We start from the raw sequence: 230,686 nt of genomic DNA on the forward strand, positions 1-230,686 counted from the left end.
GAAAAGCATCAACTAGCTGCATAACTAACAATTTCTAACAAATAGAAGTCCTAAATTTGGGGTTCACTTCAAGCATGGCCTCCGGGGTCTCGTCCGACCGTTTGCCCGCGGGAGTCTCGCAATTTCTGAGGACCACCTTTGCCTAATGGGAAGAAACGGAAATGCGCCTAATATGACTCACAGGGATGAGGTTGATTTCTTATGGAAATCGGTAACTCTTATTAAGCAAGGGAGTGTCTTGGGAACGGGGAGACTCCTGTGGGAGAAAGAGGTCGACGAGACCCCGGAGGGAACGAAGTGAGTGAAGAGGCTCGACAGCTCGCCCACGGAAAGCGAGTCGTTCCCCAGACACTCCCAGCACCACCAAACATCAGGGACGAGTCCTTGGGCTTGTTGGGGGACTGCGAGACTCCCGCGGGGTAAGGAGCCTAGGGGAGACCCCGGAAGACGGCTTGCCGTCTGAGGAGGCTCCCCTAGGCTCCCCGCAGGAAAGCGAGTAGTCCCCCAGCAAGCCCTAATCCACATATAGCAGCGGACGACACAAAAACGCCATCCACTAGAGTGGATGGCGTTTTTTTTGCATCTATAAATTAGGGGGAGATGCATTTTTCACAAAGTCTATCTATTTATCATTATTTCGCTTGGTCAACCCAATGCGAATAATCATGTATCGCTATGCCCTCGTAGCCATCATGGCGTTTGTAGGCATTTTGTAGAACATCTAGTTCTTCATTCATCGCACCTGGTGCGTCTCCATGAAACGTCGTGTAGCTTCCTTCTGACGTATCGATGATGTTGACACCAACGACGACGGTCTTTCCATTTTTACGTGCCTCGTTAACGATAGGTTCTGAGATGGATTGAATGCCGTTTGGCCCCTCTGCTTTATTGCGGTAAGCCATCAGCGTTAAGGAATCATAATGTTCCATCATCCAGTCACTCAACGTTTGATCCTTATAAGGCACTTTTTCTTTGTGAATCCAAAAAGGAAAATCACCGCTTACGGCGAGGTTTGCCTTTTCTTTCACCTGGCGAATAAAATGAACGCTATTCATCATCCACTGATTCTTCACATTGTCACTGTCTTCCTTCCACTCTGATAGAAGGTAAGGCTCAATATCCAAGTGAACACCCTTGAAGGCTTCATCTTCCCCAACCATGTTGTTGTAATCATGGACAATGGAAGCAAAACGATCGAGGCTGTCACGGTTTTTTAGAAGCGCCCAGTTCGGGTCTCCTCCTAGCGCATATACATCGATATCCGCTTTCGTTGCTTCTTTAATAAAGGATCGATAAGGACCTGGTTTGAAGGTTTCGAAATCAATATGAAGATAGACCCGGTTGACACCTTCTTCTTCCAAGAAGGAAACAGGCTGACTCGGATCTCCTTCAATCTTAGACAGATCCCAAATCCAGGTTGCTTTGGTCTTTGGATGACTTTCACTCATGACGGCCACTCCTATTACAATAATCACACCAAGAAGAATTGCCGGGATTTTGTATTGTTTTGCGATCCTTTTCATCTTTCTCACAATGGTCTGACCCACCCTTTATGAGTGAATCGGTATCTTACAAATGTCATTGGTCATTGAGAAGTTCTGCACCCGTGTTTTGTCCCGGGCTTCGAAGTCTTTAAGATCAACATCTGGACCAATGACGCAGTAAGAACCAATCACCGTCTTTCCTCTTAAATGAGCTCGAGGTTCTATCAGTGTATCTTGTCCAATCGTGACGTCTTTCTCGACGTAACTTGTGGACGGATCGACGAAGGAAACACCGTTTTTCATATGGCCTTCAATGATTCGGTCCTGCATAATCTTCTCTGCTTTAGCCAGTTGGATGCGATCATTGACGCCAAGTCCTTCAGCTACATCTTCCGTGGAGTTAGCTGAAATGGTGTAACCTTGTTCTTTTAATATTTCTATGACATCAGGCAGATAGTATTCGCTTTGATTGTTATTTGTTCCAACTTGGTCTAAGGATTCGAATAACAACTTGTTATCAAAGCAGAAGATGCCTGTATTGACTTCACCAATAGCTTGTTCTTCTGGTGTGGCATCTTTTTGTTCTACAATTCGTTCTACGTTTCCGTCTTCATTCCGAACAATGCGTCCGTACCCTGTTGGATCTTCAGGCAACATCGTTAAGATCGTAGCTGCCGCTTTCGTTTCACGGTGGTGATCGAGTAGGTTCTGAATGGTCTGACTTGTAATAAGCGGCGTATCGCCTGTCACAATGACCGTAGTCCCTTCCTGATCCGCCAGCTTCTCAGCACTCATCCCAACAGCATGAGCCGTTCCTAGCTGCTCCTTCTGGTGAGCATAGGTGACAGAGTCCCCAAGTTGCTCTTCTATCATTTCGTGTTTGTGCCCCACTACGGTAACGATTTCGTTCATAGAGAGGTCTTTCAGTAGATCTGTAATATGTTCAACCATCGGCTTTCCACAAACCGGATGAAGGACTTTCGGAAGATCTGACTTCATTCTCGTTCCTTTACCAGCTGCTAACACAACCGCATATGTACGTTCCATCAACTTCACTCCCTTTGTTCCTAATCCTTTATTAGAGTAAAGCGTGTCAGACACGCTTTACTTCGTTAAAGGAATTTTATTCATTGCCTGCTCCACTGAAGTGAGGACGCAGGTCGTTAATGAGTGTGGTTAAGATCTGGCCATCTTCTGAGATGGTTTGATCATTAATCTTTTCCTGCAGATTAAGCATAATCGTTTTAAGGTTTGATTCATCGAGCGTTGTTTGGTGGCGTTCCTTTTGCAAGAGGGAACCCTCCTTCTTCGATTTATTCTACCGTTACACTCTTTGCCAGGTTACGAGGTTTGTCCACATCGTTGCCAAGTGCAAGAGATGTATAATAGGAAATCAGCTGCAATGGTACAACCGATAGTAGTGGTGTAAATAGAGAATACGTTTCAGGGATAAAGCATGTTTCGTCTACGTATTGTGTTACCTTTACATTCCCACTCATTGTGATTCCTAAAACATTTGCTCCTCGGGCACTTACTTCTTTAATGTTTCCAAGCATCTTGTCGTAAAGGTTCTCTTGAGTGAGCAAGGAAATGATTGGTGTGCCTTCTTCAATTAACGCAAGCGTACCGTGTTTTAATTCTCCCGCTGCATAAGCCTCAGAGTGGATATAAGAAATCTCTTTTAACTTGAGAGACCCTTCAAGCGCAACGGCGGTATCGATTCCACGTCCCAAGAAGAACACGCTCTTCGCGTCTTTAATGGATTCGCCGTAATTTTTGATATCGTCATTATGGAACAGAATCTCTTCCATTTGCTCTGGAATGTGCTGAAGAGCTTTCATGTACTGGGCGTTCTGTTCAGGTGTAATCTGCTTTTTCTTCTGAGCTAAATAGATGCCTAATAGATAGAAAGATAATACCTGTGTCGTGTACGCTTTTGTTGAAGCAACGGCAATCTCAGGACCTGCAAGGGTTAAGATGACGTCATCTGCTTCTCTTGAAATGGAGCTTCCTACAACATTCGTAATGGACAACGTTTTTGCGCCCAGTTCTTTACTTTGACGTAATGCAGCAAGCGTATCTGCTGTTTCACCAGACTGACTCACAGCAATGACAAGCGTATTCTCTGTGACGATTGGATTACGGTAACGGAATTCTGACGCAACCTCAACGTCTACTGGTGTGCGTGTTAATTCTTCAATAACCGATTTACCTAGTAATCCAGCGTGGTAAGCTGTTCCACATGCGACGATGTGCACTTTATCCCACTTCGCTACCTGTTCTTCGCTCCATGCAAGCTCAGGGAAATCTACTTCGTTTGTTTCTTTATCAATACGACCAGCCATTGTTTTCTCAAGGGCTTTAGGCTGTTCAAAGATTTCTTTAAGCATGAAATGATCGAATCCGTTCTTCTCTGCTTGTTCCATATCCCAATCAACGCGGAATAAATCACGAGAGATCGGGTTGCCTGTTGTTACGTCCATAAGAGAAATGTTCTCTTCTGTTAATACAGCCATTTCACCGTCTTCTAGAATGTACACATCACGCGTATGCTCTAAAACAGCTGGAATGTCAGAGCTGATGAAGTTCTCTCCGTCTCCAGAGCCAATAATAAGCGGGCTCGCTTGACGAACGGCATAAAGCTTACCTGGTGCATGTTCAGAAACGATTCCTAGCGCATAGGCACCATCTAACTTTTCGATGACTTTCTGAATCGTTGTAATCATATCGCCGTCGTATAGTTTAGAAAGGAGCTGAGCAATGACTTCTGAATCTGTTTCAGATGTAAATGTTGCGCCCTCTGCCACAAGCTCTTGCTTAAGCTCAATGTAGTTCTCGATAATGCCGTTATGAACGACTGCGAATTCTGTGTTGTCATCTGTGTGTGGGTGAGAGTTTTGGTCAGAAGGACGACCATGTGTCGCCCAACGTGTATGACCAATTCCGATAGAGCCCTGTAACGGTGCATTCTCTAAACGAGATGCCAGATTATCAAGGCGCCCTTCTGCTTTTGTTACCTGAACTGATTCTCCGTCATGGATCGCCACCCCGACAGAGTCATAGCCGCGGTACTCTAATTTCTTCAGTCCGTTCGTTAAGATCTCTTGTGTTTGTTGTTGTCCAATATACCCCATGATTCCGCACATATTATTCATCTCCCTTTGTGTTGTTGTAATGGTTCCTACTCTGTTACGTGCTACTTATAGTGCAATAGAATGGTCTTTAGAATGAACTTTAGAAGATGTTCCAAGCTTGTGAATGTGATCGCGATCGTACTCTTCAAATGCGTTACGAGTATCGACAATCGGTACGCCTAAGTCAGCAAGCTCTTGATAATCAAAGTCAGAGTGATTCGTTACAAGCACCATGCAATCGTATTTCTTCAATTGCTCTCTGTTATATGGAACAGATCTTACAATTTCACCGTCATCATCAATGAAGCTGTGAGCATGTGGATCGCAGTACTCGATATTAGCCCCGTTCTCTTTGTAAAGCTCATAAAGGTAAAGACCTGGAGATTCACGAAGGTCACTGATATTTGGCTTGTATGCCATTCCTAGAATTAAGATGTTTGAGCTATTAATAGAACGACCGTATACGTTTAGTACTTGAGACGTCTTAGACACGACCACGTCAGGCATGTTGCTATTGATCGATTGAGCTAGATCAATGAACTTGCTGTAGAAACGGAATCCTTTTGCTTTCCAAGAAAGGTACATCGGATCAAGCGGGATGCAGTGACCGCCAATTCCTGGTCCTGGCTGGAACTTCATGAAGCCGAATGGTTTCGTTGCCGCTGCATCGATGACTTCCCATACATCGATATCCATTCGTTCACACATCATCGCAATTTCATTCACGAAAGCAATATTGACGCTTCGGAACGTATTTTCAAGAAGCTTAGACATCTCAGCTACGCGTGGAGATGAAACAGGCACAACATTCCCTACGTAGTTCTTGTAAAGGCTCGCACCTAGTTCACTACATTTCGGTGTAACCCCACCAATTACTTTCGGCATGTTCTTCGTGTTAAATTTATCGTTACCTGGGTCTACTCGTTCAGGAGAATAGCAAAGGAAGAAGTCGTCTCCTGCTTGATAGCCAAGTTTGTTTAACTCACTAAGAATAAGCTCTTCTGTTGTTCCTGGGTACGTTGTACTTTCAAGCGTGATCAATGTGCCCTTCTTCATATACATCTTCACCTGGTCAATAACGCTTGTGATATAAGATGTATCCGGATCCTGGTTTTCACTTAGTGGCGTCGGTACACAAATGCTGATCGCATCTAGTTCATTGACTAGGCTATAGTCTGTTGAAGGACGGAAACGGCCTGATTCCATTGCCTCTGTTAGTTCTTCATCTGTGATGTCCCCGATATAGGAATCACCAGCTTTTAAGGCGTTGATTTTGTTCGGATCAAGATCGATTCCCGTTACGTTGAAACCGGATTTCACCATTTCAACTGCAAGCGGAAGTCCAACATACCCCATGCCTACAACACCAATGTTCGCTTTTTTCGCTTCGATTTTCTGAGCTAAATGATTTGCATATTTCATGAATAAATCCCCCTATAAAATAATGATTCGATTAGGAATGCACCGGTTGTAACAGCTTGACCATCCGTTGTTCGATTTCCATTAAAGAAAATGGCTTCGTAACGTAGTCCGATACACCGTATTCAAACGTTCGCTTTACGTCTTCTTCTAACTGTTTATTCGTAAGCACCATGATCGGCGCAGCCTTGATGGATTCTAAATGCTTTATATGGTGAATAAACTGATACCCACCAAGCGCTGACAGGTTGATCTCTGTAATAACCAAATTCGGATGATGCAACTCATACTGGGCTACGCCTTCTTTCCCGTCTGTTGCGGTATGGACGGTGTAGCCTTTATGAGTAAAATACGAGGTCACAAGCTCTAATACTTTCTGATCACTATCGACGATCAGGATCGAATCGTTCTTCTTTTCGTTTCCTTTTTTAAAGACGCGGATCTCACCCTTTTCTCCGCCACTTTCTATGATTTCAGTGATCATATCAAAAAGCATCTGCTCGGCGTATGGGCTGCTCTCCGGGAAACTCCCCACTAGTATGGGGCCCGTTAAGAAGCCATTGTCCTCTAAGAATTCTTTTACATATAAGGAATAAAAGTGAGAATACCCAATCGTACGGTTGTCTAACAGAATTCCGACTAACCCTTCTTCCTGGTCATGGCTGAACTGAACGCCAACTTCTGGCTCCATTCTTTCCATGTGCGCTTTCACTCTCTCGAGTTGTTTCGCATCCAGATCTGCGCGGGCAATAATCATTCCACAAGCTAAGTTACTTTCCTGATAATACTGAAGAAAATGATGAAACGTCTGTATGATTCGTGACCCTACATGCTGTTCCACAGCTGATTACCCCCTTTTAATCGATTAGGCTGATTTCTTATCTTCGTTGAAGCTGGTTCGTACCATCGTTCCCCAAGACGTTTTCTTGCGGAAGAAATCGATGTGACCAAGGAATCTCCACAGAATACCGAGTTGACGATAACCAAAGAACATCAATACGGTATAGATCAGCATTTTGAAGAAATCTCGTATTCTCGGATAACGCTGGAAGGCGATCTCTTCAAGAAGCATCGATCCTAGTCCAAGCAGCGTTCCGTATAGAATGTTAATTAAGCTAAAGGTCAGGAGGATCTTCCAACCGGACATGTCCATTAGCGCATAACCAATAAGAGCAAGGAGTCCTGTAATTCGGAAATAAGGACTTAATGTTTCAAAAATAATGTTATAAGGAATGGTCAACCAACCCATGATCTTGTATTTCGGTCGCATAAACATGAAGCGTCCTTCTTCGATCATGTTCTTCAAGTTTCCACGTCCCCAACGCTTACGCTGACTTCCAAGGATCTTGAAGGTGTCAGGCGCCTGCGTCCAGCAAACAGCGTCCGGACAAAAGGCCACTTTATAAGGTAAATTGTTCTCAAGCATATGGCGATGAAGCTTAATAATAATGTTCATGTCTTCACCTGGATAACCGCCGCGGTATCCTCCAACTTCGACAACGTAGTCTTTACGGAAGACCCCGAAGGCACCAGATACAATAATCAGACCATTTACAGAACTCCAGCCGATACGTCCGCCTAAGAAGGCTTTCATATATTCAACTAGCTGCCACATTGGGAGAAGCTTTTTCGGTAGTTTTACATTTTTGACAACGCCGTTTTCGATTTTGCATCCGTTGGCAATGCGTACATTTCCGCCAATTGCTACATATTCTTCTGGCTTTTCCATGTACATGCGTGCAATGCGAATCAGGGCATCCTCTTCTAATAAAGAGTCAGCATCAATGGATGAAATCAGTGGATAGCTAGATAAGTTAATCCCTGCATTTAAGGAGTCGGCTTTACCGCCGTTTTCCTTATCCACAACGTAAAGGTTCGGATAATCCGGGTTGTAGTAAAGGCCTCTTACTTTGGCCGTCTTAATGACATCTTTCATCGATGTTGGTTTGTAATATTGAAGTTCAAATTCTTTAATCATTACTCCTACTGTGTCGTCGCTTGATCCATCGTTGACGACGATTACTTCATGTTTCGGATAATGAAGAGCCAGGAGGGATCGCACGTTTTCAATAATCGTTAATTCTTCGTTAAACGCTGGTACGAGTATCGAAATAGGTGGTACGTTGTTTGATCCAGATAGTGATTTGTATTTCGAGAATGTCGTGCTTTTTAGGATTTTAGAGATTTCTTTAAATGAGAATAAGATAATCCCGAAGTAGATCGTGTTGATGGTTAGGACATAATACATTGCGAAAATGCCGTAACCGAGTAATATTTCTCTCATGCCTCTCCCCTTTCTACCAATTACATGGCGTCAATAAGCTGTTGGTCTTTGCCGAAGTACGTTTCATAGATCGATAGCTTTTGGTTATAATCTGCAATTTTACGATTTGTCGCATAGCCAGCAGCACTTTCTTTCAGGTGTTCATGCACAGCTTCAAAAGCGACTGTTCCGTTTGATAAGTTACTAACAGCAAGCTTACAAAGGGTACGGAAACCAGATTCGCCAAGCTGAGACAAGCTCTTCGCACTCGTTCTTGCGACTTGTTGATTCTTATCTTGAACACCCAGTTCAAGAACTTCCTGATACTGACGCATACCTGCTTGCCCGATCCATTCGCCTGTATATAAACGGACTTCTTCATCTTTAAATTTCATGAATTGTTCCATCTCTTTTTGACTACATTGACCAGAAGCGACCATCAATTTCGCTGTATTCGTGCGAATATCAAAGTCTTTCGAGTCAAGGTGAGGACGAAGAATGGAATGGATTTCAGAATCTGGTTGATGCCTTAATCCGAACAATCCTACCTTCGTTAACTCTGGATTGGATTCTTTGAGTAATGAAATGAATGCTCCACTAAGATCAAGATCAGACTCTTGTGCAATGTCGACAATGAGCTGATAATTATTCTCTTGATCCTTTGCTAGATAATGAATCATGTCATTGATCTGCCCTGTTGATGTTGCCGTTTGAGCAATCGAACGAGCTACAATGAACCTGGTTGAGTCTTTCTTATTCTTATAAAGCATTTTGCAAAGGGATGGCACCGCCTCTTTCGCGCGCATAGCCCCTAGGTTGTAAGCCGCTTCAAGACGAACATAGTGACGTCCGCTCTTAAGGCGTTTCATATTGAATTCTTTAAGACCAAGATCGTTACAAAGCTGAATCAGCTTGTCGCGCTGGTTACCAGATAGGCGCTCTAATCGCTCCACTAATTCACGCTGGAAAACCTTTTTCTCAAATGTCGTTAATTCCGATTTCGGCACCTCTAAAGGTTCCTTCGCATCTAACTGCTGTGTGAGGTAAGTGAAATAACTCTGATAACGTTGCATCACTTTTTGCGTTTTCTTATGAAGTTGCTTCTTTCTGACTTTAATACCGATAATGATTGATGACATGATGGCCATAAGTCCAGCAAGTACATAAATGACATAGAAAGCGGCATCTAAACTGAAAAACATACACGTTCCTCCTGTTATTTTGATAGTGCTTCTTTCATTTGATAGAAACTGTTTTTCTTTCGTTCTGCATATTGAACCTGATTCCATTTCTCAAAGCTATAGTCAAACGCTGAAACGGATTGCTCTGTTTCCCCTGATAAAGCAGGTAAGAATTGAATCGATTCTATTGATTCTGTCTTCATGGTCGTAGCTTCTTCCTCTTCAGGATAGCTTATGACCTTTCGTTGACTCGGATCTGCAAAGCCTAGGAGCGCCCACGGAATTTTCATTTCAATGACGTTTCCCTTAGCTTCCCAAAAGATTTGCGGATCGTACGTTTTACTTGAAAACGCTCCTGCATCGCCTCTTTTCAGTCCACCTACTTCCACATCCTCAAACGGGTGAGCATGCCTCGTGTTCGGTGGTTCAAATTGGAGGCTTACGGGTAATTTCCATGGCACGAACGCCTGATTTTCTTTCGGCTGTTCAGCCTCTTCCTCTTTATAAAGTCTGTGATGAGGATCATATTCCGATGAAAGAACAACCTCTCCCTTGTCCCCGTTTAAGGTCACAAGCGCCTCAAGGGGTTTCTTGTATGGAGGTTGGCTCGTTCCGCCTGGCAGTGTGTTCACGCCTAGCTGGAATGTTTCTCCCTCTAAATCAGAATCTTCCGATAAATGAGCATTGATGTAGACAAAGCCTTCATCGTGGGTGAAGGTAATATCCTTCACTCCGTTTTCCCTAACGGTGTATGACTTGAGGTCATCTAAGCTGTCCCATTCTTCAATCTCACCGTCAATCCGGATATCATCTTCTTTATCTGGGTACATGCCAATGACTCCGTAAGAGGTTTCGCTTGATAAATAGTTGAACCAATAAGCGCGCCTCCCGTCTTCCACATAAGGCATGGTGTTCCATGTTTTCTTAAACCACTCATCCTGCCATGTGAATAGCGCGGATCCGGCGTAGCCTTCTTCCTGAATGAGTTTGTATAGTTCAGCGTTCATCTCGCCTTGTTCAACTTCAGTGTGGCCTCCCTGATTTCGGCCATATTGACCTAAGTGAGCGACACCGAGTGAAGATGGCAATCCGAACTCTGTAATCATAATCGGCATGTCTCTGTGATAGGCTTTCAGTTCCTTCAGGTACCCTTTGTACGCGTCAGGTTCGCCCTTTTTGTTTAAGACATCCTTATAAGCCTCCCCTAACCGTAAGAAATCCGGATAATAAGGATAAGCGTGGAAGGAAGCAAAATATCCTCCGTTCCAATCCCGCTCTTTTATATGGGTAGCATCAACGCTTACCTTGTCTTCCATAATGAGCGGTTCTTCAGAGTGCTTGAGGGGATCAGTTGTGACCCAATTGGTGAACGTCATCGGATGTTCCCACCCGTGTGTTCTTTCTTGTTGAGCCGTGTAATCAAGCAGTTCAGCAAGCCAGGATTCAAATGGATTGGCTTGTTCTGTTGCTTGAAACCTTTCTCCTTCAAAAGGATCTTCCCCAGCATGCAACTTGTTCGTTTGTTGAACCATTTTCGGATCCCATTCGGTTCCAAGATGCCAAGCGACTAAATAAGGCGCAGCATTTGATTCATAGGTTCCACTGGCTTTCCCAGCCTCTTCTTTAATGGTCGTCTCCCCATAAACCGCTCCGACCGCTCTCTTTATTTCATCTTTGAAAGCCTCCGTCACTTCAGGGGACAGCGCGTCCTCTGTCTCTCTTAGCTGCTTAACCGGTGACCAAATACCTTGAATGAAGTAAAGAGGATCATCCGGATGCTTCTGGTTGAATTCAACCAACGCTTCATAAAAGACCGGCTCGTGAATCGTGTAGATCCTTACCGTGTTGACTCCCATATCTTTCATACTTCTAAACCACCGTTGATACGTTTCAAGGTCAAGAGGGAGTGAGCCAGGATAATAGCCTGGAAGAGTAGCGCCCAGGTTCACCCCTTTAATCATCAGGGGAGACCAGGATTCATTTTGATAGATTTCGATGGATTGTTGTTGGGTACGAAATTTCAGCTTTGTGCCGTCTTCTAGTGTTTTGCTCTCGACGTGTTGGGACGTTGAAAGCACTGTATAGCTGATCGCTAGTACAACTGCTAAAAGAATGACACCCACCCCTGTTCTTTTACCTGAGATGACTCTTGCCTCCCTCCTGAATTAGAAGTGTAGTCACATTTTCTCGTTTTTCATTGATCTTTGATTTGTTCTTGAAAATTATCTGACAAACATTTAACTTGAAGTTGCTAACTCGCCTTAGCACGTTAATAACGTAACACGGTTCGACAACTCTATCTTCGAAAAACCCGTTTCGGAACCACGAATTTCGATTGCGGTGCCCTCCTAATTCGGACTTCGGATCTCGAATATGCGGAAACCGAAAAAGGGGCCAAACCCTCGCCACACCGGGTTTCCACTATGGATGCGTGGTTCAATTAAGGTTCCGAAATGCGGGGGCCTGAGAAGCAAGAGAACGATTCCAACACTAAAACGCTTACATGTTTTGTCGCCGTTTTACGACATCATTTTCGGGATGGAGGAACACAATGAGAAAGTCTTTGTATGTCGTTTTGCTAACAGGGGTTGTCTTCTTTTTAATGGGGTTCAAACACGCCCCGGACAACGATCACGTCATGTATGTCGAGAAGGAACAACTTAAACAAGAATCAGATCAGGTTCTTAAAGCAGCGAAAGATCAGCAAGTGACGCTCCTCTATGTGGAGCTTGATCAAAATCAGTCTGACTCCTTTTATCAATCTTTCATCACGAGAGCACAATCAGAAGGAATAGCCGTTTATGCCTGGGGCGGGTCACCTTCATGGGGACTAACGACTCATCAGGATGAAGGAATTGCCTTCGTAAAATGGGTAAAGTCTTATAACGATCGCTCTGAAGATAGCGCTCATTTCCGAGGGCTAAATGTGGATATCAAAGCCTATCACCTGCCTCTTTGGAACGAAGACCAAGAAGAGGTTCTGAAGGGGTGGAAAGAAAATGTTCAGACGCTAACAGCCAGAGCGCAGGAAGCTGGGCTTACCGTCACAGAAACGATCCCTTTCTGGCTTGATACCCTCGAAACGCCAGGAACAGACGGTACACCCTTCCACGAGTGGTTAATGAATCAATATGATCAAACAACGATCTTAGCCTTCCGGGAAACCCTTGAAGGAGACAATGGCATTATGTCTTTGATTGAAACAGAACTAGAAACCGCAGACCGCACAGGGAACAAACTCTTAATCGGGGTAACGATGGAAGATACGGGGCTTGATTATGTAACTTTCGCTGAGGAAGGCGTTCCTGATATGAATATGCACTTAGGGGTACTTGAAGAGCATGCCGGGGAGCATCCGAGTTACGCTGGCACAGCTTTTCAAAGTTATCAATATGTGAAAGACCAGCTGAATCTCGATGCAGAACAGCAGACAGAATCAGAGGTTAAGCATGAGAAGACGCGCGGAACGTATATATGGGAAGCCGAACGATTAATCAACGAAGGAGACAACATCTTAGCTTTCGCCAAAGAGAAAAACCTCAACTTTCTATATGTTCGGCTCGATTTACGACAACCTTACTCCTCTTATAGTCCTTTCGTTAAGAAGGCACACGAGGCAGGGATCGAGGTTCACGCAATGGGCGGTCATCCCACGTGGGCTGAGGAGAGCGAGCGGTACCGAATTCAGAATTTAATTGATTATGTTAAAGGATACAATCAATCTGTCGAGGACGGAGCCATGTTCCAAGGGATCCATTTGGATATCGAACCTTATGTGTTACAAAGCTGGGACGACAATAAGACAGAGCTGATGAGACAATGGGTCGGGAACCTGGAGTATTTCGCTTCAGAGACAAGAAAGAATTCAAATCTTGAAGCGAGTATGGATCTTGCCATGTGGCTTGATGAAGACCCGGCACCAGGGAAAGGAATGCCGTTTAATCGCTGGGTGATTCAAACGATGGATCATACATCCGTCATGGCCTTCCGTGACTTCACTGAAGGACGAGGAGGCATTCTCTTCATGGCAGAAGAAGAACTCGACCACGCCAAGGATTTAGGGAAAGACATCCTTCTATCCGTTGAAATGAAAGAAAACCCTTACGTCAATCACATTTCCTTCCATGAAGAAGGAGCCTCCTTCATGGAACAAGAGCTCAAACAACTAAACACAGAGCTATCCGACCACCCAACCTACAAAGGTACCATGGTCCACTCCTACCGATACTGGATCAACGCCAAACCATAAGCACGAGAAGGCGCTGTGGCGCTTTAGCGTACTGACGCGTGTCTGGCACGCTGTGGTGCTTTACCGCACAGACGCGTGTCTGACACGTTGCGGTGCTTTACCGCATAGACGCGTGTCTGGCACGCTGCTTTGCTTTACCGCATAAAAGAGGGACAGGCCCGAAATGGCGCGAGCATGACTCGTGCAATGTGGCCTGTCCCTCTTGTTTATTCGATGAGATCTTCGTCTGATATGATGCCGAGCTGCTTTGATTTCAGGACGGCTTCTGCTCTTGATTTCACTTGAAGCTTCTTGAATATTTCGGTGAGATTGTACTCGATGGTTCGCTGACTTTTATAATAGATACTGGCAATTTCTCGGTTACTTTTGCCTCTGGCGACTTCAATCAGAATCTTTTGTTCCTTCGAGTTAATCGATACATCTTCCTGAATCTCCTCTTCTGGTTGCTCTTCCTGTTCTTCTTTCACCACTTGCTGCTCCACCTGGACTTCCATACGGCGGAGCTGTTTGAACAATCCAATTGGGAGAATAACTTTCCCTTTTAAAACCGAGCGAATTGAAAGAATGAGCTGATCCCGGGGTTCGGTTTTATTAATAAATCCAGAAGCCCCCGCCTCAATAAGCGTATTGAAATAAGGACCAATGTCATAACCGGTATAAATTAAGATCGGTGCTTCTTTCCCAAGAGCACGTACTTCTTTGACGAGTTCAATACCGTTCATGCCTCGCATCCTAAGATCAAATAACATCACATCAAATTCCTGTTCCTCCACAAGGGGAAGCGCTTTTCCTGCCGCATCCACAATGGTTACCTTCATATCTTCTTCTTTCTCAATCATGACTTTCGTTCCTTCCCCAACAGAAGGATGGTCATCTACTAGTAAAATATGAATCATGTTTCCAGCTCCCAACAAGTTAAACTAAAATGTGTACACTTCTTCTATTTCATAACCTATTACGATTTACTTCATAAAGAGAGCCAACGATAGCTCTAATCCACCTTCTTCAGAGGATAGAAACTCCACGTGTCCCTCTAAACTTTTGACACGCTGCTTGATTCCTGCAAGTCCCATCCCTTTTGATAGGTCTTGGGTTTGTTGATCTGGCAATCCGACGCCATCATCTTTATAATTCAGCACAATCATGCCCTGACTACTCTTTAACTCAAACTCTACACAACTAGCACCAGAGTGCTTCGTTGCGTTATTCAATAGTTCCTGAACAACCCGGTAAATCGCGAGCGAATGCTCATGATCGAGTGTTGCTTTAAACGTTTCAGCATCGAAATCAACCTGGTAATCAGACCTCATCCGGTAATAATCCATAAGCTGATTCAACGCTTCTACAATCCCTGTTTCCCGTAAGAACGGAGGGCGCAGGAACGTACACGTCTCCCGGATTTGCTGAACAACGCCAAGCAAGCCCTCCTTGACCTCAAACAACTCCTCTTCAAAATGATCAGGCATCTTCTCATCCTCTACCATCGCTTCGATCTTCCGGTACCAGACGAGTTGCTCCTGAAGGGCTTCATCATGAAGATCAGACGCAAGGCGCGCCCGTTCTTTCTCCGATAAATTAAATAGTAAACGAGAAAGCCAGAGTGGCGCGTCCGTGTTTTGATACATCGACCGCTTCAGTTCCTCTGTTACTCCTTCAATAAGCTGGAAGTTCTCATACACAATACTCGTATAGTGAGCAAGCGTCTGAAGCCAAGCCCGCTCATCCTCATTAAATGGTGTATGGTTCACTTTCTGATCCACCCATAACAAGTGAAGCGCATCATTGCTCTCACTTACAAGAAAACACATGCCCTGATAAATCTTCACGTAATCCCCCGGAGCCTTCATACGGATACGCTTATCCACATTCTCCCTGAGGGCTATGACGGAGATATTCTCATCCCCCTTAATTTCTTTCACATCCCACGTATCTTTGCGGTACTCCACAAGAGAAACACGCTCAACAGGCAAGACCGACTTCACTTCCTCAAGCAGCCGATCATCGAGTTCGTCTCTGTTTAGTAACTTCGACAGATCCTTCGAGAAGCGATCAAGGCTGACCTGGTAATTGAACTTCTCTCCGAATAGCTTCGGACGGATGTGTAATTTATCTTCTAGGTAAAACAATAGTCCGAATAAAACATAGAGCAAAATTGCAAGTCGAATCCACTGAACAATCGTAAATGACGTCGCGATCACTAAAATTCCGAGAACCATCACAGTAAATACGAGAGACAAGAAGGAATAGTAACGGATGCGACTATTAATAAAGTCAATATCAAATAATCGATTCGATAAGATCAGATATAAGAAAAATAACGGTAAAAATAACAAGAAAACCGATGTAATAGAAGCCGGTATAATATCAATCCCTATAATCCCACTCGGCATAGCCGTTAACAGAATAAAAGGCAAAAACGATATCACTAGACCGAAAATCATATTTTGAAAGACAGCTTTATGCGTGGTCTTGCGGTAACTAATATATCGACTCACTAAGACATATAAACATAGAAAAATTCCAAACGAAAACCCAAACAATTGAAGCTGCCTCACAAAAGAATACAAGTCACCTAACGGGACGAAGATGGTATATGTATCAATCATGACAATCAAGATCGTCAAGGTATATAGGGAAATAAGCATCCTTCGACTGACCAGCTTAATCGAATACCGCCTAAAATAATTGCTTAGAAAATGGAGAAAAATCGCTGGCACGAGTAACAGCGACAATCCATTAATAAAGCGGGCAAAATCATCCGTCCTGGCAGATGCTCCGGCGCTAATATAACCGTACCCAACAACGAGTAGAAACGCTGAGAACATGACAGCCGCGGGGTCATCCCTTTTTTTCATATAGATAAATGCACTAAACGTAAAAAGAACAATAAATACAAGAGCCGGTATAACCGTATGATAGAGCAACGTACTCGATAGGATCTTTTCTTCCGCAAAGTACGTTTCATTGTCACCTACTTGATGTTTAACTGTAATATAATCAAAGCTATCAATGACACCAAATTTTCGAATCGACCGGTGTGCCCCAGGAGGCAGACCATTGAGGAATTGTATTTCGTCCCCTTTTTCAATCCCTTCCTCACTTGCCCAACCAATAGGATCCACGTTAGTTACTACCCACTGATCACCCTCTTTTTTTACATTAAGCCCCACATAAGGCTCTGTAATGGTTACATAGGACAGATAAAACGCAATGGCCAAAATCGCTGCCCCTACTAATATATTGGAGCGTTTCTGCTGATGTTGCACGGCTAAAGACCCACCTTTTTAACGAGAAAAAATAGCCAGATCAGCTCTGGCTATTCCATCTACAAAATCGATTATGAAGATTACTTCCAAAATGACATTTTCATCACTTCGCCTGTGTTTTCACTAAACACATCCGCTAGAGCCAGTTCCTCTGTCTTTGTAAGTCCGTCAAACTGAACCTGTCCTTCTTTCCACTGCTGTAAAAGACTCTGGTTCCCCATTAATTTTTCCACTACAGATTGTAACATCACACATTCCTCCTATAATTCCGCTATAGTTTATTAGAACTCATGAAGCCTTCCTCATGAGGTATACCTAAATTCTTTCCATAAACGCAACGAGCCGGGCTTTCACCGCTTCGTCCCCATCTACTTTTTTCACCCCGTCAATCGCACTTAACTGCCAGACACGCTTCTTGACCCTTGAATAGGTGAGTGCCGTAGATTGAGAGACAAATTGGAAGGTTTCCTGTTTCCTCTTAAGGAATTCATCCTGCCCGATCGCTCCTTCATAATACTGACGAAGCCGATCTGAAAAAGGCCCCTCTTCTTCCAGTAACTTTAGGACAGGCAGCGTTCTCTTCTTATGCAAAATATCGTTCGTCTGGTCAAGACGAAGCGCATCTTCTAGATCATTGGCAAGCTGCGCCGTACATCCAAACTCTACTCCGTAACCCTTAACCCTGGAGTCATACTCTCCTTTAGCCAGAATGGTACCGAGCTGACACGCTAGTGCCATCAGCGATCCCGATTTTCTCTCCACCATCTGAATGTAAGCCTCTTCCGACTGAAGGTCACCTAAGAGATCATGGTGTTGTCCTGTCACAGCACCGATTCCGAATTGAGATAGTTGCGCAACCGCTTGTCCCGTCGAATCAACCTCTCCCACCATCTTAACAGCTGCAAGTATTAGGCCTGTCGATCCGTTCATCGAAAGAGCTTGTTGCTCCATCCAGTCACGCTCTGATCCGTCCTGATCCTCAAGATCATCTAGTATATCCAGACCGAGGATAAACGCTTCCATTCCAGCGGCTCCTTGAAGAACAACGGATCGATCCTTCCCGCCAAAGAGAAGATAATGAAGATACACCATTTTTGCAAAAGAGAATCCTTCTTGTTGTTTAGACTGGACAAACGTATGTAGTAGCTCCATAAAAGAGTCATCTTTACTCTCTTTTTGAAGTGCTTCAAGCATCCGCTCTCCAATCTCCTCATCCCTTAATTCGTCCATTTCAATCGTTTCCTTTCATTAAAAAAGGAACTCATTGATCCTAATTTCATATTCTTAAAATTCAAAAATAGAGTACCACATCTGTCGAACGGTTGAATAGGTATTAAAGTAACAGGACATCCCCTCAGGGCAAATGTTCCTAGTCTATTGTAAAGAAGCTGTTCCAACCGTGTTTCCCAACTATAGAAGCTTTATTGAACTAGAATAAGGTAACGCTTACATTACAATTGTGTTTCGAAAAAAAGTACTATTTTACGAGTTCATTCGATTTAGTTTGTCGAAAGTTTTTTGTGATGAAAAAGTCTTATCTTTTGTGAAAGAGCTTTGAGGGAGTGTTTCCGTTAGCTTTCATTCGGGGGAAGGTGGTTCGGGAAATCACTCGCTTTCCGCGGCGAGCTGGGAAGCCTCCTCGTTCGCGTGCGCTCTCTGCGGGGTCTCCCCTAGTTTAAAGGTGCAGGCATGGTGCTCAGGGCCATACGGATAAGACAGCTTTTTGGAAAAGGCGGTTAGCCTTTGTAAAAAAGATGACTTATCACGCTAGGTCCTCCATGCCAGAACTGGATAGGCTACTTACCCCGTGGGAGTCTCACCATTCCCGATCAAGCCCTGGCGTAAAGAGGGTATACGGACCAGCCTATTATAGAATAGGAAATCCCATTCCTCTATAAATGGAGCGTTTCCGTTCATCATAATTTGGATAGGGCTGGCCTGGAAACTGCGAGACTCCCGTGGGCAGAAGAGCCTAGGTGAGACCCCGGAGGCCGGCAGAGCCGGCTGAGGAGGCTCACCCGCTCCCCACAGGAAAGCGAGTGGTTTCCAGGCCAGCCTTACACTCAACTAAAGCTAACGGAAACACTCGCTTTCTCTTCGAGCAGATCGCAGTCCCCCTCCTCTAAATTTTAACTCACCCTATTAATAAGAAAGAACCCAGGTGAGGTCACCTGGGTTCTGGTTTATGAAGAGCGGATGTTATAGGAATAGGCTTTGTCTTCGTCGATCATTTTTTTGGCTGCGTAAATCAAGATAAACTGAATGATAATGACAGGGAGTCCCATTAAGCCGGAAACGACTTCGAGTGGGGCAAGACCGCCGATTCGCATAAGAACGAGTGCTAGAATCGTGATGACTGCTGCGATGATGATGCGTAAGTTTTTCGGTGGTTCATATTTACTCATATCCCGTGTGCTCGTGTAAGCAGCGACGGTGTACGTTGTCGAGTCGAGCGTCGTGGTTAAGAAGACGAGCGCTACCACCATGAAGATCGCGATGGCTACTTCTCCGAATGGAAGGGTTGATAGAATCTCTGGAATGGCAGCCATTCGTTCTTCTTCTTTTACAAGATTCAGAACTTCCATGTTTTCTTTTAAGTAGCGGTGAACACCAAGGCCTCCAAGTACGCCGGTAGCGATCCACGAAATAAGCGTCGGTGCTAATAAGTAGGTTAAGATCATCTCTTTTATCGTTCGACCCTTCGAGATCTTAGCAGCAAAAACGCTATGGAGCATGGCCCAGGTGGCACTGTAAGCAAACCAGAAGACTGTATTACTCTGGATGTGTGAGGCCTCTCCCTGGTGAACCGAATCGGTGTTTAAAGATATATTAAGATAATTAGAGAGTAAGAATGACAGGCTATCAGAAAAGTAGTTAAGGATAAAGACACCAGGGCCTGCCACAATGATAAAGATCGCAAAAATTCCTGCTAAATACATATTGAATGTGCTTAAACGTTTGATCCCTTTTTCAATACCTAAGTAGGCACTAAGTGAAAATAAGAACACCCATACAATTGTAACGATAATGGTTAATCCAAAGGTCACATTTATATCAAATAATGCCGATAGGTTGTAAGTGATAATCGGTGCGCCAAGGCCTAGTGTCACGGACGCACCAGCAAGGATACTTATTAAGAAAAGGGCATCAAGCACCTTTCCACCAAACCCATCCGTAAACCGGTCCCCAAACAGAACGCGGCACGCTTCAGAGATTCGCATTAGCGGGCGTTTTTTTACATGCAATATGTACCCCATCGCAGGAGCAATCATGACGAAGATCGCAAAGACCTGAAATCCCCACAAGAACATGCTATACGCATTTCCCCAAAGGATCGCTTGAGCGGAACCAGCCTCTACACCTGCTGGCGGGTCGTTCGCTACAGAGGTCCACTGCAGCATCCCCGTTCGCATAATTGTGGAGCCAACTCCCATCGCAATAAGAATCGAAGCATACTCAAATAATGTAAACCTCGGTTTCTCTTTCGGGTCCCCTAATACGACCTGTCCATATTTCGAAAACGAAAAGTAAAGGCCTGCTACAACTAAAAGAATCCCATACCAAAGATACCCCCAGCTAAACATGTCCACAATAAAGGAAAAGATTCCATTAAGCATGCTTAGAGACTCCTGTTCATATAGCGCGAACGGAATACTGATCGCAATAATGACCAGTAACGAAGGAACAAAAATACTATAATCAATTAACTTTCTCCGGTTCATATTTACCCTCCTATGTAAACGTATTCCTAACCCTTCTACCCCGAATCCATTCACATTAAAAGGAAAATTTAATTATTTTTATATAATTATTTTCTAACGTGTTAAACAGCCTTCTTTGCACTACTGTACTGAAGCGTGTCTGACACCCTTCGATTCTTCACTGCGCTAAAGCTGCTTAATAAATTATAAGCAACCCCCTTGAAATCTAATCCGTTCCGGTGTAATATAGAGAATACAAATTGATCCCCTCGTTCAAACGAGGGAGCCGGCCCTGCCATGTACGTCATTTCAGTATGTCTCAAACCGATGCATTAACTCAGGGATCTTTACATTTCATACTTGCCAACAAGCCCATTAAGTTGGGACGTTGAATGGTATGATGCGAGAACCCACCTGCCTACGCGGGTTTTGAGGCAACAGAAAGACGGCAGAGCGGGACGGCTACATAATCTCGATATTATAACCTCTTCCCTTTTGGGAAGAGGTTTTTCTGTATCCTCTCACACAAAAACGCCGTGCGGTTCATACCAGCACGGCGTTCTGTCTATTGAATCGTAAACGTCATCTCAACAGGCTTCTCCATCTTTTTCCCATAGATGGAGGCAAGATCTTTGATATACATCGTATAGGTTTGTCCTCTTTCATAACTTCCAGGCAAAGGAGAAATCGTAATCTTCTCCCCTGCGACTTCAACTGAATCTACACTCACAGTGCTCCCATATTCCCCTTGGATATACACGTTGTCCCTGTTTACACTGTCAGGATCAATTTTTGTATTGAGCGTAATCGTCCACGATTTATCGGTGTTTACGCTTTTTTTCTCAGGGATTTCTTCAAAATGATTCAGAGAATCAAATACTTCCTCTAGCTCTCTATCTTTAATCGAGCACGTTTCACATTGCTGATACCAGCTGTATAGTTCAACCGTCTGTTCCTGCGTTAACTCGAAATCCTCTTTCACACGAAGCGCTTTTTTATACAAATCATCGCCTTTTCCTGGGGGACGAATCGCAGCTTCTAAAGCCTTATCTCCCCATACAACCGGCTGTTCACCTACGGATTCACCTGAAGATAAAGCAATCGATTCCTCCGCCATCGCTAAACCGGCTCCTTTATTCCGTCTCCACGTTTCAGGGAATGTCACAGGATTCACATGTTTCTCTCCTGCGAAAAGGGCCAACTCAGGCGTTAAGCTCGGTCGGTTAAAGACCTCATTGATCCAATCCGTATATCCGGCACCTGAATAGGTCGGAACCATCCGATATCCGCTAAGATAAGCGTACGTTTCTGCGATAGAACGATCACGGGCCAAGTCAACTTGTTCTACGTTAAAATTCCAATATAAAATTCTTCCGGACGTATGATAAGCAAGAGAAAGATCAGGTTCTAACAAGTATGTAATGTCACGCATCACTTTTGCTTCTGGAGCCTGGAAGGGATATTTTCCTTTATAATTCTTCCAGCTAGGACTTGTCGCTTTTACCTCTGCCCAACCTGAAGGATATTGTCTGTTCAGGTCGATCCCCTGAGCATTGGCTTTCCATCTATCAAAGTTTGAACTGCCATTGTTCATCGAAATTAAAGAGCTATGGATTTCTTTTGGGAAAGCGTTAAGCCCCTTTTGCTGTAGGGTCACCCCGTCTGGATTCACCATCGGAATAAACCAAAGGGTCGTCTCTTCTAAAAGGTCTTTGACGTTATAGCCAGACATCCTGCTGTTGGTATAAGCCGCATTCCCATATTCTTCGATCATCTTCATATTTAAGATGGTCGTTAACCACTCTCTCGCATGGTGAGAACCGTTATAAAACGTATCCGCATCTCCATTTCCTAAGCGGACAAGAATCAAATCTCTCCCATATGCGGATTGGCCGATCGTGTACAATTCGATCAAATCCCCATATGCCTCGTCTAGTTCCTGTAAATCCTTTTTCATAGATTCATAGGTATACGTGCTGTTCGTATCGACGATCGCCGCCTCCACCACTTGAGTGGTTCCAATCGCCCCTAGAAAAATAATTGCTACCATAACTTTCTTGATAAAATGCTGCATAACTGCCTCCTTTTTTATACTCTACTCCTATTATATAGGAGATTGTGTCGAAAAGGGGCATAAAAAAAGCTATCATACAAAATGTATGATAGCTCCACATATCCATTACGATGCTTGTGTTTTCCCTTCACCTAAAGCCTGAAGGCGTTCGTTCCACTGCTCTTCTGTTAAGCCTTGCTCGACTACATAGCGGTTACGGTGGTGCGAACGGCACTCAGGGCTACAGCCACGAACATATTTATGCTCATTTTCTTCTGACGTAATAATTTGTTTATTACACTCAGGGTTCGCACAATTTACATAGCGTTCACATGGTTCACCGTCAAAATAATCTTTTCCGACGATGTTGTGTTCAACCTGGTTGATTGGAACACTGATGCGCTCATCGAATACGTACATTTGACCGTCCCAAAGCTGGCCTTGTACTTCAGGGTCTTTTCCGTACGTTGCAATACCACCGTGAAGTTGTCCTACATTGTCGAAGCCTTCACGCTTCAACCAACCAGAGAACTTCTCACAGCGAATACCGCCCGTGCAGTACGTTAGGATTTGCTTACCTTCAAGCATTTCTTTGTTCTCGCGCACCCAGTCCGGAAGCTCACGGAACGTTTCGATATCCGGGCGAACCGCATTACGGAAGTGCCCTAAGTCGTACTCGTAATCGTTACGAGCGTCGATTACGATTGTATTTTCTTCTTGCATACGTTTATAGAATTCTTTCGGCTCCAAATACTCGCCGGTTAAATCATGTGGGTTAATGTCATCTTCTAAACGAAGGGTAACAAGTTCAGGACGCGCGCGGCAGTGCATCTTCTTGAATGCATGGCCATCAGCTGCATCGATCTTAAATGTCGTTCCTTCAAATAATGGATGATTCTTCATATCTTCCATATACTTTTCCGTTTGTTCGATCGTACCAGAAACTGTACCGTTAATGCCTTCACCAGCAATCAAGATACGCCCTTTTAAGCCAAGCTCTTTACAATACTCTAAGTGCTCGCTCGCTACTTGTTCCGGATCATCAATCTGAACATATTTGTAATACAGCAATACTTGATAATTTTGTTTTTCCATCTTAATTCCACCTCTATTTATATTTGCAGGATATAAAATTAGGCTACAATGAAACCAATCATATAATCACTACTACAACACTATATTTTATACACCCTCCCCCCTAAAAGTCAATCTCCATTTTATTGGAATCCCCTTTAGTGAAGTGAAGCGTGTCTGACACCCTTCTTTGCGTTAAAGGAGAGAAGCGTGTCTGACACGCGTTTGCTCTTTAATGCACTAAACCGGGTTGGAGATTGAGGTTTGACAGAGGTTGGTGAGGGGGAACTGATTAGGAACAAATAATTTGATAAATAAAAGGAGTTGTTGATCAAATGGGACTGTTATCGAAGGCATATAAAGCTACTCGTTTAAAGAACGATGCGAGCGCCGTGAAGCAAGGACGTGGAGGTCAACGGTTGAAACATCGCGCAGCTGAGAAAGGGGTTCGCAAAGTCATAAAACGTGTCTTCAAATAAACATAAACAAAAAGCAGGAAGCGAGTTCCATAGTGAACTCGCTTCCTGCTTTTTTATTTCTGCAAAGCTTTCTGAAAAGCTTGCGGGATTTTCGTTTCAAATTTCAATACTTTTCCTGATGTCGGGTGTTCAAACACGATCGCTTTCGCATGTAAACCAAGGCGTCCGATCGGATTCTTTGAAGCTCCGTACTTCTTGTCTCCAACAATCGGATGACCGAGGTCCTGCATATGAACACGAATCTGATTCTTGCGCCCTGTTTCAAGCTCAAGCTCCATTAAAGATAAATACTTATTGCCCTTTAACTTCTTATAATGGGTAACCGCATGTTTCCCGTCGTCTTTACGTTGACTTGAATACATCCGGAACGTTTTCGTTTCCTTCAACCAGGACTCAATCTTGCCCTCAGGCTTTTTCACATATCCTTCTACTAAAGCCACATAGGTACGCTCCTTGACCATCTCTTTCCAATGATCCTGAAGCTTCATTTTGGCTTTTTCGTTCTTGGCGTATAGCATTACGCCTGAGGTGTCACGGTCGAGGCGATGCACGATAAAGACACGATTCTTTAGCTGCTGACGCTTCACGTGCTCCGTTAGCTGCTTATAAGCCGTTGCTTCCTTTTCCTTATCAGAAGCCATTGACAATAAACCAGAATCCTTATCAATCACAATAATGTCATCATCTTCATGCAAAATCTTTAGTCCGTTAAACGTAACCTTAGAAGGGGCAGGTGTCTTCAATACTTTCACCGTTTGTCCCTTCTTCACAACCGCATTGTGCTTGGTGACCGGTTCATCATCCACAACCACCTGGCCGCGAGTCATGAACGATTTTATTGAATTTCGGCTCTTATTCTTTATCGAATCCATTAAAAACGGAAATAATTCAGTCGTTTCCTGAACATCAAACGTAAAGAGAGGTCCTTTTTTCTTTCTTGGTGTTGGTGCTTTTTTAGCCACAGTATTCCTCCTCCATGTATCCTAGTAAGCGTACCACGTCCAAAGAGGAGGCGCTACACCAACATCAGATTAATCAGATTGAGATGTACGGTAATACATCCCCATTGGATAAATGCGTTTCGCTTCGTTTTCCTGTAAATTCTCATCCTGAAGCCCGTATGTGATCATATTAATACGACTATCCATCATATCCACCTGGTGAACGACTTCTGCTTCTAAGATCTTACTCTCAACGGGACTACCATACTCAAGTTTCCCGTGATGGGCGTTAATGACGTGCATGAGTTCATACACTTCATCCGCTTCCTTACGTGTCCATGGCATTTCCTCTTTCAGAACTTGTACTTTTCGGTCAATGAACATATTGATAATCGTAATATGTCCCAGGAAATTACCGACCTTCGAATAGTCTGGCGCGAAATAATTCGTGTACTCGACCACTTTCCCCATATCATGAAGCGCAATCCCAGCCATCACAAGATCTTTCTTGACCTCTTTATACTGGTTTGAAATATGATCTCCAAGACGAAGCATTGAAACCGTATGATACAACAGTCCACCTGTGAAACAGTGGTGGTTCGATTTCGCAGCCGGATAGGTAATGAATTTGTCCTGATGCTCATCATAAAGACGCTGACAGATCTCCTTCAGCACCGGGCTCTCAATGTTTGCAATATAATTCTCGTACTCCTGTTTCAAGCTCTCAATCGGTTCCGGTGCCGATTCCAGATAGTCCTCAACCTGAACCACACCATCCTCCGGAAAAGCAAACTCATCAATTGTTAACTGAAGCTGTTCACGGTATTCACTCAGTTTCCCTTTAATGTGAAGAACATTTCCATTCTCGAAAACCTTCTTAAGCTGCGCAAGATCATGGTTGTTAAATTTATTTTCCCAAAGTTTTGTTGAAATACTTTTCTCTTGTTTCGAAAGCGTAATATTAAAAAAAGGAACGCCGCCCTTTGTCGTTGCTTCCTGAGCTGATTTGACCAGGGCATATCCGTCAAAATAGAGTCCTGATTCCGTTAATTCTTTAAAGTCTGTAATTGCCACGTCGCTCTCCTCCTCTAGTTCCTGTCACAATTCGATGTGAACCCATTATATCAGGATACAAGAACGACGAATAGAACCGAATCTCAAACAACCAGCTTTTGTTTAGACTGGAATGTTATGGGTATAGATTATTAGATGCAGGCCGGCCCAATCTAATCGAAGCAGTTGAAAGGAGAAATGTATGAAGAAAGTTACATCCGTATTCTGGATCACATTAGCGATTACACTAGCCGCTTCACTCTGGGGGGTACTGGCACCAGAGAATTTTGAATCCATCACAGGAAGTATCAAAAACTATATTTCCGTTCACTTTGGTTGGTATTATTTATTACTCGTATCCATTTTCGTTGTCTTTTGTCTTTATATGATTTTCAGTCCATTTGGCAAAATTAAGCTAGGGAAACCTGGGGACAAACCTGATTACAGCTATTCCACTTGGTTTGCCATGCTCTTTAGTGCCGGTATGGGGATTGGACTCGTATTCTACGGAGCCGCATCACCTGTCTCCCACTACATCTCCACACCTCCAACAGCAGAACCTGGGACAACAGAAGCTCTCAGAGACTCGATGAGAACAACCTTTTTCCACTACGGGGTACACGCATGGGCGATCTATGCAGTTGTGGCCCTTGTTCTGGCCTACTTTAAATTCAGACATGGAAAACCAGGCCTCATTAGCGCGACGCTTGAGCCACTTTTTGGCGATAAAATGAAAGGACCACTTGGCAAAGCGATTGACGTCATCGCGGTATTCGCAACGATTGTCGGTGTCGCTACAACACTTGGATTTGGTGCCGCTCAGATCAATGGCGGGTTCACCTACCTTCTTGGTATTGAGAAACAATACTGGATTCAGCTTGTCATCATTGCTGTTGTAACCGTTCTCTTCATGTTGAGTGCTTACACGGGCCTAAGCAAAGGGATTAAGTACTTAAGTAATGCAAATATGGGAATTGCCGGTGTATTATTTGTCGCTATGCTTATTATTGGACCGACCATGTACATCCTCAATTCCTTTGTTGATACACTTGGTAACTATATTCAAAAGCTTCCTGATGAAAGTTTACGAATTTCACCGAACAACGATGAAGAACGCAAATGGATTATGGACTGGACGGTCTTCTTCTGGGCATGGTGGATTGCCTGGGCACCATTTGTAGGTATCTTCATTGCCCGCGTATCAAAAGGACGAACAATACGAGAATTTCTATCAGGCGTTCTTCTCGTCCCATCCCTGGTCAGTTTCCTATGGATGACGACGTTCGGAATCTCAGGAATTCAAGCTCAAAAAGACGGCGCAGATATCGCCAAACTACCAGACGAACAAGCCCTATTCGGTGTATTCGATCAGTTCCCATTTGCCATTGTCCTATCAATCCTTGCGATGATGCTGATTGCAACCTTCTTCATCACATCAGCTGACTCCGCAACCTTCGTACTCGGCATGCAAACAACAAACGGATCCCTAAATCCACCGAAAACAGTCAAATTCGCATGGGGCGTATCCCAATCCACCATCGCAGCCGTTCTCTTATACACAGGAGGCCTAACCGCCTTACAAAACGCCCTCATCACCGCCGCCTTGCCCTTCTCCTTCATAATGATCTTTATGGTGTTGTCGTTGTACAAGGCCTTGCAGCAAGACAAAAAAGAACTAGACCAACAAAAAAACAAATCCCAATCCAGCACCTACTCTGCATAATGAACAAAGGGCACCTTGAAAAGGTGCCCTTTGAGTGTATTTTTTGATCTATAGGGCTGTTCTGCTTGATGAATGCTTGGGGTGGCTGGGGAACGACTCGCTTTCCACGGGCGAGCTGTCGAGCCTCCTCGGGCAAAATTCATGCCCTGCGGGGTCTCGTCGACCTCTTTCTCCCGTAGGAGTCTCCCCGTTCCCCAGCCACCCCTTGCCAAGTATAGATGAAACAGCCCATCCGATTGAGACCGTGTGAAATTGTGAGCCGCCTGTGGCAATAGGTGAGATCCCGGCTCGCCACGGGAATCGAGTAATTTAATTCCCAAGGCCATCTTTACTCTCAGCTGAAATAAAACGGGAATATACCTACGGTTCTAGAAAAGTCACTTGTTCAATGTGCCATGAAAGTATTATTTTAATTCTACCATTTGGTAGGGCCGTTGATTGACATTTACGGCAGAGCTGACTGGGGGACTGCGAGACTCCCGCGGGAAGAGGAGCCTAGGGGAGGCCCCGCAGAGAGCGTAAGCGAACGAGGAGACTTCCCAGCTCCCCGCAGGAAAGCGAGTTGTCCCCAAGTCAGCTCTTCCTCTTTCTACCGTGACGGCCCCATCTCCCCCATCAAATCGAGAAAATTCCCCAACTTTTGAAACCTACCCCTCTGAAAAATCGTAAAGATGTCATATAATAGAAGATACAAGGAAACTCTTGAAGGAGTCGATCACATGAAGTCTATATTAATCAAATTCCTGTTTGGCGTTTTGGCTTTTCACGTGATGGTGATTTCCTGGTTCATCTTTTTCCTAGGAGATCAGAGTTTTATTTCATCAAGCTTCTGGGCCACGATTGTCGGTTTCGGCACCTATTTTGGCCTACAGTACCTAAGTAACCGGAAGAAACTTGCCACCAATCAATTATCCCGACAAGATTACCAATACATTATGAAGAACTTAAAAGAAGCACAAGCCAAGAAAAAACGACTCAACAAAGCACTCTTCGGGGTTCGCTCTGTTGACGCTTTAAAGGAGATCGGACAACTAAACCGTTCCGTCTCGCGTGTACTTAAAGTTGTGAAGAAAGAACCAGCACGCTTTTATGAAGCTGATCATTTCTTCTTCTACCAGCTTGATTCCGTCGTTCAGTTAACTGAAAAGTACACATTTCTTGCTTCCCATTCCTTAAAGGATGAGGAATCGAAGAAAGCCTTACAGGAAACAGAAGACCTGATTCGCAAATTGACGTTTGCCGTTGAGAAAGAACTGGCCACGATTCTTTCTAGTGACTTTGAAGACTTAAGCGCTGAGCGGGAAATCGCAGAACACTCGATTCACCTGCAGAAGAGTACCATTCCTGAAAAGGTCAAACACCATGACTAACCTTTCAGTCGAAATGGTCTCAAAAGACATTGCGAAGTTTCAGGAACTCCCTTCCTCACAGCAACCAGAGGCTTTACAGATCGCAAGGGAACTCGATTTAGAAAGTGGCCCCATGAATTTTGGACAAGACGTTCAAGAGAGAATCAGCTCATTTGCCAACGATATTCTTGGACAAATGAAGCAAAACAACATGGTAACAGCCGGCCAGATCATGAACGAGTTATTAAATAACCTGACTAAAGTGGAGCCGGACGAGCTTTCTTCACCAAAGAAAGGGCTTCTCGCCAAATGGTTCTCTAAGTCCCCCTCGATCCATGAAACGCTCTCGAAGTACCAGAAGGTAGGGGCTCAAATGGAGAAGACAAGCGTTCGCTTGCGCCGATCGAGAGAGAGCTTACTCGAGGATAATGAAATCCTCGAACAGCTCTATCAGCAGAACGAATCCTATTACGAAGATATTCGAGTGCTTCTTGCTGCTGGAGAACTGAAGAAGGCAACGTGGCTTCAGGAAACGCTGCCTCGTTTAAAAGAAGAGCTTACCAAAAATCCTGATGATTTCACAGATCAAAAAGTTCGCGATCTTGATACCATTACAGAACACTTAGAACAACGTTTATATGACCTTGAGATCAGTCAGCAGATTGCGATGCAGACAGCACCGCAAATTCGAATGATTCAAAAGGGCAATCAGCGTTTAGCGGATCACATTCAGTCCTCTGTTTTAACGACTTTACCGATCTGGAAACACCAGATTTCCATTGCGCTTTCTCACTATAAACAACAGGAAGCAAGCAAATCACAGCGTAACGTCAATCGAAAAACAGACGAGCTCTTCCGGCGGACAGCGCGGCTGTATCAGTCCAGCTTGCAGTCCAATCCACACAACCAGCAGTCACTGCATGAAGCTCAGCGAGAATTTATTGAAACCATTCAACAGACGATTCACCTGCAGCAGACTGAGACAGAACAACGAAAAGAAGCTGAACATACTCTCGCATCATTATCAGGAGCACGATAGAAGACTTGAATCCGAACAGGTTCAAGTCTTTTTTATGCCCTTTCCTCCAACACCAAAGGCGATTGCACATACGGACTTTTTGCTGCCGCATACACTAGTATGAGTCTATTAGTAGAGGAGGACGCTTATTGTCTAAAGAAGAAGCGTTCGACGAATTCTTGGATCTCCTCGATACCCTCGAAGAGCTGGCCAAGCAGGAGCACATGGATCCTACCATCGTGGATCATATCTTAACCATTCGCTACTATGTCCTCCGACACAATCCATCCAAAGATCAACCCTAACAAATACAATGCACTTGAACTAAACTTATCTATTAAGGTGCTTTCCACTCTTAGTAAATATAAAAAAGTTGCCTCGCTCCTAAGCAAGGCAACTTTTTCTCATTATTTATTCTCTTCTTCCGTTTCGCCCGGGGCTTCATTCTCTTCTACCGATTCTGCATCATACGTTTCTTCTTCTCTTTCCTTCGTAGCAGAAGCTTCCTGCTTGTGCTGGTCAGGATTGAGATCAAAGTTATTCACATTTCCGCGAGATACATAGCTTTCAAGCATCGCTTTTAAATCCATACCTGTTGTTTCTTTTAAAGATTCCTGAATTCCTAGCATCGTAGAGGTGACACTATTCGCAACGCGTGAAGATCCTCCTTGAGAGTTCGAGCCACCCATGTCGATCACTTTCATGTCCTTAATTTGAGACAGTGGAGCCGATACTTTCTCAGCGTATTCAGGCAATACAGAGATCAGCATTTCCATAATCGCTGCTTCGCCGTAGTATTCCATCGCTTTTGCCATGCGTTCTTTCGAATCGGCCTCTGCGATACCACGTTGACGAATGACTTCTGCTTCTGATTCACCTTTAATGCGCTCTTGGTCCGCTTCAGCCTGAGCACGTTTCGTTAACTCATAGGCTTCCGCATCGGCAATTGAGCGACGGCGTTTGTTTTCTTCTTCTTCTAGTTCAACCGCACGTTGCTTCTCAATGTATTGAACTTTTAACTCCTCTTCCTTGACCTGTTGCGCCATCTTCTGCTTCTCTAGCTCACCAGCTTGATCGGCATTGGCGCGTGCTTTGTTCGTGTCTTTTTGGAACTCTGCCTCACGAATATCTTTCTCTTTCGTAGACTCCGCAACAGCCGTTAGGCGACGGTTCTCTTCGTCTTGCGCTTCCTGGTCGTTCTTCGCCTGATAGATACGCGTTTCTTTACGAGCATCACTTTCAGCCATATCCGCATTCTTCTGAACTTCCGCAATATGTGGACGACCCAGAGCATCGATGTAACCATTCTCTTCATCAACATCTTCTACATCATTTAAGGCAAAAGACGTAATCTCAAAGCCCATGCCCTTCAGGTCAGCTTCTGCGATATTTTTCACCTGTGTATTGACTTCTTTAAAGTCGTTATAGATCTTCTCAATAGGAAGGGATGCTATAATTGAACGAAGGTGACCGTTCAATACGTCCTTCAGTTCAGATTCACGCTCATTTTGCTTCTTACCGAGGAATTTCTCAGCGAAGTTCGCCATAATCTCAAGTTCACTACCGATACTGATCACAGCAGTACTCTGCACGCGTACCGGAATACCTTCTTTCGTATAAGCTTTATCCGAATTGACTTGAAGCTGGAATGAGGTTAAATCAATCGGTGTTGCCGTTTGGAACATCCGAAGACGGTACCCACCGCCACGGATGATCTTAACCGATCGCCCGTTATCATCCTCAAACACGTTCTTTTCTTGTTCCGGATCCCCTAGTTTCGGTCCAGTCACAATCAGTGCCTCATTTGAACTCGCTGTTTTGTACCGAATCCGGAAAATAACAAAGGTGACGATTCCGCCGATTAACAACAACGCCCCTAATATTCCTAGAATAATAAAAATTACTGCTCCTTGTAACATCGAAGCCCTCCCTATTTTTTACTTTTCCTTACAACATTGTAGCAACCCTTTTCCTGACAGTCGACCGATCATTTGGAAAATTTGGATGTTTCTTAGTATTACATACCGAAAAAGGGCGGGATGAGGTTTCAACTTTTTCATATTTTTTTCGAGAGGGTCCGTCGCCATAAGAGTGCTTGGCCTTGTTCGGGGACAACTCGCTTTCCTGCGGGGAGCTGGGAAGTCTCCTCGTTCGCTAACTCTCTCTGCGGGGCCTCCCCTAGGCTCTTCTTCCCGCGGGAGTCTCGTCGTCCCCGAACAAGCCCTGTCTAATAGGGATGAACGGACTCACACACCATATTAATACCTCTACGGTGTTAGAGTAAAAATGAGACTGGAAAGAATTTTATTTGATATAGGAAACACCTAATAGCCCTTACTTTTCGTGGGTTTCTAATAAATCATTTGAATAATAAATATTAAAGGAAAGACCTGATACATTGAATGGTACCATTTTCGGCACCAAATTCGGTACCAAACATAAAAGTCCTCAGAAGGTTATTTGACAAGCTCAAAAGAAATAACCTAATTGGAGGAAATTTTAATGAATGAGAGTAAAGCTGAAACATTAGAGTATTTAACAGAGGTGGTGGGTGAATATAGACAATCAATGGATGAAGACTTCTTAGAAGTAACTCTAACGTCCCTAAAGTTGATTACTATGTTGGAGGAGATTGTTTACCATTCCAAACAAAATACTTTTCAAAAAGTATTTGAACCTGATTACGATTTATTAACAAAGCAAGTATACTTGGTGATCAGCAAGTTTAACGAAGGAAATATGAAGAAGAGAGTTATATGGGACATAAAAGATAAAGCACTCGAGTTAATACACACACTTCATGAATAAGTTTGAAGACAATATAAAAGCCTATCCTGCTTGTGGATAGGCTTTTCAGCATGAGATAGATTTCATTATCAAAAGAAGTAACCTAACTCTGCCGCCCAGCATACTAATTATACAATATTTGATAAGTAGATGCTCAATTTCTATTTTACAAGATAATTCATTCTAAATATTATTACTAAAGTAATAATGGGCTAGAATGTTAAGATGTCTCTCTAAATGAAAACCCTCCCCTTTAGTTATTAAGTAGTTCAGTTTTGGAGTACAATATTGTAATTTGTACCCCTTAATTGAACTACTTTTTCATAGGAAAATGTAGTCAAATTTGTAGGGTGAACTGCACGTTAATTTGCATCACTAATTATGTGGTTTAGAGGATTTTGGTATTAATATGGTAAAATGAATTAAAGAGCGTTATTCAACTAACGGGGCAGGTTAGTGGAAGAAGAAAAAAGTGTGTGTGTGTGTGTAAATCTCTATTTATTTATAGGAGCTGAAAAGATGTACAAGAAAGTTATTCTTATTTCCATACTTTCTATTTTTATGCTACAAGGTTGTTCTGAGAAGAGCACGCCTGAAGACTTATTCTTCAAATTCTCTCACGCAATATGGGTGCAAGAGCAAAATTTTGAAAAGGCTAGTGAATTAACAGACAGTTTGACAAATGAAGAACTAAAGGATAAAACCAAACACGTACCAAAACATTTAGTGGATACGTACAAAAGAAAAGTCACCACATACTACTTCAAAAGCAATAAAGACGATGGAGATAAAAAAGTTAATTATCAATTTATAATTCCGGCTTATGCTACTAATGGAAAAGTAACGATTGAGAAACGTAATAGCTCTTGGGTGATAACTAAGTTAGAAGCCAGAGAAAGAGAGTCAAACTATTATGATAAACAGCTTAGCGACAAAGAAAAAGATTGGAAAGAAGTCAATCTTGCTGAACTTGAAGAGAAATAACAGAATGAAAAGAGCAACATATATTAGTATTTACTAATGCACGTGGCTCTTTTATGGTTATGAACAATACTTTTGCAACTAACGGGTGCGTTAGTTGAAGAAGAAGGAGCATTTTCCGATAAGGAATTTGCTCTTTTTTGTAGTGGAAATGGCATTTTTCACCTAAAATTGAAGGTCTTCAATAATTATTGTAGACGCGCTATTTGGTTTGCATTTTATTGTGAAAAATCGACTCAAAACACTTATAAACATTGCAAAATGAGCATCAAATTGTCATGCAATTCAACGCTCATTTTAGTATACATTTTCGCTTTTTGTACTCCAAAACTGAACTACTTACTTTAGTTATTTGGTGGTCTTAACTCTGCTATACCTAATTCCTTAAATTTGTCATGGATATATTTAAGGCCATACTTATTTTCCACCTCGTTTGTAACCATAATAGTTAAATCACGCTTAGAACGTGTAAGACCTACATATAAATAGTTCATCATTTTATTATGATTAACATCATCTTTAAATAGATAAGGCGCAAGCTGAGTAGAAACTATAAACAGACAATTATTACCTTCTAACCCTTTGATACTATCTATAGAATTCACTAAAACCCCTGGTTCATTTGATAATGTGCTTCTATACGCATCTACAGCATTACCAATTTTACCTTTGTCTTCATTTTGCATAACTAGCCCAAGATCATGCTCAAGTCCTGCAAAGATTATTTTGGTATTCCTTTTTCTTCTAATTGTGAGAGTTGTCTTTTTTAATAGTACATATGCTACCTGATCTATGTTTCTCACTTTATCAGAAGAAACTTTCCGTACTAATGACTTTAATTCGTAAAACAATTGATTGCTTACTTTTGTTTGGTCTTCTCTATGAGTTTTAAACCGAGCATTCTTTTGATAAATATAAGCTAAATCATACACTCCACTTTCAATGTCTTTCTTAATGTTAGTGTTAGATTCTAATATGTACTGTAAGCTACCACCTTTTTTTGTGGTGTTTTGGAGTTCTTTTCTAACAATGTAGCTGTTTGAAAAATCAACATGAATTCTTGGGCAACGATAGTTCTCAGACTTATACTGAACAGATGGAATACTCTCAATAATATTCCTAAAAGCCCCTCTATTTCTAAGGTCTTGCTTTGGGTCCCCAATGAGGTTAATTTTGATATTATTATCATGTAGCATAGTCAAGGCGTCTAAAAACTCACTGTCTATATCTTGTGATTCGTCCACGTATATTGAATCTAAGTACCTGAACATCATCTGCAAAGCTTTATCACGTCTAAATTTGATAATTTTGGTATCTTTGCTTTTACCACACAAAATGTATTTGGCTGTCTTGGTTACGTCTTCTACGTGTATTATACATTCCTCTTTTAACTCCTTTTTCTTTTTTGCTTTAAATGCTGGTTTCGATGAAAGAGGTATCTGGGAAGCAGATTTATAATAATTATCATAAATTAAATGATTGAATGGATAAATCACTTCCCTTAATAAGAATGTATGGATAGTCTCAATCTTTAGTTGATTTGGAATTTTTCCTTCATTCTCTATAATTTTATTCCTTATTCTATCTCTTGCGGAGTTGGTGTATGTAATAACGTAAATGATTTTACCATCTGTAACTTCTTGAAGCCTTGAAATAACGACTTCAGCCATTGAAGTTGTTTTTCCTGCACCAGCACCTGCCACTACAATGTTCATGATTTATCACCTGTTTTTAAGAATTTAATGACCTCAGAAATGTGGTTTGGCATTTCTATATCTTTTAATGCGTCAGTTCCTATATCCCTGCAAAAGTGTAGCATTGTATCTGTTTTTGCATGTTTCCATTTCTCAGAGAGTTCTTCTTTTGTATCTACATTTTCCCACCCATGTTCGGTTGTAAAGTATGCTTTCAACTTATCGAAATTATCACCAGTTCCTACGAATTCAGGTTCCAGTGTGTATTCTTGGGTAGTTGTTACATATATGTTGGAATACTGATTATAGACTTCGTGATCTTTTTGAGCCTTTGGCTGATTGTCATAGTCTCTTATAATACCAATTTTGTATTCGGTATCTTTATTCACTCTAAGCCATATATCCAGCATGTCTCTAAAGCCTTTATGCAAAGAGATTACTTCAATATCATTCAACTGGTCAGTTTGTGTACTTAAATAAGATTTAATGAGCATTTCTTCTGTAGGGCCTTCAACTAAAATGCAATTTCTTGAATAGAGAAACTTGAGAAAATCAAGATTCGGTTTCTTAGCTAAGTAATCTAAATGGTCGGCATCGAGTTCGTTTTTTAAAGCAAACGTTTTACCCTCTGATACTATAGATACATTACTTAATTCTAACTTGTTAAGGAATTCAGAGCTGTGTGTTGAAATAAACAGTTGCAGTTGCTTATTGTTACTCATTGTTGTATTAATAAAGCTAGCTAAAAGTTGTTCATTACTTACACTTAAATGAGCCTCTGGTTCCTCTATTGTTAGTATGTTTAAAGCTACATCACTTTCTACGCTTAACGAATTTAACATAACAAATAAGTAAATTAAGTTTCGATACCCTAATCCTTGGGCATTTAAAAATTCGTCACCATAACCTAGGCGAACGTTATTTAATAGAGAATTCATTGTAGGAATATTGGGTAGTAAAGTGATTTTTTCAAAGAAATCTTTAGCATTTTCTAATTCTGATGAATCCTGCCAATTAAATACTTCTTCTAAACTACTAATGTCCTTTAAGTCTTTGAAAAAAGTTTCATATGATTTTTCCACCTTCTTTTTATCATCTGAATTCATCTTACTATGTAAAAGAGACACTAATGATTTAGAACCTAGTTGAGAAGCTTTATTTGAAAAATCATCTCTTTCCGCTGCTAGTGCATTATATTTAAAATAAGACAGATCCGTAAATGAAACCTTTTCATTGGTTGAGGGTATGATAGTTTGGTATTTATAAAATTCAATTGGTAGTAAATTCATCTTTAAGTTATCAATGGAATCAACATTTTGTAATATGTCTGAGATGTGGCGTAGTAAATCTTTGGGATCTTCGACATTATATTCATATCTTATGGTGAATGTGGGTGTGATAGTATCTAAGCTAGTAGTCCAATTTCGAACATAATACTCTTCCGCAAGTTCTTGTGGAGTAAATGTTACTTCTACACTTACGGAAGGTATGTGAGAAATAAATTGGTCTAGATTACACTTATCATCTTTAATTTCATCTAAATGGGCATCTATGAAAGAATAATAGTCTTGTTTTGTTTCACTATTAATGTCTTGCCAACCAAGATTCTTATTTATCGAACCAATTTCATGATTCATAAAAGGAAGCGTTATTGCTCTAAGAAGATTGCTCTTCCCACTATTATTATCCCCTATAAAGACCACAACTTCATTTGTGTCTATGTCAACTTCTTTTAGATTACGATAATTATTTACCTTTATATTAGATATATTCATATTGAATCTCCTTTACATATTTTGGATGGTTCAATTATACTATTATCCTTAAATAAAGGACAAATGATCTAATTTTAGTGTGAAATTAAAAAATGATGTGGACTGGTGTGTTTTTCTATCGTTTAAGTTTGAGGGTATCCGCAACACGAACCAAAATTTTATGAATAGTAAGAGAGAGGTGCTAAGACTTTTTATGTATTTTGGTACAGACTCCATTTATTAACAAGTTCTATTCTTAACTTTACTTCTAACCTTCGATCTTAAAGTTGTCCCTTAGGGACAACTAAGACTTTTACAGATAACTTTTATTTCTTATTTTAACAATCACTTTTACTATTTAATCTTTTATTATTTGTAGTCAGATAAATGGCTTACAGCAGACAAAATTACGATACACCACTGCCAATTAATTACCCATATGTAGACAAATTATTGACCAAGGTTAGGCATTATTAAAGCAGAGGGGTATCAAACTATTTACAGTTAATTTCAGAAAAAATAACCGTAATCCTGGGTGAGGGTTACGGTACGGATATCTATTTATAGTTATGAAGTGCTCTCAAGCAATTTCTTCATACTTAGTGAATACCTTCATTTGAAGATTCCCATAGAAAGCAGCATCTCAACAAAGGTGTAATAACGCATTATTTTGTGATCCAGGTATCTCTAAGGTATATTTAGGTTCCTTTGAAACAACCTTATAAAAATGTTTCTTAAAAGAACTGTAGAACCACTCTCGCCATTCATCATCTATATAGTAACCATTATCATTCAATACATTGAACAAACACATAAAAAGATCAATGTACATAGGTAGACAATCCTTTTCATAGGGATTATCAATTAAATGATTAATGAAAGTTCCATATAGGTCATCTTCAGTATAAAGTTGACTTTTAGGTACTTGTACAAAATTAAGCATCGCTCCATACAATTTCTCATAAGGAATTCTATTACTAAAAGAAGCTAGTATCTTGTCGACAAAATATTGTACAGCTTCACTCAATACTATATAAGGATTTTTATACAAGTCATTCATAATATAATGATTTGTTCCTAGATCTCCCCCACCAACCTCCCAGTAAATTAGTTTCTTCTTTTTAAGAGAGTGCAAAATGGATTTGATTGAAGCGGTACTTTTCTTTCCTATCCGAAATGCTAAATAGTTGTGACTATAAAATGCATATCCCCTTTCACCTGATGCTGAAGCTATATCAAGTAAAATGATTTTTTCTACTTCGGACAGTCTGAAGTCCCAAGCATTACTAAGTTATCTGATGGTTATCGAATCATATTAGCCTGGTTCGACCTAGAAGCTATTAATAAACGTACAAAGGCCGATTCGCCTTTGTACGTTTTTCTTTAATGCTTACACAAAACCACCTAGCACATCCGCCAAATCGTTTTATTAAGATATCTTTATGACTTCTGCTAGAATAGGACAAAAGTAGCAAAACTTTTCTAACGGAGGGTGAAGGGATGAAGAAAAAATACTGGAAATATCTGCGATTTCAATTTCTAGCAGCTATTATTGTCGTCATGACCGTCAACTTAAGTATAACGAGTATTATTGTAGGAGGAATGGAACGGGCTAATGTAGACCTTGGGATCGCCGGGGAGCTTACCCGTAATATAACGAGCATTTTGATCGCTACGATTTTAATAAGCGTGTTGCTTCATTATCTCGTGCTCAAGCCTTTATTTCACATCATGGAAAAAATTGAACAATTTGAGCAAGGTGATCAAGATACGCGCATTACGATCACCCATTTAAATGAACTTTCCACTTTAGGCATAAAGCTAAATCGGTTGTTTTCAACGATTCAGGAAGCACAAAAGGCACAAGAAAATCGATCGGATATTGCCATCAAGCATTCTGATGATATCGACAACCGCCTGCTAAAGTTAAGCCATAGCTCTGATTCCATCTCAGGCGCGATGCAGGAAATTGCTTCTCAAACAGAAGAACAGCTTGCTACATATGAAGAAACGTCAAGCATCACTGAAGAGATGAATGATCATATGACGTCCATGAACCAACAGCTTAGCGATGTGAATTCTTCGTTCCAAGCGATTAAAGACTCTTCACAGGCCGGTATGGAAAATATTCAAAAAGTGACAACGCGTTTTAAAGAGATCACGGATAAAACCGATGAAGGACATCAGCAACTCCAGGCCCTTTCCGGAAAAGTAGAACAGATTCAGGATGTGGTGACGTCGATCAACGACATCTCAGAACAAACGAACCTGCTTGCCTTAAATGCTTCCATCGAGGCAGCTCGAGCTGGCGAAGCTGGTAAAGGGTTTGAAGTGGTGGCGACAGAAGTGCGTAAGCTAGCTGAAACCTCCCTTCGTACGACACAGCAAATTTCAGACCTGACGAACGAAATCTTAGAAGAAGTCCAGAAAAACGTCGACCTTTCAGCAGACCGCGCTGAACTCGTTGTTCAAAACGATCACCATGTTAAAGAAATGAACGAAACGTTTGAAACCATCCTGAACCAGGTGCTCGAGAATTCATCGCTTATCCATGAAACGACAAACCAAATCAACCAGCTCACCTCTTCAAGCCAGGAAGTGACAACAGCCATCGAACATGTCACCTCCCGCGCTGAAGGAAGCAACACCCATATTATGAAGATTAACACCATGATCGCCACACAAAATGAACAAACCCAACAAATCCAAGGCGTCTCGAACAAACTAGTGAGCGCCTTCGCAAAATAAAAAAACGCCGCATCGCTCTCTGGCGAATGCGGCGTTTTTCATGTTTATTTTACAGTAAAGACAATCCCTTCATAGGGCTCTAACTCAACTTCTTTCAAGTTATCCGTGTCCACTACGTCCCCTTCACGATTCGTTAAGAAGACAGAACCACGCTTCCCGTCGAAGTCTTCAAGCTCAATGGTCTGGGTCTCGCCTGTGAAATTACATAGCACTAGTAACTGATCCTCGCCAAGTGTGCGTGTATATGCATAAATCGCTTCACTCTCTTCAAGAAGAAGATCGTAACGACCATACACAATCACGTCATTCAATTTCCGTAACTCGATCAGTTTTTTATAAAAGTAGAACACAGAATCCGGGTCGTTCACGGCTTCTTCTGCGTTGATTTCTGTATAGTTCGGATTCACTGCAAGCCAAGGGGTCCCATCTGTGAATCCCCCATTCTTCTCCCTGTTCCATTGAAACGGTGTGCGGGCATTATCGCGGCCTCTGTGGTGAATGCGCTCAAGTACAGAACCCGGGTCCTCACCGAAATCGTTCACGCGCTCTTCATACATATTTAAAGACTCAAGATCCTCGTAGTCTTCAATACGGTCAAAAGCCACGTTCGTCATCCCGATCTCTTCACCCTGGTAAATGTAAGGCGTCCCCTTCATCATATGAAGACACGTCGCCAACATTTTAGCCGACTTCTTCCGGTACTCCCCATCATTCCCAAATCGGGAAACAACACGGGGCTGGTCGTGGTTGTTCCAGTACAAGCTGTTCCAACCCTTTTCCTCTAGTTCATACTGCCATTTAGACAAAATGCCCTTAAGCTCTGTCAGCTTCCAAGGATTCAATGTCCACTTGCCAAGCTCACCGCCACCAATATCCATATGCTCAAAGTGGAACACCATATTCAGTTCCTCGCGGTCATCTGCGGTGTACAGTTTCCCCTGTTCAGGGGTAGCACCAGGCATCTCTCCTACCGTCATAACGTCATACTTTGACAGCACTTCCTGATTCATTTCATGAAGGAACTCGTGAATTCGTGGCCCGTTCATAAAATACTTGCCACCATCTCCGTACTGTTTCCCGGGATGGACCTCGCCGTCGGGATAAGAAGGATCTTTTGAAATAAAGTTAATCACATCCATACGGAACCCATCTATGCCTTTATCAAGCCACCAGGTCATCATGTTGTACACTTCTTGACGAACCTCTTCATTCTCCCAGTTTAAGTCTGGCTGCTTTTTACTGAAGATGTGTAAGAAATACTCGCCTGTCGTTTCGTCGTATTTCCAAGCTGAGCCGCTAAAGGCAGATTCCCAGTTCGTTGGAGGCTGATCGCCTTTTCCTTCTTTCCAAATATAATAATCTCGCTTCGGATTGTCTTTTGAAGACTTCGACTCCACAAACCACGCATGCTCATCAGAGGTATGATTCACAACAAGGTCCATCACAATACGAATGCCGCGACTGTGGGCTTCCTCTAGTAATCTGTCAAAATCGTTCATCGTGCCGAATTCGTCCATAATGGCTTTATAATCACGGATATCATATCCGTTGTCATCGTTCGGGGAATCATAAACAGGGGATAACCAGATCACATCAATCCCCAGATTTTTTAAGTAATCAAGTTTCTCTATAATACCAGGGATATCACCAATTCCATCCCCATTACTGTCATTAAAACTTCTCGGATAAATTTGATAGACTACACTTTCTTTCCACCATTGTTTCGCCATACTAGATTTTCTCCCCTTTTTACGTAAACGTTTACTCTTTTGGTTAAAAAATTTACCTGCTTTTCACAGAATCTCGAATGACTAGCTCATGAGGTAAAATGGTCGACTCTGCTTCTTTCCCATTTATGAGATCAAGCATCATTCTAACGGCTTTAGACCCCATTCGCTTGAAAGGCTGAGCGATTGTTGTGAGCGGAGGCACAGACATTTCAGCGAGAATCAGATTGTCATACCCTATAATGGATACGTCCTCTGGAATAGTAATCGATGCTTCATAAGCTGCTGAAATCGCCCCTAACGCCAACTCATCGCTCGCTGCAAAAATGGCTGTAAGCTCTGGATGGTCTTTCATCAGTACCTGAAAACCGCGTCGCCCCTCATGATAGTGAAAGCTTTCTCGTGACTGCACGAGCGTCTCTTCAAGGGACAATCCCGCTTCTCTCATCGCGTGACGGTAGCCTTCGATTCTAGGCCATCCAGCGATTGGATCATCCTCACTCCCTGCGATCATGCCGATAGCAGCATGACCTTTATCAATTAAATGCTTCGTCGCCGCATAAGCCCCGTTGCGATCATCCACCTTCACAAATGGAAGGGGATACTGGTAGGACTGGGTGGAGACGAGCACGACAGGGATATCCATGCGACAGAATATTTCGTAATACTCCTCTGTCACAGCCTCACTGACAAAGATCAGTCCATCCACTCGCTTCTCTCGCAAAACTTGCAGATACTTGATCGTCTTTTCCCGGTTCTCGGCTGTATTACACACGATCACACTATACCTGTGTTCGTGAGCTTTTGTTTCAATCCCGTGAAGGATTTCAGCTGATAGTAAGCCAGACACACTCGGGAAAAGCACCCCAATCGTACCCGTTTTCTGATTTACAAGACCTCTGGCAACGGCGTTCGGCTGGTACCCAAGCTCTTCAATAATCTTCAGCACTTTCTGCTTCGTTTTCTCTGAATACCCTGGCTGATCATTCAGTACTCTTGAAACCGTCGCAATGGATACATTTGCTAACCTCGCCACATCTTGAATCGTCGGATTCACTCCATCACCCACTTTTACGTAAGCGTTTTCTTAAATCTACCTCTACTATACCCTCACCACTTATACCCGTCAACCATCACTTCCCAGAAGGATAGCGTGCCTGACACCATGCAACTCTTCACCGTACGAAAGGGTGTCTGACACCCTGCAGGTCTTTACCGCGCAAAAGGGTGTCTGACACGCTTTGCTCCTTTACAGCATGAAAAAGGCCCCTCCGTCACGGAGAGGCCTTTCTTAGATAACGAGCTTGTGTTTTACTGGCCGGATGTGTCTGTGATACGGCCTTCTGTTTCTGGTGCGATGGTGTCGCCTTTTGATTGTAGGTAGTCTACGAAGATTTCGTAGTCCATGAATCCTGGCTCACTTACGCGGTTTTCTTCATACGCTTTTTCAAATGTTGTGTAGCCATCTCCACCTTGGATGGTGAATAGGTTACTTGCAACTTTATACTCGGTGTCAGCTTCAAGTGAAACGAAGCCGTCATCCGTTTTGACTTGAATCTCTCCAACACGCTCACCAGCTGGCTTGCTGCTGTCGTATTCGAACTTCATGCCTGCTACATGAAGGAACGCGCCTGATTTCTCAGGAGCCATCGCCACACTATGCTCAAGCGCTTCTTCCAATTCCGCACCTGACAGGGTCATGATGCCAAGTGCGTTACCAAACGGCATAACCGTTAGCACTTCACCAAGAGTGATTGGCCCTTCATCGATGGAAGCACGGATACCGCCGCCATTTGTTACAGCGATTTGTGTATCTGGGTTTACGCTTTTCGCTTTTGCAAGCATGCCGTCTGCAATCAAGTTCCCAAGATTCGTTTCACCTGTACGGACACTCGCACGTTCTCCGTTTAACATCACGTCTGTAGAAACGCCGATTTCTTCGTTTTTAATTTCATTTACTTGTTCAGTGTAAGGCTTCAGTTTAGATGCGAACCATGCATCTTCTTCAACACCTTCAAGCTCAATAAGTTCACCCGCATAGTTCTTCACAACGCCATTTTCGTCAAATTCAACTTCAAGCGTTCCAAGGTTGTCACTGTATTCCCCTGATTGAACAAGAACCGTCGGCTCCTCATCTCCTATAACCGTTGGCATAAGCTCGGTGTGAGAGTGACCGCCAACGATGACGTCGATGCCTTCAACCGCTTCAGCAAGGGCTACGTCGTTATCGTAGTCAATGTTATCGTTGTAGCCAAGGTGAGTTAGCGCGATTACTTTGTTGATGCCACGATCCTTAAAGGACTGGACCATTTTCTCAGCTTCAGCCACGTAATCTTCAAACTTCACATCGACGGGGCTTGAGATATCTGGTGTTTCCACTGTCGTTAATCCGAAGATTCCGACCTGCTCACCGTCCACCTCAGCTACAATGCCGCCATAGATCTCACCGTCTTCAGGAGTAGACGCGATCTCGTCCTCATGTTGTAAACCATCAAACAACTCATCTTCTGAGAAGTCTACGTTCGCTGACACAAATGGAAAGTCTGCATTTTTCACAAAATCAGCTAGCGCCTGGTGACCGTTCTCACTTTTTCCAAGGTCGAACTCATGATTACCAAATGTCATCGCATCATAATCAAGCTTGTTCATGAACTCAAGGTCCGCCTGTCCAAGGAACTCCTGGAAGTAAAGCGTTCCTGAGAACACGTCCCCTGCGTCAAGAAGTAGAGCTTCAGGGTTGTCGTCACGGTACGCATCGATAGCTGTTTTCTTCTTGGCAATGTTTTCAATGTGGCCATGAGTGTCATTCGTGTGCATTAGAGACAGTTCAAACTTGCCGTCCTGCTCGTCCATCACGTCAAATGCTCTCTTAAGGAAAATAGCATAGTCGCCGCGTTTAGCCATTTGATCTGTACCAAACGCATCTTTAGAAACACCTTGCGTAACGTCATTTGCCAAAAGAGCTTCAACGGCATCTTCATAACGGTCACTTACATCGGTAAACGGAAGCTGTTTCACGCCTTTTAAGCCGAACCCTTCCTCAATCCAAATCGCAAGTTCGCCGCGAGTGATTTCATCTTTCGAGCCAAACATTGTTTCAGACTTACCATTTGTAATGCCTGCAGCTTTCAGAGCACTAACCGCGCCTTCAGCACGATCTGGTACATCTGTAAAGCCAGAAGGTTCAACGTCCTCAGTATCAAGCTTTAGAACATTCGCAAGTAAAACCGCTGCATCAACACGTTTAATAGCCATCTGAGTGCCAAATTCCGTCTCAGAATACCCATTAGTTGCCTCCATCTCGAGCAGGAAGTTTACCGCATCCGTATAACGCTCTGATACGTCACTAAAATCTTGTGCATCTGCAGAAACTGGAGCTGCCATTGCTGCCACGGCAGCTGTTGTCGCAGCTAAAGACGCGACTATCTTGTGAGATTTCCCCATTTAACTCTCCCTCTTCCTTCTATGTATTTGGTCTTTCAAATCAAAATTCCCTAATATTGAAAAACCCATCCAAAACTAGTATATCAAATCGTTTTCCACAGAATCTATAAAATTTTCAAAAAATGCAGAAAGATATCGATTATTCCCGTTTCTTGTCACAACCAAGGACCCTATGTTCATCACCACTGTGCTGCTTTACAAAACGAAAGCGTGCCAGACACCCTGCAGCCCTTCACCGCATGAAAGGGTGTCTGGCACGCGTCACTTCTCTACAGCATGAAAGCAACCATGTATAGCGGGTATGGTTCGACTTATACTATGGGGGAAGGAGTGGATTCCATGGCTTTTGATTATGCTGAGTTGCCTAAGGAAAAATTGCAGGAGATTAAGAAACTGGAGGAACAGCTAGGGATTGTTCTGATAGCTTTTGACTCTAAATATTTAAAACACCCTGAAACCAAATCATAACGAAAAAAAACCCTGTCCCAGTCGCGTTACCCACTCGACTAGGACAGGGACTCTTTTTATTCATTCCAGGAAATCAGCCTGTCATCAAATTCATTTAGGAATCTGGATGGTGTCGTTTCGACTTCCACCTTCTCCCCTTCTTCGTTCTTCTCTTGTTTCTTCTTCGGATAGCTAAGATACAAGCGATCTTTCGCACGAGTGAACGCTACGTAACAGATGCGTCGCTCTTCTTCGATCGCAAACGGACTCGCTGCATAAGGAGAAGGAAAACCACTTTCCTTCATGCCAACAACGAATACAACCGGAAACTCTAATCCCTTCGATGCGTGCACGGTTAATAACTGGACCCGGTCAAAGTCTTCATCCTCAGTTAGCGTAGCATCCACATCCGTACGCTTAACCCGTTCAATAAAGTCATCAAGCGTCATCTCGTCTTCGCTTGCTTCGAACTCCCCAGCCAGTTCAACCAACTTATCAAGGTGAATTCGCTTCTCTCTGCGCGATCCTTCTTCGAGTCCTTCAACCATTTCATCATATCCACTGATTTGTAAGCACGCCTTCAGCCATTTCGCAACGCCAACTTTAGACATACCGTCCTCTAAGCGTTTAAGAAGCGCCCCGAAAGCTCGTATCCGCTCAAGGGACTTCCCTTTCACACCTGGTAACGCGCCTTCCGTAACGAGGGAAATGTAATCGACATCATCCGTCTTAGCCTCAACAATCCGATCAACAGACGCTTTGCCGATTCCTCGTTTTGGCGTATTGATGATTCTCCTTAAGGAATAGGTGTCATGGGGATCGGTAACAAAAGAAGCATAGGCGAGAAGGTCTTTTACTTCCTCCCGTTCAAAGAAGCTTCCTTCCTTCACAACCGTAAACGGAATCTCCTCTTCAGGGAGCATCACCTCAAACAAGCTTCCATCAGAATGACTTCGGTAAAAGATCGCAATATCCTGATACGAATAGCCCTCTTCCTCTACAAGTCGCTTTATCTCATTTGATACCCACTTGGCTTCATCTTGAACCGTTTCCCCGCGATAGCCCGTAATGGGTTCGCCTTCTTCCTGTCCGGTGAAAAGGGTCTTCTCCCTTTGGTCTTTGTTATGCGCAATCAGCTGATTAGCCGCTTCTAGAATGACAGGAGTGGAGCGGTAATTCTCCTCAAGCCTGATCGTAAACGCATCAGGATAATGTTTATCAAAATCTAATATGTTTCGCATATCGCTTCCTCGGAATGCATATATCGACTGAAAATCATCCCCGACAATCGCTAGATGGCGTGTATGATCTGATAAAAGCTGCGCCAATACATACTGCGCGCGGTTCGTGTCCTGAAACTCATCAATCATGAAATAGCGGAAGCGCGCTTGAAGCGCCTCTAACAGATCCTGACTTTCTGTTAGGAACCACACACTTTTTAACAAAATATCATCAAGGTCCATCTGTCCGTACTCATCCAGAATGTACTGATAGGTATGGTAAATTTTACGGAACAGATCAAACCGCCCCCTGGTTCCGATCTCATCCCGAATCATTCGCTTCACGCGGCTGCTATCAATATAGTCATCGAGCGTTTCTCCGTCATATAAATAAGAAGGGAGAACTAGCTCACTTTTGAATAACGAAATAAGAGAAAGCAATTTGGCCGGTCTTACAAAATCTAAATCCTCTGCATCGACTTCCATTCCCTCAACGATCTTCTTGAGCACCTGACGAGATCCCGCTGGGTGCAGGGTCACAAGGGTAGGATCTGCTTCCCCTGTAATGTAAAGACCAAGACGGTGGAACGTCGAGATCCACGTTGCCTCTGCCGCCTCTTCTCCTACGCGCTTTGTAACTTGCTGCTGAAGTCCCCGCACAGCTTTATTCGTAAACGTGAGCATCATGATCGAACGAGGGTCTACTCCCTTGTCGATCAACCGCTTCGTTCGGTGAGATAAAACGGTCGTCTTTCCACTCCCTGCTCCTGCAATGATGAGCATCGGTCCTTCTAAATGCCCCGCTGCTTCTTCTTGTTTGTCGTTTAATCTCATATCCGTTCTCCTTTTAATAGGGTATTGCTTCTATTGTAAAGGTAGGAGGGGAAGGTGTCTACTTGCCCGTTATAGGATGAACCTTTCAGATTGTTTTTTCTCCAGATATTTGGTGGTTTTCAAGGGTGAGATAGGTCCGTTTCCAAAAGTGAGAAAGGGTTTGCTGGGGGACAACTCGCTTTCCTGCGGGGAGCTGGGAAGCCTCCTCAGACGGCAAGCCGTCTTCCGGGGTCTCCCCTAGGCTCCTTACCCCGCGGGAGTCTCGCAGTCCCCCATCAAACCCAACCAAAATATGGAGTAACGGACCTACGTATTTCACGCTTTAGAACCCTCTAAAAGGTCAAGGCTTGATTCCGTTCTTACTATCAATAAGGTGGGACAGGAAAACGAGTGGTTTCCAGGCCCTCCTTACGCTCATAAAAATGTAACGGAAATCTCCTCTCAGCTTGGCTTTTCTTACTAAATAATATATAAATACTTAAAAACCCGGTAAGTCTCTACGAGAGACTTACTGGGTCTTGGGTTAAAAGGCGAAGCTTGTTTGTTCGTCGTTGTTTTTTATGAAGGCGAGAAGGAGCTTTTCGACAGCTTTTAGGTCTTCTAAATCGATCACTTCTACAGGGGCGTGGGCATAGCGGGATGGGATGGATAGGACGCCTGTTGGGACGCCTTTATTGGCTAGGGCTACGGCGCCTCCGTCTGTTCCGATTCCTGTGAAGAGTTCTGGTTGATAGGGAATCTCCTCTTCCTGAGCTAGCTGGATGAAGTGTTCTTTGACTGTCGGATGAGCGATTAAACTCATATCGAGGACCTTCACACCGGCTCCATCTCCAAGGCGGAGGGTGTCGTCAAGCAACGGTTCTGGTGTGTCACTTGTTACCGTTGCGTCAAGGGCAATGGCGACGTCACAGTCGACCTGTGCCATGCCTACTTGAGCTCCGCGAAGGCCTACTTCTTCCTGAACGGTAAATAAAGCGATCACTTCCCCTGCAAACTGTTGGTCCTGAAGAGATTGCATCAGATTCATAAGAACCGCACAGCCTGCGCGATCATCGAGGGACTTCCCAACATAGCGACCGGTTTCTTCATCACCTAAGTACTCTAGCTCTGACGCCCAGGTGATTGTACTGCCAACATCAATGCCAAGCTTTTCGACTTCTTCTTTCGACCGAGCTCCTACATCAATATAAAGTTCATGATGCTTTCTGACGCGACCGGCCTCATCAAACTTCTGATAATGCGCCGGGATGGTGCCAATAACCCCGCGCTTTAATCCGTACCGACCTTTGACCCGCACTTTTTGAGCAAGTAAGATTCGATCATCGTGGCCTCCAAGTTTCTCAAAACGAAGAAGACCATTTGATTCAATCTTCTTCACAATAAACCCTACTTCGTCCATATGAGCGGTGACGAGCACGGTCGGTCCTGGTTTCTCCCCCTTGATCCGTGCTGTCACATTGCCGATTCCATCCACTCTCACATCCTCAGCAACAGATCTCATTTCCTCTTGTATGTAATAGGATACCTCCTGCTCATAACCACTAGGTCCATGCAGTTCCGTTAACGTCTTTAACACCTTATCCAATATAACCACTCCTCCCCAATGAATTAGGAAAAAGTATAATCGTTCTCACCACTCCCCGCAACCCAAAAGAATCATACTACGTGCCTGACACCCTGCAATGCTCTAAAGGACTACTGCGTGTCTGACACCCGTCGTTGCTTTAAAGCAATGACGGGTGTCAGACACGCTTCACTCTCCTAAAGCATTAAGAAACCCCGTTAAGGTCTAAGCCTTAACGGGGTTATGTTATGCGTCTGCGCTTTGGTTCCCATCGTTGGTCTTCCCGATTAGGAAGAAGATGAGCACGAGTGCTAAGACGTACATATATACGTTCCAATCATCATCTGCGAAGTCAAACGCATCGACGAACAATTCGAATCCGAATGCGATCGATAGAATAATGACGCTGTAAGCAACACCGATCCATCTTCCGAAATACAAGACTAATAGTACACCCATAATAAGAGCCGTGACGGCACTCCAAGGCTCTTCTATTTCAAGAACCGTTCCGCCGATGGCTTGATCTGTGTAATAAGTCACAATCGTGATTACAACAGGTAACAGATAAGCACCGTAGTAGGCGAATGATTTTCCAGTCTCTTCTCGCCCACCGAAAGTCCGACCTGCCCATATGTACAGAATCGCTGCTACTACATATCCAATGATTTCATAGATGGATAGTTTAATCGATCCATCTAACGCAGCGGAAACAAACAGAACGCCGATGACGCCCATAAATACATGTACAAATTTTTCGAACCAATTCCCCTGATTCGATCGTGCCATAAGCCTGTTCCTCCTCAATTCTATAACCAGTCCTTCTCCAGAAATCCATCAGACCCCCACTATAAGAGGACCTCATCCCTTCAAGAGATCTTTGTTATCCAATCCTACCTTGCCTTTTATCTCTCTACTTCAGATAAATCTAGCAAAAAAGGTACATACAAATTATAAAGAGGAAGATCTTGTATGACAAGAACCATTTTTCACCGCAAAAATCGTCAGAAAAAAGAAAAGATTAATGACCTCGTAATCTTCCCGTTACCTTCTGTACATCCTCTTCCCTTACGGTAAAAGAAGAACATAGAGAGAGGAATGAGAAAATGAAACTCATCAAAATAATACTCGAAGTGATTTATGTATCGGCCGTAGCCGGAATACTTGCTGGGACATTCGGCTTTTCCCCGCTAGAAGAGGTACGAACTGAGCTCTTAATCATCGCCTGGGTCTTCTTTATGACACGATTCATTCTCGGTAAGCTAGAAAAACGAAAAACTATTCGGGAAAACTAAATTCTATGACGCAGAAAAAAAGAGGATCTCCCCCTACCTGGAAGGCTGATGGTCCTCTTCCTCCCGGCCTCTCCTCCCCTTTCAGGCCAATACAACATTGAAATCCGTTCCATAATTTGAGAACATTGCGATGGAAATGTTACATATTTTTGGGATTAAAGATTCAACTTTCCAGCATTTTTCGATTTCCACTTTATCTATAAAACAAGAACGTATCCATGTCCTTACTGAAATCACCGATGTTCCGAGCGATTATTTTCTGAGCGATCATCTGGTCACCTTTATTCTCAAACACATTAATTTATCTGAACTACTTCTTTATCATAGGAAGCCTTTCAAAAAATATAACGCAGTTCATCAGACAAACATTCGATTCATTGATTACCGATGGCTGCCAATTCCAACCGGGACTGTTCTAGCCGTTATCATCACCTATTAAGCAAGTAAATTCAACTAGAGGAAGGAGCATCATAGATGAAAAAATGGATCCCCATACTCATACCAGTATTTTTCCTATTTGTTCTATTTAACTATTATTTAGATGGGTACCGATTTACCGCATTAAGCGCGGCGAAGGATCACCCTTTCCTGAAGGAAGATGCCACCTTAATCGAAAAGGACAAGATCGGGTCTTCCTATGTTTTTATTTTTAAGAGCGATAAGGAAGAGGTGTTTCAAACCGTACTCTCCGAGAAAGCGGGCTGGTTCTTCCAGAGCAGCGTTTCCACCCACACACCGTATCGCTCGGCTAACATTCAAACCATCGGAGCCATGAGCTTCACGAATAAACAAGAATCCGGAACCTTACTTAGCGTCGTCTCAAGCGATGACGACGTGTCCTATATCGAAGCTGGGGCTCCTAAGGATAGTAAGAAAAAAGAAATCCATCAAGGCGAGCGAGTCACATTCTCTTTCCCCTTCAGCGAACAACCCAACCAGCTCCACCCCGTTGCTTATAACGAAGAAGGAGAAAAGCTTTATTATTACGGCTACCCGAAAGACAAACAGTCCATAAACCCAAACGACCTCCAGTGGTACAAAATGGAAAAAACATCCTAACAAAAACGCTCAAGATCCTGTGTAGGGATCTTGAGCGTTCGTTTGTCTAGGGAGGTTGCTTAAAGTGGCGGAACCAATGGCTATAGTGTCAGGACTTAGGTCTCTAGTGGCCAGACGACTGTTTAAAGCGTCAGGACTGCACACCAGCTTGTCCGGATGGAGGACTATAGTGGATGGACCAACCACATAACTGGCAGAACGCCGACCTATAGCGGCCGGACCAACCACATAACTGGCAGAACGCCGACCTATACTGGCCGGACCAACCACATAACTGGCAGTACGCCGAACTATACTGGCCGGACCAACCACATAACTGGCGGAACGCCGAACTATACTGGCCGGACCAAACACAAAACTGGCAGAACGCCGACCTATAGTGGCCGGACCAAACACAAACCTGGCGGAACGCCGACCTATAGTGGCCGGACACAGCCCTAAAGCGTCCGAACCCCATCTCATCGTGGCGGATTAACCAAAAATAGTGTCCAAACAAGCACCCGGCCTGGGTCTTATTGTCGGAACAACAGCCACAGCGTCGAGACCCCAAACCACGCCGCACACAAAACCAACTTACCTTGTCAGCACACCCACATGTTGTTCAAAGAACTGAAGCACTTTCTGGTACACAAGAATCTCGTTTGCTTTTTTCGAGAAGCCGTGTCCTTCGTCCTCCAAAACAATGTACTCTACATCCCGGCCTTTTTCTTTCAAGGCCTCTACAAGCTGATCCGATTCCGCTTGAACGACGCGGGGGTCTTTTGCTCCCTGGATGACGAGCATTGGTTTTGTCATAGAATCAATGTACTGAATAGGAGAGTCCTCCGTTAGCTTCTCTTTATCCTCAACAGGGTCGCCAACGAACTGGGCCATAGCGGGCTTCCAGTGCTCGGGCACAGAATTGATGAAGCTGAACAGATCGGACGGACCGAAGATATCGACCACGGCTTTGAAATAGTCTCCGTTTCGGCCGTGCAACAATAGCGCCATATAACCGCCGTAGCTTCCGCCCATTAAGAAAATTTTGTCACGAGAAGCGTAGCCTTGATCAATTAACCAGTCTAATCCCGCTACGTTATCAAGGCGAGGCCCATGGCCCCAGTCGCCCTCCACTTGCTTCATAAACTGGAGTCCATAACCCGTTGAGCCTCTGAAGTTCGGCGCAAATAGCGTATATCCTGAATAGACAAGAAATGAGAACAACGAACGGAACTTCGCTTGCTCGGAGGCTTGAGGTCCCCCGTGAGGCCACAAGATCACATGGCCATTATCCACATCCTGTTTCGGACGGTATAAAAGCGCCTCAATTGGCAGGCCATCATAGGATGGATAGGTCACAACCTCTGGTGTAGCCAGTTCTTCTTCTTTCACACCAGGCACGCCGAAGTTCGTAAGCGATTCCCATCCTTTCTCAGTCTGCTTGTAAAGATTCATGGGTACACTCGCGCTGTTACCCCGAATGTACAACCTTCCGGAACGAGCCACGACAAGCTCATCAATGATCGTAACCGGTGTTTCGATTCGTTTGCTACTCTTTGTTCCTAAATCATAAGAATACAAAAAGGACTGCACACCCTTTTCGCTGACGAGATACAGGGAATGGGTCGCTTTGTTGTATTTCAATTGGGTTAATTCTTCTTTCTCCACCTCAAAGACGCGTTCAAACGTCTTCGTTTCGATATCAAACTTAGCTAAATAGGAAAAATCACTTTCATAGTTTGTCAGCAAATAAACTTCTTTCTCTGACACAAATACCGCTTCAGACACGGTGTGCTGCTGATCCGTTTCAGGTGTAAGGAGGAGATCCTCTTCACCAGACTTCACATATGCAAGGCTGTACGTATTGGCAAACATCTTTAAATAGAGGAACTGTTTCTCCTCTGGACTTTTATCGATCAAGACCGTCATGGCCTTTTCCCCGTGGACAAGCGTTTCTTCCTGGCCTGTCTCAAGGTCGTACACATACCCTTTCATACAGGTCGGGTCTTCTTTTGTAGACGTGTAGTACAGGCGCTTCCCGTCGTCAGAAAGAAGCGGAGCAAGGTGCTTAGCCCCTTCCGCCATCCGGATTGTTTTCAGCTCGCCGCCCTCTTTCGGGATCGCGTAAATTTGCCCGTTCTCATCGCCATCTTCATCGACGACCGTCAGGATAAACTCCCCGTTCTGATCATAAAGAAGAGCATGACTGCTCTGATTATGGAAGGTTAAAGGGTATGGAAATGTATTCGGCAGATCCATGGCCCACACATTGTAATGGCCGTTAAGATTGGTGCTCAAAATTACCTGCTTCTCATCAGGACTTACAGCAAACGTCTGGATTCCATACGTTTGAAAGAATTGCTCTACATCTGGCTTTGGAAACGTTAGCATCGTTCTATTCCTCCTTCAGCGATCTCCTTCATCATTTCGACCCGCACCCATATAATTCCTCCTCACTTCAGAAGAAGTCATTTTGTTCCTATACGTTTTTTGGTAAGATAAACACTGTCAATTACATACAATTTGGAGAGTCGGTACCCAATGAAAAAATGGATTCTACTTTTAATTCCCGTCGTCCTCTTGATCACCTTCTACAAGGTGTACGCTGACGGCTATCGTGTAACCGCCTTAGGCGCTGCTAAAAGCAATCACTTTATCGCTGATGACGTGTCGCTGATCGATCACTATAAACTAGGTTCAGATGACGTTTATTTATTCAAAAGCGACAAAAAAGAGGAATACCAAACCGCCTCAGCCACGAAATCTGGTTTCCTTTATACAAGCAGGGTCTTAGTCTATTGGCCTTATCATGAAGATGAAATCGAGACTGTTGGCTGGCTGAGCAGCTCTTCGGGTACGTTACTAAGTGTTGTTTCTCACGATGAAGACGTTGCGTATATTGAAGCAGGGAATGGGACAAATCGAAAGAGAATAGAAACCGAAAAGGGAAAGCGCATTACATTCACGTTCACTCCAAAAAACCGTTCGAATAACCTAAACCCCGTCGCGTACAACAAAGAGGGTGAAAAACTGTACTATTATGGCTTCCCTGAAACTAACACGCCTCACCAAAGTACAAAGGATATAAAATGGCATAAAGTCGATTCAGAGTCCTAATAAAAACGCTTGGGTAAGGAAGTGACCCAAGCGTTTTTGTATGTCGTCGTTTTTATAAATTTGTAGGGGGAGAACGATCCTTAATTAAGTTTACTTTCCATTTCCCTTGCTTAAGTTTTCAACCTCAATACCTTCTTCCTTTAACTCTTTCCACCCTATCACCATATCCTTATCAAGCGTTACCTTTTCCAGATTGGGCATCTCTGCTAACTTTGCTACGCTTCCATCTGTAATGAATGCATTGGATATTACTAGTGTTTCTAAAGACTCTAGTGTGAGTATGGTATCAATCGGAAGCGCAACTCCTTTTAATGTTAAGGATCTCAACTGACCCATGGATCGGATCACCTCTAGATCTTTAGAGGTTAATTCTTCAAAACCATTCGATTTACTCTTTTGTAAAGTAAGGTCTTGTATGTTTGCTAATTTTTCTACATTAACTGAAGCTGGATCAACCTGAATAGAATCTGCTATTGATTTCACTAATAAAGTTGAAGCATCTAATGGATAGAGGCGATTCTCTACAAATTCCCCATTCTCATAAACCATGCCATTCGATTTGTAAGATAGAGTAGCTATATTTTCATCTTTATCTAAATACAGTACATCTGCACTAGCTGCCTGGTTTTGATCCCATGTAATAACCAAGACTACCCCTACATCACCTGAAAGGAAAGTATCTTCATTTATTTCTATCCTTTCCAATTCCTTATAGTCCCCTAATCGGTGATATTCTGTCTCTTCTAAATAACTTTCTTGCCCCATATAAGAGACCCCTTCTCCAAATTGTCTCGCTGCCTCTTCCTTTGTCATGTTATAAGAAAAACTCGTTTGAATGTCTGCCACTACCGCACTTACTTTTTGGAAAGAGACTCTTTTTTCTTTCTGCTCAACCTTTGTGACGTTCTCACTTCCTCCTTGGTCCATATTTATATAAGAAGAGATTATTACCACAACCATTAGCATCAGGAATACGGTCGCAACTTTCGGAAGTATAAACATTTTCTTACTAGATTTTTCTTCCTCCGCCCCTTCCAACCATTTGTAAAATCTCTCTTTATCCTCTGAAGTAACTTCAGTGTAAGAACCAATATACTCGTCAAATGCTTGTTTTACAGGCTGGTTAGTTCTCTTCAAAATAGTCACCTCCAAGCTTTGATTGAAGCTTCTTTTTCCCTCTCATGATTCTTGATTTTACAGTGGATTCCTTAATGCCAATGGATTCACTAATCTGACGAATACTAAATGATTGATAGTATCTTAAAACAAAAACTTCTCGATACTTTATTGGTAAAGACATGATTGCTTTAACAATCTCTCCTTCTAATTCTTTTTCCACCACTCGTTGTTCCGGAGAGGCCTCTGTACTCTTATTAGAAAGTTGGTCATTATATGTAGTGAAGATTCGATGAATGGGTGACTTTAAGTAATCTTTACACTTATTAATCGCAATACGGTAAAGCCATGTTTTAAAAGACGATTCCCCTTTAAATAAATGACTATTTTTATAAACGCTAATAAGGAATTCCTGAAAAATATCCTCAGTTTGAGCACCGCTTTTAACATAGGTGTAGATTACACTCTTAATATTTCCTCCATAATCATTGAAAACTACTTCAATAATCTCCTCTGCGGGTAATTCCTTCAATTGTTCATAACGATTTGCTTGTTCCCTCTCCACTTTTACCCTCCCTATACTCCTTTTCTATTTAGACGATTCCGTTTCTAAAAAGTCCCATTTTTGTTTTGCTAATTCTTTTTTACTGGAAATATATATTTGATCATAAGCAGAAAAATAGGACTTCCGTTTTCACGGAAATCCTACGTGCAGATTAAAGTTATATGGACTCATCAACTACTTGAACGAGACATATACTAGTTCCTATTTCTAATATTCGTATAAATCATAAACGATACCAATATAAAAAAGACAATCCCCACACCAAACAACAGACTGATCAAACCACTCATAGCATCACACTCCTTGCCCTGATAGGTAAAGAATACAATTACCAAAAACTTCATAATAAGTGTACCACAACAACCTCCTATACCTTTCAAAAATCATCATGACAAAACAACCATTTCCCCACAAAAATAGGGATGCAAAATCATAGTCGATTCGCACCCCTAAATGGCTTGTCTATTAAACTTTCTCGATTAAACGCTCACTGGCTTCTTCAAACGATCTTTCTCCACTTTTCCATCCTTCATAACAAAAGCGATATTGTCCTGCTTTTCTAAATTTCGAATGTTTTTCAGCGGATTGGTTTTTGTGATGATAAGGTCTGCGAGCTTGCCTTCTTCTAGCGTGCCAAGTTCATCGCCCCAGCCCATGCACTCAGCCGCTGTTTTAGTCGTGGCTTTGATCGTGTCTTCTGGTGACATTCCTGCATCCACCATCAGGCCAAGTTCGCGAAGGTTAGTGCCGTGACGCATCACGCCTGCATCAGTCCCCATGGCGATCTTCACGCCGGCTTTGTACGCTTTCTGGATACTTTCTTTATGCTGCTCGTACACATCTTTTGCTTTCTTTGCAGCGTATTCTGGAATCTTATCGGAACGCTCACTAGCTTCAATCACGGATAAAGGAGCCAGTAACGTCGGAACAAGATATGTCCCATTTTGAAGCATCAGTTCAATCGCTTCGTCATCGAGGAAAATCCCGTGTTCAATTGAGTGGATCCCTGCACGAACCGCGTTCTTAATTCCTTCTGCCCCTTGAGCATGAGCCATCACCTTCGTTCCACGGCGATAAGCTCCTTCTTGTACCATAACGCGGAGTTCTTCTTCCGTGTATTGCGTGAACTCAGGATGGTCTGTCGGACTGAAGACGCCACCTGTTGCGTGGACCTTCAATACATCCGCTCCTGCACGTAAAATCTCACGAGACTTCTTACGCACTTCCTCCACACCATCACAGCGTCCATCAGGCATTCCCGGATAACTCCTCTGGGAATTATCGATTCCAGAAAGCATCCATTTATCCCCGTGACCGCCTGTAATCGTCATCGGGACAATGCTTAGCTGCATGCGAGGGCCTTCTGCGAGACCTTTTTCCACCGCATCTTTTACACCTGCATCGGTGAAGCCACAGTCGCGGACAGTTGTAATGCCAGCATCCAAAGTCTTCTTCATGTTATGAACCGTTTTGTAAAATTTAAGAGAAAACGGCTCTTCCACCGTATCATTGCCGTCTTCTAGCTCGAACATTAAATGCACGTGCGTATCAATCAGCCCGGGCAATACGTATTTGCCATCCGCATCGATGACCTTCCCTTCACTCGGCTCAGGGAGCTGGCTCGGCTGACCAAGCGCTTCAATTCGATTATCACGAATGAGAATGTCCTTCTTCACCGGTTCCCCGCCTGTTCCATCAATGACTGTTCCATTCTTGATTAGCGTTAATTCCATTTCTAGACACTCCTCTTACAGTAGTTTCACTAAGATACTTGCGATGATGATCGAAGCAGACGATACAGACACGAACCCGCCGATCAACATCGGAGATAAGATATCATCAAAGATTGCGTTTTGCTCCTCTTCCGTCTCCCCAACACTACGGCTTACCTCTTGAGCTAAAAGATAATCCGCCGGGAATCCGTACAGGGCCGTTAGCGCAACGGAAATCCCTTTATACGGATGCCATTTTAATAGTTTCGAAGCGATAAATCCGCCAACAACAAGACCCGCTGTTCCGATCGCAATAATAGATACGATCACCGGAAGCACGTCCCAAATTTGAGCAGGCGTCACATCAGCAAGCGAGCTCAATACGATTAAAAGCAAGCTGACCATCGCAAGGCCAAATGCGTTCGCCTTCTCCAATGCCTTCGGCGGGAAAATACCAAAGTAAGACCCGGCAATACCTAGAATTAGTCCATAAATACTCTGGTGAACCCCAGTTACTTCGCCCAGTCCATAAGCAATCGTACCGGCAATTAAAATCATGAATAACAAGATGAACGGACTGTCTAAATAATGCTTCGGTAACAGATAGCGCTTCTCTGATTCCTGCTCCGTCGCCTCCACTTCTTCATCTTCATAACTCGCATCCGCCGCAACAGAAGCTGCCATATGACGCTCCGCTGCGCCTGACTCTTTAAAGTGATACGCATATTTACGTAATAAGAACGACGTAACCGGCATCCCCATAATCTTTTGTAAAATATACACACAAATCGCGATCGTAACGAGGTTCTCAAAGCCCATTTCTTTAAGCGCATCAGACGTGACAAGGTAAGCAATTAATCCGCCCGTAAGAGGCCCAGCCCCCGCTAACGCCGATTCAAAGTCAAAGAAGATCGGGATGACAAACAAGATTAATAGAACCGAAAATAAAAGACCAGCTAGTGAAATCAACACCGCTTTATATTGCTGCTTCAACCCTTCAAGCGGCACCGTCGTCCCTAAATGCACAAGCAATACCGGGATCATGACCGTACCGATTGCGGTTAATGTGGATGATTCAATAATATTCGATGGAACCACTCCGGATTGAACTAATAAATAGAAGAGCACCGATGCCACCAATAAACTCGGAAGCTTCGCCCGGGTCTTAAACGACACCATCTCTCCAATGGCCAAAACGCCCACCATAATTAAACTTGCTACAACTGCGTTCATTCGTTCCACCTACTTTCAAAGAATATGTATAAAGACGATCTTTGGAATCCTTCCCAAGGGGGATTCCGTTAAAAAGAATATGATGTTGAGTATAGTAGGTCCGGAGTTGCATGACAATACTTAATTTTCAGAAAAGAAAGATAAAAAGTCAGTGGGGTGCGGGGCAAGGCGGGGGAGCGGGTGGCTCAAGTTCGCGATTCGTGGCTCGAGTGCGGAGCGGAGGGCTCAAGTTGGCGCGGCTTTGGCTCGAGTGCGGAGCGGGCGGCTCAAGTTGGCGCGTCGTGGCTCGAGTGCGGAGCGGACGGCTCAAGTTGGCGCGGCGTGGCTCGAGTTTGAGCGATTTCGGCTCAAGCACTATTTTTAACGACGCGAGTCAGCGCCCGACGGCTCATGTCGGAGCGGAATGGCTCGAGTTCGACGGGGGTGGCTCAAGTCCGGCACGGACGGCTCAAGTTGGCGCGCTACGACTCAAGTCCGGCGCGCGCGGCTCTAGATGGCTTGAAATGGCTCGAGTTTGAGCGATTTCGGCTCAAGCATTGATTTTAACGACTCAAGTCAGTGACCGACGGCCCAAGTCGGGGCGGAATGGCTCAAGTTAGGAGCGAACGGCTCGAGTGCGCGCGCTACGGCTCAAGTCCGGCGCAGGCGGCTCGAGCTCGGCCCGGCCGGCAGCGCTCGACGGCCCAAGTCGAGCCATAACGGCTTAACTCAGCTCCCACCGGCTCAAGTCCACAACAAAACGACTCAACTAATCCCCGCCCGAGCCACCAACAACATGCCCAAACCAAAAAGAGGTGATTCCCCATACAGGAATCACCCCTTCCTAGCAACTCATCACTGAACCTTCGCTGCCTCTCCTAAAGCCCGCTGATAAATCTTTTCGTAATCCAGTTCAATCAGTGGTTCATCCCGAACGATTCGATCGCGGATGCCGTCTACTAGTTGTTGTTCTTTCTCATTTCGATTCTCTGGTTCCCATTTCTTTTGAAATACGGTGTACAGCTCAATATCCCGAAGCTTCAAGAAGGATGGAATCTTCTTAATCCAGTCAAGATCGAGTCGGTTCTCCTTAAGATAGCCGACTAAGAAATCATACAAGACTTCTTCTCCGTACGCAGACCGAACGGAAAGGGCGTCCTCACGATGCTTCCACCAGATAGGATAATAGACAGGAATCGCGATGTCGCTCACATAAAAGTGATACGTACTATCATCAAAATCAAAGATGTGAATGTCGCCTTCATGATAGAAGAAGTTCCCCGGGTGGATGTCTGAGTGAATCAGGCCGAAACTTTCTTCTGTTTCAGGGAAACTCTGCAGTTCACGGACCACCTTTTCTCCCTCCGCGATAATCGCTTTGTCCTTATTTTGATCTAAATACTTCGAAAAGGTTAGAAGATCATCCTCATCCCACCGGTCTCTCTTATGATTGCCAGCTTTATAGCCTTTTGTCACTTTATGCATGTGGCCAACTGCTTGCCCCCAGCTCTGAAACAATTCAGGCCCAAACCGCTCATCGTCCATCTTCACTAAAGTCCCGGGTGCTTTATCGAACAAACAGATAGAAAAGGAAGACCCTTCTACTCCTATCTCCTCCACGAGCTCCCCATGAATAGAAGGATAGGCCACCGAAACGTTCGCGCCATTTTTATGTAGGAAATTCACCCATTCTAACTCTGCCTGTATGTCCTCCCCGCTGCGGTGAGAGCTGTGCGTTAATCTTAAAATATAAGGCTTCCCCTTTTTATGCACTTCATAGATATAATTCTCAAAATCTCCACGCTTCTCTGCTTCAGCACTCGTTGTGCCGAACCGATTCGCCGCTTCTTCTAATAACGATTCGCTAAATAATGCATCAATCCACTGTTCCATTCCTATCACCTTTTCCCTTTCATCTACACTTCCTAGTATTCGATTTCTTAAGAGAAATCCCTTTTTCTCCACCAAAACAAAAGACGATGAGATCACTCACCGCCTAGCTATTTTTCAGTATGAGAAAGACGACAAATGTAGAAATGTAAACTGCGAAAAGCCCCATCATATACCAATTTGAACGGCGCCCTTTTCTTATTAGCCCTTCCTTTAAACCATACTTAATCAGATTGTTCAAAAATAAGATAAACGTTGTAAATAAGCAAATCATCGAAACGACTAGTAATGCTTCCTTCATATGAACCCCTCCCCTTTGTGAAGATCTATTTCCATCATACAAAACAGAGGTTAATGGAGCGGAAAAAGGAGTTTAAGATGAGTTTAAAAATAATCCGATATGAACTGAACTTTACCAGTTATTCTCCTTGCCATCTGCACCAAAAATGGTAAAATTATACTCAAAACTTCCGTTACCCTGACCGGAACCTATTTTCAAGAAAGGAGTCGTTCTATGACAGAACAAGAACTGAAACGGTTGCGGCGTAAACAGCTGATAGGAATCAACGTATCTTTGATCGCCCTGACAGTCGGTGCCAGCATCATTTTTTCTTTCTTCACAACGGGAAAACAATTTCACCTGTCTCTCTTCCTCATCATCTCCATTTCGTTCGTCTTCACCTTATATAGAAGAATGACGGGGTTTGATGGATGGGGAAAGGATATGAAAAAACTGAAAGAATACGAGCGAAAGCAATTAGGGACGAGTGCTTATAATAAAGAACTCAATCTCTCTTTGATTGCACAAGGTTTTCTGGTTTTCGTGATGGGCCTTCAATACGTTGAAGAAAGCGCGCAGTCTCCTTTTTTCTACAATAATCTGCAGACCTTTATGTTCGTATTTCTTATGATTATCCTCCCTCTAGCCACCTGGAGAGAGTTATCTCGAGCCAGGAAGATGGATCAAAGCCATCAGAACGGATAGGGAATACAAAGCATAAATGATAGAAGGTGGAAGAGTTGAATGAATAAGAATATACAGGCATTCTCTATAATATTTTTAGGTGTATGTATTGTTATAAGTTCGTGGTTTATTTCTGATGCTTTGAAGACGAAGGATCGTGAAGTTGTTGAAAAGCCAAATGAGAAAGTACAAAACGAAAACCGCTACGAACATATCGTGATCGTTAATGATTATTTTAGAATTTTTGATAAACAGACAGGTGATTATTGGGAAAGCATAGGCGGTGGAGATTGGAAGAAATATACGCCCCTATCAAACTCTAATCAGCAATAATTCCTTTACTATTGGGTTGTTTGATGAATCAGCCAACATAAAAAATAGACGCTTAGGTGTTTTTCACCTAAGCGTTCTAAAACCTCTTCACTTTTCCAACACCTCATAATCCTTCGTTTTCGACACCGCAATGCCATTCCGATCCGCAAATCCCACTAAATCCTCAAACACGTTCTCTGGAGCGAAACGAGAGATTCTCAAGTTCATCCCTTTCTTAATCTGAACGACCGCTCCTTTTGTAGTCCAGCCCACTCGCTTCAATGTGATATGAGAGATTTGGTCTGCTGTTTGTTCTCTTTTGTAGATTCGAAAGTTGAAAAAGCTGACCTGGAATGTCAAAGATCGTTCGTTCATTTCAAGTTTGAATGTCAGGCAGATGCAAAATAGAATAACGAGCGCAATCACTAGTTGAACGTAAAGATCGACCCAAGTAATTGACCCCACTGCGATCGCAAGGAAAAATGCCAACACTCCTCTTTGAGTTCTGGCCGTGTAGGTCATTTCTTCAACTCCTCTCTCATCCGGTTCTTTTGTTTAAGTTTATCATAATTTTCCATCTATTTCCTCTAAACTTTTTATAATCACAATACATCTTTCACTTTTCATCCTCCACGGTCACCGTTTGGGTCTCATAACTTTTCGTATCCTTTAAAATAACCGACCATTGATTTTGATCATACTTAATAGATTGCACTGTAAAAAGGCTTCTGTCCCTCTCCACCTCATCTAACGCATGGCGAAGGGCTTCTCCCTCTGAAATGGTGGCATCTTTTGGAGTCGATCGGTTGTGCAACTCTATTTTTCCTACTGTCGCCTGACCGGGATAAGAAGTTTCGAGTCCTCCCTTGAACCAAAGCGCGATACGATCTCCTACCTTGATATCATTTGGCGCATCCTTTGCCCATACCGCATCGTAGAACTCCTCATTCCCACCAAGATCCTCAGACTCTGGACTTACGACAAGAATTTCATCGCCTTTCTTCTCCATCACATATCCTGCTATGTCTGAACGCTCGCCATAACTCTCACTAGAGCAGCCGCCCAGAATCAGGAGTATAAGACCCATTGCGAGAGTCAATCGATAAAACATCCGTCTCCCCCCTTTTCTATATTGGACGTTACAGTTTGGGAGGAGTTGCAACGATTTTAGAGTTTTTGATTAAACATTGCACGGGAAATGTTCAGTTTTGAATTCTTAATTGGATATTTATGTTAATATACTTGTAAAGACAAACTGCCTTGCGGAAAAAAATAGAAAGAGGAGGAGCGTCTTGAAGAAATCTATCATTCCTTTCATTTCGATAGTCGTCTTACTAACAGTCGGGAGTTACGTTTTTGCAAAAATAAATCCCCCTTTGGCATTGGCGGACGGTTTGGCCTATCAAAAAGGGAAAAAGGTCATATTATTGGAAGCAGGCAACCAGTACCCTTTCGGTGATATTAAATTAACGGACGTTTTAGTAAATGAGAACCTCAAGCCTTCTGAGGCAAAAGTACAGGTTAGCCATCCTACAAACGGCTTCATCATCACCACCGATTTTAATGGTAAAGAGGCTGAAGAATATCACTTTTTAAACCTAGAAAATGCCAAGCTAAAGCCGAATACCCATCCTCAGAAACAATTAGATAAGCTAAACGAAGGTACCCTTACAGATGATGATTTAATTTATGCTATTACACTGGGACATCAAAGTAGTATTGAGAAAGTAACGATTAAGTATCAATGTTTAGGGATCCCCTATGAGAAGATTGTAACGACTGAAACACCTGATTAATAAACTTTCCTGACGTTACGTGGATAAGGCAGCGATCGGGTTAGACACCTGAGCGTTTTTTATAAGACAATCCTTCCACAAAACTCCGAAACCTCCCCTCCTCTAAAAACGTATAGAGACTAAGACCAAAATCAGGAGGGTTCCTATGAACCAAGCAGAAATTCATCGACTCCGGAAAAAGCAATATCTCATTGCCAACCTATGGCTTATTCTTATCCCAGTTATATTCGGAATCTTTTCCATGCAGGACGTTACTTTCAAACAATTTTACTTCGGTTTAATGATGCTTCTTTTCCTTGCATTCGCGATTGAACTGGTTCGATATTTCACCCGTCGGTACGCTTTGACAGAAGACATGCAGAAATTACTGGAATATGAACGAGACCAGCTTGGTGCCGAAGCGTTTCAGAAAGAACGAAAGCAATCCCTTTTCACTCAAGGGTTCTTATTCGTCGTTATCGGACTTCAATTTCTGATGGCCGATCGTGATCCTTTTCTGTTCTCCGAAACCATGTGGTGGGTACTCGTGATTCTTATGCTCATTCTAATCCCCACAATAAACTGGAGCATGCATGCCCGCGCGAAGAAAATTGACAGCGGGAATGCAGACTACAAAGCGCTCAACAAAACCATGCTTATGATCGGTATCATTACGTTCGCATTAACCTTTATTCTAACGCTATCGATCGTTTTCTTTTTCGCCTAATGGGTAAAAAAAGCAGAACGGCCTTTGATTAGGTCGTTCTGCTTTTAACGTTTATCTGAAGTTTTCTTTTTATAAATAGCTATAAAATCAAGCGCTAATAAAACAACGCCAGCGATCAGAAAGAAATACGCTAACGCCACCTGATCGCCCCAGTATGTATACGCCTGAAGAAACGAAAGCACTGTCACAAAAAAGGCGAGATACAGTTGCGTTGCCGAAAGATTCTTCATAGACTCACCTGCCTTACGTTACCAGATTGGCCTGCTCCTCAATCACTTGAAGTCAGAGATCCTCTTGATCTCCAACTTTTTAATTATGATATCTGCTAGCAGAACTCTAACTCAGTCCTTTCGACTATTCCGGCTCCTGCCAGAACAACTCATCCAACGTCTTCCCTAAAGCCCAGCAGATCGCAAGGCACAGCTGTAGGGTCGGATTGTATTTGCCCAGTTCAATCAAACCGATTGTTTGACGAGAGACCCCCACCTTTTCTGCTAATCCTTGCTGGGATAAGTCGTACTCCACCCGAGCCATTTTTAATCGCTTATTCTTCACATTTCATCACCGTCATCCTCATCTTCTAGTTGTTTCTCGATTGTTCGATCGCTCTTTCTCTTAGCGAGCATAGGCATGCTGACGATGATAAGAAAAAGGGGCAAGTAAATGATCAGTCCTCCAAACAGGCTTAAGAAGAAAAACAGAACCCCCTCGCCTGTGCTATCCGCGTATTCGATCACACTACGAATCCCAAACAGCGAGGAAATTAGTAACCCAGACAGAATACCGCCCCACAGGTATTTCTGATCATGGCTCACTCTGCTTTTCTGATCATGCGTTTCCACTTCGTAGGAATAGATCCCAAGTTTGGATGCCCGGATCAAATAATAAGCCCCTCCGGCAATGGCAATCATCAATTCAGTCCCTATATTGGCTTCTACAACACCTTGCTGGTACACCTTTAACGCCACTGATAACCCACAAACAATCAATACGACCATGTACATTTCTTTATACACCTGGTTTTGCAAGTTTCGTACCCGCTCATCCTGCACCCTGCCCGGATTAAACAATCCCATCCAACTCCCCCTTATTTCCTTCTTCTTACATTATATAATAAATAAGTCTTTTTGCAACATATATATTGCATTTAGTCGTTTATGATGTTCTTGGTTAACAAAATAAGAGCAGGGTTAGGGAAAACTCGTAGTTGAGAAAAGGTTTTTGATGCTTAGTAAGAATGTAATATAGTGTAGGAGATCACTAAATACCAGCATCCACACCCTACCTGATTCCGCCCCGTTCGAGCAGCGGATTTACTTACCGTGAGGGAAATGGACATAATAGGGAAAAGGGCTCTTCAACCCTTTCCTGAATCAAGTACGGTGAATAAAGAGAGGAGAGTCATTATGAATAGTAGAATTAGACTTGAACAACCAGAGGATTACAGAGTCGTTGAGGAGCAGGCCCGGGAAGCTTTTTGGAACTTATACTTCCCTGGTTGCCACGAACATTACGTTATTCACAATATGAGACAACACGAGGACTTTTTGAAGGAGCTTAACAAGGGGCGAATGCTACATTAAGCAATCGCCCCATTAGTGTGAAAATAGTAATCAAAGTTTAACACTATCATTTCTTTCAATTGGCACATAGGGAATCCTCACACCTTATCTTTACAAATCTACCTCTTCCAAACTATATACATCTTCACGAAACAGAATGAAAAAGCTCTCCTTCGACCCCTCCTTAAAATAAATCTCCGTCCCCACCTGGAACAAGTTCGCTTCATTAATAACCTGTACCATCGTATCAGGAGAATGGTGTTCAATCTCCCCGTAATAATCTCCTAGCTTATCTTCAGAAAGGCTCGTCTTTTCAGCACGATACACCTCTCCCTGTTGGTTCCTACGATTCGAAATAGGACTTACATTTGGATATCTATTCAACACAAAAGGAACTTTTTATAAGCTTCTATCGTACATACTAAAAAGGCTTTCCATAAGTAAATGCAGAAAGCTTTTCTTCAATCAGGAGGCGGATCGTCACCTTTCAGCTTCAGACAAACACGCATGCCCGGTCGTCTTCATTTCTTTTCATAACTGAATTTGATATAGTTGTAGAAGTATTTGAATTTGAACGGAACAGGACAAGGAGGAACAGAATCGTGCTCATCGCGATTATTATACTGATTTTCGTCTCCGCTTTCTTCTCAGGGAGCGAGACCGCTTTAACCGCTACAAACCGAATGAAATTACAAACCAAAGCCAACAACAACGACCAAAAGGCCGAGAAGTTATTGAACCTCGTTTCAAAGCCGAGTGAATTTATTACAACCATTCTGATCGGAAACAATATTGCTAATATTCTGCTGCCGACCCTCGTCACGATACTCGCTGTGGAATATGGTATTAACGTAGGGATCGCTTCTGCTGTCCTGACGGTTACGATCATTATCTTCTCAGAAGTCATCCCGAAATCCTTCGCTGCAACCTATCCTGATAAGATTGCGACAACAGTGGCGCCGATTATCCGCTTCTTCATTATCATCTTTAAGCCGGTCACGATCGTGTTAAATAAACTGACCGATTCCTTAAACAATATCTTAGCAAAAGGAAAGCAAGAAGAAGCATCGATCTCTAAAGAAGAACTTCGCACCATGATCGATATCGCGGGATCTGAGGGAACGTTTAACGAGGAAGAATCAAGCCGTATTAAAGGTGTATTTGATTTCCATAACTTAAATGTAAAAGACATCTTACAGACACCGCGCGTCGATGTCGAAGCCATACCCCATTCCGCTACGTTTGAGGAAGTAAGAGAAATCGTCATGCAGCACCCTTACACGCGCTATCCTGTGTACCGGGATGATATGGACGACATCATTGCTGTCTTCCACTCGAAGTATCTCCTAAACTGGGACGCCGACAGGGACCAATCGTTAAAATCGTTCTGTACTAACGATCCTATAGTCGTTTATGAATTTCAGCAGGTGGATTTAGTCTTACAAAAGATGAGCCTTCACAAACAGCACATGGCAATTGTGTTGGATGAATACGGTGGAACTGAAGGCATTATCACCCACGAGGACCTGATTGAGGCGATGATCGGAATCGAGATCGAGGATGAATTAGACCCAGATGATGACGCCATTGTCGAGAAAGTGTCCGACACTGAACTCATTTGTGACGGAAAAGCGACCCTTTACCGAGTCAACGCCGTCTTTGACACCGATATTCCAGAAGATGAAGACGTGCTAGCCGCTTACATTTTAAATGAACTCGATGACCACCCTCAGGAAGGATCCGTGCTAGAGCGAGAGAACCTGACCTTTAAGATCTTAGAGATGGAAGGCCGTTCTATTAAGAGAGTGCAGATTATAAAATAAGTTACAAAAGGCTTAGAGACGGCGTGGTCTCTAAGCCTTTTTTTGCTGGACTGGACTCGGACTGTGGGATGGAGGGACAGGTCCCTCGTCCCGCGGGACAAGGAACCTGTCCCTCCATCCCACCCCTCAGTTATTTCGACGTAAATGGCTTCAACAAATAGCTCAGCCCTTTTAGAACACCCATATTCGGCTGAGTAACCACCTTTCGTACCACCGAATTATGAAGAGACTTCGTCACCAAATCCAGCTGGTGATTGTCTAATTTTTCAATCGTTCGACGTAGGACCAGGGAATGATCATAATCCTTTAAGAGTGGTTTACAAAGCGTTTCATAATCCCCAAGCCCGCACATATCCTGCGCTGCATAGATTCCACTAAGAATTGAACCCGTCTGTCCAAAACCAAGAAATGGCGTAATGGCTCCAACACAATTCCCAGCAAAAAACGTATTCCCGATTCTTGGATAACGGCATTTCCCGATCATGTAATCATCAATGGTAAATGATTGAGTAATCTCGATTTCCTGTTTCAGAATGCGAGAAGCGTCCTTCACGAGCGCGTCCCAGAACTCTCCTCTTTTTTGTAACCACTCATCCTTATATTGTGGGTAGACACTGACGAGAGTGGCTTCTGTTGTGGAGTGAGGAATTAAGTAGCCCATCCCTTTTGGCGCGAGATTATTGTTGAACCAGGTATGGACTTCTGTACGAACAAAATCCCCTTTTACGATCGCACCAGCAAAAGCTGAAGGAAAGGCCACATCAAATGGCTGAATTTCCTGAGTATCCCGTGGGTCCCCAGTGGCGACAACCACATGGGGATATTCTTTCGAGATGGTTTCATAAGTCGCATGGCTGTCATAATGAATTTTGCTATGCTCCAATTGATCGGCTAATTGCTTCTCATAGGACTCTTTGTATTTACCGCGCATATTGGAAAACCCTATTTTTCCTTCTACATAGGCCGATTCGTTCTCTGAATGAACATAGATCTTCTGTACATTACTGGCCGGTTTTAAGTGAATATCATAGGTTTCTGAAAAGAATTTCACAGCGTCCTCAATAGGCGCGTGTAGAATAGGCGTCATGAGTTCCGCAATATCATAGCCTAAACCGATTTCCTTCCGTTGTTCAAAAATATCAGCCTTTTGTCCGTTCTTTTCCAGCGTCAATGCACATGAAAGGCCAGCAAGTCCCGCCCCGATAATCGCTATTTTCACAAAGTAGCCTCCCTTTTTTCCTTAGTGTTTGTAAAGAAAGCTCCATTTATTCTCCGGGACGTGGGATGAGGGGACAGGTCCCTAGTCCCGCGGGCCGAGGAACCTGTCCCCTCATCCCGCGCTCACTAAAACAAGCGAACCCATACGCGGATCCGCTTGTTAAAACTTTCTCTTCTACTTTTATCCTCTACTCAATCGTACCGACTGCTTTTAAAATCATAACCCCAGCACTAGACGAAATGACGCCTATTAGGAAAGTAAAAACCGTAAACGTCCATCCTTTTGATTCTGATTTCTTAATATATAAACTATAGATGAGGGAGAAAACAACCCCAATAATCAGTGCTCCGGATGTTGTATAAGGAAGAAATGTTTCTAAACTCATAAAGATCACCTCTCGTTTATTATACCTTTTCTATCTACTCCACAATAGACATGAAATAAACCCGGAAATCATCTTTCCAGGTTCATTCTATTTGCTATGCGATTGGTTGTTTTGCCTTCAAATCTTGAGGATCATCATCTTCTGTACTTCTTTTTTTAGTCTTCTCAATCAGAACGGTTAAGCTAATGAGCGTCACTAAAATGGTTGCTCCCATATCGGCCAGAATCGCAATCCAAAGGGTGAGCCAGCCTGGTATGGTTAAGAGGAGTGCGACTAGCTTCAAACCAAGGGCTAGGGAAAGATTGGTTTTGATGATTCGGTTCACCTGTTTTGCCGTACGGATTGAACCTGGTAGCTTACCTAAGTGGTCTTGCATTAAGACGATATCCGCCGTTTCAATGGCACTGTCAGTTCCTTTCCCCATGGCGATGCCCAAGTCTGCTGTTGCTAGGGCTGGTGCATCATTTATGCCGTCTCCGACCATGGCGACTTTCGATGATCTTGTTAACTCCTTCACCTTTTCCACTTTTTGATCAGGAAGTAAGTTGCCGAATACTTTCGTCACGCCGATCTTCGAAGCCACGGCCTCACCGGTTTTCTCGTGGTCACCTGTGAGCATAACGGTATTTTTAATGCCTGTGTCATGGAGCTCTTTCATTAATGTAGAGCTTTCCTCCCGAATCTCATCAGCAACGCCGAACATGCCTAAGATTCGTTCATCAGTTGAGACCACGACTAACGTGAACCCTTCATTTTTAAGACGTTCGATATCCGCTTGCTCTTTTTCTGTCAGCTCCAGGTCTTTCAATGTCTTCTCGTTGCCAACATAGTATGACTTCCCGTTGATCGTAGCGACCATTCCTTGACCAGGAATGGCATCGACGTTGGAAGGTTCTATGAGCGTTTCTTTTCTCTTCTCCGCTTCTGCTACGATGGATTTGGCAATCGGATGAGAGGAATTCTTCTCAACGGATCCCGCAATCTGATAGAAGGAGTCTTCATCATAGACAATCGCTTGTTGAACAGCCGGCTTGCCTTTTGTGAGCGTCCCCGTTTTATCAAAAGCAATCGTCTCAATCTTGCCAAGCTGTTCGAGAAACACGCCGCCTTTTACAAGGATTCCGTTACGCGCATTCTTCGTAATCCCCGATACGATCGCGATTGGTGAAGACAAGATCAACGCACAAGGGCACCCTACAATCAACACGGCCAACCCTTGATACAACCAAGCTCCCCAGTCTCCATCTAAAAGAAGCGGCGGGATGACCATGACGAGTGCTGCGATGATCATAATCAGCGGTGTATAATACTTCGCAAACCGGTTGATGAACAGCTCTGTTGGCGTCTTCACTTCCTGCGCCTCTTCGACGAGGTGAAGAATTTTTGCTAATGACGAATCCTCATATTCCTTTGTGATCCGTACTTTTAAGAGGCCTTCATTATTGATGCTTCCCCCGAACAACTCATCGCCTGTGGTCTTCTCAACTGGCATCGACTCCCCTGTGATGGCTGCTTCATTCAGAGAACTGTTCCCTACCACAACAACACTATCGGAAGGAACCTTTTCGCCTGCCTTCACAAGAACAAGATCGTCTTTCTTTAAAGACTCAATCGGCACGACACGCTCACTGCCATCCTGTTCAAGTAGGGTGGCATTTTTCGGCGCGACTTTCATTAACTTCTCCATTGAGTCCCGCGCTTTTTCCATTCCCATGCCTTCTAGGTATTCGTTTAAACCAAACAGAATCGCAACGATCGTAGCCTCACGCCATTCTCCTATGGAAACGGCCCCAACAAGAGCGATGGTCATCAATGTATCAATATTAAATTTCAGCTTAAAGAGGTTTTTCGCACCCTTCACAAACGTCTGGTATCCACTGATCGCCATCGCGATTACATACAACCCAATTAAGACGGCTGTCGGAACCATACTGTCTAACACAAACGTCGAAGCGAAAATCAAACCGGATGTCACAAGTAGCGTTTTCATATTGGAACCATGTGCATGATCGTGATCGTGGTCATGACCATGGTGGTCGTGGTCGTGATTTTCTTTCACGATCGCGGCCCCGTCCGACTTTAAAATTCCTTCTACTTGATCGAGGTCCACTCCCTCAGAAACAACGAGCTTACTGGAATTGAACTTAATCTGAGCGTCTTCCCCGTTCTCTAACTTCTTGATCTGCTCTTCCATATCTGCAGCGCAATTCGCACAAGACAGACCCTGCAATTTATATTCGTCCACGTTAACTCCTCCTCTAGTTCACACCCATACGTAAAAGGCGAGTTATTATCTACTCTCATTATATGCACATATATTCATATGTGCAATCCAAAATCACATTGTAAAGTAATCTATCGTATGTAAAAAAGCTCACTACGTTCCGCCATGAAGGTAGTGAGCTTTTTTCAAAATTAATGGTGCAAGGCATGGTTGATCGTCTGCTCAAGAACATTCATAACGTGCTGGTCATCATTCGAATAATACATCGTCTTCCCGTCACGGCGATATTTTACAAGGCGTAAATTTTTGAGAAAGCGTAACTGGTGGGAGACGGTGGATTGGCGAAGGTCTAAGCTCTCTGAGATCTGGTTCACCGATTGCTCTTTCTTACAAAGCAAATGAAGGATTCGGATCCTCGTAGGATCGGCTAATGCTTTAAACGTTTGCGAAACAACAAACAATGTCTCCTCATCCAGATCAGTCGATAATTCTTTTATGGATTCTTCAGGGGTTTGATTGTCATCTTTCATACTCTCTTCTCCTTTATAAGTGGAGTGGATGGATCGCTTTCTGTTTCTAATGAATAGTTGAATCATAGCAAGCGGGGGTGGGTTTGTAAAGTGATGCGGGACCGGGACTGGGGGACAGGTTCCCCGTCCCGCGGGACTAGGGACCTGTCCCCCAGTCCCAGTCCCGCGATCACATAATCAAAAGAGATAAGGGCAAGGTAAGCACAAATAGAATTCGATCGGGGTTAGAGCGAGGAGGGGCATGATGAAAAATAAGACGATTGATATCTTGTTGGTCGGGATCGTCATCGTTATTTTTGTGGGCTATTTCTGGATCAAGCAATCTGTATGGGGAGATGTTCATATGGTTGAAAATCTGAACCGAATTGAAGAATACGCACGAAATGATCAATGGGAGGAAGCAGAAAAATTAGCTAAGCACATACATAGCGAATGGGAGAAAAAGAAGTTAGTGATTCTTGTAAACTTTGGGGAAGCTGAATTTTCGCTTCTTGAAGAGTCTCTTAGTTTTGTCCTGGCTGGTACAGAAGCCAAAGACCATGTTGAGGTTTACGGAAGGGCTAAGATGGCAGAAGATATTTGGACAAATTTTAACCGGGTCGTTCCTGAACCGTAGGAGGTGATGAAATGGGCGTTGTTGCCTATGCTTTAAGATGTATCATTATGTTACTCGTTACATGGACAGCCGTCCGAATCATTGGAAAGAAGTCCATTTCAAACATGACGTCCTATGACCTCGCTGCCATTATGCTAATCACAACCGTAGCAGCAGAACCACTCGTATATAAGATTCCATCTAAAGCGACAGTAGGCGTCTTTGTCTTAATGATCGTTACTATTTTACTTGGGTATCTATCATTAAAAAAGTTCTTCTATAATATTGATTCAAAACCTCTGATTATCGTGGCAAATGGGACCATTCAGGAAAAGGAACTGCGATATGCAAAAATGAACATCCCCCTCTTATTATCAGAACTAAGACTAAAAGGATATCAAAATATCGGTGACGTCAGGTATGCCATCATTGAACCAAGTGGAAAACTATCGGTTGTTCCCACTTCTCAAGCAAGACCTTTACAACCATCAGATATGGCCATCCCACCCACTCCCGTTTCCTTAAGCTTTCCTTTAATTATCGATGGAAAAGTGAATCACGAAAACCTAACTTTCCTACAGAAGGACCTAAACTGGCTACTCACCCATCTCCGGACCCACGCCGTTCAGAACGTGGAAGAAGTGTCCTTCGCTCAAATGGATGGCAGCGGAAAAATCCAGATTATTAAGCAGCATGAGCAAGTTCAAACGCCTAATATTTATTAGGCGTTTGAGACCGGGACTGGGGGACAGGTTCCCCGTCCCGCGGGACTAGGGACCTGTCCCCTCGTCCCGGCTCTTCCCTCACAAAAAACGGACGTGAAATGGCTTTAAGCCTTCTCGCGTCCGTTTTCTTTATCCGACTTTCATCTGTTCAGCCAGGTGATGGATGCTCGCTACGAGCATGTCGAGTTTCCCTTCCATTCTGTGCAACAGGTAAAAGGTTACAAGAACCGGAAAGCCCACTTCGGGCACCCACGTCATCCACTCCTCCATTAAGACACTTCCTTTCTATACTCAAAAAGGGAGAGGCAGCCCTCTCCCTTTTTTAGATTATAGTTCGATATCGGCTACGTTTCGTTCAACGATCCTTGCTTCCTTTTTGCTCAATAGTTCGCCTCCACTTGATGTAAAACAATTCTGAGCCACAATCTCATCCATCGCCGCGTTTAGCTGAACGACGTCAACTGGCTCAACTGGGTCATCGAGACTGATCGTCACCGTACGCCCTAATTCATTTTCAAATTTCATTTCAAGCTTCTTCGCCATCTTGACCTCCCCTTTCGTTTAGAATAATTTACGCTCCAATAATTAGACTTGAGTCGTTACGTTCGATGCCAGCTAAGCTACGCTGCTGAAGTGGAACAAGCGCACTCGCTACAGCAAATAGCTGATCAGCTGTTGCATCGGTTTTCACATTGTTGAAGTTCTTGTTCTTAAACGTCATGTTGCCTTCTTCATCAAGACCATCTTCAAGTACAATCTGCAACTGAGATTTCATTTTGTTTGTGATTGCCATGTCGATCACCTCCTTTCACTTCTATAATCGCAAAGAAGTGAGTGGGAGGTGCCTGTTGGTTGGAAATTTTTTTGAGTGGGGGGTAGTGGGATGGAGGGACAGGTTCGTCGTCCCGCGGGACCGGGGGTCAGGTACCTTGTCCCGCACAAAGCTCTGATCTGTTACCTTTCAAAGGATTAAAACAAGAAAAAGGTAAGAGATACAGAGGATCTCTTACCTTTTTCTATATAGAACAAATGAAAACGTCATAGAAAAGAGCGTTCAGTTACCTTTTCGAGCAACAATACTTTCAAAAGGTCACAGAGTCTCTAATGCTCTTTAATTAGAAGCTCCGCCCTTCCATACTAATCCAAACCTCTCCCCAGCAAGACGAACAAACTCACCCTCCTGTATCGTATCCTTTGTCTTCTCCCCGTTTTGCCATTTCGTATAAGAAGAGGCGGTCAGGGTGTGACTTCCTTCTAGAAGAAGCTGAACGGCTAGTGGGTCTTTATTGAATTTGGATTTCTCGTGCGTTTCTATGAGGTGCTGAATGTCGTTCATTTCCTCATCGATTTCCACGAGGGGCTTGGCGCTGAAGGCATAGCCAATCTTTCTCTCGGCATCTTTATCCCGCACCTTCACTTCGAGGACGTGGTCTCCGTAGTCAGTATCAAGCGGACTCACTTTGTACTCCCCGTTACATGAGGTGACAGGTTCTCCTGACATCGGGACGAGCGTCAGCGGAAGGTTGCCACCAAAGCCTACATCCATCAGGTAATCCTGTGATTGATCATGCAGCAAAACCGCAGCATGGGTTCTTCCGGTATCAGACCACTCTTCCTTCTCCGCGTTATATACTTCCCCTCGCACAAGTGAAACATTAAATCCATTGTCGAGAAGGAAATAGTAAAGAAGAGGATTGAGTTCATAGCACAGCCCGCCCTCTCCTTGCTCGAGAATCTTGAATTGCAGGTTCTCTTTTGAAACAGGCAGACTCGTTTTATTTATAATTCTGAAATTCTCAAACGGAAGGGCCCGGGCTGTTTTTTCAAGCACTTCGTTAAGATGATTCACGGTCAGTTCCTCGTTAAGCGGCAATCCGATTCGTTCTCGGTAAGCTTCATTCAATGATTTCATGTGGGCTCACTTCCTTTCCGGCGGGACCTGACCCCAGGTCCCCGCTCTCATTCATTATAAATCATTTCAAAAGGATTCTCCCCATTCGTAATTTTTGCCACAAACACGCGGCTCCCTTTACCAATCTCAACTCGGTCTTCCCCTATATACCTAAATTGAAATGGCCCCTCTAAACCAATCCAATACAATTTCTTTTCGTAATCTCCAGGAAACCAGACCCGCTCCAAATCCATCTCCTTGAACGTCTCAAGAAACGCTTCAACTTTTCCCGGGTCCTCTATGTACTCTGAACGCCCGCTGTCGTAATGCTTAATCGTAATCGAATCAGAAGTCATATAATATTCAGGCGAACTGGTGACCGTTTCGTTCATCTCTTCCTTAAACGATTGAAACATGTACATTTGCCAGGCTTGATTCCCGACAAAAAACGCTACAACAATCAAGATCAGACCTATCATAATTTTTTTAACCATCCCGCTCCCCCTCTTCTTTGTTGCAGCCTAACCAATCTTCATAGCAGGCTCCCTTACCATTATCTTACAATATCCGATATAAAAAAAGACCCCCTCAACAAGAATTGTGGGGGATGTGGGACCGGGGGACAGGTTCATTGTCCCGCGGGACGAGGGGTCAGGTCCCCCGGCCCAGCAACGCTAGATGCTCTGTGCCCTTTTGCAACCTAAAAAGCGGCAAAAAGTAAGAGAGAACTATCATCTGTTACCTTTTCACACTATTTGGCAAGGAAAAGGTCATAGAAAGAACCTATCTCTTCCCTTTTCAAAGGTTAATAGCTCCAAAAAGTCACAGAGAAGCTCGATCTGTGACCTTTTCACTTCATTTGCAGCCTAAAAGGGCACAGATCTCCTCCCCCAGCCGGGACAGGGTGTCAGGTCCCCGGTCCCGCGGGACGAGGAACCTGTCCCCCCATCCCATCCCACTCCAAACAAAAACAAAAAAAGAGCAGAGATTCAGCATATCTCTGCCCTTCTTTAACGAGATCGAGGAAACCGTCTCCTCGTCCCTTACTCCTCTCGGTTCGGAGCTTTATTTTGCAAGAATAGAGAAAGAATGATCCCTACAAACGCAATCCCTGTCGCTACCCAAAAGGCTACGTTCATGCCGTGAATGGCGGCATCTCGTGCGATTAAGCCTTTGGCCTGTTCAGCTGAGGCATTTGCGTATTCTTGCATGTTCGGTTCATACGCTTTTGACGCATTCGTCATTACAGTAACAAGAAGTGCCGTACCGATTGATCCGGCTACGGTTCTCATCGTGTTGTTCATCGCGGTACCGTGAGCGATAATGCGTTTTGGCAGCTGGTTTAAACCGGCTGTTGAAACAGGCATCATCACAAGGGAAATCCCCATCATGCGGATCGCATAGATCACGAGGATGAACGTGTAAGACGTCGTTGCTGTCAGATTGGTAAACTGATAGGTTGTCACCGTTACGATCGTGAGTCCGATCACGCCCAGCCAGCGCGCACCGAATTTATCAAATAAACGACCGGCAATCGGCGACATAATCCCCATTACAATCGCACCTGGTAAGAGCAAGAGCCCTGACTCAAGCGCTGTGAATCCGCGCATATCTTGAATATAGATCGGCAACAATAGCTCCGCACCGATCATCGCCATCATCACAATCATCGTCGTACTCGCTGCAATGGCGAAGATCTTATGCTTGAAGACGCGGAATTCTAAGATTGGTTTTTCAAGTCTGAACTGTCTCGTAATAAATGCCGTTAACGAAAGGGCACCTACAATAAGACTGATATACACAATCGGGCTATCCCACCCTTTGTTTCCGGCGCTGCTCAGCCCATAGAGCAGCCCACCGAAACCAAACGTGGACAGAATAACAGAAAGGATATCAATGCGTGGATTGGATTGTTTCGTAACGTTCTTCAGGGCGAACATCCCGAAGATAATCGACGCTGCTGCGATTGGTAAGATCACGATAAACGGCAAGCGCCATGAATAGTTCTCGACAAGATAACCGGATAATGTTGGCCCAATCGCTGGACCAAACGCAATAACAAGTCCGGCCATTCCCATCGCAGCTCCGCGCTTTTCGATCGGGAAGACCATTAATAACACGGTCTGCATAAGAGGCATCATAATACCAGCCCCGCCGGCTTGCACTAAGCGTCCCATCAATAGGACCGGAAAGCTTGGTGCAAGCGCAGCAATGAGCGTACCAAGTGTGAATAACCCCATCGCCGTGAAGAATAATTTCCGTGTTGTAAATTTCTCAATTAAAAACGCTGTAACTGGGATCATTACCCCGTTAACGAGCATAAACCCAGTCATCAGCCACTGGGCGGTGCTGTACGTAACGTCTAAGCTGTTCATAATACTCGGCAATGCGGTATTAAGCAGTGTCTGGTTTAATACAGCCACGAACGCACTGACTAACAGCACAGCCACAAGGGCGGTTCGGTTGTAGCTTGGTTGTTGTTCTTCCTCTTGTGTAACCTTTTCCTGAGTCGCCTCTGCCATGGTGTCATCTCCTTTTTCTCTCTATTATTTGCTAAATCCCCGCTTCAACAATTCGATATCAAAACGGTAGTCCTCAATAGCCTCTTCCTTCGAACTTTCTTGGTTAGCAAAATGCTTCATCATGTGTCTGAAAGTAATCGCCCTCGTCATGTTGACCATATGGATAAACTCTTTATCTGATGAGAAATTGATTTTTTCCCGGTCGACCTGCTCACTGATCTCAACAAGCTCAGCATGGTACTTCCCTTCATCGAAGGACCGAGTAAACGTATTCTCGATTCGGTGATTCATGTTCAAGAACGTGTTCTGGAAAAATCCGCGGTATTCCGCATTATCGAACTTCTCAAGCATTTGCTGGAACATATCCACAAACGCCTCCATCAGATCACCATCACGTTCCTTTAAGCTTTTATAAAAGCGCTCCTTGCTCTTCTCAGCATGCTTATTGAGAAGATAGAAGTAAAGATCTTCTTTATCTTCGAAATATTGATAAAAGCTCCCCCTCGAGATCCCCGCACTCTTTACGATATTGGCGATTAACGCCTCAGCAAAAGGTGCTCGCGAGAACTCCTGGTAAGCAGCTCGAATTAATTCACGACGCTTCTCTTCAGCAAGATTAAAAAAAGTAGGATTAGGCATAGTTTCGCATCTCTCCGTTTCTTATGACACGGTGTCATATGTGCACAGATTGTATTGTATGTGACACAGTGTCATATGTCAACAAAAAAGTTGGGATTTGGGGACAGGTTCCTGGTGGGATGGGGGGGACAGGTTCCTTGTCCCGCGGGACGAGGGGTCAGGTCCCTGGTCCCGCGGGACGACGAACCTGTCCCCATCCCTCGCGCCTCTACACTCAACACTGCAGCCCTCTGTGACCTTTTTAGATCCAAAAGGGGAAAAAGGGCACAGAAACAGCTTATCTGTGACTTTTCTCCCTTAGAAAACAAGCAAAAGGGCAGAGATCAACCGAATCTCTGCCCTTTTGCTTTGTTATTTGGTTTGAAATGTAAGAGAAAGGATCTATCTGTGCCCTTTTTACGTGCTTGACCTCTCCAAACGTCACAGAGCTCGAGACTGAGAGAATCACCTGAGTCAGAAACCCCAATCCCCTTTCTCCCATTTAAAGATCAACTCTCCATTCGGGTCTTTTTCATGTATGTATTCGAAACCAAGACTCTCATACAACCGCCGGGCCACCTTATTCTCTTCAATAATGCTTAAGTAGAGCACACTCACCCCGTACTCATTCGGAACAATATCCATCAGTTCCCTCATCGCTTTTTTCCCTAGCCCTTTTCCTTGCTCTTGTTCGTCTATAATGATGCGGTCGATCCACGTATCTTTGTTCGCCCCAAAAGATCCATACATCGCAAACCCAACCACACGACCATCGGCATAAATCGCGACCGGATGCCACTGGTGATAGGTGGCTGCTTCTTGTAAACATTCATCCACCGTTTCAATGAATTGCTCTTGCCCGGGCTTCACCTTTACTTTTCTTACGATCTCCTTATTCGTATAATCTAGATCACGAACATGCACATGCACTTTCCTCATCCCCTTTTCCTACTCCAACAAGAGTTCTCTCAACACTTCCGCTTGTTCCTGGTCCGCCTTGCCATATCCCTGATTTTCTTTGTCACTGACAATCGTAGCTGTCCCTGCTTCTTCATTGAACCAAACGTCAAACCGAACCAAGCGCTCAGGCATTTCTTTTTCCTCTTGGTAGAAAAGCACTGCTTTGACATCTGGTTGCCTCGCCATATCCACAGTAATGGTGTTATCCCACTCCACCTCTTGTATAACCTTTTCCAAGGATTCAAGGACTTCTGGGTCCATTATCTTCTTCACATCTTCATATGTATCATCCTGGCTTGCTTGTTGAACATCTACCCGCGTCAGGGTTGCTTCATTGGAACAAGCTGCTAGTAGCAGAGCACCAGCAAGAAAGATCATCCTCATCATTTTTACCACCTCCATCGTTATAGACGATAGCTAGCAAAAAAGGTTTCACCCCGATGGGACCGGGACAGGGGTTCAGGTCCCTGGTCCCGCGGGACAATGAACCTGTCCCCCCATCCCAGTCGCCCCTCAACCCCATCCCCACGAATAATCCCCACCAGATTAACAAAACCTAACCAAAGCATACCAACTCCAACTAGAAACGGGTGTTTCCATTGTCATTCAGCGAACTGACCTTAAGGCTTCTGATCGCTTTCTTTGTGCTGATTCTCCTAACGAGAATCATGGGGCGCAAGGAAATCGGGCAGATGACCTTCTTTAATTTTGTATCTGCGATTTCATTAGGAACCATTGGCGCGAGCCTTGCGATCGACAAGACGTTTAGCATCGCCTACGGACTCTATGCTTTGGTCGTTTGGGCTATTTTAACGATTGTAATGGGATATCTCGACATCAAATCGAAGAAACTGCGCCTCGTATTGGACGGGGATCCGATCATTTTGATTAAAGACGGTAAAGTTATGGACGAAGAGATGAGGAAAGCACGGATTGACCTTGATGTTTTAAAAGCGATGCTTCGGAAGAAAAATGCCTTTTCTATCTCAGAAGTGGATTATGCTATTTTGGAGACAGATGGCAAGATTTCTGTATCAAAGAAAGAAGCGAACCAGCCCTTAACGAAAAAGGGACTAGCCTCTGGAGCGATTACATCGCCGGTCTTTCCAACGACGACAGAAATTATATCTGACGGCAAAGTGCTTCATAAGAACCTCGATAAATTACACGTTACCGACAGCTGGCTTGAGCAGCAGCTTCAGCAAGCAGGAGTGAATAAACTATCTGACGTCTTCTATGCAGAAGTTCAAAAGGACGGAACGCTCTACATCGATCAGGTAAAAGACTCATAAAAACGCACCGCCCCCTCCAGGGGGACTCATTTTTAAAAAAGTCAGGTGAAACGTTACATGGAACCCTTCCCGATTATCCATACAAACTTTTGGGATGCCGTCATAGCTGTCCCGATCGTCATTATCCTTACACAAGTATTGAAAATAACTCTTCCCATCCCTAAACCAGCGGTCCCAACCGTAGCGAATGCAGTGGGGCTCATCCTCTCCATTTTCTTCGCGCATCCTCATAACCTGGTAGCCGGAATCTTTATGGGCTTCTTCTACGGCAATGCAGCTGTTGGAGGATACGCATCATTGAAAACATCTCTAATCGCTTTTCGAAAAAAACGTCAGGCTAATAGATAATTCACTCAACCTTTACCAATTCGATCTTTTTAGTCGACACCGCTTCAACAAAAGATTCATTGTGATCAACGGCAATCATGGTCGGGCCATAGTGCAAAATCGACTCCACCAGCTGTTGAATCACATGGAGATCGAGGCTGTTTGTCACCTCATCCCATACAAACAGCGCATTTTCCCCTAACAAAGCCTGGGACAGAAAGATTTTCTTCATCTCTCCCGCACTCCACTGATGATTGGTGGGCAGATTAGAGAAACGGGCTCGCTTCATGCCTAATTGATGCAAAAGATGCCAGAAGTCTTCTTTCTCTTCAGCTGTTAACGATTGGACGTAGGAAACGTAATCAAAGGCTCCTTGGTTCTTCTGATCGAGGATGGAGAGATTCTCCGGAAGATTGACCTCCCACTCCCCTGTTGTTTCGAACCCTTCCTGTGCGGTCAGAAAATGCAAGAGCGTCGATTTCCCCACTCCGTTCTTCCCTTCTATAAAGAGACGTTCATTTGGAAACACTTCGACATTGAGGTCTTCAAATAATGGAAAACCGTCCTGCAAAATAGAGAAATGACGAAGATATAAGAGGCGCTTTCGAGGCTCTTTCACTTTCATCTTCAGCCCCTCCACTTCTTCTGTGTTCCGAATCAGACGCTTTTTCTCTTCCACCTTTTCATCGGTCCTCTTCTTAATGGCCTTCGCCCGCTTCATCTGCTTCGCCGCGAGCCGCCTCTCTGTGGAATCATGGGTGCTGCTCTCTCGTTTGTTACCCCACGTATTCACCCGGTTCGACACGGTGTTTAAGCGTTTAATCTCATTTTTCAACTGAGCATTCTGTTCCTCCGAACGCTCGTCAGCCAGCTCTTTCTCCGCCTTCCATGTCTCTACATCCCCCTTGATCAGATCGATTGACTCCTTGTTGATCGCAAGAATGTGATCCACGAAATGATTTAAGAACGCTTCATCGTGACTGACCACAATGTACCCCTTCTTATTCTTTAAATACTGGCCCACGACGCGCCTGCCGTTTAGGTCTAGATTGTTGGTCGGCTCATCAATTAACGGGAACGCATTCTCGTTTAAGAAAAGCTCGATCAAAAGAAGCTTCGTTTGCTCGCCTCCGCTTAGCACTCGAAACGGCTTATACAGAATCTCAGCCGGCAAGTTCATATAGGATAACTCCCGTTCAATCTCCCAGAGTTCTCTGTGTGGATTCTGTTTCTGCAAGACCTCAAGCGCCATTTCCTCAGAAGAAGCATCAGGGTAAACAGGGAAATAGGTAAATTCAAGCGTCGTCTCTACCTCCCCCTCATAGTCGACCAGACCTCGGAGGATTTTAAAGAACGTCGTCTTCCCCCTCCCATTCCGGCCTACAAGCCCTAGTCTCCAGTTCTCATGGATATTCACATTCACATCTTTAAAGATTGGTTCGAGCATGGACTCGTACTGAAACGTCATATTTCGTATAAGAATATTTCCGGTCATCGTATCCTCTCCTCACAAAAAAAAGTCTCCTATCTCATGTTGCTGAGATAGGAGACATGCAGAAAAAGAGACGCCAAACAGACTATTCTAAGAGTCCATTCGTGTTCTTTTAAAAAAAGGGTGCATGATTCAATCCTATCTCAGAACCATCCACAAACAGACACGCCAAATAAGCCTCAAGAGAGCACAAAAATCTCCCAGAACCCAAGTGGTACACATCTATTCATGAACGTCTTCTAAACATAGGATTATTGAATCATTCTAGCGATTCCACCCTTCTTTTTTCCGTTTTGATTAGACTTATCGTAATCGATGTTGGCAATAGTTGTCAAACGAAAGCAGAGGAAGTGAAAGAAGGTTTGTGTGGATGAGAGCTCTTTCATTTTCAGTAAACTTATCGTAGAATAAACTAAAAAAGGAGAATTTAACCAATTTTACAACCTTTAGCCAACCTTATTTTCATGATTTATTTAATCTTGAGGGTATACACAAACCGTCTGAACTTTATCCCGAAAACCATTGAGATCCCGACGCTTATAATAATAATGCTGTACAACATTTATGCCTTGCTCAGTTAAATAGCTCTTAATCCAGTAGTCTAATCACATCCAATGCTCTTAAGCTTTTAGCATTGGGTGTGATTGTCATTCTCTATAGAATTTTCGCCATATAGTATTCATCAACGTATTCCCCGTCAATCCTTAACGAATCCTTTTTAACCCCTTCTATTTCAAACCCCATCTTTTTATACAGGGACAAACCCGCTTCGTTGCGCGTGATGACCGTTAACTCTAATCGACGCAGACGATGCTTTGATGCCCATTGTTCTAGTTCTTTGAATAACTGAGTCCCAATGCCTTTGCCTCTATACCCTTCAAGGATTCCAACCACAATAGCAGCAGCGTGCTTATTTCGCTTGGCATTCCCGCCCATCACGAGCAAATACCCAACTAATCTAGTCTCATCTTCAGCCACCAAGATCGTAGAGTTTTCATTGTTCTTCATACGCTCAATCATCTTTAGCTGACTGTCTGTACCAATCATTCTTTCGCCTTTTTCCCAAAGCATGAATTGAGAGCTTCCTTCCACCTGTTGTGTGAGTGTGGCTAAACCTTCTGCATCAGACGTTTCGATTTCTCTTATCCTCATGATTTTGATCTCCTTTTTTTAGCAATGGATTGCGACTGCATCATTTTTACAGTGATTTGATTCGTACATTTTAACATAATAAACCAGTACACCTTCCTTTTTCTATGTACAAAAGAAGCTTCTTCCGGGAGGTTCTAGTGACAATCCTTAATAAAATATACTGGAAATAAAGAGATATCAATGGGCGGGTGATGGAATTTTATGCTAAAGTGTACACACAAGAGAGCATCCGGTTATATCATCGTAGTGACCAGCATCCTCGGCTGAGCCTTGGTCTAAATGTAAAGGAGTGACCTTATTGAACAAATCTATATTGTACACCCTCGGTATCATTCTTTTTGCAATGGGAGCAACAGAGGTATTCGGCTTAGTGGATTATCCTGATGCGTATCGGCCTATTGGGATCGCTCTTTTCGTGATTGGTTTACTCGTGATCATTGGGAGTAATTTTGTACCAAAGAAAGAACAAAAATAACGATATATTTTTAAAGGCACACATCCTTCCTGGTACAATAATCTCACTTATAAGGAGCTGTGAAGCATGGACAACGCTACCTTTGTTGCGATGGTCGTCCCCTTCTTGGGAGCGGTTACCGTATTCATTGTTGTATTTTCCAGAAAAAAGCGACAAAACAAATGATGGTCCCCGTGTTTTCAAAGAGAGTTTACCTATAAATTGAATTACTGTATAGTAGTTAAAGGAACTGCTGAATAGGCAGATGAGTTAGCAATGAATGAAATGAAAAGCAAAAATTAGAGGTGGTTACATGAATTTCAACAATATAAAGAGCAAGCTAGACAATTTGGGCGCGATCCAGTCGATCACGATTTCTTATCTAGAAACAACAGAAGACGACGATTCCGTATTTGATGTATACGTAAACATCAAACACAACACGAACGCGAAACAAGAATTTGAATCGCTTATCGTTAAAGAAGAAATCCCATTAGAAGAAGCTGAAAGCATCGCCCAGCGCCTAACGAACTCCCTAGGTCGTTACTACAAGAACGTTCAATATCAAGGACACGAACTGCAGTAGAACCACGATCATCAAACGCTCCTCTCTGACTTTTTACCATTTCGAAATGCTAAAAAGGGAACAGAAGCGCTTGATGAGTGACGTTTCACCATCATTAAACGATAAAAAGGGCAGAGATCAGACCGATCTCTGCCCTTTTTCTTATGGTTACGGAGCAAGATGTCAAAGAGACCCTCGATCTGTGACCTTTTAAAGTACGATTCGGTCAAAAAAGTCACAGAAGCCTTCCTTTCTTTTTCATCGATCTTTAAAAAATGTAAAAAGTTTTTGACATCCCATAAACTAATGCTACAATAAAAAGTGTCAAATACTTTTTACATTTTCTGAATGAGGAGTGGAAAAATGGATGCGGTTAAAGTTGTTTATGCGATCTTGTTGTTAGTTGGCGGAGCTTGGATTTTTGTTGCACCATTTCTGCAAAAGGGTGATGAGAGAAGGAAGTTTATCAACACGAAAGCTCAATCATATGCCTTTATCGTCGTCATCGGGATCCTTATACTAGAAGTGGCAGAATCCATCTATCGAACCGCCCAGGGGGAATCTTCTTATACGGGTATTGGGATTTCGCCGATCATGTTCCTGACGGTCGTGGCGGTTATTTACCTCGGGACATTACTCGTTTACAGAAAAAAATATGGTGATTAAATGGAAAATCAAATTAAGAAATTCAGAAGTTCAGCTAAGCTATCTCAGGCAGAATTGGCTAAACGCTGCAAGGTATCGAGGCAAACGATCAACGCGATCGAAAACGATAAGTACGACCCAACCTTACAATTAGCGTTCGATATCGCCGCCGTGCTAAATACGACAGTAGATGAGCTTTTCACGAGCGGGACACAAGGGTGAGCTCTACAGCGCCCTTCTCTTTCCTTTTACCATCTTGAGTAATCCAAAAGGGAAGAGAATCGCTTTATCTGTGACATTTCTCTATATTTAAACAAGTAAAAGGGCAGAGATGAGCCGCATCTTTGCCCTTTTACTTGTTTATTCGATCCAAAAAGTCAGATAGACGCTTGCTCTGTGCCCTTTTTAAACCCAGCAGATCCCAAAAGGTCACAGAGCTCCTTTTCTAAACTCTAATACTCCTTCGCAATACCTCATTCTGGCTTTCACTTACTCATAAAGATCCGTGACAGTCCCTTGATGAAACGTCATTTGCCACTGTCCATTGTTAAGTGTCCAGACTGAGCTCCGCAGGGAATGCTTCTGCGTGCTTTCGATAAACACCTTAAACGTTGCAAGGGCTGATGTTGAGGATAGGGACTTCACCTTAAAGTCACGCATGACAATGCCTGGATCATCTTCTCCCGGTAAGCGTGTTAAGATATTTTCTTTATCGTAGATCTTCCCCGTGCTGGAATATTCGATAAAGTCGTCAGCGAGTAACGCACTTAATTGCTCAGAAGACTTACGAACATCTGCCTGAAGGAGTGCGTTTTCTAATGAATGCAAATGGTCTTGTAAGGATTTTTGATTGTTCAATTAAATTCTCCTTTTTGATAAGTGTACCATTTCTAGAACGGAGATCCCTTCATCTATGACATTTCCTTCCCTTAAAACTAGTAAAAGGGCAGAGATAAGCCTCATCTCTGCCCTTTTACTTGCTTATTCAATTCAAGATGTCAGATAAAGGCTCGTTCTATACCTTTTTTAATACTTTCTTCTCTTAAAAAGTCACAGACTTCCCTTGCAAGGCTCAAACTATTTGGAATAGAACAATACGGCCTTAATGAATGGAACCAATCGCTTTATGAAGACTGCTGAACGTATCAACCGTCTTCATATTTATCCCCAAATTCACCATCGTTTGAGCGATATCTGGACGGATTCCACTTAGCACACCACGAACTCCGATTAATTCTAAGGAATGAATCACTTTAAACAATTGGTGAGCAACCATCGTATCGATTATACTGACTCCAGATAAATCGATAATGACTGTTGTTAACCTAAATTCCTCACCTTGTTTAAGGGCATTATCCATCAGAAGCTGGGCTCGATAGGTGTCGATCTCACCGACTATAGGGATCACACCCACCTCTTCAGTAATGCGTACCATCGGAATGGAAAGTTCATTTATCGCATAGTGCGCTTTTTGAATCGTATCTTTATAATCTTCCATATAAGAACGGCTCACCAATTGCACGGCTTGATCCACTGCGTTGTTAAAATTTGTAACCAATTGATAAAAATCAGCTATAGAAAACTGTTGTAATTCAGCTTCCTCTTTAATAAGGGTACCTATAACTTCTCGATATTTACTAATTTCATCCAAAGCTATGTCTAGTGGCAGCATTAACTCTACAAGTCTCTCAGAGACATGTTTGCTCCATTCTTCGAGTTCATCGATGACACCATCTGCACCTTGTGTGACCGACTCTGCATAGGCATTTATTAACTGGCGTCTCCAATCCATTAACTGATCAGCAATATCTCCGCCTATGTCGTTTGGTAAAGCAGCCTCTTGAACCAGCCTTTCTTTCTGCTCTAAGATCGTAGAAGATATTGCCCTCTCTACCTTTTTATCGTTCATCTATTTTACACTCCTATAAACATTCGATAATTTCTCTTCCATACATATAATATATGATTATTTGCTTTATTTCGAGGTTGAATATTAACACTGACCTTCTTATTGTTGTACATAATAAAAAGCCAGCACCTTATGCTGACTTCTCGTTATGTAATCTTCACACCATGAAAATCACTATACATTATTTTAATTCGAAGCTCTTAATGAATCGAATCCCCCAGTATAAAACAATCCACGGGAGAATAAACTTTGTTACCCACTCAACCACACCTAAAACAAAAAAGAACACGGAAAGAAGACCAAAGCCGAAATAAGGCATTGTAAAAGAAAGGACCACTAAGAAAACCACAACCAACAAAATATTTTTCCAAGAAATATTACTCAGACTCATTTTAATGTTTCCCACTCCTTTCAAAAAATAGTATATTACAAGGAAACGCAGGTTAAAAAGTCCACGTCCCATCTTACAATTCCTTACGTAAAACTTCAGCAGGTAAACCATCCATTTCACAAAGTTTCTCAGAAACAAACTTGTGATGGAGTAAGATCTTTCTTGAAGCCAGGTTCTCTGGATCAATGGTTGCGATAAGCCTTCTGAGATTGGCTTGTTTTGATAAATCGATTAACCTTTCAGCGATTGCTGTGCCATATCCTTTTCCCCACTGCGCAGGCAATAGCATGTATCCAATTTCACCTTCATGAGCTACCTCTTCACTTAAGGTCAAGTATCCAAGACCAATGAATTCGCTTGTAAGTGCATCAACAACTTTGTAAGACCCTATAATAACATGCTTCTTATTACGATCCATTAACTTCTTAAAGTTCTCCTTGGCTTCTTCAAGAGGCGTCGCTCTCTCCGTAATTTGGGCCATTACCTTCTCATCTGAAACCAAACGATAATACTTGTCAAAATCGTTTTCCTGCAGCTTTTCTAAATGTAATTTCACTATTCTTCTCCCCCTTTCATACAACAAATTCTACCAACCTAACCCTAACATAATTTTGCATATGAATAGGGACTCTTTCTAACAAGAAAGTAACAGACTAAAGAAAAACAAAATGAAAATATTACCTCATTTTTCCTTAACTGCTATTTATCTTGAAACGTTCCCCCGTCACAATCGTATGTAAAATAGAAAGGAGATGAGTCAATTGGGAACAGGAATCAACCAAGGGCCATCAGATCTTATATTTTCAATCGGGCCTTATTTTATCGCGATTGTATTTATTATTGTAATCGGCGGCATCCTCTTTGCCATTTTCTCTTCTGTGAAACAGTGGAGTTACAACAACAAACAACCGGTCTTGGCCGTGAATGCGAAAGTGATTGGAAAGAGAACGGAAGTAAAAAGACGAGGCAGCGCTGGGGATGACCACGGTTCTAGGACGCGTACATACTATTACACCACGTTTGAAGTCGAGAGCGGGGACCGCATGGAGCTCCCAATGGATGGGCGCGAGCAGGGCCTATTAGCAGAAGGAGATATCGGAACCCTCACTTTTCAGGGGACCCGGTTTAAAGGATTTGACCGCATGGCGGGCTGATCAGAAGCAGAAGAATGAAGCGCTTCTGCCAATCAAAAAATGAAAGAAGGAAACTTATATGGAGCAAACCTCTCAAGCAATTGCAGAACGAGTCAAAAAGAAATTCGGACTTGATGGGTACACCCTAGAACGAACGCACCTTCACCGGGAGGCCGGTTCATTCGACCAAACGCACTACGTGTTTAATATGGAGTGGTTTCCAAAAGGAACAGCACCCACAGAAGACGAATTGAACCCAGAAGGTACCGCCTCCATTGATGTTGATTTACATACAGAAAGAGTAAAAAGCCTGGTTTTCGTGGGTGGTCGGAGTGAAGCGCATACCGCTACATTACAGACTGAACAAGAAGTCATCCGCTGGGTGGAGACTGAGACAGGACTGACATTCGGTGAACACTTCGAGTTTAAAAGTAAACAGGACCGGAAGTACATGTTCTCATCCGTAGTTAACGGGATCTCCACCAGTCCATCTGGCATGATTTCAGTTGAGCTAAATGAAGACAATCTGCTCATCTTTTTCACCATTCATGGCCATTTCCCAGTGATCCATGAGGTGATCCCTGAGTCTTTTTCTTTAACTCTAGAAGACATTCCGGACCTTATTATGGAACAATTCATGCTTGTGAATTTCCCATTGATGAGTAGCAGCCGTTTTGAGCCGGCCTTTAGTTTAGAAGAAATTTATGTCACAAACGATGGCACAAGCACCCGCCCTTTTCGGCTGACAGATGCCGTTCATCTCATTTCTATTGGGGAAGTGATGACCTATGAGCCCAGCTTAGATGAAGAATTCCATGAAGAAAAGATTAACCTATCCGATGAGGTCACATGGGAACAGGCCAAACAACGTGAACCCCATCCCGATCTTTTGCCTATTAAAGATGAAATGGTTGAAGATACGCAAAAAGCGCTCACTGAATTTCTCCAAGTGGTATATCCAAAGGATTCCGGAGAGTGGATCTGGCAATCGGTAGAGCGAGAGAGTGGATATCTAGTAGCGCGCCTTGAGATCGCTCAGACCACGAATGATTTCTATAAGAGAAAAATCAATGTGTTTCTTAACGAGAACGGCACAAAAGTCCTTACTTATATGGAGAATGATTTGTTCCGTGAAATGACGTCTCATTTCGAAGAAGCGAAGCCTGCGGTTCTATCAAAGCAAGAAGCCTACCACCTAATAAAGGATAAAATCACCCTGACGCCTGTTTATGTGTTGGATCACGGAGAAGCACGTTACAGGTTATATGGGAAGCTTGACTGTGAGTATGCGGTGGATGCACGAAGTGGAGAGGTTAAGTTGTTATCCGAGATGGAGTAAAAGAGAATGCCGCTTCTGTTACCTTTTACAATCTTTCGGAACGAAAAAGGTCACAGAGACACTTGCTCTGTGACCTTTTCATACGATAAACCTAGCAAACGGGCAGAGAAGATGCGAATCTCTGCCCTTTTGCTATCGTATTTGGTTCAAAATGTAATAGAGAAGCTCAGTCTGTTACCTTTTGAAGCCTTGGAACTCTAAAAAGTCACAGACTGAGAGTTGAAGATAGGTCACTTACTTTTTACGATCAGACCCTTAATTTCTTTTCAATACAACTAAGGCCCCCATAACAATAGAAGAGATAACCGAGGCAATCAAAATTGAAAGACTTATAGCTCCAATCCCTAATCCTTCCCACCCTCCTACAAGGAAACTGATCAGTAATAATACAACACTTACCATTATGAATAGTGGTGAGATGATATAGTGGAGTTTGGAGTTATTCTTTCTAAATATCAAAGAAATGCCTAGTAAACTAGCGGTAATAATCCCTGTCATGAATAAGTAGGACATTTGATTTCCTCCTTTGGAAAAGGTTCAGCAACCGAACCCGCTAGCTTAATAAGAAAGATAAAACATCAGCTGCTAGCTCTTGCTGAAAGAGCTCTCTATTAAAGCCTTCAGGGTCTTGGGAAGGTGGGAATGAGGTGACTTTCATCTCTGGTGGAAAAGGACTCAAGAAGGAAAAGTGACCAGCGTTTTCGAACACCTTGTGCACAATTTTTTCACGATTTATTACCCCATTTAATAAAATTTCAGCATGAAAAGAAGGAGTGATCTCATCTCTTTCCCCTGTCATGATGAAAATGGGTACATTAACTTTTTCAAGGGCCCCTTCGTTTCTGAACCACCCTAGAGCAGGTGCAAATAAAATTACTTTCTTAATTCGTTCGTCAACGTCTACATCAATTCTTTCAGGTGTTTCATTCCCCGTTTCCCATGGAAGCGTTGTTGGCGTTCCCCCGGTCACCGCTATTGCGGTATAACCACCCATTGAGTGTCCAATTATCGAAATGTCTTCAAAGTTAATATGATCTTTAAATGAATCGCTATGATCAAACCAGTCAATGACTTGTGTGATATTTTTAGGTCTGCTTCTTAATAATTTTGTCGTACGCTCTAACTGGTTGTCTTTTACATTGTTAAATGGATGCTCCGGCATGGCTACTATAAATCCCCTTTTAGCTAAATCCCTAGCTAAATGTCTATAAACAAGCGGAGTCCCCCCTGTACCATGAGAGATAACAACTAGCGGATACCTTTCATCTTCTAGTTTTGCATCAAGTGAAACGTCTACTAGATAGGGGCCTATCTTTTCTTCTTTTTCAGGCGTTTCCGTTGGGTACAAAACTAACATCGGGAAGGTTACATCTAAATAATCATCTACAACCTCTACCTTCTTCAAACCTGAATACTTATCGTTTTCCATAACGTGTTTCACTAAAAAACCACCTTAAATGTTTTCATTTAAATTAAGTACAATCCTTCATACATTCACTTTAACATAAAATCCCAAAACCCTCTGTTATATTCTCAACAAAGGACTCCTATAAATTAAAAACGCACAGATAACTAATGTGTGCGTTTCCAACGTTAAGATATATTAATCCGAGCGATTGCTTAGCACAAATTTAATTCCAAAGAAAAAGATTATAAAGGCTACAAAGTAATTGAACGGATTCTTGAAGATCGTCATATCTAGAAAGAGTTGCAACGACACCCACAAGACAAAAATGACAATCATAGTAAATAGTATCCCTTTATTATTGAAAGTAGATATGTTTATCCTCCTCATTTATCGGTGTTGTAAAGTATATAAATCCCGTCAATTCTTTCATTTATATCCTTGTTCCCCTACTGAATCTAGTAAGTAAAACACTAAAACGTTGTCGTCTTCTAGCTTTACTTTCTTTATCGTCTTTTGAACTTCAACTTCCATCGCCTCCTCAATGGACTTTGACTTACATCCTGAAATTAGAAGGAAAAGGAATATGGTGAAAAAGTAAAATAATTCTTGCGATCCTACATGTCCCTCCTAAAGAATCATTCTTTAAATAAGGGATTTTCACCTAAACACAATCACCAGTGCACCTGAAGCTGATTCCCACTCGGATCGTAAAAGTGGAAATACGCATGACCCTTCTCTTCTTGAATCTCCTCGACTCTTACTTGATTCTTGAGTAAGTGGTGATGAAAGTTCAATAGGTCAGGGCTCGTAAAGCCGATACTAAAAGCGGATTCATTATGAATGGTAAAGTGGACAAAGGTTTCATCGTCCGTTGGAACTAAAGTAAGTAAAAAAGGTCCGTCATTTACTTTAAAAATGGCAAATGGATCTTCCGTAATGCTTACCAATTGAAGCCCCAACACATCCCTGTACCATTGGATTGACTCCTCTAAATCTTTCACGGGAATTCTTATGTAATGAACTTGTTCAATAAATGAAGTGCTCATCATCAACCTCTCCTTTTTCCGGTATTACAAGTAATTCCCTTTTCCTACCTCTTTGTCCTTCTAGATCATGAATGAATTCTTGGCTCGTATTTGTTATTTTATTCAGGTCTTAAGAACTCATTTGTTCATCTCTGATATGCTTTCATTCATTTAACAAAATCCACCACCATTTTAGCCTATATATCCAGTTAAAGAGGAGTCCCTTTCGCCCCTCAGGGAACAGAAGTACGGGATCTACGACGTTTTCCAATCAAAAGGAACAAAGAGGCACAATCTGTGACCTTTTAAAGCTCTGCAACTCGCAAAAAGACACAAAGGACTCTCTCAGTTTTTAAAACACATGTTTGTGTTATACCTTATTGTGTGAAAGATCCGCTTATTGTTCAATCATTGATAGCAGAATTTTTTCCATTTCCTCTTTCGACAAAATATCTGCATTCATGGTAATCTCGTATTCTTCTTCTGGTATTGTTACTCTCATTCCTTGAACATTGCTATCATCAGAATAGGCGAATTCAAAATTGAAACCCTTTAATGTGTAAGAATTGATATGTTCATAACTTCCTAATTCACCTTTATTATCACTTAACTTATGGGTACTGGTATCAAACCCTAGTCCGTTTGGTCCTCCCCCATATCTAAATGAAACAACAGGATCTTCCCCAACGTTCAATGTGTCTGTCCTTGCTTCTTCAGATTCCAATTCATAGCCTTTTGGTACGTATGATGGTCTATAAATAGGATAGCTCACCATTTGTTGTGCTTCTTTTACTGTGTGGGTTGTAAGCGCAATGATTCGATCTTTATAAGGCAAGAGGTTTTCTCGTATTTCCCCTAACTTCTCCTCCTCTTCAGCAGTGGAGGTTGTCCTATTTTCTGAATCTATTTTAGACAAGATTTCTGCTTTTTCTTTCATCAACACCTTAAAATCTGCAAATTCTTCTGCCGTAAGTTGCTCTTCAATCAATTCAAAGTATCGTTCTATTCCTGATAAGTTGTCACTTTCTTCAGGAAAATTCTCAGTAAATTCTTTTTCCGAACCAAACATTTGTCCGATGATCGTACCAGCAGCTTCTGTTATGTAGGAGCCACCCAAAGCGAACGTTGATCCAATTAAAATGACAGAAGCAGCTATGTTCATCATCCACTTAGGTTTTTTCTTATTCTTTTTATGTTTCATGGTCTCTTCAGCTTGATCTACCCCTAATGTAACCCTTTGTTGAATCTTGTCTCTAGGGATTTTTACATTTTGCATCTCATCTTTAAATTTATTTTTCACAAACATCATCCTCCTTCATGTCTAAACGCATTTTCGTTAAGGCTCGGTATAAAATCGATTTTGTAGTACCTAAGGGAATATCCATTATGGTAGATATTTCTTCAAACGTATAATCTGAGTAATACTTCCACAGAATAATGGCTCTTTCTCGCTCGTCCAAGTTATTAATTACGTCTTTTAATGTAACGGACAAGGAGAGATCTCCCTCTTCAGCACCTATATATTCCGTGTATTCTGGTTTTAAATGGACCACTTTCTTTTTCTTCCTTAATAAGTCAGTCGCTGCGTGCATTGTTATTTTCATCAACCACGTTTTAAAAAACTGGGGATTTTTTAAGGTATGAATTCTACTAAATGAACGAAAGGCTGCTTCCTGAACAATATCTAGTGCATCATCTTGGTCTTTGGTATAAAACAATGCCGTTCGATAAATATCATCCTGATACTCCTCGATTAGCTTCATAAATGCTTTTCGATCGCCTTTTTGGGCTTTTTTAACTAAACCTTTAATATCCTCACCTCCATGACCTTTTCTCTTTATAGACGGACATGTTACTGATTTAGCTTAAAAATTCCAAAAAAATTTTCATCCATATTAAACGCACATACCAACTAGCACCAGAATCTATTGCAGCAAACACAAAAAAAGAACCGATATGATTAATCAGTCCTTTTGATTAAGGTATTTTCTTTACTAGAGCACCCTTCATATTGTTAGTTGAATAAGAAGTTAATCTTGTTTATATAATTTCACATTTTCTTTTGGTCCCCAACCTTCATTAGAAGAATTAAGTTTTTTAGCCCAAAACCAACCATTTAAATCTAAATCCTACCTACATTACCCCTTAAAGAACGTAACTAATGCCGAAAAAAGCATAACAATGGCACCACCAATTAACATATAGCCGCCGCCTCTATCCTGGCGTCCTTTAATGAGTTTGACTGCTGTTAGCATATATGAAAGAGATACAAGGGCTATAATAATATAAATAGGTATATTGAAGGCCAAAAAATAGTAAGACGCAACAAGCCCAACTACTACGACAGTAAGGGTACCATTCACTATTTTTAATATATTTATTTCTTCTCCCTCCTTAAAAGGCTCTTAAACTATCCTGGCTCGTTAATGAAAGATGCGCTTGTTCTTGTTTTACAATCGCACCCTTTTTAGTTGAAGAGCAAATCCTTTACTTCATCTTTGTTGTATGTTCCGTTACCCTCAACCAATCCAGTTGCATATACCCCATCCTTCTCCTGAATTACACCAGAAGGATTCAAGACATAATAGTACCCGTCTGTTTCGTTTTGAGTAAGAAAGAGTAGATATTCCTCTCCTTCTTCCAAATAGTTTGTTGCTTGGTCTAATTTTATTTCTTTAGATGCAGTTCCAGAAATAATTTCAAGAACTTCCAACGTTGAAATTTGGGCATTCATACCATTACTTTTTTCTATTCCCTCTGTATCTTTCACTGATGCAAATGCAATAAGGTCAGCTTTTTCAGTTAGTTCTTCTAATGATAATAAGGCCCAATCAGTTTGTGCTTCTCCATTAGTTGAATTATATTGAGTATTTCCGTTTTGATTATTACAAGCTGTTATAGTAAAAGCCATCAGCAACAACCCTAAGAAAAACAATATTGGTTTCATAAAATCCCCTTTTTATTTTTATAGACGTAACTTTTATTTAGAACGTTTTCTAAATAAGCTAATTCAACTATCCTGCCCGTTAATGAAAGAAGAGACTGTTCTTGTTCAACAATCGCACCCTATTGCAGAAGGTCTTAATTTATTTTCTAATTTGTGTAACCAAAAAAGTTAATGTAACTCCTAAAATTAAGAACAGTACTGAACTAATGTTAGTAATTAATTTAAAAGCACTCATCGTAATTCTCAGGTTTTCCCCAATATATAAGGAAACATTTGGACCTAACATTGAGGTAATAAAATATTTAAACGCATATATAATTATCGATATAACAATTAGACTAATCCCAACCTTAGTTCTCCACAAACACCTACACCTCCCATTGAGATGCCACCCGTACTTCTCTAACTAACCTGCCCCTTTAACACAAAAGGAGCTGCCACATCCACAATTTCTTTTTTCACTATTGCACCCGTTAGTGAAGTATCAGGGTCCTTTTAATTAAATGTTTCATTGTAAATGTGTATCCATTTCTTTCGTTTCAAAAATAAGGTTGTAAGCAGAACGGCTTCACCTACAACTAATAAACCGCTACCTAAAACTAATCCTCCAAAGAATAAAAATTCATTTACACCCCAAGTGAAGAAAACCCATACTAAAATAGCAAATACACCTAATACCAAGTTAATGGTTCCTGCAATTAAGGTTGACGGTAAAAACAATCCCTTTTTTTTAATCATAGTCGAACCATATTTAAAACTTACAAAAGTCGCTACAATCATAAAAATAATATATATAATCATCGCGATATCTAATTTACTCATATATCCGACTCCTTTATATAGATTAGCTCTTATTAAAGAAAACTGCTCCGATAATAATAGAAGCGACTGTGCTTATTCACAATCGCATTAGTGAAGCAACGACTGCTATTAATTTTTTGTTCTTTCGAGTTTAATTACTTTTAATATATTTTCGTAAGTATATGGCTGATATTGCTGACAATGGAAAATTAACAAGAAATAATGCCCAACTCATAAAAATTATAGCGCCTGCACTCATGAAAGGGAGTGCATATATGAGCCAGTTAAAGACCTTAAAGTAAAATAAAAAAAATAAAACGAAGATAAATACACTGATGACTTGTTCTGCTGAGGGTAAAAATCTTTCTTTCATAGATATGACCTCCCTGCAATAGGATGTTTACTTATTGAAGTAACCTGCGCGTTAATGAAAGAAGCGCCTGTTCTTTTTCAAAAAATCGCACCCGTTTGTTGAATAAAAATTCAATTGTTAACTTGCATTAAACTCGTCCATAGAAAATCCTCTCCAAATTTTTCATTTGGTTGGCTTACCTTTTTCATCGTCCTAAAATCTTTAATCGTGAAATCATTTTCAAAAACTTCTTTAAATCGCTTTTCCGTGTAACCTAGACCTCTGTTTAAGCTTTTTTGTCTATATACTTCCCAGTCGGGGGTATCTATTGCTCCATCTGTGTTAAAACAAACTATCGCAAAATGACCATCTTTATCTAGAGCTTTTTTTAGCATTTCGATGTAGGTTAAACGCCTATGGGGTGCTAAATGATGAAATAAGCCGCAGTCATATACAAAATCATAAGAATGAGATTTAATTTCAAAATCAAATAAAGATGTGCAATGAAAATTAACATTTATTCCTTCTTCATTTGCCCTTTCTTTTGCCCAGCTGATGGCATTCTCAGAGATATCCAAAGCATCTACTTCGCATCCGTTTTTAGCCATAAAAATAGCATTTCTTCCAGGTCCACAACCTAATTCCAATACCTTCTTCGGTTTAAGACCTTTATCAAAATACTCCATTAAGTTTTCATCAGGTCCAGTTACTTTAAAAAAAGGAATGTCTTTCGTTTTGTCTTCGTAAAAGCCTTCCCAAAATTCCTTTGGCTCTCTTAGATAATCATCCAACATTTCTAACAAATCATCATAACTTAATATCGTTTTCTCCAACAATAATCCCCCCTTAAATCGTTGCTTGGTTATTCAACAATCCTGCCACGTTAGTTTCAGTACATCCCTTCACAAACTCACCGTTTATTTTACCACAAAATTCCATATACCTCTATTGAAACCATACTTTTGAACCCTTAAATAAGAAACGCACAGATAACTCTACCTGTGCGTTTTCGTCTGTGATTTTAGTGATGATTTCCCTGCTATTTAGGATGCAAAGAACGACTATGAATTTGCTCTCTGATCAAAAACCCGATCCGTTACTAATTAATTTACTTTTTTACATACCTCAATCCGCTCCGTTAAATTAATTTTGATAACGCAACGTTCTCCTTCATAATAAAATGCTTTACCTTACAAATTACTTCCACCTCCTAGTTTATGACCAAAAAATGTTATAAAATCCATATATAACTCTCATACATTCTAAAAGACAGAATAAAAAATACGATTACATTCAATAGGACAAACAACAATCATATAACTTTCAGGGAGGAAATACCGATGCGCTTAAAGAGGATATTAATAGCAGGGTTCATTTTGCTCGCAGTTCTTCTAGTGGGCCCCATTGGAATCATTGATAAATATGAGTTTTATCCTAATGGCTACGATTTTGAATACAAATCCTTTAATAGAAATATAGAAATTCAAGAATTGGATGTGTTTTCTAATCCACACAAAACGTATACAGGGACTTATGATGAATTAATTACCCAACTCGGAGGAGACAAAGATGGTCCCGGGAAGTTCATACGATTAAAAATAGACATCTACCACATCCAAGAATGGTATAGCGATTTTGCTAAAGTATTACTAGTCTTCCTAGCTCTTTTAGTCCTTTCTACGGTTCCACCGCGGCATATCAATTCGTTTTTAAGAAGCGAATGGATGAAAAGAGAGCTTAAAGAGGACTTTCCTACGTTTTACAAGTGGGTGATTAAACCTGGGTACAAGCGTTGGTATAGTATAGTTTTATTAGGGATTTCCATTTACTTTTTAGCATCAACTTGGATGAGCTATCCTCAGTCGGATTTGGAAGAACTTGAACAATTTTTAAATGTTCTACAACCACTCCAAGACTGATATAGGACAGATTAATAGAATGAACAAATAGCCAGAGGATACCTGATCCATCTCATTACATATTTTTACCAAATAATTGGATTTTAATGTTACCATGATTTTATGGATTACGTTAAAGCGTAGTTAGTTGAATCGGCAGGATACCTTTTACGTTAATTAGTTTGGCTTAGATTTTTAAGGAGAGTGCAAAATGGAATTAAGCATCATGTTAGTATTCGGAGCAGGCATTTTATCGTTTATATCTCCCTGCGTGTTCCCCTTATATCCATCCTATTTATCTTTTATTACAGGTTTATCAGTAAAAGAAATTTCAAACAGGAAAGATCAATCGGTACAAATAAAAAACAAAGTTATGCTTCATACTTTAATGTTCGTTTTGGGATTATCGATTGTGTTTTTTATCTTAGGTTCAGCCTTCACTTTGATAGGAGATATTTTCTATCAGTATCAGGATTTAATCCGAATGCTTGGCGCTATATTTATCATTGCAATGGGCTTTTTCTTAACTGGAATATTCCAGCCTGTCTCCATGTTGAAGGAAAAAAGAGTCATCAAATTAGCGAAAAAACCTGGGGATACATAGGATCTTTATTTGTAGGGATTTTCTTTGCAGCAGGATGGACACCGTGTATAGGACCTATCCTAACTTCCGTATTATCCATGTCTGCAAGTAACCCAGATAAGGGGATTTTATATACTTTCTCCTATACGTTAGGCTTTGCAATCCCATTCTTAGTCATGTCATTTTTTATCGGAAGAGCAAACTGGTTAATGAAATACTCCGACAAGATCATGAAAATAAGTGGTTTTTTCATGATCATCGTCGGCATAGCATTATATTTTGATCAATTAGCTGTGCTAGGTCTTTGGCTAACGAACTTATTCGGTGGATTCAGAGGGTTTTAACACCTTAATATGGGCTTATGGAGAGGTACAAAAGTAAGTTTTCTTCTCCTAATGAATGTCTTTAGTAGAAGCTCATCAATATATAAAAGAAGCAGAGGGCCGTCAAAACCTCTGCTTCTTCTTGTGCGATTTGATCTAGGTAACGGTGCACTAGAGAATTACAACTCGTAATACGTCACAGAGAATTTTCACAAAAAGTTCTTACTGAAGCTGTAACGAGTTCGGTTTTGGAGTACAAACAATAAAATACCCCCCAAATAGAGGTCCTATTCGCATATGAATAATCGGACCTCAATTCGCAGGAGTCTGTTGGCTGACAGACTCTTGCGAATTCATGTGGTAAAACGCACGCGAATTCGTTAACGTATTTTGGCTTAGTCAGTGGATCAATATGGTTAAAAAACCAAACCCAACGAGCGACAAAACCTATATGCAGCGAGAAAAAAAGAACCGATTACTTAATCGGTTCTTTTAATTCAGGTATTTTCTTATTCTACTAAAGCACCCGTTACTCCAATATGCATTGATTTTAAAAATTTCTTAGTTTACTACTGGAGAAACGTCGACTGAATCAGTAGGAATTTTATGTATAGCATAAAAGAATCCGTTATCACCAAATACTTTTAGTTTTCTTTCAGTTCCATCCCCTAAAAGCTTCATTTCCTTAATAGAAGAATCGAAAGTCCTACCAATTAATACTGAGGCAGATAATCCTGTTTTCGTTTTGACCTCAAAACCAGATGTAGAATAAGCTAAATCTCCTCCAGTCTCAAAAGCAGTATAAGGCTTGCTTCTTTTCCACCCATATCCTTTTTCACTCTTAATTATGTTTGCTACACCCAAACCACCCATATACTCGTAAAACACAAATGTTTCGTCTTCAAATTCTTCAATTGATAAGATAGAATCACGGTCTGCCTCTTCTTGTTTTAGCCCCGATTCAATGGCTGCATCTTTTGAAGATTGCCAGTCTGAAGCTGAGTCTTGGTTACATCCGACAATAAATAAAAGTACGCAAAAACTGAAGATTAAATAAAGATATTTACCCAAACGCATACACTCCTTTTTCTTCATCTCATCTATCCTGCCCGTTAACGAAAGAAGCGACCGCTCTTGTTCGGCAATCGCACCCTCTAGTTTAAGTGTAATCCTTCACAATGGTTTGTGCTTCAGATTATTTTTACTATGTATAGACCTAGAAATAAGAAAAGTTATCCCTGCAAAAACTGTGTAAAATATGAAGTCATCAAAAGATATGTTCATACCATATTGTCCTGACTCATAAAAATACCCCCAAAACCATACATCAAACACTATTAAGTTCAGAACAGTAATCACTACACCTACTAACACCTTTTTTAAAAATAAAGATGCTAGAATACCTATAACAATAGCAAAAGGAATTACTAATAAATCCAATGCAAGTGGATGGAATAAGGTAGACCAACTTATCATTACAGCACCTCACTCATTTGTAGTTATATAAATTGCTCTTCAATTATCCAGCTTCTTTAAACACAATAGCAACTGCCGCATCAACAACTCCTTGTTCCACTCTTGCACCCTTTAACTTAAGAGAGGTATCAACATTTATATTCCATCTTTAGAAACTCAAATGTGCTACCATTTGTATCTTGTGAAAATATCTCTACATCTTTAAATCCAATTCTTTTGTATAATTTTATAGCTCTTTGATTAAAAGTTGCTACTGATAATGTGACCTTTTCAGGTTTATATTCTGTTTGAATAAAGTTAATACCTGCCCTTAAAAATTCTAATCCATTACCTTTTCCAGTTAAATCTGGTCTCATTCCCAAACCAATATCAAAAGTTCCATCAGCAACCTCACTAAAACTAAAAAAAGCAACTAATTCATTTTCTTTGGTTACAGCAAATGTTGAATTTCCTCGTTCTTCTGGATTTAAAAATTCGTCTAAATCCTCTTTATCAGCTTCCATATCATAAAAAGAATATTCACCATCATAGTGCCAATTAAATGCAATATCTTCTGCTTGTTCTTGTGTCAAAATACTAAAATTATAAGCCATACAACTCCCCCCTCTAATAATAAATCTTTCTTATTCCACATTACTGCCCCGTTAGTTTAAGTACATCCCTTAACATAATCTGCAATTATTTTAACATTAAATCCCAAAACCCTCCATTGTAATCATGTTAATGAATTCTCAATAAAAACACACAGATAACCAATATCTGTGTGTTTTCGAGTGTGAATTTAGTTGTGATTGTTCTGCTATTTAGGGTGTGAAAACATCTGTGAATTCGCTTTTTGTACTCTAAAACCGAACCCGTTACTGAAGCTGTTGCTTTTTTATATGCTTCAATCCCTCTCGTTTGCTTAAGTTAGATAACTCATCATTTTCCTCAATAAAACGCTGCACCCACTCAGCATCTGTTTTGGAATACTCTCTTAAAATCCATCCAATCGCTTTATTGATAAAGAACTCTTTGGACCCCAAATTTTCTTTTATGATTTCCTCCAGTAATGGAAGGTCGGTCTTTTCTTTGTATTTCAGTTGGAATAAGATCATCACCCTACGCAGCCAAATATTATCTGATGCTCTCCACTCTTTCCCTACCGTCTCTAATAGATGTGGATGGTTGGCAAACAAACGAAATGCATGGTTACTGGCAATGTGGTCAACGGTGTCCCACCAGGATTTATTTACAGTCATGTACTCGATTAACTGAGCGTCAATCTCTCTTATTCCATACTTCTTTATATAACGATCCATGAGTCTCAGCGCTATCATCTGATATTCCCGCTCTTCTTTTGACCATAGCGTCTTCACAACATCATGGATCTCATCTGGTGAAGGGATGCCTTCCTGTTTGACATGCTCCTTCACAATTCCTTTCAATGGCTCAGCCTGGATGCCATAAAAGGCAAATTGATTCCGCATATACTTGGCCATCTTTTCGGCTTTCTCTTCGTTCCGACTGGCTTCCATCTGTGCTTGTAATGGTTCAATTGAATACATTCCATCCGCTCCTTTTGACTGTTTATGTATACTCTATGTAAGACTTCATTTTCTTATGGAGTGGAACGGAGTTGGTTCATCACATCCAGATCGCTCATTTCACACCACATTTCAGATATAATCCCACCTTCGAAATAAATAATCATAAGCCCCGTTTCCTTTACTCGCTGATTACTCGAAGGAATGGAATCCCATCCCCCTTTGTATGTCATATGACCTGTATAGCGAACTGCAAACTTATGACCATCCTCTACGTAATCATGAATGGTCCACACATCATTATGAAATACTTCCCGAAACCAATTCATGAAATCATGAATAAACTCCTCATGACCATTAAAATCATGCCCAGGCACATGGCTGATGAAATCCTTCTTAGTTATTTCTTTCAACGTTTCTACATTACCTTGTGTAAAAACTTCCCCAAACCACCTTTTCACGATTGCCTTCTTTTCCACCGAATTCTCCTCTCTTTAAGTATCCCTTAATTTCTGCCTACTCAACAAACATCTCTCTCAAAATCGCCGTCTGTTCCGACTGGACCACACCATACTTCCGCCCCTCCTCTTCACTCATCAGCACTGCGAATCCTGGCCCATCGGTAAACCAAATGTCGTATTCCACTAAATGTTCTTGACTATCCTCTCCTTGTTGGTAGTAAAACACCGCCCTCGCTTCTGGTTCCCTCAACATATCAACAGACTTATCCTCCCAATCCACCTCTTTCATCACATCTCGGATCGATTGGATTGATTCTTTATCTGTTATCCTCTCAGCCTCCGCGGGGCTCCCATCTGACATGACCTGTTGAACATCGACTCTCGTAAGCTCTCCTAGATTTCCAGAACAAGCTGTTGTTACGAACGATACGAAAAAAAGGAGCAGTATCCCCTTTTTCATGTTCCACGCACCTCCAATGCGGGAGCACTAAAGCCAGCCTCCCGTGCTTCTCATGTATTCACATATTTTTTCTCTTATTATTTCAATTTCTCCAAATATATCCAAATACCTCTAACAATTAAGAAGTTACTTAATAGAAGACGGTAAAAGCAGTGCATTTACCAAAACAAAGGATGCGTTATTAAATAAACGCATCCTTTACCTGAAGCAAAAAGCAGAGAATCTCTTTATAGACTCCCTGCCTTTATTTTTAACGCGGACCCAGTGAAAGCTATGAGCTAATCATTCTCGCATATAGGGTAAGGATAGAAGACCAGAAGGCTTGATAGTAAGGATGAATCATCCGACTCCTTATTCCCATCAACCTTCCCCCTTGTCCCCCCTTGTAGTTCTCCAATCTTCATACTTGTTCATATAACGATTCACTTCTTCTAACTTTTCCATATATTCATCGAAACTCATATTCTCAAATTCCTCTAGTTTTACTTGGGCAGTCAAATCAGAATGTTTTTTATAATAGCCTTTTAGTTCTTTCAACGTTTGATCTGATAACTCATGATCTTGTAGCTCATCTAAGGCTTTATAAACAGGATCGGATTCCCTAAAATAAAAATCAAAAAAGCCAATAGGAATATCAACATGCTTTCCGATATATCTAACATTTCCCATTGCACTGGATAGATCATCTATCTCATCTTCAATATTTACCAAGCTTTTCTTGAACTTTTCCCTTTCTTCCACATTATCTAAAGCCCACTCTAAACGCTTTGTTATATCAATTTGCTTATCCAAAATATATATGACACCATCTTTTTTCATCGTTTCTACCTTTTGGGTCTCCGAATACCAAAAGTAACCCATCACAATACATATGATGAGTAGGACGAAAAAGCCGGTCTTCCATATGTTTCTCCTCATACTACCCCTCTTTCTAATCAATATCTCTCAGAAGATTATTTCAAAAATATGTTAGAGAAACAACCATTCTATTATGCTGTTAAAAATAGACCGATTCCGGAATACGTTTGTTTAATGAAGAAGCGCGTGGACGGTTTAAGTGATATTACCCTTCCAACCGCCCCATCTTCATCGCTACAATCCCCGTCAAAATAAAAATAAGAAACACCCCTAGGACAACCCCACTCCAATCCATCCAATTCCAGAACGGATCCAAATAAACCGGCCCAATTCCCCCACCAATATAATAGGAAATTAAATAAAGCCCAGAGGCACTGGCCTTACTATACGTCGCTCTCCCACTCACCCATGAACTAGCCGTGGAGTGGGCGAAGAAGAACCCAAAGCAATTACACAACAGGCCGAGGATAATCGTCCACACTGAGGGGATAAGTGTGATTAGAAAACCCGTCATCATAATACCAATCCCGATCTTAATGCAGCCGGACTGGGAGTATTTTTTGGACGCGGGACCTGAAAGCTGGGAGCTGATCGTGCCCGCAATATACGTTAAGAAAAGAATGCCTACAAGACTTGATGGCAGGGAGAATGGAGCATCGGTCAGTCTGTATGTGATGTAATTAAAGTGCCCCACAAATACGAGAAAGTGTAAGCCTCCTATGAAATAGGCATAGCGCAATTCTTTATTTTGTAAGTGGCCTTTGTAATCAAGCATCGCCTGTTTCCACCTGAACGTCTTTGGCTCAAAGTTCTGAGAGGGACGTAATAAGAAGATAAAGAGAACAAAGCAGACCACACTAATGACACTCATCGTCATAAATGCAAAATGCCACCCCTGAAAATCTGTCAGCACCCCGCTTAAAACACGACCGAACATCCCGCCGATTGTATTCCCACCAATAAACACCCCAACTGCGAGCGGTAGCGCATGCTGAGAGTACTCTTCTCCTATGTAAGCAAGGGCTAAAGAAGGCAACCCAGCCAGAAACACTCCCTGCAGAACGCGCATCGTCAGGAAGAAACTGAACGTAGTTGAGAAGGAGGCAAGAATCGTCGCAAGCGCCCCGAGACCCATTGCCACAATCATAACCCCTCTTCGACCAAGACTATCAGAAGCCGGTCCGTAAAAAATTAACGATACTCCGATCGCTAGAATAACAAGCGACAAAGACATACTCGCGGTCAGAGGAGAGACCCCGAACTCATCTGACAAAACCGGTAAGATCGGCTGCGTGAAATAAACGTTCGCAAAGACGAACAAAGACCCGATACTTAAAGCAAGTGTATTGCGCCAGAATTCTTTCGTACTGGCTTCAATCATCCAATCCCTCCTCTCTCACCAAAACAGCTATGGCTACTGATTCCTATGAGTAAAGGTTCCCGAATCCGCATCACTTATAACCAACAAGGCAAATAGGCCACACGCTTCCCCTTATAAAAGAAAGGAAGTATTCCTATCTGACTTTTCATTATTAAAATGGATTCAAAAGGTCAGAGAGACGCTCTATCTGTACCCTTTCTCCCTTACAAAACAAGAAAAAGGTAAGAGATACAGAGGATCTCTTACCTTTCTTTCTAGTAAACGAACCAAAAGGTCATTGAATGAAGCGATCTGTGACCTTTTGAAGAAGTAGATTTTAAAAAAAGTCACAGAGGATCATTTTAAAGTACTAGATGCTTGCTCAATCTAGCACTATAACCACTTCCATCGTTCATTAGTGACTAGAAGTCAACTTTATTCTAATAAAATCAGATAAAAAATTTGAGATAGGGGGGCTATAAATAAGTGAGTTTTTTATGATGGAGATAAAGGTGGTAGAGCGAAGGGGAGATGCCTAAATAACAGAAGACCAAAAATAGATTCTATTTTCACAATCTATTCCTTCAATCTAAATACGTCTTTACCAATTCTAAACATGACTGCACTACGCTATTTGGAGCTTCATCTACTAAAGATATTTTCCTGGCTTTCCAGTCAAGACTTTTAATTTGATCTGTTAAGATAACACCCGATATTTTCCGATTTACAGGTAAAGAGACCTCAAAAGGATAACCTTTCTGTTGATTGGTAATGGGACAACAAAGGGCGAAGCCTGTCTTATTATTAAAAGGTTGAGGAGATAAAACAATACCAGGCCTTCTTCCCCTTTGTTCATGACCAGCTTGGGGATCAAATGTTAAATAAACTAAATCTCCTCTTTTCGGAGCATTCACTATAGTTTTTCGTTCCCTTCAGAGCCAACATCAATCTCGTCATGACGATTTTCTGGCGTGATCTCAGACAGCAATTCATTTAAATCAAGCTTTCTATTTACAGGCTGTAAAGTAACGATGCCTCCCTCGATTTTGATTTCCACCTCACTTCCTTGTTGTACTTGGAGCTGCTCAGCAACATGGGGTGGTATTCTTATTGCTAACCCATCCCCCAATTTTTGAATTTTAGTTGACATAACAAGTACCTCCTTGCTCATCATTTTAACACCCCTCTTAATGTTTACACAAAACTTATACTCTCTGTTCAGTTTAGTTCGTGAACCAGGGGAATATACATAATAGTTAAGCTACACGGGAAGTATACGTTTCTATTTAAATAATCCTGCCTCGAAATAATTTTTACCTATTCAACATACTTTCTACCTCCTCTTCATATTTTTCAAGCTGTGTACTATTGTCAGTAGCATTATATTTCTTTTCTAATTTAGGTTTCAGTTTCAACCACATCGCATTCTTCACATAAATATCTCTGTCGAACGTGTGGTTTAATTCTTCTATTGAAAGACCTAAAGCATTCGCAAAGGCTCGGTGCTCTGGCAACTCGCTGGTGTCTGGTCCTTCCTCAATAAAATGATTAACCTCTTCTTCCGATACAGTAATACTGTATCGTTTTTTCGCAATGTCCTTCCACACCTTATCTTTTTCCATCGCCTGTTTAGACTTTTCGATTACTTGTTTGTCCGTTAAATCCGTTTCGAAATACAACTTTTCCTGAGCCAATGTTCTAATGATCCATTTCTTTAACTGCTCATCATCTTCTTCTAATCGGTTTGCTTCAGATACTGCTTTATCAAAAACCTTCTTGTAATCATCGTAAGTATAGGTATCCAACCTCTTCATTTGTTCTTCTTTGCTCTTCATTTTTATCTCTACTTGCTTATTGGCTGTTGATTGACATCCAGTCACTAATATAAGAGTCGTTGTAAACAAAATAAGTAGCCTACTGATTTTGAGCACGTTTATCCCCCTTACTAGTTGCTTACTTACATTTTAACAGAAAATGACAAAAAACCTAAAGGAGGGCCAAACTACCGGTTAATAAAAAAAGCGATCGCTCTTGTTCAGCAATCGCCCCCGTCACTTAAGGATCTACTTATTGTAATTTCGATTTGAATACATAACTCACTTTGCTATAATCCATTTTCTCTTCATAAAAACGGTGAGCATCCGTACGTTGTAATCCTGAAGACAAAGCAACACTTTCGTAATTATTGCTCTTTGCCCACTCATGAACATAGGTTAGGAGTTTTTCACCGTATCCTTTTGAGCGCTGTTTTGAATCCGTCACTAAATCACAAACCCAGACAAATCTACCGTAATATAGAGTTATCATTGGCTTAAAGCCCGTTAATGCAACTATTTCTCCCCCATTGATAAGAGCAAACAGTTTATACCGATCTTTATCCTTTGCATCTAAAACTAAATCAACATAAGTTTCCTCATCCAGGTGGCTCCGCAGTTGCTTCATCAAAGGAAAAGCTTCTAGTATCTCTTCTTGTGATCGTAGTTCTAGGATTGAAAAAGAATCATTCATATCACAACGCGCCTTTCTTACTAATTTAGTAAGTACCTATCGTCTCATCCAATTTCTGAATCCTGGAGTTAGAAATTAAAAATACATCGCCCAAAACATCCATTTTGTCACCCTTCACACGTATAGCGCAATCTTTATTCGACGCATATATATTGATTTCCTCGGATAGGTGTGAAAGTTCGCTTTGGACCATTTCCATATTATTTTCAAGATCAAAGTGAGATAGGACAGAGAAATGGTCAAGACCGATTCCGTTGTAAACAGAGCTTCCTTCCACTTTAAATCCAAATGTATTCGAGCACAGCCATTTCGCGGACATATTGATGGCACCAGCGCTTGCTCCCATTACAACAGCACTGCTATTTTTGATCGAATCCGTTAATTTATATTTCATCAAAAAATCATTTTGTTTAAGAACATCCCCGCCCAGCAAAAAAATGACCGAAGCATGTTGGATTTTCGCTTGGGCATCTTCCTTCGTTACACCGTGATTAATTAAATGGTATTCATCAAATAGAATGCCAGCCTGATCAAGCCAAGAACGCTCAGTAGCCCCATCATCTTCATACACAGAAGGATTTGAGCTAATCATAGCAATCGATTTACGATCAGTAATATCCTCTTGCAGCAACCTAACCAGAGTCTCCGGGAGAAAGTTGTTAAACCAACCTAAATAATAATGAGTTTTCATATGTACCTCCTTAAAAAAGTGTCTAAGCAATTATTACTGTGTACTAAATAACCATCTACGAGTAATTCTCTCCATTTACTTATTACCATTCATTTAAAGAACTTTATTCTAACCAATCTTTTTTTCATTTGAATAAAACGATGTTTGTTTACTACGCTCTTTAGTTAGGAACTTAAAATTCAAACTTCAACAAACATCTCTTTTGGTCAAAGAGACAATAGATTTTCACTGTGTTTTCCTTATTAACTACAGAAAAAAATAACCAGATTCTTAAGAGGTCTTGTCGAAGCTATATCTTATCTATCAACCAACCTCCATACTAGTTTTAGGAGGTGTAAACAGGATGACAGACTTTGACTTGCTCATGTTCACTAAACACCTGAAACAAATCTCCATCGAGTATATGTATTGCGATAATCCTTGTATAAAACAAAAAATAAAAGATGAAATTATTTTCTTTAGTAGAGTGTTATGCAACCTATGATTCACTTGAAAGTACGCTTATAACCATTACCAAAAACCACCATTGTTTGAGTATTTAAATTGCTGTAAGGTAAATGTTTGTGAAAAATTAAATGAATGAGGTGAGAATGTGGATTCAAAGTTCTCCATAGGTAATACCATCATAAAGAGATGCGCGAATTGCTTTCATGATAAACAAACGGTTCTAAAGGTAGACCCGAATGAGTTTACGGATAAAGTAGCCACCAGGTTATGGGTTCAGTGCTCGAATTGCGGCACAAATGATACTACACTCATGGTAGAGGAATAATCCTCCTCAATAAATAAGCTACATCATCAGTTACGCCAACCAAGTAAGCAACCTAGTGTTGCTTACTCTTTTTTTATGTCGTTCCTTGTCTCGACTAGTTCTTGTTCCAACTCCCTTTTGGTTTAGGTCTCACAGAAACAGCCTCATGTCCTTTAAATCCCTCACTCGTTCCATATTCAACTTCTTCTTTTTTCAAAAATACTTCTAACAAACGCTTCTTTAAAGTTTGTATACTCGCTGACACCAGTGGAAGAGTTCTTCAAATACTCCCTCTTTATGTCTAAATATTCTTTTCTTGCTGTTTCATTTGAATTAAGATAATCCCGAAAGAAGATCAGGTTGTTCCATAGTTCCTTTTGATATTCAACCAAGTGGATAAAATGTGTTTTTTCTTCATACGTATCATCCGTAAACTTGGCTAACACAATCTCTTCTGGCCTCTCCACTTTCAATCTTAAGAAACCCGCTTCGTTAAAATTTTTCAATAAAGGCTTATCAACCTGACCTAAATCATCCACACCTACCACTAAATCTATTATTGGTTTTGCAGCCATCCCCCTAATGGCTGTACTGCCAATATGTTGAATGCGATGTTCATCCATGTTTGTATACTCCACTAGTTCTTTTCTTACTCTATTAAATTCTTCCTGCCATCCAGGAGTATATTCCACTATTCTCACTTCATCCCTTTTAAGCCCTAATTTCAAGCTTATCCCCCCCTTAGTATCGTGCTTCAGCATACAGCGAATCTCTTACCTTTCTCCTTATTCTATGAACGAAAACGTCATTGAATAAAGCGATCTGTGACCTTTTGCAGATAGAAAGCTCCCAAAAAGTCACGTATGCTCATTTAAATAACAAATTCCCCATCCTTCATGAGCAGGTCTTCAGCTCCATCTTCTTTCCTACCCACTACCTTCATATCTTCAGTCCCAAAGGTCACATTGACTAACAGGAGCGAAGTATTCAGCCCCGCTGCCTTCAACTCTTCCTCAGATTTTCCAGCGCCATTTTGGATATTGGAGGGGGATGCATTTCCGATGCCGATATGACAGGACGTGTTTTCATCAAACAAAGTGTTGTATAGAAGAGTATCTGCCTGGGCAAGAGGAGATTGACTCGAGACCAAGGCAATTTCACCGAGATAATGAGAACCTTCGTCTGTTTCGATCAGTTGGTGTAACACTTCCTGCCCCTTAGCAGCATAATAGTCAGTAATCCGCCCCTCATTAAAAATAAGGTGAAAATCATCGATGACACTCCCTCCATAAATAAGAGGTTTAGTCCCTACCAATTTGCCATTCACGTTATCTTTATGAGGAGCTGTAAATATTTCTTCCGTAGGAATGTTCGGAAAGAAAGGTATGCCATTTGGATCTGTAACACCCCCACCGATATAAAGGTGATCGTTAGGAAGACCCACTACTAAATCCGTTCCACGGCTATTTGTAAAATGCAGGGCTTCGAATTGTTTCTCATTTAAGTATTCTTTTCGAGACTCGAAGGCTCTATGGTGACGCTCCCAATCTTTCACAGGGTCTTCCCCGTCTGCTCGTGACCCTTTTAAAATGAGTTGCCACAATGATTGTAAGGCTTCTTCCTCCCTTAGATCTGGAAAAACTTCCGTTGCCCATACAACGTTTGGAACAGCTATAAGACACCAGCGGACCTGATGGGATCTAATTTTCGCATGATGATCTTTTAATTTAGTCCGAGAAGCTTTATCGAAACGGTTGATCCTTTCTGTAGGTACCTCTTCAAAGATATCGACGTTTTCAGAAATAATATGGATGTAAGCAGCACCTGCATCCTCCCACTCCTTATAACGGGCAGCCTTCCAATCCGGAATATGATCGATCGCACGGTCGGCCGCGTGTATGTAAAATGCTTTAGTAGACTGTTCATCTGTCCAATCTATCCATACATTTGAAGCCCCAGCCTCATAAGCCGCCATTTGGATCAGACGTGCAAACGGAGCATGTTGAATATCGCTATGGATCACCACTAATTGATTCTCTTGCAGATTCACACCTGCACCTACAGCAAGTTCTGCATACTTCTTTAACTGTCCTTCACTTATATGCACATATATTCCTTTACTCATGTCATAACTCCCCATTTTGTAACGTTACACTGTAAAAACCTATATGTATCCGAATACTCATAATCCGCTTCCATCTTAACATAAAATGACAATACGCTGACGTGGGAAATTCATACCACAAAACCATTGCTATACACCTCACCGGCCCCCTATTCCGCTCATTCCATTGAAATGACACAGCGTAACTTCACTTGGATGAATATGGAATAAGTGCTACAATTAACGAAAACAAAAGGAGGGATCTTGTGGCAAAAACAGTCTCAGGGAAGCTATCCCTACTCATCTTAGCCGTATTTCTTATTCAACTCGTTTGGTTTATCAATATGATGTCTGTGAACGGGTTAGGCGCGATGGTTCAGTTTATCCAGGTCACTTCCATAACAGGGATACTCGGAATTATTTTTGGCGGAATTAGCTTAAAGAAGGAAAAAGATAACACATTCATCCCCATCGCAACGATCGGCTTCAGTCTATTATTTATAGGAATTATGTTGCTCTTCTTATTTGGATTTTCCTTTGGTGGGTAACGCTGATGTATATATTTAACCAGGAAGGATGAGGACCTATTCTAAAGAAAACTTTATGGATACTCGCTATCCCTCTCGTTTTGCTGTTAGCGAGTTGCAGTAGTGAGTCCGCGCAAAATGATCTTTTTCAAGGTGAAACGTTCTCCTCACAGCAAGAAGCGATCGATGATTTCGTTGCTAAAGAGAAACTGAAAGGCCACATCATCATGGCCCAAACCAACAAAGATGAGCAACTTCTAATAGCAGAATATAATCGAAATGAATATATCATTGGGGAATTACTTGAAGAAGAAGGGAAGTACAAAGCCATCACGATCTCTGGAGTAACCTCTTTAAGAGGGGGCATCGGGATGGGATGGGAATTTACGAGTACAGCTAAGAATGAATACTCCATCCAATTCCATAAAGAAGAAAACCTGGCAAGTTCTGTTCATGTACCAGAACGAACCTTTTATTTTAATGTAGGCAACGGACACACGCTCAAGACCTCCCCTACCGTTACCTCTGATGCGATTGTTTCTGCAAAAACGATCAAATAAATGAGAAAAGGGAAGTTATTTTTATCATTTCAGAAGTCCGCAATTTACAAGAGAAAAGAGGTGATCGTTTGTCTGAACATCGTCCGAAAGGCTTTTATAATGTGATCATTATTATAGCTTCTATTCTAACTGCTCTACTACTCCAATATTTCTTTTTTGGAATATCTATTACAAACCTGCTCAATTCCACCATGATGTTTATGATGGCCTATGGCATAATAGTAGAATTGCTCACCAATTCATCTAAGGAAAGATTACATCAAAACAAAGAGGACCTTGAAAGCGATGATGTATTCAATACTTGTTTTGAGGAAAGTGGGCTCAATGAAAAACAAAAATATTATACAGTTAAGATAAACCAATTACAAAAGGCATCGCTTTACCTGGGTTTACCAATTAGTATTGTATTTGCTTTTTTATTTTTAAGTTTCACAAAATATATTGATAACCTCTCGATAGCGTCTGTAATTATTTTACCAAGCCTTTTAATTATGTTTACGATTAGATTTTTCATAGAAAGATTTGTAAAAAAACGCGAAAAACTACTCCATTCTCACGAACCATAAAACGCTGAACCAGGCAAAATCCAGTATGGTTCAGCTCCACAGAAAAGATGCTATACGTAACAAAGCTATATTAAATAGTCACTGGCTACTTTCACATCAAACATCCCACTCTCTTTCAAAAACTCTAAAAGTAAGTGAAGATGGCCACTGCCATATAAGACGAAAATGCGTTCCTCCTCAGACTCAATCAAGCTTACTAAGTTTTTATAAATTAATAGGTTGCGGTAATACCAATACTTCGCTGTCCATGTTGCCCCAACGGGATCCCCATCTTTTTCTACTAGAGCCAGCTTCATATAAAATTCCTGTCCTCTAGATACATTCTCGGACTCATTAAGCCAAAGCAAATAATCTTTCAATGTATGGTTATGTAGATATGTATTGGATTCAGCCATTATGCGTTCTCCAAGTCGCATCACTTCTTTAAACATAACGGAATTCTTTCCATCATCACTATTAGGAATGTCTCTTTGTTCCTCGTTCCAATCGACTGCGTATACGTGGTTGAGATGACACTCACCCGCTAAACGGAAACCGATTTGATCAATCTCATTAACTGTTAGCGGATAATTTCCATTGAGATAAGAAGCATATTGCGCATTCAATTCTTCCTCGTTTTCTTGAATCACCTCTAGAGCTACTTTCGTAGGTTCGAATTGCTTTAGACAGTGAATGATTTCTCTCATTTCGTTTTGCCTTTCTTGTGATAAAACATCCACTTTGTTGGTATTAAACAGATTTCCATTTGCTTGATCAGAGAAATGGTCCGTTCCAACTAACAGGATCGTTGGCTTCATATGAATACCTTCCCTTCTACATTCTTTTTCACATTCAACCTCTATTAACAAAATATTACGACTTATCATTTTATGGTTGAGCCGTCCCTGTTAATGCTGTCCTTCTCAAACTCCAACCTACCCCCCTTCAAGTAGCTCCATATAATAAAGTTCTTCTCCCTCGTACTCCACTAATAAAATACCTTCTTCGTTTTTAGCAGCCGAATAAACCTTCGTCCCTTTTGGTAACTTGGTTGCACTGAGATCACTAAACCGCCGAATACTTTTTGTCTGATTTTTAACCTCGGCTACATAGTGGTCTTTAGAAAATGGAACGTTCTGCTTATCATCTTCGAACCACTCTAAACTTGTCACATTGCTAAAGATTCTCCCGTTATACTTCAGAATGTCCGCATCTTTGTCCTGTTTCAACACATCTCTTGCCGTTACTCTGCCGCCATCAGCTACACCACAGCTTGCAAGTAAAAATAATGTCAAAGTTGCAAACAACACTGCTTTTACCGGTTTATTTATAATAACTTCCTCCCGTTTTTCCATTGCTATTTCTTCTAGTAAATACTCCATTAATAGAAGAGGCGTTTATTCATGTTTAACGATCGCATCCTTTTTGTAGTTCCTTCTTGTCTTTTTTGAAAAAGCCAATAACCACAATTATAAAACCTAATACTAAAATGAATACCTCATATCCGCGACTTCTAAATTCGTGGGGGATATAGTTCCCTGCAAGCATGATTGCAATACCTAATAACATCCATTTCACAGAACGCAATGCAATTCCTCTCTTCTTGTTCAACTATTTTTTACTATGTGACAGGTCTAACCTTCCTATTTGATGCCTATGTATTAGCGATCAACATTTTAATCTATATCAAACTAATCTTCCCCCTTTCTCTCAACAAACCTAGGTTCATAATTCGATAGAACCTCAACCATTTCATCCCCCGTCATAAATAAATGATGTTCAAGAGTGGGATATAATTCTTTATTTGCTACAGGGTTATGATTAAACTCTTTAATAAAATCCGAATGCTCCACCTTATATAAGCAAATGGTGTCTTTATTAATGGTTTGATTTTCATCCTGTTCAAAGCTCCTGGATAAAGAACCTAGTTCGGTATGATACATAAATCCCCATACGTAGTATTCTAAAGGACAAATATTATCTGGATCATCATATAGGATGTCTAAGGCGTTTCCATGAAGGTCCTTTATCGTGATCTTAAAATAATCATTGTGGCGCAACACCTCTTCGATCGTATAATCGAATCCCCGTTCTCCTTTTAGAACAGTTGTGGGTTGCCAAGGGATTAACTTCTCACCACTTTCGTCATTATTGTTATTTGTCATTGGTTCTCCTCCTTCTAAGGCATAAAATTCAAAAGAAGCTTTAGTAGGTTCCCTAAAATTTTGAGAGGTATTAAGACTAATTGTCCTAAAAGGTCAGGAATAGCTGAAGCGATCTTAAAAACTTTCTTACGCAAACTTTCATCTGGATACGATCCCATCATGATCCCTCTTTCCTAATGTGAATAAAGCGAATACCCTCGAGTTCACCGTTTAAGCTAAAAAATTAACAGTAAAATAGATAGAATCAATAGAATAAGCGCAAGAAAGAAGCGAACAAACACATTCCTTATTTCCTGTTCTCCTTGAGCCTTCTTCATATCTCTCCTAAAATCGAACCAACTCAAAATAGTGAAAACCGAAATTATGATCACAAACAGAAGTTGTTGAAACAAAATATAGGCCCCTTTCCTCCTCATTCAGCCGTAAGTCCAACAATAGACTCGTTATGTATTAAGTATGGAATGATTGCCTTCAATCCTCATTCTAACATGATTCATTATTCTTACCTGTTCTTCAGTTAGGTGATCCTTATCCCAGTACATGTGCATTAAACTGTATTCAAATATCTCTTTTAGTTTCATAAATAGCGGAAGTTTTTCTACCATTTCTGGAGAGAGTGAATGTTCCTCTTCGTATCCTTCGATCATGGCTCCCGTAATACGATTTCCATATTCAATTATGTTCCCCCCACCTATAAACGAATACTCAAGCGCACTGTAAAGGGGGACTGCCAAATCAAAAATATAAAAATGCTTCTCACAATCTTGAAAATCAACCATCGTCAAATTCAGGTCTTCATCAACGAGTATATTCTCTAACCATATATCACCGTGTATTAACCCATAATTCGAAGGGTCTCTAGGGATTTTCTTGATCGAGGATCGTACCTCATCCGCTATATCTCTAATAATAGATTCCTCTACAGGGATATATTTTAAAAAGGCATATTCCTCGTTTTCATGCCAATCCTTGATCGATCGGATTTGATGGACTTCTTCATATTTTTTTGACAATCGATGCATTTTCCCAATTTGCCGCCCTACCTCTTTTAAAACATCTGTATTCCAGTTTTCCTTTGGTAAGTGAGCCCCAGGTGCAGATTTATAAAGAACCGTAAAGATTTCACGACCTTCAAGAATCACCTTTTCTACCGCTCTACCATTAATAGAAGGTATTGCTTGAGACACACCCAACCCTTCGTTAAATAAGAAGTTTGTATAGTGAACCTCTTCTAATTGTTCATCATAACTTTTATAATTTGTAATCCTTGCAAAGTACTCCTCTTCTGCACTCGTGCATCGAAACATCTCATCTGTTACTGCCTCAACTTTATTTATTTCCACTGGATAGAGCCCGCTAAGTACTTCGTGTATCTTATTTAGCAAAATGATTCTTCCCTTCTACAATCGCAAAAAACAAGAACTTCCCTTCTTACTTTATTGCGACTGGTAGTTTACCTACTTTTTCTATTATTTTCTGAACCCTTAAACAAAGACCTAATCCCTTTGCCGGCCATTGGTTCATCTGAATATCTCGGTATCACGTGAAAATGGGCATGGAAAATATGCTGCCCGCCAACTTCCCCGCAGTTCCAGCCCAGGTTATAGCCTTGTGGTCCATAGTTTTCATCTAAGTATTCTTTAACATCTTGAAGCAGGCTGTAAGTTGCACTCCACTCCTCATATGTTAAATCAAATGCCGTTTCCCTGTGTTCTCTAGGGACAATTAACCCTGCACCTTCAAGCTGTTTCCCCTTTATTTGAGCTTGTGCTAACTGTAAAAACATACAATACTCATTATCCATCACTATGTTTTGGGTTGGTTCCAAACTCGGAATACAAAACAAACAATCCTCCATAATCAATCCCCTTCACCTTGTTTAATATTTCATGTCAGCTTCCTTATGTATCTTTAATGTAACTACTCGATTCGCCGATCCTGGTAAGTAAATTAAGAAGACCCTGCTCTTGTGCACCATTCGCCCCCGTTATTTAAAAACACCGTCTATAAAAAAGCCAATGATCACAAAAATAAGACCAAATACTAAAACAACGAACTCCCAACCATCAGTTCTAAAAGCAGCAACTTGTGATATATATATGGCGACAAGTATGAACGTTATACCTAATAACATTAACTTAATAGAACGCAATATTCCCCTTCCTTTCTTATTAAACAACCGGTCCAATTTATGAAAGAAGCAACTACTTGTTTCATAATTACATCCGTTTGGTTAGTAACTTCTCCCTATTCCTTCCCACACGAATAACACCGTTTATCCCTGTCGTGATCTCCGTACATACGTAATTCCTTTTTGCTCTCACAAACTGTACAAAAATCATAGTCAATCTGTGGTAGAATTCCATTCTCAGCTGAGGGCACCCATTGTTCCTCATACAATGTTTTATTCATCCCATAATCGATAAAAACAAGTTTCCCTTCACTGTTTAAACCATAATTGCTGCTGTCTTTTAGATCAAAACTATCGAATTCCTGGTCTAAAAGAGTCAGAACTTCTTGGTATCGATTTGGGATCCGTTCTTCTTCTCTACTCCGATCAATTTCAAACGTTTGGTTACCCTTCATTTCTAATGGCTCATAATATTTCTGAATAGAGATACACTCATCTACATAATACGTCTGAGCAAATAGGTGGTGCAGCCCTTTATCCATCATCGCATTAAAAATCTCTAACTCGTTTTTAGACTGACTATTACCAATAGGATGCAAGTTTATTTTGACTACATAACCAGATACTTTATATACTTTTCGCGTAGAACCGATCCCTATAAAATTCTCTTCTGTACAATAGCTATTCCAATTATTAATGATTTCTTCAATCATCCTATCCCCCTCCCTCTGCAAAACGCGTATTGAACAAAAGTACTCAGTATCTTAAGAAGAAGAAACGAAATACCAATTCTCCTCCATTTTCACTACTTCTTTGAAGTCTCCCCCAAATAAATGTGCGTGTGGCTTTTTATCGTTTGGTGAAAAGACAAAACCAGAAAAGTTATCTAACACTCCTCGGAAAGTAAAGAATAAAATCGAGTAATCTTCCCCATCTTTTTCAACTATTATGTCTCCTCCGCCCTTCGATAGATCAGTATAGTCGTCTGGTAAATGTATGAGGGAGTTATTGTGGGAAACGTTTGGTTTATAAGTTCCATCCTGAATTTTCGAAATTACTTCGTTTCTTTCCGATTTGTTAAGTTTGAAATCTACGTTTAATGCGACTTGATTGAACGGAATAAAAAGGAGTAAAACGATAGTAATTGCCTGTATAAAAAGTGGCTTCCATTCCTTCTTCTTAAATAGCCGAATGATTGACAGGATAAAAACAACTAAAAAGAATATGTACAAGAATAACCATACAAAAGGCATAACAAAGACTGTAAACATCTCAACAAGCTTCCATTGGAAAAATTTCAGAGTTATGAAGAAGAGACTGCTTATAATGGATAACCATAAAAAGATTTTTGAATGAACTTTTGATTGTGCCATTTAATCCTCCTTTCTGTTTCGGTAATAAAAGAAACAATTGCCCTTGTTCACCAATTGCCCCTATATTTTAAAATCAGCCCATTCATTTCACATTTACTATTTCTTGAGAAAGTAACTCTAAATGATCTTCAATATTTATCAGTAAGTTCAATATTTCATTTGATGAATAATTCTCAGACATATCTTTCGGGTATTTTATGATATTAATTAAAGTTAAATCTTCGGTCGAAACAACAGCATCCTTACCATCTACATACTCTTTTATAAGAACATCCAATGAGCTGAGAAATTGCTTGTTATGGAATAGGACAGATGTATCTCCGTTCTCCAAATGTTGTGCTAAAGCAGATGAAGTATCTTCTGCTTTTTTAAGAACCTCAATAATTCTATTTATCTCTTTTTCCTCATAATATTGGTCCATTATATTTTGGATTGAATTCTTATCGTCTCGTTGGCTTATATTATAAAAATCCCTTTGATTAGCACCCACACCTTTTAAATAACTTCTATCCACATCTTCTGAAGACAATTCTTTTATAATTATTTGATAGAAATTTCGCTCATGTAACATTTTATTTCCCCAATTGGTCTTCACAGAAAATTCTAGTTGTTCTTGGTTTTCATCATTGGTACAACCAACTAATGAAGACATAATAATAAGAAACCCAATACTTATCAAAAATCTCTGCATATGATCTCCCCCCTCCAAAAACTTGATTATAGTAACTCCTATTTCCTTATGAGAAATCCTCTCCTTTTTACGTAGTAATTTACCATAGTAAAGGATATCTATACCGTCATTCTCCCCTTTCATTCAAATTCAGGTTTAGTCCCGTACTCCATATAATTGTCTCTTACTTCAAAGTCCAAATAAGCTTTAAACCTGGTTCGAATTGCTGGCGCTGAAATAAAATCTAGTACATTCTCTCTTTTTACCCATCGAACCTCTGATGTTTCCTCCAATAAACTTCATTTAGTACAACTGTCCTGTTTGCATAAAACTTAAAACTTCCCAACTCATTTTAACATTAAATCCCATTTATTTGATTGAAAATTCAGTAATTAAATTGAACAGTTCATTCTGTAATTAGGGCTCTGTTAAAGCTGAATGTTAAAGATTATAAAAAAACAGAACCTCCAATATTATGGACGTTCTGTTTGGTATATTGGCTTATTGCATTAACGCACCTTATAAGAACAAATTTCTATTAGCAGGACCTTCCCCCTTGCTATAACAAGAAAAAGGTAAGAGATACATAGGATCTCTTACCTTTTTTCGATTAAATGAACCAATAGGGAATAGAAGTTCCAGTAAACCCGTCCCTATGGTAGTTCAGTTCACTTTTTGTATTTCTTTTCATTTAGGTTCCATCTTAGGTTTGCAGTAAACGTACCAAGGAAGAACGCAACTAAAAGGTACCAGACACCTGTTAATACCCATTCTCCTATAGGAGTTGTAGGTTCTAGATAATGATCAAAAGATAAAAGGAATATTGTTAAATAAAATAGCGTGAATAATAAGCTCCTTGTTGCCATATAAGACTGTTTGCCTTTTCTTCTTTGAACAGCCCACTTCCCCAGAAAACGATCGTCTTCATTCTTCAAAATATACACCTTCCAAACAAATAATAGAATTATAAGCATATAAACGCTAAGCGTTCACCTTTAAATACATACATGTCTTCAAACATTTAAAGGATGACTGAATTCAGTCATCCTTTTATCTAGTGGTATAGTGGTAATTCATACGTCCAAGCATCATATAATTCTTGTACGGTTGAATACTTCTTATGGCGATCTTCTTCAAATACTATCCACTCCACTTTATTACTCCAGGTAGTGTGTATCTTAATTTATTATGTTATTAATATTGGGCTTTTGAAGAGACTCTTCTAGGCTTCGTGAAAAGAAAACAGCACTCATACAGCTCACTCAATTAAGATGATTTAGAGGTTGGTTTGACTTAATGTTGTCAATCGTTCTAAATACATTTGAATATATACTGCTCACATTATCTTTCACGTAATTCTCCCCATCGTGTTGATAACGGTATTTATAAGCGTAGTAGCCTTTCTCGATGTCTTCTTTATAAAGGAGACCAGAAATATAATTTTGAGATTCATCTACTCGATCAGCATAGGTCTCGTATGTAACTTCACCATTATCAACAAAAGGGATATGTGCAGCTCTAGAACCTACAAAGAAAAATGGGATTTTGTTTTGTTTATAAATTTTGTTATATCGTTTTTCTGCTGCTTCAGAAAGATATTCAGGCATTATGACAACCGCATCATAACGATCCAGGCTCTTTTTTGCTAAATTTTCAACATCAATAGTTGTAAATGATATTTTCTTCTGTTCTCTTATAGTCGGCTTATCTCCTACCACTAATAGATCTAACTTTTCACCCTTATAAGTTTTAATTTCAGGTATTTCGTTATCCTCTTTAGTCTTAGTAGGGTTATCCTCATCAATCTCGTTGGAAAAATCATTACTGAAGTTACATCCAGTCAAGCTCAACAATATTGAAGAAAACAAGATTAATCGTATAAGTTGTTTCATTCTTTTCTTCCCCCATTTAAGATATTTAAATTATTTCGTAAAGTACCACAGGGATAGGGCCCTTGGCACATGAATAAAAGTTCCAGTGAACCCGCCCCTTACGCACTAGATTATATACAAAAAAATGCCATCCCTATTTATCTAAAGGATAGCTCAATAATGTTGACTAGAGTGCTTAAAATATTCTAAAAAACAAGTTTGATTGTCATCAGAAAAGGAGTAGTAAATAATAAATCTATCTACATGTATTTTATGACTTCCTTTCCATTCAGGTTTATCTGCTCTCATACTAGTTCCAACCGTTATAATTTTCTTCTCAATACGTTCTAATAAAGTTAACTTGTATTCAATGGTTTCATTATAAGAATAGTGCTCACTCTTAATATTCTCGAATGCTTCCTTTGTGGACTCCAGCCAAATAAACCTCATTTATACTTGGCCTCTCCGTATCATTTCTCTCATTTCTTCCGAAGTATAGGAATTACCTTCTTTAATATCCTTTTTAGCCTGTAGTAATTTTCGTTTTAGCTTTTGGTCTTTTTCTACATCTTCAGCTACAGTTGTTTCATTATCTTTATGATCAATAGCCACTATTTTATATTTTTGTCCATTTAGTTCAAAGGATTGATCTTTATCTTCGAAAATTTCTTCCAATACCTTTGCAGCCTCAGCACCTATTTTTTTCATAAAATCGCCCCCCTTACCTCTAATGGATTCAATACCTTATAATTTCATTTGGCCATTCAATTATTTTATTTTCACCAGCTAATTCATCGTTATTCTTGCTTATATTATATCATATGATAACAGTTACTCCATTGACAGTAAGCACCACAGGGGAAGGTTCATTGATACAAAAAACAACGCTTCCTTTGAACAACTACATTTTCTGGTCATTTAGGAAAGACAAAATGATTGGTCACGAACTACGACTGTTTCAGGCGTAAAGCATATTAAAACATTACGATCATCTAAGTTTTTAAAACGTGGATCCCATTCTTCTATTTCAACACCTAAGTAACGAGAAATTAACTGGTTAGCTATGATCTGATCAAAAGGCTTTACCGTTGCTGTACCTCTAAATCCTGCATGTAAAAAAAGGCCACTGTGCTGATTGTAATCTACTATTCCAATCGCACATTTTGGATTTTCCTTTATTCGATCTGGGAATGTATCTGAAGCTGTACCTATTATCCAAATTTTATTATCTTTCCAATAAAACCAAACTGGTGAATCTCTCGGTTCATCCTCCACCACTGTTGATAAATGCGCTACTAAAGGCTTTGTAAGAAAATTTTCTAAATCAAAACTTTTACCTGTATCTCTAATAATTTTCATCATAACCTCCTGATCAACAAATTTGCACTGTTAGTTTAAGAACATTATTTCACATAACCTACATTTAGTTTAACATAATATACCAATTACCTGTTCAAGCATATTTATCACATAGGCTGTATGAAGTCGATTTAAAACCATAGGAATATTCCATAAGAAAAAGCCCAACTTCTCTGTAATTTCGAATCGAGAAGTTGAGCTGTTCAGTTTCTTCATATACTTAATTTGTTGCACGAGAAGCCCCACTATGGAGTTTCTAAGTTAATTCAAAATCCGGATGCCTCTTTTTTAAACGAAACATAACGACAGCCGTAACGCCATAAATAACCACTGAAATGATCCCCATCATTACAGAAAGAAAAAATGACGCGATTATTGAACTAATGGAGAAGTATAAGAAAATGCCAACCATAACCGCAAAATTACCCTGGCTCCTTGGAGCAAACGTCTTGAATAAAACGAGAAATAAAGAAGCCATAAGCAAGATCACAAACGCTAGAGCAATATAAAGGAGCGCTCCTCCTTCAAATTCCAAACCGCCCCTGTACATAAGGCACACCTCCTACTAGTCTTGCAAAGCAGATGGAAGGTACTCACCTGTTCTTTAGTATTTAGGTCCTATACCCCAAAGGGGGAGAAAGGTAAACGCAAAGGGATGAAAGGGCTCTTCCTCATACAAGTCGTTAATAAATTAGTGGGGAAAATACGGAGTCCTACTTAAAATGACATATAAAAAAATTGTCCTGAATAGGCCCCTTAAGTTGCCCTTTCATAAAAAACGATATAAGTTCTAAAGGTAGATATAAACTGCGAATGGATACGATCCAATTGTCGTTTAAGCTGTCCTCTAGTAGCATAATTTTTATGTTCGATGTCTGTAATACGCTCCTCTAATGATGAAACGCTTTTCAGGTTATGTACTAACTCATCTCGTTGATCACGAGTTAGATCTACTTGAATGAGGAGTTCCAACAAGGTATCTCTAGCATTCTTTAGTTTGACTATCATGTTGTTCAGCTTCCTATCGTCAATGGGTACCGAACTTGTGCTAACTAACCATTCCTGTTCAAAAATAGGAAGAATGTATTGTGTCCGGTTTATGATTAAGCTTGTATTTTTTATTGCTCACATCTGCCTCTAAATCCTTCTGATATGAATCTTTAAACTCACTCAAAATTTCTGCATATTGTTTACCATTATACAAATGCGAGTCAGGCTGGTAGGCAAGACTTTTATCTACACTAAAAACGGAATAAGGATAAAACCAAGTCATCACAGATATAAAAAGGACAATGATCCCTATGAATCCTCCCCCAGTCCAACGAATCACTTTTATCTTTTCACCCATTTAAAAGCCCCTATACTGTTTATTAAACTTAACTCCCTGAGTATGTAAGAAAAACGATTATTATAGTTTATTTTCCTTACTATAATTTCGAATCCAATCTACATCAATTCGGTCATTTACAACCTGATAATACTCCCCTTCATTGTAAAAAAGGACGCGCTTTTCATAAATGGAAGCCTCTATTGGAATCTCTTTATCTTTTGAGTAGATAGTAAGAGTGAAGCCATCTTCTTTTGAAACATCACTGTCCCACTCATGATCCTTCATTCTTTTAACACGATAGTTGCTCAGGAAGTCTTTAAACTCTTCTGCGTGTGCCTTTTGATCCGTTCTCCATTCATATTCCCCTGTGAGCCCATTTATTGAAAACGATTCGACATTAGAAATATCGTAATGGATAACATCATCTAAATCTTTTTCTCTAAAATCATTAAAATGCTTAACGGAAAAAAAGATTATGATGACAACACCTATGGCTAAAAACCATTTCCTTTTCATTCTCGTGCCTCCTACTTCTTTTCCACTAAATTGGTATGGTTGGTAAAATAAACGCTGCTCCTGTTTAGCTATCGCACCCATTAGTGGTATTGCACTACAATTTAATCTTCATGTGCTACTTCATAGAAAGAACGAAATACAAAAAAACTGCTAATAAACTTCTGATGTAGATTATCAAATTGTGTTTCTAGTTTACCTTTAGACAACATCGGTTGAGCTTTTATATTTGTGATGGAATCTTCGATTGTTAACAATGTTTGAATCGTATGAATTAAATATTCCTTCTCCTCTTTTGTATAATCTTGTTGAGCAACAAGATCCAATAATAGTTGTCTTGTTTCTTTTACTTCAAATAGAATTAAATTTAATTGTTGTTCATCCATTTTCATACTACTTTCACTCATTAACCAATCTTGTTCGTACGTTTCTAAAACATACCTGAGTTGATCTGTTGTCCCATCAACTTTTTTCTTGAACGTTTTAAACTCTTCAATATCTTTCACATAACCTTGAACAACTTTCTGATCTGGTTTATAAGTAAAGCTTTTATGTAAACTGAATGGTGAATATGGATAAAACCAAGTCATTATTAATAGGAATAGAACCATTATGCCAATCAAGCTAAATATTAATTTTGAGCGGATTCTCAACTCAAATTCACCTCTCCTTCATCTTCAACATTTAATTAAGGAGTGAACGCATGCGTTATCAATACAAACCTACCTATCTTAAATCCGGATAGAGCCATAATGATGTCGACCCTCAAAAAGAAACGCTATCATACTCTCATAATAAGGTATGAATTTTTTATCTTCGATCAGCTTTAAGATTTCCTCTTTAGAAGCCCATTTGGCTGCTTGTACCTCTTCAGCCTGTAACTCCAATTCATCCAGATCTAAGTCATACTCAATCAAATAAAAATCGTCAAAGCCACGTTCAAAGTTAATCGTAAAGTGTGGCCGTATCTTTTCAAAGTTATAATGAACCCCTAGTTCCTCGGATAACTCTCTTGAAGCAGCCTGCTGACTAGTATCGCCTGCAACTGCGCTCCCACCACAAGTAACATCCCAAAGGTTTGACCATCCATGCTTAAAGGGCTGACGCTGCTGAATGAGCATCTCACCATTTGAATTAAATATACATACGTGTACGACTAAATGAAACTCCTCTGATGTCATTTCAGCTCCACGAGTTATTTGCTTCCCTATTTTATTCCGATGTTTATCATATAAATCCCATATTTCCATTGCGAAACTCCTTATGTAATTGGCCGTTTGTAGAAGCAAAGCTCTTTATTTAACAACCGCATTCCTAAAGAAAAACCACCATTACTTTTTTATTACAATTCTTGAATTCTCATAGGTTGTAGCACCGTTTTTATCAGGATGCATATACACAGTAATTTCTACTTTGTCTCCTATTTCATACTTTTCAATATCATCAACAGGAATGTGGTTTCGGATATTAGACTGATCCTGTACTACTATCATATTTTGCTGCGGAAGCTTTTCTTCGATTGTACCTTTAATTTCTCCCTTAACTGTATCTTCTTTTAAGGATCCTATTAAAGAAATAGTGAGTAATAGAAGCGTAATGAGTAGTAATGCCTTTTTCTTTATCATAAAACCCTCCTAACCCCATATCCAGCAAGACTGCCCGTTAATGAAAGAGACTAGTGCCTTTTTTCAGCAGTCGCACCCGCTTTTGTTCAATAATATTATTCACCTAAACTTGCACCTTTTTCGATGATTTCATTAAATTCTTTTGCAGATAAATCTTTATTTTCCTGACCAGTTTGTTCCGAATATAATCCCTCTTTCATATATTCAAGTCCTTTTTCAACTTTCTGCAATTCATTCCTTTGTTCCTTTGTTAATCTTCCATCATCATTAGCAGGTTCAATTGTTATTCTTCCTACAAAAAATCTTGGGTGGTAAGTAATGTTACTATCCACTGTTCTATTCCCTATACTCAGTAATAAATTGGTGGTTTCTAGGTTGTTTTCTATACTCATTAAGATACCTGATATATCCATTTCTTCTGTACTAGATAAAAGATATTGAACAGATTGATCTGTATTATCAAGATGGGCATAAAACTCGTTTAAATAGGCTTCATATTGCCTTTTTTCTTCATTGATTTTTTGGAAATAAAGTGAAAAAATTATTACTAGTACACCACTTAACAATATAAGTGCATAAGTTTTAACTTTCTCATTTCGGTTCATATCCTTATCTCCCTTTTTTGCATTTTGCTCCTTGCACATTTCTGCCCGCTAGTTGACATTATTTTAAGTTGACTGTTCCACTGGTACCGAACCGTCCCTGTGCTTCCTTTTGAACTTCAATTATTTATTATCTTCTTGATAGTCTCAGCTTGCTCAACAGACACCTTAAAGAATGTATCTTCGTTCCTCCTAACTACACCTCCATTGGTGTTGTAGGAAATAAACCATTTATTATCCCTTATTTCATATACCTCATCAACAGGAATTTCCCCACCAAATCCAAGGTTGATAGCTACTTCAAGATCGACCTTTTTCAATTCACTTGTTACCCTATCTAACTTTCGAACTTTATCCTCTTCTTTTATTACCTTAATTACCTCATCATCTTCATTATAGACTTTAATCTCTTCAGGTTTATTCATGTATCTTTTTAAGAGAACTAAAAAGGTAATGATAAGGATAAGCCCAAGTAACTTGATATATTTGTTCACTTCAGCCCCCTCCTTCTATATAAGGTGTTTAAGTTATAGATTTCGACAGTCATCCGAACCTTCTAAAGCATATAAAAATAAGTTGGATCAATTTACACTTGTAATATAATCCCATTTAATTTTACTTTTGCAGACCTATCATCACAACCTATTTTTACAAATATAGTATGATCTATCCAATAACACCGAACATACGAAGAACCCCTCCTCATATAACTAAGAGGAGGGGTGCTGGATATAGCAATTGTTTTATTGCTTTATTTAGATATTTCCTAAAAATAGGAACCGGGTGCTCAATTTGTTAAAATTAAAGGTAAATTACAGTTTTATAGTAAGGAGGTCATTAGAGTGCTAAAAAAAGGATCTATCTTGTACCTTGTATTATTAGGTATTATCTTGACGAGTTGCACAAACAATGAAGCAACGAAAGAGGCTGGTCATTCTCAAGTATCGAGTATTGTTAAACAAGAATTAGAAGAAAAGTTAAATAAAGATTTTGAAGACATAACCAAGAATGACTTAAAAGAAATAAAAAGCCTAGAATTAAATGCCAGTAAAGAGGTCGCTGAACCATTAGACATTTCCGGTATCTCAGAACTTACAAATCTAGAAAATCTATCTGTTAACTTTCCGATAAAGTCAGAAGACAAAGATCTACTTAGTAAATTATCAAACCTAAAACGTCTCAATATAGAGAATGTGAATATCGAAAATACTCTTGATATTTCAAACTTGGTTCAATTGGAACACCTTGATCTAATTAATTGCTCTGTAAACGACCTTTCATTCTTACAAGAACTAACAAATTTAAGGAGTCTTCTTCTCGACCAGAACTCTATAAATGATTTATCACCTATTCGAGATCTAACAGAATTAAGTGCATTATACTTACGTTCAAATAACATTACTTCTATCGAACCTTTGTCCAACCTCACTAACCTGAAATACTTAAATATCGAGAGTAACCACATAGAAAACTTGAGACCTCTCTTGGATATGAATGAACTTGAAAGTTTATATGCAAATAATAACCCAATAACAGACCTATCTCCTCTAACTGATAAGTCAGTACGTCTGTTATCGATAAAAGGGACTAAAGTGTCAGACACCAAAACAATCACCACTCTAAAAAAGCTCAGTTCTGTTGATATAAGAGATACAAACATCACGAAAATTGAGAAATTGAAAGTTCTTCCTGAACTCCGGTTGGTAATCCTTAATAAAGAAAAGATAAGTGATTGGGAGGCACTAACTGAAGGTAACGAAGAAATACAGGTAGTAGAAATGGCTAATAGTCTTTAATCAAAGAGGTCTGGGTACGGTTTTAAATGGATAGAAAAGGTCACAGATCCCCGTTTATTATTCTGATGAAGCACTAGAACCATCCCTGATCTTCCCTAATGAGAAGGTTTAGTAGAAGCCTAATATCATAATAGTATAAAAAAGACTTCCAACTACTTGGAAGTCTTATACAGAATTATTTTATTATTCAGCTCTATCGCACCCTTCACTTTAATAAGAGATTCATGAAAAATAAATGTTTACACCTACTAGGGCTATTATCGAAAAGATATACAATGACGAAGCAATTCTTCGGTTGCTTCGTGGAACTTCTTTGTTTCTTAGAACTCTCAGTTGTTTAATAGTCAACAAAATAAATACAAAAATTGAGACTATAAGCAATTCATTCATTTTCTTCACCTCTAAATGTTATTTAACAAACCTGCCCCCTAGTATAAGTACATTCTTTCTCATAGTCTGCATATGTAGTTTGGCGTTAAGCCAGTTACTCCTTGTGCTTCCTCTTATTCAACTATCGCACCCGTCAGTTGAATATCCACGCCCCTAAAATTTGAAAAATCAAGATGACTACAACGATTGCAGGACCAACAATAAACACCCCTGTTAAAAGAGATCTCAAGATGTCCGTTAAAGAAGGCCCTTTCCTTCCACTTTCTTCATTATCTATTATCTCGTTTATTTCTTGTAATGAATGATTAATATTTTTAAGTTCATTCAAGATTTGATCTTCTGTGTTTTTTTCCATGTAGATCTCCCCCCCAAATACCTTGTTAACCTAACTTGAGCGTAAGAATCAAGCGATTTTAAAACAACCAAAATTTTTTACAAATCTACCGCATTCCCTATCCTAATGACTCCTCGCACTCAATCCGCTTGTTACTTTATAAACAAGGCTGCTAAACGCAATCTTGACAGGATATAAGGAAAGAATGATCGCCAAAATCACACTGAAGGTCTTGATTCCACCTATTAAATGCAATACATCATTGATTATGTAACTAGCTAATTGAAAAAGGCCATAGACTAGGCTGACGGCCAACACAAATGAAAACAATAGAAGCATTATTTGTCGTATGGACAGTTGTTTGATCTTTTTCCATTTCTTTATGCTGCCGTCGTGAATGGAAAAAGATATGTAGACCATCGGGGTTAATAATAAGAACCAGCTTGAATAACCAACCACGATCCACGAAACCCCCATGACCAAGACCAGAAGCCAACCAATTTTGTTAAATGGATTACTTTTCACTACATCACCTCATAACATTGTTTTCAGGAAACGCATCAATAAACAAAACTATGAAAATAGACTTTGAAATAGCGTGAACGTTATAATCAATGTAGACAAAGAACCGGCAGATAATAACGGGATCATTTTCCACCAGTTGATTTCCTTTGAAGGTTTTACAGCTTCTTTAGACACGATAACCCAAAGTGCAATCGATGCTATTGATAATATGAAAATTCCTTCTGTAGACACAATCGTCACCTCCATCGTTCAAATTACAGTATGTATTTTATATACGAATTAGAAAAGCACACACCAGATTTCTTTTTTCACTCAACGTCCCCATATCTGCTAATCAAATAGAATTTCCATTTTCCGACTCTTCGTTTTCATTCCTAAGGACTCGTAAAATTCAATTGCAGCTGTATTTGCCTCAGAAACTCCGAGTTCGATCCCATCAACAGAAAGACTCCGACCAAGATCAAAAGCATACTCGGTTAGCTTTCTTCCAATCCCTTTCTTCCGGTGCCCTTCTTCAACGGCTAAACTGTTGATCATTAAAACTTTCCTTGCCTTTACAAAAGAATTCTCGGCTATTTCTTCTACCTTCGTCACGATCACTCCGACGATATCATCGTCTATTGTAGCGACAAAAATATGGTGGGTATCATCATTCAATTGCTGTTCAAAGAGTTCTTGCCCAACTGGATTTGAATGAGCATTATACAAATCTGGCCTGAGCGACACGTGCAAGTCATGAACCTGGCTAAACAAAGGCACCAATGACTCGTAATCGCTTTCTACCGCGTTCCGAATGACTAGATTCATAACACCCCTCCATCTAATTCTTGAATCATTTCAACCCTGTTCCCAAACGGATCTCTAAATTCGAACCGATCGAAACCTGGAATCGGAACGCCTTCCATGATTTCAATTTCATGCTGGTCGAACACACGCTTCCAGTAGGACAGGTCCTCCACCTGGTAAGCTAAATGAGCTTTTGTCGTGAGCCGATCAAAATCATCCTCTGTCCCGATGTGAACCTCCCGATCTCCAACTTCCAACCAGAATCCCCCGCGCCCTTTTAAGGATTCAGGCTTTTCCTTCTCTTGTAGACCAAGAACACCGCAATAAAATTTCTTACCCTCTTCTTCTGCTCCTTTAGGAATCGTAATTTGAGCATGATGTAATCCGAGTATCATTGAATCTCCCCCTTATTTAAGATCTTTTCTTTTAAAGTCTACTTACATTTTATCCCTTCATGACTTATAAGGAAAATACTTAATTATTATTGGGGGTGATAAGTTTTAGTAATATGGAGGAAGGGACCGCTCACTCATCCTAAATTCGCCTAACCAGATAGCTCATAAAGAAAGAATCCAAGAATTCATATCTTGCACCCTATACCACCCAGCGTTGAAATCCAAATGAAGCATCTTCCCCTGTTTTATTAATATATATAATAAAGAAGGAGCTAGTTTTAAAACCAGCTCCTTCTTTATATTCAGCTAACTAATTAGGGGATTAATCTTTATAATCTATTTCTACTGAAGGCGGACTATTGCCTACAGTTTAAAATTTAGTTTACTATAAGGGTTTTTCCACATTTAGTGGACTATAATTCGCGCTTTAAAACACCTGAAAGGGTACAAAATTTTAATCCTTGAAATCCAACCTTGTCATTGATTCCGCTACTTCTTGCAACAGTTCATCCACTTGCTGACCATAAACAAAGCGCAACTGCTCTAGCTGGTTGAAAACTTGTTTTTCAAAAACATTTTTGGAGCGTTCAGAAGCTTGGGTGATCTGTTTTACTGTAAGGCCTTGTTTACGGCCATACGTTAAGAGCGTATTCATTTCTAACACTAGTCTACGATTGCATGGGTTCCACTTCTGTTGAAGCTTTGCAGGAACTTCTATAGATTTAGTTGCCTCTTCACTAGGTCGGTCTGGGTTAGGGGTAGGATCCTCTTTTGATGAATCGGATGTTTCAAGGAGACCTAATGCTTCTTTTAACCGATCCACTTCTCCTTCAGTTAACGTAATGCCCTTCCCCATTTTGGTGTGGTCTGGACTCCAGTTACGCAAGTCATACTTTCCTTCCTGACCGTTCCAACTGACCACATTTAATTCTTTTCTCCACCCTTTTGCTGTGTCGGATAAAACGGCAATATTTCGTTCTATATGATAGGTAAAACTCGCCATAACCTTTCTTTCTATGCCCCTTTCTCACCGGGTTGTATACCGAAATAATCTAGAGTCTCCCAAAGGGACTCCATCGCTTTCTCTGGATTGAGATAGAATTCACTTCCACGCACTCTCCAGAAATTCCACCCTACTCTTTCTAGCTGACTTTGTCTTTTCTGGTCATTCTCTAATTGATCAATTCCGTGCCAATAATCTCCGTCACATTCAACGGCCATCCTCCCATTCGCTCCTTCTACTACAAGGTCAATTCGGTAGCCACCTACTTTGTATTGGGGGATAACATTGTACCCTTTCCTTCTGATGTGATCATACACATCTTTCTCGAACTGAGAATCACACAAGGATTTATCCGCTTTATATTTTTCTTCATACGGTTGCTTAAAGTACTGCAGCATCTGATAACGGATGCATTCTTTATTCATTATATCTTCCGTTGTAATCGAATGGACTAGGTTGACCTGTTCTTTCGCTCGGCTCATTGCCACATTGAAACTTCTCTTGTATTTGTTATCCGTTAGGGGAGACACGCGTATTTCACCTGGGGCTGCTACCATACTTAAGAAGATCACATCTCGTTCATCCCCTTGGAATTTATGGGCATCTCCACAAATGATCTTTCGTTTTAAAAGTTCCTTTTGATCAATTTCTTCTATTAACTTCTTCTCAATCATATTCGCTTGGTTATGCCCTAATAAACTAATGACGCCAAACGTTTTACCATCGTACTTCGGATCATTAAGACACTCTTTAATCTGACGAACGATCTCATCTGCTTCTTGCACATTTCTTACCTTAGGACTTTTCCCTTCTCTGACTCCGTCAGGCAAGTAAAATGATTGAACAGGTTTAAGCCTATTGGAACTATATGATTTTAAAGGAATTAGTGGTGTATCTGGGTAACTGATTAAGTTTGAGAATTCAATGATCTCCGGCATGCTACGGAAGTGTTCCCGGAGCACAACGCGCCCTTCAAATAGGATATTGGCAATATCAAAGAATGAGCTCTTCACCCCAAAACTATCACCATGGGGCACACCTTGTAAGTACTGCTTTTGCAATGCGTGTACGTCGTCCTCATTGATCCCAACAAAGTGAGGGCTAATCTGCTTGTCATCACCTACCACGATTACTTTTTTCGCTAGGTACATAAACATTAGAGCTTCCGGGCCAGATTGACTGGCTTCGTCAATAATAACAACGTCGAACATCCCTTCTTCAGGTGTGATCGACTCGGCTACCTGGTACATAGGCATGATCCAAGCTGGGACGGCTGATCGACATTCTTCCATATGGTGTTGAGCTTTCCTTTTATAATATTCCGCATTCTTACCCGTTCCTTTACCCACGCGTCGAATTGAACTCGTCCAAGCTCTCAAATGAGAACTCTCATGGGTGGTAATATTCTGAATGCAATTCCTCCAAGACTCTAGAGTAATGAGACGCATCTCTAAGTTTTTGATCTTGCTTTCTAGGCTCTTAATGGAGTCTTCTAGTGATTGCGGCGTTTGACTGAGCAAATTCTCAATCCAGATGCTTGCTTCCTTCCAATCGATGGCTTCGTAAATTTCAGGAAGTCGCTCTTCCCATTGATTGTATGGGTACGTCTTAATCGACTGGATAAGGTTAGGAAGTACGCCACTTATTTTCGATTCGAAAGCATGTGCTAGTTGCTGTTCTTTACTCAACAATTCAAGATGGCGAATGTCTTTTAACACGCTCTCATAACGTGCTACATCCCGATTCGTAATCGCTTCGTCAAGTGCATCTACGAGAGGATGCGTGTGATCACCTAAGTTAGGAACAATCGCTTGCTCTCTGAATTCTCTTACTTGCGCCTGTAGTTCTTCTAGCCTCGATTGCAATACAGAAGCCCAAAATAAATCCCTATACGCATACACGTTATCCGTATGGGTCCAATCCTTATCCTTTAAGTGAATGGTATCTGTTTCTCTTCTAAGCGTTCGATAACATTCAATGACGTTATGTAAGTCAGATAGCTTTCGAAGCATCACTTTTAGTTCTAACCATTTGAAGGCGAGTTTGTTTTTAAGTTCAAAGGTTTCTCCCGTTAGATCTTCAAAGTCACTTTTCAATGATTCAACGATCGACTTAGTCTGTAAGACCTCGACAAGTTTCTGAAGCTGATCTACTGTATCACACGGACTTCCTTCAAGCGTTACTTCCTTCAAGATATAAAACCCTTGTTTAATCGGCTTGGGCCTAAAGCCAGGAATCCCTTTTTTCGCACCGTTTTTTTGGAAGTGATGCAATAAGCTCTCTGCATCCCTTAACACTTTCTGCTCGTCCATATCTTCTGGAATAGACAGCTGGTCCACTTGTATCGTCTCCACCGCTTCATCTACGCGATCTCGGTTCTTGTAGTACTGGTCGTAGAGCTGTCTCCAAAGTAATTCTCGCTCCGCCCATATGTCTTGAAGTGCTCGGTTTAACCAGGAACTCTCATGCTGTTTAATGGAAGACAAAGAAGACACATATTCATCTAGGGCTTCTTTGCCCCGAAGCGCTTCTTTTTCTTTAAGCCCCCGGATGACGCTCCAGTCCTTACTTTCAAATGGATGACCAAGCTGGATCAGCTGCTGTTTTACCGTTTGTTCTTGGTGAACGATTCGTTCAAAGGTTTCTCGTGAAAGTAGTTCCTTAGAAGGAGGATAGGACTGTTGCAGTTGTCGCTCTTGTAAGGGATCGATTTTCCGAACGGTTCTAGCATACGTTAGCATTTCATTTACGGTGAAAGTAGACTGCACACTCGAATCTACTTCATCCGTTAACCAATCAAACTGATCCTGATTTGCGTTTACTATTTTCGCAATCTCCTGCAGCTTCCCTTGATAAGGATCATGTAACCTATCATGATAACTAATTTCCTGTTCCTGTAGTGTGCGCAGGTCCTGCGAAAACTTAGTTTTACGGGACTTTAGGCTTTTCAATTCCGATTGAATCTTTTCTATTTCTCTTTGCTTCTCATCCTCGTCCCAGTACTCACGCGCATTTGTAATTTCCTTCACGACGGCTTCTAAGTCTTGAAAGGCTTTCTTATCATTACCTAGTAAGTTCACACATAATTGCTGTAGGTCCTCTGGTAGCTTGTCTTTCAACACACTTAAGGCATTAGCTGTATGGCTGGTTACCAGAACCTTTTGCCCTTCTGTTAGGAGGTGCGACATGAGGTTCGCAATCGTATGACTCTTCCCTGTCCCAGGGGGGCCTTGCACAATCACGCCATCTCGTCCTTCTAATTTCTCCACGATCTTCATTTGCTCGTCGTTTGCCGGTAACGGGAAAGATGGCCCTTCTGTTTGATTAGATGAGCGAGGCGACTGGTCATCCATGATCCTTACTAAACGCTCCACGTTCCGCGGCAACTGGTCTTTCTTCTCTAACTCAGAACGAATCGTTTGGAATGACCGAATATAGTGCTGATTCGATCTCTTCCTTATGATAATCCCAGGGGTAAACGAGACGTTTGGATGCTGCTTTTGTCCATCCTTTTCTTCTTCGTACGTGTACGTCCCTTCTGAAGATAGCGTTTGAACAAAGCTTTTAAGCACGGCCTCAATCGGTTCGAACTCATCTAGGGAAAGAGGATGCTCGTTTAATTCCTCTTTCAATGAATCCATATAAGACCGGTCCGGAAGCTCTCTCACTTCAATCATGTCATCCTCTAGCTGCATCGATTTCCCATTTGCTAGAGACACTTCAATTTGTCCGGATTCAGGGTCAATCTTTATGGTTACTGGATGGGTAAGTAAGTGACGAGACACAGACTTTAAAGGCCAATTCAGTAGCCCTAGCCCTAACACAGCTTCAAAGCTTTCTTCGTTTTTATGAATAAACTGATGCATCTTAAACAAGTAAGAGTATAACGCTTGGTGATGTAGATACGATTGGTACGCTTCTCGCCATGGGTTCCAAACCTCATCTAGATAGGTTCTAAAGGCTTCTTGTACGTGGGTATGATCAATTAAGAGATAAGCATAAAACCGTTCCCATTCTTGATCACCTAACCCTTGTTCCGGTATGATGAGTTTTCGTTTCTTTAATTGAGGTTTAAGGGTTGGTTCATCTTGAAAAGAAACAAACCCTTGTAAGCACTCAGGCACTGGAGGAAGAATCGGTTCAACGGGTTTGTCCAATTGAAGAACATCAGCATCAGTGTAAGTAAGAAAAGATTGGCTACTAGAGATTTTTACAGCCTCCTGTAACCAAAGGGTATATGTATATTTCGAGACATGTTTAACAGGTTTCATCGTTAATTTTTGAAAGTCCATTAAATAAGAATATAAGTTTATGGCTTTCTCTTTTGAGGTGATCTCATTCGTTGCAAACGTCATGGTGTGTTCATCCTTCGTCTATAAATTACTATAGTACGATGATACTAGTTTGCAAATTATGAAACAATGTGTTTTTTTGGAAGATCTTTATACCTAACAAACTAGACAACAAAGTTCTTGTGGTCAATCCGTAACATATCCCCCACCAAAAATCGTTCATCATATACCTTACTCGCAAATATCAACCTTCGGGGGCACAATTTTATGCACCCCCTCTCCCCTATACTAACAATAGATCAACAGAAATGAGGGATAGCATGAAACGATTTCCAGTAGACTTTCACTTAAGAAGTGGCCAAACCATGCAAGCGATTATTGGACACTACGGAAGAGAACAATTGATTTATAACATTAAGCAACGTCTCGATCGCCTCACCTATTGGGACCTTGAACAAGAAGATACCGTTAAGGTGCTGAAGACAGCAGAAGTGGTAGCGTTCGAGGTTGGGATCCCTGAAGAAGTGGAAGACAGCCAGTTACAGTCGTTCACGTTTACATTTAAAGGCCTGATTTACTCTGAGAAGAAACTAGCTTTAGAAGGAGAAGACCATTACATCCTTTCCTTCCCGGACCTTGACCTGATCGAAGGCAGACCGACCATGATCGAAACGATTCAGAAAGGGAAAGAGTATCTGAAGTCTCACCTTGAGATTCTTTTAGAAGAAAAGCGAGACGAAACGCTCAACTCCCCTTACATAAAACACCCATCCCAAACAGTCGAAGAAGCACAGGAACGTCACTTGTTAAACATGAGTGAGATCTACGACGATGAGGAGCTGCGAGAGATCTATACCTTTATTAAAGCTATGGACTTTACGGTTAGGGTTGAAGTGGATTTGGAGTATGAGAAGTATTATTTGGAGAATAAGTTGATGTAATGGTGTAGGTATGTAACCATAAAAATATCACCTAGTTGAAAATCTGAATCTATACATACATAAGGGAGACACCATGATGAAAAAACATTCCTATTGCCAAGACTGCAAAAAAGAAATGAATGAAAGTAACCTGAACTTATTTGATGAGTTTGGAGAACTATCAGAAGCAAAAGAAATATGCGAGGATTGCTTACGCCAAGCAATTATAGAACTACCAAATGGCTTCGACCCTGGTGAATGCTACAAATGCAACAAACCCCTCCAACCCGTGTTAAAACACTTTGATGACATTATTGCGGAGAAACTCGTTTGGTTTTCTTGCCCTTCTTATATAGAAGGTAATGAAGAACATGATACGGGTGGATACTATACGGTACAACCCGATGTAGATGAAAATACTTGGTGGTAGTCTTCTAAAAGTAAATAGAGAGATGAAACCATGGACTCAAACACGTCTTCATGAACGCAAATTGTGGAACGGATTAAAAAACATACCATTAATAAAACCCTAGAGAGTCTCTCTAGGGTTTGTTCGTTTAGGACCGTTCTACAGTGGCCTCTTCTTCTATTTTTTCTAAACGAGCCTGCACATCTTCCTCACTAAGTCCATGCTCTTCCACGTAACGATTACGCGGATGCGTTCGGCACTCATGGCTACAGCTGCGCATGAACTTATGCTCGTTCTCTTCAGTCATAATCATACGGCGATCACAATCAGGATTTCCGCAGTTTGCAAAGTGTTCAGCTGGCTCACCTGTGAAGTAATCCTCACCGACGATGGTATGCTCAACCTGGTTCACAGGTACAGTCAAACGATCATCAAAGACAAACATCTGCCCGTCCCATAGCTGGCCTTTTACTTCAGGATCTTTTCCGTAAGTAGCAATACCACCTTTTAGCTGTGCTACATCAAAGCCTTCTTTCATCATCCAGCCAGAGAACTTCTCACAGCGGATTCCGCCTGTACAGTACATCATGACTTTCTTGCCTTCAAACATTTCTTGGTTATCACGAACCCAATCCGGCAGGTCCTTGAACGTCTCAACATCTGGACGAACGGCTCCACGGAAGTGTCCGAGGTCATATTCATAATCATTGCGCGCATCAAGAACGATTGTGTCCTCGCGCTGCATTTGTTCCATCCAGTCTTTCGGCTCTAAATGCTCGCCTGTAATTTCATTTGGATTATGGTTGTCTTCTAAGCGAAGCGTAACAAGCTCCGGGCGATGACGCACATGCATCTTCTGAAACGCATGGCTATCCGCTGCATCGACCTTAAACGGCATCTCCGCAAAACGCTCATCGGCATGCATGGCATCCATGTACCTTTGAGTCGCTTCATCCGTTCCAGAAACGGTACCATTAATCCCTTCTTCCGCTACGAGAATACGACCTTTTAAGCCTAACTCGTTACAGAACGTTAAGTGATCCTTTGCAAACTGCTCTGGATCTTCAATTGTGACGTACTGGTAATACAGTAGTACACGGTAATCTTGATTTTCCATATTCATTTCCACCTCTTCTTTATATTTCCCAGATATAAAAAATAAGGCATTGATGTAGCAGTAGGTGCTACATTCACTTACCATCATTTATTACAACATATAATTGTAATGGGGATGGTGGTAGGAAATCAAGGTCATTCTTTCTTCCATTTTCGTTCAAAGTAGTAATTCAAGCGATATTCACATATCTCCTCAGTCATCTTTTTCAAGAGTGCTCGATCTTCAAGAGGAACTTCAAAATTAAGAGAAAACACATTATCTTCGTACTTAAGAAGTCCTTTACTACTCCCGCTCCACTTCGTTAGAGGCATTGTACTAATGAGATTTGCTACTTTTGCTTTGTCGTACTCTATGAGTGCCTTGGTATTTTTACTTGTAAAATCAATATTTTTTCGGTAAGGCTTTTCTGTTAAATAGGAATGGAAATAAGGAGCCATCTCCTCCGGTGTTGCAGGCTGAACCCAGTCCATTTCCCCTCTATCCAACATGTACTTCAATACAACCATCTTGTAACTCTTAGTCATAGAGGTTCGTTCTACTTCTTCTAACCAGTCTATGTAAGTCTCATAAATCGTTTGTTCTTCAGTTGTTAATTCACCATAAGAGCTAAGAAAGCCAGCATAGCTTTTCCATATCTGCTTAAATTCCTTAATAGCTTCAGTGCCATTAAGATGCATTTCCCAGTAGGTTGGACGTCTGCCTAGTTGCTCTTTGACTTGGTCATAAGCCATCTTCACCCGCTCTTTTCTCGGACTGCGCTTCTTCAGAAGTTCTTCCAGCAGTTGTATAGTCTTCACGTCCAAGTTGATTTCACAATCAGCTGGTGTAATAGGTTGAATCTTCCCTTTCTTCCCCTCCCCTTTATCTTTCCCAAGCAGCTGCAATTTGACATCTGCATTTCGGTAATTCCCAATTAAGTCAATAACCGTGCAATGTGATTTCTTCAAATGCTTACGCAAACCACGACCTATTTGTTGCGTAAAGACCACAAGAGATTCCGTTGGCCTTGCGAATAAAAGTGTATCAACTGAAGGGATGTCCACTCCTTCATTAAATAAGTCCACGGTAAAGATCACATCAATTTCTTTTCTATCAAGCTTCTCAATAGCTTCTTTACGAGAGATTCCCTCCGTTTTGGAATGGAGACTAATCGTCTGATAGCCATTGTGATTAAAGTATTGCGATAAGAAATTTGCTTGTTTAATTGATGAACAAAAACCTATAGTCCTTGTTTGTTTATGTTTCTCCCAATTACTCAAGATATTACTAGCCGTATGTTCTTGAAGTTGCGCTTCTGCGAGCTCCTCTTCGTCATAACGGCCCCCAAGCCACGTAATTTGTGAATAATCAATATCATCGTATACGCCATAGTAATGGAATGGGGATAACCATCCTCTTTGAATAGCTTGTATAAAGTTCATCTCATAAGCTACATTTCCATCACATAAAGCAAAGATATCCTGTCCATCTGTTCGTTCAGGTGTTGCGGTTACGCCCATTAGGAACTTAGGTGAGAAGTACTCTAACACTTTCTGGTATGATCTACTTGAAGCATGATGGAACTCATCAACAATAATTAAATCAAATTCATCCGCATTAAATCTTTGCAAATGGTCCTGTATGCTTAACGTAAAGATCGATGCAAAAATCATATCAGCTTCTGCATTTTTCTCTTTTCCATTATAGATCCCACCAAGCTTTCCTTCGTTCACGTGTTCGAAAGAAGCTTTTGCCTGATGTAGAATCTCTTCACGGTGAGCTACGAATAGAATACGGCTAAAATGTTCAGCAAAGAAAGCAGCCAGATACGTCTTCCCTAGTCCAGTCGCCATCACCACCATCGCTTTATCGTAACCTTCTTCATAAGTGTTCTGTAGTGATTCAAGAGCTTCAGGTTGAGCGAACCTTGGACTTGGTTTTTCATTAGTTGGTACATAGGGTTCTGTTGGATCATGAATAACATCTGGCGGGTTATCAGGTCCTAGGGTGAGTTCTATTTCTTCCTTCTCTGACCATTTTTGGGCTAGATCTGGATACTTCTGTTTAAATTCAGCATACTTTTGAGTGTAAAATTTAAGGGTTTCTGGATTTACTTTCATTGTATTCTCAGCATAAAACATGTGGATATATTGCTCCAATGCTTCATTATATACTTCTTCTGAAACATCATTTGGTATGGAAACATTCCACTCAACTCCTGAAGTTAGAGCTGATTTGGACAAATTAGAGGACCCAACGATTAAAGAACCTTGATCTTCACCACTGAACAGAAATGCTTTCGGGTGAAAAGAACGCCCATTACTCTGCCATAAACGAACTTCCACCTGATTCTGAGGTAACTCGCTAAGTAAAGATAAGGCCTCAGGCTGCGTAACGTACAAGTAATCACCAGTAAGAATCTTAATGTCCGCTCCTCGTGCAGCTGCTTCCTTGAGCGCGGGTAATACCATCTTCACTCCTGACTCCATAACAAAAGCACTTAAAAGATAAATGGTAGAAGAGTCTTCAATATGATGGAGCACATCCTCTATTAAATTGCTTGTAAGTAACTTAGGTTCCTGACTAGTCTTCAACACTAATTAAAAACACCTTATCGTAAAATGATCCACGCTTCTCAGCCTTTTCTTTTCTTACCTTTTCTACTTCTTCCATAGAGGAACCATGTTGTTCAGCTAAAACATTCATGAGTTCTAGCATATCAGCAAGTTCTTCCACCGCACTTTGGTCGTCTTCAGCATTTATGTATTCATCTGTTTCTTCTTGTAATTTCTTTCGAAGTTCAGAATGGTATTCTTCTTCTGATAGAATGGTCGTGTCAAATGATTTTCCCGTTTTCTCAATGACCTGCGGGATTAAGTCTCTTACTAGTTTGTTATATATAGGCATCTAATCACCTCGTTTTAATTTATACTACTTTCTTAACTTACAGCTTACCTTAAGTAGAATCCAAGCATTCCAGGGACGATCTCTTAAGTTAAACGTACAATAACGCAGTCAAAGCTTAAGCGTCTTTTAAATAATGATAAAGCTGATAGTCCACAGTATTCTCCAAGATCATATCCATCTTCACCACAGGAATCTCTTTCCCCTTCGCATCAATCATTTTATTTTCTTGAATCGACTCCATGTTAGGAGTAGCCTTTCCGAAGTAATAAAACCCTTTCCCTTCATCATCGTCTTTCTTGATAAAGATATGAATCTCTGCTCCCTTTTCTGGTGCATTGATGATTTCTTGCACCTCTTTAGATTGGAGGGTTCTGTTGCTTCTCGTGAACCAACGAAGGGTATCTCTATTTATTAATTCATCTTCATAATTTACGCTAGATTCCACATCTTCTCCTTTATGATAGGTCACGAAGATGGGACATGTATTGTGTTTAGGCTTATAACCGAACATGGTTCCTTGTTCGTCATTGTCCCAGTTTAATAGTTTGCACACATCTTTCCGAGTATACTTTTTATACAAGGTGAGAGGGTTCTTATATTCACTATTTTTCCTACCTGCTACTTCAAGAACGTCTCTAACCATTCCGCTAAAGAAATCATCTTCTGCAAGAGAGGTGCTAATAGCAGGGTTTAAAACAATTTGGTTATCCTCAAATGTAGCAATAGGCTCATTCCCGTATTTCTTCTGATCCGTCATTGTAAAGAATTTTAGATTCATGATGCGTTGTAGATGTCTTTTCATTGATGCTGAGAATGATAATCCTGCTTCTTCTAAAATTCGTTCATACTCCGTGATTGTACAATCACCATGCTCTATTAGCATCGTAAGTAACAAAACTTCATGCTTTCTTTTCCCATCCAGCACTTCCTGAGATAAAAAATTCAATATGGAAGTTTTATAATCATTCAATGTGCCTATATCCTTTTCTACCCTCTTTAAGAATTCCATATAATTCTTGTTCTTTTCCATAATCACTTCCGGATCGATGGAGCCGAACTTCATGAAATCGAGTAGATAGGGGATACGGCCAATTTTATTCTTCAAGTGTTTATATTCGTCCTTTAATACTCTCATATCATTTAATTTACTGTCATCGATCGCTTTATAGATTTGTTTCTTAGCAATTTCCTCAAAGTTAATAGTAGAAACTCCATTTAAAAAATTCTTTTCTTTTAAATGCCGACGGATATTGTCCTTGTTTTGCGACTTATCACCTGATAGAGCAATGGGAATTAAATAGTTGTTCTTATAGTTTCCGATGAAATCAATGACAGATACAAACTCCTTAGAATTATGTTTTCTTAGACCTCTACCTAATTGCTGAACGAATATAATGCTCGATTGAGTTTGACGTAACATAATAACCTGATTAATCGATGGGATATCAATTCCTTCATTGAATATATCTACCGTTAAGATGTAATCGAGCAGTCCATTTTCAAGGTCATCAACCGTTTGAAGCCGTTTAGCAGAATCGTCATCTCCTGTTAGCGCTACTGCCTTCAATCCTTTCTGATTCATGAGCCGAGACAATTGGTGAGCTTCTTCCTTTCTACTACAGAATATAAGCCCTCTTACCTTTTCGCCTGAATGACCATAATAGTCTACCTTCTCTAGGATGTGCTCTACCCTTTCTTCATCCACGAGGTTTGCTAATTGAGTAGTGTCATCTACCAATTCCCCATGAGTCTCGTAATCTGTAACTCCGAAATAGTGGAACGGGCAAAGCATATCTTCCTCCAAAGCTTCTTGGAGTCTAATTTCATATGCTAAGTTATAATCAAATAGCTCATAGATATTTACTCCATCCGTCCTCTCAGGGGTTGCCGTCATTCCTAGTAGGAACTCTGGTTTAAAATATTCCATTACTTTCTTATAAGAGGTTGCTCCTGCTTTATGTACTTCATCAATTAGAATGTAATCAAATTCTTTTTCTTCAAATTGAGAAAGGACGTCATCCTTCGAGATCGTTTGAATGGTAGCAAATAAATATCTTGCACTTGTATCTTTACTTGTACCAGAAAGGATCCCAAAGTCCTCTTCCTCCCCACCAAGTACTCTTCTAAAGTCAGCCATCGCTTTTCTGAGAATCTGCTCTCTATGAACGATAAATAACATTTTCTTTGGTGCATATCTGCGCACATCAAAGGCAGATAAGTACGTCTTACCAGTCCCCGTAGCTGAAACCACAATCCCTTTTTCCTCGCCCTCTTCACGAAGTCTCTGAATAGCTTGAAGAGCGGGTACTTGCATATTGTTTGGTTCAATTTCTATTGCTTCTTTAACAGGGTTAATCTCATAAGCGCCAGGCATTTCCTGAATTTGTTCTGCTGGTCGATCGAGATTCGCTAGATAGTCGATTTCATAACGGTTAATCCAGTCCTCATTTAGAGGTACAGACTCTTTCCAAACCTCATCGAACTGGTTATTGAAATGATGAATAATTTCCCCATTCTCATGAGAGGTTAACTTAATATTCCACTCATAATTTACTTTTAATGCATGTGCAGTAAGATTGGAACTGCCTACGATAAGAGAGTGATAATTCTCATGTTCAAATATGTACCCTTTTGAATGAAATCCCGGAAGACTCGTTAACCTAACTTCTACATTCTTTAATTTAAGTAATTCTCGAAACACTTTTGGTTTATTAAATTGCAAAAAAGTAGAGGTTAAGATTTTTCCTTTAATTCCTTTACTATGTAAATCTAACAGCTGGGACTTTAAAGTGGCGAGTCCGCTCTCTGTAATAAAAGCGACGGAAAAAATGAAAGAGTGACAGTGCTCAATCTCCTCTAAAATACTAGATAGTACTGTTTCCCCGCCTGGTGACCTGTTTACTAGCAGCTTCGGTGAATACATTTCTGAATACCGGTGCCGATGATCGATGAAGCTTCTATGAAGTGAATCTTCTAGATTACGAACAATATCTCCCACAAACATTCTCCATTCTTTAACACTTTTGTAGTCTAATTGTATTATGAAGGGGCAGTGCTTTCAATAATTTAACAAAAGCTACTCTATTTCTAGAGTAGCTTAGCTGTAGTTATAGCGTTGCTTGTGATAATTTTTCAATTGCGGGCACATCAGCTGGCGCCCATTCAAGAGACTTTAGCTCATTAGGAGCAAGCCATCTGAACTCTATATGTTCTGTTAGCGTAGGGGTTCCTTGCTGAAGCTTACAATAGTATGTAGTGAGATGAACAATTCCAAAGTCGTACTCATGAACAGTATGGTCCACTCTTTCACCTACATGTACCTTGCAGTGCATCTCTTCTTCAATCTCTCTCTTCAACGTTTCCTGATGAGTTTCCCCCTCTTCAATTTTCCCACCTGGGAATTCCCATAAATGAGGAAGTGACTTATCAGGGCCTCGTTGCGCACAGAGAATTTCTCCATCGCTTACGATTACCGCGCCTACTACATGAATATTTTTCTTATCCATCATATTGTTCACCTTCTTTTCCACTTTCATTTTTACTATTATTCTACCATGTAAGAGTATCCAAAATACTTTTATAGATAATATTGCTACTAGACTTTAATTTTCTATACAATTACACACGATGATGAAAGCCTCTTCGTGTATAATTGAAAGAGGTGACCTCTATATATTCTAGAGATCACCTTTAGGCTTTTCCTAGTGTTTCGATGCCACCTCTAAATAAAACATTTTCATTTTGTTTACGTTTTGTGCTTAAACGTCAGGACGACCTTTTACTTTGTCAACTTTTCATAAACGTACTCTCCGATATATTCCTGTATTTGCTCCTGGAAGAAGTCATCACTCAAAATCTTATCGAAGAATCCCTGATTTTTATCGTATCCTTCTACGACATAATCCATAAAACGTTTTTTGAATCCGAGTTCAAAATCTTGAAATGTGTTATTTTGAGCTTGCGTTTGGAGCGTTTTATCTTCGGTTGCAATATCCACGATCTGCTGAATGTTCAACTTTTCGTGTTCTCCAAACTCCGTACCGTTTCTAGTATTTAACCGTTCTAATATGGCTGTGAGTGGATCCTTTGGAGGTTCATCTTGTTTACCCCCGCCACTCACGTCAAGGTTTACGGTGTAAGCTTCATTATCTTCCCCTAAGGAGATATTAGCTTCTTCATTTTTCTTTAGAGAATAGTATTCCAGAACAACTTTATCCTGGAGTTCTACCTTATCCCCCTTTTTTAGAGAAATCTTTTTTAAGAGGTAACGGAGGTAAACCCAAAGTTTATGCAAATCAGGATCCTCAAACGGCGTGACTTGCAATACTAACATATAGATACTGTTTAACTTTTTAGCTTTGCTGACAAAATCTCTTTTCTCTTCATCAGTAAGCCCCTCATATCGTCGCTTCGCCTGATCAATGTAATTATTGGATAGCTCTTGATCTCGTTTCGTGTGGCTATCCTTATAAAGAATGTCTACAAATCCATTAATCTCTTCTTCTTTTAAAACCATATATGCTTCAAGTTCCTGTTGAATGCTATATAGTTCATTAGGATCCAGGTCCCCTTCTAATACGGTGTCTTCATAGTAGGGTTCAAACGCTTCCCTTATGCCTTCAGGATCGTTTACAAAGTCAAGAACAAACGTATTTTCTTTACCTGGGTAAGTTCGATTCAAGCGAGAGAGTGTTTGAACGGCCTTAACCCCAGAGAGTTTCTTATCCACATACATAGTGTGCAATTTCGGTTGGTCAAAGCCTGTTTGATACTTCTCCGCCAATAGAAGGATTTGATAGTCATCTGTATCAAACTTTTGTGGTAGTTGCTTTTCAGCGAACCCGTTCATGCCAGGCTCAGTATATTCTTCCCCACCATCTTTTACGGTACCTGAAAAAGCGACAAGGGTGTTTAAATCTTTATACCCCTTCTTCTTGATGTACTTTTCAAAGGCAAGCTTATAGCGGACCGCATGGAGACGAGATGAAGTAACCACCATGGCTTTGGCCTGACCGCCGATTTTCGTACTAGAAACTTTTCGAAAATGCTCTACGATAACTTCCGTTTTCTGATCAATGTTGTGTGGATGAAGACTTACAAAACGCGAGATAGCTTTCGTCGCTTTGGCAGCTTCAAACTCAGGGTCATCCTGAATTTGTTTGGCAACACGATAATACATGTTGTACGTCATATAGTTTTGTAATACATCCATAATGAAGCCTTCTTCGATCGCTTGCTTCATGCTGTACAGGTGAAACGGCCGTGGCTTCCCGTCTTCCCCTTCGGTTCCAAACATGCGTAAAGTCGATCCTTTAGGGGTAGCTGTAAATGCGAAGAAGCTGATATTCTCTTGTTTTCCGATGCGCCGGATATCTTCTACGATCTGATCTTCAGTATCTCGTGTGTTTTTTTCCTCGTTCTGATCAAGTTCCGCCGCTTCTTCAAGCGTCAGTCCCGTTGTGAGCGCAGCCATGTTCTTCCCGCTTGTTGAGGAGTGCGCTTCATCAATGATGATTGCGTAGTTCTTATCTTTAAGCGTCCCAAGTTTATCTAAGATATACGGGAACTTTTGAATCGTCGTAATGATAATTTTCGTCTCGTTATTTAACGCGTCTGCTAGCTGGGAGGAGTCTTCCTCGATTTTAGCGACCATACCTGCTTTATGCTCTAGTTGGTAGACGGCTTTTTGCAATTGTTTGTCCAAGACTTTACGGTCTGTAACAACAATCGTACCATCAAAAACAGCTTCATTTTCATTATTGTGAAGCGTCGCTAATCGGTGCGATAACCAGGAAATCGAATTGGTTTTCCCGCTTCCGGCACTGTGCTGGATGAGATAGGATGCGCCGGGCCCATTAGCCTTAGCATCCATCACCACACTTTTCACCGCATCCCGCTGATGATAGCGAGGGAAGATGACTTTTTCTTTTCGTCGGATTTTCCCATCGTCCCCTTCCTCTTCTTCAACAGAGAGGAACACAAATTTATCGAGCACCTCAAGAAGCTGGTCGGGAGCGAGGAGGTCCTCCCAGATGTAATGAGTGCTGTGCTTCCCTTCAACAATTGGATTGCCTTTTCCGCCATTCTGTCCTTTGTTGAACGGAAGGAAATACGTATTCTCCCCGTCTAATTTTGTAGCCATAAATGCTTCACTTGTATCCATTGCAAATACGGCAATCGTTCGCTCTTTGAAACGGAACAACTGATGTTGTCCGCTTCGATCTTGTTTCCATTGTTCCTTCGCATAGGCAGCGTCCTGACCTGTAAACTCATTTTTCAGTTCAAACGCTAAAACGGGAAGTCCGTTTAAGAAGACCACAAGATCGATACGCTCTCCTTTTTTATGAACCAGTTCTTCAGTGACTGATAACCGGTTTTTCTTATAAAGCTCCAGCAACTCTTTGTTAAGGGTTGTTGGGGGCTGGAAATAAGCGAGCTGCAACTGGACTCCATAATCCTTGATCCCTTTTCGGAGGACATCGATCATACCGCGACGCTTCAGCTCCTGGTCCAATCGGAAGAGGATTTTTTTGCGGGTTTGTCCTTTATAAATCTCCGTTAATTTTCGCATCGCTTTCGGTTGTGTATCCTCTAAAAAGGCGAACAATTGCGTCGTATCGATAGCGTAATGGTTATCGTAATCCGCATTCGTCCCCTCGAAATAGCTATGCTCGCCGATGAGATGATTCTTAACCAACGCCTGAAATTCTTTTTCTTTCAGCATGTCAGGGGTATTCATTATACGTCCACCTCCACAGCTTCGCGCACATCCATTTTACCTGTTACGACTTCTGAAATGAGTGATTGGCGGTATTCTCTTAACTTTTTGATGATCCCTTCGTTTTTTTGGACTACGGCATCGATTTGGGACGTTTTTTGGTCAAGGAAGTCTGTGATGGCTTTTTGCTCATCTAAAGAAGGGACCATAAATCTTACATTACCTATAAATCCCCAATTTGTTCTGGGCATCTTAGCGCCAAAAGTGGAAGAATTAACTAATTGAATAAAATCGTTACTTAATAACACATTTTGAAGATATGTGCTCGATAAGGAATGAGAGTCTAGCACCAAAAATTCTGATGAACATTTTCCCGATAATTTTGGGTTGTAAACTTTCGCTAAATATGGTCTTAACTTCCCAAATAATACGTCACCTTCTTTAAACAGAATAGAAGTTTCACCTGATTCGTCTGTGGACTCCTCTTTATTACGAACTAATTCGCCGGTCCCCCCCTTTATATGCTCTAATCCAATGTAAGGTAAATCAGCGTCCTTTTTACTCGCATTTTTCGCCCTTCTTTTAACTAAGTGCTTTAACTTTTTGACTTCCCAACCCTTAGGAATCTCCCCAATCCATTCAATACCACTATCTTTCATCGACGTCTCTGGGTCTAGCCCGCGGGTGACCGTTTCTGTTATCAGCGATTGTCGGTATTCTTTCAGTTGTTCGATGATCCGCTCTTTCTTCTCGATCGCCGCATCGATTTTCGCCGTTTGTTGGTCGAGATAAGTGGCTATCGTCAATTGTTCATTTAGACTAGGCATATGAACTTTGAACTTACGTATTGTTTCCATACCTAAAGACTTTCTTGTAGAACCTGTTGAAAATAGATCAGATTGTAACTTAATCGGAAGGCTGTCAAGGTAATAATAGATATACCTAGAAACTACTTGTGAACTATCAGTTTTTATTAGACATAGAGTAGCCGATAACGAGAACCTCATTCTATATTTATTTAGCATGACAGGGTTGCCTAATGTAGCTACTCTACAAAAAACAATATCACCTTTTTCTTTAGTAAACCTCATTTCTTGTGCCTTTATAGAACTTTCACTAATCATTCTACAAGTATCAACATTAATACTTCCATCCTTATTTAGGTCTCTTATCCCTACATATGGCATCCCCCCATCACTCACCATAGAAGGAGCTCTATGACTTGGTTCCGGGTCTATTACTTGAGCCACCTTATTTAAGGCTGTCACACTCCAGTCTTCTGGAATTTCGCCAATCCATTCGATCCCGCTGTCTTTATACGCGCTGTATCGCTTCATCGAATAATCCCTCCATTAAACCTAGTAGTTCCTCTTCTTCTCTCTGAATGTCGTGCTGGATGTCCACTGCCGGACGAAGCGACTCATAGTTATAGAAGTGGCGAGTGAGCGGGATATCATACCCTATTTTCGTTTTCTTATCATCAATCCAAGCATCGGGAACGTGCGGCAAGACTTCACGTTTAAAGTAGTCTTCTATATTTTCTGTTATCGGTACGTTTTCTGTATCCCGAAGCGTAGGATCAGGTTCCTTGTTCCCTTTTTTGTCCTTACAGACATCAGCCGTTTTGTCCCGTTCAGCTAACCCCATTAGAATAGATTTAAACAAACCAGCTTTCACGTCTGGATGATCTTTGAATAGGGGTTCTAAGACACCTAAGAACGTTTCGCGATTTTTGTAAACAGTATCGGAGCGATTCGCTTTCAGGATGTTCACAATCACCTCTTGAAGTTTCTGGCCCTCTTCATACTTTGTGATTTTTTTCTCGTCTGCAGCTGTCTTCTTTTCTTTACCTAACAACTCCTGATATTTCTCCTCATCATATAATCTCGAGAACGCTGCTTCTCCGTACAAACCCTCGATTCGCTCATTAGAAATTTGGAAGTTCAATTGCAAGGGCTGTTCCACGGTGATTTTGTGGTAACCAAAGTCTTCGTTATCAAAGATTTTGCTGTTTTCACCCTCTTTAAACTCACCGTACAGACGTGTGAGTTCTTGAATGTGCTTACCTGTGAGTTCATGACGTTTTTGCCCCAGGCTTTTCTTCATTGTCGTGTAATATTCCCGTGCATCGATGAGCTGAACCTTACCCGTTCGAACAGCGCCTTTTTGAAGATCATCGTTTTTTCGGTTCGACAGAATCCAGACATACGTGTTTATACCTGTGTTGTAAAACAACTGGTCTGGCAAGGCAATGATCCCCTCAACAAGGTCATTCTCTAACAACCAGCGACGCACTTCACTCTCTCCACTTCCTGCATCCCCTGTAAACAAGGGAGAACCACTCTGGATGATTGCCATACGACTTCCCTTTTCGTCTTGTTTCATTTTAGACACCATATGCTGCATAAATAAAAGAGACCCATCAGATGTACGCGGTAGTCCTGCTCCGTAACGACCCCCGAATCCTTTTTCCTCGTGCTCTTCTTCAATTGGGGCTTTGTAATGCTTCCAGTCCACGCCAAATGGCGGGTTCATAAGCGCGTAACGGACTTCACGACCTTGGTGACCATCCTGATCTGTAAGAGAGTTACCGAAAGCAATATGACCTGCATTTTGTCCTTTAATCAATAAGTCGGCACAGGCAATCGCGTACGATTTCGGATTGAACTCTTGACCAAACACTTCAACCTGTGTACTAGGATTTAAAGCTTTAATGTATTCTGAAGCCTCTGAAAGCATACCTCCTGTACCACAAGCAAAGTCCCCAATCTGTACAATCTTTCCGTCTTCCATCAATTCTGACTGGTCTTCGTTTAATACGAGATTAGTCATAAGCTGTATGACTTCACGTGGGGTATAGTGGTCCCCTGCTTCTGCGTTTTCAGAAAAACGACGGATAAGTTCTTCAAAAATGTATCCCATTTGCATATTGGATACTTTCTCTACACTAAAGTCCATGCTCGCGAACAACTTTAAGACATTATAAAGTAGGTTGTACTGATCCATCTTTTCAATTTCATCTTCAAAATCAAAATGCTCAAAGATTTCGCGCACATTTTGAGAGAATCCTTGTATATAGTTGCGTAAATTCGCGGCGATGTTATCCGGATCCCGTAGAAGTGTTTTGAATGTAAATGGACTTGTATTATTAAAGTCATATCCTGCCAACCGATTCAAAATTGCGTCGTGTCTGACGGTTTTAGCTTTTTCCAGAACCTGATCCTTAGTTGGTTCTAATAATGAGTCAAAACGACGTAACACTACCAATGGCAAAATCACATCACGGTATTCTTCCTTTTGATAAGGCCCTCTTAGGATCTCGGCATTTTTCCATATAAACTGAACATATTCATTGTTATTTGTCATTTCCATTCTATTTTTGCCCTCCCATGGACATTCTTTGTTGTTAATTTATAATCAAACATCTATTTAAATCGAAACAAATCTCCTGCATTTAAACCGATATTGTTTTTACTCTTAATCTCTCATACCACCTGCTGCATAATATATAATTTTAGGGACCCTTGCGGCTATCGTCAACAAACTGAGAACTTGAGGGGGGAGTTTCTAAAACTTAATAAAGACCTGTTGATGATCGGGTTCATTACCTATCCCTCATCAGCAGCTAGGATATGCCGGCAGCGTAGTATGGAGCAAGGAGCTTATTTAATGGGAACCTTATAAACCACTTAAAACGGCACTTCCTCCATCTCACGACTAACATGAGCTGCCAACAAATACTGAGCCTCAAATTCCCTCCCTGGGATAATGGTTACCTCTCCACCTTCACTATAAGAAACAAGGTTACTCCAGACGTTTTCTATAAGATAAGTGAACCCTTTATCCGCTTCTTGCTCCATTTGTTGAAAGAGTTCTTTATAAAATAGTAACTCCTGGTTATGTTTATAAGCTAGTGCAGATAGAGAAGTAAGTTGATACTCTGTAAACGAATTCGCCTGGCACAGTTCTGTGAGGTTAACTTGTTCATCTAGTTGACCTTTTGAATTAGTCATAAAGCAGCAAAGTGTGAAGAACTCACTATGTTGTTTAATTAAACTGTTTCTTAGAAGTTGTTTATATAACGGCAAGTACTCTGGACGTACGCGTACTCTTAGTGAACCAATTTCTCCTATCATGATGAGTACCCTCCTTGCGTGTAAAGCTGCTCTTTAACTTGTGTGACGCCTGGCTCAGTACTCTCTAGAATGTAGTACTTCCCAACTACCCCCATTTGTTCAAATTTGTTCTGAGCATTCTGATCGTATTCGCGATCTGTCACGAGTAAGACCCACTGTGACGTGATCTGTGGAATGAAGCTCATTAGGTTCTCCTGGTGGGTAGATGACAGGCGACCAAATGGTGTATCCATAAATAAAGGCATTTCTAAAGTGTTCGATCCACCCGCTACTTGAGCTAATGCTGTAATAAAGCTTAATGAAAGAACTTGTCGTTGTCCTTGTGAAATGTTCGCAAGGAACGGCTGATTGAAGGCATTTAGCACATCAAGTGAATAATCGGAACGAACTTTCACTTCTTTTAAGTTTTCTTGTCCACTTTCATCCAATAAATAGCTTAAATTTTGAGTAGCAGCAATTTCTAAATCCTCCATAACATCCTTCTCGAACTTACTAATGATTCTCTTCATAGCTTCAAGAGAGGCTGATAGAGTTTCTTCTTTCTTCACTAGCTGCTGGTGAGCTCCGCTTTTCACTTTTAAGTCTTTAATTTGGAGGTTAACTTTCTGGATTTCACTTTCGATCCCGTCTAGTTTTTCTTTGACCTGGTCCATCTCATGTCTTTGGTGAGTCTGTTTTCTAAGGAGATCTTCTCTCTCTTCATTGAGAGATTGAAGTTGTTCTTCACCCGTACCACTTAATTGTTGATTAAGTTTTTCTACCTGATAAGAAAGGTCGTCCACACTTTGTTCAGCATTTTTTATGGTTTCTACCTGATTCTTTAAATCTTCTTCTTTACCATCTAAAAAACCAATTAATTGCATAACCTTCGCTTTTAATTGATGGTAATCCTTGTTAGCTTCCTGGTTCTGAACAGCATGATAAAGAGACTGGAGTTGCTGATATTCAGTAGATTCTTCAACAAAATCACGACCACATATGCAAGTCAAGTCCTCCAGTAATTCCTGTATTCCTTTTGAACTCATCACGTCTTCTTGACGTTTCTCACCAAGATAGAGGTCTAATTGTTTCTTCACATCAAATAGAATATCTCTAGACATAAGAAGAGACAGCGTATCACTGAAAGAAGTCAGTGCGTGCTGAGAATGTCCTACCTGTTCCTTAGCATAATCAAGGTCTGATTCAAGTTGTCTCCTCTGTTGTATGAGTTCTTTCTCTTTCTCAAATCGTTCTAGCTCATCTTCAATTTCTTGATATCGATGAGCGTCATTTGAAAGGGTATTTTCTATGTTTTCTTTCTCTGCTTTGTACTCTTCCCTTTGTTTCTGTAGATCTTCTCTTTTTTGAAGAGCTTGACGATATTCCCCTGTGGAATGATTTTGCAATTCCTTATTTGTTTTCTTTAAAAGGTGCTGGAGAACTTGTTTCGATTTAACAGCTTGATCAATCTTTAATAAGTTCCTAATTCCCATAGAGATCTCATTTTTTTGATCCTGATTTGTTCTGGTTAACCTTTCAATACGTTCTCCATCAAAGAAGAAGTAATGTTTCACTCTGTCATCTAGAATGGAGTAGACAAGTTCGTTTATGTCTGCTTTTCTCGTAAGGGTTTCATTGTCTTCTACATTTTTTAACCATAGATCGTGATCTTCTTCTTTTACCTTCCCATTTGTTTCGATGCGAGCAATTTGACTTCTATGTAAAATGTAAGAGTTTCCCTGGTGAGAAAAGTGAATTTCTACACATGTTTCAATCCCTTTATTCTCTCTCTCCTGGTCTTCTTTTAGAGCTTTGCTATTGGCTAAGAGCAGCCCATCACCTTTTGCATCCTGTTCTAAGAAACGATCCCCAAATAAGGCAAATAACAGGGCTCTATAAATTCCCGTTTTTCCCCGGCCATTTTCCCCAAGGATAACGGTAACCATTTGGTGCTCATCAACAGCAAAGTCAATGGTTTGGTCTCCATAGAATTGGCGAAAATGATTCATCGTTAATTTAGAAATAATCATAGTTAGCCCCTCCCGTCCTGTTGCAACATTCCATCGATTTTACGTTCCATTCTTTTGGCTGTTGCTTCGACCGATAATGACCGATTGTTTACTTCATCCAATGTGAGGGATACCACTTGTCTGACGAGGGGATCTTCCTCGTCGACAAGTTCTTTCATCTTCTGTATTAAATCATGTTCATGATTCATGAGTAGTCTCCTTTAACAATTTCATTACGATTTCATCACCTTCGATTGTAAAAGGTGCTTCATCCTCTTCCAAGAGGTCTTCCGCTTCGCTCAATAGTGCTCCATCCTGTGAATATTTAACTTGCCTTAAGTAACGATAAAAGTCGTGGACTTTCGCACTGGAGTTAAATTGAGACGTTAAGATATATGTTATAAATTCAGGATTACTACTATAAGGCATCACTGTCTCAAATGCTGCTACAATCCAGTTGTAAGAGCCAATAAGCTCCCATCGATGGTCATTCTTTAAGCAATCCGTTAGCAAATCCTCTGTCCATGGGACATAATTGTCTAATGGAGGGAGATCATTAGGATTAAATAAATCTCCGATCGTTATTATAGGAAGGTCTCTGACTCCCAGTAATTCATTCAAACGAGCCAGGCAGTACTGATGCAACTGTTCTTGTTTCTCTTCGTTCCAATCAATCACGTCTCGATGAACATACTCCCCATATTGTCCTCTAGTGTAGTAGAAGATATCGTTTGATTTCTGTAGTACGTTATCTAATATTTTCTCGTGACCTCCGAGTTCTTCTGTAATCCACTGATACACTTCTTCTCTTGGTACTTCTCCACCAGCTTCTATCAAATAGTCTTCTACAAGAGACGTTATAGAAAGGTCATCTTTATTGATGTCGCCATTAGTCAGATATGGATACCTGGCAAAATCCAACGGTCCCTCATATAATCGTTCTAAGGTTTGATAAAGGAGATAAGAACTCACTATGCCCTCACTAGCTAAATACGTTTTCTTCTCTTCGAACACTCGACCAATTTGAATAATCGTTTGGTCTTCCAGCAGCTCTTCTAGTCGTTGAATAATAGGACGGAAGAAATCATATGGAATATGTTCAAAATACGACATTAACGTATAATGGGCATGTTTGTACTGGATGATAGAATCATCATTCCATAGATTGTGTTGTAAAGTGAACTCCTTCCATCCTCTTTCATGAACAAACTCATTTCTTAGTACATCATAAGGCACTGGCTCACCATATTCATGGATAAATTCACGTATCCATTCTACGTTCTTCCTTAGTTCTACTCCAGCTAATGAAATCTTCGGAAATTTCAAATAATCTACTTCTTCAATGGGATGCTGCCTTAATAAAGTATAAAGCGCATACTCGTTTGGGATTCCTCTCTCGATGGCCTCTTCTTTTACAACTCTGAATAACTTATGAATATTGACCGTTGACACTTTTGATAAGAAATCAAGAGCCTGATATTGTACTTGAGCTAACCAGTCGATATCCGGGTGCACAAACTGATGATAAATATACGTCCCTCTTCCCCACATTAGGAACTTGTGAGCAGCGTCTTCCCTATTACTGACGATACTTGTGAAAGAACGTTCACCGCCAAACTGACCTGGCATAATTTGATTAGCCTTCTCTATCAGTTCATCTTCTTTTCGAAAGATTTCTACACCCTGTGGATACTCCGCCATAACCATCTCTACTACGTCGGCCTTATTTAGGGTAGTTAAGACACCTTCCCCATTCTGAAACCAATTCATATAAGGAGAGCTTACATCTTTAATAAAAGCGCTAGGAATGTTTAATTTGTGGGATAAAGCTTCTGCCCAATCTTCAAGCTCTAATCTTGTAAACACCTTTTGGTGGAAGAAATCTTTTACATTCTCATATATAGATTTCTTAACATTCTCATACTCTTCACTGTTGTATGAAGTTAGATACAAGTCTTCTAGTCTAAAGTTTATATTAAGCATGTTTAAACATTCTCCCATCATATAATGGGTAAATGTTTTGCGATCGAGCCATTTATTCGCTATTACTTGAGAATGTTTCAACATCTGCTGAACTTCGTTGACCCATTTTTCTCCCTGGAGGAATAAACGTTCATTGAACTTAGCAATAACCTGACGAACCCTTTCCCTCGTTACACCTAATGCTTCACCCATCTCTTCTAGAGTAAGGTGATCCCCTCTTTTAAAAGCTTTATATTTCATTTCCATTAGCTTTAATTGGCGTGGGGTGATCTTATGCTTCTTTTGCAACTCAACTGAATCAGGAAGTTTACTTACTAGCTCTTCATGTTTAGTAAAGTAATAATGAAAACGTTCTTCAGCTGTCATTTGATTCAACTTCTGTGAATACATCAACTCGTTCTTAACCGTCTCCATGATGTCTACAAGCTGTTCAAAGAACTGTTTCACTCTCGTTTTCCCTATTTTGGGCCAAGAAGTAATAGACTCTAAATCTACCGGCAGGTCACCATAAACCCTTATGCCTCTCTCACCGAACTGTTCCAATATCGACTTTACCCCTAAGAATCGATCTGTTTCAATGTCTACGGTTCTTATGATCTCAGGGATTTCAATTTCATAATCTTCAAATACTACCATAGTACCCTGCTCAAATTGACTACCATTCTCACCTTTAGTGTTTATACTCTTCGACATAAGGGCAATTTGATTCCATAATTTTTGCACGGCACCAGGGCCTACTCCTTTGAATTGAAGGTGAAGGTCGTCCAGATTTTCTGGTAAATCATTCAATGTAAAGAAGCCTTTTTCTTGTAATTGACGAACTAAAGCACGCACTCCTTGAAAGTTTGTGGTGTTTAGTGCAACTTCTCTTAGGTTAGCATCTATTGATATCCATTCATTGTCTAAGGAAATGCTTCCTGCGTTTTCTGCTGGAACATGCGTTTCAAAGGGTTCTTCCCCTTCTTCTACCCATGTTTCTTCATGTTGAGAAAGAAAAGTCAACACTTCACCATATAATTCCTTAAATAACCACTTTAAAGAGGATAGAAATAATCCGTTGAGTTGATTCGTATTTCGAATTCCTACTTCTGCAAATCGTTGCGTGTAAAGTTTAGGTAACCAAGAGGATATTGCTGAATGTTCCTGACTACGAACAACGATGACTTTGTCTTCACCTTCAAAATGAACTACAGGCTTAAATTGTGATAACTTCTCTGTGAAATCTACACCAAGAACAAACAAATGTTGAACCACTTGATAAAAGAACTCCCGATCAGTGCGGTATAAATCCCTCAGAATATCCTCATCTACATCTGCTACAAATTGAATTCCTTTATCTTTAAGCAAAGATAGAGCTGTTTCAGCATAGCTTTCAATTGGAGTGTTCAAAAGATGATTTGGAACAAACAATTGTTCTTTTTGGGTGTAGTCTACTTTGTTTACAGGTGCTAATTGCACAATAAATGTTTGATCCTCTTTAACTACATACTCAGCTTGCTCTGAATAGGTTTCCTCTGTTTCAGGCAGCTGATAAGATTCCTTGGTCTCATCCTCTTTACTGCTATTACTAGATATCTCATCTACCTTACTTTCTTCAACTTTTTCTTCACTTTTAAATAAGCGAGCCTTCTCTTCCTCTTCTGTCTCGCGCCATTTACTTAGCATAAACCAGGCCGGGCGACGTTTAGTAGACTTAGAGCCTTTCTTCGCGAACCGGAAATAAATGTTGTATTTCTTTAAAGGGAATAGAATCTCTTTCAAAGACCAATTCCCAACTACCCAAATAGCTCCTTTATTCGCTCGCTTATCAAGCACTTCTAAACCATGCTCTTTAAGGTATGAGAATAAAGCAAAAGATTTCTCTTTAACCTCACTCTTAGTTTCTTCTTTTACTTTAGGTTGAGGGACTTTTTCACCATCGTTCTCATTATCAGTTTTCGGTGGCTCTTCCTTCAATTTCTTCAATTCTTCTATTTCTTTTTTCATTTCTGCCCACTGCTGGCCTACAACCGATTGGAGAGAGTCGTTTAATAAGGGTTGTAACATGTTAGCTAACTCTTCCTTATCAACCCCTTGATTGGCTCTGGGCTTGGGAAGGCTGTATTCTGGTACGGCAAAGTCAAAACTTATGTATAATTGAACATACCAACAAGAAAGGTCATAAATGATACGATGCGCTCTGATTGCCACTTCTACTTCTCCAAAGTTAGGCTCATGAGCTGCTTTATTCCCCATCTTTCGTAGCCAATTAAATTTATTAAATATATCTTCTTCTATCGCTTCTCTGCGCAATAGTTTCTCTAAACGTTCCACATGCTTTACTGAAAAGACTTCTTCAGTGCCTTCGTGTTTGGCCACTAGTTTTCCTAAATGTTCACCAAACAAACGAGCCTGAACCAAAGTACTATTTGGCTGTTCAAACAAAGAAGCCTCAATCTTTTCTCCTAACGTAACAAAATCAGGAGCGACTTCTTTCATGAATGAGAATAAAGATTCCGTTGTCATTACATGTACTCCTTTTAAATAATTGTAAGTAGATTACCAGTAAATTTTATCATAAGATACCATCTTTAAGAGAAGAGAGCCTTAGATATTTATTGGTAATATGATCCTATAAAACCAACTTTTATTCAATGATTCTAGCATAATTATATTATAAAGGGTGCTCAATAATTTGCGCACCCAACAAAGGTTCCCTACTCCAATCCATACCCCTCAAACATAGCCCGGACTTCCTCCCGAACCTCTTCCTTCAACGCTTCAGGCGAAACGACCTTAGCCTTCCGCCCCCACTGCATAATCCAGGCGACTAGCCCTGTACTCATCTTGGCCTTCGTTGACAGCAAGAAATGCTCCTCATCCACTTGCTGAATCGAGGCGTCGAGGCCGAACCGGTCGAGGACGACGTTTAGGAGAGAGGCGTGGAACTGGACTTTGATCCAGGTGTTCTCTCCTGCGAACATGTGGAAGCTTTGGTCCACGTAGTCTTGGATGTTGATCTCTTCTTTGCGGAATCGTTCTTCTGACAAACGGATGTTCCGCATGCGGTCGAGGCGGTAGTGGCGCATTTCTCCAGTGCCTCGGAATCGGCCGATTAAATAGTAGAAATCGTTTTGCCAGATCAGGGCGTAGGGCTCGACCTCGTAGGTGCTTCCGTCGCGGTTGTATTCGAACTCTTTCTTCATATTGTATTTGCCGTATTGGTATAAAAGGACCTTCTGTTCAGCGATGGCCGTATGTACGTGATCGATGTTCAGTTTCACAAGCTGGTAGCCATCGTTTGCGGATTGATTGAACAGCAAGGGATCCGGTAATGTCTTTGCGATATGTTTACTCGTCAGGTTCTTAATGCGCTGGATCAGATCCTTCTTCTCCTTCTCTGTAATGAACTTCGCTGATAGGACAGCGTCGTTTAACAGGCGGAGCTGATACGTTTCAAACACGCGGTCCTGATAGCTGTAGAGCGTTTTTCCGAAGTCGCCTTTGTTCTGGATCACTTCGAATCCCGCTTCTTCTAGAACTTCCATGTCCCGCTTAAGCGTTCGTTTATCGAAGTTCGCCTCAGGACCGAAGACGAATTTCAGTTTCTCCATAATTTCTTTCATACTTAATTCGTGTAATTCATCTGTTTCTTTGGACAAGATCTCCTGTAGCTGTAATAATCTAGTGTTGTTGTTTACTTCCAATTTTGAGACCTCCTCTTTTCATTTCCAAATTCTATTGTAATCCCCGGAGTCCCTACAAGACTACCATTTAGAAGACATTCCACTATTTGGTCAAGTTCCATACAGAATTTTCCGTTTAGATCCTTCTAGATAGGGTAGAAATATATAACTACCATGACCGCCATTTGGTGTAATATGTATATTCCACTTTCATTTATAAAAACCTTGAATCGCTTTTTTTCTATAAAGGCTATTCATTTTAGCCATGACGACAATGGTTTTCCAGGGGGTATAAACAATGGCAAGCGGATGGATGCTGATCTTGTCTCTTGTTGGGCTTTCGATCGTCCTGAATGGGATGGTCATGGTTCAGACAGAGGTGAAGCAAAGTCCAGTCAAGAATGCGATGATCCTTTGTTTAGGGCTGCTCGTTTTCGTGTTTCTATACTTGGTTCCCTACAGCTTCTGGCGACTGACCGGATCTCCCGTTCACTGGGGCGGCGTTCTCGCTGTTGGTGGATCTTTAATGGGTGTGGTGGTGTATGTGTTCTGGTTATACTCATTCCGGCTAAAGAAAGCATCATGAGTCATACATAAAGGAAGCCCGCTCCCGTATAATTTGGGAACGGGCTTTTTCATTTTGTGCTTATTTCAAGTTAATGTTTACGCTCTTCGTGCCCCAGAATCCAGCATTGGCTTTTAACGTCAGGCCACTCATGTCTACATCTGAGCCGACTTCAAAGACGATGATTCCGTTTTTCTTAAGACCTGGGTTGATCTCTTCTAGGAACAGCATTTTGTCGTTCGGGATGACCGTGATCAGGTCCCCATCATTTTTCGGGCTGTATTCTGTGCCGTCTTCACTGACAAGGGTGAAGAAGTTTGAGTCCGTTGTGATCGCTTCGCTCTTGCCGTTGTTAATCGTTACATCTAATACGATGAACTGGTTGTTTGTCGTTACTGGTTCTGCGTACTCGTTGTCTGGCTCGATCGTTGTTTTGCTTTCTGCGTTATTGACCGTAAACCCAATGTCGTCGATCGTTGCTGTCTCACCGATTCCGATCGTTTCCGTTTGTTCTTCTTTCGTTTCTTCTTTTGCTTTGCTTGATTCTTGACCGCTGCTTTCATTTCCTGAAGACGTTTCCGCCGAGTCGTCCCCTCCTGTGGCTACGGCAATAATAATGCCAATCACCACAATGGCTCCAATAATGGTTAAACATCCTGAGAATAATTTCTTCATGATTCATTCCTCCTGTTTCTTTGGTACCCTCATCATATAAAAAAGGGTGAGCAAAAAAATGTTCACCCAACACGTGTTCTCTTTTTCAAGTTCATAAAGACCCTTCTCTATCCGAGACCAACGACCTATAAGCGTGTATAATCAAGTCAGAGTTCGGGTATGGAATACTAGCTAAAGGAGTGATCGTTTGGAGAATCAAGAATCCGTTACCGTCAGCGGAACCATTACATTAGATGAATTCAAGAAGTACCAGGCCTACCATTTACGGAGAGTCAACCTGACCTTTTTCTTCGGACTATTGGTGCTCTTTACCCTGATGTTCGTGACCGTTATTGATGCGATTTGGTTTGTGAGCATCTGGTTTGCTGCCTTATTCGCCCTTATCCCCTCTGGTCTTTTTCTTCTTTTCGTGAAGATGTTTAACCGGGTTCGGGCGAGGCGAGAATTCTCAAGTGATCACCTCGCGCAGAATGAGATTACCTACACATTTAGCGAGGAAGGCGTCCATCAGAAAGTGAGGCGGTCGGATACGTACTTTGAATGGAGAGACTTCTCCTCATTCAGAGAGTACCCCGAGCTGTTCCTCATGTATGTATCGAAGCGTAAGGCGATTTTGTTGCCGAAGCGATACTTTAAAGACTGGGAAGAGCTGGAGCAGTTTAAAAAAATTGTTCAAAAGCATATGAAAAGATAAATCAAGCGGCACGGGCAACAGACCCATGCCGCTTCTGTCTGCCCTTCATAAACTCATTTCCCCTCTCTTGTACACTTCATAAATCAAGCTTCCTCCAACCAATCATAATACACCGAATCCCCGCCCCGAATCGTTTCCTTCCGCTTCTCTTGTCTACATGCTTCAAGTACACACGTGTACAAATAGCCGCGGAACGTACTCTTGACCTTGCCTTGTTTGTAAGCAAAGACCGCCTGCTTGAATGTGCGTGTGATCTGTTCGATGTAGGCTTCGATTGTCTGATGCATCCCTGCTTTTTTATACGCTCGATGTATGCACACCCATACCCCATCCACTTCAACAGGGGAGTAGAATGGTTTGGCTGCTTGAATAAAGGTCTCTGGAATGTAAGAAGGCAAAAAGGAATAATCCATCCGGAATTCTCCGCCCGCTTTTCCTTCGATCTTCTCACTCTTTAAAAAGGGTTTCTCTCCCTGCTTCTTCTCTGTTTCCTCGCGTAAATTTGGCTCAGATCCGTTGGGAGCATTCGGTCCAGGCTCTTCGCCTACCGTGTCACCTAAGGTGTCAGGTAGGGTGTCATCCCGGTGCGTAGAGAAATCTGTTCCATTTTGAAAGATTAAGAGATTCACACCGCGCTTGCCATTTGGACGTGTCGTTTCGATCCGTTTTAATAGATTCATCTTCTCAAACCGATTAATCGTGCGGATGACTGTGCTGCGACTACGCCCGGTGCTTGCGACAATGGTGCTCACTTTGGCAAACGACACACCAGGATATTTCACAGAATGTCGCCAGATATACGTTAAGATCTCAAGATTCCCTTCAGACAGCTCCCATTTATACTGACGAAGGAACCCTCTTACCTGTTCATCTAATCTCGCGACGGACGGAAACGATTGATATGCTTTCAGATGCTTGATGTGCATCAGAATCACCTACTTTAGTCTTTTACCTTATAATCGCTTCCAGGTGTCCAGGAGGTGCCTCTATTTTCTTATTTTTTCCACAAAGACTATATTATAGTTTAGTTATTTTATAAGCTTGTTCAATACCCGAAGCTGAGACACTTAAGTGTAGATGGGGTCGTTCGACGTTGGCACAGGACGTGACAACTTCCTCTGCCTCCTCGGGCAAAATTCGTGCCCTGCGGGGTCTCGTCGACCTCTTTATCCCGCAGGAGTCTCCCAGTTCCCCAGACCCCCCTTATCTAAATTTGATGGGACGGCCCTCCAGTTAGATCGTAGAATAGATTCAACTCTATTCCCTAATATGGCATGTTTCCGTTCTTCCCAATATGGCAAAGGTGGTTCGGGAAATTGCGAGACTCCTGCGGCAGTAGGAGCCAGTCTAGTTCCAGCGTGGAGGACCTAGCGAGACAAGTCATCTTTTTTCCAAAGGCTTATCGCCTTTTCCAAAAAGCTGTCTTGTCCGTACGGTCCTAGGCACCACGCTTGCACATTTCTATCTAGGGGAGACCCCACAGAGAGCGCAAGCGAACGAGGAGGCTTCCCAGCTCGCCGCTGAAAGCGAGTGATTTCCCGAACCACCTTACGCACAGACTAACGCTAACGGAAACATTCTCATTTTCAGGTGCTCCTTATTAGGAACTTCTATGTAAAGTATAAAAAATCAACATTCCACTTTAACAGTGTCTCCATAAAAAAAGAACTTCTATTTATAAGGCTCTGTTAAATAATATTGTTGATAATTAAATATAAATCAAGGACCTCAAATAGGTCCTTGATTTTAGTTATAATTGAAGAAATAAATCGTTAGTTTAATAACCACGGAATATTCAATTGAATCTCGAACTGAATTGTTGGCATTGGAAATCCTTCTGGAACTAACGCTAAATCATCACTGAAGTCTATTTCAACACCATTATATTTAACAAAATCAGGTGATGAAACTTCGCTACCTTCCTTAGTAGGAACCCAAAGTTTGGGTCCTTCAATTATTCTGCCGACAATATGATAAAATGCACCGTATAAATGTGTGCCATTTTTATTCTCCATATATTCAGAAACCTCTCCCTCCTTAAGAGGGTCAATACCAAGTAAATTAAAAAGGTCTTTAATCTCTGGCGGTAACTTTTCACAAACTAAAACATAATTAGCACAATAATCACAATCACAATCTTCGGTGATTAAATGATAATTATCATAAAATTCTTTGGTTTTATTAACATCTACCTCGATAGTCCAAGAGCCTATCCTTGTTTGTTTCATACAAACCCCTCCCTACGAGTCGCATTTGTTTGCCATACTGAAAAAATAATACTATGCCTTAAATGAAGATAATCTTAATCTATCGTAAGTAGCATTGGTCGATAATAAGCAACTATCAATAACCATTTTACTTACGGTTGCGGAATCATTACGGAATCTGATTACGTCCAGGAATTGAAACCAACTCAAATAGTGGTCGAGGTATTTTGTCGCCACACCATTGAAGCGGTCCATCCAGCCTTTCAAGCGGCTATGATAGTTATTGACATTTTGGATATGGTAAAGCCCTTTGACTCGTTCCTTCCCGTCTGATTTGAAGGGATAATGCTCTAATCCTTTATCTTTTGCATAGGTTTTGAAAGCTCGCCACGCGTCAGTACATAAGGTATTCGATTTGGATAGCTTGGAGCCAATTGCCTTCTCTAAGCGGGATTTTACAATACGTCCTTGCCCAATCACTTTGGAATAAGTCAATTTTTTACGGTCTCTGGCAATCAACACACAAACCTGTTCTCTGCTGATGCCACGGAACTGAGAAGCACCGCCACGCTTGCGAGCTTTACGTCCTTTTAAATTTCGTTTCCCTTTTTCAGAGTACAAGAAATAGGTCTCGTCCATTTCGACGATACCAGAAAATTGGTCGAAATCCATTTGTTTCAAAGCGGATAAAATCTTATGCCTCCAATAGAAAAGGGTGACGTAGTGGACTTCAATAATCTCAGATGCCTTGCGTAAAGAGTACCCTTCAATCATACACTGAATGAAATCCAGCCATTTATGAGGAAGGTGAGACCCACGTAAAGGAGTGTTCGTGAAATCGGTAAAAGTTTTCCTGCAATCTTTGCAGCGATAACGCTGACGTTCCATTGTTTTCATTCCTACTTTAACGGAATACTTCCCGAATCGGACAACATTATTTGAATGACAGTGAGTGCAAGTGTAGCCATCTTTATGTTTCTGCTTAGCTACCTCCTTAAAAATGGGTTCACTTGCAGAAAATGACGCAAGAGATTTGGTGAAAAACTCTTTCAAACGTAGTTGGTCTGAGGTATTGAGTTTTTGAATCTCCTTAATAATGTCTGTTAATGTCATTTGAAACCACTCACTTTTGTCCTTATTTATATGTCTATTTTAGAACAAAAGTTCGTTTTGCCATTTATAAAAGAAGTTCTTACCTTCGCCTGAGAGGGTTAACGAGACGCTTCTCCCTCTTCAAAATACGTCTTCAAATCGATTTTCCCGTAAGGCTCGGCCACCACGTCATGGGTCATCACATAGAAGAAAAATTGAAATAAGTCGTACTGCTTTTTGTTCGTGATCCTCAGGAACGGAAGCATGGCCTTCACCGTCCAAACCGGTATGGAGGTGATTTTGGCTTCTGGGTTCACAGTCTGACTAGCGAGCTCTGCCATTTCCCGGTAGGTATACACATCAGGACCACCGACGTTCAAGGGCGAGTGCTTCTCAGAAATGGAGCGCACGCAGTAGTATGCCAGATCCTGCCCGTGGATCGGGTTCATTTTGTTGTCTCCCTTTCCAAATAAGAGCACCCGCCCCTTCTTCGCCATCGAGGCAAACTCGGTCATGTCAGAGAAGTAACCGGTCGGGTTCACGATAGTCGAATCTAGATCGCTTTTTTCTAATTCTTGGACAAACTTTTTCTTCGCCTGAATAAGAGCAGATGGGCAGTCTTCAGCACCGTGCACATTTATATACATGAACCGCTCAACCTTGCTTTCTTCTGCCTCTTTCAGCAAGTTAAGGTTCCCTTTGTAATCGACGTCCTTGAACGTTAATTTTCCTTTCTGCCTTGTAAGACCAACAGAAGAGAATACGTAATCCACATCGGAACAAATCCCTTTCAGAGAAGCGGGCTCAGCTACATCCCCCACGACGAACTCATCGACTGCTTCCATAATAGCAGGAGACGAGAATGGACCCTCTTCCTTCATCTTTTCTTTCGACCGGACCAACACTTTCACGCTATACCCGGCTTCTTTAAAGGCTTTGACCACATATCGCCCCAGGTACCCGGTAGCCCCGGCCACTAATACACGCTTCATAACGGCACACCCTCCCACAGAAAATTGTTTACTTGATTGAAAAAAAATAAAACTCCCGTCATCGGAAGTTTACAGAACGAGAATCTAAACCCGCTTTCGATTATTTATGTAAGACTTCACCACTTCGTTTGATAAATAAGCTGTTAACGGAAGTATTCCTGCCAGATAAAGCAACACGGTCAGTATATCGACAACGTCATTGCCATTCCAGGGAAAATGGTAGTAGATCCACTTATAAATAGAGGTGGTAATGGGTAACAGAAGGATAAACCCTATTCCAAAGAACACTTTGTCTCTCACTCCACCCTCCCCCTTTCCAGCTAAACGATTTCCATTTCCTTCATTATATCACATGACAGAGGAATCTTTTCCAGACTCACTGAGCGCTTCCATTTTCAAAGCACTCTTCACAAATAAACCGCGCTTCGTTATTGAGGTACGCCTTGATCTCTGTCATTCCTTTACGCTTTGGATAGCGCATCTTCACATACACCAACTCATCCCCCTGAATTTCTTTCCCACACACCATGCAGGTCGGTTTGTCTCCGAACATTCGATTTCCCTCCCTTACCTCTTACCTTTTGACGATAGAATAGCATAGATCTAGATCGGTTGAAATGGATGCTCCCATTTTTTAGGATGAATCTGCGTGAAATTATTGTAAAATATCCATATGTTTGAAAGAATGTAATTGGAAATAAGTTCCGCTATGAATTTAGGGGGGGAAGGTACTTGGGACGAAAAACAATCCATATAATCAATATATTTCTTTTGGTCGTACTGACAGTCTTTAATCTTTTAGTTCTATTTGGGTTTGGGATGAGTGCTACGGGAGTTACGGCCGATGTGTGGTTCGGGGTCACGGCTTCTTACCTTATTTGGGCGATATTGTACACAATTCAAATAAGCATGCATTCTAAAAGAGCGCGAATCTCAAGTCTTGTGTTAAGCGTTGTTCTCCTGTTCGTCTGGTCTTCTGGGTTAGGTGATTTTATTGGGGGAGCGATCTTTATGTAGCGTTCTCGTCATCATAAAAAAGCCAGGATTGCACATCCTGGCTTTTCCCTATCTATCTATTATGCTGGTTGAGCCACTTTCCATGTATCAACCATGTTCACGCCAGCTGCTTTCATCATGGTATAAATCGGGCAACGGGCTTCTACTTTTTCTTGTAGTTCTTTCAAACGTTCAGCAGATTCTGTTGTGATAACTTCCGCTTCAATCGTTACAACGTCAAAGTAAGGTTGCACATCAGCTTTCCCCATAAATCCACGCGGATCAAATTCACCTGAGATGTTGAAGGAAATGTCCTGAAGATCGAATTCCATTTCTCTTGCCACCATTCGCGAAGTCACATTCTCACAAGCCGCAAGTGAACCAAGGACACTCTGTAGTGGGTTTGGACCTAAGTCTTGTCCCCCCATGTGCTTTCCTTCATCAATCATAAATTCGTGTTTACCTGCATTCGCTTTAACTGTAATCCCTTCTGTTTGTGCTGTTACGTTCATTGTCATTTTATTTGTCATTTAAATCTCTCCCTATTCTAGTATTGATCCGTTTTATTTCAATAAGAGGAAACCTCTTCTATCAGTCATTCGTCATCGGTATAATTCATTTTTTATATACCCCATTGGGTACACAGAACACTATAACGTGTTCTAAAAATCTTGTCAACGCTTCTGACCTTTTCTCACATAGTTGAGAACATTTTGGGCATTCACATTAGTCATTTTATGGTAAAATTGGATTTGTTTATTCTATATAAGGAGGCTAAGCGATGTATATAGACGGGTGGACTCTGGCCATTTTCCTAGTAACCTTCTTCGTTCTACTTGCCTTTGGCATTATGCTCGTCCCCTACTTCTTGAAAAAGAGATCTTTCCCAAAGAAGCTACTGCTAACAGCTGTAACAGGAATTGCGCTCGGCTTTGGGCTCATCGGCTACCATACTTATTTCTTCACATTCGGTGACCTTGAAGGAACGCCTTATGAAGAAACGACAGAATCCCCGCAGGGTACCTACACAGCTAACGCCTATTACGAGACCTACGGCGGTGCCGCAGGTGGGGTGAACCTTTGGGTAGAGATTACGAATCATGAGCAGGATAACGAAAAAGAGGTCATTTATTATAGCGATGCGAAGAGTCACTTTTCGTTAGAGTGGAAAGATGATCAGACCCTTTCCATCACAAATGAAGAACCAAGATTCCCCGAGTCGAATCAAAGCATCGATTTAGAAGTCGGGAAAGAGATCTATCATGACCGAGGATTTGCTTGTCAGAGTTTCCTGATGAAGGATCGGTACGAGGAGTGTTATGAAGGGTAGAAGAACGCGATTACTTTCGTTTCTTCTACCCTTTTTGCCTAAGCTTCTGTTTTTTGTAAAGCGAACTGTCCTACACAAACCTCTGTTTGATCGTGGAACGTAACTCGTACATTCTGTTGATAGGTTAGAAAGATTTTATGAAGGTCGGCAACAAATTCTTCATACATAGCATCAAATCGTGTTGGCGTATAAGACAACGATAAGGCCCCTCCTATAAACGCTTCCTTGATTAGGGTTTGCCTCGCCGCGGAAAGGGAGTGATTTCCCGATCCACCTTAGCACTATCCAAAGCTAACGGATGCACCCCTCATGTAAAATATGGTACCTTAGACCAAAAGCATGAACGGAGGGGCGCACATGAAACAACGAAGCGCTATGATTTCGATCGCACTAGGTGCATGCCTTTGGGGAATCATAGGCATATTTGTATCATCTCTATACGAAAAAGGGTTTACCCCTATTCAGGTCGTAACCCTGCGAGTCACTATGGCTGCGATCTTTATGAGTGCTTACGTGATAAAGAAAGATCATAGGCTCTTTCGCATCCCTCTGTCCGATAGCCGCTACTTTATCGGAACAGGCATCATCAGCATCGTTCTTTTCAACTGGTGTTTGTTCAGCGCGATGGAGGTCACGTCCATATCGATCGCGTTTGTTCTATTATATACAGCGCCCGCTTTTGTGACGATTTTGTCCTTTTTCTTATTCAAAGAAGCCCTGACGCTTCGCAAAATCACCGCTTTACTCACGACACTAGTCGGGTGCACGCTTGTGATCGGCTTATTCCCAGATGTGCAGGGCTCGATTTCCCTATACGGCCTATTGCTCGGCCTTGGATCCGGATTCTTTTATGCCCTTTACAGCATCTTTGGAAAATACGCTCTCCGTAAACACAACTCACTGACGGTTACGGTGTATACCTTTTTGTTTGCAGCAGTTGCCGTCTTGCCGTTTAGCGGATTAGGTGAAAGGATAGCAATATTTTCACAGTGGGAAGTTTGGGGACTTATTGCGGGGCTTGGGTTTGTTTCTACAATGCTTCCTTTTGTCTTGTACACGAAGGGACTTGAATATGTCGAATCAAGCCGTGCTTCCATTATTGCCACGATTGAACCAGTGGTCGCGTCTATCACCGGCTTCCTCCTCTTTAACGAAACGCTAACGATCTGGCAGTACGCCGGAATCGCTTTTGTCATTGGTTCCGTACTGATGGTTCAAGAATCAAGGAAGACAAAAGCCATTCAGCCTGCAGAGGGATTCAACGTGTAATGTAAAAAGGCTTATCCTTCATTAGGATAAGCCTTCTCTTCGAACTATGATTCTGAAACGGATTCTACAAACGATTGAAGCTCCTCGAGCTCTGTTGTTTGTAAAACCACCTCTTCATGATTTAGGACCACATACGTTACATCATTCTTATGTACCCCGAGGAGTTCCTCTTCGTTCTTAACTTTACTTACGTCGAACCGAACATTCACTCGACTAAACGTTTCTTTGCTATTCAGTCCTCCGAGGTAATCATCGATACTTCCGCCAGGTTCTTTTGACGTTGTATCATAAATATAAAGAGCATAGTTCCCGCTACTAGCCTTCATCTCCTCAACTAGGTCGTCTTCTGTATACCGTTTCGTCGTAATCTCTTCAGGGGTATACGAATTCATCTTCCCATGCTCTTTAAACAACGTATGGACGGTTACGTACTCTCTCTTATAATTCTTAGACAACGTCACTTCAACTTTTTGATTTAATTGTAAGTGATCGAAGTCTGTCACCTCACCTTGTAGATCCGTATCCTCATCCACCTCCACAACAAAGGCTTCAATAAGCTCCTCTTCTCTATCAAAATTTCCGGTAATTCGTTCACCCTCTGATAGTGAATCACCCACATAAAGCACAAACGAATGATCGGCATTGATCTGATGGACGATGCCTTTGACGACCTCTGTTTCACCGCCAGAGCACCCTGTTCCTATAAAAAGGAGCAGAAGCACTCCTGCGATTCTTTTTATCATTATGTACACCTTCTTCATTTTTTTCAAAAGCAAAAGAAGAGGACGAATCCGCTATGGATTTCGTCCTCCTCTTAACGGAGCCTACAGCCCCTTAAGTATTAGCAATCCCATTCATAATACCAGGACTCACACGCCGGATAGGCTTCTTCCTCCTCATCCGCGTCGATCACTGATGCGCCTGCCATAAATCCAAAAGCTAAGGCTCCTGCTAGACCTACTTTTTTGAGTTTGTCCATTATCCATCACCTTTCTATTCGGAGTTAGGCTTCATTATAACGTATTTTTCTATATTTTCAAATATTTCACAAAATTAATCTTATTTCTCTTCAAATTCCACTGAACAGACTTGTAATGGATTAATAATAATATCTTCTTCAATCTCAACCAGTCCGCTGTCCTCCAATAGATCTAGAAACTCATCCCTGTCGCTGCATTCGATCACATAAGCCTTCCCGTTTGTCAGAAAGATCTTCGCATATGTCATGAGACCCCTCCCCTTTACATCAAACCTATGTCATAAGGGAGTCAATTATGTACAAGCCTTATCCTTCTCCATTCGTTTTATCTCCTTGAAGTAAAGGATCATTTTTAGAACTCCGCTTGTGATAAAGAATGAAGCAACGATAAGGGGGTAGATGATGATCTCAACTAAATCACTTGTGTCTGGCGGTGCCCACACTCCAACCTGAGGCGTTATCCTATGAATGACCCCAATGAGTGCAATGAGAAGCATGATTCCGCCCCCTATAAAAGGGATCACAAACCATCTTTTCTTCGGCCGTTTACGGTCCTCAACCTCCATTTTTACTCCCCCCTAAAGCATGTCTTTTCAAGTACTACGAGAAAACGGCTTGGGATGTTTCAATCCTAACACGAAATTTTAACTAACTTTCGAAAGAAGTCTCCCTCTTCAAGCGTGTGAAGGGCGTAGCCCAACGGTAAGGGGGAGATGAATTTCGGTTGGGCGATAGCCCAAAAGTAACTGCCTTTTATCTCAATGTGGTATAATCAGTCTTATAACGTATAAGGGCTGATATAACAATGAATTTAGATAGTAATAATCATTCAGTGTTCTTGATGTATTACCATTTGGTATTGGTTGTGAAATATAGAAGGAACGTCATTGATGACACCATTTCAGATTATTCGAAAGAAAAGTTTGTATCGTTGGGTGAGAAATACAACATTACGTTGGTCGAATGGAACCACGATATTGACCACGTTCATATTTTGTTCAAAGCTCATCCTAATACCGAACTATCAAAGTTCATCAATGCCTATAAAAGTGCCAGTTCAAGACTTATCAAAAAAGAATTTCCTTTTGTGCGAAAGAAGTTATGGAAAGAAATGTTTTGGTCAAGAAGTTTTTGTCTGTTGACCACTGGTGGTTCACCTATTGAGGTGGTTAAAAAATACATTGAAAATCAAGGAATAAAGTGAGGTGAATTGATATGGCTAAACAGAATAAAGCATACAAATTCAGAATATATCCAAGTGATGAACAGTCTTTGATTATCCGTAAAACCTTTGGTTGTGTTCGCTTTGTCTACAACAAAATATTGGCAGAACGCATAAAAACCTATGAAAACCTAAAAGGTGATAAAGATGCCCTGAAAAACGTTAAACATCCTACTCCTGCCAAGTATAAAAAAGAGTATGAATGGCTAAAGGAAGTAGACTCGTTAGCATTAGCCAACGCTCAACTGAATTTAGATAAGGCATATAAAGCCTTTTTCAAAGGGAATGCTAAGTTTCCGAAATTCAAAAGCAAGCGCCACAAACAAAGCTACACAACAAATGTCGTAAACGGTAATATCCAGTTGTTGGATGGTCATATCAAGTTACCTAAACTAAAAAAGGTCAAAATGAAACAACATCGAGAAATCCCTTCAGAATATAAAATCAAATCCTGCACCTTATCTATGACAGCATCGGGAAAATATTATGTTTCTATCCTTACAGAATATGAAACAGAGGTTAAGGCTAAAAAAATAAAAAATGTAGTCGGTTTGGATTTTGCAATGAATGGATTGTTTGTCGATAGTGAGGGTGAGAAAGCCAATTACCCTAAGTTCTATCGACAAATGCTTGATAAATTAGCAACAGAACATCGCAAACTTTCTCGAAAAAAGAAAGGTTCTTCGAATTGGAACAAGCAACGTATTCGAGTAGCGAAAATTCAAGAGAAAGTCGCCAATCAACGCAAAAATTTTCTTCACCATAAATCAAAAGAATTAGTTACTAATTTTGACGCTATAGTGATTGAAGACTTAGACATGAAAGGGATGTCACAAGCACTCAAATTCGGCAAAAGCGTCGCAGATAATGGATGGGGGATGTTCACCTCCTTCTTACAATACAAGCTAAAAGAACAAGGAAAACAACTTATCAAAATAGATAAATGGTTCCCTTCTACAAAGACTTGTTCGAATTGTGGGAATACCCAACCAATGCCTATGAACATTAGAGTGTACGCTTGTTCATGTGGTCTAAATCTCAGCAGGGATTACAATTCAGCACTCAATATCAAAAAAGAAGGCATTCGCCTATTAGTAAGTTCCTAACACAGATATGAACTCTTGGAACAAGAGGGTTAGCTTGGTCAATTTCGTCAGCTACCAAAAGTGGCGATTACCCAAGAAGCCCCCACTTCAAGCAACTCGTAAGGGTGGTAAGTGGTGGGTAGTTCACAGAAAAGTCTTTGACCCTCCCTTACTTTCCTATCTTGAGCTTTTGAAAGGATCATTTTCACGACTGTTACTACCTCTAAATCCAAATTTTAACCCCCGCCAAGACGGTTGAACACTCCTCGAGAATGGTATAGTATCACTAAAGAGGAGGTGAAACGAATGGATCAAGAGAAACTACTGCTTAAACTTTCCGAGCAAATTGAATCCCTTTCAAGTAAAGTGGATGATGGATTCCAAAATGTAGACCGTCGCTTTGAACGCGTAGACACACGCCTTGACCAGATGGATAAGCGTTTTGAGGGCATAGACACGCGTCTTGACCAAATGGATAAGCGTTTTGAGGGCATAGACACGCGCCTTGACCAAATGGATAAGCGTTTTGAGGGCATAGACACGCGCCTTGGCCAGATGGATAAGCGTTTTGAAGAGATGGATTCACGCTTTGAGACCCTAAACAATACTATGGAGAAACGCTTTGCTGGCGTGGATTCACGCTTTGAGGCCATGAACGATACCATGGAGAAACGCTTTGCTGGCGTGGATTCACGCTTTGAGACCATGAACGATACCATGGAGGAACGCTTTGCTGGCGTGGATTCACGCTTTGAGACCATGAACGATACCATGGAGAAACGTTTTGCTGGCGTGGATTCACGCTTTGAGACCCTGAACGATACTATGGAGAAACGCTTTGCTGGCGTGGATTCAACCTTTGAGACCATGAACAATACTATGGAGAAACGCTTTGCTGGCGTGGATTTACGCTTTGATAATCTAATCTCTTACATGGACACACGATTCGACAGAATTGAGAACGCTCAGCAAAATGACATTAAAGCAATGCTAGACGTCATTGACGAGAAAGTAAGCCGTACTAGAGTAGATATCCATTATCTGAGTGAAAAGACTGGTGTCCATGATATGAAGCTGAACAATTTGGCCAAAAGGCTGGATGATTAGAGAAAAGAACATCAGCCTTCGGCCAAATTGCTCTTTAATCGTAGCTAGTGCCTATGTATGTAATACACTACATTGTCGTTCCACTTGTTATCCTCAAAGATAAAGTCCTTTTTCACACACTCAAAAGCCATTCCAACTTTCATCGCTAGTCCAATGGAAGCTTCGTTATCAGAATAAATATGAGCTTCTATCCGATTAAATTTCAATTCTTTAAACGCCATATTTAGTGCTTCTTTAACAGCCTCTTTCCCATACCCATGTCTAAAGTGTTGATTATGGAATGTATAGCCAATTCTGGCCCAGTTAAAGTTCTCACGGTCTAACGTTGAGAAATCAACCATTCCAATATGAACTCCATCTTCTTTACGAAAAACAGAGAACACATGCGCCACATCCTCTTTCGCAAGCCTTTGGTGATTTGCTACAAGCTCATTGAACCATTCATATGTACACTCAATCATATCAATCTTGCCAAAATCATATCGATGCTTCCGAGGCGCACGCTTCTCATATTCCCCCAGCCAATTTTCATAATCCCCAACTTTTAGAGGTCTAATCACCAACCGTTCCGTTTCAGAACATAGATCAAACTTCTCCAACTCACAACCCCCTTTTCATTTCTATCCATTTTTTCACAAAATAATTAGCTACTCAATTCTTTTTTCGAATTCAGCCAGACCTTAATAGCTAGAAAAAAGGTTTTCGCTTAGTGATTATTTGGTGCCTGACTGAAATTTCAATAAGCATGAACCTAACAATATTCCGTTGTTCTACATATGGCAAAGGTGGTTCGGGAAATTGCGAGACTCCTGCGGCAGGAGGAGCCTAGGGGAGACCCCGGAAAGCGCGTAGCGATTGAGGAGGCTTCCCAGCTCGCCGCGGAAAGCGAGTGATTTCCCGAATCACCTTTCACTCAGATAAAAGCCACGGAGTTATCAACCATAAAAAAGCACCTGGCCATTGAGCCAGGTGCTTCCCTCTATTTAGCGTTCAATTTTCTCTCCAACATACGATTCAAGTGCAAGAGGAGCTGTTAGGAACTGCGGAGCTTTCTCAACAAAAGCAGTGAAGTGGCTGCTCTTACCGTGAGCTTCTACTGAAGCCTGGTCCTGCCATACTTCTACCATTGTATACGTGTTCTCCTGTTCTGTGCTTTTCATTAAATCATAAGAAATGTTGCCGTCTTCTTGACGTGAATCTGCAATAAGAGAACGAACCTCTTCCAAGAAAGCTTGTTCTTTCTCAGGGTTTACTTGAAAATGAGCGTGAGTGATAATCATTAGGATTCCTTCTTTCTGTTCGTAGTTTATTTCCAGTCTGCGATTGTATCGATCGGAAGACGTACAGATTCGTAACCATCTTCAGCTGCTTTTCCGACTGAGATAAGCATCACTGGGTAGTAACGATCTTTATCTAAACCGTATGCTTCTGCGATTTGGTCTTTCTCATATCCACCAATTGGGTTTGTATCATAGCCATGTGCACGTGCAGCTAGCATGAATTGCATAGAAACAAGTCCACCGTCGATCAGGTTCATTTCACGATAAGCTTCTTCTGAGATCTGATCGATCAGACCCTGGATCGCAGGAACTTGGCGGTCACGTACTTCTTGTGGCATTTTGCCTTGTTCGACAGCTGAATCATAAATGGTCTCAAGGTATTCTGTACTGTTCATATCCACAAATACAGCTACAACAGCTGAAGATGTTTCGATTTGCGTTTGGTTAAACTTTCCTAGTGGCTTAAGGGTTTCTTTCCCTTCTTCACTGTCGATTACGACAAAACGCCAAGGCTGTAGGTTAACAGAAGAAGGCGCCATTGTTGCTTCTCGTAGAATTTCTGTCATCTCTTCTTTTGAAATCTTAACGGACGGATCGTAATTACGAATGGAACGACGTCCTGAAATAATATGGTTAAAATCGTTGATTGTTGCTTTAGTCATGGTGTATTCTCCTCTACTCGTAAAATTTAGTTAGTCATGTTCGATGTCATGCACATTGTTCTGTACTCTCGTTAATAAATCAGATAGAACAGAACGCTCCTGTGCTGAGAATCCTTCGAACACTTGAGATATAAATGTCTCTTTTTCTTGGCAATAACGCTGGATCTTACTTCGTCCCTCTTCTGTAAGCTTTACGAACGTGACCCGGTTATCTTCAGGGTTCTTGCGACGGGCGACGATCCCTTTCTCATCCAGCTGCTTCAAATGTCTCGTCACGGCTGCACTGTCAATGTTAACCTGGCGTCTCAGGTCCGTTTGATTGATTTCATCCACTTCCATCAACTTATGCAAAACCTCAAGCCGAGACTGGCTAATGCCTGTACAGCGTTCAAATTTCGGGCTCATCTGCTTATAAATCTCGTTTAATTGAAGAATGATTCTCTCTTCTTCTTCATACTGCTTCGTCAACAATCCCCCTCCTATCTATAATTAATTGATGCATCAATTATTGACCCGTCAACTAATTTACTATAGTGACACGTTCTATGTCAATGAAGTTGTTTATTGATTCATTGACCCCTCAACTAATGAGGCAAAGCCTACTATAGACCATGGCCCTCCCACGCGTCAACAAAAGCACTCACCCCTATCTTTTGAATGCTCGCGTCCCCATATGTATGCTACAATGAACCAATTAGAAAAAATATGAGCTCTGTTACCAACTAGTGTCGGTGGGGGCCGTTTGCGTTTATTGAGAGTTCGGGAGGTCTGACACGGCTCGCTTTCCTAGGCCCTCACACGACGTGAGATCGTTCGACGTCGACGATTTTAGTCGAACTTCTCCATGTACTAGGCTCCTCGTTACACAGCTGGGCCGTTCATATAAATTTTAGCCAGGGGTGGCTGGGGGACGGGGAGACTCCTACGGGAGAAAGAGGTCGACGAGACCCCGGAGCGAACAAAGTGAGTGAGGAGGCTCGACAGCTCGCCCGTGGAAAGCGAGTCGTCCCCCAGCCACCCCAACCACTTATAAACGTAAACGGCCTAACTTCACCACACTCTAACAGAGCAAAAACCTATAAAGCGAGGTGTTACAATGTGGTTCGATGAGGAACTGACTTCTTATCATGAAGGCTTTGAAATCAGAGGAACTGGATTTAGTGTAGTAACGAAAATCCAAGAAGGAATCGTTCATATGGTTGACTTCGGAGACGTGGATGTTATTCCAATGGAACGGGAAATGAGTCGGTCGTTTGTTGATGAACTAATCTCCTCTTTCCCGAAGACCGTGACAAAGGCACTGCCTCGTTATCGCGGGAAGAACGCTGATCTTGTTTATTATTTCATGACCGGACACGGCAAATGGTATGAGTTTAACTACCATACGGAACAGATCCTACCGGTGCGTGGAATGGATAAATACAATATGAATGACACAGAAATGATTCCATGGGTCGGCGAGGCGCTTAAACGACAGCAAGCGAAGCATTGTCCGAGCTGTCACGCCCTTTATTTAGAAAAGGGAACCGCGGAATGCTTACCATGTAAGACCATTGGATCCAACCATCCTCACAGAATGGCAGAAGCTGACCCTGTAGAATAAATTGATGAAAAAGGACGGCTAGGTCCCGTCCTTATTTACCTCCTTATTCTCCCACGTACATAAACACACTCCACATTAGGGGCAAAACTATTTTGACTCCGTTCCAGAGAAGATCACTCATTGAATAATGGAAAGCCTGAGGTTGCTTCTCTTCGTCTTCACCGCCTCCAACCTCTAGCTGTGTTTGATCCTTATATCCCTTTTCAATCCTTAATCGTTCTCCGTACTGTTCTTTCAATTCCTGTTTTGTCTCATCCGAGATGTCTATAACTTTCAAGCGTTGCCTGCTTTTTTTAAGATTCATGGTTAACTCATACTTTTCAATGCCTAAATCACGTAAGTCGTCAGCTATTTGATTTTGCAAGTCCACCATTTCATTGTAGGAAAGATCCACATTTATCACAGTTACATCTGAATAGTTGTTTTGAATCTGCCTGATGGCTTTAGGATACCCCGCCTCTGATTTGTCTTTAACGAGGATCGTGATCTCCTTCCCTTCCCTGTCCATTGTAAAATAGCCGTTTGCCTTGATAGGGGTTCCTGTGCGATTGAAGATCTTCCTAATTTCCTCTTGCTTATCCGCACGCACTCGATCCTCTTCCGTAAATCCTTGTTGGGCTGCCACAATTTTTCCTGGCCAAGCGACTAATATGGCCACTACAAATAAGGATACTACCATTACTCTCTTCATCTACTTCCGCCTCCTTTTTTCCCATCTACCTTCTTTGTCGTTTTATGAGCTTTTACGTTTCAACTGCTCCCAATTCTTTATAATTTAATCTTTTTTTCGAAAATATTGTCTCATAGAGGCGTTTTATCGCCTATTTTTCTATTTGTTTTCCCAATAGATTATCCAGAAAATTCCCATTATAATAGAAGATAGACAAACCAATAGGAGGGATGATTGTATGAAAACATTGAAGAAGATCGGAATTATCGGTGCGTTAACAGTTGGCTTAGTAGCAGGAAATTCATTCGTCACAACGGACGCGAATGCCTATGATGCCTGTGAATCTTGGTATTACACAGATTGTTATCAATAAGAAAAAAGCTTCAGAGGGTATCGTCCCTTCTGAAGCTTTTTTACTGCATTATGCGCTTTTGTGTTCTGGATTTGGTCCATAATCATTTTCATATGGTTCGCTATCGAGGCACATGAAGACAATGAAGATAATTCCGCCGATCACTGGGATGAAGCTGATTAAGACCCATAGTCCGCTTCTTCCTGTATCATGTAAACGCCGGACTGCTACAGCTAGCGACGGAATGAGAACAGCTAAGTTGTAGAACGTTGTTAAGATAGGTCGTAGATCGAGGACCTCCTGAACAACTGCTAGCGCTATAAGGATAATGGTATTAATCAGGAAGAACATCCAATATTCCATTCGCCTTGCTCTTCCTTCAAACGTTGCGTAATTTTTTAAGACTTTCAGATACCAATCCATAAACAAACTCCTCCTCACAACCCTTACCAAACTTTCTATATCACTTACCCTGCTATTATGAGCCCCACACCTTTTACCAGCAAGCATTAAATTATCTCCCACAGAAACGGACATGATATAGTACGTGTGAACCTATTCAAGGAGGAATGACGATGGATAAAGAAGCAAAGAAATTAGAAATCCTAGAAGCTGCGAAGTTTAGACACGCTACGAAAACGTTTGACCCGAATCAAACAATCCCAGAAGAAGACTTCAACTTCATTCTTGAAATTGGTCGTCTTTCGCCAAGTTCCTTTGGTACAGAACCTTGGCGTTTTCTTGTGATTGAAAATGAAAAGCTCCAAGAAAAAATTAAGAATACCGCATGGGGAGCCTACGGTAAACTTCCGGATGCGAGTCATTTTGTGATTTTCCTAGCGAGAACAAGACAGGATACCCAGTATGATTCCGAGTATCTAAAAGATCATCTGCTCAATAAGAAACAGATGCCAGAGGAGATTGCAAATAAATTACTAGGCCGGGTTGAACAATTCCAGAAAGAAGACTTTGACCTGCTCCACGGCGAGCGCCCTCTTTACGACTGGGCTAGTAAGCAGACCTATATTCCACTATCTAATATGATGACAGCCGCTGCAGAGATCGGAATCGATTCCTGTCCGATTGAAGGCTTTCCAATGGAAGCAATGAATGACCTCTTAAAAGAAGAAGGCCTTCTTGAAGATGGGAGCTTTGGCATTTCCGTTATGTGTGCATTCGGCTACCGCGCAGAAGAACAAAGCCCGAAAACGCGTCGTCCTTTCGAAGACGTTATAAAGTTCGTTAAATAGAAGCACGTTTGAAGTGACTGGCCAACAGGGTCGGTCACTTTTTTTACCCTTATCCCTTCAAAACCTCCCTTACAAACCATTTCATGTCAAGACTAGTAATCACGCGACTTTTTATCTATTATTTTACATATACCTACATCTTAAGGAGGGGCAAGGATGACAACAGATACAAAGGAAATCAGCCAGGAGTGGCTCAAGATTCAAAAGACGGTAAAACAGGACTTTTTACACCACGTATCCAAGAAAGAAATGGCACGCATTGCACAAGTGTTTGATCTAAAAGTACAAGGATTCTCAAAGAAAAGAATGGTGGCTGCTCCGCCTCCTTTGTTAAAACAAGCGATTACGAAATTTATGGACACCTTAACAGACCTCGGCACCTTTTTCAGAGGGTTTACAAGACCTTATGTTGAGGATATGGAAGACTACGAGTTCTCTGAACTGATCTTGCAAGCGTCTCTACAAGAAACAATGACCGATGCACAGAAGATGATGATTATAGCCGTGCTTTTCCCTGAACGGTATGAAGACACGCGCGATAAAATGATTGAAAATTTGAACAACGAAGAGGATGTGTACAATGGACTTCAAGAATTCTCATTAGAAGATATCTTAAAGGGCCTCGCTCAAAAGTATGAAACAACGCTCCCTGACTTAGTAGAGGATTTCCTCGAGGAACATGCTGAAACGGAAGATCTCCCCGAAGAAATTGATTTAGCTCTCCTTTTCGAGAAAGAGTACGAAGAGGACAAAGGGACACAAGCCCTACAAGTTGTCAGTGAATACGATCTAAATCCAGAGGAATATTCGGCTGAGGAACTCTTGCCCCTTTATAAATTGGCGCTTCAAGAGCTTGTTACGCTCGCGGAAGTTTCCGTTAGCCAGGCGAAAGATGACCGCGACAAAGCGATGGATGAGAAAGCTGCATCTGAACGGAAAGCGAGCCGCTACTACAAGCGCCGAGAAGACCTCTTGCGCCAGCTGAAAGAGAAAGAGCAGGAGCGACAAGTGAGAGAAGAGGAAGAGCGCGAAGAAAGACTTGAGCTGCAAAAGCAAGGGGAAGCGCTTGAGAACGAGTTAGAAAAAGAACGTCAGAAGTACGCCGAAGCCATGAAGGAACAGAAAGAGGCGAAGATCGATGTGTTTGAGGAACTAGATGATTTTCTCTTTATTACGAATGAAGAGAATAAGCGCTTCTCCTCTCTTCTCCCTGATGAGAAGCTACTTTCTTATAATACAGACCGATCATTCTCTGAACAATTCAAGTTCATCCCTATGAACAAGCTGATCTTCATTGATACCAACACCCTTTCATCAAAGGCCCAGCTTGAAGTTCGAAATTATCTACAACAGAAGCAGTACAGCTACAAGTTCGTCAGCGGTTCACCGGAGAAGATGTTCCGTAAAATTATATTCTACCTAGAAGGAGATGCCACCTATGAAGCTATCAACTAAACTCCCACACATCGTAAAACGACAACTTGAGGACAGCATCTTCGTTGGCCGATTGGCGACGTCAACTGAAATCCATACGCAAACCTTTCAGGAATCACCCATTGTTTTAAGCGAACATACGGACCGGTTAACCTTTTACTTAAAGCCCTTGTCCCCTTTACCTAATAAGCTGACCCGGTACTTCGGGAAGATGAATGACCTCTTAACAGGGAACACGAATTCTATGAACAACGTACGTGTATTAAATGATCTCATTCAATATGACCGCATTCCCTATCCTGACCTCAAGCCGAAAGTGGAAGCCTTATTTAAGGACAAGCTCGTTCTTTTTAAACTAACGCATGCCAATGACAATGTTTATGCCGAGCTGATTAAGCTTGAGCCGATTCAGCCACAAGAGGAATACGTGGTCCTCCCCTCTCCTGATTTAAGACTTGGGGAAACGAGACAGGATTTAGAAGCGAAATTTACAGGGGAGAAGCGCCCGATTACGCTTAAGAAATATCCGAATCTTTTCGAGGCCCCTTCTATGATCCTTTATGAAGATACGTTGTATGAAGTGGCCCTTGAGTCAAAGAGCAATTCAACAACGTATTTCCAAAAAGAGGGTATACCTGTCAGGTCCGCTTCGGTTGACCCGGATACGCTCATCGAATACGTCGATGCAGTTTATGAGCATCATTTGTTCTTCTTGTCGAAGCACTATTACGCCCTTCTTATGGAACAGTTCGAGACACAGAAACGCCCTCTAAGGGAGCCGTCAGTTCCAACAAAAGAGGCCCCCACTCCTCAGAAGGAAGATCGGGCACTTGTATCAAAACCGGTTCAGGCTACCTCTGAGATGGACTTTCTCGATCGCTTGCTCCATAAGGCCGGATATGAATACAAGATGTTCTACCGCGAGGAAGATCTGTATGCGTTTCATATGAGCGTCAAGACCAATCCGCTTACGATATTAGGGGGCATGTCAGGGACCGGGAAGTCTCAGCTTGCGCGAATTTACGGGGAAACCCTTGGGTTAACTGAAGGCGAAACGATGCTTTTCTTACCGATCTCCCCATCCTACCAGGACCCAAATGATATTCTCGGATTTATGAATCCGACGACCAACGTGTTTCATGAAAGTGATACGGGCCTCGTCAGTCTTCTTCAGCACGCGGCTGACTATCCGGATCAGTTACATATGGTGATCTTTGATGAGATGAACTTGTCTCAGGTGGAGCACTGGTTCAGTCCGTTCCTCTCCCTTCTTGAAATCAACGGAGACAAGCACCTGCAGATCTTTAACGATTCGATTACAGAGGAAAGCGGCCGCTATCAGTCTCGCATTAAGCTCGGTGACAATTTAATCTTTATTGGAACCGTGAATTTCGATGAAACTACGAAATCGTTCTCTGATCGTTTGCTTGACCGAACGAATATTATTACACCGAAGAAGCCTCCTTTTAAAGAGACAATTGCATTTTACGAAAAGGTGCATCAGTCGGTCCCTGTTTCACCAGAACCGCGCGAGGTCAGCGCTTCCCATTTACGAGGAGAGTGGCGCTTTGCCGCAGGTGACGTTGGCCTTCATTTGTTAAATGAATACGAGATTCACACCCTTGATGAGATCCATTCTCTTATGAATGAGAACGATCCCCAAAAAGGCGTCTCCTTCCGGGTGGCCTTAGCGATCACTGATTACCTGTGTAACGTTCCAAGTGATGCTACTGGTACTCCACTCTTGTCACGCCGGGAACTGTTTGATTTTCAAATTAACCAGCGAATCTTAACGAAAATCAAAGGAATCGATACGTTTGCAGGGCCAATGGTTGGTGAGATGAGTACGCCTAGTGACTATGTCGACGGCTCCCTAGCTAAACTCTTTAAATCGGATCGTGCTCAGATGGCCTCTGACTTCACACTGTCTTTAAAGACGCTACACAACAAAGCAAAAGAGCTGATGATGTATGGCTTTACCAACTAATCATACAGACATTATCAATCTGCACGACTCAGGATTAGGCCTTTACTTTCAAACGGGCAGAAACGAAGTGAAGATCCATCACCTTAGTCCCGATCAGAGGCGAGATCACCTTATGGAGACCCTTGTCGAGGTGTACGAATATCAGAAGTGGAGCGCGTTGCTCATCGACTGGAAGGATGATCGTTCTATCAAAATCCGCTTCCCTTCTCCTGAAGGGGACGGTGATCTGTTTGAACGTTCGTTAAGCAAAACAAAGCAGGTGCAGCCTTTATTTGATCCAGCCAAGGAGGACACATTCCCCTGGCCATGCGGGACGTTTATTTACGAAGTGGACTTAGAAGGACGAACGTATTACGGCGCGGTCCGCATCGTCCCCCACCATTTCTCGAAGCAACAGTTCAATCAGATTGCCACGTTTCTAGAGGAAGCCTTAGAAGGATTGACCATGAACTATTACCAGGAAGTGAGTCAGTCTTTAAGCCCTGAACAGTTAATCGGAGAAAGTGACCTCCGTTTCCTGAAATGGCTCGATCGATCCTTCCGTAAATTAACGACAGCCCTTGACTGGATCGAGAAAGAGAACAGCATGAACGTACGGCGTCATTACCAAGTCGAGTCCCATCCTGGGAGAATGGACAGGCAAAGCTTTAAGTGGGAGCATTCCGCTAAAGGAGCTGTGATGAGTGGAACCAAGTTCTACAATCGTAAGCAACGTCAGGACGCAAATACTCCTGAGAACCAGCTCGTTAAATTTCGGACAAAAGCGGTTCTAAAGCGCATGAATCAGCTAATCAGCACTCTCGAAGAAGAACGACTGCGATTCATCGACGACCAGAACACGCTAAATGGAGAAATCGAGCAATTAACGCGCGACAGACTCAGTCCTCTAGCCAGGGTTACGTCAAACGATCAGACGCTCCTTAAAAATAAAGAAACAAGCAAAGTTAAAACCAAAGAAGCTACCGAAACTAAAATTAGAAATATGGAGCAAACACTAAGAAAGGTTAAACCCTATCAGCAGCAGCTCCGTTCGGTTATTCGACAAGGCTTCTGGAACGACGTGGATGACGTGCATCCACGTGTACCCCGTTCCGTGCAGAGCCGTGGTTACATTTCGTTCCATAAACTGTGGCATGAGCTTGAAGCGTCTGGCGGGCGTACATCTGTCCCAGCCTCTAGAGCGGGTGAGCCTCTGTTCCATTCAACAGGTAAAATGTATGAGTACTACACGCTTTTACACGTGGTCCACCTCATCAAAGAGCGGGGCTATTCCTTCAAACACGACACCCTGATGAATCAATTACAAAAGGGCTATATGCATTCAGAGCTTCAGGAAGGGACAACGGTCGTCCTCGCCAATTCTGAAGGAGAACTTCACGTGGTGTATGAGCAGGAAGTCGAACATCGCTCCCGTGATGCCATCGCAAATAGCACTTACTTCTTCTCGAAATTCAGACGGAAGAAGCCAGATATTCGCATCGATTATTATCACTATCACGAAGGGGTTCCTCTCTATCACTCTTCCATTGCCGTTGAAGTGAAGTACAGCCCCCTTCGAAACATCTACACACCTGATGGCAACACGAAAGCCGCCGAGCAGATGAATGAGTATGTCGGCATCAAATACTACTGCCCAGTGCGCCAATCATTCTACAACCGCATTCGGGAAGTCCTCTGTGTTTACCCTGGAAACCGAGCAGAACCTGTCCTCCTTGATACAGAAGCAGGCAAGTTCATTCAGCTCTATCCGACTGAAGACGGTGCTGTTGGGATGGAGGCGCTTGGAGGAGTGCTTGATGGGTGGTTGGACCTTAAGGCTTGGTGAGGGGCGTTCTGATGCTTTTCGGGGGCGTCTGGACACTTTTGGGGCGCTTCCTGACGCTTTGTGGGGGCGTTCCGACGCTTTTCGGGGGCGTTCTGACGCTTTTCGGGCGTGTCCCGACACTTTTGGGGCGCTTCCGGACGCTTTGCGCCGGCGTTCTGACGCTTTTCGAGCGCGTCCCGACACTTTTGGGGCGCTTCCGGACGCTTTGCGCCGGCGTTCCGACGCTTTTCGGGCGCGCCCCGACACTTCGGGCCGGCGTTCTGACGCTTTTCAGGGGCGTCCCGACACTTTTGGGGCGCTTCCGGACGCTTTGCGCCGGCGTTCTGACGCTTTTCAGGGGCGTCCCGACACTTCGCACTGGCGTTCCGACGCTTTTCGGACGTGTCCTGACGCTTTGCGCCGACCTCCTGATGCTTTTCCGGGACGACGTCCGGACATCTCATGCGAGCGTTCCGATGCTTTTAAGCGCATTCAGACACTCTGCCTTAAATATATAGTAACAATAAAAGTAGCGCGCTTGGAACTCTATCATCCAAGCGCGCTACTTTTTCCATCATCCAACGGTTCCCCTATAATCTTAACCATTATAGGAATTACGAATATCGAAACCAGTACAAGATTAGCAATATGTAGTGAGATAAAACCTAGGTGCGCATAATAGCTATTAACATACAGCAAGACCGTCACCAGCAGATTTGGAATCATGGCGATACATACTTTTCGCATGGTAAAAAGCTGTTTCTTTCTTTGAATTCTACCGACCATAACCCAAGCAGTAATGTATAGTCCAATGATCAGTACTAGCCCAATCCCAAGATTCATAACAAAGCCTCCTGGAAGCATGAGCAGATACCGATACCCTCCTAGCGCAATCCATCCTGAGAATAGGATGTATAGGATATTTCCTAGTAGAAGCAAATCGTTTCCCCCTCCTCTATTCATGCGACAGACGTTTTTGTTTTCCGCCGTAACAGTTCATCCACAAAGAAAAACACCACAGCCACTGGCACGCCAAACACGAGTAAGAATGGGTAAATAACAAGAGGGATCGTGGCGCCCATGTGAAAGATAAAGGAGAAGAAAACGCGCGCGTCTCCGAATTTCTGGGTGAGCTTCTCGATGGCAATCGATACGAGAACGCCGTACAACATACCCACAAAGACGTACCTCATATAAAAAGTAGCGTTCGTAAGCCCTCCTTCCTCTCCAAGCAAAGGAAATTGATACCCGAAAAACAAGGATGTAATCGGGATTGTAATGAGGACTGCATACAGTTTTCGGCTAATCACATTGTCCCCTTCTTTCTCTTCTTTTCTTTATACTCATCTTCATACTTCTGATCCATTTTTCGAATCAAAGCTCTGATCCCAAAACTTAGCCCTGTAAATACGGCAAAAAAGAGGGCATATAAACTATTTCTTAGCCACAAAATTTCACCAGCCCCTAAAAGGTCAAATACAACCGTGACTCCTAAAGCGCCGAAAAAAATAAAAATACACGACCACACTATATTTTTAGACAAGAGATCGCCTCACAATCTTAATTTTTGACTAATAAAGGAAGCTGCACGGCCAAATAAAACGAACAGGTAATCGAAGATCGCAAAGAATAGGACAGGCAAACTATATGAGAAGATCGATCCAATGTGTAAGGTTTGGCCTGTGAATAAAGAAGAGACGCCTACACCAACCGTTGTACTGAGCGCATACGTGATGTAGTAAACGACAGGCATCAGCCACCATTTATAATACTTACGCCAGCTGACAAAGAATAAAGGAGCTAGACCAGGAAGCAAGATGTATAAGAAATACCGATGCCCTTCTAAAGCATAGCCCCCGTCCTCAACCGGAACACCAGGAAATAAGAGAAGCCCCATCAAAAGGCCATAGATTAGAATGCCGAACGTGACTCGTTGGTCCACGTTCTTCGTTCTCTCTTTTTTATCCTTATTCATCCGTTTCAGGGTGTCTTGTTCCATCCACATGTCAAAAGGATTTTTCTTCCCACCACTTAGAATGCGCGGCTCTTCTTTCAACTCCCACCACGGGGTTGCTTCGAGTTTTGAGAAATCGATTTTATACCCTTCATAGTGAGCTCTGTGCATGTCATGAAGATCTTTAGGAGCGTAAAAAACAGGAATATCGTGATTCTTTAAACGTGAGAACCACTCTCCCCACTCTTCTTCGTTATTGATCCGCTTCAGGAAATAGGAATCCCGGTAGAAAACGATGATGATGGATCGGATATAATAATGGCCACGCCCCATATGCATGAAATCGTGAATATAATACGCATCATGGGCCAGAATAACCTTTTTTATATCCTTATAAGGGATGATATTTTCCTCTTTCCTCCCATCTTTATACTCCCACTCTTCTTCAATTCCTCGCTCATTTACCTCCGTTTCAATAGCAACATTCGCATTCCTCTTCAATTCACTGTACGGAATCCAGGTAATAAACCCAAAAGCAATCGCAAACACGACGCTAACCCAGGTCAGGATGAGAAGATCTCCTCCCAAATACAGGGTAACTAGTGCGGCGGCCATAGAAAGAGCAGTCAGAACCCCGAAAATCCCTAGTGCTATTTTCTTTGTGAGAATATGCGAGGATGGTAACCGATTGGAATACTGCAGCGTTTGTTCGGTGGATGGTTCCACATCAACTCTCTCCCTTCCATTTTCCTAATCTTCATACCTATTCTGAATACGACGAAGAAAATGCTTTGTGATCATTTCCGATGTAGCTCATAACTTCTTCTATATATGCATCAACCGGAAGAGATGTATCGACACAATACCAGTCTATTTCAGATGGTTTCTTGCTATGATGCAAGGCAGGGGTAAACACTTCTTCTGACTTTACTTTTCCGACCTGGCTTACCTTACGCTCACGACTTTTAAGTCTTCTGTTTATCTCATCCAAATCTTCGAGGTAGCACTCCACATATTTATAAGCTGCCCTATGCGTCTCTGCGAGCTTCGTTCCTTTCTCGATCATTTCCTGATAGAGACACGGACTGTCAAAAATCACGCTTTTCCCCTGACTTAAATGAAAATCAATAAGCGCCCAATTCATTGAATAGGACACCTTTCCGATTTCTTTTCCATTCATACCCGTTCCTTGTAAACTAAGCATGAGAGAAGATTTCACAACGTCACAATCGACAACCACCGCTCCAGTTCTCTGTGCTATTTCCCGGGAAAGGGTTGATTTACCTGACCCAGGAATCCCAGACATTTGTACAAAAAACATCCGACCCTCTCCTTTCCTTACACCGCTCTGTTTCCAATCCATCTCCCCCCATTCTAAACGCAACCTCTCTTACAATTTCATACAAAAAATCCTCACTCATTCGTACGTTCCCTCCCACCAGAAGTTTCACCTCTGGAGAAATCTGTTACTAAAAGACTATGTATCTTTCTCTAAGATCTCTATTCCATCTCTCTCCCAAAGTTTTATTATAAAGAGGTTAAAGATAGAAAACGTTAGCATGTGCCCAAACCACCCTTTACTCAATTACAGCTGATGGAAACATCCTCTTAGATTGGCACACCACTGCCCTCCCCTATAAAAAAAGACTCAACCTCACAGGATTAAGTCTTCCTTGCCTCTTCACTAATCCACTTCTTCATATACCGAACAGAAAGAGCCGACAACGGAAAGTTCACAAGCACAGACACCCAGCTCAAGAACCACATCACCGTATTCGATGGCAAAATCTCATAAAACAAAAAGATAAACACACGCCAATAAAACACTAAGAAAACGACAAATAAGAAAACGCTAATCAGCTGATCTCTAGAAGGCAAATATTTGTCCGTTGCTTTCATCCCTCATCCCCCTCCCTAGATGGACCCGTAATCTATTAGTATAACTGTAAAGGAATTCCATAATTTTGTAAATATTCTATTAAAAAAAGCGCTCCTGTATAAATACAGAAGCGCTGATCATTATGAGTTCGCTTGTTCACGAATGTTCTTTCGCAAGGTATGCGCATTCCACGCGCACACAATCGTAGCAGCTCCGTCGATAATCGGAATACTACCCGCCGTTAAGATCGAATAAAAGAACGACACCGCAAACACTACGGTTAACACGATCATCAAATAGAATAAAAATGTCTTCACTACGAACCGGGCTCCTCTCCCTCAATTCTTCCCCCAATCGTAACACAATTTTAGAATCGTCAACATTTTGTAACAAAATGGAATCCAGCACATCAACAAGGTACCTTTTAGTTGATTGGACCTACATCCAACCTCTATCATGAAGGTAAGGGGGAGAATAGATGACGACAGAAATTGAAACCAATATTCATGATCACCATGTTGTTCAAGCCATTGAGGACCACCTGGCTACGATTCGATTTGACTTAAATCGCCAGGTTCAATTTGTGAATGACAATTTTGCCAAGAGCCTCGGTTACACCACAGAAGAAATGTACGGCATGCATCATAGCAAGCTTTGTTTTCCTGAGTTCAGTCAGGACGTGAGTTACGAACGATTCTGGAAGGACCTAGAGAGAGGCAAGTCTTTTCAGGACAAGATTAAGCGAAAAGACAGAAATGGGGATGAGGTTTACTTAGAAGCAACCTATATGCCCGTCCGAAATGAACGGAGTCAAGTCGTTGGCGTGTTTAAAGTAGCCACCAACATCACATCCCGTCAGAAAGCGATCAATTCGTTGGCTAGGAAACTAGAAGCGATGTCAGAAGATCTGACCTCAAAATCGCAATTTGGCATTGAACGAAGCGAGGACTTCCTTAAAACGATCGAACAAATCTCAGAAGTCTCGACTTCAAATATCCATACACTGAACAATCTGCAAAAAGATGCTAAAAGCATTCAAGGAATCGTCAAGACGATTAAAGATATAGCGGCTCAAACGAACCTGCTTGCCTTAAATGCCGGCATTGAAGCAGCTCGCGCCGGAGAACACGGCCGAGGTTTTGACATCGTAGCCAAAGAAGTGAGGAAGCTTTCTGAGAAGGTCGACGGCTCGATTAAGGAGATAAAAGATAGTATCGAATCAATATCAAGTGAAATCGATACTATTACAACAGGCACAGAACAAGCCCAAGCGAGTGTAAAAGACAGCCAACAGCAAATCCAAGAAGCTCTTCGAGACTTCTCGAACATCCTAGAAGCTGCTCACACCCTTGAAAACCAGGCCAAAGACTTTACTAACATCCTTTAGCTAGCAAAAGCTACCGCCTATTGAACGGTAGCTTTTTGTAGTTGAATAATGGAAAAATTATCCGGTAATGATATTCAAAATAAACGCAAGAATCCCCATTAAAATAAAGCCCCCGATTAGAAAAATGCCGATAAACTTAATTGGACCAGGCAACCGGCCACTTTTCTTCGGATTCAACCCCGTGATGGTTCGGTTATGCTCTGTTACATCGTTAAACGATTGATTTTCTTCATCTGAACGATTGTTCATAGTAACAAGCCCCCTCTTTTTTACTCTACCGCGTCTTCTTTCCCGAATAGTTCAGACGGGTTTACTAAGCGAAACGCACTAATAAAGACGAATAGTCCGTTCAAGAAATAAAAGATGGCGGTTATGAAACCAATAGATCCAGCCAGCCAACCGTTATCTTCTATGAGCCTTACGCCCATACTAAGACCGAACATAAACAGGGGAGTGGAGAAGATAAACAACAACCCAGCCCATAGCCGCTTCTTAAAATGACGGCCCGAATAACCAAAGGCTAAACGATTTACGCCATAAAAGATTCCTGCAACGATAACTACCAATAAAATCCAATAGAAGATCTCCATTGTGGAAGCCTCCTTTTTCAGAAAAGTTCTACCTAAACTTTACCATATCTCTCCGCTCTCCTTCATTTCTTCGCTGAAAACCTATCCAGAAATCCTCCTTTATCCCTATTTTTGTATGATTTTACCATTATGGATGATATAATGAAATGTATGAATTGGAACAAAATGGGGTGTGAACATGATCTATATCCTGTATCTGATTCCTATCATTTTAGGAATCTATTATATAGCCAATGGTATCGCCCAGGTCGGCGTTTCGCGCTTTCTCCCACCACTTGTGATAGGGCCCTTATCCCTCGGCATGATTCTGTGGTGTATCCTAGGAGATTTTACAAACGATGTAGTGGAGACGATTGTATTCTTAATTTCCGTTGTGCTTAGCTCCGCCTTCTTGTTTACGTCGATGCTCCCCACAGAGGAGACGCCCCCCTCAAAGCATAATTCCCATAAGGTCAAACAGAACGACAACTCTAAGTGAAGGAACTTAGAGTTTTTTCTTTCCCTTAAAATGCCTATTCGTTTTCAAAACCCTCGCAAACGTTTACTATGTAAAGTAGGTACATAGGAGTTATAATCTACGCTCTTTTACGAATATCTAAGATAACTAGAAAGGTCGTGTTCTAAATGAATCAACATCACTGGTCTGTCGACAAGATCCCATCGTTACAAGGAAAAACCATTATCGTAACGGGCGCGAATAGTGGCCTTGGGCAAGAAGCTGCCCGCGTATACGCTACTAAAGGAGCAAACGTTGTCCTTGCCTGCCGCTCTACTGAAAAAGGCGAAAAGACAGCTGCCCACATTCTTTCCATGTTTCCTGACGCTAACGTGGAGGTCATGCAACTCGATTTAGGAAGCTTGGAATCGATTCACGCCTTCAGTGAACAATTCAAATCAAAGTACGATCAATTGGACATCTTAATGAACAACGCAGGGGTTATGACAACGCCATATGGCAAAACAGAAGATGGATTTGAACAGCAGCTTGGTATTAACCACCTGGGTCATTTCGCCCTAACATCTCTTCTGTTTGATCACCTTAAACAATCAGAGCACGCTCGCATTGTGAACATTAGCAGCAATGCTCATAAGCAAGGAAAACTTGACTTTAATAACCTTATGTATGAAGGCGGGAAAGGCTACTCCCCTATGAAAGCCTACTCACGTTCTAAGCTTGCGAACTTATTATTCACTTATGAATTACAGCGACGTTTGGAAGAGGCAGGCTTACAGATCGAAGTTCTTGCCGCTCATCCAGGTGGTGCGAATACTAACTTAGCCAGACATGTTGAGAACAAATTCGCATTCAAAATGCTTCGCGGGGTCCTTGAGCGAATTACCCAAAGCGCATACGACGGGGCTCTTCCAGGCATTCGTGCTGCGACAGATCCGCATGCAAAAGGCGGAGAGTATTACGGTCCATCAGGGAAGATGGAGATGACGGGGGATCCCGTTCTTGTTCAGCCGAAAACACGCGCTCTAGATGTGGTCGATGCGGATCTCTTATGGCAAGAATCCGAACGCCTAACAGGGGTTTCCTTCCCTGTATCATAATCTCAGGGATTGGGGAATGTTTCCTTTTGCATTAGCTGGGCGCATGGTGGTTCGGGAAATCACTCGCTTTCTGCGACGAGTTGGGGGCCGCGGAAAGTGAGTCGTTCCCCAGACACCCCAAGCACTAAAAAACGTAACGGCCCTAAACATACAAAAATGCCCCCCCATCTTTTAATAAAACTAAGTAACAAAAAGGTCTTGTTCCTATTGAACAAGACCTTTTTGGTTATCCCTCATATTCGGCTAAGGTGATGGCAATTTCATCTTCGATCTCTTGGACAGAGCCTAAGTAATTGTTCAGGAGGATCGAAAAGATGAGTCTTTCTCCATTTTGGGCAGTTACGTATCCTGATAGCGACGTAACGCCTGTTAAGGAGCCGGTTTTGGCTTGGACATTTTCATCTGCTACTGTATCTCCCATTCGGTAACGAAGGGTTCCGCCGACAAAGCGTTCACTGTTGCCTGCGACAGGAAGTGAGCGTAAGTACTCATCAAACCACTCTTCGCTTCTTACTTTATAGAGAAGTTCAGAGATTTCATTGGCAGGGACCATATTTACATGAGACATCCCGGATCCATCGCGAAGGCGCATTGTGTCGGCATCGACACCGATGTCTGTTAAGTAGTTTTCTACCACGTCTAATCCTTTCTCCCAGCTTCCTTCATCTGAGACGACTTTCCCCATTTCTTTTACAAGTACCTCTGCATGTCCATTGTTACTCAGTTTCATAAATGGAATGAGTAGTTCTTCAAGAGGCATCGACTCAATCGATGTGACCTGTTCAGCTGAAGCAGGGGCTTTTCCATCAAGCTTTTGCTCCCCTTTTACTTTAATGCCTTCTTCCTTTAGAGCTTGATGAAATAAATCGAGCGCTAATCCACTTGGTTCTGACACCGCCACCCATGAGCGAGACCTAGTTCCATCAACCGGGATCGTCCCTTCAATGATGACGTTATTCGTTCCATGTTCTCTTGTGATCGAGATGTCCTTCGGTTGATCGGCCGCTACGGTTTCGGTCTGGTTCACAACTTGAATATATTCCGTTTCAGGCGTGACCTGAATGTCAGCCTGATCCCCCTCATCCTCACCTGGATAAGCGGCAACAATGACCGTGCCGGCATCATAGTCTTTATTAGGTGCAGCTGTCAGAGCTGAGACTTGAGCTGCATAGTAATTGGTTTCATCATTCCAGGAGATATCTTCAGACAAACGAACGTCGTCATACCACGTATCATCTGCGATTACATCCCCCTTCACTTCACGAATCCCTTCTTGCTTCAATGATTTAGCCAGTTCTTCAAAATCTTCTTTCATCAATGTAGGATCGCCTTTACCTTTCAAATACAAATCTCCATGTAACTTTCCGCCCTTCACTTCACCGTCTCCAAGTACTTCAGTTGGGAAGGTATACTCTTCTCCTAGCGTATCAAGGGCGGCAGCTGCCGTTAAGAGTTTCATGTTCGAGGCCGGCTTTAAGCGAAGATCCCCGTTATATTCATACATCTCCTCACCTGTATCGGCTGAACGAACACTTACCCCAGCAAGGGCTCCTTCCAACTTCTCATCATTTAAAATCGTTGTAAGCTGAGCAGATAGCGACGACTCCTCTGGTGAAGCGGCAATCTCATTCTGAGTTGCAGACTGATACGGCGCCACTAACAAAAACGAAGCAAGGAACACGACCAACAATTGTTTACCTTTTTGTGAAAACATACGTATGTATCTTCCTCCTTGAATTTTGTCATATTCCTAACACTACCAAAGAATACAGAAAATTCAAATATTTAAGAGCTCCATCTTGGAAAACAGCCCCATCGTCGCACATCCCTTATGACTTTCGACTTATTCATGCCCTCTCCTCTTTCGTTCATTCAGCCATCCCGTAGAATAGTGGTCGTGGCTAGAGCCGTTTTCGTTGAGCTTGAGCCCCCTGGACTCGAGCCGCTCCTTCCACGACTTGAGCCCCTTCACCTTCACTTGAGCCTGTTTCATTGCTCTTGAGCTTCTCTCCCTCAACTTGAGTCGATTTTTTCATCCCTTGAGCCAATTTTTCAAAATCACGAGCCACTTCTCTCCCTACTTGAGCCTCTCTTCCTCAACTTGATCTCCCCTCTGGACTCGAGCCGCTCCCTCCAAGACTTGAGCCCCTTCACCTTCACTTGAGCCTGTTTTATTGCTCTTGAGCTTCTCTCCCTCAACTTGAGTCGATTTTTTCATCCCTTGAGCCAATTTCATAAAATCACGAGCCACTTCTCTCCCTACTTGAGCCTCTCCTCCTCAACTTGAGCCCCCCTCTGGACTCGAGCCGCTCTTTCCACGACTTGAGCCCCCCTCTGGACTCGAGCCGCTCCTTCCACGACTTGAGCCCCTTCACCTTCACTTGAGCCATTCCTCCTCAACTTAAGCCCCCAACTCTGAACTCAAGCCCCCCTCCTCACAAAAAAAAACGAAGGTCCCCTAAGGACCTTCGCCATGACTCATCTATTCTCATTTTAAAATTCAGTCAACGCTTCAATCACTTTCTGAGCGGTGCTTTCACTAGACATTGGGTTTTGACCCGTAATCAACTTACCGTCGCGGACGGAGTAGTCTGCCCAGTCGTCGCCGCTTTCAAATTCAGCGCCTTGTTCACGAAGTTTTGTTTCTAATAAGAAAGGCATGTTGTCATCTAGTTCCATGCCACGCTCTTCAGAATCTGTAAAGCCATTCACTTTCTTGCCTTTTACAATAGGCGTGCCGTCTTCGTACGTTGCGTTCACAAGACCGGCTGGACCGTGACAAACGGACCCGATTACTTTATCGTTTTCCGCAAATTGTTGAAGCGCATATTGAAGAGCTTCGTTATCCGGGAAGTCAAACATAGCGCCGTGTCCACCTGGTAAGAAGATCGCGTCATACCCTTCGTCTACGATTTCTTTCGTAAGCTGTTCTGTATCTTCTAGCTGCAGGCGCGCTTCATCCCATTTTGGTGTTTCTTCTTCCGGAACACTGTTAGGATCAAGCTCAACCTGACCACCTGCGATTGACGTTACGCGAATGTTATAGCCTTGTTCTCTGAACATATTGTAAGGGGCTGCGAATTCTTCGAGCCATAAACCTGTTTTATGTTGATCTGTAATTTTTGTGTGACTAGTCACGACCATTAGTACATCGTTAGACATGATTATGCCTCCTCTAAAAATAGTAATATCTTTTCTAGCGTCTCACATCCTTCTGTATACCCGGGTTTGTTTGAAAATACTCTTATTCTATTAAAATTTTATCCTTAAAAGCCCCACCGAACCCATCTATTGGACCTTGCAAAATTCGTCGAAAACCTTCATATTTGGAAGAAAAGGAGGCCGAAGATGCGACACGACATACAACAGAACGAACGAGCGTTTTCCACAAAAGAAGTGGCTGAAGATGTAGGAATTGCGACCACGACCGTGCGCCGGTATGGCCAGATCCTCGAGCGAAATGGCTATGAATTTTTTAAAGATGGCGACAGACGGATCTTCGTGAAATCAGACGTGGAAGCGATTCGGGCGATAAAAAGCGATAAAAGAAACCTCCCTCACCCAGGACGAAGCAGCCCAGGAAGTGGTCCAGAAACAAAAGGAAATGCTGCGTGGCTATAATGAAAAAGCCATCGCCACAGCGGGTACATATAATAAATCCCTTTCAGATCCAAAGAAAACAGAAGAACTCCTCCAGCTCCTCGCAACAGAACTGGCCGCTTCAAGAGAAATGAACGTCCAGCTGAAGCAGGATATGGATGATTTAAAAACCACCGTGGCCCGTCTCCAACAAGACCACCACGTCATCAGCTCAGGTGTCGGGAACTTCTCTCAGAAAACGCACACCAAGATGGATAAAATGATTGAAGAACAAAAGACCCAGTACGAATCTTTACTCGAACAAGAACGCGAAAAAAGCGAAGCCTTACAAGAAGAATTACGCCAAATGCGCGAGCACCAACAAAAAGAGTGGGAAGCCCAAAACGCCTTCAACCAACAACTCGAAGTAACCGTAAAGAGCTCAAAAAGCCCCCTAGAACGCTTACTTGGTTTGTTTAAGAAGTAAGCTTTTTAGAGTTCATTCCAACTTTTATACGTCCCCACTTGAGGTAACGGGTCTATGTTTCTTGTCAGGGGAGAACACTCCGCCCCACCAGGCATGCTTCCGTTCATCCTACATATGGAAAAGGAGGGCCTGGAAACTGCGAGACTCCCGTGGGCAGAAGAGCCTAGGTGAGACCCCGGAGGCCGGCGCAGCCGGCTGAGGAGGCTCACCAGCTCCCCACAGGAAAGCGAGTGGTTTCCAGGCCCTCCTTACTCTCAATTAAGGCTAACGGAAGCACCCTCCCAGCCAGTTTAAATACCTGGCTGGGAGATTTTTTTATAAAACTAGTGATCCAAATCGATTTCTCCTTCGATAGCTACATGAAAACGACCTAACAAAGGAGAGAATCGACTATGAAACTAATAAAAAAAGTGTTCGCCCTTACCATGGCACTGCTACTACTCGTCCCTTCCGTATCAATGGCGCATGCGGAATCGGGGCCAACGGCGAAGACGCCGGCGGCGGATTTACGAGCAACGCTTAGTGAACTCTTATCGAATCACTTTGTGTATCAAACGATTTCGATGACGAAAACCTATGACGATGCCGAGGATACCGAAGCGATCAATCAGGCACTTGAGCGAAACGCGAACGACCTGACGAAAGCCATTCAATCCATATACGGCAAAGAAGGCGCAGCGCAATTTGAGAAGATATTCGATTCACAATATGAAGAAACGCCTGGTCTTGCAGAGGCCGTGAAGAGCGGAGACAAAGAAGCTGAAGAAAAAGCAAAGCAACAGCTTCTTCAGCAGTTTCCACAAGAACTTGGGACGTTCTTAAGTGAAGCAACAGGCGGGAACCTTCCAGCAGACACAGCTGAAAAAGTGTTGCGCGCTCATGAACAAGACGTGCAAGACGTGTTCTATGCTTACGTAAATGAAGATTATAAGAAGGCATATCAATCCTTCCGCACTGGATTTGATCGCATGTTTGACATTAGTAAAGCTCTTTCTGGTGCGATCGTAAATCAGAAACCGGACCAATTTAATCATACGAAAGTCGATACAAAAGCAGCAGATCTACGCTCTACCTTAAATAGTCTTGCGTCTGAACACTTTGCCCTTGCTACGCTTGAGATGCAAAAAGGGTTCGACCAGGCGAAGGATTATGACTTTGTAACGTGGGCTGAGGATCAGCAAACAGCTGATTTCAAAGGAGCGATCGCATCCATTTACGGACAAGAGGCAGCAGATCAGTTCGAGAAAATTTGGCAAAAGGACCACATTGCGGCCCAATCGAAAGTAGTAGCTGCTACTCTTCAGGAGCAAAACGATGAACGAAAAGATGCGGAACAGCGTCTGAAAGATTTCTCCCAACAATTCGGAATGTTTCTATCACAAGCAACAGAAGGAAATCTACCAGAAGACGCTGCAAAAGAAGCCATTTGGATGCATGAAGAAGATGTACTTCAAACATTTGATCAGTATGTAAACGGTGAGTATGAAGCGACTTATGAATCATTCGACGAAGGATTCGCTTATATGTTCGGAGTAGGCGAAATGCTGAGTGAGGCTGTTGTTACAAGCATGCCTGACGAATACAGCATGATGCCATCAGAAATGCCTGACACAGGGCTTGGTGGCAGCGAGCAAAACGGATTCTTATGGATGTGGATCACTTTTGCAAGCCTCGTTGTTCTTTCAGGTGGCGTGCTCGCTTCCCGTTCGAATAAGAAAGCCTAGTCTAGCCGGACTCTGAGGGGCGAAATGCCTCTCTTTTTTCCGTCCTGGCATTCTATTAGAGAGAAAGGTGATGGGTATGAAGTGGAGTGTTTACTTCTTTATCGTTGGAGCGGTTTTCCTGCTCCTTTTTGGATATCAGAAATCCGAATTCTCAACTCAATCAAGCCAGGAAACAGCAGTGAGCCATGTTTCTGGTAAGGAAGAATCGTCCTATCTAAACGAACTCGCAAATAAAGATCCATTGTTGCAACAAGAATTTACCGTCCTTAATCAAAACGAAAACATGAACTCTTCTAGTGTGGATAAAGAGGATAAGCAGGAAGATCAAGGCATCGTTCCCACCCACCTGTCGATTCCAGCTATTGATGTCGATACAAAGATTGAAAAGGTCGGGGTTCTTGATAACGGAGAAATGGGTGTCCCTGATAGCACCAAAACGGTCGGGTGGTTTGAACCTGGCACGAGACCCGGGAATACAGGGAACGCCGTCATCGCCGGGCATGTGGATAGCTATAAAGGGCCTGCGGTCTTCTTTTACCTGAAGAATTTAGAGAAGGGCGACGAGGTGACCGTGACTGATCAAAACGGCGAGAAAAAAACGTACGTCGTGAAGGCTCTCGAGAGCTACCCTTATGACAATGCTCCGATCGAAGAAATCTTCGGCACGACAGATAAGAAGCGACTCAACCTGATTACCTGTACCGGAACCTTTGATCAGGAAACGAGAAACCATTTAGAGCGCCTCGTTGTGTATACAGAGTTAAAAGATCCAGCTAGCGAGAAAGAACAAGAGCCTAAAGAGCAGCAACTCCCTTCTCCAGAACAAGTTGAAGTGAACGGAACATTTGTAACGTGGCACGCGGTCCGGGATGAGAACGTGATCGGTTACCGTGTTTATCGCAGTAAAGACGGAGAAACGTTCGAGAAAGTAGCCAGTGTCTCCTCTTTTGAAAGAAAGAACTACACTGACCCTGATGCTTCAGCGTACACGTATTACGTTACAGCCGTTGATGAAGATGGGAACGAATCGAAACCTTCCAATAGAGCAAAAGCAGAGTAATCCCACACTCCCATCCCTTATAACTCTCCCTTTTTTGGGAGAGTTCTTTTTTATCTTCCTCCATTTCAATAATTCTCCAGATAATGGGGAGTCTAAGAAAAAGCAGTACCATTTTGCTTAAACGATCGGAGGAGATTAAACATGAAAAGACGTCTATTTCAAGTTGCCCTCATCATCTTCCTTTTCCCTTTTATATCCTTCAAAACAAGTTCCGCCGAGACGCTGCCATCGGCTCAAATCATTGTAGACGGGGAAGAGATTGAAACAACCTACACGCTGCAAAACGGTCGCCTGATGGTTCCAGACCTCTTCTTCAAAAATACAGGCGCTACCGTTAATTTTAATGAGATGTATCAATCGATCGCGGTGGACCGTGGCAATATTGCGGCGTTCCCCATCGGCAGAACGTACACCGATTATTACGATCAGAACGAGAGAAAGTGGAAACGTGATTATTTAAAGACGACGACAACAAAAATCAACGGCACCCCCTACATCCCTTTACGCATCACAGCTGAGATATTAGGGATGGACGTTTCCTATGACCCAATGCTTAAACGCACTTTCATCCGGACTCACGCAACAACTGAAGCGCCGAAAGCGTATGGGTCAATACCGACGACAACGAAGCAAATTGCTCTTACGTTTGATGACGGTCCCGATGACGTGATTACTCCGCAGATTCTTAACATACTCGATGAAAAAGACGTTCAAGCCACGTTCTTTGTTCTCGGTAAACAAGTAAAACGCTTCCCACAAATGACGAAAAACATCACAAACGCAGGCCATACGATCGCCAATCATTCCTTTGGTCATCCCGACTTATCGAACCTATACACCTCAAACGTCAGAGAACAGGTTCTTTCAGCCAACTCCACAATTGAAGAAGTAACAGGCACTCGCCCATCTCTATTCAGGCCCCCGTACGGTTCTTTTACAAGGGCAGATGCTCAAGTCTTTAAAGATCTCGGGTTCTTAAACATCCTATGGTCGATTGACACACTCGATTGGAGTGGCAAAACAGCCGATGAGATTGTAGGGACCATTACTAGTCAAGCCTCCCCCGGAAGCATTGTACTGCAGCATAGCTTTGACTCCTCAGAGCTTGAAGGCACGTTAGATGCACTCCCCCGGATTATTGACCGGCTCAGGGAAAAGGGATATGAGTTTGTAACCGTGGATGCGATCCCATCTTCCTAGAGGGGAATTTGCATACGAAAACGCAGAGTTTTCCCTCTGCGTTTTCTTCTTTACGTTCATGAACTTTTTTATTACATATCCTGAGCCATTATTCGCTTCTGACCTTAACTGAACGTTCCACAATCAACCCAACTATTAAGCCGATCACAAATGGAAGTATGGCAATATCCGCTTCAAAACCCGTCCCATTTTCTACTGACTCAGGGAAGGCGAGTGAAAACCGAAAAAGAGTTAAATGAAATAGATTTCCAATCCAATACAACAGAGCCATTGTCCCAAGGGATGATAATAAAGGTAACCCTATTTTTCTCATTATAGATCTCCTTTTTCTACTCTTTATTGAATCAACCAATACTCTTATACAGCCAAACAAACCCTTCATCCCAATCAACGTCAGATCATTAGAGAAAAATTCATTTGGATCATTTTTCCAATAAGTGTATTATATGTGATTCCTCTCCAATACTGAACACCTTATTGATGGCGGCCATTTCTATGCAGCCATCCCCCCTCCAAATCCGTTAATCAGTTTGATCCTTAACTAGCAGTTGGCAGTTAGGAAACGAATGGATAAAACATCCCCATACTTTTCTCTTAAAGACTCTAGTTATTCAAACTAATTTCCTTTCCATAAACGCTCTATCTGATGATGTTCTTTTGATAACGTCAATAAATAAACATCTGGATTGGACAAATTTTTCCATTCCTCAAAACCAAAATGTTCATCGAATTTTTTAATAAGAAGGGACAAAATATTGCCGTGAGTCACAATGATGATATTATTGGTGTTCTCATTCAATACAGACTCCAATACATTTACAATACGTTGAGCTGCATCTGAACTTGACTCTCCTCCTTCAAAAGTCAAATCCATGTCCTCAAATGTTGCTTTTAATTTATCGAACCAATCAGGTAAGTGTTTAGAACTTAATGTTCGTTCGGATAGTCGTTTATCAATTTCGATTTCTATATCTAGTTTTTTACTTAGTGGTTTGATGGTCTGAACTGCTCTTAAAAAAGGACTGGTAATTATTTTTTGAATACTGATATTGGAGAAAAAGTCACAAAGATGTTCTGACTGTTTCATTCCATTTAAAGTTAAAGGAGATTGGATTGATTGACCTTCGGCTTCACAATGTCTTACAAGATATACTCTTTTATCCACTATATCACTTCCGAATAATTAAATTTTCAGCTCGTTTTATGCTTTCTTTTAAGTAGATTGGTGAATATGTGTCACTCATTATTTCAGAAACTGTCATCCACTTCACTACTTCGACTTCATTTGGGCTTTTAGCAAATGGCTCTCCCGAAGCATATTCACATAGGAAAACAATATCAATCACAGTTTCTCCTGAGTCCGCTATAAAGGAAGTGCTATGTACATACCTTATGTTCTCTTTAACTTCAATGCCTACTTCTTCAAAGATTTCTCTTTTGACTGTGGCTTCTAAAATATCTGAGGAATTGCCCTCATTTTCAACCTTACCTCCCACAAGAGAAAGCAATCCACCTGCGTGTTCTTCTTTTTCACTTCGTTTAATGATTAGCCATTTATTTTCTTTAAAAATAGTCCCCTCTACATTAACTATAAACATAAAGTTTCCATCTCCTCTAAGGAACCTCTTCTTAAACTCTACTGCCTTGTTAGTTGAATAATGCTCATTAATTCATTTTACAATGTTAATACCAAAAATCCTCTAAATTACATAATTAATGGCGCAAATCAACATGCAGTTTGCTCTGCAATTTCGACTACATTTTCACATAAAAAAAGTAGTTCAATTAAGGAGTACAAATTGCGGAACTATTTCACTATCATGCATGACGTTCTATTTTCTTCCACATATGAGTGTTGTAGAGTAGCTGAGTGATAAAAATAGTGAGTAAAGATAATATGAAAAGGATTCTAGTCAACAGACTTAATTCTTGAGCAAAATAAATTACAGTAAGGGCAATAAGAATAACAGGGGACATTCTTATTGTTCTAACCATTTTTCTTCTATAGGACAAGCTAAAATAATTGATTGCAAAGCCTTTATCCACTTTAGCTTTGTTTTTGTACCTCCTTGAGAAAAGGATACCTATGATTGCGGAAATAATAATAGGGAGTAAGAGATGTACCACCTGAATTCTCCTTCCAATTTTTTACTTCACCTATTCAATTGGGTTATTAAAGTCCGTACCGGAGGATCTGCTCTCTAATAACCACATTGCCAAACGTGAACCATAATAAAAGCACTAAAACCAGAACCCCCATTACCAGACTAAACCAAGCAAAATACTTATTTTCCTTATGTATGATAGGGAATAACACAATGAGCAATGTGCCAAAAGCTAGTGTAATTAAAATCGATAGTTTTCCTGTTAATACGTCAAAAATCATATAATCCCCTTCCCCCACATTTCTCCGGGTCTAGTTGGTAAGTTAAGTATTTAGAATTTACCTTATATACGGACCACAGCACGAACTTCTACTTAGCCTTACACCACACTGGCCCTTTTAAGAGAGTAATGCATTTAAAAAGGTCCGCCTCCTCTACCGTTTCCTTTCTGTTGTTCGGTGAGTCTGTCTGCGCTTTCTCGATCTTGTTCCATTTCTCTTTCTGTCTTTCCTTCCCATTTCTTTGGTGGATGTTCTTTCTTATTTTTATAGTCTTTATACTTCGTGACACCCATAACTAATACTGCTGAGCTTATGATAAGAATAGTAACTAAACTTTCCATATGTAATCCCTCCTTTTTCACAAAAATGCTGCGTAAATGAAGAAGTGATTTTTAATCCAAATCATTATTTTTCATAAAATTACCCGAGTAGAAGTCACACTTATTTCCCTACCCCCACCTTACCATATTAAGGAATTATTTCGCTTCGAAATTGGCGGATTTTTTTTAAAGTGAATCTATAACGATACAACTTCTACCTCCTAATAGTCCAAGGAGCTTTTTACCAGTCCTTCAAACGTTTCACCTGGTCCCCATAAGGGTATTTCATTCACCACTAAGACTTTAAAGGAGGTCCTTATGCCCAAACCAATTCTACTTTCAGACCGAACGAAACCATCTGCCCTATGGGGACCGGGAATCCTGCTCGTCCTGCTCTTTGTCGCTTCGATCTTTATCATCGGCGAAACGGTAATGGCTTCTGGAAAGTTATCGATCGATCAGTGGGCTTTTGAATTAGCCGGCCAAACGCCACAGTGGGTCACTTCTGCCATGCTTTCTGTCACAAAAGCAGGTTCTGTCCTGTGGTTGACTGTCTTGTCTGTTATGACGCTCCTCTACTTATTATTCTTATCCCCCTTCAGCCGCTATCTAGGCCTTTTCTTTGCCATTAACATGATCGGCGTGAGCGGCATCACCAAACTGTTAAAGATCTCTTACATGAGAGAACGCCCTGACCAAACGCAATACACAGGGGATTCATCAAGCTTCCCTAGCGGTCACACATCAGGAGCGGTCGCTTTTTACGGATTCCTGATCTACCTCATCTCCATTAGCCACCTGTCAAACGGGATCAAGTGGACGGTGAATGTAGTCCTTACGATCTTCATGCTAGCGATCGGATTGAGTCGCGTGTTCGGAAGCATCCACTTCTTCACCGACGTCCTAGCAGGCTTCGCAATTGGATTCACTTGGCTGATGATCTGCATCGCCGCCATTGAATGGACCTTAAAGAATAAACGACAGTCTCAAGAAAGTTCAAATGAACCAAACGTCCAGGCCTAGCGGCACTGGACGTTTTTTTGTGCATGTCTAGAGGATCATCCGAATGGACTGCTGGGAGGGGCTCAATACAAAATCAAAACCCCCAACAGCCAATTGACTGCTGGGGGCTTGAGCCGGTTTCTTTGAACTTAAGCCGGTTTTCCCTCTTTTAAGCCAGTATCAGCTGACTTAAGCCATCAGCTCCTGACTTGAGCTGTTATTTTCACCTCTTGAGCCAATACTCTTAAATCTTGAGCCGTATCGGCCTAGCTTGAGCCGCGCTCCCTGAACTTGAGCCGTCAGCGCACCACTTGAGCCGCACGCACCGAACTTGAGCCACTCGCCCCCACCAGCTCAATACAAAAAAGCCCCCAGCAGCCAATTGACTGCTGGGGCTTGAGTCACTTTTCCTTGAACTCAAGCCAGTTTCCTCGAACTTAAGCCAGTATCAGCTAACTTAAGCCGTCCGCGCCTGACTTGAGCTGTTATTTTCACCCCTTGAGCCAATTCCCGCAAATCTTGAGCCGTATCGGCCTGGCTTGAGCCGGTCTCACTCAACTTGAGCCGCACGCACCGAACTTGAGCCACTCGCCCCCCAGCTCAATACAAAAAAGCCCCAACAGTCAATTAACTGCTGGGGCTTGAGTCACTTTTCCTTGAACTTAAGCCAGTTTTCCCTCTTTTAAGCCAGTATCAGCTGACTTAAGCCGTCCGCTCCTGACTTGAGCTGTTATTTTCACCTCTTGAGCCAATTCCAGCAAATCTTGAGCCGTATCGGCCTAGCTTGAGCCGTCCGCGCACGACTTGAGCCGCGCTCCCTGAACTTGAGCCGCCAGCGCCTCACTTGAGCCACCCGCCTAGCACTTGAGCCGCCAACGCCTCACTCAAGCCACCAACACACCCCAATCACAAAACCCGAATCCGATTCAACCTCTCCCCAACCCGCTCAAACCAGTCTCCCCCATCCCGTTCGGCTGGTCGGCAAAAAGTGTAATAATCGACTTCGCGCAGGAAGTAGATCAGACGGGCACCTGCAAATAGAAATGCGGCAGTGGAGCCTAGGGCAAAGCTGATGCCGTACCAGTCAATCCCTTTTGGAAGCAGGAGGAAGGTGAACAATCCGTTTAGCGTATAGAACAGGGCACTCGTCAGGACGGCTCCTTTTTGATCATCGAAGTACAGAAGGAGAAGCGTAATGACGAGGACCATAGCATTTGAGAAAGCGCCAATGGTTGTAATCCGGAAGATCTCTCCGATTTCCCGGTCCAACCCGGCCCAGGCGACGAGCCAGGCCGAGAGTAGGATCGCTACGAATGAAACGACGCCCTGGCTCCTGAACAGGCGAGCCATTTCCTGGCGCAGTACGTGATTCATTTTATTTTGGGCACGCCCGATTTGTTCGTATGTGCCTCCTTGGTTAACAAATCCGTAAAAGGTGCGGTATCGTTCGTAGAAACGGGTTTCCACGGATACAACAAAGATAATGAGTGTCGGGATAATCGTTAAGTAGGACCAGAATATTGCCGTGTCATACAGACGATTGGTCAGAAACGTCCCGGCAACCACGCTACCTCCTTCTCCGAACCAAATGATCCAGTTGCACACCCAGATCCCTGCGTTGTAAAGGAACCCTGCGCCAAATAAAGCAGGATAACGGTCGTAGTATTTTAAGTAAGAAAATTGATTTTCCCGGTTCCGATTCGGGAAGGTGATGAGCATGGCATACATAAGACCGAACAAGGTGAGCACCATTCCGAGCGTAAAGCCCAGAAGCATCAAAAGGGACATCGATAAACCTAAATTTTCTGGAACAAATGGAATAAGTAAAATCGATAATACGCCAACTACTCCCCCAATCAGAAAACTGTAGGCGACCGCTTGATAATATTTCGCTGCGCTTAAGAAAATAAACATCACCCAGATGAGATTAATCGCGATGAATAGGGTTAACAGAACAAGCTTATAGCCTAAGTGAAGAGGCGAATAGAACGCAAACGCTACCCAGACGGTTAAGGAGAACAGAAGCGTTACTTTGCTCACGCCTAAAAACGTGGGGAAAATACGGTCATATATTTTTTCATAGAACAAATCCGCGACATAGCGAGTTACGATTAAGTGTTGAATGCCGAGGATCACTTGAGAGAAGATAAAGCAATACGCGACAGACAGCGTAAAGAGCTCTCGTTCTGCAAGTTCGATTCCTGTCAGGCGCGAGGAGAGCCATTGAATGAGTGTGATCGCGGTGATTACGATCAGCCACGGGCCTGAGGAGACCAGCCCTGCAAAGGCGTAGGCTTTCAATCTCGAAGAATAGTAATCTTCCTGAAAGAGCTTTTGTAATTTAAACCCGATGCCTGCCATACGCTGACCTCCCTATTCGATAAAGTTCCTCGTACTGATCGATCATGTGGTGGTGCTGATAGAAAGCGGCTACGCGCTTTCGTCCATTTTCCCCGAAATGCTTCCGCTCTACCGGGTAATCCATCAGCCACTCAATCCGGTCAGCCACAAGGTCCGGGTGAACAGGCGGGACGACGAATCCTGAAGGGCCAAAAGGATCATCTTCTCTTCCGTGTATAAGCTCATAACAAGCGCCGACGTCCGTTACCACATAAGGAAGACCAGCTGACATCCCTTCTAAGACCGCTAACGGCTGCCCTTCTGAAATACTTGTAAGTACCCCAATATCGAAAGTTGGTAAGTACTCTTTGATATCCACTTTTCCAACGAGCTTCACCATGTCTTCAAGATCATTTTGCCTGATTAGGAGACGACATTTATTCACGTAGTCCTCATCCTCATCAAGGGGGCCCATTAAGATCCATTCGAACACCCGGCCGCGCTGCTCTAGAATTTTCGCTGCTGTAATCATCGTTTTCACATCTTTAATCGGGACAACGCGGATGATCGCTCCAATCCGAAACGGGCGTTCTTCTTTATGTTCCGGCAATGTAGATAGCCTCTCATAATCCACTCCATTCGGAATAATCGCTGTCTTCTCATGAGCCGCTCCGATCTCCAATTGATGGTGCTGATTTTTCTCAAAAAGGGTAAGGATCTGATCCGCTTCTTTATAGGCTTGCCTTGATAGATGGTGGAAGAATTGAATCCAGTGCTTCTTATAAAAAGACGGGATCCAGGACGCCTTTAAGATCTCTTCTTCACGCTCCCTCGAGTAGATGCCGTGTTCGGTCACGTAAAAAGGAATGTCCTGACTTTTCGCCATATAAGCTCCAAGCAATCCTGCGTACCCCGTCGAAGCACTATGAACGAGATCCACTTTAGGTAGATCTTGTTGCAGGAGCCTGAAGACGGGTTCGAACATTCCTCGCCACATCCACAGAAAATCGATAAAAGATCCCTTGTTTGGCTCAAGCTCATAGCTCTTTTTGACCGTTTCATAAAAAATGCGGCTGGCGAAGTAGCGCTCGCTTGAAGGGATCACATCCCCCATTACGAATAACGCATCTGTATCCACTTCTTCAAACATCAACCACTTCTCTAAGGAACGAATCTCTCTGTCTTCTAACACGACTTTCTTCTTCATTCGTCGCTCGGAGGCTTCATTAAGCGTCAGGTTATGAATCCCCGTGACATTCGGGGGTAACCGGTACTGCATGTCCTCCTCCGTGTAGGGAGAGGGATTGATCGCTATGATTTCAAATTCATACTGAGGCATTTGCCGAATAATCGTATGGACCCAACTCGAAACCCCGCCACTGACATACGGGTAACTCCCCTCAACAATCATACCGATTCTCATGATACATCCTCCTTCAACAGAAGCGTGACAGATGGTTTACGGAGCGTGACGATATATAAACCTGATGAAGCCTGCATTACTTCTACCTCTCCAAAAGAAAATTCGCCTGTTTCTAGATGCTTCCCTGGTTGAATGCGAACAAGAGCAACCGAAGGGTCTAACATGTCTTCTCCCGAGATCGTGATGGAGTCTTCTTGATAACGAACATCGATTTTCGATTGCTGATAGGTAATCATTTTTTCACGCGCTTCTTGTTGGGTTAGGCTTTCGAGGTAGGGGAAGTTTTTAGATATAAACTGATACATACCCTCAAGACCTTCACTCATTTCTTCCCAATTTCGTCCCTGTGCACGCTCTGGATCTGTGCGGTCATCAGGGTGTATGAAATGGGAAAATACTCCTTGGTTCGCAATGGCATCAGTTATTAAGAAAAGATCTTCCGGAGAATCGCCGTGCCCACTAGCGGTGCGCGGAAAGTGATATAAGTCTGAATATTTGTGATCAAATTCATATTCTTGAATAAACGATTCGTCCTCTTTTTCACCAAAGTACAGTGATGCCAAGACATTCAGAGAAGGAATTGACTCTAAAAGAGCATCCAACCCTCTTTTTCCTAAAATATTTGATGGAGGAACATAAGTCTGGATCTTCTCTTTAGGAAAATAATATTGAAATAATTGGTTTGTATCCTTTAGCGTTCGTTTGATAAAGGATTCCGATTTCCATATCTTGTAACCATAGGGGTTGTAAAAATGGGTTGGGCCAACCTCAACAGATAAGAGGTACGGATTGAACTCTTTTTTACGATATAGTGGATGATTATCTTCTTTCACAACTAAAGGTTGGTGATTATAACCATGAAGAGCTATCTCTCCCCCACTGTTTTCTAATTGACGACCATAGTAAAGCATGGGATATTTCTGACGCTTGATTAATTCTTCGGTGTTTAAATCTGTTTTATCTTGATAGGTTCCAATAAAAGCCCCGGTGAGCGATAAGTTATAATCCTTTTGAAGTTTTTTTATACGATCCCACCACACATCTTTCAAAAAAGCTCCATAACCCATCCCTTCTCCATGAACAAATTCATCCTTTATAGGAGAAGGGAAATCATCGAGATAGGTTACTTTAATCCCAGATTGATGCATGACGAATGAAGGTGGCAAAAGAGATAGAGATTGAAGCAATAAACCTCTCATTCCCTTTTCTTTTGTAACAGTTGTATTCCAAAAACCTACTTTCCCTTTTCCATGGGGGTACGTCCACATAACCGGGATGTGCTTTACCGTTAGATAAACAACTGCAGATTTGCTTAATTCAACATCCAACACACTATGGGAGAGTAATTTATGTTCACCTGAAAGATCGTTGTAACCAGGAAAAACAGGCTTTTCGATTGTTAGTCCGTGCACCGTATCAGATACAAAATCATTGGTCTCTTCAATTCCAGTTAAGTCGTTCCACTTTGGATCACTCCCCCCATGTCGTAAAGCAACCATCAACCTCCCCCCTTTATTAACGAAAGCCTCTATAGATTCATAGGGCCACTCGCTAGTATGTTCTCCAGCAACAACTAGTACATGGAAAGGATCTGGTTCCAGGGAATTTAAGTCTTCTTTATCCACTTCTTCAAAAGGAATTTTTGCGTATCGAAGTGCGTAACGGATATTATCTATAGCATCTTGTGAGTCGACACTATTATTCTCCAATAAACTGATTTTCAAGTTTGTCTCTCTAGTTATCTCATTTGTACTCATCGTAAGAAAATGTCTGTTTTCCGGAGCCGTCATAGGAAACCACGTGTGTATGGCAGAAAGACGCCCCCACTGCAAAACAACAACGCTAAGTAGAAGAACTAGAATAATAGCTGCAAATGTGGAGCGGATATTTCTCACGCCTGTCTCCCTCCTAGTACATGTAAGACAAATCGGTCGTTCTCTGGTAGTTCCGTTAAGTTAAGATGGTGCTGGCTTAAGGTAATAATCTCCTTCATTCCAGTCCAGTTGCCTGTTTCATAATACGCTTTAAGAAGCTTCGTGTAGCCCTTGGTATATCCCGGAAACTGTTCGATCAACTCTTTGTAATACGAAGCCGCCTCCTCAGGTTCCCCGAGGCGGTCGCTACAGTCCCCAAGCCCCTCATAAATCCAAGGCTCATTGGGATACAAAAGCACGATCGACAGAAGGAAGCTTAACCACATTTCTTCTTTTAGCTTTCTAAGTGTTGGGGTGAGGACGTCACTATCGATGTAGCGAGCGTACGTGTCATGAAGTCTCTTTAAACTCTCCACATCCTCTGAATTGGCTTGTTCCTTGGCTAGCGTCAGCTCTCGTTCATACTGATCAACAAGTGTATTGATAAGCGTCGCTGAATAGTGCACCGTCTCATGATCTTCATTCAACAGCCCCATCCGCAAATACTTTCCCTGATGGTTCACCCCTTCTGGGATGTATTGCAGAATCGAGTTCTTCCGGTTCGCAAACGTGCCGTGTGTCAGCGATTCGGTTAATGGCAAAAGATCCACACTGCGCTTCGCTTCATATCGGACCGGCTCAAGATTTAAGACTTCGTACGTGACATACTCATCATAATCCTCAAGCATTCGCTCACTTGTGAATCGCTTCGCTAATAGCCAAGCCAAAAATCCAAACAGCTCGCCGATGATGGGCATAAAGCAACTAACCATACCGCCCCACACCACGACAGCTTGCTGGTCTTCATCGAAACGATCCCTTAAGAGGATAAGGAGAACCATCACAATCATGGCGTGGAGGATAAAGAAAACCACCCACAGCCACGGCGATAATAAGAGGTCAAGCATCATAAACGACCCCTTTCCGCCTTAAGACGTTCTCAATACGAGGGAAAACGACTTCACGGGCGGCGGGTTCTGTACCAGGGAACAGGAACCACAATTCATTTTTACCTGCATCGTATCCTAAGCGGTCAATTTCACGAATATGCGGTCGAATCATCATTTCCGCTTCGATAATCGGAACCTCCACGGTAGACTTCAGGCGGATCTTCCCAATTAAATAAGGGAGGGCAAATTTTTCTGCTTTCTTCTCTTCCATTTCGACAAGCTCATTAAAGAATTGCTTCTTATACACCCGCGTACCTGAGAACATCTTCGGCTTTTCCTTCTCCTGCTGAAGGTTATACGCTTTCTGCAGGCGGCTCGACATCCAGTCGAGCACAAGGGACAAGACCTGCATCTGATGGGCCGTAATGGAATGGAATTCTATATCCTCTAACACGACGACCTCTTTAATATCCCCCTCGTACAAAAGCGGGGCCAAAAGAACCGGCGAGTCGTCAGGATCCTCTACGTTCCGGATTGTAATCGTTTTGCTCTCAAGCATCCGTTTGAACATGGAAGACGTGTCCTCGATTAAAATGGATTGCTTAAATCGGTTCTGCTCATCCTGTTTGATTAGAAGTCTGAGCGCTCGTTGAGACTGGTCCACATGATAAATCGCCATCTGCTTCGCCTTAAAAACATTACGAAACACATTTAGCGCTTCACTTCGAATCAGCTCAGGATGATCCTGATCCAGGGCGATCCCCACTTGATAAATTCTTGATAACGAATGGTCTGACTCGAGCACCTTCATTTGTAGCATGCGCTGAGTACGTTCTAGGAGCCCAACGGTATCTTTTAAATATTCATTCTCATCTTCCTTCTCTTCTTTATGGAATTGAAGGCTTTCATATTTCTCCCTGTAGGATGTGCTGAATAGTCCAGCGATCAGAGCAACACAGAGCATCCATAAAAAGGCAACAAGGGAATCCGTATCGTAAAAAAGTAACAACACATCTTCTCCGGAAACCCAGCTATAGAACAGTCGATACACCGCCACTAGTGAAAAGGCGAGTAGTCCGAAGATTAACCCGTACCGTAACGCAGCAAGAAGAATAAAGAGTAGTAAAAGACCAGGTACAGAAGCAATCACTTGCCCCCCTGTCACCAAATCCAAAAATACTAAAAGCCCCCAAACCCCGACAACCTCAACTAACTTTAACCATAACCGGTCCTGTCGATAAAACATCCCCTCACCCCCTATTTGATTATGCTTATTTCTTTATATAGCCCGCCGGATTAAGACGCTGCCACTTCCAAGCATCCAGGCACATGTCCTCGATCTCTTTAGTCGCCTTCCAGCCAAGCTCTTCCTCTGCCTTTTGAACATCTGCGTAAGAAACAGCAATATCTCCGGGACGTCGAACGGTAATCCAATAGGGGATCGTTTTTTGTGTGACCCTTTCAAATGTATGAAGAAGCTCTTTCACCGTCGTCCCTTTTCCAGTGCCAAGATTGTATACACTCACACCAGACTTCATACGGTCTGTTGCCTCGACGCCTTTCACATGACCTTTCGCGAGGTCTGTAATATGCACAAAGTCTCTTATACACGTTCCGTCTCTGGTAGGGTAATCATCACCGAAAATATGAAGCACAGGACGTTTCCCAACTGCCACTTCTGTCAGGTACGGCATAATGTTCATCGGCACACCTACCGGATTCTCACCAATCAGCCCGCTTGAATGAGCACCAATTGGGTTGAAGTATCGGAGAATCACGATTTTCATAGGGTAATAGGCTCGTTGAAAATCTTCTAGAATTTGTTCAGACATATGCTTTGTTCTGCCGTAGGGGTTCTCTGTCTTGATGGGGTGCGTCTCTAGTATCGGTACCTGTTGAGGAGGCCCATATACCGTCGCTGAGGAACTGAATACCAGTCGATGAACGTGATGCTTCTGCATGCATTCACATAAATGGAGGAGTGGAGTCAAATTATGAAGGTAGTACCTGAGAGGATCGACCACTGACTCTCCTACTGCTTTTAAGCCTGCCAAATGAATAACAGCATCAATCGAAAACGTCTGAAACACTTCATCAAGCGATTCAAGATTCATCATGTCGACATCCATCCAGTGGAGCCGTTCCCCTGTAATGGTCTCGACTCTCTCGAGAGATTCTGGTGTGCTGTTCACGAAATTATCAATCACGACGACCCGAAACCCAGCCTGCACCAATTCCACACATACATGAGACCCAATAAACCCCGCACCACCTGTCACCAGTATCGTCTCCATACCGCCTCACACTTTCTTTATCTTTTTATTATCTCTTTATCAAACTATATGTGCTCCTAGACTCGTGTAGGTCAAATTCCTCAAAAATATTTATATAAGATTATTGTATAATAAGCTTCTATGAATAGGTAGTTTTACTCGGATCTCAAATGTTTACCAGATTTTTAAAATTACCCATAGAAAAAGCTTTCCCATTTTAAGGGGAAAGCTTTTTCACATAGGTCCACTTATTATAACCGTCTGGTTCGTGGGTGTGGATAAAGCCACGTCTTTTAGCATAGTTGGTGCTACGATTCTTCGATTCGTATGAAACCGTAAACACATCAACACCATATTTCTTTCGAAGCTTCGTCAGTTCGGCTATTCTTTCTTGACTCCACGAATCTCGCGCCACCGCATTGTAGTCGAATCCTTCCCACATGACCCCGTCCACAAGAGGCGCGGACACAGCTTTCAATGTGTCAAAACCCCAGTTCTGAATAATCGGGATTTGACCGTATTCATCTCGGAGAAACTGCAGAAATTCAAGGTACGCATCTCGTTGTGCGTTTAAAACAGACTTGCGATGCGCGTGCTCGTTATCGATGTCTCCAACTGTATCAAGAAAGATCCCATCGAATCCTTTATCGATGACCTGTTTTTTCAAGTCCTTTTTCAAAACGGATTGGTAATGAGAAGAGGTCAGGTCCATCAAATACGAATCCCATTCAGGGAAGAATACCTTTTGACCATTCTCGTAAAAGAAGTCTTGTGGCTTGAGCTGTTTCATCACCTCAACATTCCATTCGTCGGCTTCCATTAGGTTGACATAGCCTAAAACAAGCGTTCCATTTCTACGGATGCGAGCAACCCGCTCTTTCGTCACTTCTCGGGGTTCTAAAATGACAAGGTCGTACCGCTTCATGTCTTTTTCTATTTTCGTTGTAACTGGGTCGTAGTAGATCTGGTAGGAGGTGATATCGTCAAAGAGGTGCGAAGAAGCAGGGGCTGATGCTGGAACAAAGAAGGCACCCATCAAAATCACAAGGGACAACATCCATTTTCTTAACATAAAATCCCTCCACAAAGGAATGAAGCATCCACGTAAAACTGATTGATCGTTTGCATAGGTTGTACTTGTGCACGATCCACATCTTCTTGAAGCCCCGCTTTTCCACGAGTTTGCCCCATTTCCTTTTATCTTACCCTTCATCGTATGTCTGAAGTTGGACAACTTCCTCGGACAAACATCTAATCCCCTGTAAATTCCACATTCGCATAGGAAAAAACAAAAGCAGCTGCTTGCGGCTTGGGGCTTGAGCCGGATTCCCGTATTCTTGAGCCCCTCTAGTTTAACTTGAGCCGAGAAACCTCGACTTGAGCCAGTGATCCCTAACTTGAGCTCCTATTTCGAACGCTCGAGCCAAAATCCGCTGATCTTGAGCCTGTCAGTACGCTCTTGAGCCACTCCCCCTCAACTTGAGCCACCCCGCCCCAGCACGCTAAAGCACGAAAGGGTGTCAGACACCCGTCATCACGCTAAAGCACTAAACCGTGTCTGACACCCACCACCACACTAAAGCACCAAACCATGTCTGACACCCACCATCACGCTAAAGCACCAAACCGTGCCTGACACCCTGCACCTCGCTAAAGCGCCAAACCGCGCCTGACACCCGTCACCACACTAAAGCACTAAAAAAGGACACTCCCAAGAGGAGTGTCCTTTCCATCATTTCATTCTTTTAAAGGATGCCGATCGCTGCTAGTGCGATGACGGCTGCGACAGATAGTACCGGAATTAATACAGCTACAACGAAGATATCTTTGTAGCTGTCTTTGTGCGTCATTCCTGTGATGGCGAATAACGTTAAGACCGCTCCGTTGTGCGGCAGTGCGTCTAGTCCTCCTGAGGATAGGGATGCGATCCTGTGGAAGGCTTCTGGACTTACGCCTGTATTCATGGCAATTTCGTAATACTTATCGCCAAGCGCTTCTAGAGCAATTCCCATACCACCTGAGGCGGAACCGGTTGCACCAGCAAGGATGTTTACTGAAATGGCTTCAGAGATCAGCGGGTGACCTTTGACGCCCATTAACAGCTCTGTTAACCGTTCGAAACCAGGAACGGCTTTAACAACTGTACCAAAACCAACCGCGGCACTTGTATTGATAATGGCAATAACCGAGCCGCTTGCACCGGCGTTAATCGCGCCGACAAATCGTTTAAATTTCGCTACGTTAATAATCATAATGACTAAAATACCAATAATTAAAGCAACAATGACATCAAGTTCAAATACATTCAGCGTGATTAGAACCGTTAGTAACGGAAGGAACGAAAGAATCCAGTGAGGCGTGTCTACCTCTTCCTCTGCGTTCTTTTCCTCTTTTGGTTCTGTAAAGACCTCGCCTTTTTCCGTCAGCTTCTTCTCCTGTCTGCGCAAGTAGAAGTAACCACCGCCAGCCATAATAATCGCTGCAATAATACCCATTACAGGGGCAGCCATGGCATCTGTATCATAGTAATCCATCGGAATCAGGTTTTGAATCTGCGGTGAACCAGGCAGTGCGGTCATCGTAAAGGTGAACGCTCCTAAGGCCACCGTTGCCGGTATTAACTTCCGGCTAATGTTCGCTTCGCGGAATAAGGAAATCGCTAATGGATATACCGCAAAGACCACTACAAACAAACTTACGCCGCCATACGTTAATACAGCCGCCGAGGCTAACACACCAAGAATCGCACGCTGTGATCCGATCACTTTAGTCATCGCAACCGCTACAGAACGTGCCATACCTGTGTCTTCCATCAATTTACCGAAAATTGCACCTAACATAAAGACCGGGAACCAGTCCTTCGCGAACGCGACGAACCCGCCCATATATGTATCTTTATAAGCATCAAGGACATCAAGTCCTCCCGTTATTGCTACAACACCTGCCGCAATGGGTGCCACCCATAGGATTGACCATCCTATGTAGGCAAGCACCATTAATACGACAAGCCCTAAGAAAATCCCAAGCATACTTTATCCTCCAATATCGATCAAAAAAGATCTTTCTCGTTTTATACTTCTACGATCATCGCGATGCCCTGGCCCCCACCAATGCATAGCGACGCGACTCCGTATCGCTCATTTCGTCGCTTCAGTTCTTTCATTAATGTATATAATACGCGCGTTCCACTTGCCCCGACCGGATGACCGAGTGCAATCGCGCCTCCATTGACATTCACCTTATCCCGGTTAAGGCCGAGCTCTTTCTCCACTGCAATGTACTGAGAAGCAAACGCCTCATTGACTTCAATCAGGCTCATGTCTTCTAAGCTTAAAGAAGCCTTCTCTAGCGCCATGCGGATTGCTGGTGCAGGACCAATGCCCATAATAGACGGATCAACGCCAGCGACTGCCCAGGAAACAATGCGTCCAAGAGGCTTCAGACCTTTTGACTCTACAAACGATTCACTTGCAAGCACAACGGCACCCGCTCCGTCGTTAATGCCACTTGCATTTCCGCCTGTGACAGATCCATCTTTCTTAAATGCAGGCTTCAGACCAGACAGTTTTTCAGCCGTTGTATCTTCACGAATATGCTCATCCGTATCCACAACCTGAGTTCCTTTTCTTGTCTTCACTTCAACCGGCACAATTTCTTCAGCAAATTTACCAGACTCACGTGCTGCGGCTGCACTTTGGTGACTACGTGCCGCATAAGCATCCTGCTCTTCACGGGAAATCTCATATTTATCCGCCAGATTCTCACCCGTTACGCCCATACCAGCACCGATATACTCATCTGTCAGAGCGGCCCAAAGCATATCATCAAGCTTCGGTGCTCCTAACTTCGTACCGAACCGACTCCCATGTAAAGCATAAGGCGCAAGACTCATACTGTCTACCCCACCTGCTAAAGCGGCTTGACCTTCACCAAGCTGGATCGATTGCGCGGCTGATACAACAGACTGCAGTCCAGACCCGCACAAACGATTGACCGCAAGAGCCGGACTCTCATATGGAATGCCCGATTGAAGCGCGATATGGCGCGCTAAATAAGGCGCGTTTTTCGCAGAATGAATCACATTTCCCATTACAGAGAAATCAAGATCCTCCGCCTGGATACCGCTTCGCTCAATCGCTCCCTTACTCGCTGTGACCCCAAGCTGCGTTGGATCAACATCCTTTAATACGCCTCCGAAACTACCAAAAGGCGTACGAGCTCCTTCTAAAATATATACGTTCTCCATTCTTTCCACTCCCATCGATTATTGTGCTGTATAACCGCCATCCATCACGACTGCCTGGCCCGTTACGCCTTTGGCTGCATCGCTTGCAAGAAACGCTGTATAATCCGCGATTTCTTCTACAGAGAGAAGACGCTTCTGTGGAACAAGCGGATAAATGACTTCTTCTAACACTTTCTCAAGAGATACGTCACGATTTTTCGCCAGATCCTCTAACTGCCCTCTAACAAGTGGTGTATCCACATATCCAGGACAAATTGCATTGACCGTAATCCCGTGTTCTGCCCCTTCTAGCGCGGATACTTTCGTTAGTCCGATGACTCCGTGCTTCGAGCTGTTGTAAGCTGACTTACCGGAGAAACCAATAAGACCGTTAATAGAAGCCATATTGATGATACGCCCCGATCCTTGCTTTTTCATAATCGGGAACACGTGCTTAATCGCCATAAACGGCGCCGTTAGCATGACTTTTACCATGAACTCAAACTTCTCAGTCGGAAACTCTTCGATGGCAGACACATGCTGAAGACCTGCATTGTTAATGAGCACATCGAGTCGCCCGTAACGCTCAACCGTCGAGTCAATTGCTGATTGCAACTCTTCTTCTTTCGTGACGTCACACTTAATCCCCATGCAGTCATAGCCTTTGTCTTTCAAATCACGCGCAACCTCTTCTACCTTCTCTTCATTAATATCGCTAAAGACAACCTTTGCCCCTTTACCTGCGAAATCAACGCCTATTTCATATCCAATGCCACTTGCAGAACCTGTAATGAATACAACTTTGTTTTCTACCATGATGGTGTTCCTCCTAGCCTAGTACGCTGTTTCTAATAGATTTTTACTTACTTTAAGCTCAGCTTCTGTAGATTCTTTGATCTCATCAACCGTCCAGCCTTCAGCAAGTTCTACAAGCTCTAATCCTTGATCGGTCACGTCAATAACCGCGCGCTCTGTAATAATGCGGTTCACAACGCCTTTACCTGTTAAAGGAAGACTGCAAGATTTTAATATTTTAGGTTCGCCATGTTTGTTTACATGGTCCATGATGATGACAATTTTCTTCGCACCGTGTACGATATCCATCGCACCACCCATGCCTTTAATCATCTTGCCTGGGATCATCCAGTTTGCGAGATCTCCTGTTTCAGAGACTTCCATTCCTCCTAAAATCGCCAGATCCAAATGCTCACCGCGAATCATACCGAACGATTCTGCGCTATCGCAATATGCACTTCCAACAGCCGCTGTCACCGTTTCTTTACCAGCATTGATAAGATCTGGATCCACTTCATCCTCATATGGATAGCGACCAATTCCTAGAAGACCGTTCTCTGACTGAAGCACCATCTCTTTGTTCTCTGAAATGTAGTTGGCTACCATGGTCGGCATGCCAATCCCTAAGTTGACATAGAAACCGCTTTCAATTTCCTTCTCAGCTCGACGCGCAATCTTCTCACGCTGCGCTGCTTTGTCTAATTGTTTCGCCACAATAATTCCTCCTTATGCGTTCTGGTTTGTCGTTAAGCGTTCAATGCGTTTTTCCTGTTGCCCTTCAATCATTCCTTGTACATAAACTCCCGGAGTATGTACGTGGTCCGGATCAATGGCACCTGGTTCGACGAGCTTCTCCACTTCAGCAATCGTGACTTTCCCAGCAGCTGCCATCATCGGGTTAAAGTTACGAGCTGTTTTGTTGTACACAAGATTCCCCAAACGGTCCCCTTTCGCCGCGCGAACGAGACTGAAATCAGCCTTTAATGCGTGCTGAAGTAAGTACTCTTTCCCGTCAAAGGTGCGTACCTCTTGCCCTTCTGCGATCGGTGTACCGACACCAGCCGGGGTGTAGAATGCAGGAATTCCAGCACCACCTGCACGGATTCGTTCTGCAAGGGTTCCTTGAGGGACAAGCTCTACTTCTAGTTCCCCTTCAATTACCTGACGCTCAAATTCTTTATTCTCACCGACATAAGAGCCAATCATTTTATCAATTTGCTTATTCTGAAGCAATAAGCCCAGTCCCCAATCATCAACTCCGCAGTTATTCGAGATCACTGTCAGATGCTTTGCGCCAGACTCCACTAACGCCAAAATTAAATTCTCAGGAATTCCAACAAGGCCAAATCCACCTACCATAATCGTGTCATAATCTTTAATATCTTTTACTGCTTCTTGGAACGATGTATACATTTCTTTCATCACTTCCCACTCCCTTCACCCTTATATATGCAAAAATCATGCCAACTTTAGAAAGGTTGTCAGAATGGTTGTTGAGCGGACCTTTCTTCAGTACCTTTTCCATAATTTCAGAATACTTCGATAAAATAAGCGCGACAACTATGAAAACCCTTACATAACACAAAGAAAAAAGCCATTCCATTTTATCGGAATGACTTTCCAAAATACCGGAATGACCTAAAGGCCGTACTTCTTTACTTTTTCATAGAGAGAGGATTTACCAATCCCGAGCACCTCTGCTGCTTTTACTTTATCCCCCTCTGCAAACTGAATCGCATCTTTTATGGCCTGCTTCTCAGCTTCCTCCAGGCTTTCTTTTAACGTCTTCACCGCGGATTGGCTATCTGTATGGGATCGAATCGCCGCGGGAAGGTCTTCTAGTCCAATCAATTCTGACCGCGTCAAATGAACGGCTGATTCAATCGCATTCTCTAATTCACGAACATTCCCAGGCCATGCGTAGCGCTTAAAGGCTTCATACACGTCAGCATTAAAATCGACTACGCGCTTCCCTACCTTGTCAGTCACCTTTTGCAAAAGAGAGCGCGCCAACACGCCAATATCTTCTTTTCGTTCACGTAGGGCTGGGACGTGAAACTGAACGACATTAATTCGGTAAAATAAATCCTCACGGAAGCGCTGATCTTTTATCAACTGTTCGAGGGGCTGATGGGTTGAAGCAATTATGCGGACGTCGACCTTCTGCGGATGGGTGGCGCCAATCGCTTCGACTTCCCCTTCTTGTAAAACGCGCAAAATTTTCACCTGGGCATGGATCGGCATATCACCAATTTCATCCAAGAAAAGGGTCCCACCGTCTGCAAGTTGAAACTTACCAGGCTTGCCCCCTTTCTTGGCCCCTGTGAAGGCTCCTTCCTGGTAACCAAATAGTTCTGATTCAAGAAGGTCCTCAGGAATCGCTGCACAGTTCACTTTAACAAACGGCTGATTACTCCGTTCACTTAAATGATGAATGCTATGGGCAAACAATTCTTTCCCTGTCCCGCTTTCTCCCCTTAAAAGCACAGACACATCGCTCGGCGCCACTTGTTTAATCTTATCCTTCAACACATCCACTTCTTGCGACCTACTGATAATGTGGTGCAGCGCATACGTCGCGCCTGTTTGCTCCCTGCGTTTCGATCTATATGCCTTCAGTTCAAGAAGGAGATCCCGGATATGACTGTTCATCTGGAGCCACTCTTCTGTATCCCGGAACAGGACCATCCCGAATGCCCCAACGACCTCCCCCTCTGAACGAAGTGGAATTCGGTTGGCGATCATATAATTTCCTTTTATGTATTGAACATCCGCCATCTCTTCCTTCCCAGACTCTGCCACAAGGTGCATGCGCGTGTTCTCAATGACGTCAGTAACATGCTTGCCCGTGACCTCCTCCTTGTCAAGATTCAGGAAACGGCAATAGCTTTCATTCATATACGTCACATAACCCTCACGATCGACCACCACAATACAAAAATTCCCGTTCTCAAAAAACGTATCAAATACATCCTGCTTGTGATTATCCCCAATCAACTCCATCTGAACCCACTCCCCGACACTATGATAACGATTTCATGCCTTTTCTATTAGTTTATCACGCCAGAGGAAATCATGAATAGGCTCGTGATTTCGATTCTTCCGATTTATATCCACTGACTTACGAAAAGAAGAGCCCCCGGGATCCCCACAAACAACAGCACCCCACTCAAACACCCGATCACCGCGCAGCCATCGGCAAAGGATGTGAGGCAAGATGCGAACGGATTTTCCTTTTCTGATTCCTCACGTCGATCCATCCAACCCCTCCTATAGAATTTATAATACTAGAGTCCATCTCCTAAAAAAAGGAGAACCTATGAATAGCAAAAAAGCCATAACGAGGGTAACCCATTACAGCTTTCTTCAAGATCTCACGTCCCCACTTTCAGGACGAAATCTCAATCCCTGGACTTTTCATTAGATCATCCGCCACGATCGCGACTCCTTCTACTTTCGTGCCAGGCTCTAGTTTAGGTTGAACGGATGGATTGCCCGGATAGGTACTCCCATCATACTTCAGCCGTGCAAAGAAAGGTACAATCCCCCCTCCATACACATTCATCAAGATATCCCTATACCCATTGGTCTGTTGGTCACTAACAATGACCGGATTGTTGACGACACTGAATCTAGTGAGCAGAGCGTACTCCCCCTCTTTTTCTTTAAAGATCGCAGCACTGCAACCCCCGGTCCCACAGAGTGTGGGGCCTACCAGCAAGACGAATACTTCAGGCTTCCCATCATCATTCAAATCTACTTTATTATAATAGTACCTCACCTTATCTTCCGGACGAATTTGAAATTCTTTCTTCAGAGCTTCTTCAAACTTCATATTCTTCTCCTTCTCAGAAGAAAGGTATTGAAGCGAGGACAAATCAATCCCGTCTTTATTTACGAAAGATTCATAGGGAACCTGTTGGTCTCTGGCACCCTGCAGGCTACTGTCCATCCAGCAGGAGGCCACTTGCCATCTCCCCGCGCCCCATTTTAGAACGATGACATAATGCTCGCCCTGCCAGTAGTAAGCTCCTATGACCTCAGCGATGCCATCCCTATCTAGGTCTGTAGCACTGACTACAGGCTCTCCGTTAAAGGCGATAATTTCTGAGAAAGGTGGTAGAAAGGTACTTATTAGATTTACTAAATCTTTGCTTCCCCACATTAGCAATCCACTCCATCCAGGTGGTTTCCTATACTATATGGGGGATGATGGTGCTGTATGAGTTATGATTCATTATGTATTAGTGGGAGGGGCCGTTACGTTTGTGCGGTGGTTGGGGTGTCTGGGGAACGACTCGCTTTCCACGGGCGAGCTGTCGAGCCTCCTCAATCGCTACGCTCATTCCGGGGTCTCGTCGACCTCTTTCTCCCGTAGGAGTCTCCCCGTTCCCCAGACACCCCTTACAAAAGTAGAGAAACGGCCCACAGCGGGATGCTGAGTATAATACTGCCCATAAATTCCTTATGCTACATGTTTCGTTCTTCTTCCATATAAAAAAGTAGTTCAACCTATTAGAAGAGGCCCTTCCAATAATTGAACTACTTTCTAATGGTGTAAGGATGTTTATAGTGGAAATCCTCTAAAGTCATACGTATCTTCTATGACGTTCACGTCTACTTCTTCTCCCTCAGCGTTTGTGAAGGTGATGGTTTCTTCGCCTGTCCATTCAAGAGGAACTTCTTCCTCAATCCAGATTACGTTTCGAACGAAGGTGTCTCCTTCATACAAGGCTCCGATGTAGGTCCATTCTTTGTTGATCGGTGCTCCGCCTTTTTCTAAGATGCGGATGGTGTATTCGCCTTCTTTTGATTCGTATTCGGCTACTTGTTCTAGTTTGTCGATCGGCATTTCCTCAAACCCAAACGGTCCGCGGAACATGACCGCAAATGTATACAACCCCAAAAGGATTAAGGGGATTAGTACAAGGATGGTAATGTATTTCTTCAAAATTAGTCTCCTCCTACGCCAGTCTTTCCTTCTATATTTTATCATGTTTATTCCAGATGAAAAGTGACTTAAAGTTGGATTAGGTCCGTTGCTATAAAAGAGCTAGGGTTTGCTGGGGGCAACTCGCTTTCCTGCGGGGAGCCGGGAAGCCTCCTCATTCGCTGCGCTCATTCCGGGGTCTCCCCTAGACAGAAATGTGCAAGCGTGGTGCCTAGGACCGTACGGACAAGACAGCTTTTTGGAAAAGGCGATAAGCCTTTGGAAAAAAGATGACTTGTCTCGCTAGGTCCTCCACGCTGGAACTAGACTGGCTCCTACTGCCGCAGGAGTCTCACGATTTCCCGAACCACCTTGCCACATATAGATCAACGGAAACATGCCATATATGAGAAAACCTACATCATTCACCACGGGGCGTTTGTTAGACAATAGCCAGGGGGTGGCTGGGGAACGGGGAGACTCCTACGGGAGAAAGAGGTCGACGAGACCCCACAGAGAGCGATAGCGAACGAGGAGGCTCGACAGCTCGCCCGTGGAAAGCGAGTCGTTCCCCAGCCGCCCCATCCACTCATAAACGTAACGCCCCCAGACTCCAACAAAAAAGAGAGGCCAGGGCCTCTCTTTTATTATGTATGGGAATAGACTTGTGGTTTGGAGCGTTTGTGCTGGTACATGCGTTGGTCGGCTTCGATGAAGAGCTCCTCCATGTGACCTGGAGAGTGACCTCTAAAGGCGTAGCCCATAGATACGTGTAGTCGGGCGTTTCTATGTTGGTTGTTGTGGGTCGTGATTTTTTCTTCTATTCTATTAAAGATCGTTCCTACCTCTTCTTGTGTCGTTTCTGTTAGCAAAATCGTAAATTCATCACCACCGACTCTTGAGACGACTGCGTTTTCGGGGGTGGATTCGACGAAGAGGTCGGCTGCTTTTTGGATATAGGCATCGCCTTTTTTATGACCATAGCGATCGTTCATATCCTTTAACTTGTCTAAGTCACACAAAATCATCCCGACTGATGACTCGACTTCATGGTCGTATTTCTCCATCAAGCGGTCAAAGTAATCGCGATTAAAGAGTCCGGTTAAGGCGTCGTGGGTGCTTCGATATTCTAAGTTCTGTTGAAGTTGAACTTTCTCGTCGATGTTACGTAAAATTCCGTGGAGTTCAACTAAGTCACCGTCTTCGTTATAGACAGGGGAGGCGTATTCCTCAAACCACCGGTACTCTCCCCTACGATTTCGCCACCGTTGCACAAAAGGTTTGGAATAATCGATTTGATCGGTGATTTTTCTCTCTAAAATGTCCACATCATCAGGGTGTATCAATTTAAAAGGGAAAAACGGATCTTCTAATGACGCTTCTACAATGCCCTTCCCTAAGTAAGCGTCTAGAGCCGGGCTAATGTATATATGTTTTTGTTCTGGTTGAAATTGGACAATATAAATGATGTCTCTTGAGTTTTCTACAAGTTGGTAGATTTGCTTTTCTTTATCATTCTTTTCTTTCCAACGGTGTTTGACATAGGAGGTGTATACACTAAACAAGAAAAGTCCGACGGCGAGTCCTGCTACAAAATATAGTTTCTCCATCGTATAACCCCTAGCTTTTTGAATATCCTCTAATTTTACTATAAAAGGAAAGACTTTTGGCTCATTCGACAGAAAATTCTATTTTATTTTTACTCAATATCCCCTACTAAAGTAGCCTACTATTCGTTACGAATTGGAATATATGCCTCTATCTCTTCTTTTAGACGAGGTATGTCTTCTTGTCGAAGTTCCCTAAAAGGAATACGGGCAATGCGCGCATTTTCCTGATAAAACGACAAATGTTTGCGAGTCTCCACAACTCGTAATAGATGACGAAGGTCAACGACTTTCCGGCTCAAGACAGGACCACGGGTAATATAAAGCACTCCATTTTTAGAGCGGACAAAATCTTCACTGCTTTGACGATTCTGAGCGATCACAACACAAAATCCCATAATCGCTTGGGTTCCTGTAAGGAAAATATCCTCGTTGAAAAACAGAACAAAATAAACATGTAAAAAGCCATAGGTCCCCCATAACAGAACAGGAGAAGACCACCATTTCCCTTCTTTTGCAGGAAAACATACCACGTCCTGAGTAATCTCTTCATCAATAGCGTGTCTTTTTATCCTATCCCCTTTATCTAAATATGATTTTAGGAGAAAAGAAGATAGAATAGCTAAAACAATGGCCAGAATAAAAAGAATTCCTTCCAAGCTATCCCTCTTTCCGAATTATTCATGTAGAATAGTTTACCAGAATCCTATTAACATTTTAAGGAATAATTTACATTACATTGCTGGAGCTAATTCAAAAAAGCAGCCCGTCAGACGGACTGCTTCAGACGATCCATATAAGAATTTATGAGAAAGAATACCCTTCAAATACGTTTAGGCCTTCCTCATTTAACACGTTTCCTACCACTTCAGGCTGGTTCGGACTCTTAGCAAAGACTTCTTTACAGGAGATCATAATGTTATCTCCTGCGATCTCAGCTAGTTGATCGTGGCTTACGCTGTAGACAACTTTACCAAGATTCGCCCACACCATTCCTCCTGAACACATCACACAAGGCTCACAGCTTGTATAAAGAGTATATTCACTTAGGTCAAACAGGTTATGTTCTGAACAGAACTTGCGGATTAACCCGATCTCAGCGTGATGGGTTGGGTCACATAGAGAATTGATTTGATTCTCCCCAATCATCGCTATCTCATCATCTTTTACAAGAATCGCTCCAAAGGGCTCGTTCCCCTCTGCGCGGGCTTGCTTAGCCATTTCAATCGCTTTTCTCATAAATTGTTCATCTGTTTGTTTCATCTGTATTTCCTCCTCACTGATCCACCTTACACCATTAGGATGAGATTTACGAACCAGTTTCATACAAGAGGGGCGATGGCTATTACCATTCTTGAGCATCAGGTTTTAACACCTCGCCGCGGAAAGCGAGTGATTTCTCGAACCACCTTCCTCTACCTAACGGCAACGGAAACATCCCCCCCTCTATCCAACCTCTAAAACAACACAGCCGCTAGCACGCCAAAGATAAAGAGCGGGATGTTGTAGTGGAGGAAGGTGGGGACGCAGGTTTCCCAGATGTGATTATGGCGCCCGTCGGCATTCAGTCCTGATGTGGGGCCTAAGGTGCTGTCTGATGCTGGGGAGCCTGCGTCGCCCAGGGCTCCTGCTGTGCCAATTAGCGCTGCTGTTGCGACGGGTGAGAAACCGGTCGCTAGGCAAATGGGAACGTAAAGGGCTGCGATGACCGGGATGGTTCCGAATGAAGAGCCAATTCCCATCGTAATGACAAGCCCCACAAGTAACATAACCGTCGCAATAAGGGCGTGGTTCCCGTCGAGCCACCCATCGGTTCGTTCTACTAGTTCAGATACAGCACCTGTTTCTTTTAATATCGTTGCGTAACCTGAAGCAATTAGCATGACGAAGGCGATCATCCCCATCATTCCAATGCCTTCGTGAACAACCCGTTCTCCTTGAGAGAATTTCACCACCCTGGTTGCAAACATCACGATAATACCAGATAACGCTCCAATAACGAGAGAATCCGTCATAAGCTGCGTAACAAGTGCGACGAGAATGGCTAAGACGGTCATGGTATGGCCGAGATTCCACGTAACCTTCTCTTGTTCATAAAAGTCTTCAGGAATCCCTTCATCTTCAGGCTCAACGTGAAGTCCATCTTTTTTCTTACTCACACGGTCTTTACGATACGTGACGAAAACAGCAATGAGTAATCCTACAACCATGCCGAGTCCTGGAAGAAGCATCGCTTGAGTCACATCGCTAAGAGCAATCTCCATCCCGTTCGCTTTCATCTCATCCCTTATAATGCCCTGAAAGATTAATCCAAAGCCCGCCGGGATCATAATGTACGGAGCCTTCAATCCAAATGTAAGAGCAGCAGCAACCGCGCGACGATCCACTTTCAGTTTATTAAAGAGCGGCAAGAGCGGCGGGATCAGTATTGGAATAAACGCAATATGTACCGGGACTGCGTTTTGAGATAAACACGCAATACCCGCAATCACCAGGACGAGGATGATTTTTTGCTTTCCTATAATACGTAGCATATGCTGCACAAGAATGGTCGTAATACCTGAGAGGCCAATCATGACAGCGAAGATTCCGAGCAAAATATAGCTAAGGGCCGTGTTCGATTGACCGCCCATTCCTGAAACGATCACTTCAACGGCTTCTGTTACATTCAATCCGGAAACCAGTCCTGCTGTAATCGCAGCAATCAAAATAGCAAAAATAACATTTACCCTGACAAGACTTAGGACGACCATTATAAGCACACTTATTAGAACAGCATTTGTGAACACGAAATTCCCCCTTTATCAGTTTGTAATCGATTCGTTCTTTGTAAGTTCCCATTGAAACGCTGTACGCTCAAGCCATCCTGTTAGCGCGTCAATGTCACGGGCAAAGACACGGTCTTCTTCCATAGACGCGACGACGGTCCGCGCATTTTGATGTAGATCTTGAATAGCTTTTGACGCCTTATCCACTCCCCGGTACTCTAAAGCCTGAAGGGCACAGATCAACTCGATCGCAAGCACCTTCTGGGCGTTTAAGACAATCTGATACGCGTGCCGGGCTCCAATCGTGCCCATACTGACGTGGTCCTCCTGGTTTGCAGATGACGGTATGGAATCTACACTTGCCGGATGCGCGAGCGTTTTGTTCTCTGAAACAAGAGAAGCTGCGGTATATTGCAAAATCATAGCTCCTGATTGCAGTCCAGGATCAGGGCTTAAGAACCCAGGCAGGTCATTGAGCTGCGGATTGACTAGGCGCTCGACGCGACGTTCTGAAATGTTCGCAAGTTCGGCCACCGCAATCTTCATAAAGTCCATCGCAAGAGCAATCGGCTGCCCGTGGAAATTCCCACCTGAAACGACTGTTGCCCCGTCGTCTAAAATAAGGGGATTATCTGTCGCTGCATTCATTTCGATCTCAAGCTTTTCTTTTACATAGGATAAACTCTGCCTCGAAGCACCGTGCACCTGAGGGATGCAGCGAAGGGAATACGCATCCTGCACGCGCTTCTCCCCTTGTCTTGTGATTAGCTTGCTTCCTTTTGTAATCGTTCGGATCCGCTCGGCCACTTCCATTTGCTCCGGATACCCGCGGGCTTCATGAATGGCTGGGTGAAACGCATCGATAATGCCTTCAAGTGATTCTAACGTCATCGCAGCAATCCAGTCGCACTGCTCCATAAGCTGGTCCGCTTTCAAATAATTTAATACGCCCATCGCCGTCATCGCTTGTGTACCGTTTATAAGCGCCAATCCTTCTTTCGCCTTTAATTCAAGAGGGGCCATTCCTCGCCCATCATAGACTTCAGCCGTCGGTTTCGTCGCCTCTCCGTCATACACCTCTCCCTCACCGACAAGCACGAGAGCAAGGTGAGATAAAGGAGCAAGATCTCCAGACGCCCCAAGGGACCCTTGTGACGGAACGACAGGTATGATCTCTTCATTAACAAGGTCACGAAGCCGCTCCACAAGACAAGGACGAACGCCTGAAACCCCTTTCAATAAAGCGTTTAATCGTAAAACCACCATCGCTTTACTGACAAGCTTCGGGAAAGGTTCCCCAACCCCGCACGCGTGAGAGCGTATTAAATGGAGCTGCAGCTTATTCACATCTTTCTCATGAATCCTGACATCACTAAACTTTCCAAAGCCAGTGTTAATCCCGTAGACCGTCTTCCCCTCTCTCACAATACCTTCCACAACATCTCGACTCTTCTTAACATTCTCTAAACTCCGAGGCGCAATTACGATCTTCTCTTTGTCAAAAAGGATTCGTTTCATTTCTTTTAAAGTTAACGTAGATCCCGTTAATTCAATCACACTGATCAACTCCTATTAAAATTGTTTTGTTTAAGATCAGGGGTACTATTGAGCAGCCGAGGCTGAGACATTTTAGCATGAGTGGGTCTGTTCCCATGGGTGAGTGCTAGGGGTGTCTTTGGAACGACTCGCTTTCCGCAGGCGAGCTGTCGAGCCTCCTCGGGAAAAACACCCTGCGGGGTCTCGTCGACCTCTTTCTCCTGCAGGAGTCTCCCCGTTCCAAAGACACCCCTTGGCCTAATTTGACTGAACAGCCCCTTTGTTTGACTATGGCAAGCAGTCTTCAAAATGGCTTTTAGTAGGTTTTTGGCAAGTTTCCGTTTCCCCATATATAGCAAAGGTGGTTCGGGAAATCGCGAGACTCCTGCGGCAGTAGGAGCCA

General features: G+C 42.1%; 244 protein-coding genes, 1 other RNA gene and 1 pseudogene. 63 read left to right on the forward strand and 183 right to left on the reverse strand.

From position 1 onward, the window contains the following. Positions 1 to 632: 632 nt before the first annotated feature. The 9 genes from LQ226_RS11130 to LQ226_RS11170 all read right to left on the reverse strand — a co-directional run bounded on the left by LQ226_RS11130 (position 633) and on the right by LQ226_RS11170 (position 11,604). Positions 633 to 1,532, reverse strand: coding sequence for a hypothetical protein (locus LQ226_RS11130; protein ID WP_231417983.1), 900 nt, complete (start codon positions 1,530 to 1,532; stop codon positions 633 to 635). An 18-nt stretch (positions 1,533 to 1,550) separates the two neighbouring features. Further along, complete coding sequence (locus LQ226_RS11135) at positions 1,551 to 2,531, reverse strand: sugar phosphate nucleotidyltransferase (protein WP_231417984.1); 981 nt, start codon at positions 2,529 to 2,531, stop codon at positions 1,551 to 1,553. A 76-nt stretch (positions 2,532 to 2,607) separates the two neighbouring features. Further along, entirely contained in the window at positions 2,608 to 2,775 is a 168-nt protein-coding gene (locus tag LQ226_RS11140; RefSeq protein ID WP_231417985.1) for a hypothetical protein, read from the reverse strand. A 22-nt stretch (positions 2,776 to 2,797) separates the two neighbouring features. Next, positions 2,798 to 4,630 carry a glutamine--fructose-6-phosphate transaminase (isomerizing) gene (gene glmS, locus LQ226_RS11145; RefSeq protein WP_231417986.1) on the reverse strand — a complete coding sequence of 611 codons (1,833 nt, stop codon included), beginning with the start codon at positions 4,628 to 4,630 and terminating at the stop codon, positions 2,798 to 2,800. A 54-nt stretch (positions 4,631 to 4,684) separates the two neighbouring features. Beyond that, entirely contained in the window at positions 4,685 to 6,040 is a 1,356-nt protein-coding gene (locus tag LQ226_RS11150; protein ID WP_231417987.1) for a nucleotide sugar dehydrogenase, read from the reverse strand. Positions 6,041 to 6,071: 31 nt separating this feature from the next. Next, the gene (locus tag LQ226_RS21160; protein WP_231417988.1) at positions 6,072 to 6,878 is read right to left on the reverse strand and encodes a response regulator transcription factor; all 807 of its coding nucleotides are present in this window, start codon (positions 6,876 to 6,878) and stop codon (positions 6,072 to 6,074) included. Between the two features lie 24 nt (positions 6,879 to 6,902). Further along, on the reverse strand, positions 6,903 to 8,321 hold the full coding sequence (locus LQ226_RS11160; RefSeq protein WP_231417989.1) for a glycosyltransferase family 2 protein: 1,419 nt from the start codon (positions 8,319 to 8,321) through the stop codon (positions 6,903 to 6,905). Positions 8,322 to 8,341: 20 nt separating this feature from the next. Beyond that, entirely contained in the window at positions 8,342 to 9,502 is a 1,161-nt protein-coding gene (locus tag LQ226_RS11165; RefSeq protein WP_231417990.1) for a HEAT repeat domain-containing protein, read from the reverse strand. A 14-nt stretch (positions 9,503 to 9,516) separates the two neighbouring features. Then, positions 9,517 to 11,604: a hypothetical protein gene (locus LQ226_RS11170; RefSeq protein ID WP_231417991.1), complete on the reverse strand. Its 2,088-nt coding sequence runs from the start codon at positions 11,602 to 11,604 to the stop codon at positions 9,517 to 9,519. Positions 11,605 to 12,032: 428 nt separating this feature from the next. On the opposite strand from LQ226_RS11170, the gene LQ226_RS11175 reads away from it, so the two are divergent. Then, positions 12,033 to 13,730, forward strand: coding sequence for a hypothetical protein (locus LQ226_RS11175; RefSeq protein ID WP_231417992.1), 1,698 nt, complete (start codon positions 12,033 to 12,035; stop codon positions 13,728 to 13,730). Positions 13,731 to 13,936: 206 nt separating this feature from the next. Here LQ226_RS11175 and LQ226_RS11180 read toward each other — a convergent pair whose 3' ends face one another. From LQ226_RS11180 to LQ226_RS11200, 5 genes are all read right to left on the reverse strand, one after another. Continuing rightward, on the reverse strand, positions 13,937 to 14,626 hold the full coding sequence (locus tag LQ226_RS11180; RefSeq protein WP_231417993.1) for a response regulator transcription factor: 690 nt from the start codon (positions 14,624 to 14,626) through the stop codon (positions 13,937 to 13,939). Between the two features lie 66 nt (positions 14,627 to 14,692). Beyond that, a complete protein-coding gene (locus LQ226_RS21165) occupies positions 14,693 to 16,996 on the reverse strand; it encodes a sensor histidine kinase (RefSeq protein WP_231417994.1) in 2,304 nt (767 codons plus the stop codon). Positions 16,997 to 17,076: 80 nt separating this feature from the next. Further along, the gene (comX, locus tag LQ226_RS11190; RefSeq protein ID WP_231417995.1) at positions 17,077 to 17,244 is read right to left on the reverse strand and encodes a competence pheromone ComX; all 168 of its coding nucleotides are present in this window, start codon (positions 17,242 to 17,244) and stop codon (positions 17,077 to 17,079) included. 67 nt (positions 17,245 to 17,311) lie between these two features. After that, the gene (locus LQ226_RS11195; protein WP_231417996.1) at positions 17,312 to 18,226 is read right to left on the reverse strand and encodes a polyprenyl synthetase family protein; all 915 of its coding nucleotides are present in this window, start codon (positions 18,224 to 18,226) and stop codon (positions 17,312 to 17,314) included. Between the two features lie 953 nt (positions 18,227 to 19,179). After that, entirely contained in the window at positions 19,180 to 20,718 is a 1,539-nt protein-coding gene (locus tag LQ226_RS11200) for a BCCT family transporter (protein ID WP_231417997.1), read from the reverse strand. 265 nt (positions 20,719 to 20,983) lie between these two features. On the opposite strand from LQ226_RS11200, the gene ssrS reads away from it, so the two are divergent. After that, a non-coding RNA gene (ssrS, locus tag LQ226_RS11205) (6S RNA) lies at positions 20,984 to 21,161 on the forward strand. A gap of 101 nt (positions 21,162 to 21,262) precedes the next feature. Here the strand turns inward: ssrS and LQ226_RS11210 are convergent. Continuing rightward, complete coding sequence (locus LQ226_RS11210) at positions 21,263 to 22,771, reverse strand: M14 family zinc carboxypeptidase (RefSeq protein WP_231417998.1); 1,509 nt, start codon at positions 22,769 to 22,771, stop codon at positions 21,263 to 21,265. A gap of 105 nt (positions 22,772 to 22,876) precedes the next feature. Further along, positions 22,877 to 23,845: an oxygen-dependent tRNA uridine(34) hydroxylase TrhO gene (gene trhO, locus LQ226_RS11215; protein WP_231417999.1), complete on the reverse strand. Its 969-nt coding sequence runs from the start codon at positions 23,843 to 23,845 to the stop codon at positions 22,877 to 22,879. A 314-nt stretch (positions 23,846 to 24,159) separates the two neighbouring features. On the opposite strand from trhO (LQ226_RS11215), the gene LQ226_RS11220 reads away from it, so the two are divergent. Then, positions 24,160 to 24,303: a hypothetical protein gene (locus tag LQ226_RS11220; RefSeq protein WP_231418000.1), complete on the forward strand. Its 144-nt coding sequence runs from the start codon at positions 24,160 to 24,162 to the stop codon at positions 24,301 to 24,303. A gap of 53 nt (positions 24,304 to 24,356) precedes the next feature. Here the strand turns inward: LQ226_RS11220 and LQ226_RS11225 are convergent, their stop codons facing one another. Together LQ226_RS11225 and LQ226_RS21170 are read right to left on the reverse strand one after the other, a co-directional pair. After that, on the reverse strand, positions 24,357 to 25,265 hold the full coding sequence (locus tag LQ226_RS11225) for an RluA family pseudouridine synthase (protein WP_231418001.1): 909 nt from the start codon (positions 25,263 to 25,265) through the stop codon (positions 24,357 to 24,359). Between the two features lie 69 nt (positions 25,266 to 25,334). Beyond that, a complete protein-coding gene (locus LQ226_RS21170; protein ID WP_231418002.1) occupies positions 25,335 to 26,318 on the reverse strand; it encodes a 3'-5' exoribonuclease YhaM family protein in 984 nt (327 codons plus the stop codon). Between the two features lie 181 nt (positions 26,319 to 26,499). On the opposite strand from LQ226_RS21170, the gene LQ226_RS11235 reads away from it, so the two are divergent. The 4 genes from LQ226_RS11235 (at position 26,500) to LQ226_RS11250 (ending at position 30,692) form a co-directional block, all read left to right on the forward strand. Continuing rightward, complete coding sequence (locus tag LQ226_RS11235; protein WP_231418003.1) at positions 26,500 to 28,020, forward strand: glycine betaine uptake BCCT transporter; 1,521 nt, start codon at positions 26,500 to 26,502, stop codon at positions 28,018 to 28,020. A 719-nt stretch (positions 28,021 to 28,739) separates the two neighbouring features. Continuing rightward, a complete protein-coding gene (locus LQ226_RS11240; RefSeq protein ID WP_231418004.1) occupies positions 28,740 to 29,390 on the forward strand; it encodes a 5-bromo-4-chloroindolyl phosphate hydrolysis family protein in 651 nt (216 codons plus the stop codon). Further along, positions 29,383 to 30,408 (forward strand): toxic anion resistance protein, encoded by a 1,026-nt coding sequence (locus LQ226_RS11245; protein WP_231418005.1) that lies wholly within the window; start codon positions 29,383 to 29,385, stop codon positions 30,406 to 30,408. The genes LQ226_RS11240 and LQ226_RS11245 overlap by 8 nt, the downstream gene beginning before the upstream one ends. 128 nt (positions 30,409 to 30,536) lie before the next feature. Continuing rightward, entirely contained in the window at positions 30,537 to 30,692 is a 156-nt protein-coding gene (locus LQ226_RS11250) for a hypothetical protein (protein WP_231418006.1), read from the forward strand. A 102-nt stretch (positions 30,693 to 30,794) separates the two neighbouring features. Here the strand turns inward: LQ226_RS11250 and LQ226_RS11255 are convergent, their stop codons facing one another. Beyond that, positions 30,795 to 32,306, reverse strand: coding sequence for a flotillin family protein (locus LQ226_RS11255; protein WP_231418007.1), 1,512 nt, complete (start codon positions 32,304 to 32,306; stop codon positions 30,795 to 30,797). Between the two features lie 583 nt (positions 32,307 to 32,889). Here LQ226_RS11255 and LQ226_RS11260 point away from each other — a divergent pair. Then, positions 32,890 to 33,195, forward strand: a complete 306-nt coding sequence (locus LQ226_RS11260; RefSeq protein ID WP_231418008.1) for a hypothetical protein — start codon at positions 32,890 to 32,892, stop codon at positions 33,193 to 33,195. Positions 33,196 to 33,630: 435 nt separating this feature from the next. Then, positions 33,631 to 34,158, forward strand: a complete 528-nt coding sequence (locus LQ226_RS11265; RefSeq protein ID WP_231418009.1) for a hypothetical protein — start codon at positions 33,631 to 33,633, stop codon at positions 34,156 to 34,158. A gap of 341 nt (positions 34,159 to 34,499) precedes the next feature. On the opposite strand, the gene LQ226_RS11270 is transcribed toward LQ226_RS11265, so the two are convergent. From LQ226_RS11270 to LQ226_RS11280, 3 genes are all read right to left on the reverse strand, one after another. Continuing rightward, positions 34,500 to 35,870, reverse strand: coding sequence for a UvrD-helicase domain-containing protein (locus LQ226_RS11270; RefSeq protein ID WP_231418010.1), 1,371 nt, complete (start codon positions 35,868 to 35,870; stop codon positions 34,500 to 34,502). Then, positions 35,867 to 37,624: an ATP-dependent nuclease gene (locus LQ226_RS11275; protein ID WP_231418011.1), complete on the reverse strand. Its 1,758-nt coding sequence runs from the start codon at positions 37,622 to 37,624 to the stop codon at positions 35,867 to 35,869. The genes LQ226_RS11270 and LQ226_RS11275 overlap by 4 nt, the downstream gene beginning before the upstream one ends. A 622-nt stretch (positions 37,625 to 38,246) precedes the next feature. Continuing rightward, the gene (locus LQ226_RS11280) at positions 38,247 to 38,663 is read right to left on the reverse strand and encodes a hypothetical protein (protein WP_231418012.1); all 417 of its coding nucleotides are present in this window, start codon (positions 38,661 to 38,663) and stop codon (positions 38,247 to 38,249) included. A gap of 440 nt (positions 38,664 to 39,103) precedes the next feature. On the opposite strand from LQ226_RS11280, the gene LQ226_RS11285 reads away from it, so the two are divergent. Beyond that, positions 39,104 to 40,351: a methyl-accepting chemotaxis protein gene (locus LQ226_RS11285; RefSeq protein ID WP_231418013.1), complete on the forward strand. Its 1,248-nt coding sequence runs from the start codon at positions 39,104 to 39,106 to the stop codon at positions 40,349 to 40,351. A 44-nt stretch (positions 40,352 to 40,395) separates the two neighbouring features. Here the strand turns inward: LQ226_RS11285 and LQ226_RS11290 are convergent, their stop codons facing one another. From LQ226_RS11290 to LQ226_RS11300, 3 genes are all read right to left on the reverse strand, one after another. Continuing rightward, positions 40,396 to 42,081, reverse strand: coding sequence for a glycoside hydrolase family 13 protein (locus LQ226_RS11290; RefSeq protein ID WP_231418014.1), 1,686 nt, complete (start codon positions 42,079 to 42,081; stop codon positions 40,396 to 40,398). A 52-nt stretch (positions 42,082 to 42,133) separates the two neighbouring features. After that, positions 42,134 to 43,135, reverse strand: coding sequence for a LacI family DNA-binding transcriptional regulator (locus tag LQ226_RS11295; protein WP_231418015.1), 1,002 nt, complete (start codon positions 43,133 to 43,135; stop codon positions 42,134 to 42,136). A 254-nt stretch (positions 43,136 to 43,389) separates the two neighbouring features. Then, positions 43,390 to 45,522, reverse strand: coding sequence for a 5'-nucleotidase C-terminal domain-containing protein (locus LQ226_RS11300; RefSeq protein WP_231418016.1), 2,133 nt, complete (start codon positions 45,520 to 45,522; stop codon positions 43,390 to 43,392). A gap of 276 nt (positions 45,523 to 45,798) precedes the next feature. Between LQ226_RS11300 and LQ226_RS11305 the strand changes: the two genes are divergently transcribed. Beyond that, positions 45,799 to 45,990 carry a hypothetical protein gene (locus tag LQ226_RS11305; RefSeq protein WP_231418017.1) on the forward strand — a complete coding sequence of 64 codons (192 nt, stop codon included), beginning with the start codon at positions 45,799 to 45,801 and terminating at the stop codon, positions 45,988 to 45,990. Between the two features lie 56 nt (positions 45,991 to 46,046). Here the strand turns inward: LQ226_RS11305 and LQ226_RS11310 are convergent, their stop codons facing one another. The 3 genes from LQ226_RS11310 to LQ226_RS11320 form a co-directional block, all read right to left on the reverse strand. Then, positions 46,047 to 48,023, reverse strand: coding sequence for an ATP-dependent helicase (locus tag LQ226_RS11310; RefSeq protein WP_231418018.1), 1,977 nt, complete (start codon positions 48,021 to 48,023; stop codon positions 46,047 to 46,049). Between the two features lie 523 nt (positions 48,024 to 48,546). Further along, positions 48,547 to 49,617, reverse strand: coding sequence for a M42 family metallopeptidase (locus LQ226_RS11315; protein WP_370635490.1), 1,071 nt, complete (start codon positions 49,615 to 49,617; stop codon positions 48,547 to 48,549). A 216-nt stretch (positions 49,618 to 49,833) separates the two neighbouring features. Beyond that, the gene (locus LQ226_RS11320; RefSeq protein WP_231418020.1) at positions 49,834 to 50,373 is read right to left on the reverse strand and encodes a hypothetical protein; all 540 of its coding nucleotides are present in this window, start codon (positions 50,371 to 50,373) and stop codon (positions 49,834 to 49,836) included. A 317-nt stretch (positions 50,374 to 50,690) separates the two neighbouring features. Between LQ226_RS11320 and LQ226_RS11325 the strand changes: the two genes are divergently transcribed. From LQ226_RS11325 to LQ226_RS11335, 3 genes are all read left to right on the forward strand, one after another. Then, a complete protein-coding gene (locus tag LQ226_RS11325; RefSeq protein ID WP_231418021.1) occupies positions 50,691 to 50,879 on the forward strand; it encodes a hypothetical protein in 189 nt (62 codons plus the stop codon). A 130-nt stretch (positions 50,880 to 51,009) separates the two neighbouring features. Beyond that, complete coding sequence (locus LQ226_RS11330) at positions 51,010 to 51,318, forward strand: hypothetical protein (protein ID WP_231418022.1); 309 nt, start codon at positions 51,010 to 51,012, stop codon at positions 51,316 to 51,318. A gap of 35 nt (positions 51,319 to 51,353) precedes the next feature. Then, the gene (locus LQ226_RS11335; protein ID WP_231418023.1) at positions 51,354 to 51,938 is read left to right on the forward strand and encodes a hypothetical protein; all 585 of its coding nucleotides are present in this window, start codon (positions 51,354 to 51,356) and stop codon (positions 51,936 to 51,938) included. A gap of 573 nt (positions 51,939 to 52,511) precedes the next feature. Here LQ226_RS11335 and LQ226_RS11340 read toward each other — a convergent pair. Then, entirely contained in the window at positions 52,512 to 54,308 is a 1,797-nt protein-coding gene (locus LQ226_RS11340; RefSeq protein WP_231418024.1) for a S9 family peptidase, read from the reverse strand. A gap of 150 nt (positions 54,309 to 54,458) precedes the next feature. Here LQ226_RS11340 and LQ226_RS11345 point away from each other — a divergent pair, with 150 nt between their 5' ends. Then, a complete protein-coding gene (locus tag LQ226_RS11345; protein ID WP_231418025.1) occupies positions 54,459 to 55,034 on the forward strand; it encodes a hypothetical protein in 576 nt (191 codons plus the stop codon). Positions 55,035 to 55,124: 90 nt separating this feature from the next. Here LQ226_RS11345 and LQ226_RS11350 read toward each other — a convergent pair whose 3' ends face one another. From LQ226_RS11350 to LQ226_RS11375, 6 genes are all read right to left on the reverse strand, one after another. Further along, a complete protein-coding gene (locus tag LQ226_RS11350) occupies positions 55,125 to 56,171 on the reverse strand; it encodes a hypothetical protein (RefSeq protein WP_231418026.1) in 1,047 nt (348 codons plus the stop codon). Beyond that, positions 56,158 to 56,715 carry an RNA polymerase sigma factor gene (locus tag LQ226_RS11355; protein WP_231418027.1) on the reverse strand — a complete coding sequence of 186 codons (558 nt, stop codon included), beginning with the start codon at positions 56,713 to 56,715 and terminating at the stop codon, positions 56,158 to 56,160. Before LQ226_RS11355 ends, LQ226_RS11350 begins: the two co-directional genes overlap by 14 nt. A gap of 479 nt (positions 56,716 to 57,194) precedes the next feature. Further along, entirely contained in the window at positions 57,195 to 58,448 is a 1,254-nt protein-coding gene (locus tag LQ226_RS11360; protein WP_231418028.1) for a metal-dependent hydrolase family protein, read from the reverse strand. A gap of 15 nt (positions 58,449 to 58,463) precedes the next feature. After that, positions 58,464 to 59,660, reverse strand: a complete 1,197-nt coding sequence (locus tag LQ226_RS11365) for a hypothetical protein (RefSeq protein ID WP_231418029.1) — start codon at positions 59,658 to 59,660, stop codon at positions 58,464 to 58,466. 834 nt (positions 59,661 to 60,494) lie between these two features. Then, positions 60,495 to 61,532, reverse strand: coding sequence for a phosphotransferase enzyme family protein (locus LQ226_RS11370; protein WP_231418030.1), 1,038 nt, complete (start codon positions 61,530 to 61,532; stop codon positions 60,495 to 60,497). Positions 61,533 to 61,635: 103 nt separating this feature from the next. Next, entirely contained in the window at positions 61,636 to 61,830 is a 195-nt protein-coding gene (locus LQ226_RS11375) for a hypothetical protein (protein ID WP_231418031.1), read from the reverse strand. 213 nt (positions 61,831 to 62,043) lie between these two features. Here LQ226_RS11375 and LQ226_RS11380 point away from each other — a divergent pair, with 213 nt between their 5' ends. Both LQ226_RS11380 and LQ226_RS11385 read left to right on the forward strand, forming a co-directional pair. Next, complete coding sequence (locus LQ226_RS11380; RefSeq protein ID WP_231418032.1) at positions 62,044 to 62,514, forward strand: hypothetical protein; 471 nt, start codon at positions 62,044 to 62,046, stop codon at positions 62,512 to 62,514. A gap of 39 nt (positions 62,515 to 62,553) precedes the next feature. Beyond that, positions 62,554 to 62,826, forward strand: coding sequence for a hypothetical protein (locus LQ226_RS11385; RefSeq protein WP_231418033.1), 273 nt, complete (start codon positions 62,554 to 62,556; stop codon positions 62,824 to 62,826). A gap of 87 nt (positions 62,827 to 62,913) precedes the next feature. Here the strand turns inward: LQ226_RS11385 and LQ226_RS11390 are convergent, their stop codons facing one another. Further along, on the reverse strand, positions 62,914 to 63,327 hold the full coding sequence (locus LQ226_RS11390; RefSeq protein WP_231418034.1) for a hypothetical protein: 414 nt from the start codon (positions 63,325 to 63,327) through the stop codon (positions 62,914 to 62,916). 94 nt (positions 63,328 to 63,421) lie between these two features. Beyond that, entirely contained in the window at positions 63,422 to 63,916 is a 495-nt protein-coding gene (locus LQ226_RS11395; RefSeq protein ID WP_231418035.1) for a DUF3221 domain-containing protein, read from the reverse strand. A gap of 181 nt (positions 63,917 to 64,097) precedes the next feature. Here LQ226_RS11395 and LQ226_RS11400 point away from each other — a divergent pair, with 181 nt between their 5' ends. Then, the gene (locus tag LQ226_RS11400) at positions 64,098 to 64,601 is read left to right on the forward strand and encodes a hypothetical protein (protein WP_231418036.1); all 504 of its coding nucleotides are present in this window, start codon (positions 64,098 to 64,100) and stop codon (positions 64,599 to 64,601) included. A 145-nt stretch (positions 64,602 to 64,746) separates the two neighbouring features. After that, the gene (locus tag LQ226_RS11405) at positions 64,747 to 65,307 is read left to right on the forward strand and encodes a hypothetical protein (protein WP_231418037.1); all 561 of its coding nucleotides are present in this window, start codon (positions 64,747 to 64,749) and stop codon (positions 65,305 to 65,307) included. A 44-nt stretch (positions 65,308 to 65,351) separates the two neighbouring features. Here LQ226_RS11405 and LQ226_RS11410 read toward each other — a convergent pair whose 3' ends face one another. The 3 genes from LQ226_RS11410 to LQ226_RS11420 form a co-directional block, all read right to left on the reverse strand. Further along, entirely contained in the window at positions 65,352 to 65,537 is a 186-nt protein-coding gene (locus LQ226_RS11410) for a hypothetical protein (RefSeq protein WP_231418038.1), read from the reverse strand. Between the two features lie 124 nt (positions 65,538 to 65,661). Continuing rightward, positions 65,662 to 65,862 carry a helix-turn-helix transcriptional regulator gene (locus LQ226_RS11415; RefSeq protein ID WP_231418039.1) on the reverse strand — a complete coding sequence of 67 codons (201 nt, stop codon included), beginning with the start codon at positions 65,860 to 65,862 and terminating at the stop codon, positions 65,662 to 65,664. Further along, a complete protein-coding gene (locus LQ226_RS11420) occupies positions 65,859 to 66,383 on the reverse strand; it encodes a DUF6773 family protein (RefSeq protein ID WP_231418040.1) in 525 nt (174 codons plus the stop codon). The genes LQ226_RS11415 and LQ226_RS11420 overlap by 4 nt, the downstream gene beginning before the upstream one ends. A 330-nt stretch (positions 66,384 to 66,713) precedes the next feature. On the opposite strand from LQ226_RS11420, the gene LQ226_RS11425 reads away from it, so the two are divergent. Next, the gene (locus tag LQ226_RS11425) at positions 66,714 to 66,890 is read left to right on the forward strand and encodes a hypothetical protein (RefSeq protein ID WP_231418041.1); all 177 of its coding nucleotides are present in this window, start codon (positions 66,714 to 66,716) and stop codon (positions 66,888 to 66,890) included. A 90-nt stretch (positions 66,891 to 66,980) separates the two neighbouring features. Here the strand turns inward: LQ226_RS11425 and LQ226_RS11430 are convergent, their stop codons facing one another. Further along, positions 66,981 to 67,256, reverse strand: coding sequence for a hypothetical protein (locus LQ226_RS11430; protein ID WP_231418042.1), 276 nt, complete (start codon positions 67,254 to 67,256; stop codon positions 66,981 to 66,983). Between the two features lie 215 nt (positions 67,257 to 67,471). On the opposite strand from LQ226_RS11430, the gene LQ226_RS11435 reads away from it, so the two are divergent. Continuing rightward, positions 67,472 to 68,692, forward strand: coding sequence for a hemolysin family protein (locus LQ226_RS11435; protein WP_231418043.1), 1,221 nt, complete (start codon positions 67,472 to 67,474; stop codon positions 68,690 to 68,692). Positions 68,693 to 68,822: 130 nt separating this feature from the next. Here LQ226_RS11435 and LQ226_RS11440 read toward each other — a convergent pair whose 3' ends face one another. The 4 genes from LQ226_RS11440 to LQ226_RS11455 form a co-directional block, all read right to left on the reverse strand. Continuing rightward, positions 68,823 to 69,911 carry an NAD(P)-binding protein gene (locus LQ226_RS11440; protein ID WP_231418044.1) on the reverse strand — a complete coding sequence of 363 codons (1,089 nt, stop codon included), beginning with the start codon at positions 69,909 to 69,911 and terminating at the stop codon, positions 68,823 to 68,825. Between the two features lie 187 nt (positions 69,912 to 70,098). Then, positions 70,099 to 70,296: a hypothetical protein gene (locus LQ226_RS11445; protein ID WP_231418045.1), complete on the reverse strand. Its 198-nt coding sequence runs from the start codon at positions 70,294 to 70,296 to the stop codon at positions 70,099 to 70,101. A gap of 94 nt (positions 70,297 to 70,390) precedes the next feature. Next, a complete protein-coding gene (locus LQ226_RS11450) occupies positions 70,391 to 72,541 on the reverse strand; it encodes a heavy metal translocating P-type ATPase (protein ID WP_231418046.1) in 2,151 nt (716 codons plus the stop codon). Positions 72,542 to 72,711: 170 nt separating this feature from the next. Beyond that, a complete protein-coding gene (locus LQ226_RS11455; RefSeq protein ID WP_231418047.1) occupies positions 72,712 to 73,050 on the reverse strand; it encodes an ArsR/SmtB family transcription factor in 339 nt (112 codons plus the stop codon). Between the two features lie 241 nt (positions 73,051 to 73,291). Here LQ226_RS11455 and LQ226_RS11460 point away from each other — a divergent pair, with 241 nt between their 5' ends. Both LQ226_RS11460 and LQ226_RS11465 read left to right on the forward strand, forming a co-directional pair. Continuing rightward, complete coding sequence (locus tag LQ226_RS11460) at positions 73,292 to 73,666, forward strand: DUF4363 family protein (protein ID WP_231418048.1); 375 nt, start codon at positions 73,292 to 73,294, stop codon at positions 73,664 to 73,666. Between the two features lie 11 nt (positions 73,667 to 73,677). Continuing rightward, positions 73,678 to 74,370, forward strand: a complete 693-nt coding sequence (locus LQ226_RS11465; protein WP_231418049.1) for a YetF domain-containing protein — start codon at positions 73,678 to 73,680, stop codon at positions 74,368 to 74,370. A 129-nt stretch (positions 74,371 to 74,499) separates the two neighbouring features. Here the strand turns inward: LQ226_RS11465 and LQ226_RS11470 are convergent, their stop codons facing one another. From LQ226_RS11470 to LQ226_RS11510, 9 genes are all read right to left on the reverse strand, one after another. Beyond that, positions 74,500 to 74,640 carry a YvrJ family protein gene (locus LQ226_RS11470; protein ID WP_084599526.1) on the reverse strand — a complete coding sequence of 47 codons (141 nt, stop codon included), beginning with the start codon at positions 74,638 to 74,640 and terminating at the stop codon, positions 74,500 to 74,502. A gap of 57 nt (positions 74,641 to 74,697) precedes the next feature. Beyond that, positions 74,698 to 74,913 (reverse strand): DUF2922 domain-containing protein, encoded by a 216-nt coding sequence (locus LQ226_RS11475; protein ID WP_231418050.1) that lies wholly within the window; start codon positions 74,911 to 74,913, stop codon positions 74,698 to 74,700. A gap of 28 nt (positions 74,914 to 74,941) precedes the next feature. After that, on the reverse strand, positions 74,942 to 75,163 hold the full coding sequence (locus LQ226_RS11480) for a DUF1659 domain-containing protein (protein ID WP_231418051.1): 222 nt from the start codon (positions 75,161 to 75,163) through the stop codon (positions 74,942 to 74,944). A gap of 318 nt (positions 75,164 to 75,481) precedes the next feature. Then, the gene (locus LQ226_RS11485; protein ID WP_231418052.1) at positions 75,482 to 76,282 is read right to left on the reverse strand and encodes an arylamine N-acetyltransferase family protein; all 801 of its coding nucleotides are present in this window, start codon (positions 76,280 to 76,282) and stop codon (positions 75,482 to 75,484) included. A 47-nt stretch (positions 76,283 to 76,329) separates the two neighbouring features. Beyond that, positions 76,330 to 76,755: a hypothetical protein gene (locus LQ226_RS11490; RefSeq protein ID WP_231418053.1), complete on the reverse strand. Its 426-nt coding sequence runs from the start codon at positions 76,753 to 76,755 to the stop codon at positions 76,330 to 76,332. 549 nt (positions 76,756 to 77,304) lie between these two features. Then, a complete protein-coding gene (locus LQ226_RS11495; RefSeq protein WP_231418054.1) occupies positions 77,305 to 78,783 on the reverse strand; it encodes a DHA2 family efflux MFS transporter permease subunit in 1,479 nt (492 codons plus the stop codon). 24 nt (positions 78,784 to 78,807) lie between these two features. Then, positions 78,808 to 79,422, reverse strand: a complete 615-nt coding sequence (locus tag LQ226_RS11500; RefSeq protein ID WP_231418055.1) for a TetR/AcrR family transcriptional regulator — start codon at positions 79,420 to 79,422, stop codon at positions 78,808 to 78,810. A 453-nt stretch (positions 79,423 to 79,875) separates the two neighbouring features. After that, complete coding sequence (locus LQ226_RS11505; RefSeq protein WP_231418056.1) at positions 79,876 to 80,340, reverse strand: GNAT family N-acetyltransferase; 465 nt, start codon at positions 80,338 to 80,340, stop codon at positions 79,876 to 79,878. Positions 80,341 to 80,349: 9 nt separating this feature from the next. Further along, the gene (locus LQ226_RS11510; protein ID WP_231418057.1) at positions 80,350 to 80,748 is read right to left on the reverse strand and encodes a hypothetical protein; all 399 of its coding nucleotides are present in this window, start codon (positions 80,746 to 80,748) and stop codon (positions 80,350 to 80,352) included. A gap of 203 nt (positions 80,749 to 80,951) precedes the next feature. Here LQ226_RS11510 and LQ226_RS11515 point away from each other — a divergent pair, with 203 nt between their 5' ends. Beyond that, entirely contained in the window at positions 80,952 to 81,653 is a 702-nt protein-coding gene (locus tag LQ226_RS11515) for a YetF domain-containing protein (protein WP_354665930.1), read from the forward strand. A 57-nt stretch (positions 81,654 to 81,710) separates the two neighbouring features. Next, complete coding sequence (locus LQ226_RS11520) at positions 81,711 to 82,001, forward strand: hypothetical protein (protein ID WP_231418059.1); 291 nt, start codon at positions 81,711 to 81,713, stop codon at positions 81,999 to 82,001. A 1-nt stretch (position 82,002) separates the two neighbouring features. Here the strand turns inward: LQ226_RS11520 and LQ226_RS11525 are convergent, their stop codons facing one another. Continuing rightward, entirely contained in the window at positions 82,003 to 83,475 is a 1,473-nt protein-coding gene (locus tag LQ226_RS11525) for an ATP-binding cassette domain-containing protein (RefSeq protein ID WP_231418060.1), read from the reverse strand. 651 nt (positions 83,476 to 84,126) lie between these two features. Next, positions 84,127 to 84,624, reverse strand: a complete 498-nt coding sequence (locus LQ226_RS11530; RefSeq protein WP_231418061.1) for a GNAT family N-acetyltransferase — start codon at positions 84,622 to 84,624, stop codon at positions 84,127 to 84,129. 298 nt (positions 84,625 to 84,922) lie between these two features. Between LQ226_RS11530 and LQ226_RS11535 the strand changes: the two genes are divergently transcribed. The 4 genes from LQ226_RS11535 (at position 84,923) to LQ226_RS11550 (ending at position 86,510) form a co-directional block, all read left to right on the forward strand. Beyond that, positions 84,923 to 85,099 (forward strand): hypothetical protein, encoded by a 177-nt coding sequence (locus LQ226_RS11535; RefSeq protein ID WP_231418062.1) that lies wholly within the window; start codon positions 84,923 to 84,925, stop codon positions 85,097 to 85,099. Between the two features lie 292 nt (positions 85,100 to 85,391). Then, on the forward strand, positions 85,392 to 85,664 hold the full coding sequence (locus tag LQ226_RS11540) for a hypothetical protein (RefSeq protein ID WP_231418063.1): 273 nt from the start codon (positions 85,392 to 85,394) through the stop codon (positions 85,662 to 85,664). Positions 85,665 to 86,006: 342 nt separating this feature from the next. Then, entirely contained in the window at positions 86,007 to 86,309 is a 303-nt protein-coding gene (locus LQ226_RS11545) for a hypothetical protein (RefSeq protein WP_231418064.1), read from the forward strand. Continuing rightward, on the forward strand, positions 86,310 to 86,510 hold the full coding sequence (locus LQ226_RS11550) for a helix-turn-helix transcriptional regulator (protein ID WP_231418065.1): 201 nt from the start codon (positions 86,310 to 86,312) through the stop codon (positions 86,508 to 86,510). It begins immediately after the preceding gene. 267 nt (positions 86,511 to 86,777) lie between these two features. On the opposite strand, the gene LQ226_RS11555 is transcribed toward LQ226_RS11550, so the two are convergent. The 4 genes from LQ226_RS11555 to LQ226_RS11570 form a co-directional block, all read right to left on the reverse strand. After that, positions 86,778 to 87,146 carry a nuclear transport factor 2 family protein gene (locus LQ226_RS11555; protein WP_231418066.1) on the reverse strand — a complete coding sequence of 123 codons (369 nt, stop codon included), beginning with the start codon at positions 87,144 to 87,146 and terminating at the stop codon, positions 86,778 to 86,780. Between the two features lie 244 nt (positions 87,147 to 87,390). Further along, entirely contained in the window at positions 87,391 to 88,197 is an 807-nt protein-coding gene (locus tag LQ226_RS11560; protein WP_231418067.1) for an STAS domain-containing protein, read from the reverse strand. A gap of 181 nt (positions 88,198 to 88,378) precedes the next feature. Beyond that, a complete protein-coding gene (locus LQ226_RS11565; RefSeq protein ID WP_231418068.1) occupies positions 88,379 to 88,588 on the reverse strand; it encodes a hypothetical protein in 210 nt (69 codons plus the stop codon). 73 nt (positions 88,589 to 88,661) lie between these two features. Then, positions 88,662 to 89,147 (reverse strand): GNAT family N-acetyltransferase, encoded by a 486-nt coding sequence (locus tag LQ226_RS11570; protein ID WP_231418440.1) that lies wholly within the window; start codon positions 89,145 to 89,147, stop codon positions 88,662 to 88,664. 202 nt (positions 89,148 to 89,349) lie between these two features. Here LQ226_RS11570 and LQ226_RS11575 point away from each other — a divergent pair, with 202 nt between their 5' ends. After that, complete coding sequence (locus LQ226_RS11575) at positions 89,350 to 89,742, forward strand: DUF2500 domain-containing protein (RefSeq protein WP_231418069.1); 393 nt, start codon at positions 89,350 to 89,352, stop codon at positions 89,740 to 89,742. Between the two features lie 58 nt (positions 89,743 to 89,800). Then, the gene (locus tag LQ226_RS11580; RefSeq protein ID WP_231418070.1) at positions 89,801 to 91,060 is read left to right on the forward strand and encodes a hypothetical protein; all 1,260 of its coding nucleotides are present in this window, start codon (positions 89,801 to 89,803) and stop codon (positions 91,058 to 91,060) included. 255 nt (positions 91,061 to 91,315) lie between these two features. Here the strand turns inward: LQ226_RS11580 and LQ226_RS11585 are convergent, their stop codons facing one another. From LQ226_RS11585 to LQ226_RS11625, 9 genes are all read right to left on the reverse strand, one after another. Further along, the gene (locus tag LQ226_RS11585) at positions 91,316 to 91,573 is read right to left on the reverse strand and encodes a YesK family protein (protein WP_231418071.1); all 258 of its coding nucleotides are present in this window, start codon (positions 91,571 to 91,573) and stop codon (positions 91,316 to 91,318) included. A 40-nt stretch (positions 91,574 to 91,613) separates the two neighbouring features. Next, the gene (locus tag LQ226_RS11590) at positions 91,614 to 92,501 is read right to left on the reverse strand and encodes an alpha/beta hydrolase family protein (RefSeq protein ID WP_354665929.1); all 888 of its coding nucleotides are present in this window, start codon (positions 92,499 to 92,501) and stop codon (positions 91,614 to 91,616) included. Between the two features lie 638 nt (positions 92,502 to 93,139). Then, the gene (locus LQ226_RS11595; protein WP_231418442.1) at positions 93,140 to 93,514 is read right to left on the reverse strand and encodes a VOC family protein; all 375 of its coding nucleotides are present in this window, start codon (positions 93,512 to 93,514) and stop codon (positions 93,140 to 93,142) included. Between the two features lie 376 nt (positions 93,515 to 93,890). Then, a complete protein-coding gene (locus LQ226_RS21175) occupies positions 93,891 to 94,793 on the reverse strand; it encodes a DUF4367 domain-containing protein (protein WP_231418072.1) in 903 nt (300 codons plus the stop codon). Beyond that, positions 94,783 to 95,256 (reverse strand): sigma-70 family RNA polymerase sigma factor, encoded by a 474-nt coding sequence (locus LQ226_RS11605; protein WP_231418073.1) that lies wholly within the window; start codon positions 95,254 to 95,256, stop codon positions 94,783 to 94,785. Before LQ226_RS11605 ends, LQ226_RS21175 begins: the two co-directional genes overlap by 11 nt. A 375-nt stretch (positions 95,257 to 95,631) precedes the next feature. Continuing rightward, positions 95,632 to 95,856, reverse strand: coding sequence for a hypothetical protein (locus tag LQ226_RS11610; protein WP_231418074.1), 225 nt, complete (start codon positions 95,854 to 95,856; stop codon positions 95,632 to 95,634). A 104-nt stretch (positions 95,857 to 95,960) separates the two neighbouring features. Continuing rightward, complete coding sequence (locus LQ226_RS11615) at positions 95,961 to 96,440, reverse strand: hypothetical protein (protein ID WP_231418075.1); 480 nt, start codon at positions 96,438 to 96,440, stop codon at positions 95,961 to 95,963. Positions 96,441 to 96,935: 495 nt separating this feature from the next. Next, positions 96,936 to 97,262 (reverse strand): hypothetical protein, encoded by a 327-nt coding sequence (locus tag LQ226_RS11620; RefSeq protein WP_231418076.1) that lies wholly within the window; start codon positions 97,260 to 97,262, stop codon positions 96,936 to 96,938. A 462-nt stretch (positions 97,263 to 97,724) separates the two neighbouring features. After that, entirely contained in the window at positions 97,725 to 98,426 is a 702-nt protein-coding gene (locus tag LQ226_RS11625) for a class I SAM-dependent methyltransferase (protein WP_231418077.1), read from the reverse strand. Positions 98,427 to 98,933: 507 nt separating this feature from the next. Between LQ226_RS11625 and LQ226_RS11630 the strand changes: the two genes are divergently transcribed. The 3 genes from LQ226_RS11630 (at position 98,934) to LQ226_RS21250 (ending at position 100,418) form a co-directional block, all read left to right on the forward strand. Continuing rightward, the gene (locus LQ226_RS11630) at positions 98,934 to 99,512 is read left to right on the forward strand and encodes a hypothetical protein (RefSeq protein WP_231418078.1); all 579 of its coding nucleotides are present in this window, start codon (positions 98,934 to 98,936) and stop codon (positions 99,510 to 99,512) included. Between the two features lie 190 nt (positions 99,513 to 99,702). Continuing rightward, positions 99,703 to 100,095: a cytochrome c biogenesis CcdA family protein gene (locus LQ226_RS21245; protein WP_284526921.1), complete on the forward strand. Its 393-nt coding sequence runs from the start codon at positions 99,703 to 99,705 to the stop codon at positions 100,093 to 100,095. Positions 100,096 to 100,142: 47 nt separating this feature from the next. Then, positions 100,143 to 100,418 carry a hypothetical protein gene (locus LQ226_RS21250; RefSeq protein WP_483313513.1) on the forward strand — a complete coding sequence of 92 codons (276 nt, stop codon included), beginning with the start codon at positions 100,143 to 100,145 and terminating at the stop codon, positions 100,416 to 100,418. Between the two features lie 540 nt (positions 100,419 to 100,958). On the opposite strand, the gene LQ226_RS11640 is transcribed toward LQ226_RS21250, so the two are convergent. The 14 genes from LQ226_RS11640 to LQ226_RS11705 form a co-directional block, all read right to left on the reverse strand. Further along, positions 100,959 to 101,468: a hypothetical protein gene (locus tag LQ226_RS11640; protein ID WP_231418079.1), complete on the reverse strand. Its 510-nt coding sequence runs from the start codon at positions 101,466 to 101,468 to the stop codon at positions 100,959 to 100,961. A 533-nt stretch (positions 101,469 to 102,001) separates the two neighbouring features. Then, a complete protein-coding gene (locus tag LQ226_RS11645) occupies positions 102,002 to 102,466 on the reverse strand; it encodes a GNAT family N-acetyltransferase (RefSeq protein ID WP_231418080.1) in 465 nt (154 codons plus the stop codon). 264 nt (positions 102,467 to 102,730) lie between these two features. After that, positions 102,731 to 103,420, reverse strand: coding sequence for a DNA alkylation repair protein (locus tag LQ226_RS11650; RefSeq protein ID WP_231418081.1), 690 nt, complete (start codon positions 103,418 to 103,420; stop codon positions 102,731 to 102,733). A gap of 53 nt (positions 103,421 to 103,473) precedes the next feature. Next, complete coding sequence (locus tag LQ226_RS11655) at positions 103,474 to 103,878, reverse strand: ester cyclase (protein ID WP_231418082.1); 405 nt, start codon at positions 103,876 to 103,878, stop codon at positions 103,474 to 103,476. Positions 103,879 to 103,915: 37 nt separating this feature from the next. Next, complete coding sequence (locus LQ226_RS11660; RefSeq protein WP_231418083.1) at positions 103,916 to 104,320, reverse strand: hypothetical protein; 405 nt, start codon at positions 104,318 to 104,320, stop codon at positions 103,916 to 103,918. Between the two features lie 360 nt (positions 104,321 to 104,680). Then, entirely contained in the window at positions 104,681 to 105,139 is a 459-nt protein-coding gene (locus LQ226_RS11665; protein WP_231418084.1) for a hypothetical protein, read from the reverse strand. 244 nt (positions 105,140 to 105,383) lie between these two features. Next, on the reverse strand, positions 105,384 to 106,559 hold the full coding sequence (locus LQ226_RS11670) for an MFS transporter (protein ID WP_231418085.1): 1,176 nt from the start codon (positions 106,557 to 106,559) through the stop codon (positions 105,384 to 105,386). Positions 106,560 to 107,122: 563 nt separating this feature from the next. Beyond that, entirely contained in the window at positions 107,123 to 107,452 is a 330-nt protein-coding gene (locus LQ226_RS11675; protein WP_231418086.1) for a type II toxin-antitoxin system PemK/MazF family toxin, read from the reverse strand. Continuing rightward, on the reverse strand, positions 107,452 to 107,688 hold the full coding sequence (locus LQ226_RS11680; protein WP_231418087.1) for an AbrB/MazE/SpoVT family DNA-binding domain-containing protein: 237 nt from the start codon (positions 107,686 to 107,688) through the stop codon (positions 107,452 to 107,454). Before LQ226_RS11680 ends, LQ226_RS11675 begins: the two co-directional genes overlap by 1 nt. Positions 107,689 to 107,851: 163 nt before the next feature. After that, the gene (locus LQ226_RS11685; RefSeq protein ID WP_231418088.1) at positions 107,852 to 108,469 is read right to left on the reverse strand and encodes a hypothetical protein; all 618 of its coding nucleotides are present in this window, start codon (positions 108,467 to 108,469) and stop codon (positions 107,852 to 107,854) included. A gap of 136 nt (positions 108,470 to 108,605) precedes the next feature. After that, positions 108,606 to 109,046 carry a GNAT family N-acetyltransferase gene (locus tag LQ226_RS11690; RefSeq protein ID WP_231418089.1) on the reverse strand — a complete coding sequence of 147 codons (441 nt, stop codon included), beginning with the start codon at positions 109,044 to 109,046 and terminating at the stop codon, positions 108,606 to 108,608. 25 nt (positions 109,047 to 109,071) lie between these two features. Beyond that, complete coding sequence (locus LQ226_RS11695) at positions 109,072 to 109,737, reverse strand: Type 1 glutamine amidotransferase-like domain-containing protein (protein WP_231418090.1); 666 nt, start codon at positions 109,735 to 109,737, stop codon at positions 109,072 to 109,074. Positions 109,738 to 110,685: 948 nt separating this feature from the next. Beyond that, on the reverse strand, positions 110,686 to 111,216 hold the full coding sequence (locus LQ226_RS11700; RefSeq protein WP_231418091.1) for a GrpB family protein: 531 nt from the start codon (positions 111,214 to 111,216) through the stop codon (positions 110,686 to 110,688). A gap of 143 nt (positions 111,217 to 111,359) precedes the next feature. Next, complete coding sequence (locus LQ226_RS11705) at positions 111,360 to 112,613, reverse strand: aminopeptidase (RefSeq protein ID WP_231418092.1); 1,254 nt, start codon at positions 112,611 to 112,613, stop codon at positions 111,360 to 111,362. Between the two features lie 245 nt (positions 112,614 to 112,858). Here LQ226_RS11705 and LQ226_RS11710 point away from each other — a divergent pair, with 245 nt between their 5' ends. The 3 genes from LQ226_RS11710 to LQ226_RS11720 all read left to right on the forward strand — a co-directional run bounded on the left by LQ226_RS11710 (position 112,859) and on the right by LQ226_RS11720 (position 114,245). Then, complete coding sequence (locus tag LQ226_RS11710; RefSeq protein WP_231418093.1) at positions 112,859 to 113,140, forward strand: hypothetical protein; 282 nt, start codon at positions 112,859 to 112,861, stop codon at positions 113,138 to 113,140. 80 nt (positions 113,141 to 113,220) lie between these two features. Beyond that, positions 113,221 to 113,679 (forward strand): hypothetical protein, encoded by a 459-nt coding sequence (locus tag LQ226_RS11715; protein WP_231418094.1) that lies wholly within the window; start codon positions 113,221 to 113,223, stop codon positions 113,677 to 113,679. Between the two features lie 68 nt (positions 113,680 to 113,747). Continuing rightward, positions 113,748 to 114,245: a hypothetical protein gene (locus LQ226_RS11720; protein ID WP_231418095.1), complete on the forward strand. Its 498-nt coding sequence runs from the start codon at positions 113,748 to 113,750 to the stop codon at positions 114,243 to 114,245. A gap of 65 nt (positions 114,246 to 114,310) precedes the next feature. Here the strand turns inward: LQ226_RS11720 and LQ226_RS11725 are convergent, their stop codons facing one another. From LQ226_RS11725 to LQ226_RS11830, 22 genes are all read right to left on the reverse strand, one after another. Continuing rightward, positions 114,311 to 115,042, reverse strand: coding sequence for a DUF5694 domain-containing protein (locus LQ226_RS11725; protein WP_231418096.1), 732 nt, complete (start codon positions 115,040 to 115,042; stop codon positions 114,311 to 114,313). 117 nt (positions 115,043 to 115,159) lie between these two features. Further along, positions 115,160 to 115,606 (reverse strand): hypothetical protein, encoded by a 447-nt coding sequence (locus LQ226_RS11730; RefSeq protein ID WP_231418097.1) that lies wholly within the window; start codon positions 115,604 to 115,606, stop codon positions 115,160 to 115,162. 25 nt (positions 115,607 to 115,631) lie between these two features. Beyond that, complete coding sequence (locus LQ226_RS11735) at positions 115,632 to 115,835, reverse strand: hypothetical protein (RefSeq protein WP_231418098.1); 204 nt, start codon at positions 115,833 to 115,835, stop codon at positions 115,632 to 115,634. Between the two features lie 80 nt (positions 115,836 to 115,915). Beyond that, on the reverse strand, positions 115,916 to 116,389 hold the full coding sequence (locus LQ226_RS11740; protein WP_231418099.1) for a hypothetical protein: 474 nt from the start codon (positions 116,387 to 116,389) through the stop codon (positions 115,916 to 115,918). Positions 116,390 to 116,832: 443 nt separating this feature from the next. Beyond that, a complete protein-coding gene (locus LQ226_RS11745) occupies positions 116,833 to 117,780 on the reverse strand; it encodes a phosphotransferase enzyme family protein (protein WP_284526991.1) in 948 nt (315 codons plus the stop codon). Positions 117,781 to 117,842: 62 nt separating this feature from the next. Then, positions 117,843 to 118,247 carry an HIT family protein gene (locus LQ226_RS11750; RefSeq protein WP_231418100.1) on the reverse strand — a complete coding sequence of 135 codons (405 nt, stop codon included), beginning with the start codon at positions 118,245 to 118,247 and terminating at the stop codon, positions 117,843 to 117,845. Between the two features lie 389 nt (positions 118,248 to 118,636). After that, positions 118,637 to 119,233: a protein kinase gene (locus tag LQ226_RS11755; protein ID WP_231418101.1), complete on the reverse strand. Its 597-nt coding sequence runs from the start codon at positions 119,231 to 119,233 to the stop codon at positions 118,637 to 118,639. Between the two features lie 51 nt (positions 119,234 to 119,284). Further along, a complete protein-coding gene (locus tag LQ226_RS11760; protein ID WP_231418102.1) occupies positions 119,285 to 119,893 on the reverse strand; it encodes a hypothetical protein in 609 nt (202 codons plus the stop codon). A gap of 82 nt (positions 119,894 to 119,975) precedes the next feature. Continuing rightward, positions 119,976 to 120,584: a hypothetical protein gene (locus tag LQ226_RS11765; RefSeq protein WP_231418103.1), complete on the reverse strand. Its 609-nt coding sequence runs from the start codon at positions 120,582 to 120,584 to the stop codon at positions 119,976 to 119,978. Between the two features lie 647 nt (positions 120,585 to 121,231). After that, entirely contained in the window at positions 121,232 to 121,498 is a 267-nt protein-coding gene (locus LQ226_RS11770; RefSeq protein ID WP_231418104.1) for a hypothetical protein, read from the reverse strand. Positions 121,499 to 121,825: 327 nt separating this feature from the next. Then, positions 121,826 to 122,455: a hypothetical protein gene (locus tag LQ226_RS11775; RefSeq protein WP_231418105.1), complete on the reverse strand. Its 630-nt coding sequence runs from the start codon at positions 122,453 to 122,455 to the stop codon at positions 121,826 to 121,828. Positions 122,456 to 122,884: 429 nt separating this feature from the next. Further along, positions 122,885 to 123,142: a hypothetical protein gene (locus LQ226_RS11780; protein ID WP_231418106.1), complete on the reverse strand. Its 258-nt coding sequence runs from the start codon at positions 123,140 to 123,142 to the stop codon at positions 122,885 to 122,887. A 210-nt stretch (positions 123,143 to 123,352) separates the two neighbouring features. After that, positions 123,353 to 123,796 carry a pyridoxamine 5'-phosphate oxidase family protein gene (locus LQ226_RS11785; protein ID WP_231418107.1) on the reverse strand — a complete coding sequence of 148 codons (444 nt, stop codon included), beginning with the start codon at positions 123,794 to 123,796 and terminating at the stop codon, positions 123,353 to 123,355. 66 nt (positions 123,797 to 123,862) lie between these two features. After that, entirely contained in the window at positions 123,863 to 124,027 is a 165-nt protein-coding gene (locus LQ226_RS11790; RefSeq protein WP_231418108.1) for a hypothetical protein, read from the reverse strand. 22 nt (positions 124,028 to 124,049) lie between these two features. Further along, entirely contained in the window at positions 124,050 to 124,343 is a 294-nt protein-coding gene (locus LQ226_RS11795) for a hypothetical protein (protein ID WP_231418109.1), read from the reverse strand. A 516-nt stretch (positions 124,344 to 124,859) separates the two neighbouring features. Further along, the gene (locus LQ226_RS11800) at positions 124,860 to 125,141 is read right to left on the reverse strand and encodes a hypothetical protein (protein WP_231418110.1); all 282 of its coding nucleotides are present in this window, start codon (positions 125,139 to 125,141) and stop codon (positions 124,860 to 124,862) included. 60 nt (positions 125,142 to 125,201) lie between these two features. Beyond that, positions 125,202 to 125,639 carry a hypothetical protein gene (locus tag LQ226_RS11805; protein ID WP_231418111.1) on the reverse strand — a complete coding sequence of 146 codons (438 nt, stop codon included), beginning with the start codon at positions 125,637 to 125,639 and terminating at the stop codon, positions 125,202 to 125,204. 101 nt (positions 125,640 to 125,740) lie between these two features. Next, on the reverse strand, positions 125,741 to 126,226 hold the full coding sequence (locus tag LQ226_RS11810) for a hypothetical protein (protein WP_231418112.1): 486 nt from the start codon (positions 126,224 to 126,226) through the stop codon (positions 125,741 to 125,743). 141 nt (positions 126,227 to 126,367) lie between these two features. Continuing rightward, entirely contained in the window at positions 126,368 to 126,886 is a 519-nt protein-coding gene (locus LQ226_RS11815; protein WP_231418113.1) for an NUDIX hydrolase, read from the reverse strand. An 81-nt stretch (positions 126,887 to 126,967) separates the two neighbouring features. Then, entirely contained in the window at positions 126,968 to 127,261 is a 294-nt protein-coding gene (locus LQ226_RS11820; RefSeq protein ID WP_231418114.1) for a hypothetical protein, read from the reverse strand. A gap of 95 nt (positions 127,262 to 127,356) precedes the next feature. Then, positions 127,357 to 127,866, reverse strand: coding sequence for a hypothetical protein (locus LQ226_RS11825; protein ID WP_231418115.1), 510 nt, complete (start codon positions 127,864 to 127,866; stop codon positions 127,357 to 127,359). A 116-nt stretch (positions 127,867 to 127,982) separates the two neighbouring features. Next, on the reverse strand, positions 127,983 to 128,357 hold the full coding sequence (locus LQ226_RS11830) for a hypothetical protein (protein WP_231418116.1): 375 nt from the start codon (positions 128,355 to 128,357) through the stop codon (positions 127,983 to 127,985). Between the two features lie 348 nt (positions 128,358 to 128,705). Here LQ226_RS11830 and LQ226_RS21180 point away from each other — a divergent pair, with 348 nt between their 5' ends. Then, a complete protein-coding gene (locus LQ226_RS21180) occupies positions 128,706 to 129,659 on the forward strand; it encodes a leucine-rich repeat domain-containing protein (protein ID WP_231418117.1) in 954 nt (317 codons plus the stop codon). A gap of 523 nt (positions 129,660 to 130,182) precedes the next feature. Here LQ226_RS21180 and LQ226_RS11840 read toward each other — a convergent pair. Further along, positions 130,183 to 130,404, reverse strand: coding sequence for a hypothetical protein (locus tag LQ226_RS11840; RefSeq protein ID WP_231418118.1), 222 nt, complete (start codon positions 130,402 to 130,404; stop codon positions 130,183 to 130,185). Between the two features lie 102 nt (positions 130,405 to 130,506). Further along, positions 130,507 to 130,908: a disulfide bond formation protein DsbD gene (locus LQ226_RS11845; RefSeq protein WP_231418119.1), complete on the reverse strand. Its 402-nt coding sequence runs from the start codon at positions 130,906 to 130,908 to the stop codon at positions 130,507 to 130,509. Positions 130,909 to 130,981: 73 nt separating this feature from the next. Between LQ226_RS11845 and LQ226_RS21185 the strand changes: the two genes are divergently transcribed. Next, positions 130,982 to 131,191 carry a hypothetical protein gene (locus tag LQ226_RS21185; RefSeq protein ID WP_354665928.1) on the forward strand — a complete coding sequence of 70 codons (210 nt, stop codon included), beginning with the start codon at positions 130,982 to 130,984 and terminating at the stop codon, positions 131,189 to 131,191. A 47-nt stretch (positions 131,192 to 131,238) separates the two neighbouring features. Here LQ226_RS21185 and LQ226_RS11855 read toward each other — a convergent pair whose 3' ends face one another. The 4 genes and pseudogenes from LQ226_RS11855 to LQ226_RS11870 form a co-directional block, all read right to left on the reverse strand. After that, the gene (locus LQ226_RS11855) at positions 131,239 to 131,715 is read right to left on the reverse strand and encodes a GNAT family N-acetyltransferase (protein ID WP_231418121.1); all 477 of its coding nucleotides are present in this window, start codon (positions 131,713 to 131,715) and stop codon (positions 131,239 to 131,241) included. Further along, positions 131,712 to 132,089, reverse strand: coding sequence for a VOC family protein (locus LQ226_RS11860; RefSeq protein WP_231418122.1), 378 nt, complete (start codon positions 132,087 to 132,089; stop codon positions 131,712 to 131,714). The genes LQ226_RS11855 and LQ226_RS11860 overlap by 4 nt, the downstream gene beginning before the upstream one ends. A 799-nt stretch (positions 132,090 to 132,888) precedes the next feature. After that, positions 132,889 to 133,092: pseudogene (locus LQ226_RS11865) on the reverse strand (YdbC family protein); the annotation flags it as partial. 11 nt (positions 133,093 to 133,103) lie between these two features. Next, complete coding sequence (locus tag LQ226_RS11870; protein WP_231418123.1) at positions 133,104 to 137,447, reverse strand: AAA domain-containing protein; 4,344 nt, start codon at positions 137,445 to 137,447, stop codon at positions 133,104 to 133,106. A 257-nt stretch (positions 137,448 to 137,704) separates the two neighbouring features. Here LQ226_RS11870 and LQ226_RS11875 point away from each other — a divergent pair, with 257 nt between their 5' ends. Then, positions 137,705 to 138,325, forward strand: a complete 621-nt coding sequence (locus tag LQ226_RS11875; RefSeq protein WP_231418124.1) for a hypothetical protein — start codon at positions 137,705 to 137,707, stop codon at positions 138,323 to 138,325. A gap of 115 nt (positions 138,326 to 138,440) precedes the next feature. Then, positions 138,441 to 138,734, forward strand: coding sequence for a hypothetical protein (locus tag LQ226_RS11880; RefSeq protein WP_231418125.1), 294 nt, complete (start codon positions 138,441 to 138,443; stop codon positions 138,732 to 138,734). A 127-nt stretch (positions 138,735 to 138,861) separates the two neighbouring features. Here the strand turns inward: LQ226_RS11880 and trhO (LQ226_RS11885) are convergent, their stop codons facing one another. From trhO (LQ226_RS11885) to LQ226_RS11945, 13 genes are all read right to left on the reverse strand, one after another. Further along, entirely contained in the window at positions 138,862 to 139,830 is a 969-nt protein-coding gene (gene trhO, locus LQ226_RS11885) for an oxygen-dependent tRNA uridine(34) hydroxylase TrhO (RefSeq protein ID WP_231418126.1), read from the reverse strand. Positions 139,831 to 139,964: 134 nt separating this feature from the next. Then, a complete protein-coding gene (locus tag LQ226_RS11890) occupies positions 139,965 to 142,406 on the reverse strand; it encodes a DEAD/DEAH box helicase family protein (protein WP_231418127.1) in 2,442 nt (813 codons plus the stop codon). Beyond that, positions 142,393 to 142,716 carry a nucleoside triphosphate pyrophosphohydrolase gene (locus LQ226_RS11895; protein WP_231418128.1) on the reverse strand — a complete coding sequence of 108 codons (324 nt, stop codon included), beginning with the start codon at positions 142,714 to 142,716 and terminating at the stop codon, positions 142,393 to 142,395. Before LQ226_RS11895 ends, LQ226_RS11890 begins: the two co-directional genes overlap by 14 nt. Positions 142,717 to 142,831: 115 nt before the next feature. After that, positions 142,832 to 145,714 carry a DEAD/DEAH box helicase gene (locus LQ226_RS11900; RefSeq protein ID WP_231418129.1) on the reverse strand — a complete coding sequence of 961 codons (2,883 nt, stop codon included), beginning with the start codon at positions 145,712 to 145,714 and terminating at the stop codon, positions 142,832 to 142,834. A gap of 109 nt (positions 145,715 to 145,823) precedes the next feature. Next, the gene (locus tag LQ226_RS11905; RefSeq protein ID WP_231418444.1) at positions 145,824 to 146,222 is read right to left on the reverse strand and encodes a (deoxy)nucleoside triphosphate pyrophosphohydrolase; all 399 of its coding nucleotides are present in this window, start codon (positions 146,220 to 146,222) and stop codon (positions 145,824 to 145,826) included. 272 nt (positions 146,223 to 146,494) lie between these two features. Beyond that, the gene (locus tag LQ226_RS11910) at positions 146,495 to 149,455 is read right to left on the reverse strand and encodes a type I restriction endonuclease subunit R (protein WP_231418130.1); all 2,961 of its coding nucleotides are present in this window, start codon (positions 149,453 to 149,455) and stop codon (positions 146,495 to 146,497) included. Continuing rightward, positions 149,455 to 150,771 (reverse strand): restriction endonuclease subunit S, encoded by a 1,317-nt coding sequence (locus LQ226_RS11915; protein WP_231418131.1) that lies wholly within the window; start codon positions 150,769 to 150,771, stop codon positions 149,455 to 149,457. The genes LQ226_RS11910 and LQ226_RS11915 overlap by 1 nt, the downstream gene beginning before the upstream one ends. After that, entirely contained in the window at positions 150,749 to 152,800 is a 2,052-nt protein-coding gene (locus LQ226_RS11920) for a type I restriction-modification system subunit M (RefSeq protein ID WP_231418445.1), read from the reverse strand. The genes LQ226_RS11915 and LQ226_RS11920 overlap by 23 nt, the downstream gene beginning before the upstream one ends. A gap of 323 nt (positions 152,801 to 153,123) precedes the next feature. Further along, a complete protein-coding gene (locus LQ226_RS11925; protein WP_231418132.1) occupies positions 153,124 to 153,570 on the reverse strand; it encodes a hypothetical protein in 447 nt (148 codons plus the stop codon). Continuing rightward, entirely contained in the window at positions 153,567 to 155,579 is a 2,013-nt protein-coding gene (locus tag LQ226_RS11930) for an AAA family ATPase (protein ID WP_231418133.1), read from the reverse strand. The genes LQ226_RS11925 and LQ226_RS11930 overlap by 4 nt, the downstream gene beginning before the upstream one ends. Before the next feature lie 2 nt (positions 155,580 to 155,581). Continuing rightward, a complete protein-coding gene (locus LQ226_RS11935) occupies positions 155,582 to 155,767 on the reverse strand; it encodes a hypothetical protein (protein ID WP_231418134.1) in 186 nt (61 codons plus the stop codon). Beyond that, positions 155,757 to 160,046, reverse strand: coding sequence for a sigma factor-like helix-turn-helix DNA-binding protein (locus tag LQ226_RS11940; protein ID WP_231418135.1), 4,290 nt, complete (start codon positions 160,044 to 160,046; stop codon positions 155,757 to 155,759). The genes LQ226_RS11935 and LQ226_RS11940 overlap by 11 nt, the downstream gene beginning before the upstream one ends. Before the next feature lie 191 nt (positions 160,047 to 160,237). Beyond that, the gene (locus LQ226_RS11945) at positions 160,238 to 161,227 is read right to left on the reverse strand and encodes a helix-turn-helix transcriptional regulator (protein WP_231418136.1); all 990 of its coding nucleotides are present in this window, start codon (positions 161,225 to 161,227) and stop codon (positions 160,238 to 160,240) included. Positions 161,228 to 161,504: 277 nt separating this feature from the next. On the opposite strand from LQ226_RS11945, the gene LQ226_RS11950 reads away from it, so the two are divergent. Then, positions 161,505 to 161,792 (forward strand): hypothetical protein, encoded by a 288-nt coding sequence (locus LQ226_RS11950; protein WP_231418137.1) that lies wholly within the window; start codon positions 161,505 to 161,507, stop codon positions 161,790 to 161,792. Positions 161,793 to 161,852: 60 nt separating this feature from the next. On the opposite strand, the gene LQ226_RS11955 is transcribed toward LQ226_RS11950, so the two are convergent. Further along, complete coding sequence (locus LQ226_RS11955) at positions 161,853 to 162,446, reverse strand: DUF4352 domain-containing protein (RefSeq protein ID WP_231418138.1); 594 nt, start codon at positions 162,444 to 162,446, stop codon at positions 161,853 to 161,855. 187 nt (positions 162,447 to 162,633) lie between these two features. Between LQ226_RS11955 and LQ226_RS11960 the strand changes: the two genes are divergently transcribed. Further along, positions 162,634 to 163,140, forward strand: coding sequence for a YcxB family protein (locus LQ226_RS11960; RefSeq protein WP_231418139.1), 507 nt, complete (start codon positions 162,634 to 162,636; stop codon positions 163,138 to 163,140). A gap of 83 nt (positions 163,141 to 163,223) precedes the next feature. Here LQ226_RS11960 and LQ226_RS11965 read toward each other — a convergent pair whose 3' ends face one another. The 6 genes from LQ226_RS11965 to LQ226_RS11990 all read right to left on the reverse strand — a co-directional run bounded on the left by LQ226_RS11965 (position 163,224) and on the right by LQ226_RS11990 (position 167,984). Continuing rightward, positions 163,224 to 164,066, reverse strand: a complete 843-nt coding sequence (locus tag LQ226_RS11965; protein WP_231418140.1) for a helix-turn-helix domain-containing protein — start codon at positions 164,064 to 164,066, stop codon at positions 163,224 to 163,226. 846 nt (positions 164,067 to 164,912) lie between these two features. After that, complete coding sequence (locus tag LQ226_RS11970; protein ID WP_231418141.1) at positions 164,913 to 165,368, reverse strand: hypothetical protein; 456 nt, start codon at positions 165,366 to 165,368, stop codon at positions 164,913 to 164,915. Positions 165,369 to 165,419: 51 nt separating this feature from the next. After that, positions 165,420 to 166,460 (reverse strand): IS1595 family transposase, encoded by a 1,041-nt coding sequence (locus tag LQ226_RS11975; RefSeq protein ID WP_231418142.1) that lies wholly within the window; start codon positions 166,458 to 166,460, stop codon positions 165,420 to 165,422. Between the two features lie 98 nt (positions 166,461 to 166,558). Further along, positions 166,559 to 167,431 carry an SDR family oxidoreductase gene (locus LQ226_RS11980; RefSeq protein WP_231418143.1) on the reverse strand — a complete coding sequence of 291 codons (873 nt, stop codon included), beginning with the start codon at positions 167,429 to 167,431 and terminating at the stop codon, positions 166,559 to 166,561. 84 nt (positions 167,432 to 167,515) lie between these two features. Continuing rightward, positions 167,516 to 167,731: a hypothetical protein gene (locus tag LQ226_RS11985; protein ID WP_231418144.1), complete on the reverse strand. Its 216-nt coding sequence runs from the start codon at positions 167,729 to 167,731 to the stop codon at positions 167,516 to 167,518. Positions 167,732 to 167,807: 76 nt separating this feature from the next. After that, positions 167,808 to 167,984 (reverse strand): Fe3+ hydroxamate ABC transporter substrate-binding protein, encoded by a 177-nt coding sequence (locus tag LQ226_RS11990; protein ID WP_231418145.1) that lies wholly within the window; start codon positions 167,982 to 167,984, stop codon positions 167,808 to 167,810. A 179-nt stretch (positions 167,985 to 168,163) separates the two neighbouring features. Here LQ226_RS11990 and LQ226_RS11995 point away from each other — a divergent pair, with 179 nt between their 5' ends. After that, a complete protein-coding gene (locus tag LQ226_RS11995; protein WP_231418146.1) occupies positions 168,164 to 168,448 on the forward strand; it encodes a hypothetical protein in 285 nt (94 codons plus the stop codon). A gap of 59 nt (positions 168,449 to 168,507) precedes the next feature. Here LQ226_RS11995 and LQ226_RS12000 read toward each other — a convergent pair whose 3' ends face one another. Then, on the reverse strand, positions 168,508 to 168,957 hold the full coding sequence (locus LQ226_RS12000; protein WP_231418147.1) for an OsmC family protein: 450 nt from the start codon (positions 168,955 to 168,957) through the stop codon (positions 168,508 to 168,510). 251 nt (positions 168,958 to 169,208) lie between these two features. On the opposite strand from LQ226_RS12000, the gene LQ226_RS12005 reads away from it, so the two are divergent. Continuing rightward, positions 169,209 to 169,757, forward strand: a complete 549-nt coding sequence (locus LQ226_RS12005) for a DUF5412 family protein (protein WP_231418148.1) — start codon at positions 169,209 to 169,211, stop codon at positions 169,755 to 169,757. 38 nt (positions 169,758 to 169,795) lie between these two features. On the opposite strand, the gene LQ226_RS12010 is transcribed toward LQ226_RS12005, so the two are convergent. Further along, positions 169,796 to 169,954, reverse strand: coding sequence for a hypothetical protein (locus LQ226_RS12010; RefSeq protein ID WP_231418149.1), 159 nt, complete (start codon positions 169,952 to 169,954; stop codon positions 169,796 to 169,798). A 160-nt stretch (positions 169,955 to 170,114) separates the two neighbouring features. Between LQ226_RS12010 and LQ226_RS12015 the strand changes: the two genes are divergently transcribed. After that, complete coding sequence (locus LQ226_RS12015; RefSeq protein ID WP_231418150.1) at positions 170,115 to 171,026, forward strand: DMT family transporter; 912 nt, start codon at positions 170,115 to 170,117, stop codon at positions 171,024 to 171,026. Between the two features lie 44 nt (positions 171,027 to 171,070). On the opposite strand, the gene LQ226_RS12020 is transcribed toward LQ226_RS12015, so the two are convergent. The 4 genes from LQ226_RS12020 to LQ226_RS12035 form a co-directional block, all read right to left on the reverse strand. After that, positions 171,071 to 171,769 carry a hypothetical protein gene (locus LQ226_RS12020; protein WP_231418151.1) on the reverse strand — a complete coding sequence of 233 codons (699 nt, stop codon included), beginning with the start codon at positions 171,767 to 171,769 and terminating at the stop codon, positions 171,071 to 171,073. Between the two features lie 98 nt (positions 171,770 to 171,867). Further along, a complete protein-coding gene (locus LQ226_RS12025) occupies positions 171,868 to 172,005 on the reverse strand; it encodes a hypothetical protein (protein ID WP_231418152.1) in 138 nt (45 codons plus the stop codon). Between the two features lie 80 nt (positions 172,006 to 172,085). Next, positions 172,086 to 172,253 (reverse strand): hypothetical protein, encoded by a 168-nt coding sequence (locus LQ226_RS12030; protein ID WP_231418153.1) that lies wholly within the window; start codon positions 172,251 to 172,253, stop codon positions 172,086 to 172,088. Positions 172,254 to 172,298: 45 nt separating this feature from the next. Next, positions 172,299 to 172,571, reverse strand: coding sequence for a hypothetical protein (locus LQ226_RS12035; RefSeq protein WP_231418154.1), 273 nt, complete (start codon positions 172,569 to 172,571; stop codon positions 172,299 to 172,301). A gap of 239 nt (positions 172,572 to 172,810) precedes the next feature. Here LQ226_RS12035 and tnpA point away from each other — a divergent pair, with 239 nt between their 5' ends. The 3 genes from tnpA to LQ226_RS12050 all read left to right on the forward strand — a co-directional run bounded on the left by tnpA (position 172,811) and on the right by LQ226_RS12050 (position 175,419). Then, complete coding sequence (gene tnpA, locus LQ226_RS12040; protein WP_231418155.1) at positions 172,811 to 173,209, forward strand: IS200/IS605 family transposase; 399 nt, start codon at positions 172,811 to 172,813, stop codon at positions 173,207 to 173,209. Between the two features lie 11 nt (positions 173,210 to 173,220). Further along, on the forward strand, positions 173,221 to 174,333 hold the full coding sequence (locus LQ226_RS12045) for a transposase (protein ID WP_231418156.1): 1,113 nt from the start codon (positions 173,221 to 173,223) through the stop codon (positions 174,331 to 174,333). Positions 174,334 to 174,609: 276 nt separating this feature from the next. Further along, a complete protein-coding gene (locus LQ226_RS12050) occupies positions 174,610 to 175,419 on the forward strand; it encodes a hypothetical protein (RefSeq protein WP_231418157.1) in 810 nt (269 codons plus the stop codon). Between the two features lie 44 nt (positions 175,420 to 175,463). On the opposite strand, the gene LQ226_RS12055 is transcribed toward LQ226_RS12050, so the two are convergent. The 4 genes from LQ226_RS12055 to LQ226_RS12070 all read right to left on the reverse strand — a co-directional run bounded on the left by LQ226_RS12055 (position 175,464) and on the right by LQ226_RS12070 (position 177,829). Continuing rightward, positions 175,464 to 176,018 (reverse strand): GNAT family N-acetyltransferase, encoded by a 555-nt coding sequence (locus tag LQ226_RS12055; protein WP_231418158.1) that lies wholly within the window; start codon positions 176,016 to 176,018, stop codon positions 175,464 to 175,466. Positions 176,019 to 176,402: 384 nt separating this feature from the next. Further along, a complete protein-coding gene (locus LQ226_RS12060; RefSeq protein ID WP_231418159.1) occupies positions 176,403 to 176,699 on the reverse strand; it encodes a putative quinol monooxygenase in 297 nt (98 codons plus the stop codon). A gap of 26 nt (positions 176,700 to 176,725) precedes the next feature. Then, positions 176,726 to 177,361: a nitroreductase family protein gene (locus LQ226_RS12065; protein ID WP_231418160.1), complete on the reverse strand. Its 636-nt coding sequence runs from the start codon at positions 177,359 to 177,361 to the stop codon at positions 176,726 to 176,728. Positions 177,362 to 177,391: 30 nt separating this feature from the next. Continuing rightward, complete coding sequence (locus LQ226_RS12070) at positions 177,392 to 177,829, reverse strand: MarR family winged helix-turn-helix transcriptional regulator (RefSeq protein WP_231418161.1); 438 nt, start codon at positions 177,827 to 177,829, stop codon at positions 177,392 to 177,394. Between the two features lie 628 nt (positions 177,830 to 178,457). Here LQ226_RS12070 and LQ226_RS12075 point away from each other — a divergent pair. Then, the gene (locus tag LQ226_RS12075; RefSeq protein ID WP_231418162.1) at positions 178,458 to 178,964 is read left to right on the forward strand and encodes a hypothetical protein; all 507 of its coding nucleotides are present in this window, start codon (positions 178,458 to 178,460) and stop codon (positions 178,962 to 178,964) included. A gap of 43 nt (positions 178,965 to 179,007) precedes the next feature. Here the strand turns inward: LQ226_RS12075 and LQ226_RS12080 are convergent, their stop codons facing one another. Beyond that, complete coding sequence (locus tag LQ226_RS12080; protein WP_231418163.1) at positions 179,008 to 179,655, reverse strand: hypothetical protein; 648 nt, start codon at positions 179,653 to 179,655, stop codon at positions 179,008 to 179,010. Positions 179,656 to 179,872: 217 nt separating this feature from the next. Here LQ226_RS12080 and LQ226_RS20980 point away from each other — a divergent pair, with 217 nt between their 5' ends. Next, positions 179,873 to 180,007 (forward strand): hypothetical protein, encoded by a 135-nt coding sequence (locus LQ226_RS20980; RefSeq protein WP_255688554.1) that lies wholly within the window; start codon positions 179,873 to 179,875, stop codon positions 180,005 to 180,007. Positions 180,008 to 180,055: 48 nt separating this feature from the next. Here the strand turns inward: LQ226_RS20980 and LQ226_RS12085 are convergent, their stop codons facing one another. Beyond that, positions 180,056 to 180,409: a DUF805 domain-containing protein gene (locus LQ226_RS12085; protein WP_231418164.1), complete on the reverse strand. Its 354-nt coding sequence runs from the start codon at positions 180,407 to 180,409 to the stop codon at positions 180,056 to 180,058. Between the two features lie 152 nt (positions 180,410 to 180,561). Between LQ226_RS12085 and LQ226_RS12090 the strand changes: the two genes are divergently transcribed. The 4 genes from LQ226_RS12090 to LQ226_RS12105 all read left to right on the forward strand — a co-directional run bounded on the left by LQ226_RS12090 (position 180,562) and on the right by LQ226_RS12105 (position 186,482). After that, positions 180,562 to 181,236 (forward strand): NAD(P)H-dependent oxidoreductase, encoded by a 675-nt coding sequence (locus LQ226_RS12090; RefSeq protein ID WP_231418165.1) that lies wholly within the window; start codon positions 180,562 to 180,564, stop codon positions 181,234 to 181,236. A gap of 156 nt (positions 181,237 to 181,392) precedes the next feature. Beyond that, positions 181,393 to 182,691, forward strand: coding sequence for a hypothetical protein (locus LQ226_RS12095; RefSeq protein ID WP_231418166.1), 1,299 nt, complete (start codon positions 181,393 to 181,395; stop codon positions 182,689 to 182,691). Then, positions 182,675 to 184,657, forward strand: a complete 1,983-nt coding sequence (locus LQ226_RS12100) for an McrB family protein (protein ID WP_231418167.1) — start codon at positions 182,675 to 182,677, stop codon at positions 184,655 to 184,657. Before LQ226_RS12095 ends, LQ226_RS12100 begins: the two co-directional genes overlap by 17 nt. Continuing rightward, a complete protein-coding gene (locus LQ226_RS12105) occupies positions 184,641 to 186,482 on the forward strand; it encodes a DUF2357 domain-containing protein (RefSeq protein WP_231418168.1) in 1,842 nt (613 codons plus the stop codon). The genes LQ226_RS12100 and LQ226_RS12105 overlap by 17 nt, the downstream gene beginning before the upstream one ends. 528 nt (positions 186,483 to 187,010) lie before the next feature. On the opposite strand, the gene LQ226_RS12110 is transcribed toward LQ226_RS12105, so the two are convergent. From LQ226_RS12110 to LQ226_RS12140, 7 genes are all read right to left on the reverse strand, one after another. Continuing rightward, entirely contained in the window at positions 187,011 to 187,400 is a 390-nt protein-coding gene (locus LQ226_RS12110) for a hypothetical protein (protein WP_231418169.1), read from the reverse strand. A 20-nt stretch (positions 187,401 to 187,420) separates the two neighbouring features. Then, positions 187,421 to 187,771 (reverse strand): hypothetical protein, encoded by a 351-nt coding sequence (locus tag LQ226_RS12115; protein WP_231418170.1) that lies wholly within the window; start codon positions 187,769 to 187,771, stop codon positions 187,421 to 187,423. Next, positions 187,768 to 187,989 carry a hypothetical protein gene (locus tag LQ226_RS12120; RefSeq protein ID WP_231418171.1) on the reverse strand — a complete coding sequence of 74 codons (222 nt, stop codon included), beginning with the start codon at positions 187,987 to 187,989 and terminating at the stop codon, positions 187,768 to 187,770. Before LQ226_RS12120 ends, LQ226_RS12115 begins: the two co-directional genes overlap by 4 nt. Before the next feature lie 24 nt (positions 187,990 to 188,013). After that, the gene (locus LQ226_RS12125) at positions 188,014 to 189,141 is read right to left on the reverse strand and encodes a hypothetical protein (RefSeq protein ID WP_231418172.1); all 1,128 of its coding nucleotides are present in this window, start codon (positions 189,139 to 189,141) and stop codon (positions 188,014 to 188,016) included. 37 nt (positions 189,142 to 189,178) lie between these two features. After that, positions 189,179 to 189,736, reverse strand: coding sequence for a P-loop nucleotide/nucleoside kinase family protein (locus tag LQ226_RS12130; RefSeq protein WP_231418173.1), 558 nt, complete (start codon positions 189,734 to 189,736; stop codon positions 189,179 to 189,181). Positions 189,737 to 190,077: 341 nt separating this feature from the next. Further along, positions 190,078 to 190,314 carry a hypothetical protein gene (locus LQ226_RS12135; protein WP_231418174.1) on the reverse strand — a complete coding sequence of 79 codons (237 nt, stop codon included), beginning with the start codon at positions 190,312 to 190,314 and terminating at the stop codon, positions 190,078 to 190,080. Between the two features lie 120 nt (positions 190,315 to 190,434). After that, positions 190,435 to 190,611, reverse strand: a complete 177-nt coding sequence (locus LQ226_RS12140) for a hypothetical protein (protein ID WP_231418175.1) — start codon at positions 190,609 to 190,611, stop codon at positions 190,435 to 190,437. Between the two features lie 161 nt (positions 190,612 to 190,772). On the opposite strand from LQ226_RS12140, the gene LQ226_RS12145 reads away from it, so the two are divergent. Next, positions 190,773 to 191,681 carry a methyl-accepting chemotaxis protein gene (locus LQ226_RS12145; RefSeq protein WP_231418176.1) on the forward strand — a complete coding sequence of 303 codons (909 nt, stop codon included), beginning with the start codon at positions 190,773 to 190,775 and terminating at the stop codon, positions 191,679 to 191,681. A 57-nt stretch (positions 191,682 to 191,738) separates the two neighbouring features. Here the strand turns inward: LQ226_RS12145 and LQ226_RS12150 are convergent, their stop codons facing one another. Together LQ226_RS12150 and LQ226_RS12155 are read right to left on the reverse strand one after the other, a co-directional pair. Next, positions 191,739 to 191,930, reverse strand: coding sequence for a hypothetical protein (locus LQ226_RS12150; protein WP_231418177.1), 192 nt, complete (start codon positions 191,928 to 191,930; stop codon positions 191,739 to 191,741). A gap of 20 nt (positions 191,931 to 191,950) precedes the next feature. After that, positions 191,951 to 192,271, reverse strand: coding sequence for a hypothetical protein (locus LQ226_RS12155; protein ID WP_231418178.1), 321 nt, complete (start codon positions 192,269 to 192,271; stop codon positions 191,951 to 191,953). A 624-nt stretch (positions 192,272 to 192,895) separates the two neighbouring features. Here LQ226_RS12155 and LQ226_RS12160 point away from each other — a divergent pair. After that, on the forward strand, positions 192,896 to 193,825 hold the full coding sequence (locus LQ226_RS12160) for an oxidoreductase (protein ID WP_231418179.1): 930 nt from the start codon (positions 192,896 to 192,898) through the stop codon (positions 193,823 to 193,825). 226 nt (positions 193,826 to 194,051) lie between these two features. Here LQ226_RS12160 and dacB read toward each other — a convergent pair whose 3' ends face one another. The 4 genes from dacB to LQ226_RS12175 all read right to left on the reverse strand — a co-directional run bounded on the left by dacB (position 194,052) and on the right by LQ226_RS12175 (position 196,987). Then, entirely contained in the window at positions 194,052 to 195,539 is a 1,488-nt protein-coding gene (gene dacB, locus LQ226_RS12165; RefSeq protein WP_231418180.1) for a D-alanyl-D-alanine carboxypeptidase/D-alanyl-D-alanine endopeptidase, read from the reverse strand. A gap of 187 nt (positions 195,540 to 195,726) precedes the next feature. After that, complete coding sequence (locus LQ226_RS20985) at positions 195,727 to 195,861, reverse strand: hypothetical protein (RefSeq protein WP_255688555.1); 135 nt, start codon at positions 195,859 to 195,861, stop codon at positions 195,727 to 195,729. Between the two features lie 41 nt (positions 195,862 to 195,902). Next, positions 195,903 to 196,061, reverse strand: coding sequence for a hypothetical protein (locus LQ226_RS12170; protein ID WP_231418181.1), 159 nt, complete (start codon positions 196,059 to 196,061; stop codon positions 195,903 to 195,905). A gap of 257 nt (positions 196,062 to 196,318) precedes the next feature. Further along, the gene (locus LQ226_RS12175; RefSeq protein WP_231418182.1) at positions 196,319 to 196,987 is read right to left on the reverse strand and encodes a type 1 glutamine amidotransferase domain-containing protein; all 669 of its coding nucleotides are present in this window, start codon (positions 196,985 to 196,987) and stop codon (positions 196,319 to 196,321) included. A 186-nt stretch (positions 196,988 to 197,173) separates the two neighbouring features. Here LQ226_RS12175 and LQ226_RS12180 point away from each other — a divergent pair, with 186 nt between their 5' ends. From LQ226_RS12180 to LQ226_RS12200, 5 genes are all read left to right on the forward strand, one after another. Further along, a complete protein-coding gene (locus LQ226_RS12180) occupies positions 197,174 to 197,446 on the forward strand; it encodes a winged helix-turn-helix domain-containing protein (protein ID WP_231418183.1) in 273 nt (90 codons plus the stop codon). Then, complete coding sequence (locus LQ226_RS12185; protein WP_231418184.1) at positions 197,409 to 197,891, forward strand: hypothetical protein; 483 nt, start codon at positions 197,409 to 197,411, stop codon at positions 197,889 to 197,891. Before LQ226_RS12180 ends, LQ226_RS12185 begins: the two co-directional genes overlap by 38 nt. A gap of 392 nt (positions 197,892 to 198,283) precedes the next feature. Then, positions 198,284 to 199,615, forward strand: coding sequence for a copper amine oxidase (locus tag LQ226_RS12190; RefSeq protein ID WP_231418185.1), 1,332 nt, complete (start codon positions 198,284 to 198,286; stop codon positions 199,613 to 199,615). A 76-nt stretch (positions 199,616 to 199,691) separates the two neighbouring features. Beyond that, complete coding sequence (locus LQ226_RS12195; protein ID WP_231418186.1) at positions 199,692 to 200,675, forward strand: class F sortase; 984 nt, start codon at positions 199,692 to 199,694, stop codon at positions 200,673 to 200,675. Between the two features lie 141 nt (positions 200,676 to 200,816). After that, on the forward strand, positions 200,817 to 201,875 hold the full coding sequence (locus LQ226_RS12200) for a polysaccharide deacetylase family protein (RefSeq protein WP_231418187.1): 1,059 nt from the start codon (positions 200,817 to 200,819) through the stop codon (positions 201,873 to 201,875). 88 nt (positions 201,876 to 201,963) lie between these two features. On the opposite strand, the gene LQ226_RS12205 is transcribed toward LQ226_RS12200, so the two are convergent. The 5 genes from LQ226_RS12205 to LQ226_RS12225 all read right to left on the reverse strand — a co-directional run bounded on the left by LQ226_RS12205 (position 201,964) and on the right by LQ226_RS12225 (position 204,602). Continuing rightward, positions 201,964 to 202,188, reverse strand: a complete 225-nt coding sequence (locus LQ226_RS12205; RefSeq protein WP_231418188.1) for a hypothetical protein — start codon at positions 202,186 to 202,188, stop codon at positions 201,964 to 201,966. A gap of 303 nt (positions 202,189 to 202,491) precedes the next feature. After that, positions 202,492 to 203,040: a histidine phosphatase family protein gene (locus LQ226_RS12210; protein ID WP_231418189.1), complete on the reverse strand. Its 549-nt coding sequence runs from the start codon at positions 203,038 to 203,040 to the stop codon at positions 202,492 to 202,494. A gap of 4 nt (positions 203,041 to 203,044) precedes the next feature. Beyond that, positions 203,045 to 203,473, reverse strand: a complete 429-nt coding sequence (locus tag LQ226_RS12215) for an NUDIX hydrolase (RefSeq protein WP_231418190.1) — start codon at positions 203,471 to 203,473, stop codon at positions 203,045 to 203,047. A gap of 575 nt (positions 203,474 to 204,048) precedes the next feature. Further along, positions 204,049 to 204,261, reverse strand: a complete 213-nt coding sequence (locus LQ226_RS12220; protein ID WP_231418191.1) for a hypothetical protein — start codon at positions 204,259 to 204,261, stop codon at positions 204,049 to 204,051. Between the two features lie 134 nt (positions 204,262 to 204,395). Then, complete coding sequence (locus LQ226_RS12225) at positions 204,396 to 204,602, reverse strand: hypothetical protein (RefSeq protein ID WP_231418192.1); 207 nt, start codon at positions 204,600 to 204,602, stop codon at positions 204,396 to 204,398. 297 nt (positions 204,603 to 204,899) lie between these two features. On the opposite strand from LQ226_RS12225, the gene LQ226_RS12230 reads away from it, so the two are divergent. Then, the gene (locus tag LQ226_RS12230; protein ID WP_231418193.1) at positions 204,900 to 205,604 is read left to right on the forward strand and encodes a phosphatase PAP2 family protein; all 705 of its coding nucleotides are present in this window, start codon (positions 204,900 to 204,902) and stop codon (positions 205,602 to 205,604) included. An 885-nt stretch (positions 205,605 to 206,489) separates the two neighbouring features. Here the strand turns inward: LQ226_RS12230 and pelG are convergent. The 22 genes from pelG to hutH all read right to left on the reverse strand — a co-directional run bounded on the left by pelG (position 206,490) and on the right by hutH (position 230,304). Continuing rightward, the gene (gene pelG, locus LQ226_RS12235) at positions 206,490 to 207,944 is read right to left on the reverse strand and encodes an exopolysaccharide Pel transporter PelG (RefSeq protein ID WP_231418194.1); all 1,455 of its coding nucleotides are present in this window, start codon (positions 207,942 to 207,944) and stop codon (positions 206,490 to 206,492) included. Further along, on the reverse strand, positions 207,925 to 209,346 hold the full coding sequence (gene pelF, locus LQ226_RS12240) for a GT4 family glycosyltransferase PelF (RefSeq protein WP_231418195.1): 1,422 nt from the start codon (positions 209,344 to 209,346) through the stop codon (positions 207,925 to 207,927). The genes pelG and pelF overlap by 20 nt, the downstream gene beginning before the upstream one ends. Continuing rightward, positions 209,343 to 211,241 (reverse strand): DUF2194 domain-containing protein, encoded by a 1,899-nt coding sequence (locus LQ226_RS12245; protein WP_231418196.1) that lies wholly within the window; start codon positions 211,239 to 211,241, stop codon positions 209,343 to 209,345. Before LQ226_RS12245 ends, pelF begins: the two co-directional genes overlap by 4 nt. Next, the gene (locus LQ226_RS12250) at positions 211,238 to 212,170 is read right to left on the reverse strand and encodes a tetratricopeptide repeat protein (protein ID WP_231418197.1); all 933 of its coding nucleotides are present in this window, start codon (positions 212,168 to 212,170) and stop codon (positions 211,238 to 211,240) included. The genes LQ226_RS12245 and LQ226_RS12250 overlap by 4 nt, the downstream gene beginning before the upstream one ends. After that, a complete protein-coding gene (locus tag LQ226_RS12255) occupies positions 212,160 to 213,395 on the reverse strand; it encodes a hypothetical protein (RefSeq protein WP_231418198.1) in 1,236 nt (411 codons plus the stop codon). The genes LQ226_RS12250 and LQ226_RS12255 overlap by 11 nt, the downstream gene beginning before the upstream one ends. 25 nt (positions 213,396 to 213,420) lie before the next feature. Beyond that, positions 213,421 to 214,443: a UDP-glucose 4-epimerase GalE gene (galE, locus tag LQ226_RS12260; protein ID WP_231418199.1), complete on the reverse strand. Its 1,023-nt coding sequence runs from the start codon at positions 214,441 to 214,443 to the stop codon at positions 213,421 to 213,423. Between the two features lie 196 nt (positions 214,444 to 214,639). Further along, positions 214,640 to 215,494, reverse strand: coding sequence for a glycoside hydrolase family 191 protein (locus tag LQ226_RS12265; RefSeq protein ID WP_231418200.1), 855 nt, complete (start codon positions 215,492 to 215,494; stop codon positions 214,640 to 214,642). After that, a complete protein-coding gene (locus LQ226_RS20990; RefSeq protein WP_255688557.1) occupies positions 215,488 to 215,613 on the reverse strand; it encodes a hypothetical protein in 126 nt (41 codons plus the stop codon). Before LQ226_RS20990 ends, LQ226_RS12265 begins: the two co-directional genes overlap by 7 nt. Positions 215,614 to 216,167: 554 nt before the next feature. After that, positions 216,168 to 217,451 (reverse strand): GntP family permease, encoded by a 1,284-nt coding sequence (locus tag LQ226_RS12270; RefSeq protein WP_231418201.1) that lies wholly within the window; start codon positions 217,449 to 217,451, stop codon positions 216,168 to 216,170. A 41-nt stretch (positions 217,452 to 217,492) separates the two neighbouring features. Continuing rightward, positions 217,493 to 218,668: a thiolase family protein gene (locus LQ226_RS12275; RefSeq protein ID WP_231418202.1), complete on the reverse strand. Its 1,176-nt coding sequence runs from the start codon at positions 218,666 to 218,668 to the stop codon at positions 217,493 to 217,495. An 18-nt stretch (positions 218,669 to 218,686) separates the two neighbouring features. Then, positions 218,687 to 219,463 (reverse strand): 3-hydroxybutyrate dehydrogenase, encoded by a 777-nt coding sequence (locus LQ226_RS12280; RefSeq protein WP_231418203.1) that lies wholly within the window; start codon positions 219,461 to 219,463, stop codon positions 218,687 to 218,689. Positions 219,464 to 219,481: 18 nt separating this feature from the next. Further along, positions 219,482 to 220,156, reverse strand: a complete 675-nt coding sequence (locus LQ226_RS12285) for a 3-oxoacid CoA-transferase subunit B (RefSeq protein WP_231418204.1) — start codon at positions 220,154 to 220,156, stop codon at positions 219,482 to 219,484. 12 nt (positions 220,157 to 220,168) lie between these two features. Beyond that, entirely contained in the window at positions 220,169 to 220,864 is a 696-nt protein-coding gene (locus tag LQ226_RS12290; protein ID WP_231418205.1) for a CoA transferase subunit A, read from the reverse strand. 216 nt (positions 220,865 to 221,080) lie between these two features. After that, the gene (locus tag LQ226_RS12295; RefSeq protein ID WP_231418206.1) at positions 221,081 to 222,445 is read right to left on the reverse strand and encodes a sigma-54 interaction domain-containing protein; all 1,365 of its coding nucleotides are present in this window, start codon (positions 222,443 to 222,445) and stop codon (positions 221,081 to 221,083) included. Positions 222,446 to 222,549: 104 nt separating this feature from the next. Further along, positions 222,550 to 222,702, reverse strand: coding sequence for a hypothetical protein (locus LQ226_RS12300; protein WP_231418207.1), 153 nt, complete (start codon positions 222,700 to 222,702; stop codon positions 222,550 to 222,552). A 128-nt stretch (positions 222,703 to 222,830) separates the two neighbouring features. Next, on the reverse strand, positions 222,831 to 223,607 hold the full coding sequence (locus LQ226_RS12305; RefSeq protein ID WP_231418208.1) for a hypothetical protein: 777 nt from the start codon (positions 223,605 to 223,607) through the stop codon (positions 222,831 to 222,833). 402 nt (positions 223,608 to 224,009) lie between these two features. Then, complete coding sequence (locus tag LQ226_RS12310; protein ID WP_231418209.1) at positions 224,010 to 224,393, reverse strand: DUF5412 family protein; 384 nt, start codon at positions 224,391 to 224,393, stop codon at positions 224,010 to 224,012. Between the two features lie 626 nt (positions 224,394 to 225,019). Next, positions 225,020 to 225,982 carry a GGDEF domain-containing protein gene (locus LQ226_RS12315; RefSeq protein ID WP_231418210.1) on the reverse strand — a complete coding sequence of 321 codons (963 nt, stop codon included), beginning with the start codon at positions 225,980 to 225,982 and terminating at the stop codon, positions 225,020 to 225,022. Positions 225,983 to 226,101: 119 nt separating this feature from the next. Then, positions 226,102 to 226,638: a hypothetical protein gene (locus tag LQ226_RS12320; protein ID WP_231418211.1), complete on the reverse strand. Its 537-nt coding sequence runs from the start codon at positions 226,636 to 226,638 to the stop codon at positions 226,102 to 226,104. A gap of 145 nt (positions 226,639 to 226,783) precedes the next feature. After that, positions 226,784 to 227,242, reverse strand: coding sequence for a nucleoside deaminase (locus LQ226_RS12325; RefSeq protein WP_231418212.1), 459 nt, complete (start codon positions 227,240 to 227,242; stop codon positions 226,784 to 226,786). A 194-nt stretch (positions 227,243 to 227,436) separates the two neighbouring features. Further along, the gene (locus LQ226_RS12330) at positions 227,437 to 228,768 is read right to left on the reverse strand and encodes a Na+/H+ antiporter family protein (RefSeq protein ID WP_284526890.1); all 1,332 of its coding nucleotides are present in this window, start codon (positions 228,766 to 228,768) and stop codon (positions 227,437 to 227,439) included. A 15-nt stretch (positions 228,769 to 228,783) separates the two neighbouring features. Next, complete coding sequence (hutH, locus tag LQ226_RS12335) at positions 228,784 to 230,304, reverse strand: histidine ammonia-lyase (protein ID WP_231418213.1); 1,521 nt, start codon at positions 230,302 to 230,304, stop codon at positions 228,784 to 228,786. Positions 230,305 to 230,686 lie beyond the last annotated feature (382 nt).

Source organism: Pontibacillus sp. HN14, assembly GCF_021129245.1.
GTDB lineage: Bacteria > Bacillota > Bacilli > Bacillales > BH030062 > Pontibacillus.

Bases quoted from the DNA above. Each gene is read 5' to 3' on its own strand.
- LQ226_RS11135 (WP_231417984.1), bottom strand. From the start codon at position 2,531: ATGGAACGTACATATGCGGTTGTGTTAGCAGCTGGTAAAGGAACGAGA.
- glmS (WP_231417986.1), bottom strand. From the start codon at position 4,630: ATGTGCGGAATCATGGGGTATATTGGACAACAACAAACACAAGAGATC.
- LQ226_RS11150 (WP_231417987.1), bottom strand. From the start codon at position 6,040: ATGAAATATGCAAATCATTTAGCTCAGAAAATCGAAGCGAAAAAAGCG.
- LQ226_RS11160 (WP_231417989.1), bottom strand. From the start codon at position 8,321: ATGAGAGAAATATTACTCGGTTACGGCATTTTCGCAATGTATTATGTC.
- LQ226_RS11165 (WP_231417990.1), bottom strand. From the start codon at position 9,502: ATGTTTTTCAGTTTAGATGCCGCTTTCTATGTCATTTATGTACTTGCT.
- LQ226_RS11175 (WP_231417992.1), top strand. From the start codon at position 12,033: ATGAGAAAGTCTTTGTATGTCGTTTTGCTAACAGGGGTTGTCTTCTTT.
- LQ226_RS11180 (WP_231417993.1), bottom strand. From the start codon at position 14,626: ATGATTCATATTTTACTAGTAGATGACCATCCTTCTGTTGGGGAAGGA.
- comX (WP_231417995.1), bottom strand. From the start codon at position 17,244: ATGTTACAATCTGTAGTGGAAAAATTAATGGGGAACCAGAGTCTTTTA.
- LQ226_RS11195 (WP_231417996.1), bottom strand. From the start codon at position 18,226: ATGGACGAATTAAGGGATGAGGAGATTGGAGAGCGGATGCTTGAAGCA.
- LQ226_RS11200 (WP_231417997.1), bottom strand. From the start codon at position 20,718: ATGAACCGGAGAAAGTTAATTGATTATAGTATTTTTGTTCCTTCGTTA.
- LQ226_RS11210 (WP_231417998.1), bottom strand. From the start codon at position 22,771: ATGCAGCATTTTATCAAGAAAGTTATGGTAGCAATTATTTTTCTAGGG.
- trhO (WP_231417999.1), bottom strand. From the start codon at position 23,845: ATGGAAAAACAAAATTATCAAGTATTGCTGTATTACAAATATGTTCAG.
- LQ226_RS11220 (WP_231418000.1), top strand. From the start codon at position 24,160: ATGGGACTGTTATCGAAGGCATATAAAGCTACTCGTTTAAAGAACGAT.
- LQ226_RS11235 (WP_231418003.1), top strand. From the start codon at position 26,500: ATGAAGAAAGTTACATCCGTATTCTGGATCACATTAGCGATTACACTA.
- LQ226_RS11240 (WP_231418004.1), top strand. From the start codon at position 28,740: ATGAAGTCTATATTAATCAAATTCCTGTTTGGCGTTTTGGCTTTTCAC.
- LQ226_RS11245 (WP_231418005.1), top strand. From the start codon at position 29,383: ATGACTAACCTTTCAGTCGAAATGGTCTCAAAAGACATTGCGAAGTTT.
- LQ226_RS11255 (WP_231418007.1), bottom strand. From the start codon at position 32,306: ATGTTACAAGGAGCAGTAATTTTTATTATTCTAGGAATATTAGGGGCG.
- LQ226_RS11260 (WP_231418008.1), top strand. From the start codon at position 32,890: ATGAATGAGAGTAAAGCTGAAACATTAGAGTATTTAACAGAGGTGGTG.
- LQ226_RS11270 (WP_231418010.1), bottom strand. From the start codon at position 35,870: ATGAACATTGTAGTGGCAGGTGCTGGTGCAGGAAAAACAACTTCAATG.
- LQ226_RS11275 (WP_231418011.1), bottom strand. From the start codon at position 37,624: ATGAATATATCTAATATAAAGGTAAATAATTATCGTAATCTAAAAGAA.
- LQ226_RS11280 (WP_231418012.1), bottom strand. From the start codon at position 38,663: ATGAATGACTTGTATAAAAATCCTTATATAGTATTGAGTGAAGCTGTA.
- LQ226_RS11285 (WP_231418013.1), top strand. From the start codon at position 39,104: ATGAAGAAAAAATACTGGAAATATCTGCGATTTCAATTTCTAGCAGCT.
- LQ226_RS11290 (WP_231418014.1), bottom strand. From the start codon at position 42,081: ATGGCGAAACAATGGTGGAAAGAAAGTGTAGTCTATCAAATTTATCCG.
- LQ226_RS11300 (WP_231418016.1), bottom strand. From the start codon at position 45,522: ATGGGGAAATCTCACAAGATAGTCGCGTCTTTAGCTGCGACAACAGCT.
- LQ226_RS11305 (WP_231418017.1), top strand. From the start codon at position 45,799: ATGAAAGCAACCATGTATAGCGGGTATGGTTCGACTTATACTATGGGG.
- LQ226_RS11310 (WP_231418018.1), bottom strand. From the start codon at position 48,023: ATGAGATTAAACGACAAACAAGAAGAAGCAGCGGGGCATTTAGAAGGA.
- LQ226_RS11320 (WP_231418020.1), bottom strand. From the start codon at position 50,373: ATGGCACGATCGAATCAGGGGAATTGGTTCGAAAAATTTGTACATGTA.
- LQ226_RS11325 (WP_231418021.1), top strand. From the start codon at position 50,691: ATGAAACTCATCAAAATAATACTCGAAGTGATTTATGTATCGGCCGTA.
- LQ226_RS11330 (WP_231418022.1), top strand. From the start codon at position 51,010: ATGGAAATGTTACATATTTTTGGGATTAAAGATTCAACTTTCCAGCAT.
- LQ226_RS11335 (WP_231418023.1), top strand. From the start codon at position 51,354: ATGAAAAAATGGATCCCCATACTCATACCAGTATTTTTCCTATTTGTT.
- LQ226_RS11340 (WP_231418024.1), bottom strand. From the start codon at position 54,308: ATGCTAACGTTTCCAAAGCCAGATGTAGAGCAATTCTTTCAAACGTAT.
- LQ226_RS11345 (WP_231418025.1), top strand. From the start codon at position 54,459: ATGAAAAAATGGATTCTACTTTTAATTCCCGTCGTCCTCTTGATCACC.
- LQ226_RS11360 (WP_231418028.1), bottom strand. From the start codon at position 58,448: ATGGAATTAACGCTAATCAAGAATGGAACAGTCATTGATGGAACAGGC.
- LQ226_RS11365 (WP_231418029.1), bottom strand. From the start codon at position 59,660: ATGAACGCAGTTGTAGCAAGTTTAATTATGGTGGGCGTTTTGGCCATT.
- LQ226_RS11370 (WP_231418030.1), bottom strand. From the start codon at position 61,532: ATGGAACAGTGGATTGATGCATTATTTAGCGAATCGTTATTAGAAGAA.
- LQ226_RS11375 (WP_231418031.1), bottom strand. From the start codon at position 61,830: ATGAAGGAAGCATTACTAGTCGTTTCGATGATTTGCTTATTTACAACG.
- LQ226_RS11380 (WP_231418032.1), top strand. From the start codon at position 62,044: ATGACAGAACAAGAACTGAAACGGTTGCGGCGTAAACAGCTGATAGGA.
- LQ226_RS11385 (WP_231418033.1), top strand. From the start codon at position 62,554: ATGAATAAGAATATACAGGCATTCTCTATAATATTTTTAGGTGTATGT.
- LQ226_RS11390 (WP_231418034.1), bottom strand. From the start codon at position 63,327: ATGACCTACACGGCCAGAACTCAAAGAGGAGTGTTGGCATTTTTCCTT.
- LQ226_RS11395 (WP_231418035.1), bottom strand. From the start codon at position 63,916: ATGTTTTATCGATTGACTCTCGCAATGGGTCTTATACTCCTGATTCTG.
- LQ226_RS11405 (WP_231418037.1), top strand. From the start codon at position 64,747: ATGAACCAAGCAGAAATTCATCGACTCCGGAAAAAGCAATATCTCATT.
- LQ226_RS11410 (WP_231418038.1), bottom strand. From the start codon at position 65,537: ATGAAGAATCTTTCGGCAACGCAACTGTATCTCGCCTTTTTTGTGACA.
- LQ226_RS11420 (WP_231418040.1), bottom strand. From the start codon at position 66,383: ATGGGATTGTTTAATCCGGGCAGGGTGCAGGATGAGCGGGTACGAAAC.
- LQ226_RS11425 (WP_231418041.1), top strand. From the start codon at position 66,714: ATGAATAGTAGAATTAGACTTGAACAACCAGAGGATTACAGAGTCGTT.
- LQ226_RS11445 (WP_231418045.1), bottom strand. From the start codon at position 70,296: ATGAGTTTAGAAACATTTCTTCCTTATACAACATCCGGAGCACTGATT.
- LQ226_RS11455 (WP_231418047.1), bottom strand. From the start codon at position 73,050: ATGAAAGATGACAATCAAACCCCTGAAGAATCCATAAAAGAATTATCG.
- LQ226_RS11460 (WP_231418048.1), top strand. From the start codon at position 73,292: ATGATGAAAAATAAGACGATTGATATCTTGTTGGTCGGGATCGTCATC.
- LQ226_RS11465 (WP_231418049.1), top strand. From the start codon at position 73,678: ATGGGCGTTGTTGCCTATGCTTTAAGATGTATCATTATGTTACTCGTT.
- LQ226_RS11470 (WP_084599526.1), bottom strand. From the start codon at position 74,640: ATGGAGGAGTGGATGACGTGGGTGCCCGAAGTGGGCTTTCCGGTTCTT.
- LQ226_RS11475 (WP_231418050.1), bottom strand. From the start codon at position 74,913: ATGGCGAAGAAGCTTGAAATGAAATTTGAAAATGAATTAGGGCGTACG.
- LQ226_RS11480 (WP_231418051.1), bottom strand. From the start codon at position 75,163: ATGGCAATCACAAACAAAATGAAATCTCAGTTGCAGATTGTACTTGAA.
- LQ226_RS11485 (WP_231418052.1), bottom strand. From the start codon at position 76,282: ATGAAATCATTGAATGAAGCTTACCGAGAACGAATCGGATTGCCGCTT.
- LQ226_RS11490 (WP_231418053.1), bottom strand. From the start codon at position 76,755: ATGGTTAAAAAAATTATGATAGGTCTGATCTTGATTGTTGTAGCGTTT.
- LQ226_RS11495 (WP_231418054.1), bottom strand. From the start codon at position 78,783: ATGGCAGAGGCGACTCAGGAAAAGGTTACACAAGAGGAAGAACAACAA.
- LQ226_RS11500 (WP_231418055.1), bottom strand. From the start codon at position 79,422: ATGCCTAATCCTACTTTTTTTAATCTTGCTGAAGAGAAGCGTCGTGAA.
- LQ226_RS11505 (WP_231418056.1), bottom strand. From the start codon at position 80,340: ATGAGGAAAGTGCATGTGCATGTTCGTGATCTAGATTATACGAATAAG.
- LQ226_RS11510 (WP_231418057.1), bottom strand. From the start codon at position 80,748: ATGATGAGGATGATCTTTCTTGCTGGTGCTCTGCTACTAGCAGCTTGT.
- LQ226_RS11520 (WP_231418059.1), top strand. From the start codon at position 81,711: ATGGAACCCTTCCCGATTATCCATACAAACTTTTGGGATGCCGTCATA.
- LQ226_RS11525 (WP_231418060.1), bottom strand. From the start codon at position 83,475: ATGACCGGAAATATTCTTATACGAAATATGACGTTTCAGTACGAGTCC.
- LQ226_RS11530 (WP_231418061.1), bottom strand. From the start codon at position 84,624: ATGAGGATAAGAGAAATCGAAACGTCTGATGCAGAAGGTTTAGCCACA.
- LQ226_RS11540 (WP_231418063.1), top strand. From the start codon at position 85,392: ATGAATTTCAACAATATAAAGAGCAAGCTAGACAATTTGGGCGCGATC.
- LQ226_RS11545 (WP_231418064.1), top strand. From the start codon at position 86,007: ATGGATGCGGTTAAAGTTGTTTATGCGATCTTGTTGTTAGTTGGCGGA.
- LQ226_RS11550 (WP_231418065.1), top strand. From the start codon at position 86,310: ATGGAAAATCAAATTAAGAAATTCAGAAGTTCAGCTAAGCTATCTCAG.
- LQ226_RS11560 (WP_231418067.1), bottom strand. From the start codon at position 88,197: ATGAACGATAAAAAGGTAGAGAGGGCAATATCTTCTACGATCTTAGAG.
- LQ226_RS11565 (WP_231418068.1), bottom strand. From the start codon at position 88,588: ATGAGTCTGAGTAATATTTCTTGGAAAAATATTTTGTTGGTTGTGGTT.
- LQ226_RS11580 (WP_231418070.1), top strand. From the start codon at position 89,801: ATGGAGCAAACCTCTCAAGCAATTGCAGAACGAGTCAAAAAGAAATTC.
- LQ226_RS11585 (WP_231418071.1), bottom strand. From the start codon at position 91,573: ATGTCCTACTTATTCATGACAGGGATTATTACCGCTAGTTTACTAGGC.
- LQ226_RS11595 (WP_231418442.1), bottom strand. From the start codon at position 93,514: ATGAGCACTTCATTTATTGAACAAGTTCATTACATAAGAATTCCCGTG.
- LQ226_RS11605 (WP_231418073.1), bottom strand. From the start codon at position 95,256: ATGAAGCTAATCGAGGAGTATCAGGATGATATTTATCGAACGGCATTG.
- LQ226_RS11615 (WP_231418075.1), bottom strand. From the start codon at position 96,440: ATGAAACCAATATTGTTTTTCTTAGGGTTGTTGCTGATGGCTTTTACT.
- LQ226_RS11620 (WP_231418076.1), bottom strand. From the start codon at position 97,262: ATGAGTAAATTAGATATCGCGATGATTATATATATTATTTTTATGATT.
- LQ226_RS11630 (WP_231418078.1), top strand. From the start codon at position 98,934: ATGCGCTTAAAGAGGATATTAATAGCAGGGTTCATTTTGCTCGCAGTT.
- LQ226_RS21245 (WP_284526921.1), top strand. From the start codon at position 99,703: ATGGAATTAAGCATCATGTTAGTATTCGGAGCAGGCATTTTATCGTTT.
- LQ226_RS11645 (WP_231418080.1), bottom strand. From the start codon at position 102,466: ATGGCTTATAATTTTAGTATTTTGACACAAGAACAAGCAGAAGATATT.
- LQ226_RS11650 (WP_231418081.1), bottom strand. From the start codon at position 103,420: ATGTATTCAATTGAACCATTACAAGCACAGATGGAAGCCAGTCGGAAC.
- LQ226_RS11660 (WP_231418083.1), bottom strand. From the start codon at position 104,320: ATGAAAAAGGGGATACTGCTCCTTTTTTTCGTATCGTTCGTAACAACA.
- LQ226_RS11665 (WP_231418084.1), bottom strand. From the start codon at position 105,139: ATGAAAAAAGATGGTGTCATATATATTTTGGATAAGCAAATTGATATA.
- LQ226_RS11670 (WP_231418085.1), bottom strand. From the start codon at position 106,559: ATGATTGAAGCCAGTACGAAAGAATTCTGGCGCAATACACTTGCTTTA.
- LQ226_RS11680 (WP_231418087.1), bottom strand. From the start codon at position 107,688: ATGTCAACTAAAATTCAAAAATTGGGGGATGGGTTAGCAATAAGAATA.
- LQ226_RS11690 (WP_231418089.1), bottom strand. From the start codon at position 109,046: ATGAATGATTCTTTTTCAATCCTAGAACTACGATCACAAGAAGAGATA.
- LQ226_RS11695 (WP_231418090.1), bottom strand. From the start codon at position 109,737: ATGAAAACTCATTATTATTTAGGTTGGTTTAACAACTTTCTCCCGGAG.
- LQ226_RS11705 (WP_231418092.1), bottom strand. From the start codon at position 112,613: ATGAGTAAAGGAATATATGTGCATATAAGTGAAGGACAGTTAAAGAAG.
- LQ226_RS11725 (WP_231418096.1), bottom strand. From the start codon at position 115,042: ATGAAGCCAACGATCCTGTTAGTTGGAACGGACCATTTCTCTGATCAA.
- LQ226_RS11730 (WP_231418097.1), bottom strand. From the start codon at position 115,606: ATGGAGTATTTACTAGAAGAAATAGCAATGGAAAAACGGGAGGAAGTT.
- LQ226_RS11740 (WP_231418099.1), bottom strand. From the start codon at position 116,389: ATGACAAATAACAATAATGACGAAAGTGGTGAGAAGTTAATCCCTTGG.
- LQ226_RS11750 (WP_231418100.1), bottom strand. From the start codon at position 118,247: ATGGAGGATTGTTTGTTTTGTATTCCGAGTTTGGAACCAACCCAAAAC.
- LQ226_RS11755 (WP_231418101.1), bottom strand. From the start codon at position 119,233: ATGATTGAAGAAATCATTAATAATTGGAATAGCTATTGTACAGAAGAG.
- LQ226_RS11760 (WP_231418102.1), bottom strand. From the start codon at position 119,893: ATGGCACAATCAAAAGTTCATTCAAAAATCTTTTTATGGTTATCCATT.
- LQ226_RS11765 (WP_231418103.1), bottom strand. From the start codon at position 120,584: ATGCAGAGATTTTTGATAAGTATTGGGTTTCTTATTATTATGTCTTCA.
- LQ226_RS11775 (WP_231418105.1), bottom strand. From the start codon at position 122,455: ATGAAACAACTTATACGATTAATCTTGTTTTCTTCAATATTGTTGAGC.
- LQ226_RS11780 (WP_231418106.1), bottom strand. From the start codon at position 123,142: ATGAAAAAAATAGGTGCTGAGGCTGCAAAGGTATTGGAAGAAATTTTC.
- LQ226_RS11785 (WP_231418107.1), bottom strand. From the start codon at position 123,796: ATGATGAAAATTATTAGAGATACAGGTAAAAGTTTTGATTTAGAAAAT.
- LQ226_RS11795 (WP_231418109.1), bottom strand. From the start codon at position 124,343: ATGTACAGGGGCGGTTTGGAATTTGAAGGAGGAGCGCTCCTTTATATT.
- LQ226_RS11800 (WP_231418110.1), bottom strand. From the start codon at position 125,141: ATGGGTGAAAAGATAAAAGTGATTCGTTGGACTGGGGGAGGATTCATA.
- LQ226_RS11805 (WP_231418111.1), bottom strand. From the start codon at position 125,639: ATGAAAAGGAAATGGTTTTTAGCCATAGGTGTTGTCATCATAATCTTT.
- LQ226_RS11810 (WP_231418112.1), bottom strand. From the start codon at position 126,226: ATGACTTGGTTTTATCCATATTCACCATTCAGTTTACATAAAAGCTTT.
- LQ226_RS11815 (WP_231418113.1), bottom strand. From the start codon at position 126,886: ATGGAAATATGGGATTTATATGATAAACATCGGAATAAAATAGGGAAG.
- LQ226_RS11820 (WP_231418114.1), bottom strand. From the start codon at position 127,261: ATGATAAAGAAAAAGGCATTACTACTCATTACGCTTCTATTACTCACT.
- LQ226_RS11825 (WP_231418115.1), bottom strand. From the start codon at position 127,866: ATGAACCGAAATGAGAAAGTTAAAACTTATGCACTTATATTGTTAAGT.
- LQ226_RS11840 (WP_231418118.1), bottom strand. From the start codon at position 130,404: ATGGAAAAAAACACAGAAGATCAAATCTTGAATGAACTTAAAAATATT.
- LQ226_RS11855 (WP_231418121.1), bottom strand. From the start codon at position 131,715: ATGAATCTAGTCATTCGGAACGCGGTAGAAAGCGATTACGAGTCATTG.
- LQ226_RS11860 (WP_231418122.1), bottom strand. From the start codon at position 132,089: ATGATACTCGGATTACATCATGCTCAAATTACGATTCCTAAAGGAGCA.
- LQ226_RS11870 (WP_231418123.1), bottom strand. From the start codon at position 137,447: ATGACGTTTGCAACGAATGAGATCACCTCAAAAGAGAAAGCCATAAAC.
- LQ226_RS11875 (WP_231418124.1), top strand. From the start codon at position 137,705: ATGAAACGATTTCCAGTAGACTTTCACTTAAGAAGTGGCCAAACCATG.
- LQ226_RS11880 (WP_231418125.1), top strand. From the start codon at position 138,441: ATGAATGAAAGTAACCTGAACTTATTTGATGAGTTTGGAGAACTATCA.
- trhO (WP_231418126.1), bottom strand. From the start codon at position 139,830: ATGGAAAATCAAGATTACCGTGTACTACTGTATTACCAGTACGTCACA.
- LQ226_RS11895 (WP_231418128.1), bottom strand. From the start codon at position 142,716: ATGCCTATATATAACAAACTAGTAAGAGACTTAATCCCGCAGGTCATT.
- LQ226_RS11905 (WP_231418444.1), bottom strand. From the start codon at position 146,222: ATGGATAAGAAAAATATTCATGTAGTAGGCGCGGTAATCGTAAGCGAT.
- LQ226_RS11910 (WP_231418130.1), bottom strand. From the start codon at position 149,455: ATGAATACCCCTGACATGCTGAAAGAAAAAGAATTTCAGGCGTTGGTT.
- LQ226_RS11915 (WP_231418131.1), bottom strand. From the start codon at position 150,771: ATGAAGCGATACAGCGCGTATAAAGACAGCGGGATCGAATGGATTGGC.
- LQ226_RS11920 (WP_231418445.1), bottom strand. From the start codon at position 152,800: ATGACAAATAACAATGAATATGTTCAGTTTATATGGAAAAATGCCGAG.
- LQ226_RS11925 (WP_231418132.1), bottom strand. From the start codon at position 153,570: ATGATAGGAGAAATTGGTTCACTAAGAGTACGCGTACGTCCAGAGTAC.
- LQ226_RS11930 (WP_231418133.1), bottom strand. From the start codon at position 155,579: ATGATTATTTCTAAATTAACGATGAATCATTTTCGCCAATTCTATGGA.
- LQ226_RS11935 (WP_231418134.1), bottom strand. From the start codon at position 155,767: ATGAATCATGAACATGATTTAATACAGAAGATGAAAGAACTTGTCGAC.
- LQ226_RS11940 (WP_231418135.1), bottom strand. From the start codon at position 160,046: ATGACAACGGAATCTTTATTCTCATTCATGAAAGAAGTCGCTCCTGAT.
- LQ226_RS11950 (WP_231418137.1), top strand. From the start codon at position 161,505: ATGGCAAGCGGATGGATGCTGATCTTGTCTCTTGTTGGGCTTTCGATC.
- LQ226_RS11955 (WP_231418138.1), bottom strand. From the start codon at position 162,446: ATGAAGAAATTATTCTCAGGATGTTTAACCATTATTGGAGCCATTGTG.
- LQ226_RS11965 (WP_231418140.1), bottom strand. From the start codon at position 164,066: ATGCACATCAAGCATCTGAAAGCATATCAATCGTTTCCGTCCGTCGCG.
- LQ226_RS11970 (WP_231418141.1), bottom strand. From the start codon at position 165,368: ATGAAACAAACAAGGATAGGCTCTTGGACTATCGAGGTAGATGTTAAT.
- LQ226_RS11975 (WP_231418142.1), bottom strand. From the start codon at position 166,460: ATGACATTAACAGACATTATTAAGGAGATTCAAAAACTCAATACCTCA.
- LQ226_RS11980 (WP_231418143.1), bottom strand. From the start codon at position 167,431: ATGAAGCGTGTATTAGTGGCCGGGGCTACCGGGTACCTGGGGCGATAT.
- LQ226_RS11990 (WP_231418145.1), bottom strand. From the start codon at position 167,984: ATGTTCGGAGACAAACCGACCTGCATGGTGTGTGGGAAAGAAATTCAG.
- LQ226_RS12000 (WP_231418147.1), bottom strand. From the start codon at position 168,957: ATGACAAATAAAATGACAATGAACGTAACAGCACAAACAGAAGGGATT.
- LQ226_RS12005 (WP_231418148.1), top strand. From the start codon at position 169,209: ATGTATATAGACGGGTGGACTCTGGCCATTTTCCTAGTAACCTTCTTC.
- LQ226_RS12015 (WP_231418150.1), top strand. From the start codon at position 170,115: ATGAAACAACGAAGCGCTATGATTTCGATCGCACTAGGTGCATGCCTT.
- LQ226_RS12020 (WP_231418151.1), bottom strand. From the start codon at position 171,769: ATGATAAAAAGAATCGCAGGAGTGCTTCTGCTCCTTTTTATAGGAACA.
- LQ226_RS12025 (WP_231418152.1), bottom strand. From the start codon at position 172,005: ATGGACAAACTCAAAAAAGTAGGTCTAGCAGGAGCCTTAGCTTTTGGA.
- LQ226_RS12030 (WP_231418153.1), bottom strand. From the start codon at position 172,253: ATGACATATGCGAAGATCTTTCTGACAAACGGGAAGGCTTATGTGATC.
- LQ226_RS12035 (WP_231418154.1), bottom strand. From the start codon at position 172,571: ATGGAGGTTGAGGACCGTAAACGGCCGAAGAAAAGATGGTTTGTGATC.
- tnpA (WP_231418155.1), top strand. From the start codon at position 172,811: ATGAATTTAGATAGTAATAATCATTCAGTGTTCTTGATGTATTACCAT.
- LQ226_RS12045 (WP_231418156.1), top strand. From the start codon at position 173,221: ATGGCTAAACAGAATAAAGCATACAAATTCAGAATATATCCAAGTGAT.
- LQ226_RS12060 (WP_231418159.1), bottom strand. From the start codon at position 176,699: ATGATTATCACTCACGCTCATTTTCAAGTAAACCCTGAGAAAGAACAA.
- LQ226_RS12065 (WP_231418160.1), bottom strand. From the start codon at position 177,361: ATGACTAAAGCAACAATCAACGATTTTAACCATATTATTTCAGGACGT.
- LQ226_RS12075 (WP_231418162.1), top strand. From the start codon at position 178,458: ATGTGGTTCGATGAGGAACTGACTTCTTATCATGAAGGCTTTGAAATC.
- LQ226_RS12080 (WP_231418163.1), bottom strand. From the start codon at position 179,655: ATGAAGAGAGTAATGGTAGTATCCTTATTTGTAGTGGCCATATTAGTC.
- LQ226_RS20980 (WP_255688554.1), top strand. From the start codon at position 179,873: ATGAAAACATTGAAGAAGATCGGAATTATCGGTGCGTTAACAGTTGGC.
- LQ226_RS12085 (WP_231418164.1), bottom strand. From the start codon at position 180,409: ATGGATTGGTATCTGAAAGTCTTAAAAAATTACGCAACGTTTGAAGGA.
- LQ226_RS12090 (WP_231418165.1), top strand. From the start codon at position 180,562: ATGGATAAAGAAGCAAAGAAATTAGAAATCCTAGAAGCTGCGAAGTTT.
- LQ226_RS12095 (WP_231418166.1), top strand. From the start codon at position 181,393: ATGACAACAGATACAAAGGAAATCAGCCAGGAGTGGCTCAAGATTCAA.
- LQ226_RS12100 (WP_231418167.1), top strand. From the start codon at position 182,675: ATGAAGCTATCAACTAAACTCCCACACATCGTAAAACGACAACTTGAG.
- LQ226_RS12105 (WP_231418168.1), top strand. From the start codon at position 184,641: ATGGCTTTACCAACTAATCATACAGACATTATCAATCTGCACGACTCA.
- LQ226_RS12130 (WP_231418173.1), bottom strand. From the start codon at position 189,736: ATGTTTTTTGTACAAATGTCTGGGATTCCTGGGTCAGGTAAATCAACC.
- LQ226_RS12135 (WP_231418174.1), bottom strand. From the start codon at position 190,314: ATGAAAGCAACGGACAAATATTTGCCTTCTAGAGATCAGCTGATTAGC.
- LQ226_RS12145 (WP_231418176.1), top strand. From the start codon at position 190,773: ATGACGACAGAAATTGAAACCAATATTCATGATCACCATGTTGTTCAA.
- LQ226_RS12150 (WP_231418177.1), bottom strand. From the start codon at position 191,930: ATGAACAATCGTTCAGATGAAGAAAATCAATCGTTTAACGATGTAACA.
- LQ226_RS12155 (WP_231418178.1), bottom strand. From the start codon at position 192,271: ATGGAGATCTTCTATTGGATTTTATTGGTAGTTATCGTTGCAGGAATC.
- LQ226_RS12160 (WP_231418179.1), top strand. From the start codon at position 192,896: ATGAATCAACATCACTGGTCTGTCGACAAGATCCCATCGTTACAAGGA.
- dacB (WP_231418180.1), bottom strand. From the start codon at position 195,539: ATGTTTTCACAAAAAGGTAAACAATTGTTGGTCGTGTTCCTTGCTTCG.
- LQ226_RS20985 (WP_255688555.1), bottom strand. From the start codon at position 195,861: ATGAAAAAATCGACTCAAGTTGAGGGAGAGAAGCTCAAGAGCAATGAA.
- LQ226_RS12170 (WP_231418181.1), bottom strand. From the start codon at position 196,061: ATGAAATTGGCTCAAGGGATGAAAAAATCGACTCAAGTTGAGGGAGAG.
- LQ226_RS12175 (WP_231418182.1), bottom strand. From the start codon at position 196,987: ATGTCTAACGATGTACTAATGGTCGTGACTAGTCACACAAAAATTACA.
- LQ226_RS12180 (WP_231418183.1), top strand. From the start codon at position 197,174: ATGCGACACGACATACAACAGAACGAACGAGCGTTTTCCACAAAAGAA.
- LQ226_RS12190 (WP_231418185.1), top strand. From the start codon at position 198,284: ATGAAACTAATAAAAAAAGTGTTCGCCCTTACCATGGCACTGCTACTA.
- LQ226_RS12195 (WP_231418186.1), top strand. From the start codon at position 199,692: ATGAAGTGGAGTGTTTACTTCTTTATCGTTGGAGCGGTTTTCCTGCTC.
- LQ226_RS12200 (WP_231418187.1), top strand. From the start codon at position 200,817: ATGAAAAGACGTCTATTTCAAGTTGCCCTCATCATCTTCCTTTTCCCT.
- LQ226_RS12205 (WP_231418188.1), bottom strand. From the start codon at position 202,188: ATGAGAAAAATAGGGTTACCTTTATTATCATCCCTTGGGACAATGGCT.
- LQ226_RS12215 (WP_231418190.1), bottom strand. From the start codon at position 203,473: ATGTTTATAGTTAATGTAGAGGGGACTATTTTTAAAGAAAATAAATGG.
- LQ226_RS12220 (WP_231418191.1), bottom strand. From the start codon at position 204,261: ATGATTTTTGACGTATTAACAGGAAAACTATCGATTTTAATTACACTA.
- LQ226_RS12225 (WP_231418192.1), bottom strand. From the start codon at position 204,602: ATGGAAAGTTTAGTTACTATTCTTATCATAAGCTCAGCAGTATTAGTT.
- LQ226_RS12230 (WP_231418193.1), top strand. From the start codon at position 204,900: ATGCCCAAACCAATTCTACTTTCAGACCGAACGAAACCATCTGCCCTA.
- pelG (WP_231418194.1), bottom strand. From the start codon at position 207,944: ATGGCAGGCATCGGGTTTAAATTACAAAAGCTCTTTCAGGAAGATTAC.
- pelF (WP_231418195.1), bottom strand. From the start codon at position 209,346: ATGAGAATCGGTATGATTGTTGAGGGGAGTTACCCGTATGTCAGTGGC.
- LQ226_RS12250 (WP_231418197.1), bottom strand. From the start codon at position 212,170: ATGATGCTTGACCTCTTATTATCGCCGTGGCTGTGGGTGGTTTTCTTT.
- LQ226_RS12255 (WP_231418198.1), bottom strand. From the start codon at position 213,395: ATGTTTTATCGACAGGACCGGTTATGGTTAAAGTTAGTTGAGGTTGTC.
- galE (WP_231418199.1), bottom strand. From the start codon at position 214,443: ATGGAGACGATACTGGTGACAGGTGGTGCGGGGTTTATTGGGTCTCAT.
- LQ226_RS12265 (WP_231418200.1), bottom strand. From the start codon at position 215,494: ATGTTAAGAAAATGGATGTTGTCCCTTGTGATTTTGATGGGTGCCTTC.
- LQ226_RS20990 (WP_255688557.1), bottom strand. From the start codon at position 215,613: ATGGGGCAAACTCGTGGAAAAGCGGGGCTTCAAGAAGATGTGGATCGT.
- LQ226_RS12270 (WP_231418201.1), bottom strand. From the start codon at position 217,451: ATGCTTGGGATTTTCTTAGGGCTTGTCGTATTAATGGTGCTTGCCTAC.
- LQ226_RS12275 (WP_231418202.1), bottom strand. From the start codon at position 218,668: ATGGAGAACGTATATATTTTAGAAGGAGCTCGTACGCCTTTTGGTAGT.
- LQ226_RS12280 (WP_231418203.1), bottom strand. From the start codon at position 219,463: ATGGTAGAAAACAAAGTTGTATTCATTACAGGTTCTGCAAGTGGCATT.
- LQ226_RS12290 (WP_231418205.1), bottom strand. From the start codon at position 220,864: ATGAAAGAAATGTATACATCGTTCCAAGAAGCAGTAAAAGATATTAAA.
- LQ226_RS12295 (WP_231418206.1), bottom strand. From the start codon at position 222,445: ATGGAGTTGATTGGGGATAATCACAAGCAGGATGTATTTGATACGTTT.
- LQ226_RS12300 (WP_231418207.1), bottom strand. From the start codon at position 222,702: ATGGATCGACGTGAGGAATCAGAAAAGGAAAATCCGTTCGCATCTTGC.
- LQ226_RS12305 (WP_231418208.1), bottom strand. From the start codon at position 223,607: ATGTGGGGAAGCAAAGATTTAGTAAATCTAATAAGTACCTTTCTACCA.
- LQ226_RS12315 (WP_231418210.1), bottom strand. From the start codon at position 225,982: ATGGAGAAACTATATTTTGTAGCAGGACTCGCCGTCGGACTTTTCTTG.
- LQ226_RS12325 (WP_231418212.1), bottom strand. From the start codon at position 227,242: ATGAAACAAACAGATGAACAATTTATGAGAAAAGCGATTGAAATGGCT.